The organism is Bdellovibrio sp. GT3, assembly GCF_037996765.1.
GTDB lineage: Bacteria > Bdellovibrionota > Bdellovibrionia > Bdellovibrionales > Bdellovibrionaceae > Bdellovibrio.
On sequence record NZ_JBBNAD010000006.1, the window covers coordinates 230,686 to 431,641 of the forward strand.

Annotated in this window: 180 protein-coding genes, 2 tRNA genes and 2 riboswitches (1 of these 184 cut by a window edge); of the genes, 91 read left to right on the forward strand and 91 right to left on the reverse strand. The window is 46.7% G+C overall.

All coding sequences use genetic code 11. The features are described from left to right. Positions 1-390 carry the 3' portion of a HAMP domain-containing protein gene (locus AAAA73_RS16465; protein ID WP_340599588.1) on the forward strand. The gene continues 45 nt to the left of window position 1, outside the view, so only the last 390 of its 435 coding nucleotides appear in the window; the start codon falls outside the window, past its left edge; its stop codon occupies positions 388-390. Between the two features lie 18 nt (positions 391-408). Here the strand turns inward: AAAA73_RS16465 and AAAA73_RS16470 are convergent, their stop codons facing one another. After that, positions 409-1,851: a DUF1254 domain-containing protein gene (locus AAAA73_RS16470; RefSeq protein ID WP_340599589.1), complete on the reverse strand. Its 1,443-nt coding sequence runs from the start codon at positions 1,849-1,851 to the stop codon at positions 409-411. Between the two features lie 99 nt (positions 1,852-1,950). Here AAAA73_RS16470 and AAAA73_RS16475 point away from each other — a divergent pair, with 99 nt between their 5' ends. Then, the gene (locus tag AAAA73_RS16475) at positions 1,951-2,439 is read left to right on the forward strand and encodes a hypothetical protein (RefSeq protein ID WP_340599590.1); all 489 of its coding nucleotides are present in this window, start codon (positions 1,951-1,953) and stop codon (positions 2,437-2,439) included. Next, on the forward strand, positions 2,436-3,332 hold the full coding sequence (locus AAAA73_RS16480; RefSeq protein WP_340599591.1) for a cation:proton antiporter: 897 nt from the start codon (positions 2,436-2,438) through the stop codon (positions 3,330-3,332). Before AAAA73_RS16475 ends, AAAA73_RS16480 begins: the two co-directional genes overlap by 4 nt. Positions 3,333-3,379: 47 nt before the next feature. On the opposite strand, the gene AAAA73_RS16485 is transcribed toward AAAA73_RS16480, so the two are convergent. Beyond that, positions 3,380-4,012: a YkvA family protein gene (locus AAAA73_RS16485; protein WP_340599592.1), complete on the reverse strand. Its 633-nt coding sequence runs from the start codon at positions 4,010-4,012 to the stop codon at positions 3,380-3,382. A gap of 237 nt (positions 4,013-4,249) precedes the next feature. Here AAAA73_RS16485 and AAAA73_RS16490 point away from each other — a divergent pair, with 237 nt between their 5' ends. Continuing rightward, on the forward strand, positions 4,250-4,687 hold the full coding sequence (locus AAAA73_RS16490) for a hypothetical protein (protein ID WP_340599593.1): 438 nt from the start codon (positions 4,250-4,252) through the stop codon (positions 4,685-4,687). Between the two features lie 78 nt (positions 4,688-4,765). Here the strand turns inward: AAAA73_RS16490 and AAAA73_RS16495 are convergent, their stop codons facing one another. Genes AAAA73_RS16495 through AAAA73_RS16530 form a run of 8 tightly spaced genes read right to left on the reverse strand, consistent with a single transcriptional unit; the run spans position 4,766 to position 14,056 of the window. Beyond that, positions 4,766-5,200, reverse strand: coding sequence for a ferritin-like domain-containing protein (locus AAAA73_RS16495; RefSeq protein WP_340599594.1), 435 nt, complete (start codon positions 5,198-5,200; stop codon positions 4,766-4,768). Between the two features lie 51 nt (positions 5,201-5,251). Then, complete coding sequence (locus tag AAAA73_RS16500) at positions 5,252-6,658, reverse strand: sigma-54-dependent transcriptional regulator (protein WP_340599595.1); 1,407 nt, start codon at positions 6,656-6,658, stop codon at positions 5,252-5,254. Positions 6,659-6,698: 40 nt separating this feature from the next. After that, complete coding sequence (locus AAAA73_RS16505; RefSeq protein WP_340599596.1) at positions 6,699-8,276, reverse strand: two-component system sensor histidine kinase NtrB; 1,578 nt, start codon at positions 8,274-8,276, stop codon at positions 6,699-6,701. Next, positions 8,277-9,503 carry a type II secretion system F family protein gene (locus AAAA73_RS16510; protein WP_340599597.1) on the reverse strand — a complete coding sequence of 409 codons (1,227 nt, stop codon included), beginning with the start codon at positions 9,501-9,503 and terminating at the stop codon, positions 8,277-8,279. Next, positions 9,504-10,547, reverse strand: a complete 1,044-nt coding sequence (locus AAAA73_RS16515; RefSeq protein ID WP_340599598.1) for a twitching motility protein PilT — start codon at positions 10,545-10,547, stop codon at positions 9,504-9,506. Continuing rightward, complete coding sequence (pilB, locus tag AAAA73_RS16520) at positions 10,547-12,247, reverse strand: type IV-A pilus assembly ATPase PilB (protein WP_340599599.1); 1,701 nt, start codon at positions 12,245-12,247, stop codon at positions 10,547-10,549. Before pilB ends, AAAA73_RS16515 begins: the two co-directional genes overlap by 1 nt. A 47-nt stretch (positions 12,248-12,294) precedes the next feature. After that, complete coding sequence (locus tag AAAA73_RS16525; RefSeq protein WP_340599600.1) at positions 12,295-13,128, reverse strand: hypothetical protein; 834 nt, start codon at positions 13,126-13,128, stop codon at positions 12,295-12,297. Further along, complete coding sequence (locus AAAA73_RS16530; protein ID WP_340599601.1) at positions 13,109-14,056, reverse strand: bifunctional riboflavin kinase/FAD synthetase; 948 nt, start codon at positions 14,054-14,056, stop codon at positions 13,109-13,111. Before AAAA73_RS16530 ends, AAAA73_RS16525 begins: the two co-directional genes overlap by 20 nt. A 72-nt stretch (positions 14,057-14,128) precedes the next feature. Here AAAA73_RS16530 and AAAA73_RS16535 point away from each other — a divergent pair, with 72 nt between their 5' ends. After that, on the forward strand, positions 14,129-16,006 hold the full coding sequence (locus AAAA73_RS16535) for an ATP-binding protein (RefSeq protein WP_340599602.1): 1,878 nt from the start codon (positions 14,129-14,131) through the stop codon (positions 16,004-16,006). Further along, positions 16,003-17,415, forward strand: a complete 1,413-nt coding sequence (locus AAAA73_RS16540; protein WP_340599603.1) for a sigma-54-dependent transcriptional regulator — start codon at positions 16,003-16,005, stop codon at positions 17,413-17,415. The genes AAAA73_RS16535 and AAAA73_RS16540 overlap by 4 nt, the downstream gene beginning before the upstream one ends. Here the strand turns inward: AAAA73_RS16540 and AAAA73_RS16545 are convergent. Both AAAA73_RS16545 and AAAA73_RS16550 read right to left on the reverse strand, forming a co-directional pair. Further along, positions 17,399-18,445 carry a glycosyltransferase family 9 protein gene (locus AAAA73_RS16545; protein WP_340599604.1) on the reverse strand — a complete coding sequence of 349 codons (1,047 nt, stop codon included), beginning with the start codon at positions 18,443-18,445 and terminating at the stop codon, positions 17,399-17,401. The two genes, AAAA73_RS16540 and AAAA73_RS16545, sit on opposite strands and share 17 nt — an antisense overlap. After that, positions 18,402-19,439 (reverse strand): glycosyltransferase family 9 protein, encoded by a 1,038-nt coding sequence (locus tag AAAA73_RS16550; RefSeq protein ID WP_340599605.1) that lies wholly within the window; start codon positions 19,437-19,439, stop codon positions 18,402-18,404. Before AAAA73_RS16550 ends, AAAA73_RS16545 begins: the two co-directional genes overlap by 44 nt. Positions 19,440-19,689: 250 nt before the next feature. On the opposite strand from AAAA73_RS16550, the gene AAAA73_RS16555 reads away from it, so the two are divergent. After that, positions 19,690-20,820 (forward strand): cyclic nucleotide-binding domain-containing protein, encoded by a 1,131-nt coding sequence (locus AAAA73_RS16555; RefSeq protein ID WP_340599606.1) that lies wholly within the window; start codon positions 19,690-19,692, stop codon positions 20,818-20,820. Between the two features lie 106 nt (positions 20,821-20,926). Next, positions 20,927-21,232: a hypothetical protein gene (locus AAAA73_RS16560; protein WP_340599607.1), complete on the forward strand. Its 306-nt coding sequence runs from the start codon at positions 20,927-20,929 to the stop codon at positions 21,230-21,232. Between the two features lie 35 nt (positions 21,233-21,267). Here the strand turns inward: AAAA73_RS16560 and AAAA73_RS16565 are convergent, their stop codons facing one another. The 13 genes from AAAA73_RS16565 to AAAA73_RS16625 all read right to left on the reverse strand — a co-directional run bounded on the left by AAAA73_RS16565 (position 21,268) and on the right by AAAA73_RS16625 (position 36,317). After that, complete coding sequence (locus tag AAAA73_RS16565) at positions 21,268-22,431, reverse strand: DUF3108 domain-containing protein (protein WP_340599608.1); 1,164 nt, start codon at positions 22,429-22,431, stop codon at positions 21,268-21,270. Next, positions 22,395-23,276 (reverse strand): lysophospholipid acyltransferase family protein, encoded by an 882-nt coding sequence (locus AAAA73_RS16570; protein ID WP_340599609.1) that lies wholly within the window; start codon positions 23,274-23,276, stop codon positions 22,395-22,397. Before AAAA73_RS16570 ends, AAAA73_RS16565 begins: the two co-directional genes overlap by 37 nt. After that, positions 23,248-24,264, reverse strand: a complete 1,017-nt coding sequence (gene lpxK, locus AAAA73_RS16575) for a tetraacyldisaccharide 4'-kinase (RefSeq protein ID WP_340599610.1) — start codon at positions 24,262-24,264, stop codon at positions 23,248-23,250. Before lpxK ends, AAAA73_RS16570 begins: the two co-directional genes overlap by 29 nt. Next, on the reverse strand, positions 24,261-25,412 hold the full coding sequence (gene lpxB / locus AAAA73_RS16580; protein ID WP_340599611.1) for a lipid-A-disaccharide synthase: 1,152 nt from the start codon (positions 25,410-25,412) through the stop codon (positions 24,261-24,263). Before lpxB ends, lpxK begins: the two co-directional genes overlap by 4 nt. After that, positions 25,413-26,339, reverse strand: a complete 927-nt coding sequence (locus AAAA73_RS16585) for a Gfo/Idh/MocA family protein (protein WP_340599612.1) — start codon at positions 26,337-26,339, stop codon at positions 25,413-25,415. Continuing rightward, positions 26,329-27,156, reverse strand: a complete 828-nt coding sequence (lpxA, locus tag AAAA73_RS16590; RefSeq protein ID WP_340599613.1) for an acyl-ACP--UDP-N-acetylglucosamine O-acyltransferase — start codon at positions 27,154-27,156, stop codon at positions 26,329-26,331. The genes AAAA73_RS16585 and lpxA overlap by 11 nt, the downstream gene beginning before the upstream one ends. A gap of 55 nt (positions 27,157-27,211) precedes the next feature. Continuing rightward, the gene (locus AAAA73_RS16595) at positions 27,212-27,715 is read right to left on the reverse strand and encodes an OmpH family outer membrane protein (RefSeq protein WP_340599614.1); all 504 of its coding nucleotides are present in this window, start codon (positions 27,713-27,715) and stop codon (positions 27,212-27,214) included. 57 nt (positions 27,716-27,772) lie between these two features. Then, positions 27,773-30,157 carry an outer membrane protein assembly factor BamA gene (bamA, locus tag AAAA73_RS16600; RefSeq protein WP_340599615.1) on the reverse strand — a complete coding sequence of 795 codons (2,385 nt, stop codon included), beginning with the start codon at positions 30,155-30,157 and terminating at the stop codon, positions 27,773-27,775. Positions 30,158-30,347: 190 nt separating this feature from the next. Further along, a complete protein-coding gene (locus tag AAAA73_RS16605; protein WP_340599616.1) occupies positions 30,348-31,031 on the reverse strand; it encodes an ABC transporter ATP-binding protein in 684 nt (227 codons plus the stop codon). Continuing rightward, positions 31,024-32,256: an ABC transporter permease gene (locus AAAA73_RS16610; RefSeq protein WP_340599617.1), complete on the reverse strand. Its 1,233-nt coding sequence runs from the start codon at positions 32,254-32,256 to the stop codon at positions 31,024-31,026. The genes AAAA73_RS16605 and AAAA73_RS16610 overlap by 8 nt, the downstream gene beginning before the upstream one ends. Further along, positions 32,253-33,305 (reverse strand): peptide chain release factor 2, encoded by a 1,053-nt coding sequence (gene prfB, locus AAAA73_RS16615; protein ID WP_413583505.1) that lies wholly within the window; start codon positions 33,303-33,305, stop codon positions 32,253-32,255. Before prfB ends, AAAA73_RS16610 begins: the two co-directional genes overlap by 4 nt. A 149-nt stretch (positions 33,306-33,454) precedes the next feature. Then, positions 33,455-33,901, reverse strand: coding sequence for an rRNA maturation RNase YbeY (ybeY, locus tag AAAA73_RS16620; RefSeq protein ID WP_340599619.1), 447 nt, complete (start codon positions 33,899-33,901; stop codon positions 33,455-33,457). A gap of 7 nt (positions 33,902-33,908) precedes the next feature. Next, on the reverse strand, positions 33,909-36,317 hold the full coding sequence (locus AAAA73_RS16625; RefSeq protein WP_340599620.1) for an HD family phosphohydrolase: 2,409 nt from the start codon (positions 36,315-36,317) through the stop codon (positions 33,909-33,911). A gap of 128 nt (positions 36,318-36,445) precedes the next feature. On the opposite strand from AAAA73_RS16625, the gene mazG reads away from it, so the two are divergent. The 14 genes from mazG (at position 36,446) to AAAA73_RS16695 (ending at position 53,590) form a co-directional block, all read left to right on the forward strand. Next, positions 36,446-37,246, forward strand: a complete 801-nt coding sequence (gene mazG, locus AAAA73_RS16630; RefSeq protein WP_340599621.1) for a nucleoside triphosphate pyrophosphohydrolase — start codon at positions 36,446-36,448, stop codon at positions 37,244-37,246. Between the two features lie 529 nt (positions 37,247-37,775). Then, positions 37,776-38,792: a hypothetical protein gene (locus tag AAAA73_RS16635; RefSeq protein ID WP_340599622.1), complete on the forward strand. Its 1,017-nt coding sequence runs from the start codon at positions 37,776-37,778 to the stop codon at positions 38,790-38,792. 15 nt (positions 38,793-38,807) lie between these two features. Then, on the forward strand, positions 38,808-39,428 hold the full coding sequence (locus AAAA73_RS16640; RefSeq protein ID WP_340599623.1) for a PilZ domain-containing protein: 621 nt from the start codon (positions 38,808-38,810) through the stop codon (positions 39,426-39,428). Beyond that, a complete protein-coding gene (locus AAAA73_RS16645; RefSeq protein ID WP_340599624.1) occupies positions 39,403-40,110 on the forward strand; it encodes a MotA/TolQ/ExbB proton channel family protein in 708 nt (235 codons plus the stop codon). Before AAAA73_RS16640 ends, AAAA73_RS16645 begins: the two co-directional genes overlap by 26 nt. A gap of 53 nt (positions 40,111-40,163) precedes the next feature. Beyond that, a complete protein-coding gene (locus AAAA73_RS16650) occupies positions 40,164-40,709 on the forward strand; it encodes an ExbD/TolR family protein (protein ID WP_340599625.1) in 546 nt (181 codons plus the stop codon). 3 nt (positions 40,710-40,712) lie between these two features. Continuing rightward, positions 40,713-41,210, forward strand: a complete 498-nt coding sequence (locus tag AAAA73_RS16655; protein ID WP_340599626.1) for an ExbD/TolR family protein — start codon at positions 40,713-40,715, stop codon at positions 41,208-41,210. Positions 41,211-41,214: 4 nt separating this feature from the next. Further along, positions 41,215-44,931, forward strand: a complete 3,717-nt coding sequence (locus AAAA73_RS16660) for a tetratricopeptide repeat protein (protein WP_340599627.1) — start codon at positions 41,215-41,217, stop codon at positions 44,929-44,931. A 14-nt stretch (positions 44,932-44,945) separates the two neighbouring features. Next, positions 44,946-45,194: a hypothetical protein gene (locus AAAA73_RS16665; protein ID WP_340599628.1), complete on the forward strand. Its 249-nt coding sequence runs from the start codon at positions 44,946-44,948 to the stop codon at positions 45,192-45,194. 26 nt (positions 45,195-45,220) lie between these two features. Then, positions 45,221-46,672, forward strand: coding sequence for an AgmX/PglI C-terminal domain-containing protein (locus AAAA73_RS16670; protein ID WP_340599629.1), 1,452 nt, complete (start codon positions 45,221-45,223; stop codon positions 46,670-46,672). A 14-nt stretch (positions 46,673-46,686) separates the two neighbouring features. Continuing rightward, positions 46,687-47,454, forward strand: coding sequence for an outer membrane beta-barrel domain-containing protein (locus tag AAAA73_RS16675; protein ID WP_340599630.1), 768 nt, complete (start codon positions 46,687-46,689; stop codon positions 47,452-47,454). Between the two features lie 36 nt (positions 47,455-47,490). Continuing rightward, the gene (locus tag AAAA73_RS16680) at positions 47,491-49,590 is read left to right on the forward strand and encodes a tetratricopeptide repeat protein (protein ID WP_340599631.1); all 2,100 of its coding nucleotides are present in this window, start codon (positions 47,491-47,493) and stop codon (positions 49,588-49,590) included. 29 nt (positions 49,591-49,619) lie between these two features. Then, positions 49,620-50,267: a hypothetical protein gene (locus AAAA73_RS16685; protein ID WP_340599632.1), complete on the forward strand. Its 648-nt coding sequence runs from the start codon at positions 49,620-49,622 to the stop codon at positions 50,265-50,267. A gap of 177 nt (positions 50,268-50,444) precedes the next feature. Further along, entirely contained in the window at positions 50,445-52,103 is a 1,659-nt protein-coding gene (locus AAAA73_RS16690) for a HAMP domain-containing methyl-accepting chemotaxis protein (RefSeq protein ID WP_340599633.1), read from the forward strand. A 14-nt stretch (positions 52,104-52,117) separates the two neighbouring features. Further along, positions 52,118-53,590, forward strand: a complete 1,473-nt coding sequence (locus AAAA73_RS16695) for a HAMP domain-containing methyl-accepting chemotaxis protein (RefSeq protein WP_340599634.1) — start codon at positions 52,118-52,120, stop codon at positions 53,588-53,590. 4 nt (positions 53,591-53,594) lie between these two features. Here AAAA73_RS16695 and murJ read toward each other — a convergent pair whose 3' ends face one another. Further along, positions 53,595-55,181 (reverse strand): murein biosynthesis integral membrane protein MurJ, encoded by a 1,587-nt coding sequence (gene murJ, locus AAAA73_RS16700; RefSeq protein WP_340599635.1) that lies wholly within the window; start codon positions 55,179-55,181, stop codon positions 53,595-53,597. A gap of 50 nt (positions 55,182-55,231) precedes the next feature. Between murJ and rpsT the strand changes: the two genes are divergently transcribed. After that, a complete protein-coding gene (rpsT, locus tag AAAA73_RS16705; protein WP_340599636.1) occupies positions 55,232-55,492 on the forward strand; it encodes a 30S ribosomal protein S20 in 261 nt (86 codons plus the stop codon). Between the two features lie 63 nt (positions 55,493-55,555). On the opposite strand, the gene AAAA73_RS16710 is transcribed toward rpsT, so the two are convergent. The 3 genes from AAAA73_RS16710 to AAAA73_RS16720 all read right to left on the reverse strand — a co-directional run bounded on the left by AAAA73_RS16710 (position 55,556) and on the right by AAAA73_RS16720 (position 57,622). Further along, complete coding sequence (locus AAAA73_RS16710; protein WP_340599637.1) at positions 55,556-55,942, reverse strand: PilZ domain-containing protein; 387 nt, start codon at positions 55,940-55,942, stop codon at positions 55,556-55,558. A gap of 78 nt (positions 55,943-56,020) precedes the next feature. After that, positions 56,021-57,022, reverse strand: coding sequence for a DNA polymerase III subunit delta (gene holA / locus AAAA73_RS16715; RefSeq protein ID WP_340599638.1), 1,002 nt, complete (start codon positions 57,020-57,022; stop codon positions 56,021-56,023). A 9-nt stretch (positions 57,023-57,031) separates the two neighbouring features. Further along, positions 57,032-57,622: an LptE family protein gene (locus AAAA73_RS16720; RefSeq protein ID WP_340599639.1), complete on the reverse strand. Its 591-nt coding sequence runs from the start codon at positions 57,620-57,622 to the stop codon at positions 57,032-57,034. Positions 57,623-57,666: 44 nt separating this feature from the next. Here AAAA73_RS16720 and AAAA73_RS16725 point away from each other — a divergent pair, with 44 nt between their 5' ends. The 6 genes from AAAA73_RS16725 (at position 57,667) to AAAA73_RS16750 (ending at position 63,445) form a co-directional block, all read left to right on the forward strand. Further along, a complete protein-coding gene (locus AAAA73_RS16725; protein WP_340599640.1) occupies positions 57,667-58,833 on the forward strand; it encodes a pyridoxal-phosphate-dependent aminotransferase family protein in 1,167 nt (388 codons plus the stop codon). Next, positions 58,830-59,813, forward strand: a complete 984-nt coding sequence (locus AAAA73_RS16730; protein ID WP_340599641.1) for a D-2-hydroxyacid dehydrogenase — start codon at positions 58,830-58,832, stop codon at positions 59,811-59,813. The genes AAAA73_RS16725 and AAAA73_RS16730 overlap by 4 nt, the downstream gene beginning before the upstream one ends. 77 nt (positions 59,814-59,890) lie before the next feature. Beyond that, positions 59,891-61,189, forward strand: a complete 1,299-nt coding sequence (locus tag AAAA73_RS16735; RefSeq protein ID WP_340599642.1) for an adenylosuccinate synthase — start codon at positions 59,891-59,893, stop codon at positions 61,187-61,189. A gap of 113 nt (positions 61,190-61,302) precedes the next feature. Further along, positions 61,303-62,184 (forward strand): pirin family protein, encoded by an 882-nt coding sequence (locus AAAA73_RS16740; RefSeq protein WP_340599643.1) that lies wholly within the window; start codon positions 61,303-61,305, stop codon positions 62,182-62,184. Between the two features lie 69 nt (positions 62,185-62,253). Next, complete coding sequence (locus AAAA73_RS16745; RefSeq protein WP_340599644.1) at positions 62,254-63,156, forward strand: LysR family transcriptional regulator; 903 nt, start codon at positions 62,254-62,256, stop codon at positions 63,154-63,156. Positions 63,157-63,274: 118 nt separating this feature from the next. Further along, complete coding sequence (locus AAAA73_RS16750) at positions 63,275-63,445, forward strand: hypothetical protein (protein WP_340599645.1); 171 nt, start codon at positions 63,275-63,277, stop codon at positions 63,443-63,445. Positions 63,446-63,459: 14 nt separating this feature from the next. Here the strand turns inward: AAAA73_RS16750 and AAAA73_RS16755 are convergent, their stop codons facing one another. After that, positions 63,460-64,818 carry a PAS domain-containing protein gene (locus AAAA73_RS16755; RefSeq protein ID WP_340599646.1) on the reverse strand — a complete coding sequence of 453 codons (1,359 nt, stop codon included), beginning with the start codon at positions 64,816-64,818 and terminating at the stop codon, positions 63,460-63,462. Positions 64,819-64,966: 148 nt separating this feature from the next. Beyond that, positions 64,967-65,440 (reverse strand): hypothetical protein, encoded by a 474-nt coding sequence (locus tag AAAA73_RS16760; RefSeq protein ID WP_340599647.1) that lies wholly within the window; start codon positions 65,438-65,440, stop codon positions 64,967-64,969. A 144-nt stretch (positions 65,441-65,584) separates the two neighbouring features. Between AAAA73_RS16760 and AAAA73_RS16765 the strand changes: the two genes are divergently transcribed. The 6 genes from AAAA73_RS16765 to AAAA73_RS16790 all read left to right on the forward strand — a co-directional run bounded on the left by AAAA73_RS16765 (position 65,585) and on the right by AAAA73_RS16790 (position 72,111). Beyond that, positions 65,585-66,370, forward strand: a complete 786-nt coding sequence (locus tag AAAA73_RS16765; RefSeq protein WP_340599648.1) for an SDR family oxidoreductase — start codon at positions 65,585-65,587, stop codon at positions 66,368-66,370. After that, entirely contained in the window at positions 66,355-67,050 is a 696-nt protein-coding gene (locus AAAA73_RS16770) for an SAM-dependent methyltransferase (RefSeq protein WP_340599649.1), read from the forward strand. The genes AAAA73_RS16765 and AAAA73_RS16770 overlap by 16 nt, the downstream gene beginning before the upstream one ends. A 427-nt stretch (positions 67,051-67,477) precedes the next feature. Continuing rightward, positions 67,478-67,630 carry a hypothetical protein gene (locus tag AAAA73_RS16775; protein WP_340599650.1) on the forward strand — a complete coding sequence of 51 codons (153 nt, stop codon included), beginning with the start codon at positions 67,478-67,480 and terminating at the stop codon, positions 67,628-67,630. A 517-nt stretch (positions 67,631-68,147) separates the two neighbouring features. Next, the gene (locus AAAA73_RS16780; protein WP_340599651.1) at positions 68,148-68,402 is read left to right on the forward strand and encodes a hypothetical protein; all 255 of its coding nucleotides are present in this window, start codon (positions 68,148-68,150) and stop codon (positions 68,400-68,402) included. Positions 68,403-68,641: 239 nt separating this feature from the next. After that, the gene (locus AAAA73_RS16785) at positions 68,642-70,423 is read left to right on the forward strand and encodes a hypothetical protein (RefSeq protein WP_340599652.1); all 1,782 of its coding nucleotides are present in this window, start codon (positions 68,642-68,644) and stop codon (positions 70,421-70,423) included. A 26-nt stretch (positions 70,424-70,449) separates the two neighbouring features. Continuing rightward, positions 70,450-72,111: a hypothetical protein gene (locus tag AAAA73_RS16790; protein ID WP_340599653.1), complete on the forward strand. Its 1,662-nt coding sequence runs from the start codon at positions 70,450-70,452 to the stop codon at positions 72,109-72,111. Between the two features lie 22 nt (positions 72,112-72,133). Here the strand turns inward: AAAA73_RS16790 and AAAA73_RS16795 are convergent, their stop codons facing one another. The 6 genes from AAAA73_RS16795 to AAAA73_RS16820 all read right to left on the reverse strand — a co-directional run bounded on the left by AAAA73_RS16795 (position 72,134) and on the right by AAAA73_RS16820 (position 76,822). Further along, entirely contained in the window at positions 72,134-73,870 is a 1,737-nt protein-coding gene (locus tag AAAA73_RS16795; protein ID WP_340599654.1) for a zinc-ribbon domain-containing protein, read from the reverse strand. 36 nt (positions 73,871-73,906) lie between these two features. Then, positions 73,907-74,608: a DUF4145 domain-containing protein gene (locus AAAA73_RS16800; RefSeq protein WP_340599655.1), complete on the reverse strand. Its 702-nt coding sequence runs from the start codon at positions 74,606-74,608 to the stop codon at positions 73,907-73,909. A gap of 206 nt (positions 74,609-74,814) precedes the next feature. Beyond that, positions 74,815-75,600 (reverse strand): hypothetical protein, encoded by a 786-nt coding sequence (locus AAAA73_RS16805; protein WP_340599656.1) that lies wholly within the window; start codon positions 75,598-75,600, stop codon positions 74,815-74,817. Between the two features lie 127 nt (positions 75,601-75,727). Beyond that, positions 75,728-75,803 (reverse strand) — tRNA-Glu (locus AAAA73_RS16810). A gap of 29 nt (positions 75,804-75,832) precedes the next feature. Then, positions 75,833-75,908, reverse strand: a tRNA-Lys gene (locus AAAA73_RS16815). A gap of 197 nt (positions 75,909-76,105) precedes the next feature. Then, entirely contained in the window at positions 76,106-76,822 is a 717-nt protein-coding gene (locus tag AAAA73_RS16820) for an alpha/beta fold hydrolase (protein WP_340599657.1), read from the reverse strand. A 72-nt stretch (positions 76,823-76,894) separates the two neighbouring features. On the opposite strand from AAAA73_RS16820, the gene AAAA73_RS16825 reads away from it, so the two are divergent. After that, a complete protein-coding gene (locus AAAA73_RS16825) occupies positions 76,895-77,395 on the forward strand; it encodes a hypothetical protein (protein WP_340599658.1) in 501 nt (166 codons plus the stop codon). A gap of 3 nt (positions 77,396-77,398) precedes the next feature. Here the strand turns inward: AAAA73_RS16825 and AAAA73_RS16830 are convergent, their stop codons facing one another. The 5 genes from AAAA73_RS16830 to AAAA73_RS16850 form a co-directional block, all read right to left on the reverse strand. Beyond that, on the reverse strand, positions 77,399-82,987 hold the full coding sequence (locus AAAA73_RS16830) for a beta strand repeat-containing protein (protein ID WP_340599659.1): 5,589 nt from the start codon (positions 82,985-82,987) through the stop codon (positions 77,399-77,401). Positions 82,988-83,177: 190 nt separating this feature from the next. Further along, the gene (locus AAAA73_RS16835) at positions 83,178-84,722 is read right to left on the reverse strand and encodes an amidohydrolase family protein (protein ID WP_340599660.1); all 1,545 of its coding nucleotides are present in this window, start codon (positions 84,720-84,722) and stop codon (positions 83,178-83,180) included. A gap of 22 nt (positions 84,723-84,744) precedes the next feature. Next, complete coding sequence (locus AAAA73_RS16840) at positions 84,745-85,431, reverse strand: MarC family protein (RefSeq protein ID WP_340599661.1); 687 nt, start codon at positions 85,429-85,431, stop codon at positions 84,745-84,747. A gap of 55 nt (positions 85,432-85,486) precedes the next feature. After that, positions 85,487-87,523, reverse strand: a complete 2,037-nt coding sequence (locus tag AAAA73_RS16845; protein WP_340599662.1) for a response regulator — start codon at positions 87,521-87,523, stop codon at positions 85,487-85,489. Between the two features lie 33 nt (positions 87,524-87,556). Continuing rightward, positions 87,557-87,982 carry a response regulator gene (locus tag AAAA73_RS16850; protein ID WP_340599663.1) on the reverse strand — a complete coding sequence of 142 codons (426 nt, stop codon included), beginning with the start codon at positions 87,980-87,982 and terminating at the stop codon, positions 87,557-87,559. Between the two features lie 70 nt (positions 87,983-88,052). Here AAAA73_RS16850 and AAAA73_RS16855 point away from each other — a divergent pair, with 70 nt between their 5' ends. After that, positions 88,053-88,787 carry a hypothetical protein gene (locus AAAA73_RS16855; RefSeq protein ID WP_340599664.1) on the forward strand — a complete coding sequence of 245 codons (735 nt, stop codon included), beginning with the start codon at positions 88,053-88,055 and terminating at the stop codon, positions 88,785-88,787. Here AAAA73_RS16855 and AAAA73_RS16860 read toward each other — a convergent pair. Both AAAA73_RS16860 and AAAA73_RS16865 read right to left on the reverse strand, forming a co-directional pair. Further along, positions 88,726-90,135, reverse strand: a complete 1,410-nt coding sequence (locus tag AAAA73_RS16860; RefSeq protein ID WP_340599665.1) for a sensor histidine kinase — start codon at positions 90,133-90,135, stop codon at positions 88,726-88,728. The two genes, AAAA73_RS16855 and AAAA73_RS16860, sit on opposite strands and share 62 nt — an antisense overlap. 64 nt (positions 90,136-90,199) lie before the next feature. Further along, positions 90,200-90,745, reverse strand: coding sequence for a hypothetical protein (locus tag AAAA73_RS16865; protein ID WP_340599666.1), 546 nt, complete (start codon positions 90,743-90,745; stop codon positions 90,200-90,202). An 87-nt stretch (positions 90,746-90,832) separates the two neighbouring features. Between AAAA73_RS16865 and AAAA73_RS16870 the strand changes: the two genes are divergently transcribed. Both AAAA73_RS16870 and AAAA73_RS16875 read left to right on the forward strand, forming a co-directional pair. Next, complete coding sequence (locus tag AAAA73_RS16870; RefSeq protein ID WP_340599667.1) at positions 90,833-91,279, forward strand: OsmC family protein; 447 nt, start codon at positions 90,833-90,835, stop codon at positions 91,277-91,279. Beyond that, positions 91,279-92,094, forward strand: coding sequence for a PPK2 family polyphosphate kinase (locus tag AAAA73_RS16875; RefSeq protein ID WP_340599668.1), 816 nt, complete (start codon positions 91,279-91,281; stop codon positions 92,092-92,094). The genes AAAA73_RS16870 and AAAA73_RS16875 overlap by 1 nt, the downstream gene beginning before the upstream one ends. Here the strand turns inward: AAAA73_RS16875 and AAAA73_RS16880 are convergent. Then, positions 92,091-93,695 carry an FAD-dependent oxidoreductase gene (locus AAAA73_RS16880; RefSeq protein WP_340599669.1) on the reverse strand — a complete coding sequence of 535 codons (1,605 nt, stop codon included), beginning with the start codon at positions 93,693-93,695 and terminating at the stop codon, positions 92,091-92,093. The two genes, AAAA73_RS16875 and AAAA73_RS16880, sit on opposite strands and share 4 nt — an antisense overlap. A gap of 200 nt (positions 93,696-93,895) precedes the next feature. On the opposite strand from AAAA73_RS16880, the gene AAAA73_RS16885 reads away from it, so the two are divergent. The 4 genes from AAAA73_RS16885 to AAAA73_RS16900 all read left to right on the forward strand — a co-directional run bounded on the left by AAAA73_RS16885 (position 93,896) and on the right by AAAA73_RS16900 (position 97,270). Next, on the forward strand, positions 93,896-95,011 hold the full coding sequence (locus AAAA73_RS16885; RefSeq protein WP_340599670.1) for a GGDEF domain-containing protein: 1,116 nt from the start codon (positions 93,896-93,898) through the stop codon (positions 95,009-95,011). 238 nt (positions 95,012-95,249) lie between these two features. Next, positions 95,250-96,185, forward strand: coding sequence for a S8 family peptidase (locus AAAA73_RS16890; RefSeq protein WP_340599671.1), 936 nt, complete (start codon positions 95,250-95,252; stop codon positions 96,183-96,185). Between the two features lie 7 nt (positions 96,186-96,192). Then, on the forward strand, positions 96,193-96,879 hold the full coding sequence (locus AAAA73_RS16895) for a class I SAM-dependent methyltransferase (RefSeq protein ID WP_340599672.1): 687 nt from the start codon (positions 96,193-96,195) through the stop codon (positions 96,877-96,879). A gap of 67 nt (positions 96,880-96,946) precedes the next feature. After that, positions 96,947-97,270, forward strand: coding sequence for a VOC family protein (locus AAAA73_RS16900; RefSeq protein WP_340599673.1), 324 nt, complete (start codon positions 96,947-96,949; stop codon positions 97,268-97,270). A 2-nt stretch (positions 97,271-97,272) separates the two neighbouring features. Here the strand turns inward: AAAA73_RS16900 and AAAA73_RS16905 are convergent, their stop codons facing one another. Further along, the gene (locus AAAA73_RS16905) at positions 97,273-100,605 is read right to left on the reverse strand and encodes a Calx-beta domain-containing protein (RefSeq protein WP_340599674.1); all 3,333 of its coding nucleotides are present in this window, start codon (positions 100,603-100,605) and stop codon (positions 97,273-97,275) included. Positions 100,606-100,858: 253 nt separating this feature from the next. Here AAAA73_RS16905 and AAAA73_RS16910 point away from each other — a divergent pair, with 253 nt between their 5' ends. Both AAAA73_RS16910 and AAAA73_RS16915 read left to right on the forward strand, forming a co-directional pair. Then, a complete protein-coding gene (locus AAAA73_RS16910; RefSeq protein WP_340599675.1) occupies positions 100,859-101,689 on the forward strand; it encodes a C1 family peptidase in 831 nt (276 codons plus the stop codon). Positions 101,690-101,712: 23 nt separating this feature from the next. Beyond that, the gene (locus AAAA73_RS16915) at positions 101,713-102,366 is read left to right on the forward strand and encodes an HD domain-containing protein (protein ID WP_340599676.1); all 654 of its coding nucleotides are present in this window, start codon (positions 101,713-101,715) and stop codon (positions 102,364-102,366) included. A 1-nt stretch (position 102,367) separates the two neighbouring features. Here AAAA73_RS16915 and AAAA73_RS16920 read toward each other — a convergent pair whose 3' ends face one another. Both AAAA73_RS16920 and AAAA73_RS16925 read right to left on the reverse strand, forming a co-directional pair. Further along, entirely contained in the window at positions 102,368-103,051 is a 684-nt protein-coding gene (locus AAAA73_RS16920) for an RluA family pseudouridine synthase (protein WP_340599677.1), read from the reverse strand. Next, positions 103,048-103,641, reverse strand: a complete 594-nt coding sequence (locus tag AAAA73_RS16925; RefSeq protein ID WP_340599678.1) for an RlmE family RNA methyltransferase — start codon at positions 103,639-103,641, stop codon at positions 103,048-103,050. The genes AAAA73_RS16920 and AAAA73_RS16925 overlap by 4 nt, the downstream gene beginning before the upstream one ends. A 104-nt stretch (positions 103,642-103,745) precedes the next feature. Between AAAA73_RS16925 and AAAA73_RS16930 the strand changes: the two genes are divergently transcribed. Then, positions 103,746-103,955, forward strand: coding sequence for a hypothetical protein (locus tag AAAA73_RS16930; RefSeq protein WP_340599679.1), 210 nt, complete (start codon positions 103,746-103,748; stop codon positions 103,953-103,955). On the opposite strand, the gene AAAA73_RS16935 is transcribed toward AAAA73_RS16930, so the two are convergent. The 4 genes from AAAA73_RS16935 to AAAA73_RS16950 all read right to left on the reverse strand — a co-directional run bounded on the left by AAAA73_RS16935 (position 103,952) and on the right by AAAA73_RS16950 (position 108,075). After that, a complete protein-coding gene (locus tag AAAA73_RS16935) occupies positions 103,952-105,211 on the reverse strand; it encodes an MFS transporter (RefSeq protein WP_340599680.1) in 1,260 nt (419 codons plus the stop codon). The genes AAAA73_RS16930 and AAAA73_RS16935 overlap by 4 nt on opposite strands. An 88-nt stretch (positions 105,212-105,299) precedes the next feature. After that, positions 105,300-105,527, reverse strand: coding sequence for a hypothetical protein (locus tag AAAA73_RS16940; protein ID WP_340599681.1), 228 nt, complete (start codon positions 105,525-105,527; stop codon positions 105,300-105,302). A gap of 116 nt (positions 105,528-105,643) precedes the next feature. Further along, entirely contained in the window at positions 105,644-106,444 is an 801-nt protein-coding gene (locus AAAA73_RS16945; RefSeq protein WP_340599682.1) for an alpha/beta hydrolase, read from the reverse strand. Next, positions 106,444-108,075 carry an ABC-F family ATP-binding cassette domain-containing protein gene (locus AAAA73_RS16950; protein WP_340599683.1) on the reverse strand — a complete coding sequence of 544 codons (1,632 nt, stop codon included), beginning with the start codon at positions 108,073-108,075 and terminating at the stop codon, positions 106,444-106,446. Before AAAA73_RS16950 ends, AAAA73_RS16945 begins: the two co-directional genes overlap by 1 nt. A 450-nt stretch (positions 108,076-108,525) precedes the next feature. Here AAAA73_RS16950 and AAAA73_RS16955 point away from each other — a divergent pair, with 450 nt between their 5' ends. Next, positions 108,526-110,430 carry a DEAD/DEAH box helicase gene (locus AAAA73_RS16955; protein ID WP_340599684.1) on the forward strand — a complete coding sequence of 635 codons (1,905 nt, stop codon included), beginning with the start codon at positions 108,526-108,528 and terminating at the stop codon, positions 110,428-110,430. Between the two features lie 264 nt (positions 110,431-110,694). Next, positions 110,695-111,417: a hypothetical protein gene (locus AAAA73_RS16960; protein WP_340599685.1), complete on the forward strand. Its 723-nt coding sequence runs from the start codon at positions 110,695-110,697 to the stop codon at positions 111,415-111,417. Positions 111,418-111,463: 46 nt separating this feature from the next. On the opposite strand, the gene AAAA73_RS16965 is transcribed toward AAAA73_RS16960, so the two are convergent. Beyond that, the gene (locus AAAA73_RS16965; protein ID WP_340599686.1) at positions 111,464-111,832 is read right to left on the reverse strand and encodes an STAS domain-containing protein; all 369 of its coding nucleotides are present in this window, start codon (positions 111,830-111,832) and stop codon (positions 111,464-111,466) included. 217 nt (positions 111,833-112,049) lie between these two features. Between AAAA73_RS16965 and AAAA73_RS16970 the strand changes: the two genes are divergently transcribed. The 5 genes from AAAA73_RS16970 to AAAA73_RS16990 all read left to right on the forward strand — a co-directional run bounded on the left by AAAA73_RS16970 (position 112,050) and on the right by AAAA73_RS16990 (position 117,850). Further along, positions 112,050-113,420 (forward strand): TolC family protein, encoded by a 1,371-nt coding sequence (locus AAAA73_RS16970; protein ID WP_340599687.1) that lies wholly within the window; start codon positions 112,050-112,052, stop codon positions 113,418-113,420. Between the two features lie 40 nt (positions 113,421-113,460). Further along, positions 113,461-113,979, forward strand: a complete 519-nt coding sequence (locus tag AAAA73_RS16975) for an asparaginase domain-containing protein (protein ID WP_340599688.1) — start codon at positions 113,461-113,463, stop codon at positions 113,977-113,979. A 78-nt stretch (positions 113,980-114,057) separates the two neighbouring features. Further along, positions 114,058-116,154 carry a hypothetical protein gene (locus AAAA73_RS16980; protein ID WP_340599689.1) on the forward strand — a complete coding sequence of 699 codons (2,097 nt, stop codon included), beginning with the start codon at positions 114,058-114,060 and terminating at the stop codon, positions 116,152-116,154. A 25-nt stretch (positions 116,155-116,179) separates the two neighbouring features. After that, entirely contained in the window at positions 116,180-116,743 is a 564-nt protein-coding gene (locus tag AAAA73_RS16985; protein WP_340599690.1) for an outer membrane beta-barrel protein, read from the forward strand. Between the two features lie 42 nt (positions 116,744-116,785). Further along, positions 116,786-117,850, forward strand: coding sequence for a hypothetical protein (locus AAAA73_RS16990; protein WP_340599691.1), 1,065 nt, complete (start codon positions 116,786-116,788; stop codon positions 117,848-117,850). Here AAAA73_RS16990 and AAAA73_RS16995 read toward each other — a convergent pair. Together AAAA73_RS16995 and AAAA73_RS17000 are read right to left on the reverse strand one after the other, a co-directional pair. Then, positions 117,844-118,683 (reverse strand): CvfB family protein, encoded by an 840-nt coding sequence (locus AAAA73_RS16995; RefSeq protein ID WP_340599692.1) that lies wholly within the window; start codon positions 118,681-118,683, stop codon positions 117,844-117,846. The two genes, AAAA73_RS16990 and AAAA73_RS16995, sit on opposite strands and share 7 nt — an antisense overlap. Before the next feature lie 9 nt (positions 118,684-118,692). Further along, positions 118,693-119,715 carry a lipoate--protein ligase gene (locus tag AAAA73_RS17000; protein ID WP_340599693.1) on the reverse strand — a complete coding sequence of 341 codons (1,023 nt, stop codon included), beginning with the start codon at positions 119,713-119,715 and terminating at the stop codon, positions 118,693-118,695. A 178-nt stretch (positions 119,716-119,893) separates the two neighbouring features. Here AAAA73_RS17000 and AAAA73_RS17005 point away from each other — a divergent pair, with 178 nt between their 5' ends. From AAAA73_RS17005 to dbpA, 3 genes are read left to right on the forward strand one after another with little or no spacing between them, the layout of a single operon-like run. After that, a complete protein-coding gene (locus tag AAAA73_RS17005; protein WP_340599694.1) occupies positions 119,894-121,111 on the forward strand; it encodes a hypothetical protein in 1,218 nt (405 codons plus the stop codon). 9 nt (positions 121,112-121,120) lie between these two features. After that, positions 121,121-123,685, forward strand: a complete 2,565-nt coding sequence (locus AAAA73_RS17010; protein WP_340599695.1) for a hypothetical protein — start codon at positions 121,121-121,123, stop codon at positions 123,683-123,685. A 49-nt stretch (positions 123,686-123,734) separates the two neighbouring features. After that, positions 123,735-125,132, forward strand: coding sequence for an ATP-dependent RNA helicase DbpA (gene dbpA / locus AAAA73_RS17015; RefSeq protein WP_340599696.1), 1,398 nt, complete (start codon positions 123,735-123,737; stop codon positions 125,130-125,132). Positions 125,133-125,136: 4 nt separating this feature from the next. On the opposite strand, the gene AAAA73_RS17020 is transcribed toward dbpA, so the two are convergent. After that, positions 125,137-129,129, reverse strand: a complete 3,993-nt coding sequence (locus AAAA73_RS17020; protein ID WP_340599697.1) for a DEAD/DEAH box helicase — start codon at positions 129,127-129,129, stop codon at positions 125,137-125,139. A 130-nt stretch (positions 129,130-129,259) separates the two neighbouring features. On the opposite strand from AAAA73_RS17020, the gene AAAA73_RS17025 reads away from it, so the two are divergent. Then, a complete protein-coding gene (locus tag AAAA73_RS17025) occupies positions 129,260-131,266 on the forward strand; it encodes an alkyl/aryl-sulfatase (RefSeq protein ID WP_340599698.1) in 2,007 nt (668 codons plus the stop codon). Positions 131,267-131,319: 53 nt separating this feature from the next. Here AAAA73_RS17025 and AAAA73_RS17030 read toward each other — a convergent pair whose 3' ends face one another. The 4 genes from AAAA73_RS17030 to AAAA73_RS17045 all read right to left on the reverse strand — a co-directional run bounded on the left by AAAA73_RS17030 (position 131,320) and on the right by AAAA73_RS17045 (position 137,614). Beyond that, positions 131,320-133,404 carry a TonB-dependent siderophore receptor gene (locus AAAA73_RS17030; RefSeq protein WP_340599699.1) on the reverse strand — a complete coding sequence of 695 codons (2,085 nt, stop codon included), beginning with the start codon at positions 133,402-133,404 and terminating at the stop codon, positions 131,320-131,322. 43 nt (positions 133,405-133,447) lie between these two features. Continuing rightward, positions 133,448-133,549: riboswitch (TPP riboswitch) on the reverse strand. 43 nt (positions 133,550-133,592) lie between these two features. Then, entirely contained in the window at positions 133,593-134,870 is a 1,278-nt protein-coding gene (locus AAAA73_RS17035) for a trans-sulfuration enzyme family protein (protein ID WP_340599700.1), read from the reverse strand. A gap of 103 nt (positions 134,871-134,973) precedes the next feature. Next, positions 134,974-135,831 (reverse strand): hypothetical protein, encoded by an 858-nt coding sequence (locus AAAA73_RS17040; protein ID WP_340599701.1) that lies wholly within the window; start codon positions 135,829-135,831, stop codon positions 134,974-134,976. Between the two features lie 82 nt (positions 135,832-135,913). Then, a complete protein-coding gene (locus AAAA73_RS17045; RefSeq protein ID WP_340599702.1) occupies positions 135,914-137,614 on the reverse strand; it encodes an NAD-dependent malic enzyme in 1,701 nt (566 codons plus the stop codon). A gap of 123 nt (positions 137,615-137,737) precedes the next feature. Here AAAA73_RS17045 and AAAA73_RS17050 point away from each other — a divergent pair, with 123 nt between their 5' ends. Then, on the forward strand, positions 137,738-138,484 hold the full coding sequence (locus AAAA73_RS17050) for a substrate-binding periplasmic protein (RefSeq protein WP_340599703.1): 747 nt from the start codon (positions 137,738-137,740) through the stop codon (positions 138,482-138,484). Here AAAA73_RS17050 and AAAA73_RS17055 read toward each other — a convergent pair. After that, entirely contained in the window at positions 138,481-139,287 is an 807-nt protein-coding gene (locus tag AAAA73_RS17055; RefSeq protein ID WP_340599704.1) for a hypothetical protein, read from the reverse strand. The two genes, AAAA73_RS17050 and AAAA73_RS17055, sit on opposite strands and share 4 nt — an antisense overlap. A gap of 275 nt (positions 139,288-139,562) precedes the next feature. Here AAAA73_RS17055 and AAAA73_RS17060 point away from each other — a divergent pair, with 275 nt between their 5' ends. Further along, positions 139,563-139,955 carry a hypothetical protein gene (locus tag AAAA73_RS17060; protein WP_340599705.1) on the forward strand — a complete coding sequence of 131 codons (393 nt, stop codon included), beginning with the start codon at positions 139,563-139,565 and terminating at the stop codon, positions 139,953-139,955. 349 nt (positions 139,956-140,304) lie between these two features. After that, positions 140,305-140,448, forward strand: coding sequence for a hypothetical protein (locus AAAA73_RS17065; protein WP_340599706.1), 144 nt, complete (start codon positions 140,305-140,307; stop codon positions 140,446-140,448). 35 nt (positions 140,449-140,483) lie between these two features. On the opposite strand, the gene AAAA73_RS17070 is transcribed toward AAAA73_RS17065, so the two are convergent. Both AAAA73_RS17070 and msrA read right to left on the reverse strand, forming a co-directional pair. Next, a complete protein-coding gene (locus tag AAAA73_RS17070) occupies positions 140,484-140,867 on the reverse strand; it encodes a nuclear transport factor 2 family protein (RefSeq protein ID WP_340599707.1) in 384 nt (127 codons plus the stop codon). A gap of 59 nt (positions 140,868-140,926) precedes the next feature. Continuing rightward, positions 140,927-141,496 carry a peptide-methionine (S)-S-oxide reductase MsrA gene (msrA, locus tag AAAA73_RS17075; RefSeq protein WP_340599708.1) on the reverse strand — a complete coding sequence of 190 codons (570 nt, stop codon included), beginning with the start codon at positions 141,494-141,496 and terminating at the stop codon, positions 140,927-140,929. 72 nt (positions 141,497-141,568) lie between these two features. Here msrA and AAAA73_RS17080 point away from each other — a divergent pair, with 72 nt between their 5' ends. Continuing rightward, on the forward strand, positions 141,569-142,141 hold the full coding sequence (locus AAAA73_RS17080) for a hypothetical protein (RefSeq protein ID WP_340599709.1): 573 nt from the start codon (positions 141,569-141,571) through the stop codon (positions 142,139-142,141). A 54-nt stretch (positions 142,142-142,195) separates the two neighbouring features. Here AAAA73_RS17080 and AAAA73_RS17085 read toward each other — a convergent pair whose 3' ends face one another. Next, positions 142,196-143,488, reverse strand: coding sequence for a beta-sandwich domain-containing protein (locus AAAA73_RS17085; RefSeq protein ID WP_340599710.1), 1,293 nt, complete (start codon positions 143,486-143,488; stop codon positions 142,196-142,198). Positions 143,489-143,678: 190 nt separating this feature from the next. Here AAAA73_RS17085 and AAAA73_RS17090 point away from each other — a divergent pair, with 190 nt between their 5' ends. Then, entirely contained in the window at positions 143,679-144,074 is a 396-nt protein-coding gene (locus AAAA73_RS17090; RefSeq protein WP_340599711.1) for a YccF domain-containing protein, read from the forward strand. 18 nt (positions 144,075-144,092) lie between these two features. Further along, a complete protein-coding gene (gene cls / locus AAAA73_RS17095; protein ID WP_340599712.1) occupies positions 144,093-145,559 on the forward strand; it encodes a cardiolipin synthase in 1,467 nt (488 codons plus the stop codon). Here the strand turns inward: cls and hisS are convergent. Genes hisS through AAAA73_RS17110 form a run of 3 tightly spaced genes read right to left on the reverse strand, consistent with a single transcriptional unit; the run spans position 145,551 to position 148,633 of the window. Beyond that, on the reverse strand, positions 145,551-146,870 hold the full coding sequence (gene hisS / locus AAAA73_RS17100) for a histidine--tRNA ligase (RefSeq protein WP_340599713.1): 1,320 nt from the start codon (positions 146,868-146,870) through the stop codon (positions 145,551-145,553). The two genes, cls and hisS, sit on opposite strands and share 9 nt — an antisense overlap. A 41-nt stretch (positions 146,871-146,911) precedes the next feature. Further along, positions 146,912-148,048 carry an MBL fold metallo-hydrolase gene (locus AAAA73_RS17105; protein WP_340599714.1) on the reverse strand — a complete coding sequence of 379 codons (1,137 nt, stop codon included), beginning with the start codon at positions 148,046-148,048 and terminating at the stop codon, positions 146,912-146,914. 42 nt (positions 148,049-148,090) lie between these two features. Further along, on the reverse strand, positions 148,091-148,633 hold the full coding sequence (locus AAAA73_RS17110; RefSeq protein ID WP_340599715.1) for an SRPBCC family protein: 543 nt from the start codon (positions 148,631-148,633) through the stop codon (positions 148,091-148,093). 62 nt (positions 148,634-148,695) lie between these two features. Here AAAA73_RS17110 and AAAA73_RS17115 point away from each other — a divergent pair, with 62 nt between their 5' ends. Beyond that, the gene (locus tag AAAA73_RS17115) at positions 148,696-149,499 is read left to right on the forward strand and encodes an alpha/beta fold hydrolase (RefSeq protein WP_340599716.1); all 804 of its coding nucleotides are present in this window, start codon (positions 148,696-148,698) and stop codon (positions 149,497-149,499) included. On the opposite strand, the gene AAAA73_RS17120 is transcribed toward AAAA73_RS17115, so the two are convergent. Both AAAA73_RS17120 and AAAA73_RS17125 read right to left on the reverse strand, forming a co-directional pair. After that, on the reverse strand, positions 149,478-149,735 hold the full coding sequence (locus tag AAAA73_RS17120) for a hypothetical protein (protein WP_340599717.1): 258 nt from the start codon (positions 149,733-149,735) through the stop codon (positions 149,478-149,480). The genes AAAA73_RS17115 and AAAA73_RS17120 overlap by 22 nt on opposite strands. A gap of 118 nt (positions 149,736-149,853) precedes the next feature. Beyond that, positions 149,854-150,732: an alpha/beta fold hydrolase gene (locus tag AAAA73_RS17125; RefSeq protein WP_340599718.1), complete on the reverse strand. Its 879-nt coding sequence runs from the start codon at positions 150,730-150,732 to the stop codon at positions 149,854-149,856. Positions 150,733-150,907: 175 nt separating this feature from the next. On the opposite strand from AAAA73_RS17125, the gene AAAA73_RS17130 reads away from it, so the two are divergent. Next, a complete protein-coding gene (locus AAAA73_RS17130) occupies positions 150,908-152,401 on the forward strand; it encodes an FMN-binding glutamate synthase family protein (protein WP_340599719.1) in 1,494 nt (497 codons plus the stop codon). A gap of 37 nt (positions 152,402-152,438) precedes the next feature. Here AAAA73_RS17130 and AAAA73_RS17135 read toward each other — a convergent pair whose 3' ends face one another. From AAAA73_RS17135 to msrB, 3 genes are all read right to left on the reverse strand, one after another. Next, positions 152,439-152,924 (reverse strand): hypothetical protein, encoded by a 486-nt coding sequence (locus tag AAAA73_RS17135; RefSeq protein ID WP_340599720.1) that lies wholly within the window; start codon positions 152,922-152,924, stop codon positions 152,439-152,441. 101 nt (positions 152,925-153,025) lie between these two features. After that, complete coding sequence (locus tag AAAA73_RS17140) at positions 153,026-153,676, reverse strand: transglycosylase domain-containing protein (RefSeq protein ID WP_340599721.1); 651 nt, start codon at positions 153,674-153,676, stop codon at positions 153,026-153,028. Positions 153,677-153,817: 141 nt separating this feature from the next. Continuing rightward, on the reverse strand, positions 153,818-154,354 hold the full coding sequence (gene msrB, locus AAAA73_RS17145; protein ID WP_340599722.1) for a peptide-methionine (R)-S-oxide reductase MsrB: 537 nt from the start codon (positions 154,352-154,354) through the stop codon (positions 153,818-153,820). Between the two features lie 151 nt (positions 154,355-154,505). On the opposite strand from msrB, the gene AAAA73_RS17150 reads away from it, so the two are divergent. The 4 genes from AAAA73_RS17150 to AAAA73_RS17165 are packed head-to-tail and all read left to right on the forward strand — an operon-like array spanning position 154,506 to position 157,886. After that, complete coding sequence (locus AAAA73_RS17150; RefSeq protein WP_340599723.1) at positions 154,506-154,754, forward strand: hypothetical protein; 249 nt, start codon at positions 154,506-154,508, stop codon at positions 154,752-154,754. A gap of 59 nt (positions 154,755-154,813) precedes the next feature. Then, complete coding sequence (locus tag AAAA73_RS17155) at positions 154,814-156,199, forward strand: HD domain-containing phosphohydrolase (RefSeq protein WP_340599724.1); 1,386 nt, start codon at positions 154,814-154,816, stop codon at positions 156,197-156,199. A gap of 39 nt (positions 156,200-156,238) precedes the next feature. After that, positions 156,239-156,838: a hypothetical protein gene (locus tag AAAA73_RS17160; protein ID WP_340599725.1), complete on the forward strand. Its 600-nt coding sequence runs from the start codon at positions 156,239-156,241 to the stop codon at positions 156,836-156,838. Positions 156,839-156,845: 7 nt separating this feature from the next. After that, positions 156,846-157,886 carry an NAD(P)H-dependent flavin oxidoreductase gene (locus AAAA73_RS17165; RefSeq protein ID WP_340599726.1) on the forward strand — a complete coding sequence of 347 codons (1,041 nt, stop codon included), beginning with the start codon at positions 156,846-156,848 and terminating at the stop codon, positions 157,884-157,886. A gap of 25 nt (positions 157,887-157,911) precedes the next feature. Here AAAA73_RS17165 and AAAA73_RS17170 read toward each other — a convergent pair whose 3' ends face one another. Further along, positions 157,912-158,388, reverse strand: a complete 477-nt coding sequence (locus AAAA73_RS17170; protein WP_340599727.1) for a hypothetical protein — start codon at positions 158,386-158,388, stop codon at positions 157,912-157,914. Positions 158,389-158,518: 130 nt separating this feature from the next. After that, the gene (locus AAAA73_RS17175) at positions 158,519-159,505 is read right to left on the reverse strand and encodes an EamA family transporter (RefSeq protein WP_340599728.1); all 987 of its coding nucleotides are present in this window, start codon (positions 159,503-159,505) and stop codon (positions 158,519-158,521) included. A gap of 28 nt (positions 159,506-159,533) precedes the next feature. After that, positions 159,534-159,631: riboswitch (purine riboswitch) on the reverse strand. Between the two features lie 325 nt (positions 159,632-159,956). Here AAAA73_RS17175 and AAAA73_RS17180 point away from each other — a divergent pair. Continuing rightward, entirely contained in the window at positions 159,957-160,565 is a 609-nt protein-coding gene (locus tag AAAA73_RS17180; RefSeq protein ID WP_340599729.1) for a hypothetical protein, read from the forward strand. Between the two features lie 12 nt (positions 160,566-160,577). On the opposite strand, the gene AAAA73_RS17185 is transcribed toward AAAA73_RS17180, so the two are convergent. After that, positions 160,578-161,159 carry an HD family phosphohydrolase gene (locus tag AAAA73_RS17185; RefSeq protein WP_340599730.1) on the reverse strand — a complete coding sequence of 194 codons (582 nt, stop codon included), beginning with the start codon at positions 161,157-161,159 and terminating at the stop codon, positions 160,578-160,580. Positions 161,160-161,459: 300 nt separating this feature from the next. Between AAAA73_RS17185 and AAAA73_RS17190 the strand changes: the two genes are divergently transcribed. Further along, complete coding sequence (locus AAAA73_RS17190; RefSeq protein WP_340599768.1) at positions 161,460-162,311, forward strand: DNA/RNA non-specific endonuclease; 852 nt, start codon at positions 161,460-161,462, stop codon at positions 162,309-162,311. A gap of 5 nt (positions 162,312-162,316) precedes the next feature. On the opposite strand, the gene AAAA73_RS17195 is transcribed toward AAAA73_RS17190, so the two are convergent. The 3 genes from AAAA73_RS17195 to AAAA73_RS17205 all read right to left on the reverse strand — a co-directional run bounded on the left by AAAA73_RS17195 (position 162,317) and on the right by AAAA73_RS17205 (position 168,414). After that, a complete protein-coding gene (locus AAAA73_RS17195) occupies positions 162,317-163,321 on the reverse strand; it encodes a hypothetical protein (RefSeq protein ID WP_340599731.1) in 1,005 nt (334 codons plus the stop codon). A gap of 106 nt (positions 163,322-163,427) precedes the next feature. Then, a complete protein-coding gene (locus AAAA73_RS17200) occupies positions 163,428-164,213 on the reverse strand; it encodes a siderophore-interacting protein (protein ID WP_340599732.1) in 786 nt (261 codons plus the stop codon). 139 nt (positions 164,214-164,352) lie between these two features. After that, complete coding sequence (locus AAAA73_RS17205; RefSeq protein ID WP_340599733.1) at positions 164,353-168,414, reverse strand: Ig-like domain-containing protein; 4,062 nt, start codon at positions 168,412-168,414, stop codon at positions 164,353-164,355. A 351-nt stretch (positions 168,415-168,765) separates the two neighbouring features. Here AAAA73_RS17205 and AAAA73_RS17210 point away from each other — a divergent pair, with 351 nt between their 5' ends. Beyond that, a complete protein-coding gene (locus AAAA73_RS17210) occupies positions 168,766-169,182 on the forward strand; it encodes a hypothetical protein (RefSeq protein ID WP_340599734.1) in 417 nt (138 codons plus the stop codon). A 78-nt stretch (positions 169,183-169,260) separates the two neighbouring features. On the opposite strand, the gene AAAA73_RS17215 is transcribed toward AAAA73_RS17210, so the two are convergent. Together AAAA73_RS17215 and AAAA73_RS17220 are read right to left on the reverse strand one after the other, a co-directional pair. Then, positions 169,261-169,734: a cupin domain-containing protein gene (locus AAAA73_RS17215; RefSeq protein WP_340599735.1), complete on the reverse strand. Its 474-nt coding sequence runs from the start codon at positions 169,732-169,734 to the stop codon at positions 169,261-169,263. Between the two features lie 54 nt (positions 169,735-169,788). Next, positions 169,789-170,463 (reverse strand): glutamine amidotransferase-related protein, encoded by a 675-nt coding sequence (locus tag AAAA73_RS17220; protein ID WP_340599736.1) that lies wholly within the window; start codon positions 170,461-170,463, stop codon positions 169,789-169,791. Positions 170,464-170,598: 135 nt separating this feature from the next. Here AAAA73_RS17220 and AAAA73_RS17225 point away from each other — a divergent pair, with 135 nt between their 5' ends. From AAAA73_RS17225 to AAAA73_RS17240, 4 genes are all read left to right on the forward strand, one after another. After that, the gene (locus AAAA73_RS17225) at positions 170,599-171,804 is read left to right on the forward strand and encodes a hypothetical protein (RefSeq protein ID WP_340599737.1); all 1,206 of its coding nucleotides are present in this window, start codon (positions 170,599-170,601) and stop codon (positions 171,802-171,804) included. Between the two features lie 140 nt (positions 171,805-171,944). Next, complete coding sequence (locus tag AAAA73_RS17230) at positions 171,945-172,664, forward strand: hypothetical protein (RefSeq protein WP_340599738.1); 720 nt, start codon at positions 171,945-171,947, stop codon at positions 172,662-172,664. Between the two features lie 14 nt (positions 172,665-172,678). After that, positions 172,679-173,350 carry a hypothetical protein gene (locus AAAA73_RS17235; protein WP_340599739.1) on the forward strand — a complete coding sequence of 224 codons (672 nt, stop codon included), beginning with the start codon at positions 172,679-172,681 and terminating at the stop codon, positions 173,348-173,350. Positions 173,351-173,523: 173 nt separating this feature from the next. Next, positions 173,524-174,441, forward strand: a complete 918-nt coding sequence (locus tag AAAA73_RS17240) for a DUF6607 family protein (protein ID WP_340599740.1) — start codon at positions 173,524-173,526, stop codon at positions 174,439-174,441. A 50-nt stretch (positions 174,442-174,491) separates the two neighbouring features. On the opposite strand, the gene AAAA73_RS17245 is transcribed toward AAAA73_RS17240, so the two are convergent. Both AAAA73_RS17245 and AAAA73_RS17250 read right to left on the reverse strand, forming a co-directional pair. Next, positions 174,492-175,271 (reverse strand): hypothetical protein, encoded by a 780-nt coding sequence (locus AAAA73_RS17245; RefSeq protein WP_340599741.1) that lies wholly within the window; start codon positions 175,269-175,271, stop codon positions 174,492-174,494. 4 nt (positions 175,272-175,275) lie between these two features. Next, entirely contained in the window at positions 175,276-177,150 is a 1,875-nt protein-coding gene (locus AAAA73_RS17250) for a hypothetical protein (RefSeq protein ID WP_340599742.1), read from the reverse strand. 301 nt (positions 177,151-177,451) lie between these two features. Here AAAA73_RS17250 and AAAA73_RS17255 point away from each other — a divergent pair, with 301 nt between their 5' ends. Further along, positions 177,452-180,010 (forward strand): U32 family peptidase, encoded by a 2,559-nt coding sequence (locus AAAA73_RS17255; RefSeq protein ID WP_340599743.1) that lies wholly within the window; start codon positions 177,452-177,454, stop codon positions 180,008-180,010. Positions 180,011-180,063: 53 nt separating this feature from the next. Here the strand turns inward: AAAA73_RS17255 and AAAA73_RS17260 are convergent, their stop codons facing one another. Beyond that, the gene (locus tag AAAA73_RS17260; RefSeq protein ID WP_340599744.1) at positions 180,064-180,345 is read right to left on the reverse strand and encodes a chorismate mutase; all 282 of its coding nucleotides are present in this window, start codon (positions 180,343-180,345) and stop codon (positions 180,064-180,066) included. A gap of 25 nt (positions 180,346-180,370) precedes the next feature. Beyond that, positions 180,371-181,588, reverse strand: a complete 1,218-nt coding sequence (locus AAAA73_RS17265; protein ID WP_340599745.1) for a class I SAM-dependent rRNA methyltransferase — start codon at positions 181,586-181,588, stop codon at positions 180,371-180,373. A gap of 152 nt (positions 181,589-181,740) precedes the next feature. Between AAAA73_RS17265 and AAAA73_RS17270 the strand changes: the two genes are divergently transcribed. The 4 genes from AAAA73_RS17270 to AAAA73_RS17285 all read left to right on the forward strand — a co-directional run bounded on the left by AAAA73_RS17270 (position 181,741) and on the right by AAAA73_RS17285 (position 186,948). Continuing rightward, positions 181,741-183,000 (forward strand): JmjC domain-containing protein, encoded by a 1,260-nt coding sequence (locus AAAA73_RS17270; RefSeq protein WP_340599746.1) that lies wholly within the window; start codon positions 181,741-181,743, stop codon positions 182,998-183,000. Positions 183,001-183,046: 46 nt separating this feature from the next. Beyond that, positions 183,047-183,850, forward strand: coding sequence for a TIGR02147 family protein (locus AAAA73_RS17275; protein ID WP_340599747.1), 804 nt, complete (start codon positions 183,047-183,049; stop codon positions 183,848-183,850). Beyond that, positions 183,847-184,647, forward strand: coding sequence for a hypothetical protein (locus AAAA73_RS17280; RefSeq protein WP_340599748.1), 801 nt, complete (start codon positions 183,847-183,849; stop codon positions 184,645-184,647). The genes AAAA73_RS17275 and AAAA73_RS17280 overlap by 4 nt, the downstream gene beginning before the upstream one ends. 123 nt (positions 184,648-184,770) lie before the next feature. Further along, positions 184,771-186,948, forward strand: a complete 2,178-nt coding sequence (locus tag AAAA73_RS17285; RefSeq protein WP_340599749.1) for a hypothetical protein — start codon at positions 184,771-184,773, stop codon at positions 186,946-186,948. 9 nt (positions 186,949-186,957) lie between these two features. Here AAAA73_RS17285 and AAAA73_RS17290 read toward each other — a convergent pair whose 3' ends face one another. From AAAA73_RS17290 to AAAA73_RS17300, 3 genes are all read right to left on the reverse strand, one after another. Beyond that, complete coding sequence (locus AAAA73_RS17290; protein ID WP_340599750.1) at positions 186,958-187,290, reverse strand: hypothetical protein; 333 nt, start codon at positions 187,288-187,290, stop codon at positions 186,958-186,960. Between the two features lie 113 nt (positions 187,291-187,403). Continuing rightward, positions 187,404-187,748, reverse strand: coding sequence for a LysM peptidoglycan-binding domain-containing protein (locus AAAA73_RS17295; RefSeq protein WP_340599751.1), 345 nt, complete (start codon positions 187,746-187,748; stop codon positions 187,404-187,406). A 210-nt stretch (positions 187,749-187,958) separates the two neighbouring features. Continuing rightward, entirely contained in the window at positions 187,959-188,831 is an 873-nt protein-coding gene (locus tag AAAA73_RS17300) for a YegS/Rv2252/BmrU family lipid kinase (RefSeq protein ID WP_340599752.1), read from the reverse strand. A gap of 9 nt (positions 188,832-188,840) precedes the next feature. Here AAAA73_RS17300 and AAAA73_RS17305 point away from each other — a divergent pair, with 9 nt between their 5' ends. The 5 genes from AAAA73_RS17305 (at position 188,841) to AAAA73_RS17325 (ending at position 194,504) form a co-directional block, all read left to right on the forward strand. Beyond that, positions 188,841-189,656 (forward strand): metallophosphoesterase family protein, encoded by an 816-nt coding sequence (locus tag AAAA73_RS17305; protein ID WP_340599753.1) that lies wholly within the window; start codon positions 188,841-188,843, stop codon positions 189,654-189,656. A gap of 127 nt (positions 189,657-189,783) precedes the next feature. Then, positions 189,784-190,938, forward strand: a complete 1,155-nt coding sequence (locus AAAA73_RS17310) for a hypothetical protein (RefSeq protein ID WP_340599754.1) — start codon at positions 189,784-189,786, stop codon at positions 190,936-190,938. 249 nt (positions 190,939-191,187) lie between these two features. Next, on the forward strand, positions 191,188-192,309 hold the full coding sequence (locus tag AAAA73_RS17315; protein WP_340599755.1) for a hypothetical protein: 1,122 nt from the start codon (positions 191,188-191,190) through the stop codon (positions 192,307-192,309). A gap of 38 nt (positions 192,310-192,347) precedes the next feature. Beyond that, on the forward strand, positions 192,348-193,169 hold the full coding sequence (locus AAAA73_RS17320; protein WP_340599756.1) for a hypothetical protein: 822 nt from the start codon (positions 192,348-192,350) through the stop codon (positions 193,167-193,169). A 237-nt stretch (positions 193,170-193,406) separates the two neighbouring features. Next, positions 193,407-194,504, forward strand: coding sequence for an alpha/beta hydrolase (locus AAAA73_RS17325; RefSeq protein ID WP_340599757.1), 1,098 nt, complete (start codon positions 193,407-193,409; stop codon positions 194,502-194,504). 21 nt (positions 194,505-194,525) lie between these two features. On the opposite strand, the gene AAAA73_RS17330 is transcribed toward AAAA73_RS17325, so the two are convergent. Genes AAAA73_RS17330 through AAAA73_RS17345 form a run of 4 tightly spaced genes read right to left on the reverse strand, consistent with a single transcriptional unit; the run spans position 194,526 to position 196,684 of the window. Continuing rightward, on the reverse strand, positions 194,526-194,996 hold the full coding sequence (locus AAAA73_RS17330) for a hypothetical protein (RefSeq protein WP_340599758.1): 471 nt from the start codon (positions 194,994-194,996) through the stop codon (positions 194,526-194,528). A gap of 11 nt (positions 194,997-195,007) precedes the next feature. Then, on the reverse strand, positions 195,008-195,133 hold the full coding sequence (locus AAAA73_RS17335; RefSeq protein WP_340599759.1) for a hypothetical protein: 126 nt from the start codon (positions 195,131-195,133) through the stop codon (positions 195,008-195,010). Further along, entirely contained in the window at positions 195,111-195,875 is a 765-nt protein-coding gene (locus tag AAAA73_RS17340) for a hypothetical protein (protein ID WP_340599760.1), read from the reverse strand. Before AAAA73_RS17340 ends, AAAA73_RS17335 begins: the two co-directional genes overlap by 23 nt. Continuing rightward, positions 195,872-196,684 carry a TIGR02147 family protein gene (locus AAAA73_RS17345; protein WP_340599761.1) on the reverse strand — a complete coding sequence of 271 codons (813 nt, stop codon included), beginning with the start codon at positions 196,682-196,684 and terminating at the stop codon, positions 195,872-195,874. Before AAAA73_RS17345 ends, AAAA73_RS17340 begins: the two co-directional genes overlap by 4 nt. Before the next feature lie 259 nt (positions 196,685-196,943). Between AAAA73_RS17345 and AAAA73_RS17350 the strand changes: the two genes are divergently transcribed. The 5 genes from AAAA73_RS17350 to AAAA73_RS17370 all read left to right on the forward strand — a co-directional run bounded on the left by AAAA73_RS17350 (position 196,944) and on the right by AAAA73_RS17370 (position 200,730). Beyond that, complete coding sequence (locus tag AAAA73_RS17350; RefSeq protein WP_340599762.1) at positions 196,944-197,330, forward strand: hypothetical protein; 387 nt, start codon at positions 196,944-196,946, stop codon at positions 197,328-197,330. Between the two features lie 31 nt (positions 197,331-197,361). After that, positions 197,362-197,712 (forward strand): hypothetical protein, encoded by a 351-nt coding sequence (locus tag AAAA73_RS17355; RefSeq protein ID WP_340599763.1) that lies wholly within the window; start codon positions 197,362-197,364, stop codon positions 197,710-197,712. 582 nt (positions 197,713-198,294) lie between these two features. Further along, the gene (locus AAAA73_RS17360) at positions 198,295-199,038 is read left to right on the forward strand and encodes a haloacid dehalogenase type II (protein ID WP_340599764.1); all 744 of its coding nucleotides are present in this window, start codon (positions 198,295-198,297) and stop codon (positions 199,036-199,038) included. Between the two features lie 43 nt (positions 199,039-199,081). Beyond that, entirely contained in the window at positions 199,082-199,501 is a 420-nt protein-coding gene (locus tag AAAA73_RS17365) for a GNAT family N-acetyltransferase (RefSeq protein ID WP_340599765.1), read from the forward strand. 83 nt (positions 199,502-199,584) lie between these two features. Then, positions 199,585-200,730 (forward strand): lanthionine synthetase C family protein, encoded by a 1,146-nt coding sequence (locus AAAA73_RS17370; RefSeq protein ID WP_340599766.1) that lies wholly within the window; start codon positions 199,585-199,587, stop codon positions 200,728-200,730. Positions 200,731-200,956 lie beyond the last annotated feature (226 nt).

Below are 200,956 nucleotides of genomic sequence, written 5' to 3' on the forward strand. Positions count from 1 at the left end.
GTACAATACGACGCTTTGATGTTTGTTGGACTTTTTGTGACTGGTATTTTCATTGCTCAGGTTATTGCCGGGTGGGTGCTGATCAGCAAGCTGGAAAGCAAAGCCCTGGCTGGTGAGTACGGCTCCATGACCATTGCGGAATTCATCGCTCATCATAAAACCATTTTCCTGGTCAATGAACTTCTGGTCGTGATTGTCTGCTTGGTTGCGGGATTTTACCTGACTAATAAAGTGACCAGCAAAATCGTGGGTCCTCTCTTCAATATCCGTCGCATCCTCAACAAAGCGGCAAAACCTGAAGCCGAACCTGTTGAAATCAAATTGCGTGAGGGTGATTACTTCCAGGATCTTGCCAAAGATCTGAATGTGGCCCTGCAAAAGCGCAAGTAATAAATCTTTTTGCGAAAATCAGTTTAAGTTTTCAGACAGATTTTTAAATTCCGGTATTTTTTGAAGACTCGGAATTTTCCACTTTCCATCCAACACTGACGTTTCCGGCCAGTACATTCTAATCACCAGACTGAAATCCTCGCCGGCGGGCGACGGCAGCCAGTTGGACTCCCACTCTTTCCCTGGCGAAACATTCTGTACGTAGATATCAATCGATCCGTCAGGATTTCTGCGATAAGGGCTTACACTGTTCAGGGAGTGACGATTCATAGGATTTTCAAAGAAAAATTTGCGGGTGTTGTAAAGGGAGAGTGACCAAAAGCCCCGCACCGGAGGCGTCTGACCTTGAGGGAATCTGAGTGTGTACTTAAACCCACCATTCAACCGTTCTCCGCGACCATCCACCAAAGCCTGCGCAAAGGCCATATCCTGGGCTTCATCTTTTTCAAATCCCAGTTTTGTCATAAGAGCCCGCACCTGGTAGTTTTTTTCATACTTACCGGTCAGGATCGGCTGCCCCCAGCCATTGACGATGCGTAAGTTCGGCGTACCTCGCTGAAAATCAGCAAACTGATTTTGCCCGGCAAAATATCCTGAGTTCAAAGCTTCTTTCACTGCAGCAGGAAGCTTGTCATAGTTGAATTCCTTGTCCGGAAAAATCCCCAGCGCCGCCATTTTAGAAACAATTGCGCCATCTGTTTGCGCCGGTGGATTGCGTTTCATTTCATCGGCAAAGGTTGCAAAAAAGATCCGCGCATCCATGTTTGCAACCTGGTCCAGAATCGGAGTTCTTTGATCCACATCAACATTGAAATTCACAGCACTTGGTGGCTCCACGTTGGTTTTGTGCATGGCCAGTGGCACGATTCGCAGTTTATCCTGGTAGGCATAAACCCGATTGTAATCAGAGCTTCCTTTAACCTGCACTTTGCCGATCATCCACACTGATTGTGTGGGCGCCGCTATATGCTGAAGTCCTGCGGGCACGTTGCCTTTCCAACCCGGTCCGGTAAGCAGCAGCTGTTTTTCACTATTGCCACCCACTCTGCTGCCGGGAGATGCAAACACCTCACCCCAGGCACTGATCATTGAAAAAACCACGAACCGGTTTCCGGCATAAGGAATCGATACCACCTGCGGTTCTTTTAAGTCCAACCACGCAAGACTGGTCAGAGTATCCGGTTCCGGATAAGCCTGAGTTGCTTTTCCATCGGGAAGCACTCTTTTGTTGGCCAACTGATTGATCGGTGCCTGATCATGGTTGGCCCGTGGCACAGCCGTCATCACCTCCCGGGTGGTCGCCATCACAACCATCGGATAAGCGTAAATGTAGGTATCCGCGGCAATCTTTTTCAAATCCTCGCGCTGGGCTACCATACTCTGTGCCTGCACGCTTTCAATACTTGCACAACACAGCAAAGCCACACCGAACAGCGAAAGAACCTTGCGTCTTGATCCCATGGAGCCTCCCCGAGACAGTGCTTTCAGATTCGTTTCAACTCCCCTTCAAAACAATAAGGCTTTTGACAAACTCCGGACCTCCGTCATAAATTGCGCCCCATGAATGTTCCCCTGTCCCCCGAATCCCAACAAGCTCTCACTGAATCACAGCGAAATTTCCGCCAGGACTTTTCGACTTCACGGGGATATTTTACGGAAGCCGATGAACTGCGCCTGCGAGAGATCGCTTTGCAAAAACTGGATGCGAAGCTTGTGCAATCCTGTGAAAACACGGTCAGTTCAGCCCAGCTTCGTGAAGCATGGAATGCGGTGGTCACGGACTTTCATCGCAATCAATACTGGGGCTTTGCACCGACCTTTGAAAAACGCCCGAAAGTGCAAACCGAAGAGCAAAGGACATTTTGGGAGATGTTCCCCTATGTCTGGACCGTGATTCAATCCGGTTTGATTCTAAAAACAGCTGTTTATTATTTTGGGATTCAATCATCCAACGAACCCACAACAGAAAATCGCATTTATCTGATTCTTGCCTTGGCAACATCCGCTGGCACGTTGATTTTCTTTGCCTGGAGAAAGTCCCGCAAATGAAACTGTTTCTTTTTCTCTTTGCAGGATTATTGCTGGGGCCTTCCGCGCTTAAAATCCCACTCCCAACTGCTGCCACACCCATCGCCAGCATGTGCTCTTATCTGTTTTTATTTGTGGCCGGACTTGAACTCAGCTTCAAATCACTGGGGCGTCAATTATTGCCAGCAGCCAAACTGAGTGTCGGAGCTTTTCTATTCCCCTTCGTAGCGGGGTTGCTCACGGCGATGGTAGTCCTGCGCGACACCCCTTTGGCGGGCTCTGCGAGCTACGTATTTATCGCCTTGGCTTTGGCGGTTTCAGCCCTGCCGGTTGCAATCCAAATTCTGAAAGATCTGAAAATTTATCACACGGACCTAGGACGTCTGATCATAGCAACAGCAACTCTTTGTGATATTCTGGCCTGGGTGTTCTTTGCCCTGATCCTGCCCGCAGACAGTTTTAAAAGCTGGTTCATCACTCACTTGTCATTGGTCTTTTTCTTTTTGGGATTGGCTCTTTCCGATACGCCCTTCCCAAGTGTAAAACTGCGCTCGACCTTGTTGCGTTTGAATTCATGGATTTTTGCACCGGTGTTTTTTGTGAGCATCGGCTGGAAGCTGAACTTGTGGCAAAACTTGGATGTCTACCAGGTTCTGGTGGTGTTTGTTTTGGCCAGCGCCAGCAAATGGGGCGGCAGCTATTGGGTCGCCAGAAAAATGGGCTACACTGCTAAAAATAGTATTCTGATTGGCGTCACGCTGAACTCCCGTGGAGCGGTGGAAATCATCATCGCCAACTTAGCCCTGCAACAAGGACTGATTGGCGAAAAGATTTTCGCAACACTTGTGGTGCTGGCGATTGCCACATCATTGCTTCCGGGCCCGGCGACCCGACTCCTGAAGCTGCGGGAATAACAGATTCCGGGCATAAAAAAAGCACCCTTATGGGGTGCTTTTCATTTTTAACCTTTTAGGTTTTTGAATCGCAGGTAGTGATCCACCGCAATCGACAGGATCGCGTAGTCATCCAACAATCCCACCCCAGGAACTGAATCCGGGATAAAATCAAAAGGAAACACCAAGTAGTACATGGCACCGACAGCCACGTATTTGGATGTCTTTTGCAGATCGCCATCTTTAAGCACGTTCCAAAGTGTCATCACTTTCTCACGGATGCTTGGACTCTTGTTTTGCAGACCTTGTAGCGTCGCTTCATTGTTTTGAACGTAAGTCAGACTGTCATCACGCTGACCTAGACGAAGACATAGATCCATCAGACCATCTTCGTTGGCACCAGATTGTTCAAACTGAGTTGCTTGCAGGTCCATCATCATAAATGAATTGTTAGCAAACAAGGACTGAGAAAACTCGTAAGCTTCCTTCACGCACTCATGGTCTTTATCGATAACGCCATCTTTTACCATGGTCAAAATGCCTTGATAAAGATTCGTATCGTACTGAGCAGGAACTCTGACAGTTCCACCCTTTTTCAACCAACGACGCAAAGTCATGTTGGAAACTTGAAAATAGACGGCCAATTTTTCAGGACTCAATCCGGTATCTTTACTGATTTTGCTTAATTGGCTGATTTTCATAAATATATAGTATCACAGTGTTTGTTACATTTAAAGGGATGCTTCCTTGCCGTCCTGAGCCGAAAAACTGACGGCCAATCGTATAAACAACTTCAAATCCTATAAAACCGCCCTCATCTCTAAGTCCTTAACATCTGTGATTTAAAGACGCCCACAGCAACCCTTTGTTGCGCTCGAAATATTCCCATGGCAATCCGCAGAATCCCTGCTATATCAACAGCATATAAGGGAGAGTTTATGAGTCTAATGATGTCCATCGCGACACTTCTTGCATCCATCACTTTAAGTTTTTCAGCTTCTGCGCAAACCTTTAACGCCCCTACTTCGCCAAAAGCTGGTGAATTGAGCGCCATTGTTTGTTCCGAAAAAACTCCATCCGTATGCGCGCAGCTTCTTTATAGAACAGACATTTCTTCTGAAACAGAAGGTCAGTTTCAAGTTCTAATTCAAGGTTTCGATGGCACAACCATCAACAACTTCAAAGCGGATCTTTGGATGAACATGGGCCATCATGGTCATGGCTCATCTCCTGTTGATATCGTAGAAAACGCCAACGGCGTTTATCTGGTGACCAACGCATGGTTCGTGATGCGCGGAAAATGGGATGTGCGTCTTGATTTCGTTCTGAACGGTCAGGCTGAGCACTTGGAAATTCCGGTTTACGTGGCGAAATAATTGCCCCACACACACATCTGAAACGAAAAAAAGCCAGGATCACTCCTGGCTTTTTTTTATTCAAATATCTTCGTAGTTTTAGTGATTTACATCCAACATCTTACGAACTTCTTCAACGTGCTCAGTCTCCAAACGGATCTGACCGCGCACCAGTTCTTCAAGAGCCACGTCGTCACCAACATGTTTCAAAAGATCTTTATACTTAGCCAAAGCTTTCAATTCGAAATCCAGGCTTTCTGCCAAAATATCCAAAACTTTGTGCGTGTTGGTTTCCGGCACCGGAGACACCTTCAATGAAGGATGCCCCCCGTATGCTGTGATCTTTTCACCGATCATGGAGGCGTGGGCATAACCCTCGTTCGCCTGATCATGGAACCATTTAACGATAGGAATACGATTCGGTCCTTTGATCATCAGCGCATAGTGCAAATAACGAATAACCGCAGAGATTTCCATTTCGATAATCTCATTCAGCAATTCCACGATTTTCTTTTTGTCTTCTGGCACTGACATTAGGAGCCTCCTTAACTATTCCGCTAATTATTCCGCTAATTATTCCGCTAATTATTCGTCATCCAGCTCGTCATCACCGACGACGCCCAGATTGTATTTCTCAATGCGATAACGCATAGAACGGAAAGAAATATGAAGCAATTTTGCTGCTCTCTTCTTAACGCCACCCGCAGAGTGAATCGCTTTGATCAAAAGTTCTTTTTCAATTTGGCCCATGACCTTATCCAAGTCAACACCGTCATCACCCATCTCAATTTCATTGGATGACGCCATTTTGCGGCCAGAAGATGTGTTCACCATTGGCGGCAATGATTCAGGCAGAATCGTCGCACCACCCTCCAAGGCCACAGTACGCTCGATCATGTTTTCAAGCTCACGCACGTTACCTGGATAGTCATACTTCTTCAGAATTTCCATGGCTTCAACACTGATCGCACCGATGTTTTTATTCAGGCGCTCATTGTATTTCTTCAGGAAATGGTTGGCCAAAAGTGGCACGTCCTCACGACGCTCACGCAAGCCCGGAGTTCTGATATTGATTACATTCAAACGATAGAACAAATCCTGACGGAAAGTGCCCTTAGCCACCATCTCCTCAAGATTTCTGTTTGTCGCAGCGATGATACGCACTTCCACTTTCGCGTCTTCTGTGGCACCCACACGACGAATCACGCGTTCTTGAATTGCACGAAGAAGCTTAACCTGAATCGTCAATGGCAACTCACCGACCTCATCCAGGAACAGTGTTCCGCCATCAGCAACTTCAAATAGACCGGCCTTATCAACCACTGCACCGGTAAAGGAGCCTTTTTTATGACCGAACATTTCTGATTCCATCAGATTTTCAGGAATCGCACCGCAGTTCACGGTAACGAAAGGACGATCTTTCAACGGACCGTTATAATGGATCGCTTTGGCAACGACCTCTTTACCTGTACCTGATTCCCCCGTGATCAAAACGTTTGTTGGCGTTTGTGATACACGTTTAACCATGTCAAAGATGACGTGCATTGCCGGGGAGTTCCCCACCATGCTTTGGAATGAGTATTCCTTGGTAAGTTCTTTTTTAAGAGTTCTATTTTCAACTTCCAAATTGCGCGAACGAAGCGCGTTTTGAATGTTCAAACGAACTTCATCGATCTTAAATGGCTTCGTCAGATAGTCGTAGGCGCCCATTTTCATGGCTTCAACAGCTGTCTCTGTCGTGCCGAATGCGGTGATCAACATAAACACTGTATCCGGATAGGATTCTTTCACGTGTTTAAGAAGTTCAATCCCCGTCACATGAGGCATCTGCAAATCGGAGATGATCATATCGAATGATTTTTTTGTCAGAAGGTCTTTCGCTTTTTGGCCGTCTTCAGCCAAAGTGATCTCATAGCCTTCTTTTTTCAGCATGATCTCTAGAAATTCGCGTATTGATTCTTCGTCGTCGACAACAAGAATTCTCGGCTTCATGTATCTCGCTCCCACATCCTGTGAATATAGTCTTTATTCTTTAGTTTGCTTTAGGGAAAGTCAAAACAAACTCTGTCCCCACACCTTGCTCACTCTCAACAAAGATCTGCGCCCCGTGGCCTTCCAGAATTTTATGAGTAATAGCTAGACCAAGGCCTGTACCTTTGGGTTTCGTCGTGTGAAAAGGTTCAAACATTTTTTTGCGTGTGGCTTCACTCATACCACATCCAGAATCGCGCAAACTGATCACGATGGCTTTTTCATTTGCCACTGCTTTAACGATCATTTGAGCTTTGCTCGAATCCTGCATCGCCTGATAAGAATTCAAAACGATGTTCAGAAAAACCTGCTTAAGCTTATCACGATGACCCAGGATTTTTAAGTCCTGACTGATTTCACGGATCTGCTCGATGTCGGCTCTGACCTTCCCGTCCGTTTTGATCGCATCCAGGACTTCATTCAACAGAAACGCCATATCCACCGCATCCGTAGGCGGCTTTTCCGGACGGGCATAATCCAAAAACTCAGTGATTAGGTTATTCAGACGATCGATCTCGCGCAGGACGATTTTCATCAACTTGCGATCATCATCGTTGGTCACGGTCTGAGTCAGCATTTCAATGCTGCCACTGATTCCCGCCAACGGGTTGCGTATTTCATGTGCAATCCCAGCAGCCAAACCACCCACTGCCGCCAGTTTTTCATTCTGACGAGCAGCAAATTCAAACTGACGAATCTTGGTCAAATCATCAACCAAAGCAATCGAAAGAGGTGCTTGCAGGTCCGGACTGTACACTTTGGATAAAGTCACACCCAGAATCTTTGCCGTTTGATCGGAGCTTTCAACATACTTCAAATCACCTCTGAAACCGTCAGAGGCTTTTTCCGTTTCAGGAAACAGACGGTACCAGTTAAGACCGGTGATTTCAGTTTTACCCAGGATATCCAAAGCGGAATTATTCGCAGTCAGCACCTGTCCGTCTGATGTAAAAGAAAGCATTCCCGATGGAATGTTCTCCATGATGAACTGATTTAATTCCTGTGCAGAACGCAGACTTAAGCCGGTTTGTTTTAATTCTTTACCGACTGACTGCAATTGCTCACTCAGGAAACCCGCAAGTCCCGCCACCGAGAAAAATGCGATATTATTAAGCGCCAACAGAAAAAAGAAATTCAACGCCTTCATTTCCGGCGAAAACAAAGCCGCCGTTGTGAAGGTGATACTGGTGAATAGAGCCAGAGTTAAGGCACCCACTCCCCGACATGCAATTCCCGCCAGCAGAATGTTCACCAGATGCAGGAACATCAATAAGGACTGATTCAAACCGAAGTAATAAATCAAAAGCGATATGAAGACTGAATCCAGAACAAAACCCAAAAACAGGGCGCGCGGATTCTGCAGCAACTGATCCCACTCAGAAATCCAGATAATGTGCAGACCCAACGCCAATGTCAGCACCAGGTAAAAAGGCGCCTGCACGGACCAGTTTACGAAACTTCCCTGAGCCATCGTTGAAACCACACTGATCAACAAGACAATGGCAAAAAGACTGACGCGAGCAAACTCGACCGTCAGTCCTTGTTTCTTATTACTCTGAAGGGCGTAACTTAAGCGCAATTATCCCCCGCCGACAACGTCTGCCATACTGAAGATTGGCAAGTACATGGCAATAACCAGGATCGCGATGATACCACCCAGGAAAACCATCATCAAAGGTTCCAGCAATGAAGTCATGGCTTTCACGGCAGTTTCAACTTCGTCCTCATAGAAATCGGCAATCTTACCCAGCATGATATCCATTGTACCGGATTGCTCACCGATGGAGATCATCTGCACCACCATCTCAGGGAAAACTTTTTCTTTACCCAATGGAGCGGCGAAAGTACGCCCCTCTGTGACTGAGGCTTTACAACGAAGCAAAGCTTGCTCGATGACGATGTTGCCGGCAGTTTTTGCGGAAATGTCGATCGCTTCAATCAAACCCACACCCGATGACAACAAGGTCGAAAGAGTACGAGTCAAACGGGCAATTGCCGACTTCTGAATCACTTCACCGAAAACCGGGACATTAAAGAAAAGTCGATCCATGGTATCGCGCCCCTCGTCGGTGCGATAATATTGAAGAATCGCAAACGGAATACCCACCACACCCGCCAAATACAGATACCACTGATTGATCATGGAATTGGAAAGTGCAATCACGGCCTGAGTCAGTGCAGGTGGTTCTTTACCAGCAGAGTTAAAAAACTCCATAAATTTAGGAAGGATGAAAACCAGGATACCGGTGATAACTGCAAATGCCACCACCAGAATGACGGCTGGATAAACCAAAGCGCCCTTCACCTGACTTTTCAATTTTTCTGATTTCTCCATATAGAGAGCCAGACGATTCAAGATACCATCCAGGATACCGGCTTCTTCACCGGCCTGGATCATGTTCACATAAAGTTTATCGAAAACCAGCGGCACTTGCGCCATGGAATCGGCCAAACGACGACCGCTTTCGATCGAAGTCTTAACCTGACCTGCAGCACTTCTTAGAGGCCCCGGACGTAAACCTTCAGAAAGAATTTTCAGACAATCCACCACCGGAATACCGGCGTTGATCAATGTTGCAAACTGACGAGTGAAGATCTGCAGATCCTTCCCCTTGACGCGTCCACCGAACATGGGTTGCGAAGCACCCGGCTTTTTTCCACCAGCTCTTGCCACCACCACAAGTTTTGTTGGCATCAACTGCTGCGCACGCAGACGAATGATCGCCTCCTGCTGAGTTGCCGCCTCGATCTCTCCCGAGACGATTCCACCTGTGGCCGCTTTGGCCTGATACTGGAACTTAGCCATCTAGATGCCCACCTTTTTGAGCAACTGATCCAAATGATCCGGATCGCGGGATGTTTCAAAGGCTGTTTTCAAATCCACACGACGGCGAATCAAATGCTGCAACAGGGATTGATTCAAAGTCAAAATTCCTGAGTGCTCTGGTGCTGTTGTCAAAACAGACTGTAGCGCTGTCATTTCCTGACGCTCGATAAAGTCACGAATCTGTGGTTTTACCAATAGCAGCTCGTGAGCAAATACGCGATCATTGCCAAGTCCTGGCATCGCATACTGCCCCAACCCCATGGAAAACACCTCTGCAAAACGAGATGATCCATGCTGACCGAAACGATCCGTCATCACCGACAAACAGCGACGAAGCGCATTCATCAAAGACGGTGCACGCATGGAATAGATCACAAAAACGCCACGTTCCGCCAAGGCCATCGCCTCAAGGAAGCTGCCATCATCAGAAGCTCCGTCGTAAACCACGACATCCACTCCGTTCAACAGACTGTCACGCTCGTCTTTGCTGGCAAAAATGCCGTTATGATATAGAAAACAGGATTTTTCCTCGCGCATTTGCGGGAATGGTCTGGTGGAGAAAACCACACCCATGAATGATTTTTCCTCACCCATTTTTTGCATGGTTTTATACAGCGTCCCCGTCTGCCCGGATTCACCGGCACCAGAGACAATCACCAGTCCCTTCATGCGCAGGCAGGTTTCCAGATAGCTTCCCGGTAGCGGCATATCGAATCTTGAACCGTCCAGATCCAGATCGATGATCGCCTTCATGGTACTTTCATGCTGAAAGAACGAAAACCCAATGCGCATATTCTCAAGCGCGGTTTCACCAACCACAGCACCTGTTGTTTCCAGAACCGTTTTTTGATTGTCATCCAAAAAGCTCTGCTGAAGAAGCTTCCACTCCGTCATCAATCCCGGAGACTTTCTTAAACTTTCCCAACCCGTGGTGCTGCGTGCACGAGGCTCGCTACCAACGACAAACAGGAATTCCTGGGATTTCTTTGCTTTTGCTTGCATTAACAATTCAGTCAAACTCATTATGTGTCCTTCACAGATGCATTCAAGACTTCTTCAATTGTTGTTTGGCCTCGTTTAAGTTTCAACAATGCAGAACGGCGAAGCGTTTTCATTCCTTGCTCACGCGCCAGGAAACGCAACTGCCCCGTCGAGGCCCCTTTAAGAATGGCCTCTTTCATTTTTTCCGTCATGGACAGCAACTCGTACACTGCCAAACGACCTTTGATGCCGGAGTTGTTACAGTTTGAACAACCTTTTCCGCGCATCAGCTTATAATCACCGACTTCCGCCTGCGGCACACCCAGATTAATCAGGGTTTGAGCCGGAACTTCAATCGGCGCTTTACATGATTCACAGTTTTTACCAACCAGACGCTGAGCCACCACCAGATTCACACAGGAAGTGATGATATAGTTCGCCACACCCATTTCGGTCAGACGAACAACAGTACCAGGAGCATCATTGGTATGCAGAGTACTTACAACCAAGTGACCCGTGGAGGCCGCTTTAAAGGCAATCTCTGCAGTTTCAAGGTCACGAATCTCCCCCACCATGACGATATCCGGGTCCTGACGAAGGAAGGATTTAAGCGCGCTGGAGAAATTCAAGTCGATATCAGGATTCATCTGAACCTGATTGATACCTTCAAGATTGAACTCGACCGGATCTTCTGCCGTGGAGATATTCACGTCCGGTTTGTTCAATTCCGCCAAGGCAGAATAAATTGTCGTGGTTTTACCAGAACCCGTAGGCCCCGTGATCAACACCATCCCCTGCGGAAGATTGATCATGGATTTGAAAAGTTTCAAATCGTCTTCTTCGAAACCAAGCTTGGTCATGTCCAATTGAAGATTGGATTTATCAAGCAAACGCATAACGACTTTTTCGCCCCAAATCGTTGGCAGAATGCTGACACGGAAGTCCATCTCGCGGCCTTTTTTGGTACGAACTTTCAGACGACCATCCTGCGGACGGCGCTTTTCAGCGATATCAAGCTTGGACATGATCTTGATACGCGAGGCAATGGCGGCACCCGTTCCTTGTGGGGGTTGCGTGGCTTCAACCAGATTACCGTCAATACGAAAACGTACACGGAATCTTTTTTCATAAGGTTCAAAATGAATATCCGAAACCTTCTTGATGATCGCATCGCCCAAAATCTGATTCACGAATTTTACAATGGGAGCTTCCTCGCCGCCAGAGTCGGAATCGATGATTTCAGCGGTGGTAGAGGCTGCATACTCCTCCTCCATACTTTCTGCGATGGTATTAAGATTCTTAACGTTGATGTTACCGCCGTAGTATCTTTCGATACTGGCAGCAATCGCCGTTTCAGTCGCAACCACGGCCTGGATTTTACAGCGCGTGATAAAGCGCAAGTCTTCCTTAACCATGATATTGCTGGGATCTGCAAAAGCCACGACCAGCGTGGATCCGGCTTTTTGCAATGGAATCAATTGATTACGATCACAAACATCTCGGGGAATCAGCTGTAAAACTGTCGCATCAATTTCAAAAGAGGAAACTTCCACGCCGGGCACTGCAAAGTGCTTTTCCATCGCGCGAAGGATTTGATTTTCCTTAAGAAAACCAAGCTGTGTGATAACTCCCGTCAGTCTAGCTGTCCCGGATTTCTTTTGTTCTTCAACAGCGTGCGCAAGCTGATCCGGTTTGAGCAGACCCTGCTTAACTAATATTTCACCAATCTTGAAAGAAGACATTGTGGCTCCCCAGATATAACTTTATACCAGGGTGCCGTTTTTTGTAACTAGACGGAAGAAGAGTTTTCGTTCTTGAACTCTTCGATCCAATTCGCAAGGTCAGAGGGCTTCAGCAGATGAGATTGCTTGAGTTTCTCGAAAACTGTCTCGACCAAAGCCTGCAACATATCTTTGGGGAACAGAGCCTTCAACTCCGCCTGCTTTGCCTCGTCCATCAACTCACTTTGCAGATTGCCAAGGTGCAAATCAAACGCATACCCGCCAGTTGTCATGAAATTGAAATATGACAAATCGGTCAGGAGCTCACTCTCCGAGTCCAGTTGAACTGTGTTGATGATCAATGAAGCGTTGATCGGCTGAATGGTCAATTCCTCCATCGGCAGAACCTTGAACTTGATCCCCAGATTTCCCCGGGACAGAATGCGGGCTTCGCGATACAGCTGGGTGATGTTCTCCCCCATCAAATAGATTTCAGCGAATCCCAATTCTGTGCAAACCGCCGCGGCGATTCGCAGACACTCACCCTCACCAACGACAAAAGCTGGCATGCGAATATCCACATCACGGGCCTGCTCCACCAAAACTTTATGAAGTGCCTCATAACTTAGAAGCCGAGGATACCACTTCGCACCTTCCGGCAGATACATATCAAAGCATTCCAGCAAACGAACCTGCGTTGGCAAAACCTGCAGCGAAGGATAAAGAGCGCGAGATTGCTCGAAAGAAAAAAATGCGGCATCCGCGCCCGCCAAAAGCTCCTCGGAAAACGTGGGGTGCTGCTCTGGAACAGGAAAATCCGGATTTTTTTTCGCAATAAACTGCAAAAATCGAAACAATGTACTGGATTCGCCCTCACGGAACTCAAGAATTTTTTTGTTCATCAAAATACTTTCGGGCGGCTGCCATATCGGAAAAAATCTGCTGCTTCAAAGAATCAATCCCGGAAAACTTCATTTCATCCCTTAAAAAATACAACAACTCCACTTCGACTTCCACGCCGTAAAGCTGCGCATCCATATCGAAAATATGACTTTCAATTTTTACCGGACCCGCTTTGCCGTCTTCCTGGAAAGTGGGATTCACACCGATATTTGTGATGGAAGGATGATTGTGCCCGTTGATTCTGGTGTAAGTGAAATACACACCTTTGCGAGGCACAAACTCCACATCCGGATGAATATTGGCAGTGGGCACCCCGATGGTGCGACCGCGCTGAAAGCCTTTTTCCACGTTGCCACGCAGGTAATAACGACGCCCCAAAAGTTGCGCCGCTTTGTCCACCTCACCCGCCTGCAAAGCCTCACGAATGCGCGTCGATGAAACCACCTGGCCATTCAACTGAAAGGGGGGAATCACAATCAAACGTATCCCCTGTTGCGCACAAAATCCCTCAAGGAAAGAGATGTTTCCGGTGCGATTGGCGCCGAAATTAAAATCGTGCCCGACGACCAGAGTCTTGGGATTCAGATTTTTCATTACATAGTTTTGCAGGAAATCCTGAGCGGAAACCTGCGCAAACTCACGAGTGAAATTTTCGATGATCACACACTCGATACCACCAGCGGCAAAGCGCTCCTGCTGGTCGCGAAGATCGAACATTCTCTGGGTTTGGCGCTCTGGAAAAAGCACTTTTACAGGGTGAGGATGGAAAGTATACACAACCCCAGGAACACCATAGTGCTGGGCTTCGCGAGTAACAGTTTCAATCAGTTGCTGATGCCCCAGATGAACACCGTCAAAATTGCCAATTGTGACGACAGAGGACTCTATAACAGACCCCATCTGCCCTACGCCTTGATAGATATGCATATTTTTCAATATACCTGTTTCCGCGCCCGGCGGTAAGGGCTTTTAATAGTTGATATTTTTAATAAATTTGCTATGTTGCAACGCGTGCAACAAGGGACCTTTCAACAGTATTTAAATCGCGTTTTACACCGCAGCGAGGTCCTGCTGAGGTACTTCTTACGCCAACGCGGTTTCTTTCTTCGTTGCTTGTTGTGTTGGGCGATCGGATGCCTGGCTCTTTCCACTGATGAAGTCACGTCCTATGACCAGCGTTTCAAGCTTCGCGGTGACCAAAAAGTCTCCTCACAAATCGTTCTAATCACGATTCGCCAATCTGACTTCACCGGTATCTACACCAAACATTCCTCTTTGCTGGATCTGGACTCGGCAACCGACGTCACTGACAGCTACTTTTGGAACAAACGCATCTGGAGCCAGTTGCTGGCGAAAGTTCTGAAGCAAAACCCCCAGGCCGTGGGTGTGACTCTTTATTTTGGCGATAACATCGGCGGCGTTCAACTGACTCCTGCCGAACAAAAGACCTTCCTCGACCCCCGTGTCGTTTGGTCCACAACGACGAACAGTCTTGAGCGCGTTTTGACTCCGGCCTTCAGCAATCGTGATCACACCAATCTTGGCGCCAACGAAGTTCGCCGTGACGAAGACGGCTTGGTGCGCCGGGTATTCCCGCAGCGCGCGGACATGCCCCATTTGGTTGAAAAAATCACAGGCAAGACCTTCCCCACAAGTCTTGCGGGACTTCCCATCAACTATCGCGGCTCCATTTATAATTTCACCCAATATGGTCTGAGCGAAATTCTCTACGATGAACTTCCAGCCAACGCCTTTGCCGGAAAAATCATCCTGATCGGGGCTGAAACCTCGGCCTCTCCGGTTTACCTGACTCCGGTGGGAACACTCACTCGCACGGAGATTATGGCCCACATCACCGACACCCTGCTTGGCAACAAATGGATTCAACGTCTGGATTTCTGGTGGTACGCCCTGGGCTTTTTGTTTTTGATGGGCTTTGCCATTTTCATCATCACAACCTACCCGCAATCGGTGGCGTTGTTTTTTGTGTTGTGGATTGCGACTTTATTGGCGGCCTTGTCAGCCTGGGTTTTCGACAGCTTCTATTTCTGGTCCCCGGCTTTTGCGCCGTTCGTTCTATTGGCTGCGACCTGGACGATCTTCATTGGATACCAGGCAACAAAAATTGAACGCAAGAACTTCGCCCTCCAGCAGGAACAGCAGTACCTGGCAGAGCTGGAACAGCTTAAAAACAATTTCGTGAGCCTCATTTCCCACGACCTGAAAACACCGATCGCAAAAATTCAGGCGATCGTGGACCGCTTGTTGACGCAAAATCAGGATCAAGAACTGCAAACGGATTTAAAATCCCTGCGCACATTCGGTGACGAACTGAATCGCTATATTCAGTCCATCCTCAAAGTCCTGCGCATTGAGTCCCGCGAATTTAAAATCAACAAAGACGCCGCGGACATCAACGAGGTGATCGAAGATGCTCTTTCCACTCTGCGCCCCCTGGCTGCAGAAAAAGGCATCCGTATTCAGACTCATCTTGAGCCCATGTTCTCTGTTGAGTTTGATACGACCCTGATCAAAGAGGTTGTTATCAACCTGGTTGAGAACGCGATCAAGTACACGCCCGCCCAAGGGTTGATTGAGGTGACTTCCTCTGAAACGAACGAAGATATCAAAGTCGAAGTCAAAGACACCGGTGACGGTATCAAACCCGAGGATCTGGACAAAGTCTGGGGCAAATTCACCCGCGGCAGTGATCAGGATTTAAAAACCAAAGGGACCGGTTTGGGTCTTTACTTAGTTAAATATTTTATTGAACTTCATGGTGGCAAAGTTGCGATGGATAGCAAATGGGGGCAAGGCACGACTGTGTCCTTCACCCTTCCACTGGAATCTGAAGATGTTATCGAGGAGATGTTATGATCAATCAACTAAGCACTCTGATTGTGGACGACGAGGCGGAACTGCGCCGTTCGGTCATTTCCATTCTAAAATCCACCATGCCGGAAATTGAATTTACAATTGACGAGGCCTCCACAGGTAAAGAGGCTTTGGATAAAGTAAAACAACAATCCTGGGATCTGGTTTTGATGGACGTGAAGATGCCGGAAATGAATGGCCTGGAAGCGTTGACCGCCATCAAGGAGCATGATCCTCGCACCTTCGTGGTGTTGATGACCGCACACTCCAATCTTCACGATGCTGTCCTTGCAATCAAAGAAGGCGCTTACGACTACGTTGAAAAACCGGTCAATCCACAAACGTTGACAGAGATCGTTCGCAAAAGCCAGGAAGCCCGTGATCTGGTTTCCAGCCTGGCCTTGTCGAATCCGATCTTTGACGATGATATCGAATCAGAGTTCGTGGGTTCTTCGCAAAAAATGAAAGAGGTCTTCAACCTGATCTATCGCCTGTGCAAAGTGGATACGACAGTGTTGATCCGCGGTGAAAATGGAACTGGTAAAGAACTGGTGGCACGCGCGATTCATTTCAACTCCCCTCGCAAATCCGGAAGCTTCGTGGCAATCAACTGCGGCGCGATCCCGGAAAGCCTGATGGAGAGCGAACTCTTCGGTCACGAAAAAGGTGCCTTCACCGGCGCCATCGAGCGCAAAATCGGCAAATTCCAGATGGCCAACAACGGAACTTTGTTCCTGGATGAAATTGGCGAGCTTCGCCCTGACATGCAGGTCAAACTTTTGCGCGTGCTTCAGGAAAAGAAGTTCACTCCTGTGGGCAGCAACCGCGAAGTAAAAACCAACACACGTATTATCGCGGCGACAAACCGCAACCTTGAAAAAATGATGGCCGATGGCACCTTCCGCGAAGATCTTTTCTATCGTTTGAATGTCATGCCCATCTTTTTGCCGCCATTGCGTGATCGCTCTGACGACATCCAGGCGCTGGCACAGCACTTTATCAAAAAGTTTGCCCGTCAGCATGGTCGCACCATTAATGGAATCGACAACGAGGCCTTGGAGATGCTTAAAGCCTATCGCTGGCCAGGAAACATCCGCGAACTTGAAAACGTGATCGAACGCGCCTTCATCGTGGAGAACTCCCAAAATATCACACTGGAATCCTTACCGGAATCCTTGAAGCTTGCTCCCAAGGAAGCTCCCGAGAAAACGGCCAATGTCGGTTACTCCGGCCCGTTGGACTTTGACGTGTTCAAAGAAGGCATGGAAAAGGAATTCATCGTGAGTGCTTTGAAAGCAAATCAGGGTCGAATCAATCAAACTGTGGCTCAGGCAAATATTCCGAAAAACACCTTGCTAAGAAAAATCCGCAAGTACGGAATCAACGTCAAAGACTTTACGAGCGAAGAATAGTTTCGGCTTTATCGACCACCTGCTCTGCTGGCAGGTGGGTCATGCAGACGTGAGTTTTGATAGGACACACTTTATGCCCGTGCTTGCCACAGGGACGGCACGGCAAGTTTTCCTTCTGAGCAATATATGAATCTGCTGACCACGGTCTGAATCCAAATCTTAAAACAGTGGGACCAAATACGGCGATCAAGGGAGTTTCACAAGAAGCCGCCATATGAGAGGCCGCACTGTCATTCCCGATCAACAATCGCGCACGGGCAATAATCTGCGTCGACTCTAAAATAGAGGTCTTTCCGGCAATACAAATCGAACCCGGAATCAAGTCGGTCACTTCCTGCGCCAGAGCTTCCTCGCCCGGCCCGCCCATTACATAAATCTGAAAGCCTTGTTCCTGAAGTGATTTACCGGTTGCGACGAATCCCTCTTTGGTCCAACGCTTAGTTGCCCAAACGGATCCCGGGAACATCAGTACACCACGACCTTCACTCAACGCATTCAGGTTGTAGCGAGATTGCAAGCCCGCATACACATCCGTGCATTGCATGATTTTTTCGCGAACACTCATCGATGACCATTCCGGAGGGGAAGGCAGCTTACCCTTCGAATCGAGTTCATAAGGTTTGACGCTGTTTTGATAACTAAGCAATAACTCTGGCAACTTGCCATCCACTGGTTGCAACAGACTCATTTGGCGCATTGGATCCGGAAGCATCATGGGCTTTTTCACCGTCTGGGAAAAAGCCAGAAAGCTGAATGGTTTTTTAAAACCGATTTTATGCTGAGCCTTGATTTTGCGACAAAAGAAAATCGTGCGCATGGATTCGTGGGGGGACAAAAGGTAATTGACCTGGTGCTTTGCAATCACCTGCAGTGCCTGCACATAAGAATCTGCATCACCTTTTTTGATTTCAAAAATATGATCTACCAATTTTGTTTTGATAAAGAAGTCGCCAAAACCTTTGCGACACACCAGCCCCAGCTCGTGATCAGGCCAAATCTGACGACAACGTTTCAGGAGTGGAATTGCCAAGAGCAAGTCCCCCAGAAAGGCTGTTTGTACGACAAGATTCAACGGCATGAACGATCTCCTGCAAAGAGACCTGATCGTAGCACATTATGCTTTTTTCACAAGCTCTCTTCCAGCAAGGACTGCATGAGCTCTTGGTTAGAATAGATACTCCGCGGCCATACAAATCAATTTCATGAGCACAGGTTGGGCCGAACCAGGCCACCACTTGTCGCCCCTGAGAAATCGCCATATGCATGCCCAGGCTGTCACCGGTGATCACCACATCACACGCTGCAACGCTGATCAGACCATCGCGCAAGCCGCTTTCAGTGGCAGTGGAAATAACTGGCAAACCGCGGGCGATCTGCACATTTCGCTCAGTGTCTTCGGGACCACCCAATAGCACAATTTGCGCCTCAGGATATCTGCTTTGCAAAGAAGCTATCATCAATCGATGAAACTCCACTGTAAGCTTTTTCGCTGCAATAACATTGCTGCATCCGGTGTTAAAACCCAACACCCACTTCTTGCCGTTGGTCAAAAACCCCGAGCGACGCTCCTGCAACTGCGTCTGCTCTGACTCCGTCAGCGGCAACCAGTAGGAATCTCTTTTATACGGACCCAGTTCCAAGGCTTCAATCATGAGCTGCGTCTCGGGCTTTTGGTTTTCGAAGAACTTTTTTTGATTATTCAGACCCAGCTCCCACAACTCTTCTGCGGCGGGAGTTGCCGGAAGAATCGCTCCGTTCACTGGATTTGCGGTAAAGCCAAATACCTGTAGCACTTGCGTGTGACGAAGTACACCGACAGCTTTAAGAGATTTATCAATAACAAATGCGACATCAAATTCCAGAGACCGCAACTGCAATAGATCAGCCTCGCGAGTTGTCAGCACCCGATCAATCACGGGATGATTCTGCAACAGCAAATGCGCGGGTGCATCGGTCACCCATGTCAGCATGGATGAAGGATACTTGCGTTTGATCGCTTTTAACAAACTCGTACTGCGAACCACTGCCCCCAGCGCCCCCAAATGTACGATTAAAATAGAAATTTTTGGTGCATCATACGAGACACAGTCCGAGTCACAGCTCTGACTTTTAGAACAGGGTTTGTATCCTGAAAAATACCGACAATTGGTTTGCGCCATAGCATTATTGTAGAACATCAACCCCATCCATATTGACTTTCAAGGGGTCTGGTCATCGATTTTCAGGACCAAGGCCGCGGCAAAAAACACCCGCATTTTTCCGATAAGCTCAGGGATGAAAATAGAACGTGAAGTGATTCAACTTAAACCCATCAAAACCCTGAAACACGCGCAGGGTGGCACCGTGACTTTACCGTCAGGTCTGGGCAGCTTTGAGCTGAATGCTTTGCAATTTTCCTACCTCGAAGTTCTGAAAAATGGAGTTTCCATCGAAGGACTTGTGCAGTTCTTTCTGGGGCAAGGATGGTTGGTCAGCTTCCGTGAACTCTACAGTCTGATTCAATTTCTGGTGCGCGAAAGACTGATCGCAAATCAAAACATCATCGACTATTTTAAAAAAGTGAACTCTGACGACTCGCCGTTGGTATTTAGCTCCATCGACGTTATGAATGGCAAACAGATCAAACCCGATCCTGCAACCCTGCCGTTCTTTCGCTCCCTGGAACCCCATCTGGCCAACTATCTGCTGCAAAAAGCAGAGGTTTTTACTGTGCCGCCCAATATTCGCATCACTCATTCCGGGCAAAGCAGTCGTGATCTGTTTATTTTATTAAAAGGACAAGCCTCCATTTACAAAGTCATCTCGGAGACCCGCAGACAGCTTGTGGCAACACTGGGCTCAGGGGCTCTTTTTGGTGAAAGAGGATTTCTGCTAAGCCAACCGCGCAATGCCGATGTTATCACCAGTACAGCCTCTGAAGTTCTAAGAGTCCATCACCTGCCTGAGTACGACAACCTTATCAAGTCTGATAAAGCCCAGGCCCTTCAGCATCGGTTTTGGGTGATGCAGGCCCTGCTGTCATCACCGTTTTTCAAGGACATCCCCACGGACAGTCTGGATGCCTTGATATTCACCGGACGCCTGGTACAGGCTCCCGCAAACCAGGCTTTATTTCATGAAGGCCAAGCCGGCAATACGTGCTACATCGTGATTCAAGGTTCTGTGGTTATTAGTCAAAAGGGCACTGCCATTAATGTTCTAAACCAAGGAACCTGTTTTGGTGAAATCTCACTGCTGGTTTCCGGAGGCGTCAGAACGGCGACAGTAACCACTCAAAGAGATACGGTTTTATTGGAAATCGAACAGAATGCATTCTATAAAATGCTGGCTCAGAATCTTATTTTGGCCAAGGTTATTGAAACCCTGGCAGCTTCCCGCCTTGCCCGCGACATGAAAAACTCTTAGACGTTACGGTCAAATTCTATAAGGCCCCTTACCTTGAAATCGTAAAAAACAACTTCCTCCCTTCGCTGTGATATACCTGCCAGTAATTCACCAGAAGGACGGAAAAATGAAGTACTTGCTTCCACTGATTATGCTTGCGGCACTCCCTGCTGGAGCTCGGTCTCAGGATATCAACGACCAATTCAATAAAGTTTCTGCTCAACTGATTGCCAACGACGTACAAACGATCGTCATCGAGGACGCCTATCCCAAGGGCAACTGCCTGCCAGATGGCGCCTCTTATATGGTGGCTTTGCAGGTTAAAAAAATAGTCTGGGATGAAATTCTGGAAAAAGACGTCGAACAATGGGTGACTGCCAAAACCGTCAACGTCAACAAAGCGACTGGCCGCATAGTTCAATACTGCGATTAATAAAAAAAACCCGGCTCATCACCGGGTTTTTTATTTTAGGGAAGTTTTCCCGGTTTGATCGAGACAACCTCTGACACCAAGGTTCCAATTTTGATCTTGGCTTCGATTCTAAGAATGTACTTGTGCTCGTCATCAGACAACCAGATCAGATTTTCACCGATCGGTTTGAACTTGCCCTTCAGAGTGATATTTGGCTGAATTACGATTGCTTTCATCGGACCCAGTTCTGTATCCAAAACTTCCTTGCGAATTGCTTTGCCCGAAAAAACCAGATTCTCTTTGTCATTGGATACACGGAAAGCATATTCCTTGCCGACATCCCACTGAAACATGCGCATATAGTAGATCGCACTATAGACATTTTGCGCATACTCCTCGAGTTCCCATTGTTCGCGCTTTTCCTCTTCGCCGTCCTGCTTGGTCACTTTCTTTTCCCAGAAAGTTGCTGTTTTTTTATTGTTATCAAATAGCATTTTGGCTTCACGCAACTGTCCGGATTCTTTTACATGCAACTCGAATACGGTCGGCGTCAGTTCCTCGTAGTCCATGAAAATATCGATGTTATCTTCAACAGTATAAACTGAGGCAAACAAGGAGATCGTCTTAATCGCGATGTTATGCTTGTAGGATTTACGACCATTCACTGTTGCCATAGGCAAGGTTTTAAAACGCAACTCTCCGGCTGACATTTTGAAGTAAGACACATCGTGTACGACTTCTTCACCCACACGGAAGGGGTCCACGATGGGACGTCGTCCATTGAATCCTGCATCATCTTCAATCACTGGTTGTCGGCGGGTTGAGACTGCGGCTTCAGATTTTTTATCTTTACCATTCTTAGACTTGGAAGATTCCTTAGCCTTGGCCGCCGGAGCAGTTTTTGCGGGCGCAGTCACCGCTTTGGAGCTTTTGGATTCTTTTGTAGGCTTTGCGGCTGCCGTTGTTTTCTCATCCTTGGCAGCGGTCTTTGCTTCGACATCCTTGGTATTACCGGCAGCAACTGTTTCCGTGGCTGGGGCTGAAGGCTCTTCAATCTTCACAGCCTTTTCAAATTCATCCATAGTTCCAAGCTGATCGGCTTTTTCATACTTCAAAAATGAAGTCGAACATGCCGACAACATTGAAACTGCGAATAGACCTGCTGCAATCGAAAACTTATCCACTAAAAATCCTTCCAACGCCTGTGAACCCACATCCATTGCTCTGGATGCTTTCTGACTATTTGCTCAAGCTTATCTGTAAACGCCTGCGTGATATTGGCGATACTCTGGTCCTTATCTTCAACGATAGAAGGGCTCAAGTCCATAGCTGGCTCAATCACCACGTGAACTTTCCCATCCTGTCCTTCATAGGTATAAATGGGCAATACCGGTGCTTTGGTTTTTTGTGCGAATAAAGCCAGACCATAGGCTGTGCCGGTGCGTTTCCCAAAGAAGGTTGTCGCTACACCAAAAGGTTTTCCCATGTACTGATCCAGAACGAAGACAAGACCTTCATTGCGCTTAAGAGCTTTCAGGATTTCAAAAGCATTATTAGGCCCATGAGCTTCGATATACCTGACACCTTGAGCGCCCCGAACCGAGAACCACAGATTGTTAAACCACTGGGTCTTGAAGCTTTTTGAAATGATATGAATCTTTTGACCGATCACACTAAGGGCGTTGGCAGCCAAATCCCCGTTGCCCAAATGCAGTGTCAGATAAAAAAATCCTTTGCCGTTGGCAAGAGCCTGCTCGTGGTTTTCCAACCCCTCAAAGACCACATTTTCATCCACCCATTGGCGTGACATATTCGGAATAAAAAAGAATTCACCAAAATTATAGCCCAATTGGTAAACGGACTCGCGCCCCACTTTTTTTCTTTGAGCGTCTGTCCACTCCGGAAAGGCTATTTCAAGATTACCAAGAACGATTTTTTTTCGGAAGCCAAAGACATCCCACCATAAAAATCCAATCCAGGAACCCGAAAGTCGCTGGATCTTCCGTGGCAATATGCTGGACAGAAAGATTCCGATTTTAGCTAAAAAGTTGGCCAATAATTTCATGCAGACGTCCTTTGGTCCCAAATTCCGTCACCTGCAAATTGGTACTCCAGAGCTTTTCAGGCTCTGGCAACAGACGACGCAACTTCACCGCATCCTTGGATGTAGTCACTAGATAGTCGGCACCCGACTTCTTAAAGTCATTCCAGATTTTTTGCGCATCAGACTCTGTGTACTGATGATGATCGCGGTAATGAAGGCTTCGTTTGGAAATCTCTCCATAGGACCGCATCATCTTTTCAAAAACATCCGGTCGCGCAATAGCCGACACCAGGAACATGCACTGACCTTTTAATATCTCGGTGGGTGCAGTCTCTTTGCCATTATTCAATTCAACGATGTCATAGCCGAAATAAAGAATCTCTTTACCTGGTGGCAGATGATCCTGAACGACCTTAAGACTGTTTTCATCCGCAAGGTTGCACTTTGTGAATAGAATCACATCGGCTCGTTCAAGCCCTTCCCAGGATTCGCGGGCACGGCCTTCTGGCACAACCTGATAGTTGCTCCACGGCTCGGTCGCATCCAGAATAACAATATTCAGATCACGGTGCAGTTTTCGATGCTGAAATCCATCGTCGACGACGATCACATCGAACGGTCCATAATTCTTCGTTGAGTATTCCGCCGTCTGCCATTTGCTGTCGCCAACAAAGACTGTGACATCCGGATTGGCCTGAGCCAACAGTACGGGCTCATCACCATAGTATCGAGCCGCATGCGGATGTGTGACATCAACGCGTACGGAAGCGGAAGCATCTGCCCGATACGACCGGCTGACGACTGCGACTTTTTTATGTTCGCCGACCAGGGACTTCAGGCAAAAATCCGTGATGGGAGTCTTCCCCGTTCCACCCATTGTCAAATTTCCGATACTGATAACTTTCATAGGCGGCTTATAGGCCCCTAGAATTCCACGGTCATAAAGTGAGTTTTTGAAACCCACGATGTGATCATAAATAAATGACAATGGCTTCAGTAATGGTTTCATACCGTCAAATACTCATCCAATGATTTCACCACGCGTGAAGTGGCCCCTTTGTCGCCCAAGTAAGAACGCAAAGATGCCAGATCTTTTTTAACTTCCGCGGTATAGGCCGCATCCGAAATATAGCGATCCAAAAGTGCCGCCATATTTTCTGCGGTCACATCATTCTGGAAACGTTCAGGAACTGCTTCTTTATTCAGAATCAGATTCACCAATCCATAGAACTTGGTCCCACGCACGAAAATACGGGCAAAGATACCGGTCAACCACTTCATTTTATACATGATGACCATCGGCTTTTGCAGAAGACCCACTTGCAAAGTGGCTGTACCTGAAGCAACCAGCATCATATCCACCAGATGAATCATTCTAAATGGCTCATCCTTTAGCAGAATATATGGCAGACGGAAGTCCTCCAGATACTCCTGCATTTTTTCTTTGGTGAATGTAGGAGCTGTCAAAATGACGATTTTTAGATTGTGATACTTTTTTGATAAAATTCGCGCGGCATCCAATTGAATCTGGAAGTGCTGCTTAAGCTCCAGACGACGACTGCCCGGCATCAATCCAAGAACAATTTCGTCATCGCGAATGCCGACTTGATTGCGGTGAGTTTTAAGATAAGTGGCATCATCAATCAGACGCTCATCCAATTCATCCAACAAAGGATGACCCACAAATTCCACAGGAACGCCGTGCTCTTCATAGAAAGGCACTTCGAATGGGAATAGTACGAATACTTTTTTGCAATATTTTTTGATGGTCTTAACCCGGCCTTTGCGCCAAGCCCACACCTGCGGAGAGATGTAGTAAACCACGGGAATTCCCAAGGCATGCAGTTTTTTTGCAAGCATCAGATTGAACTCCGGATAATCCATCACAATCGCCACTTTAGGACGACGTTTTTCAGCCTCGCGAACAAGACTGTCAAACACACCCTTCAGAAGACCGTAGGAGTTGATAATCTCCGCAGCCCCCACAACGGCCATTTCTTCGGATTTCCCCAGACGTTCAAATCCCAGGTTTTCCATGTCCTGACTGCCGACACCAAAAGCATGGATCTTACGTCCCTGCTTTTTCCAGGTCTCAAGAATTCTTTGAGCATAAGTCACACTGGAGGCCTCGGCGGCCACGAACAATACTTGATCCATTTATTTACCAATCATTTTTTGAATGTCTTCGATGGCGCGCAAAGCTTTCAATCCATCCAGACCTGTAACCACCGGCGTTTTGTTATTCAAAACTGCATCGACGAATGCATCCGTCTCTTTTTGCAAAGCATCGGCTTTATCCACCGTCCACTTGGTGATTTTTGTCAATTCATCGCCGCCAGCACCCTTCTCGACTTTTTCAAGTTCATGGATCCCGGTGTTTGCGTAAATAGTGCAATCATCCTGAACCACACGAATGGATCGCTGACCCACCGGAGAAACACGACTGACCGTGATGATGCCATGGATGCCATTTTTCATTTTAAAGGAAATGGATGCAGTATCCAATTCCGGAGAAATCAACTTTGTGCCAGAGCAGATCATGGATTCAATCTCGCTGCCTGTTAGCCAGAACAACAAATCCATATCGTGAATTGCCAGATCGTGAAGAACGCTGACGTCAGCCCCACGAGCCTTGTAAGGCGCCGTTCTGATCAGCTCGATCGTTGACACATTTTTCATGTGCTTTTTAAGTTCATTCACAGAAGGATTGAATCTTTCAATATGACCCACTGCCAATTTCACTTTGTGTTTTTCAGCCAGACTTAGCAACTCCTCAGCCTGAGGCACCGTTGCTGTGATTGGTTTTTCCACGTTAACGTGAACACCGTTTTCCAGGAAAAGTTTGGCCACTTCATAGTGACTTTGCGTACTAGCCGCAATTGTCACCAAATCAACCTGACCGATCAAATCCTGTGGACGATGAAAGCTTTTAACTCCCAACTCAGCGGCAATTTTATCTGCCTGAGCCGGAAAGTGATCACAAACCCCGATCAGTTCCACGTTCGGATTATTTTTATACTTTTGAGCATGGAAGTTACCCAGGTAACCGACGCCGACAACGGCGGCACGTAGTCTATTGCTCATCTTCTTGCCAACCTTTAGGGCTTCTGTCGACCGCGATTCCGCGCTTCGATGAACGGATAAAGTTAATGAAATACTCGATGTTCGGGCTCATTGTGCATTCTTCCTGAACACGCTTGATGCCTTCCTCAACAGTATGGGAACCCATGATGATGATACGAATCGCTTTATGCACATTCGTCACTTCTTCACGTGGGTAACCTTTACGTGCCAGACCGATTTTATTGGTAGCACGAATAGTCGCGTAGGTACCTTGAGCGCGGCAGAATGGAATAATATCCTTATTCACGATACTGCTGCCTGCGATAAACGCCATTTTTCCGACTTTGGTGAATTGATTCAAAGCACTCATACCACCGACGAACACGCCGTCAGCGATTTCGCAGTGACCACCCAAATGGGTGTTATTTGCAAGAATGACATTGTTGCCAAGTTTGCAGTCATGCCCCACGTGTGTGTAAGCCATGAAGTAACCGTTATCACCAATTTCTGTCTTTTTGTCGCCTTTGGAGGTCGCCAAATTCACAGTCGTGAACTCACGGAACATATTGTTGTTACCAATAATCAAAGAAGTAGGCTCGTTCTTATAGGAAATATCCTGAGGAGCTCCACCGATAACCGCACCCGGGCAGAAGTGATTGTTGGCGCCGATATCCAAAATACCGTAGCGCGAACCCAGAGTAACGTGACCTTCCACGATCGTGCCTTTGCCGATCTTCACCTTGCCTTGAATAAGGCAATAAGGACCGATTTCAACATCATCGGCGATCTCAACATCAGGGGAAACAACACTGGAAGGATGAATTTTATAATTTGCCATGGAACGTATATCCTAATTAAAAGGGACCTTTTTGAGGCCCCTTTGAGTTTTGAAACTATTTTTCTTTCTCGTAAGCCTTAATAACATCTTCTGTTAGATCAGAGTCTGGCGTGGAGTACAAAACCCCTTGGTTGTTTTCAAGAACCAAAGTGTAACCTTTGTCTTTTGCCAATTTGCCGATCACAGTTTTCATTTTGTTCAAAATAGGAGCTGTCAATTCACGCTCTTTCTTTTGGATTTCCATTTGGCTTTTACCTACGATATCACGGTATTTAAGCATTTCTTCCTGGAATTCAGCTTGTTTTTTACCAAGTGCTTCTTCAGAAAGAACTGATTTTTTCTTTTCAAGATCTTCGCCCATCTTTTTCAGATCAGCTTCTTTTTTCTCAAGATCTTTTTTCTTTTTGTTGAACTCTGTTTCAAGTTCAGCTTTTGCTTTTTTACCAGCAGAAGTTGCTTGAATAGCTTTTTGCATATCCACGAATCCAACTTTGCTGTCTGCCGCGTGAGCAGCTGCCGCCATCATAAATACAGTCGCTGCGATAATCATTTTTCTCATAAAAATTCCTCCCTAAAATTTTCTTCTCTTAAAAATAACTTAACTTAAACCACTAAATTAAAAACTTGGACCAATTGAGAACTCAAACACCGAAGCATCGTGGTAGTTCGGGTCACGATTCAATGGGAAGCCCCACTCAAATCTTAAGACCCCGATTGGTGAATACCAACGGATACCGAAACCCATGTCTGAAAAGAAGGTGTCGCCGCTCAAAACATCGTCTGCCGCACCAATATCAAAGAACGCGGCACCAAAGATACCCGCATCTTTCACCAATGGGAATTGCAACTCTGTCTGATACATGGCCTGTTGAGTACCACCGTAAAAACGCATGGCTTCAATATTGGCCTGATCCGGAGTCATACCTTCAGCAATACTTTCATTATATATCTTCTGCGAGAACTTCATTTTACCGACACGGTATGATCTGAAACCGCGCAACGAGTAGGGACCACCCAGTAAGTACAACTCATTGAATGGCACATCCTGGCCGTCAAGCCCATCAATGCGCGCGTACTGAAGATTATTTCTCCAAGTCACATCCCAGAAAACATTTTTAAAGAAGTTAAAGCGCGTGCTGGCACGGTTGTATTTCAACTGACCAAAGCCTGCGTACTCATAAGAAGCCGAAGCAAAGATACCTTTGGTCGGAGAGAAACGGTCATTTCTCGTATCGTACTCCACCGTTCCAGTTAACGAGATCGTTTCACCAGAAGCTGTCTCCAATGGGAACAAGTCCGTATCCGTAATAGGTGTTCCATCGGCATTATTTCGCGTCGTTAGATCAGACTTATCGTACTTTGCGCGCAAGAATCCACGAGTGAATTCTGCCAAAGGACGGCCCATTCTGACAGAGGCACCAGTGTGCTTCTCGTCGTAATCCAGACGGCCTGTATTGGTACTGCTGTAGATATCGCCACCCAACAACCACTCGGTGTCGTTAAAGTACGGCTCGGTGAAGGACAAGTTATAGAAACTGCCGGTACCACTTAGATTCAAGCTCGCACCCAAGTTCTGACCTTTACCCAGGAAGTTCGTTTGCTGAACTGAACCCTGCAAAGTGAAACCTTGTGATGTTCCGTAACCGGCACCCAATTGGATTTGCCCCGTATTACGTTCCTTAACGATGATATCAACATTCATAACATCCGTTTTTTCAGGATCCACGGATGTTTTAAAGTTCACGTCCTCAAAGAAGCCCAGACGCTGGATGCCCTCCATGGATTGACGACGGCGGGTTTCGTTGTACAACTCACCCTCACGCACCTTCAACTCACGACGAACAACCTTGTCACGGGTTTTGGTATTGCCGACAACATTGATTTTACCGAAGTAAACCTTCTGGCCCTTGTCGAACTCAAACACCAGGTCCATTTTGCGTTCTTTGTCGTTGGCCCGCGTGCGCGGGATAACGTTGGCAAAGGCATAACCCAGGTCACCATATTTCGCCGTCAACTCACTGATGTCCTTTTGCAGAACCTCATAGGAGAAAACGCCGTTTTCATCAAGTTTAATGGCATCGTACAATTCTGATTTCGGGAACAGAATGTCACCGGCGAAATCCACATCCCCAACAGAGTACTGCTCACCCTCCTCCACGTGGAAAGTGATGTAGATGTTTTTCTTATCCGGAGTCACTGTCACCTGCGGGCGGTCAATTTTTGCCTGCACGTAACCTTGATTGAAATAGATAAAACGCACGATTTGCGCATCACGATCAAAAGCCTCTTGCTTATACTGGCCGGAACCAGACATCGCAGAGAAATAACCACCCTCTTGCGTGATCATTTTACTTTTCAATTCAGTTTCTGAAATATTCTTAGCTCCAAGGAAAGTGATCTTACGAACTTTAACCTTGTCGTTTTCACGCACTTTGAAAACCAGACGAACAGTCTCATCTTTTGTGATGTCCTGAACTTCAGCATCCACGCGCGCCAGGAAGAAACCCTTGTCTTCGTAAAGCTTTTGAACTTTCTCAACAGCTTCTTTCACTTTGGACATATTCAAAAGCTGGTAAGCCTTGATACCCGTCGCCTCAGCGATATCTTCGGCTTTAATTTCGTTGTTGCCCTCGTAAGTGATCTCAGCGATGGAAGGTTTTTCCAAAACTTTGAAAGTCAAAACCGTTTCCTTGCCGGAAACCTGACGATCCACTTCGATATTGTTGAAATAACCCAAATTGAACAGAGCTTGAACATCGGCTCTGATTGCAGTGGCGTTGTACTCAACTCCCACTTTGGAGCTGATTTTGCTAAGAATCGCATCTTTTTCAATTTTGCGATTTCCCACAACTTCAATGGACTTGATAGTAAGACCTGAAGTCGCACTCTTAGGTTGCGCAACCGCTGTCCCATTTTTCTTGGGCGCTGCTTTTTTCTTGGGAGCCGCAATCGCCGTTGACGTTGCAGTCACTAATAACAAAGTAAACAGAAGCTTAATCAAAGTTCGAATTCTCCAACCGAGAGGGAACCCACAAAGAGTTCGTTTTTAAAAATCTTTTTCAAAAATCTCAAAGATTTCTCGATAGTTACCTTTTAAACTGTGAAATCGTAGCCCACTACCTAAGTCTAGTACACCAAAAACGACCACCCTGACGCGCTGAGCGGCAATGGTGGTTTTTCTGCAACTATTCTTAGACCCAGAGGCCGTCTTTCATTCTGTAAACTTTTGGGAATCTGGTCGCGAAAGTAAGATCATGCGTCACGATGACCAAGGCCAACTGCATCTCTTCTTTCAGACGGAAAAACAACTCTTGAATCTTTGCACTCGTGTTCGAGTCCAAATTTCCAGTGGGCTCGTCGGCGAAAAGAATTTTTGGATGACGAACTAAGGCACGTGCAATTGCGATGCGCTGCAACTCACCACCGGATAATTGATTCGGAAAGTGATTGGCGCGGTCAGCAAGTCCCATGAACTCAAGTAAGTGCAGCGCTTTTTCTTTTGCTGCTTTTGGAGACTCCCCTGCCACTCGACAAGGAATCATGACGTTTTCGACTGCATTAAATTCACTCAACAAATGATGGAACTGAAAAACGAAACCCATTTCGGCATTACGAAATTTGGAAATTTCGTCATCGTTCATTGCCAACAAATCACGACCTTCAAAGGTAACCTCACCACAGCTGGGACGATCCAGAGTACCCATGATTTGCAATAACGTACTTTTGCCGGCGCCGGAGGAGCCAAGAATCGCCAAAGCCTCACCGCCGTTGATATCCAAGCTCACGCCACGAAGAATTTCCAACTCTCCATTGCCACTGGGATAAGATTTGTGGATGTTTCTGACGGAAAGAAAATTACTAACGGGATTATTCATTTCGCAACCCTTCCATAGGATTCAAATTCGCACCACGACGAGCCGGCGCTAAAGTGGCGATAAAACAAATCAACATTGTTGCCACGCAAATAGCGATCGTATCCATAAAACGAATACTGATTTCGATGTTTTCCAGACGATAAACCGCCCCGGAAATCAGCCCCAGTCGCCCCTGAGCCCATACAAACAAGACACACAAAATAAGTCCCAGGATAAATCCACCGGCAAGACCGATAGCACCCAAGATCAGGCCTTGGAAGGTGAAGATCTTAATGACATCTTTGCGACTTAAACCCACAGTTTTTAAAATCGCGATATCTTTGAATCTCTGCACCACATTCACAAACAAAGTGGAGGAGATGTTAAATGCCGCCACAAAGATAATCACTGAAACCACAAAGAAGATGGCGGGACGCTGAATAGCCACTGCATCGAAAAGGTTTTCATTGGAATCACGCCAGTCACGAACCCAATACGGAGCCCCCAGGACCTGCGACAGATTGTAGCTGGCTTTTCGCGCATACTCGGCATCATCAAATTTCAACATCAAGCCGGTGTAACGATCACCGATGGCCGCCACTTCCTGGGCGACATTAAGATCAATCATGATAAAGCGTTCGTTCCACTCAAATTTGCCCAGCTCCACTACACCTTGCAATTTGAAGGTCCCGACTTTTCGTTTAAAATTGGATGGATCCGTCAGATCCGCAATCGGCAAAACCACGCGGAATTCATCGCCAATTTTTAGACCCATTTTTTTGGCCAAACCAGAACCAATCAGCGCCAATGGCACATCCGACGGCGCATTCAGATCCGCAGAACCCTCTTTCACCCGACTTTCCAAATTCAAAGTCTGATTCACGCGGTCTTTATCAATTCCTTCCAGCAAAACACCGGAAATCTGACCGTTATGAGCCATGATGCCTTCAACAAAAACAAAACGTGTGGAACTGACCAGGGACGGCTCCGCTTTGCGAATGCGCTCTTCCAATTCCTTCCAGTCATCCGGAAAACGCGAACGCTTTACCACCTGAACTGAACCAGAAACATCCGTCATTGCCGTCTGCAAAGTGGTTTCAAAGCCACTCATCACCGCCATAGAGACAACCAGTGAAGCCACCCCTAAAATCAAACCAAACAATGCCAATGGAGCCGAGCCCCCGAACATGGTTTTTTTTGAATTTAAAAGCTTCCATGAAATCCAGGCTAATGACGATCTATTCACGATGGTTTCACTTCCTGATTCACCTGTTCTTTCAGGTAAGCCATGATAAAGCCATCCAAATCACCATCCATCACATCATCCACCTGATTGGTTTCGAAGTCGGTACGGTGATCTTTGACCATCTGATAAGGGTGCATCACGTAAGAGCGAATTTGCGAACCCCACTCGTTTGCTTTCTTTTGGGAATTCATCGAGTCTTTTTCAGCGTTGCGCTTTTCAACTTCAATTTCGTAAAGTTTTGCCTTCAACATCTTCAAGGCTTTTTCCCGATTTTGAATCTGTGAACGTTCGATTTGGCAGGACACGATAACACCCGTCGGGATGTGAGTCATACGAACTGCGGAATCGGTTTTATTGACGTGCTGACCACCGGCCCCACTGGAGCGGTAGGTATCCACTTTCAAATCTTCGGGCCGAATTTCAATATTGATGTCATCATCCACCTCTGCCCAGGCGAAAACAGATGAAAACGAAGTATGCCTACGGGCATTCGAGTCAAAAGGCGAAATACGCACCAGTCGGTGCACCCCGGATTCGGCTTTCAAATAACCATAAGCATAAGGGCCTTCAATCAGAAGCGTGCAGGACTTGATTCCCGCTCCTTCGCCCTCGGTCATCTCGATAACTTGAACTTTATAACCGTGTTTATCGGCGTAGCGCGTGTACATGCGCAGAAGCATCTCAGCCCAGTCACAGGACTCAGTCCCACCAGCGCCGGAATTGATCGACAAGTAGGTGCTGTTACCATCAAGCTCGCCATTTAAGACTCGCTTCAGCTCCAGTTCCTCAGCTAACTTTTCCAGAGAGGAAACTTCGGCCTTCACCTCGACAAAGCTGTCTTCATCTGTGGCCTCGGTCGCCATCTCCAGCAACACAGAAGCATCACTCAAACGACTCGTAAAAGAATCAAACTCGCCCACGGCTTTATCCAGCAGGCTTTTTTCCTTGTTAAGCTTTTGCATTTCATCGGGCTTTCCCCACAACGCAGGGTTTTCCGCTTGAATTGCCAGCTCATCGAGGCGTTTTTTCTTTTTGTCTAAGTCAAAGATACCCCCGAAGCTCCTTGGCGAAGCTTTCGAGAGAACTGATACGTTTTTTAACGTCTGAAGATTCGGTTATGATCGACATTTAAATTCCCACTGCTAGTCCGCAGCATTAACAGCGGACCCAGCTATAGTTATAACTAAATGTCAGGGTGTCAAGTGGGGCTACGCAGCAATCGCTCAAAGATCGCATCTTGCAGATCGAACATCTCTTTGGCGTCTTTATCATTGGTTTCGTGATCGTATCCCAGGAGATGCAGCGTTCCGTGCAGCAACATGTATCCCAGCTCCTTTTGGAAACTGAGTTTGTGCTCCTTCGCTTGTTTTTTCAGCACTTCAGGGCACATCACAAGCTCACCAAAACTGCCTGGATCCATGGAGTCAAATGACAAAACATCCGTGGCATAGTCCTTTCCACGAAACTCCATATTGATCTTTTGTGCAGGTTTTTTATCCAGAAATACCAGAGTCAATTCACGACGTGATTTATCGGCATTGATCACTTTACGTTTCTTAAGCTCCACCACGACCGAGTCCATCCATTCCTGAATGAATTTGCGGGGCACGGAGTGCTTTGATTCGTTAATGATGAGTACCTGCATATTATCCTTATTTATTCACGGGAGTCGACTCCCCAAGCTGACCGCCGGCCGCACGAGGATAATCGATACGCTGATGGTATATACCCAAAAGAATACGAATGAAAGCGGCTTCAACTTTGGAAATATCTTTCAAGGTCAAATTACACTCATCCAACTGCCCGTCAGAGAACTTTCTTTGCACGATATTGCGAACAATGTTCTGCAAACGTGCCGGAGTCGGTTCATCCAACGAGCGCGCCGCCGCCTCAATGGAATCGGCCAGCATACACAAGGCGGCCTCACGAAACTGTGGCTTCGGACCTGGATAACGGAAATCCTGATCGCTGATCTCCGGATCCTCCTCTTTTTTCAAATCAAGGGCTTTGTTGTAGAAGTAAGAGATCAGGGTCGTACCGTGATGCTGAATAATACCATCAATGATCGGTTTACCCAGTTTATAAGTAACACCCATCTCCACGCCGTCTTTTACATGGGCAATCAGAAGCGTTTTACTCATGAACGGAGAAATATGATCGTGGGGGTTATTCCCCGGCTTTTGGTTCTCAATAAAGTAATTGGCGTGCTCCATTTTACCAATGTCATGGTAGTAGCACATAACTTTACCCAAGAGCGAATTCGCCTCGATCTCTTCGGCTGCCGCCTCCACCATGGATCCCACCATCATGGAGTGATGATAAGTCCCAGGCGCTTTTACGATCATGTCTTTCAAAAGCGGATGATTCAGATTGGAAAGTTCCAAAAGCTTAACGTCAGTGGTGTAGTTAAATGCCGACTCCAACATCGGGATAAACATCATCGCACACAGAGAACTCAGGATACCGCCAATAAAGCCCGCAGGAATGGCGAAAAGAATTTCGCGTGCAGCACCCTCTTGATCAAATCGGGTCATCGTCAGTACGAAGGCGATGACCAGGGCGTTCACCACACCCGTTCTGACGCCAGCAAAATAAATATCGTTACGGGTTTTACAATTAAAGACCCCACGAGCCGCTGCAATACCGCCGATCATACTAAAAAGCATCAGAGCGTAGTTGTAATCAACCATGATTCCCAAGCACAGCGACACGAAAGCGGTAAACAGCCAAACGATCTCGCCGGAAGTAATCAACAACCCCACCAGCATCGGGCCTGTCGCAATCGGGGCTGCATAAAGGAAGAATGTTGCTGGCAACAAATGTCCCAATTTTGATACGAAAGCCGCATCAACGATAAACAGATACACTTTCGTGAAAAGGACGGTGCCATAGGCAATCAGCATCATCACAACCAAGTCTTTGAACTCGACCCGAACCTGATTCAGTGTAAATCGCTTTAAATAAGAGAAAAAGACGATGATCGCCATGGACAGAACCAATGCCATCGCCAAGGCGGCAAGGTCTTTGCGTTTGTCAGACTGAATGGTTTCAATTTGTTTGATAACGGCCATGTGGAAAGGCTGAATCACCGATCCTTGGGCCACAATCACCTGATTCTTTTTGATGGTGATATTCACAGGAATGACTGCATCACGAGCCGCCTGTTTACGACTGGCCGTCTCCTGCTTGTTCAAAGTCAGATTCGGCACCAGCAATGATCTGGCGAAATAAAGTATATTCGCACGATCCCCTTCAGTGAACCGCTCCAAATCCTTACGGTCATCCAAATCAAAACGATCCGGGTCCTGAATATCCGTCACTTCGTTGCGACCAATGCTGAATTCACGTCCCAGATTGTTTCTGTGCACCACGCGCGCCACGATTGTCGTTTGCGCGGCTGGAATAAACCGATCCGGCGCCTCCGCGATCTTTTGTTCGTACCAATTTTCAAGGTTACGAATCATGACGGCTTCAATGCGCGCGCTGAACTTGTTGTCGATCAGCCACTCAAACATGAAATCAGAAACCGGGCTTCCCAGCTCTGATTCAAATTCCTTTTTGTATTTGAAGAAATCTTTCACCGCGCCACGGTAAGCCGAAGGCTGCTTGGGCCACGTCGTCTCCCGATAGTAATTCCGCATGGAACGGAAGGAGTGAATCAACCCCAACGACACCCGTTCAAAGACACTGGTGTCATAGTCATACACCACCGGAACCGCGTTCTCTGTTTTAAAACGTTTTTCCTCGGTGGTGACCTCATCCGTCATCTCAAAGGCTATAGGAGAAGCCACATCAAACTTGGCAATATCACCCACACTGAAATTATACGGAACTTCGAATTGATAGAAGATGGTGTAAGACAGAAGGACACAGTACAGGAAAATCATCGCCGCGCGACGAACAAACAAACGCTCTTCGAGCATGTGCAATGCACGACCAAAGAAAGTTTTCTCCAGGCCAATTGAATCCACCCAGTCCAAAAATTTTAGACTGTGATCTTCGTAATTCACCCGAGTCGCAGGACTCTCGCTTTTCTTGGAACCTTTTCCACGCTGAGGCATAGTATTAAGACTCTTGTCCTTATCCTGATAACGTCCAAATTAGCGTAACGCGAATTAACTTAATTGTCGAAATCACTCTGTGTTTGCGCTAAGATAGAGCCGATTCCATCAGAAAGTCGAGGCGCTGTATGGCAAAAACTCCAGCTGATTTACGTAATATTGAGTCCTTGGTCGAGATCGTCGCAAGCCTGCGTGGCCCTGATGGATGTCCATGGGACAAAGACCAGACTCATGAATCGCTCACACAATACGCAGTGGAGGAAACCTTTGAATTGGTGGAAGCCATTGAAACCAAAGGTCTGGAGCGCGACCAGAAGATGAAAGACGAGCTGGGTGACGTGCTTTTTCAAGTGCTTTTACATTCACAGCTCGCCTCAGAACGTGGAGCATTTACTCTGAATGATGTGATTGAAAATGTGGCAGAAAAATTGGTGCGCCGCCACCCTCACGTGTTTGGCGACGTGAAGGTTTCAAATTCCGCTGACGTGGTAAAAAACTGGGAAGAAATCAAAAAGCAGGAAAAGGGATCAGGCCCCGCCTATTCCTTGAATGTCCCCGCACTTCCCGCCTTGCAGCGCGCTTACAAAATAGGCAAACGCACCGAAAAGTTTAAATTCGACTGGGAGAACGTTGAAGGCGTGATGATGAAGGTCGAAGAGGAATTCGACGAACTGCGCGAGGCTCTGGATAACGACGTGGAATCGGAAATCGAACACGAACTGGGAGACGTTTTGTTTTCCCTGGCTCAGTTGGGCCGTCATTTGAAAATGGAACCGGAACAAGTTTTGCGCAAAGGCAATGCCCGCTTCGAGGAACGCTTCAACAAGATGGTGGAATTAGCCACTGCCGAAGGTGTCGACTGGGGTTTACTGACGACCGAGCAAAAAGAAAGCTATTGGTTGAAAGCGAAAGCACTGCTGAAGAAATAAAAAGCAGGACACTCGTTGCCACAAACTTCCGTCATTGAAAAGCACCCCACAGAAATTTAATGATTCTGTTAGACAAAATAGTTGAAACGAAATTTCTGTCGAACTGTTTTTCTTTTTCAAATAGTGACACCGCCGGGATTCACAAGGCCAGTGCGGGGTTCATAGCCATTTCCACGCAAATTCTTGCGCACACTTCGCACATCTGCGCAGAAGCTTGCCGAAAAATAGCTCAAATATTTCGTCTAAAAGTTCTCCAATTTCTGAGAAGTTCTTAAAAAAACACAGACTTAGCGCCAATTTCTTACAGGTATTTCCAGCAAAACGTCCATAATGTTGACGACTGAAAATTATTTTTTCTGTGCTTCAACACTCCACCTCGTATGATTTCAATGGGTTAGTGCGCCTCATTCTGAAACCGATTTTGAATAAAAAAACAAAATCGCTAGGTTGGGGCCAATTTCAGTTTTCGCTGTAATTAAACGAAACTGAATCCATCACGAACATGGTGGGGCTCAGGAGGGCAAACCGTATGATCAATCAAATCGCTCGCAAATCAGTAGTAGTTGCTTCAGCAATTTCAATGCTTGCTGGTTGCGGTAAAAGCGGAGGTTCTTACTCGACCCTCGCTGACGCTGATTCTTATAAGCAGGAAGCTGCCTACGTTCCGAAAAAGATCGACATCCTTTGGATCATTGATAATTCCGGCTCCATGCAATCCTCACAAAAAAACCTGGCTGACAACTTCAAGTCGTTCATTCAACGCTTCCAAAGCAACAACAATGACTTCCGTATGGCAGTTGGAACAACAGACGCGTATAAAAGCTCAACCTTGGCGCGCCTTAGAAACAATGCCGGTTACTATGTGATGGATAAAAATACTCCGAACCTTGAAACTGTTTTCGTAAATACTATTAAACAAGGTATCAATGGTTCTGGTGACGAGCGCGCATTCCAAAGTATGAAGGACGTATTGGCTTTGCCAGCGAACTCTACATTCCGTCGCCCTGATGCATTCTTGGCAGTCATCATTGTATCTGACGAAGAGGACTTCTCTCACTCAGGTTCAATCTCAACTATCAATGAAAGCTATACGAATCCAAATCTGTATACCGTACAAAGCTTTATCGATTGGATGGACGCATACACTGGTGGCATCGCCAGCGGCAGAAACTACTCGATTTCAAATATTGCAATTCAAGATGAGACTTGCCGCAAATCTCTAGGTTCTGACAAGTTCCCAAAACGCTACCACGAGATCACACAGAAAACTGCCGGTATTAACGGTGACCTGTGTGCGGACTTCGGTCAAACACTGGAAATCATCTCTGACTCTATCGCCCAACTTTCATCTTCGTTTAAGCTGACTCGTGAGCCAATCCCTGAATCCATCGTGGTTACAGTGAATGGCAGCATCGTGGCTCGTGATTCTGTAAACGGCTGGACTTATGATGCAACAACTATGACTATCACTTTCCACGGTTCCGCAATTCCGGCAGCTAGTGCAGATGTGAAAATCAACTTCGATCCAAAATCGATCAAGATCTAAGAAAAGGATTGTATAATGGGTGGGGAACAATCTACAGCAGCGAATCTTGAGCAATGGTATATCCTTCGTGGGGACATGAAATACGGTCCCTACGAATATCGCTCGATGATCTCGATGATCCAAAATGCAGAGCTTCAGGATTATAACTATGCCTGGGCTCCGCACCTTGAAAACTGGACACTCGTTGGCGAGCTTCCAGAGTTTTCGAAAGACCGTCTGGCTCGTTTGATCCAAACCAAGGATCATTTGTCAGGGGCTTTCATTGAAAGAAAATTTCCGCGTAAAGATTTGAAAACTCCAATTTACGCTCACAACGATCAATCGTTCTTTGATGGGAACACATTGAGCGTCAGTGAGAACGGAGCACTGGTCCTTTTGAATGACCCGCTCCTGTACCTTGGTCAAAAAATCATGATGCATTTCAGGGTTTCTGAAAACAATCCTGTAGCATTTAATGTTCTTTGCGAAATTGTCCGAAAGAACTATTCGAAACAACGTTTAAACGTAAAATCCGGTCTGCACTATGCTGTTCGTTTCCTCCAGGTGCCAGAGACTGGTTCGACACAATTAACTAAATGGTCTCGCGGTGGCGGTTCCAAGGAGGAAACAAATGGCATTCTTAAAGTTCATGAATGAGTCTGGCGTCGTAGGCTGGCTGATTCTTCTAACCGGTATCGGTGCTCTGGTATTGATCGCTGAGCGCGCGAAAATGCTCTACAAAGAGTACGGTATGAATGTCGATGAGTTTATGGGCAAGGTCCAAACTCTGGTATTGGCTAAAAAACATGACGAAGCACTTCTGCTTTGCGCACAACTTGAGAAAAAACCTCTGGCTGCTGCTTTCAAAACGATCCTTGAAAAAGCTGATCGTGATGACGACACTATTTTCCAGGCTCACGACATCGCTTTGTCTGAAAACGTTCCTTTGTATACAAAACGCCTGCACTACCTTTCCATGCTTGCCAACGTTGCAACATTGATGGGTCTTTTGGGTACAATCCACGGTCTGATCCTGTCGTTCCAAGCGGTTGCGGCAGCTGACCCGGCGTTGAAACAACAACTTCTTGCTCAAGGTATCTCCGTATCCATGTATACGACGGCTTTGGGTCTGGCAGTTGCGATTCCAGCGATGGTATTCTTCTCTATCCTGACTTCCCGTCAAAACGAATTGATGGAAGATATGATGGAAAAATGCGGTAAGTTGACAGAGTTGTTGACGAGCGCACACATTCCAAATCTTTCCCGTCAAAACGTTTTCCCAGACCAGGTTGCTGCTCCAGCAGTGACTCCACCGTCTGCTCCCGGCAAGGCTTCTTAATTGAAGCCTTCGGGCGTTCCTAAGGTGTGAATTAATTTTTATTGGGTGGGTATATGAGACGCGCAAGAAAAATCAAAATCAATCATAATACAGAGTTCGATCTGGACTTGGCGCCACTGCTTGCCGTGATGGTAAAACTGGTACCGGTTCTGTTGCTCTCATCTGCATTCGTGCAGATGATGGTGATCGAAACTGAATTGCCGCAAGTCGTTTCCGAGGCGATTCAACGTAATGATGAAAAAGACAAACCAACAATCGTCGAATTGGAAGTTGACTCCAAAGTCGGTTTCACAATCATTGTGAATAAGGCTGGCAAAGAAAGCACTGTTTCAGTTCCGTTGAAAGACGGCAACCTGGACCTGCCTGCTTTGCACCAAAAACTGGTTGAAGTTAAACAAGCCAATCCTGAAGTTTTCAAAATCGAATTGAGTCCGGACTCCAAGGTTGCTTACAACGTCATCGTCAAGGTGATGGATGAAGCCCGTCAGTCCAGAGATTCAAAGATCACATTCCCCGTGTTTGATACCAAACAGGGCAAAAATGTGGACACCAAATACATGTTCCCAGAGGTTGTCTTTGCGAACATGATGGAGGGCTAGATCATGGCACGCCGTCGTGGATTTGAGCTTAAAAAACAAAGTTCAACGTTTACACTGAACATCACCTCGATGACGGATATGTTTACCATCCTCTTGGTGTTCCTATTACAAAGTTATTCGACTTCAACTGTAGAGATCACTCCGGAAAACGGGTTGCGCCTGCCGACTTCGGCAACAACGGCAAATCCCGTGGAAGCGGTGAAAATCTCTCTCTCCAAGGATTCGTTGAAAATCGACAAGGACAAGATCGCTGATGTGAAGGACACAGAATTCCTTCCGCAGGACCTTGAGGCCACAGATTCGAACTTTATTAAGCCATTGTTCGCAAAACTGGACCATCTTGCGAAAAATTCAACCGAAAAGGAGAAGTGGGTGAAAGAAGGCAAAATTCTTTTGCAGGCAGATCGTGACCTACCTTATGCGACTCTTCGCAAAGTTATGTACACTGCTTCAATGGCCGGCTTTCCTCAGTTGAAATTGGTGACCATGGTCGGAGAATAACACTATGAAGCTGCGCACATTAACTCTCATAATTGGTATCCATCTATTCTCGTTGTTGTGCTTTGCAGAAAAGAATGAAAAAGGACTTATCCCTGAAGTTCGCCTGACGAACGATGAGGGAGAAAACGAAAAGAAAGCTTTGCGATCCGAGCTGATGATCACTCGCTCTGAAAACAAAGCCATCGAGTCCCTTCAGGGTGTGATCAAAAGAAATAAAGGATCTTCCAACGAGGCGGAACTTTGGAACCGCCTTGCTGAGCTTTACATGCGTCGTTCAAAATCAGGTCGTTTCTTCGACCTGAATCGCGACAACCCGATGATGAAGCTCTCCCCTTTCCCGATTCCCAATGAAAAAGGCACTGAATCCGTTAAACGCGCGATGAAGATCTATTCCAAAATCGAAGTGGACTTCCCGAAGTTCCGCGATATGGATGCAGTACTTTTCAATAACGCCTTCGCTCACCAACAGGTGGGTCAAATGAAGGGCTCCAATGAACTCTATCAGCGTCTATTGACGAAATTCCCAAAATCACCATTGGTACCGGATGGTACTTTGGCTTTGGGTGAATTGCTTTACGACCAGGGCAAATTTGCTGCGGCTTTGGAGCAGTTCGAAAAACTTGAAAAATTCCCAAACAGCCGTGTTTATTCCTACGGTATGTATAAGGCCGCATGGTCCTGCTACAATATGCGCGACAGTGAGTGCGGTATCAAAAAACTGGTACAGGTTGTAAAAAACAATCCTGCGCTTAAAGATGGTGAAGTCCCAACCAACCGTCACAATCTTCGCAAAGAGGCTTTGCGTGATTTGACTATTTTCATTGGTGACTCCTACCCTGCAAATAAACTTTATTCTTTCTTTGAAGGCATCACAAACCAGGATGAACTTGGCGAATCAATGATGAATCTTGCCAAGCTTTACGACTCTCACAGCCGTCAAAAGGAAATGAACATCTTCCTGGATGAGTACATTGAGCAACATCCAAACGGTCCGGACGTAGTTAAATCCCATTTGCTACTGGTTGAAGCCAACGAAACGTTGAAAAAACGTGACCTGGTTCTTAAGCACATGCAAATCGCCTCTGACCACTGTCGCAATGGTTCCGACTGGAAGTCTTCTCAAAAGAAAGACACCATCATCACTTCGTGCGAAGAGTCTTTCCGTCGTACCAGCCTGGATATGACCAAAAAATGGTGGGATATCTGGCTTAAAAACAAACAAAACACTGAGTTCTCCAACCTGACTCAACAACTTTTCAAATTGATGCTGGATAACGAAGATCCTGCAAAACCGGATTTGAAAACACGCTTTGCCTATGCGGAACTTCTGTTCCAAATTGGCAATTACGATCAGGCATCAGCACAATATAAAATGGTGGGTGACAAAACCACTGATGCAACAATGAAACATGACGCCAACTATGCGGCCCTTTTCTCGATTGAGAAATCCATCGAGAAAAAATCAGACTCTGAAAAAGAGGCGCAACGTAAGGAGTTGGCTGCCAACTATCTGGCAAAACACCCTACTGGGAAATATGCCACAGCAGTTAAATTCAAAATGGGTCATATCGCCTATCAGGAAAACAACTATCCTGAAGCGGAAAAATGGCTGAAACCTTTGACCACGGTCAAAGGAAATGAAAATGCAGATATCCGTCGCAAATCAGAAGATCTGGTTTTGGATATGCTGAACATTAAGAAAGACTATGTGGGTATCAAAGAGTTCTCGAAGCTTATCATGGCTTCAACGACCGATGCCACACGCAAGAAAAGCATGAACAAGATCCAGGAAGAAGCTCACTTCACTGAAATTCAGGAGTTTGCAAAAACTGGAGACAAGGATCAAGCTGCACAAAAGCTGATGGCTTACGCCAAGGAGCATGACGGTTCCAAACTTGCTCAGGATGCTTCATGGCAGGCGATCGGGATTCTGTATACTGAAGGAAAGGTTTTTGACGCCGCAGAGATGTCTGTGAAATACGCGCAAAAACATCCTGATGACAAAAAGAATCTGGATGCCTTGAAAGATGCAGCAAAATCTTACACTGACGTCGGCCAGACAGCGAAAGCTGCAGAAACCCTGGTTAAGGTCGCTGACATGGACAAAAAAGCCCGTAACCAATACTTGGAAACAGCGGCTGACATCTATGTCATGGAAAAACGTGTGAAAGATGCACGTTCTGCTTACATGGGTATTTTATCTGCAGCCGACAGCAAAACAACAGAACGCATCTATGGCAAACTTTTGGATTCCTATAAGAATGACAAAGGCTCTGCTGAGTATGAGAAACTGCAAAATCAAATCTCTGCGAAAGGTATCGAACCTTATACGACAGAGGCCATGATTGAACGCGCTCAAAAACTTCTGGATTCCGGAAAGTTGACTGCAGCCTTTGACCTTTCCATGAAAGCCAATGGCCGCTCGGTGCCTGCAGAGACACGCGCTGCTGCCCGCCTGATTCAAGCGGCAGTTCTTGAAAAAGAATTTATTTCTCAAAGCGTAAAAGCCCGCGAGGAAAAATTCGCAACTGTCCTTGCGATCAAGACAGAAAAGCTGGACAAAGCCCAAACCGCCTATGTGGGTGCTTTGAAAATGTCCAAGGATCCATATCAACAATTGGAAGCCTTGCGCGGTATTGACCGTGTGTATGGCAACTACATCGATTCATTGACGTCGATGCCACTGCCCGCTTCTTTGAGCCCTGATGATCAAAAACAACTTCGTGGTGAATTGGCTAAACTGACAAACCCAATTCAGGAAAAGAAGAACGACAATGATGCCAAATTGAAAGTTTTGGCATCCACTGTTGGTCAAACGGCGACGGCGGTAAGAGCTTATTCAAGCATTGGTGTGGATAGAACAATCACACCGATTGCCCAGTTCCCTGCTGCCGACAAATGGGGTGTATTCATTCCGCAATCAGCTGATATGACAATTGGTAAAGTGTCTCGTTATGAGATTCGCCCAGGCAAAACCTGCAACAAGGCCGCTGTTATGGCCGGTCAGATTGAAAAGCTGAACGCTTTTGAAACTGCAGCAAACTGCTACGGAGCGAAACAATACGATATCGTCGAGAAGCTGGGCCTTGAGCTTGCCAAAGGCAAAGAGACACGCGCAGTGGGCTTGTTCCTTGCGAGTGTTGGCTCTGAAGCAAAAGGTTATGGCGATAAGGCAATGTGGCTAATTGATGCATCATTGAAGCTTCAACCTGAGTCATCTCCTTACGTGTATCAAAAAGGTCGCCTCACTTATCACGACTATGGAATTAAGGCCGCCATGCCCTACTTCGATAAGGCGATGAATATGCAAATTCCTTCGACAGAAATCGAAACTTTCGCTGGAGTGAAAGCATTCTCAGAGGGAGATTTCAGTCGCGCAGTGGATAAATTCTCTGCACTGAATAAAGATCAGTTGTATACTTTAAATGTGGGAACGCTTTTGAGTGAATCATATGCTCAAAAGGGTCAGGTCGATAAAGCCTTGGCAATGATCAAAGATTTGATCACTGCCAGCAAAAAAGACTCGGTCGACTATCTTCTGGAACAAGCTCATATCCTTGAGACTTTCAAAGGAAGCCCCACGCTAGCGTTGGATTCCTACGAAAAGGCATTCAAAGCCAGCAGCGCGCAAGCAGATTTGCGTGAATGGTTAAGCAAAAAAATTCAGTTTATTAAAAATCAAAACAAAGTCGGTCAGCACGTAATCTCGGGAGACTTGTAGTATGGAGGGTACAAGTGAAAGCTTTCATCCAATTGATGACTGTTTTTCTTCTCTTGGGGTCAGCGACTGCCTTTGCCAAGCAAAAGACAGTCCGTAAAGTCCAAGAAGTCAATTTCGGTGATATGAACCTCAAGGGTACAATTCGTAACCCTGACGGCGCTTATCTTGTGCAAAAGCGAGGCATCAAGTTCATGCCTCTGTACGATGTACAAAAAGATATGGATGGCCGCATCAGGGAATCAGCATTGTACTTGAACAACTAAGTTTAGTTTTTATTTGAGGGGTTTATATGGTCACGTTGATTGTACGTCAGTCTCTTAAGAATGGGACTGCAAAAACTTGGAAATTGAGACCAACAAGCGAAACGCAAACGTTTGGCTCTTCCCGCCTTGCGGATGTGATTTCAATTTCACCAAACACAAAAGGTATTCAAGGCCTGTTTGAATATCGTGATGGTCAATGGTTCTATGTTGACATGGATATGGCTACCTCCAGCGGATTGAAACAATCCCCAGCCATCGCCTTGAACAAAGAATCCACTGTGAACTTGAGCGATTGCACATTGAGCTTTGAGCCAGTAAAAAAAGAAACCAATCTGTATTCCCGCCTGGAAAAATCCGGCAGCGACGAATCCACAGGTAAGAAGTTTCAACTTTTCCTGGTTAAACAAAACGGCCGCGTCGTACAGACTAAAATCCAGCCTTTGAACAAGGCTTTCAAACCAGACTTTACCAACACTAAAGTGGCTTGCGTTCCTTCACCGGAATGGCACCGTCAAAACGTGGGTGATGTCGAGGTTTCCCAAAGAACTCTTTCCATGGAAGATGCTGCTGCTATGGGACGCTTTAATACAGCGAACCTGGTGGATGAGGACTCCAAAAAAGGCGTGGTTCTGATGCTCGGTGCTGCGGCCCTGTTTGTAACAGCCGCACTATTTGGACCAAAGGGCGGTGAAACCATGGCCCAGGTCGAGCCACCGAAAATCGCGCAAAAAATCATAGTAAAAACTGAACTTAAACCAAAGCGTAAAAGAGCCGAAGCTCCTAAACAGCAGCAGATGGCAGCCGCACCAGCAGCCGCGCCTAAACAACAGGCCGCAGCTTCCGGTGGTGGTGGCAAGCTTGCCAATATGATGAAATCGATCTCTGACGGTCGTATTTCAAAATTGATTGGTAAAGTTTCCGCGCAAGGTGCGAAAAGTGCCAACGTGATGTTCGCTCAAGGTGTTAAAGCCGGTTCCGGTCCTTCCGGTCGTGGTTTGGCAGCTGTGGGCAATATCGAACGCTCCGGTCGTGACTGGGGTGCTGCAGGTAACGGTGCAGGAGTGATGATTTCCACTAATGGCAAAGGCGGCGGTAAAAGCGCTTCCGGCATGGGTGGTCTTGCTCAAGGTGGCACTGGTAATGCCGGTGTTGGTTTGATCGAAGAGGAATCTGAAATTACTGGTGGTTTGGACCGTGAGGTTATCGCCCAGTATATCAAATCCAAATTGGGTCAGATCCTTTACTGTTACGAACGTCAACTGAGTGCGAATCCGGATTTGTTCGGTAAAGTCGCTGTGAAATTCACGATCGGTGGTACTGGTCAGGTTGAACAGCAGCTTATTGGCGACACAACTCTGAAGAATTCAACAGTTGAAGGCTGTATTTTGAATCGTGTAGCCGCATGGAAGTTCCCTGCCCCACAAGGCGGAACGCGCGTGCTAGTTACATATCCATTTTTGTTTAAAAGTACCAACTAGGACGGGAGATCGAAATGTTTAAGAAAACACTACTAATATTCTTCGTGATGACAGCTCAGGCTTTTGCACAAACGGCGACAACTCCGACGGCAACACCTGCAGCTAAAACGCCAGTGGATTCGCGTGGCAGTGATAAACTTGATATTAAAAAACTGGAAAACAAGTACTGGGCCGCTAAGGATGAAGACTTTGGCGTGGTTCAGAACCGTCGTTACGTAAAAGCAGAGCGCTTTTATCTGACAGCTCGCGGTGGTATTCCATTCAATGATGCCTTCAGTGATGGAACAGTATTAGGAGCTGACTTCGGTTACTTCTTCAATGAACGCTGGGGTGTGGAGCTTTCCTACAATAAAGCTGATTTGAAGGACAATGATTCAACTCAACAGTTTATCTCTCGTTACGCAACTGTTCCTGATCACAACGTGCTTGATTCATCTTACTTTGCATCCGTGATCTGGGTTCCGTTCTACGCGAAAATGTCAGCTTTGGATAAAGCTATCATTTACTTCGACATGGGTTTCTCTGTGGGTTTGGGTAATGTGAACTATAACATTATCAAAGAAGAAGGTAATGAATTGAAATCCGCTATCGGTTATAAACTGGGCGTGTTCCAACAGATCTTCTTTTCTGAGCACTTTGCCTTGCGCGCTGACTTGATCAACACGTGGGCCAACGAAACACAGATGACTTATGATTCCACTCCAAGTTACAGCCCACGTAATATGGGCGATAAAATGGTGAACGATACCTCACTGATGCTAGGTATCACTTATTGGCATTAATTTTACGTTATTGTCTCCAAGGCCGGGGGGTCTTTTATGAATAAGCCAATGAAAGCAATGTTAGTGCTGCCTTTACTGTGCAGCACAGCCTTTGCCCAGGAATTGCCGAAAGCACTGAATGTAAAAACCCAGGGGGCTCCTGCAGCTGCAAATCTGCGGGTGAAATCCTCGATGGTTCCGACTTTTGAAATCTATCAAAAGAAAACGGTTAAAGGCAAAACTGAAGTCTTTAAAGTCAAAGCGATTCCGGAGCTGAATATTGGTTCCGAGCGCACGGTTGAGGCAACTCCACTGAGCCCGCTGCGTCTGCCCGCTTCTCAACAATTGGTTGTAAAACCAGTTAAGAAAGCGCCGATGATCAATCCAATGACTGTTAAGATTCCTCCCTACACTGCTGTGGTAGGTGCACCCAAAGTTGTAACGTCACCGGAAGCTTTCACTAAAATTCCTGACGTGAAAATGCTGGGCTCCATTAAGGATCCGTCCGTGGAAGAACCACAAACGAATCTTATGAAGATGGATGATATGAAGCCGAACGATTACAAATTGCTTCAGGCTTTGATCTTCCTGGAAATCCAGCAAAAATACGAAATGGCCATGGGTCTTTTCTCGGAGTTGATGGAAGATAAAGAGCACCGTTTGGAAGCTCTTTACAACTATGCGATGACGGCAAAAGGTTTGGGTCTGAATACAGAATTCAGAACTTACATGATCAAGGTATCCCAGGAGACCAAAAACAAAGAATGGCAGGAAAGAGCAACGAAAGCTCTGGTTGAGGGCATCACTTCCCTTGAACAATCTGACATCTCTTTGATTGATCCATTGGTAACGAAATACGAAATGGATGTGACGAAGAATTCAGACTACCAGATCACTCGTGCGAAGTACTATTCTTCCATCGGTAACCTGGGCATGATGGAAGACGCATTGATGCACATCGATGAAAAGTCCCCAAAATATCCGGAAGCATTGTTGCTTTCCGGCCTGTTCAACTATCGTCAAAATAAAGTGGATGAAGCCACTGTGAACCTTGAAGCATTGCTTAAGGCCACTGATGGCGACAAGAAATCCCAAATCAGAAACGTGGGCGCGATCACTATGGCCCGCATTCAGTTCCAAAAAAGCATGTACAAAGAGGCGTTTCAGTCTTACTTAAAAGTGGACCGCTCCTCCCCTCTTTGGTTGCAAGCGATGACCGAGAGTGCCTGGACTCAGATTCTTTCTGAGGACTATGAAGGTGCTGCCGGCAATATGTTCTCCTTGCACACGGACTTCTTTAAGAACGCTTTCAACCCGGAATCCTTCGTGGTTCGTACGGTGGGCTATCTGAACCTGTGCCAATACGGTGACGGTGTTCAGGTTCTGGAAGAGATGCGTGGCAAATACGGTCCTTGGAAAGGCAAACTTGAGGCTTATAACAAAGCCCATAAGAAGTCCACGGACTACTATGAAACTGTGAAAAACTGGGCAAAGAACTCTGACCTGAAAGAAGTCGATGGCTTGCCACGTGCTTTCATCGTGGAACTTGCGCGCCACCCTGGTTTCATGAGCATCCAAAAGCAAATCAATAACTACGAGGACGAAATCACGAAGTTCAACAAGATCTCTTTCACATTGATCAAAATGGAAAAAGAGTTCCTGACGAAAAAAGCAGAAGCCAGCAAAGACGTGGCCACTGCTAAATCAAAAGGTCGTGACACATCAAGTGCTGAGAAAAAACTTTTGAGTTACCAGATTCAATACCATATCGCGAACAAAGCGCGCACATCGATCAAGAATCTGCGCACTCAGGGTATCGCCCGTATTGACAAGGAAAAGGACGGTCTGCGCTCTGACGCCGGCAAGTCTTTGCAAGGGAACTTTAAAAACATGGTTACCAACTTAAACCGTGTTCTGGATCAAAACGACGTGCTTCAGTACGAATTGTACTCGGGCGCTGGTGAACACATCCGCTACCAAATGGCTGGCGGTGAAGTAACTGATAAAGAACGTCCAGAGTTAAAAGTGGCTAAAGAGAAAAGCTTGAACTGGAAATTCAAAGGCGAGATCTGGGAAGACGAAGTGGGTCACTACCGTTCATCTTTGAAAAATGTCTGCGCGCAGGATAATAGCGTTGCCGGCATGAATGAGCACTAAGAGAAAATATTAAGGAAAAGGATTTGTATATGAAAAATTATATCAAACTGACAACAATGACTGTGCTTCTGACTTTCTCCACTGCTGCATTCGCACAAAACACAGCGAAAGAGGGCTTGGAGCGCATCAAAACAAATTTGAACAATTCCAAAACGAACCTGACTGAGTACCAAAAAAACCTGAAAACGGTTGAAGGTAACTTGAACGAGGTTGCCAAAGCCAAATCCGCTGTTGAAGGCCAACAAAAAGAAGTGTCGGCTCAAGCAGAGGAAAACACCAAGTCCATTCAGAAAATTGGCAAACAGGAAACTGAGCTTCAAGGTTTGATCAACGACGAGAAAGGCAAAACAGCGGCAGAGAATCAAAAGATTGCTGAGCTGGAGGCGATGATCGCGAAAATCAAGGAAAACCAGAAGAAGCGTGAGTCCAACGTTCAGGACTACCAGCATCAGATGTCACAATTGACAGAAGAGAAAAAAATCTGGAACTCCCGTCGCGACACTTTAAAGGATCAATACGACCAGGTGAACAAAAAAATCCGCGAGCTTGCATCCGAAGAAAAAGAATGGAAAGGCAAACAGCAGGGTTACAAAGGCGAAGTCAATCGCTGGCAAAAAGAAGTGGATCGCCAACAAAAAATCAGCGACTCCTACAACTCTTTGGCTGAAGTTAAGTAGTAGTAAAACAGTCATTTAGTCCTAATAAGAGATCAGGTCCCCCGGCCTGATCTCTTTGTTTTTCCACCCCCGTATTAGAACTGGACTTCAAAAAATCCTGAGCCCACCGAAAAGCTTTTCAGTCAGGCACCTTCCTTCACAGACAAATCAATATAATTTAATAAAAGGACTGCTGAAATGAATCAGAGCTCTCTTTCGTCTTGGTTCCGTGGGATCAAGGGAAAACTACTTTTCGCCGCTTGCCTGCCGCTGGTGGGATTTTCGATCATCTATTTTATTTCCAGCACGAGCATGACCAAGCTCAACGTCTTCTTGGATAGTGCAAATCTAAATATCATTCCGAATCTTGCTGCCGTGGGCGAAATGCGCCAGGCGCGAAACAAGTTCGGTTACCAGGTCTTTGCAGCCATGAGCATGGATACTGCAGAAAAAAGACAAGAACGCATTAAGATCTCCCGTGAAGCGATTGCCGAATTCAAAAAAGGCATGGAGGCGTACAAATCTGCTCCTTCTGATCCTGAATTGGCAACTACTGATAAAAAAGCTTATGACGTCCTGGATGAATATATGAATTTGCTGGAAGAGACTGCAAAACTTGCAGAATCCGGCACCCCTGAAAACAACAAAAAAGCACAGGACCTGTTGGATGGTCGTCTTTGGGAACTGGGCAGCATCATGGGCTCCATGACCGGCGCAGCCATCAAACAATACGAAGAGATCGCCAAAGAAAATACTTCTTCAGCTGACGCCACAATAGCCCAGTCTGAAACCGTCATCATGCTGACGACCGCAGCATCAAGTCTTGCGATTTTCTCGATCCTGCTGTTTATCGCAATCCGCCTTTCCAAATCCGTGGGCAGTGTTGCAAGTCGCCTGTCTGACTCCAGTACACAAGTTGCCTCTGCGGTTGAACAACTTAATGAAGCTGGTAATAGCTTGTCACAATCCTCCACTGAAGCCGCGGCATCATTGGAAGAAACTGTGGCGGCCCTTGAAGAGCTGACTTCCATGGTACAAATGAACTCGGACAATGCAAAACAAGCAGCCAGCCTGTCTGCATCCTCCCGCTCCTCTGCTGAGGCAGGTGAAGCTGACATCAAAAACCTGATCACAGCCATGAATGATATCTCTCAATCCTCCAAAAAGATCGAGGAAATCATCTCTGTGATCGACGATATCGCTTTCCAGACAAACTTGCTGGCATTGAATGCTGCCGTTGAGGCCGCTCGTGCTGGTGAACAAGGTAAAGGCTTCGCAGTGGTTGCGGAAGCGGTTCGTGCCCTGGCGCAAAGAAGTGCCTCTTCTGCCAAGGACATCTCTTCCCTGATCAAAGATTCCGTTTCACAAATTGATCATGGCAGCAAAATTGCTGATCAAAGCGGAACAGTCCTTGCCAATATCGTGAACTCGATCAAGAAAGTTTCTGATCTGAATAACGAGATCGCGGCCGCAAGCTCTGAGCAAACAACAGGTATCCAGCAGATCAGCAAAGCGATGAATCAACTGGATCAATCCTCCCAGTCCAATGCAGCTTCTGCTGAGGAAATTGCAGCCACAAGTGGTGAGATCAACAACCTGGCTACTACGACTCAGACATTGACTGTTGAATTGACTCAAGTGATCTACGGCAGCAACGATGTGGTTCCAATGCAAACAGTAGAAACAGAAAAACCAAAAAAGGCTGCACATAATGCTGCAGCCCCAAAGGTACTGCAATTCAAAAAAGCTCCAATAAAAGCAACTCCTGCCAAAGCTGCCAAAGCCGAAACATCGGAAGACCTTATTCCTTTTGACGACGATGGCGACCGTAAGGTTGGAACTACAAACGGATTTTAATAAAAAGGATTGATATGAAATCTCAAGGATTTTCAGGTTGGTTCCGGGGCATTAAAGGACGTCTACTTTTCGCAGCACTTATTCCCGTCATTGGCTTCTCCATTTTGTTTGGGGTCGCCTACAGCACCATGGCTCGCTACAACGACATGTTGCAAATTTACTCTGACACATTGGTTCCAAATATGGATTTCATCGGAGAGATGCGCCAATCGCGGAATAAGTTTGGCTACCGAATTCTATTGGCCCTGGACAGTCAGGACCCTGAATTGCGCAAAAAAAGCATCAACTATGCAGCTGAAGGCGCTAAAGAGTTTGAAGACCACTATAATGAATATGCTGCAGCACCTTTTTTGCCAGGTGAAGACGCCATTCATAACCAGGCAAAGGAAAAAGTTCCTGAGTTTCTGAAAGTCATGCACACAATCCTGGAAAAGACGAAGTCAGGCACCCCAGAAGACCTTCAAGAGGCACGCACTTTATTAAGTGGCAAATTCAACGAACTTGGCGCTCCGATCACAAAATTCAACCGTGAAGTGTCTGATCTTTACATCAAAGAATCAGAAAGAATGGAAGCCGGCTCTGAACTATTGCAAAAAGACTCCCGAATCATTTTGATTACGACTGCATCAATCGCCATTGTACTTATTTTTGGTATGTTGTGCTTTATCGCGGCCCGTATGTCCGGTGCTGTGTCATCGATCGCGGCCCGTCTGTCCACTTCCAGCTCGAATGTAGCTTCTTCCGTCGAGCAGCTCAGCGAGGCCAGCAACAGTTTGTCCCAGTCTTCAACAGAAGCCGCGGCGTCCTTGGAAGAAACAGTTGCAGCCCTGGAAGAATTGACTTCCATGGTACAAATGAATTCTGATAATGCGAAACAAGCAGCCGGCTTATCAGCGTCTTCCCGTCAAGCGGCTGAAACCGGTGAAAATGACATTAAGCTTTTAATCACGGCGATGACTGAAATTTCCCGGTCTTCCAGAAAAATCGAAGAAATCATTTCGGTTATCGACGACATTGCATTTCAAACGAACTTGTTGGCTCTTAATGCTGCTGTGGAAGCCGCACGTGCTGGCGAACAAGGTAAAGGCTTTGCCGTTGTCGCGGAGGCGGTTCGCGCCTTGGCACAAAGAAGTGCTACTTCGGCTAAGGATATTTCCTCTTTGATCAAAGATTCGGTTTCGCAAATCGAACGCGGTAGCGAAATTGCCGATCAAAGCGGCACGGTGTTATCAAACATCGTAAGTTCCATCAAAAAAGTATCTGATTTAAATAATGAAATCGCTGCTGCAAGTTCCGAACAAACAACCGGCATTCAGCAGATCAGTAAAGCGATGAATCAACTGGATCAGTCGTCACAATCAAATGCCGCATCGTCAGAAGAGATCGCAGCCACAGGGGGCGAAATCAACGGACTGGCACAAACGACTCAAGGCCTGACTGTAGAACTGAACAAACTGGTTTTAGGCATCGACGCCTCGGTCGCTTAAAAAACTATTTCAATTTTTTTAGTTTCATATAATCGAGCAGGAATCTTCCCTGCTCGATTTTTAGTTTCAAAGCCGAAAAGCCGTAAACCACAAGACAAGTAAAGATAGCAAGAGCCAACAAAAACACCTTCGCCCAACTGGAAGTGACCCCGGTCACCCACCCCGCAAAGTAAATCGCTGGCAGCGCCATCAACACACCTGACAGCAAAATCTTAGCAAGCTCCCGCATCATGACCGACCAGCGCGGTGGAATCGCGTAAGTCCCCATCAAGGCAATCACCAAACTCAACTGTAGCAACGAAGCTACCAGGCCCGACATCACCAACCCTTGCAGTCCCAAAACTTCAATCCACAAAGGCGCCATACCGATATGCAAGGTCAGTCCCAGTATAGACGTCATTGCCGGCACCCAGGTATTTTTAGTCGCATAGTATGCCGGAATCAAAACGCGCACGGAAGACACCATCAGCAAACTTCCTGCATAAACTTTTAAGACCCCGGATGTTGCCAGCACATCGGTCACGGTGAAATGCCCGCGATAAAATAGAACCTCGACAATAGGTTCCGCCAGAAAGAACAAACCCACGGCGGCCGGCCACGCTAAAAACAAATTCATTAAGAAATGATCTTGCAGCACGCTTTGAAATTGAGACGTTTCTTTTTTTTGAGCCAGTTCGCTTAGTGTTGGCAGCAAAGCCGCCCCGATACTGACTGCGACCAGCGACAAAGGCAGCTCCAGCAGACGATCCGCCCAATACACGTAGGACAACGCCCCTTCACCCAATCCGCTGGCGAAGTGCAAGTTCACAAGAGTTGCCAACTGTAAAAGACCGGCGCCCAAAAGTCCTGGCACCATGTTCTTGAGTACTCTGCGAACATCGGCACTCCATAAATGCAAAGTGAAGCGCGGTAAAAAGTCTTTTTCCCGTAACACCCACCACAGCAATGCCGCCTGCAGGACTCCCCCAACCAAAACACCCCAGGCAAGACCATCCCCAACCTGGGGAAACCAAGCGGACGGCATGAAGGTAAATACCAGCATCGAGATATTCAGCAAGGCCGGAGCCACCGCAGGCAAACCGAAACTTCCGAGGGCGTTTAAAACCGCCATAAAATAGGCATAGGAACAAACGAAGAACACAAATCCAAACATGATCTGCGCCATACGAACGGTCATGTTCCATTTTTCAATATTCAAAAGATAGCTGTCGTCCAGAAGGAGCTTCAGAAGGGGCTCCATGCTGCCAAGCCCCCACAGTGTAAACACTCCGAGAACGATCAATAACAACGTATAAATGGCATTTAAAAGATTCCGGCCCCGCACCCCGCTTAAATCCTGAGCCTGAGCATCGATAAAAACCGGAATGAAACTCACAGAAAGGGCGCCTTCACCAAAAAGACGCCGGAAAAGATTGGGTAAACGGAAAGCCGCCGACCAAGCATCGGTGACCGCTCGATCAAAGAGCGCCGCCAGGGCCATATCGCGGAATAGGCCTAAAACGCGGCTCGTTAGGGTCCCGCCAGCCATGAAAAAGGCTCTTTTGAAGACCTTTTTGCGTTCTTCTTTTAATCCGCTTGCCTCCACAGACACCCTATGTTAATCCCTTTGGTTCGTTTATAAGATTAAGTGGAGGCTATACCTTGGCAAATCATAAGTCAGCAGCAAAAAGAGCTCGTCAATCTATCCGTAAAACAGCAGTAAACAATGCTCGTAAAAGCACTGTAAAAACAGCTGAAAAAAAACTTGTTAAAGCTATCGAAGCTAAAGACGTTAAAGCTCTTCCTGAGTTGTTGAAGAACTTCACAGCTCAAGTAATGAAAGCTGCTAAAACTGGCGTTATCAAAAAAGAAACGGCTTCTCGTAAAATCAGCCGTCTTGCTACTCGCGCTTCTGCAAAGTAATTCGCGTAGTTAAATGCTAACGAAAAATAGGGTGACCACCGGTCGCCCTATTTTTGTTTGTGCTTACGCTGCCGATGTTTGATTTCTTGCCGAGACAAAGGCACGAATCTGCCTTTTGGTGGCGAAGTTGATATTACTGAAGCTAAGACCATGGGTGACCCTAGAGTCACCCTGTTTTTTTTGAGTGGAGCGAACCACGCCACGCAGGAACACGAAGTCCCCTTGCGGGATCTGGAAGCTGACAACGACCTCGTCGCCGTCACTCAGCAGATAGTCTGAAATGATCGACATACCACCCTCACCGACCTCACCAGAATCCACCACAAAGTAAGTGCCATCACACAGGACACCCACCTTGCGCTTCATCGCACGGCGCGGATACTGACGACGGAAGGGCTGTCCCTTGTCATCCACGGCTGGAATGTTCATCTTCTGAAAATCACTGCTCATAGAGAACTTATCGGATTTTTGACGGTGTTTATGCAGTCTAGAAGGAGCGTCTCAATTCGAGACACAGGAACCTAGCTGCTAGGCTGTGCAGGTTTTAAGAACCATGTTTTCAAGCCAGATATGGCTCGATAGAGGCGATGATTTCAGTGCCTTGTCGGTCTCAGAAAGGACGACCATGGTTTGCTCTAGTTTTTTAGCCGTCCACAGACGCGCTTGTTCGACGTAGTTTTCAAGGAAATACGGAGGCACCTGGGCATAATGCGCAAGCTTGGCTCCGTGAAGCCCCTCTTCCATCCCTTTTTTTACCGCCAGCAAAATACGGATATGGCGAGCCACCAAAGAGATGATCCCGATTTCGTTTTGCCCCTGATCCAAAAGATGAACCAGATATTCCAAAGCTTTCACACGGTCATTCAAACCGACGGCTTTGGTGAAATCAAAAACACTTTCTTCCTTGGAGCGGGAAACGACCTGAGCCACATCAGAAACTTCAATACGACGGGCCCCCTCAACGAACTCCCCGAGTTTTTTTAGCTCGGCTTCGATCTCGGTCAGATGATGCCCCACAAGTTTATGCAACAAGTGAATCGCATCGTTGGAAATTTTCAAACCAAGGGATTCAGCGATGTAATTGATCCAGGAAGGAACCTGATTTTCGTAAGGTTTTTTGAACTCCACGCAATCGGCTTTATCCAGCAACTGACGGATTTGTTTTTTACGCTTATCCACGCGCGAAGCCAGGATCACGAAACAAGTGCTGTCCACCGGCTCCTCAATCAAGGGTTCCAACTGAGCCCATTCCTTATCAGACAATTCCTGAGCTTCTTTAAGGATCACCAATCGACGAGGTGCCATCATCGGCAAGGTTTCAACCGCATCGCGCACTTGAACGATGTCAGCGTCGCTGGCGTAGAACAAACTGTAATTGAAATCAATCGCGCCTTCGGTCAGGACTGCGTATTTGAAACGCTCCACACTTTGATTCAACAAATAAGGCTCTTCCCCGAAAAGGAAGTACATCGGAGAAAGGTTGCCCTTTTCCAAATCCTTATAAAATTTCTGTGAATCAATTAATGCCATCGTTCAATCTTAAAAATTTTCAGTAATACGATCGTGTGCCTCAAGCATTAAATCGTTCGCCATGAGGTCAATGTTTTGCCGTCTAGCGGAGAGATTGTAAAGAGGATCCACCGTGTTTACGCCAGCAAGCGTTACCTGAGGTGCTGCATATGTACGCTCCCCGGCAAAGCTTCCCGCCCACAATTCAGTTCCATCAGCTTGTCTTACGACTTTGACAGTTACTGTCAGAAGAATACGATACTCTGACGCGATGACGGAGCCATCGGGCAAATAAGATGATGTCTCTCCAGAAACACGTTTTGCCCCCGGCAAATATTGAACATCATCAATCTGTCCGATCACAGCGACTTCGGAAAGGGAGTTGTCAACGACACGGGCCACACGAGAGCGCTGAAATTCGTGGATCAAACCATTGGTAAAAGCCACTTCAATGCCCGGCTCTTGCGTTTTATTTTTAAAAACCGGCACGGAAATCTGTTTGTAACCGCCGGGAATTGTACGGCTGGCAACGCCCAATTGGTAAGCACAGCCTGTCACAAACTGCATGCACATAAGAGAGAGAATCAGAATGCCACGAGAGCCTTTAAGTATTGCGTCCACGGACCCAGTTGAGTATAAATTTAGATAGAGATCAAGGAAGAAAAATGACTTCATTCAATGACGAATACAGCTTGCTCGCTCCTGGCCCCGTAAATCTTCATCCTGAGGTGCGTAAAGCCTTGGCTTTGCCGATGATTCATCATCGCACACCTGAATTTGACGTAATTTTGAAACGGGTCCTTGCCGGTATTCGCCAGATTTTTCAAACCAAAGAAGATGTTTACTTATTAAGCTGCACGGGTTCCGGCGGCATGGAAGCCCTGCTGGTGAATGTGATCTCTCCGGGCGACAAGGTATTGGCGATCGTCTCTGGAAAATTCGGTGAACGCTGGGCCGAGATGGCTAAAACTTTTGGCGCCGATGTTTCCGTCATCAATGTTCCCTGGGGCGAAGCGGTTCATCCTGCTGACGTTGCAGAACATTTAAAACGCATGCCTGATACTCGCGCGGTTTTATGCCAGGCCTGTGAAACCAGCACGGCTGTGGCTCATCCAATTAAAGAACTCGCTGATATCATCTCCCACCACCCTGAAACTCTTTTCCTGGTGGATGCCATCACCGCTCTGGGAGCCTATCCCCTGCCGATGGATGAATGGAAGATTGACGGCCTGGTTGCCGGATCACAAAAAGCATTTATGCTGCCGACGGGAATGGCCTTCATTTCCTTCTCCAAAAAAGCACAGGCATGTTTTGACTCTGCGAAATCTCCCCGATTTTATTTTGATGTGCGCAAAGAGAAAAAAGCGAATGCCTCCGGCGAGACTTTCTTTTCCTCCAACGTCACGATTTTGCGGGCCTTGGATGTGGTTTTGAATCTGATCAACAAGCAAGGCCTGGAAAGTCTTTTTCACGACATTCACCGCCGCGCGGAATTCACCCGGATATTTGCGCAGCAATTAGGTTTCACGCTTTATTCGAAAGCCCCGAGTGATTCCGTCACGGCCCTGATCGTGCCGCAGACCATGGATGGACAAAAAATCCGCCTGGAGCTCGAGGAAAAACACAACATCACCATCATGGGCGGACAAGATCAGGCCAAAGGCAAAATCATCCGCGTTGGTCATATGGGTTATATTCAAGACATTGAGCTCCTGAAATTGGTCGACAATCTTGGTCAGGTTCTTAGAAAATTTGATCCGGGCTCTATCAGCCTGGAACAGATCTCAATGGTTGTTGAAGAAGGCAGAAAGTGGCTGGAGAACAATCCATGAAAAAGAAAATCCTGATCACCGACCGCTTTGCCCAGGACAGTTTTTTATACTTACAGCAAAACGAAAACTTTGAAGTGGTTCGCAGCGACAGCCATATCCATCTGCCGCTGGAACACCTGGTCAGTGCGCATGCTCTAATCATCCGCAGCCGGACTGCTATCAACGAAGAGCTTTTACAAAAGGCCCGCCAACTGCAGCTGATCATCACCTGCACCAGTGGCTTTGATCACATTGATCTTGCGGCGACTGAAAAATGGGGTATCACGGTGATGCATACTCCGACTGCGAATATTCAATCGGCAGCGCAACTAACCTGGGGGCTAGTGCTGGCTTGCGTGAATAACATCATGCCGGCTCACAAAATGGTTAAATCCGGCGAATGGAAGCGTGATCAAATCACAGGCATTGAGCTTTCTGGCAGAACCTATGGAATCATCGGACTGGGTCGCATTGGCTCCCGCGTTGCCGAATTTGCTCAAACTTTCGGCATGAATGTCGTTGCCTACGACCCTTATGCGGATGACCATAACTTTGAGCGTCTCAACATCCCCCGTTTGAGCTATGAGGAAGTTTTGAAGTCAGCAGATGTTCTAAGCTTTCACGTGCCAAAAACACTCGAAACTGAGCACATGCTGGATCGTTCACATTTTGAATACATTCACCGTGGAATCATCCTGGTAAATACCTCGCGGGGATCAGTCATCAATGAAAATGACCTCTGCGAGGCTTTAGGAAACGGCTGGCTGCGTTCTGTCGGTTTGGATGTCTTTGAAAAGGAGCCTCTGCCGCGCACCTCCAACCTCCTGCAATATCAAAATGTGATTCTGACTCCTCACATTGGTGCAAACACGGAAGACGCCTTCTTCAAAGCGAGCCAAATCGCCGCCAATAAGCTCATGGCGTTTTTTGTGGACGGCAGCACGTCAGACACACTCCCCCCAAGGGCGCCTTGGTATGGGGCCACACCTTTTGACAAATAGAGAATTTGACATTTACCCACCCTGTTTCTATCGTTCTTGCCTGAGTGCTGCTGAGAGCGCTTTTGAAGGGATCAAGTATGTCAGGGATTGTGGTTGTTGGCGCTCAATGGGGTGACGAAGGTAAAGGCAAACTTGTCGACGTGTTTGCAGAAAAAGCAGACATGGTTGTGCGCTATCAAGGCGGAGCCAATGCAGGTCACACCTTGGTGGTTAACGGCAAAAAGACTGTTTTGCACTTGGTACCCAGTGGAGTTCTTAGACCTGAAACAACATGTGTGATCACCTCTGGCGTGGTTATTGACGTCTTCGCTATCCGTGAAGAAATCAAATACCTGATCGATGGCGGTCTTCTTGCAAATCCAAAACAACTTTTGATCTCCGATACAGCGACCATTATTCTGCCTTACCACAAAGCCATCGATGCAGCCCGTGAAGCGGCCCTTGCTGGTGGAAAAATCGGTACAACTGGCAAAGGCATCGGCCCAGCATACGAGGATCGCGCTTCCCGTCGCGCCATCCTTTTCGGCGATCTGTTCAATCCTGAATCTTTGAAGGAAAAGCTGGAGCTTGCATTGCGCGAGAAAAATTTCCTGCTTGAAAACTACTACAAAGGACAAACTTTCAAACTGGAAACAATACTGGCGGATCTTAAATCTGTGGCTGATGATCTGGCTCCTTACCGCGCCAAAGATACTTCGCTTTTCATCTCGAAGGCATTGAAGGCCAGCAAGCGTGTTATGTTTGAAGGTGCACAAGGCACCATGTTGGATATCCTTCATGGAACTTATCCCTTCGTTACCAGCTCCTCGACATTGTCTGCGAATGCTTGTGTGAGTGCCGGCATCGGACCTACAAATATTCAAAAAGTCATCGGTGTCTTTAAAGCCTATACAACTCGCGTGGGCTCAGGTCCGTTCCCAACTGAATTGCACGATGAAGTCGGTCAAAAAATTCAGGCTGATGGTCACGAGTTCGGCGCAACAACGGGTCGCGCCCGCCGCTGTGGCTGGTTGGATCTGGTGGCATTGAAGTATGCGATTCGCGTGAATGGCATCACCAATCTTGCGATGATGAAAATCGACGTCTTGTCGGGCCATGATCGCATCGGTGTTTGCACAGCTTATAAAATCAACGGTGAAACCGTAACCGAACTTCCAACTTCACCGTACGAACTTGAAAAAGTGGAACCGGTGATCGAGTGGATGACCGGCTGGAAAGAGGATCTGACGAAAGTAAAAACACTTTCCGACCTGCCTCGTCCAACGACGAACTTCATTGATTATGTAGGTTCGCAACTGGGCACTCCGATCGACGTGATCTCTGTGGGTCCAGGTCGGGAGCAGACTTTATGGGTGAAACCCCTGTTCAACAACTAGGTTCCATTCACTTTTCAATTGATTATTCAGTGGATTGAATAATTAATTCATTTTATCCATCTAATCAAATAGTCCCTTTCGCAGTATAGTTAAAGGAAATGAAAGGGACTGTTATGAAAAAACTCTTATTCTCTCAACAAAGTAATTCACGTCATTGGGTCGGCGATGGTTTTCCAGTCCGCTCGATATTCTCCTACAATGATATTGCCCGGGAAATGACGCCATTTCTTTTGATGGACTACGCTGGTCCCGCTGTTTTTCCTCCTTCTGAACATCGTCGTGGTGTGGGAGAGCATCCCCACCGTGGCTTTGAAACTGTCACTATCGTGTACGAAGGCGAAGTTGAACACCGTGATTCCGCAGGCGGCGGCGGCATTATCAAGCCTGGCAATGTGCAGTGGATGACTGCTGCCTCGGGGTTGGTGCATGAAGAATTTCACGGGGTCGATTTTGCAAAAAAAGGCGGTACCTTTGAAATGGTGCAACTGTGGGTGAATCTTCCTGCCAAAGACAAAATGTCTCAACCAAGATATCAGGGCTTGATGAATGCGGAAATTCCACAAGTCACGCTGCCCGATGGTGCAGGCAAGCTTCGCGTGATCGCAGGTGACTATCAAGGTGCCCGGGGTCCAGCGAAAACCTTTACGCCAATCAACCTGTGGGACATTCGCCTGCAAGCTGGTCACAAGGTGGCATTGAATCCACCCGTGGGCCACACGACCGCTGTCTTCGTACTTAGTGGTGATGTCACTCTGGGTTCTGGCGAACGACTGCAGGAGGCAGAACTCGCTGTGTTGGATCGTGAAGGCTCCGACTTTACACTGACGGCTGGCACTGATGCGAAAATTCTATTCTTAGGTGGCGAACCGATCAAAGAACGAGTTGTCGGGTACGGCCCGTTTGTCATGAACTCGGAAGCTGAAATCCGACAGGCCTTTATGGATTTCCAAGATGGCAAAATGGGCAAAATTGGAAATATTGAAGGTTCCCGCTAAATTCCATAACCTGAAGGGAGAAATCCCTTCGGGTTTGTTTTTTCAAACACCCTCAGGCACAATTTCTTCATGGACCTGAATGAAATCGCAATTTTTGTAAAAGTCGTGCAAACCGGCAGCTTTTCTGCTGCCGCCAAACAATTGGAGATGCCGAACTCCACTGTCAGCCTGAAAATCTCCTCCTTGGAACAGCGTCTGGGAGTGACACTTATCCATCGCACCACCAGAAAATTGCAAATCACTCCAGCCGGTCAATTGTTCTTCGATCGCTGCCAGTTGGGAATCAGCGAACTCAAAGCCGCGGAGGATGAAGTCAGTCAGGGACAGGGCGAAGCTCAGGGACTATTGAAAGTCACCGCTCCGGCCATCATCGGCTCCAGTGTTTTAAAAGAAGCCATCGCTGAATTTCGCAATCGCCATCCAAAAATTCAGCTGGAATTGGTATTGACGGATCGCCGGGTGGATTTGATTTCGGAAGGCGTTGATCTGGCAATTCGTGCGGGAGACCTTAAAGATTCAACTCTTATCGCAAAAAAACTGGGGATCAGCTATTTTGCTCCATTCGCCAGCCCCGCTTACCTCAAGAAAAATGGAACACCTCAACACCCCAAAGACTTGCGCGCTCATCAGTGCCTGCAGTTCACACCGCTCGGCAAAGATCACTGGGAGCTTATTAATGACAATCGTACCAAGGTCACCGTTAAACTGATGGGAAATTTGATCATCGACGACCTTAATCTTATTAAAGATCTGTCTCTTGCCGGAGAGGGTATTGCTCTTCTTCCGACATTCCTGTGCGGAAACGAAACCAGCCAAAAGAAGTTGGTGCGTATTCTTCCGGCATGGCGCTCTGATCAACGCCCGGTCAGTTTTGTTTATCCTCCGCAAAGATTCAGCCAGCCCCGACTGGAGGCGTTTATCAAATGCACCTCTGACTTGATCAAAGAACGACTGCGCGCTTTGGAGCTTTAATCCAGGGCCTTAAGACCTTGGGCCTTCCAAAAGGTCTGAACTCTTGTCCTCTGTCACAATCAATCTTGTTTTCTGGAAACTCCCCGGCAACCGGTTTAGCATCAAGCCAGGAGGAATCATGGCACAAAAGAACAAGAAACCCACCCGGCCCCAAAGCAAGAAAAGTCCTTCACGAAAATCAATGGACGATGATATTTCGGGACGGGAAGATCTTTCCCGCGATGACCTTGAAACTGATTTTGAAGTTACCGGCCGTGAAAGTCTGGTAAAGAAAAATCAAAGACGCTAATATCGCGTAAAATATTAACTCGCTTCGCGGCTTTCCATGGAAGCCGCTTGGTCAAAAATCTTATCGACATTGCCGGAAATACCGCGAATTGAAGTCACGATAAAGTCCGAGTTTGAACTTAATGACTCAACTCCCCGCTTGATCTCTCCAGTGCATTTGCGCAGCAGTAAAATAAAGTTGTCCATTGAAGACAGATAGTTCGCAAAAATAGATTTGATTTCCGCTGTTCTGGAGGATTCGATCGCACCGATTTGACGAACCACTTCCAGCCCTGTCACGAATTTGGCAATTTCCTGCATTGCCGATTCAATTACCGCGATACCGGCTTGAAGTTCAGAAAACTCACTTTGCAGATTCTTCGAATATTGACCAAACAAATCCGAGAACGCTTTTTGATTCTGCAACATCTCTTCAAAAGCATTGTCAGACGAGCCCAGCTTGGCAATGGATTCGCGAACGAAAAAATCCACCATCAGCATCTGCACATTTAAGGCTGCGACCCGCAGCACACACTTCTTAACCACGCCGGCCAGTTCATCGACGAATCCCGCTAGTCCACCCAGATGCTTTTCAATGGTGCCGGACAAAACGGAGAACTCGTGAGAGACAACGCCCAAACTGGCTGCCAAATCACCGAATTTAGCTGCGGCAATTTTCATATTAAGAGAAATAAATTTCAGCTGCTGAAATCCCTCGTCAAGGCTTTTAATGGCTTCTTCCAAATTCTGACTGTTGCCCTGAAAGCCCCTTAGTTTCTCGAAAACCTCTTCCAACTTGTGAGTTGTCGCCTTTGTCACTTCAGCGATTTGCTCCGCTTCCTTGACCTCAAACTTCATTTCCGAAATTTGCAAATGAGTTGCGCGGGACTTCAATTCCTCAAGCACCGCTTTGACCATAAAGCTTTCATAGTCAGCGAATCCCAACTCAGCGATCTTCTCCAGCAAATACGCATGAGATTCCTCCAGGCTGTGATCCTGACTTTCATAATGCAAAACATCGTTATAAAGATTCTGAACAACTCCGAAAATTTCCGAAGAAGGTTTAAAGCGAACTGACAAGTAGCCATCCTGAATTGGAAAGGCAAAAGCATACACCCAATAGTAATGCCCATCGCCCGCCAAATTCTTAACGTAGGCTCCTACTGGTTTATCAGCTTTTAGGAATTCCCAGAACTCTTTGAAAACAGCCCGTGGCATATCAGGATGACGAATTAAACTATGAGGCGCCCCGACCATACTCTCTTTGGGATATTCACTGACTCGAACAAAGACATCATTGCCATAACGAATAACGCCACGTTTATCTGTCGTGGAGAAAAAGAACTCGTCAAATCCAAAGGGACTTTCAGCATTTACAGGTGTTGGACGTTTCATAGGACCTACCAATCTCAATGACTTTGATATCGGCAGGACCTGAATTAAGAGTTAGCAATATATATCAAAAACGACGGACAAAATGATCTCCACCGGAGTTTGATTTTGCATTTCTCGAGAGGATTTCACTTTAAATACAAATAGTCTCTTATTTTACTGCGTGGTGCTGAGTAAAAAATGATTCGACAGATTCTTTTGAGTTGAGGCGCTCAATGGATTCCACTTTTAGTTCGGCAACCTTCATCACGATGATTTGCCCTTTTTCACGTGGCCAATCTTTTGTGGCTTCGCCTGTCCTATCCAATGCTAACTTGTAGCTATATTTTCTCATTTTGGGAATGGCGAACATTTTAGAAACCAAACCTGGCATTTTGGAAATGTCAGAAACCACCAAGGTTTTTGCTGGATTCACTTTGCTGGGATTCGCATTCAAATACTCTGTCAGAATTTTAGCAGCATCCATATCGCTGGAAAAAAGAATCCACTGCGTGGTTGTGGATAGCTCTGCTGGCTCCTCAAATTGATTCAGGATTCTGAAGGCCGACAGTGTCTCCCCTGCTTGCACAGCTAAAGAGACAGAGGCCATAAAACTAAACAAAACCAAAAATACAAGTTTTCCCATGGTGAGAAGTGTACTTAGTTAATCACGCAATTAACAGCAAAGTTTTTACGTTCGCTATTTTAACAAACACGGACGCTGTAAGATTGCTTGTTTAAACTCTCCGAGAGAATTGGTACACTTGCAGCTTAAAGACAAGGAGGCTGAATGAACTTAACAGATCAAACCATTCTTATCACTGGTGGAGGTTCCGGCATTGGCTTAGGACTTGCGGAAGCCTTTGAAAAACTGGGCAATCAAGTGATCATTGCTGGTCGCTCTCAATCCAAACTGGAAATGGCGCGCGCCAAGGGATTTGCAACTCTCACTGTGGATATGACCAGTCAGGAAAGTATCGAAGGCCTGGCCAAGGAGGCCATTCAAAAGTTTCCCGCTCTCAACTGTGTCATTCACAACGCTGGCATCATGAAGAATGAAAAGCTTTCGAAAGGCGACAATGCCGAAATCGCCACCGACACCGTCCTCACAAATATGCTGGGCCCAATTTTATTGACCAGCTTTTTACTGCCACACTTCTTGAAGCAAAAGTCCGCAACAATCATGACGGTGACTTCGGGTCTGGCCTACGTTCCTCTTTCCATGACTCCCACTTATTGCGCAACCAAAGCCGGTATTCACTCTTATACTGAAAGCTTGCGCTTTCAAATGAAGGACACGGCTATCGAGGTCAAAGAGATCGTGCCACCTTACGTACAAACGCACCTGATGGGCGAACGCCAGGCTTACGATCCCAACGCAATGCCCTTGCATGAATTTATTGATGAAGTGATGAGTATTTTGAAGAACAATCCTGAGGTCGATGAAATCGTTGTACAAAGAGCTGCCGCATTTCACCAGGCAAGCTTTGGCGGCGAAGCGTCCTACCGGGAGATCTTTAAATCCAGAAACGAATTTTTTCTTAACGCACGCAAAGCGGAATGGGATTCGATGTGAACAACAACTATTTTCCGCCAGAGGCCGCTCTGGTTTATGATGAAAAAAACAAAAAACTCGCACCCATCTCCGAAAACATGCTTTTTCTGATTCGCCTGCTTTTAAAGGAACTTCCCGCCCAATCAAAAATACTTTGTGTTGGCGCAGGTACTGGAAATGAAATTCTGGCGTTAGCGCATTTTTATCCGGAATGGAAATTTGTGGCACTGGATCCCTCTGCCGGGATGCTTGATGTTTGCCGTAAACGTCTGACCGATGCAGGACTGGCTGATCGCTGTGAATTTATTCACGGGTATATTCACGACACGCCCCCGGAAGTTAAGTACGATGCCGTGCTTAGTATTTTGGTCGCGCATTTCATTCACTCTGATGAACGCCTGACTTATTTTAAAACTATCCAAGACCGACTGTTGCCGAAAGGCTATCTGGTGAATACAGAAATAAGTTATGACTTAAACTCAACCGAATTTCCATCAATGCTGGAAAACTGGAAAACCATTCAATCATTGATGGGTGGCACTCACGAAAGCCTGGCCAAGCTGCCCGAAGTGCTGCGAAGTATGCTTTCTGTGCTTCCCCCAAAACAAACTGAAGACATATTACGAGATAGCGGATTCCCGCTTCCCGTCCGGTTCTTTCAGGCATTTATGATTTGTGGATGGTATGCGCAATCAAGCTGAATAAAGATTGGATCAGCAAATACTTTAAAATGGTGAAGCTGTGGGAGTGTGCGCTGATCAATCGCAAAGGAATGAACAGCTATGAACGATGCAATATCGTTTTTTAATCGACCGAAAAATAAAAAACCCGATCTTTTGGATCGGGTTTTTTATTCAAAAATATACTTCGACAGAGCCGAAGTATATTTTTGAATATCAACCTTCCAGATTGCCCATCCAATTGATATCACTGAATATTTATCATTTTAAAGGTGTGCGCCAGCTGCGAGCGATTTGAGGCTGTTCACCTCCGTGCCATTTGGAATGTCACTGGGAGCTTATCGCTCAAGATTGTTTTTGTTTTTTTGTAGCCTTGGCGAGCGATTTTGAATTTAGCGACCCTCAGTCGTAGCTGAAGAGTCAACATAAAATCAAAAGGAGAATTAAAATGAAAACTCAAACGAACAATCTTCAGTTTCTAGGTGCCAAAGAAGTTTTCCATGACGATTTTGGAAATCTTATTATTGTGCTGGCAAAAAATAACTACGCGATCTTGAACGAAAAGGTTTTGGAAATCATGGGATTGGAGAAAACTGACTGAACAATAATAAAAGATGTTGAGTCGCGCGTGTCCCGTACTAAGGCAGACAATGATTATGGTCGTGGACCTCAGGCAGGAAATTCAACCAAAAAGAGAGCTTTATAACCTCTCTTGGGGCTTGTATGAAATCAGTAACAAAGAACAAATATTTTCAGTGTTAACTCGTTTAAATACGAGCGAGGAGTGTTTATGTTGATTTTAAAATGTGTCGTAGCATTTTACATAGTCGCATTTATTATAAACCTATTTTCTAAAGATCCCGGCAAGCGTTGGATGATAATGGACTTGTTTAATCTTATTCTCCGCATCCTATTCTTTTTCATGAAGGGTCTCCTTTGTGTTGTTGCTTACCTTTTTTGCGCGAGCGCAAAAAAGGTAAGGCCCGCTCTCCAGCTTGCCGCTGCTGACGGGCGCGGCGGCACTTGCAGAGTCGGACTGAGAAATAGTGTGTTGTTTTGATACGGCGATTTGCGCTTAAACAATATTCAATGTACTGTTTTGTTTACGGGAGGTATTTTTGAAAAATAAGGAACTAGAAAACTCATTGAAGATAATAAAACAACTAGCAGATTTATTGATAAATTCACATAGCCCGATCGACGGTAGACGAAAGATCGATGTTTTTATCGAAGCCGCAAATCAAATTTCTGGTGCGCTTGATAAAGTTGATCAAAAAATTTCTGAAATTCAATCTGCGAATTATCAACTTTCGCAAACCGTTGAAGATTTAAAAACCCAAGTAGCAGAACTAAAAATACTAAAAAAGAACTAACCCCATTTTGGGCTAAAAAGGCTCGTCCCCAATTGACAACTTCAAATTCCAAGAAATAAATCAATTATTTTGCCCCGCATTTAAGCATGCCGACTCGCATTCATCTTGTTTAATTGCGAGTTGTCATCAATAATTACTTACCACAAATGAGAGTGAGTGCCCGGCAACAGTACCGTCGTGCGGGATTAGTTTTTTGAAAGTTCGGCTAATCGGAGTGAATGTGTAATTAGGGGTAGTAAATGGTTGACGATAAAATCTCTGAGGATATTAACGCCATTAGTAGCGAGCAAATTCATCAGCGTCTTCAAACTGCAATTCAAAATGGAAGCGTAAGTTTTGTTACGGAGCTTTTGGCGATTGAAGATATGCTTCCGTACCTTGATAAAATTTTTATTGCTTCAGTATCTGATTTTTTGAACAGCCAAAGCCTAAATTTGCTTCGAATAACTGCTGAAGCCATAGGTTCTGGGCAAGATGTGTTCCGTATCGCGCATACATTGGTTCAGATTTTCCCTAACCTCAATCAAGTTGATCCAGTATCTCTTTTACAGTTTTTAAAGATATACGAAGAGAAGACGAAGAATGACTTAATGAGTGGACAACTCTTTGAGCCGATTAGAAAGCGCACAGCTACAAACAAGGACTGGGGCTTGAATCTTGAAAACGTCATTTTCGAGAATAATGACAAGAGATTTTATTCGTATTTACTTGCAACCTACCTGGGCTTTTCCGACTCAGATTATAACTTTGGCTATGACAAAATAAAATCCGCCTACACTTCAACGGTTTGTGAATTGAAAGCGATTGGCTTAAGAGGACTTGGACTATTAAGCCAACTATCCGACGAGCACAAGGCTGAGTCTTTTGAATCCCTCATCCTTGGTGTTGACGACAAGGATGAAGCGGTAGCTTCAAATGCAGCATTTGCGCTATCTCGCCTCTATAGTGAGAACGTCGAATTAAGCAAAAAAAGGATTGCTCTGTCGAAGGATGCAGATTCGTCAGTTCGTTTTGAGCTTCTAAGACAAATTCAGTTCAAACAAGGGGAACTTGATTCTGACGACATCGAGATCGTAAAAAATCTTTGCGCTTATGATTTAAAACTAAAGGGAATCACAGATTCTCTGGATAGCATAATCTATTTTCTTCTTCATAAAGGTTACCACAACATCGCAAAAGAAATTCTGACTGCTTGGGTTTCATCACATACATTTGAAGTTCACAAGCAGTATAATTTCACCGAACTTTTTGACTCCTCCATTTTCGAAATGGTCAAATCCAAAAACTTAATTGAGACCATCATTACAGAATGGTTGAATTCAGATGATTTTCGCTTTCACCATGTTCTGCAGGAGATAGCATCCTACATGGGTGGACACGGAATAAAAACTGTTGGTCTAGATTTGGAGTTTTTAAAATCACTAAATGACACTGACATCCTATACGTTGTTAGCAAAATACTAGGCTTTATATATGACTTTGATATTTCAATTTCACTGGTATTATCGATGCTAAGTCTCGATCCTCCTTCCAAAAAAACTGTGGGACTCGTAACATCAGTACTTATCGAACAAATCGGAGACAACTATCTTGGCAAAACGCTCGATCGAATTGATCTTGAGCTTAAAGCTTCACAAGAAGGCACTGAAAAATTTATTGCCTTATCCAGGGCTGCCGGAGAACTAAAAAAGAGAAAAGATCGCCTGTCTGCGCTTACGAGCTGCATTGAGCTAATGCCAAACGCGGACCACTCGTCTGAATTGAATAAAGCATTTAATAAAAGTATGGCCGCTTCAATGAAGCAGGCTCGCGAGAAATCTATGCTGTTCAAATTAGTTTCGCATGTTGCAATCAGAGAGGCTCGCTCTACCTTCTCATTTGCCAATGGCGAGTACCACGAACCTTCAAAAATGGGATCCTATTCCCACGGCATTGAACTCCCGAAGAAAGATGTTCTTGATGAGGTTGGAGCGACATTTGAACGGTCAGGGTTTAGATTGGCTAAACGAGGTGAGGAATGAGACTGCTCCTACAAGAGTATGTAGGGATGATGAAGGAAGAAGCCGAGCTGGAATCACTCGTATCGGCATTAGTAACATCAATGGGGTTCGATGTGGTTTCGCTGCCACAGCGAGGAGTACGGCAAGACGGCGTCGACATTCACGCGGTCGGAATTGATCCCGTAGATAATCAGAAAAAGAATTTTCTTGTTACAATTAAACAGGGAAATATCACTAGAACTACCTGGGATGGCAACAACCAAGCCGTTAGAACAAGTTTAAATCAAATCATTGATGTCTATGCTCAGAACAAAATTCCAATTCATGATAAGTCGAATCCCACCAAGATAATTCTCTGTTGCGGAGGCGAACTAAAACAAGAAATTCAAGCTGACTGGACGGGCTATCAAAGCAGTAATGCGTCTAAAGGATTTCAATTTGAATTGTGGAATGGAAGCGCACTTTCTTCACTCGTTGAAAAGAATTTATTGAATGAAAATGTATTCTTTGAGGACATAAAGAAAAAAATGAGAAGAACCCTCGTTGTTTTATCTGATTTTGGTTATGACCTTTCCCACTACAAAGAAATGCTTAATCAATTTCTTTTTACCGACGATTGGGCCTCCTTAAGTGGCACTACATTAGAAAAGAAGGCAGTTAAGGCTTTATCGACAATACCAGTCTGCCTTGGAATGATTCACGAGTATTCGAAAGAAACCAATAATTCGAAGCATCCCCTTGTTGCATCAGAGTTTACACTTCTAAGAGTGTGGGATTTTATTCGGCAAAATAAGCTAGAAGGAAGTTCTAAAATCTCATCTATTTACTTTCGGTTGTTTGGTATGTACGCAAGATTTGGATCTGAGTACTTTCAGAAGATTGAACCACACGCATGTGTTCCAGATGGCATCACCATTCATTGTCGCGACTCAATAGTTGCGTCTGAAGTGGTCTTTGAGCAAATAGGAATTTTGGCTTCTCTTGGCCTTTCTCAAGTCCTATGGGGCGTTACTGCTAAGGATGAAACTTATATAGAAAATGCCAGAGTCATTTCTGACACATTAAAAAATGTAATTTCAAATAATGGCATTTCAGGATCGCCGTCATTTGATGAAATGACCATCGATATAGCACTTGCAGTTTCGTTTCTGTACATTAATGGAGAATCTGATTTTATAAAAGATTGGTTTTTCAAATTGGTTCAACGCTTTTCATTTTCCTATTGCGTGATGGGCCGAGGATTTCCAGTATGCTACGACTCCATTGAGATGCTTGTAGAGTTTGGAAAGGAAAACGGACATTCAAAGGAAGAAATGTCCTCTACATCAACACTATTGGCTTTGATTGGATATTGGTGCGCAATTCTTGAAGACAACCAACTATATCCACAACTTGTGGAATTCATTGAGACAAAATTACCTCATTGTACAGTTCAAATGTGGTTCCCGGAAAAGGGAATTAAAGATCATTTATATAAAGAATATTCCGCTTTAAAAGCTGGGATTGCTGAGGCGCCCATTCGACTTCCAAAAGGGATCGAAGAGTTGCGTGAACGCTTGATTAAGTTTATCGAGTTTTCAAAAAAATCTGACGCTTTTGAAACAGTCTGGAATGACGCTCCTCCTGCATTGCCGTTTATAGCCTCTAGACACTTTAGAACGCCAGTCATACCGTTCCTCTGGATGAATCACTTAGCAGAGGAGACTTAACAGAAGGACCAAGCACTATCGATCAAAATTTAAGCGCGCATTTTTGGCATTTCGTAAGTTTTGTAAAGTGATTTGGCGTCGCATAGAAATCCCAATTGCAATTGCTGTTTGGGCAAATCCACCAGACTTTTCTCCCCGCACCATACTGTATTTCAGCTGGAGAACAGTTGTTTTTTTTAATATCGAAAAATTTTGCGTGTCCGGGCTTCACTGCTGCAAGAGAGTTTTCTGGCGTAGCAATCTTATTTGAGCAGTACTTGCATGAAGAAGGAACCTTGTATTTGTTCTTAATTACTTGGAGTGTTTCATGGCCTTTACAGCATCTAAACCACGCTTTTTGATGAGAGTTCGGACTAATGGTAGCAGGATCAATGGAATTTCTATTAAATATCCATTGGCGTGCTAACTCAGGTGACAATCCCAACAATGAATTTTCAAGTACAATTTTTCTTCCTGTACAAATTTGGCACGAATGTTTCGCGTGAAATTTTGCGCCGACAGTCATTTGATGGTTATGACTTTTCTTTTTTGTTTTGCATTTCCACCAAACTTCAAACTGTGAATTGGGTAGCAAAATAAAAGGATTGATACCTTCGTTCAATTCAAAATGCCAAATATCCTTAAGATCCGGTTTCAACTCAAAGGCACTTGAGTTCTCTTTGCTATTAGGAACTCTGGTTGCTCCTACGATTTGATTATAATTGGGAGTCATTTTGAACTCAGGCTCAATAATTCTCTTATTGATTCTTTTCCGCTGCAATGAAGTCAAAATGCAATGCTTTTCCAAGTGTCTGAGCACCCGATGAAATAGCTGAATTGTCGGACGTGAAAACTCAATGCTATTAATGCGAGTTAAATCATAACGACTCAATTGCTTTAGGCCCGATTCTCGAATACGAACAACTTCATAGGCAAGATGTGATACTATGTAGTTATTCTTTCTTGTATCTCGAGCTTCTGAATCTTTATGCCAGCGAAGGCCATCCACTTCCAGCGCAATTTTTATCTCCGGAATTACAATATCAATTTTATACCGATCAAGTTTATAGCTTAAAATTGTCGATGGAAAAATATCTTTTAATTCGCAAAATAATCGCACCTCAAGGCGTGAAAATTGTTTTACGCATTTAGGACATCCCGCACCCAATGAACGTGATTTTAAGCACATTGAGTATTTGCCATGACCTACTTGGCAGTTGAAATGACAAATTTTATCGCTAAAAGGAGAGAGGTCATATGGATCAAGTAGGTTTTTTTCATAATCCCAAGTTTTCAATATATCTGGAAATTTTGTGCCGAAAGAGCGGTCGCGCGTTGCTCTTCTCCCTGAACAAAATGGGCACCCTGACGGAGATCTTCGATTCGTTCGCGACCCAATTGTGGCCATCCAAAAGTGATTCTTGTCAATTGAACAGCGCCACCATACGGCTTTGTCGCTTGATTTTGCTAACTTGAATGGATCCAACTTAGGATTGTTTCGATCATTTCTAAATTCTTTTAGGAGTCTTGGATTCAGGGCTGCAAATGAGTCGGACTTAAGAAATTGTCGCCCAGCACAAAAAGGACAACCTTGATTCCCTGAGGTTCTGTTTAAGATTTTTGTCTTCCATCGATGGGCTGGGTTCTTGCGACAGATCCACCAAGCTATTTGTTCTGATCCATAGGAAACACAACAAGGATCAAGTTTCTGATTACGGCCGTAGTCCCATTCACTATTTAAATTTTCGTCAAAAAGCGCAAGGGGAAATCCACCTTTCATCTTAAATATCCTTTGATCATTTAGGTCCCGAACGATTTATGATGTAACTGGCTTCTTCTCCGCATCCTTCTCGGTCGCTAAAGCAATCAACTTCTTTTTATTTTCTTCTCTATTCCATCTGGCTTTATACCAATCATCCACAAGATGCTCGATCAACTGCAACAAGAGCGCGGCTTCATCAGGATCGACATCAATGATTGTATTGATATCTTTCTCCATATGCGCGCCGATGTTGCCAATTTTTCTTACCGAATCAATCGCTTCCCACGTCAACGGATCTATCTGATTTTCAATGGCTTCGATTTCTTCAAAGAGAGTTCTCTTTCCTGAGACTTTCCAAAAGTCGCGGATCATACCTTGAAGGCAACGTCGCGCTAAGGTTGCGGATGCCTTAGGGCTCAATTCTCTAATTCGACATGCCTCATAGTAATCTTCCACGATTGGATCTGGCACATAGGGCGGCAAAACTTTCGCATCCGAATCTGGTCGCAATTGCCACGCCTGCAATTGCTTTCCAACTGTGATGCCTCCACCTATTGGTGAAGCATGATAATTGAATAAGCGGGCTGCAATCATCGGCTGCTTGCAATCAGGATTGGGACAAACGACTATAATGGTTTTCAAAAGAATCTTACCTAGCTTAGTGTCGTAGGCATATCTGTGTGAGTCCTCAGATCTATCTGATTCTCCGATTGTAGCAGCTCTTGAACAATGTGGGCAATTCCAGCTAAAACCCATGGTATTTCTATCCTTGGAAAATATTAGAATTCACTGTTAACAAAAGGAACTTTAGTGCGCAAGATTTAAGCGCTTTTAAATAAAAAATCCGGCTTTTTTGGAAAGGGAAAATTCTTTTTTGTTCTTATAGTGTTTCCAAGTCATTGAGATGTCCTGGTGTCCCAAAAATATTGAAATGTCTTCTAACTTAAAACCCTTTACGAGCATCAAATCGGTGAAGCCTTTTCGTTATAACACTCTATTTTTCCTTCAAAGATTCTTTTTAAAGTTTTATTGAGCGGCCTCTTAAAACTCATCGACTTAATTAACTTAGCAACCATTTTTTGCTCATCGAACGTAATTGGAATCGGCTTCCAGCATAATTCATCATCGAGCAAAGGTTTTTCCTGAAAGATCCATAAGACATCAACTTTATGGTCGTTATCGCGTTCAATTTTCCATGTTGATGAGTCTTTAAGGCGATCGATTTCTTTCGGCCTTAGGCCAAACCACAGACCTATAAACATCCAATTCCAATGAAACAATAGGTCTTCGTTTTCAAAAGTCGATTTTTTGTTTTTTAGATCATCCCACTTAATAGGATCTGCTGCCTTCTTCTTGCCAATAAGTTTTGAGCGTTTTCTATTAATAGACTTTAAAGTTGCTTGGGGAGTCGGAGGTAATGGCACAATGTAAGACGAAGTCTTCATTGCGTAGAAGTTCAGCCAAAGGTTCACCATCCAAGTCAACTTCTTGATATAGTCCTTACCCCACGCTTTGTCGCTATAGTATTTGTAGAATTTATCTTTCTTCGCACAGAAGTCTTTGGGATCTAAAGCTAAATGCGTAATCATCTCCTTTACAATTACCCACTGCTTTTCGACGTTATTTAATCTCTCGTCGTTGCCCTCGTATTTTGAACGCAGATCGCTTTCAAACTCATTCACGAGAATTTCGGGAAGATAAGCTGACTTTGATTCCTTTTCATCAGCAATGCGCTTTGCTGATGCCACAATTTTTTTGCTTTCGATTTTCTTTGCAAGTTGAGCTGTTTCGCACGAGCATCAGCTTCTTCGTTTTTTAATCGACCGAAAAATAAAAAACCCGATCTTTTGGATCGGGTTTTAATATTCAAAAATTTGGCGTTCCCAAGGGGATTTGAACCCCTGTATCCTCCGTGAAAGGGAGGTGTCCTAGGCCCCTAGACGATGGGAACGTACTAGGAAAAATCAAAAGAACAAAAAATGGTGGCTCGCGATGGATTCGAACCATCGACCCTTTCATTAAAAGTGAAATGCTCTACCAGCTGAGCTAGCGAACCACTTTGTCCGTTTGAGGAAGTGCTAATTTGTTCTAAGAGGGGGTCAAAGTCAATACGAAATCTTGCAGATTTTTAAATTTTTTATGAAGTTTTTTGAGGTGCGGCAAAGGTTTGCATAAGATCTCAGCAAACCCGCATGGAATGTAGCTAACCTCGCAATAACACGGCAAAAAAAGATGAAATTTTAGGCAAACTTTTCAAGCTTCTTGGTTGTTTACAAACTCATTTAGCGCTTTCGCCAACTCATTTGGTTTTTCCAGCGGCACATAGTGCCCACAATTCTCAAGAATCAACATTTTCGAGCGCGGCACATCCTCGTGCAAGCTCTGCAAAGCCGGCAATCGCACCACCTGATCGTCCTTGCCAGCCACAATCAGCACGGGAAAGGACAATTGGGCCACCTTGTCTGACAGATTTTGACGGTGCAAAGTCGCGTGCATCTGAGTGATGTACATTTCTGACGTATAGGACCGACTCATTTCCACTATTGTCTGCACTACGTGGGGATTTTGCGCCGATGAGGAATGAATAAAGCGCAGGGCTTCTTTTTCATTCATCCCTTTATATTGAACATTGGCCAGCATACCAGCAAGTTTCAACCGCGACGCCTGCTCACGCTCGCTTAAGGCCCCCACATTGACCGCCACCAAGGTCAACGAAACCACACGTTCTGGAAACTGAGTCGCAAATAACTGAGCGATATAACCGCCCATGGAAAAGCCCACGATATGAAATCTGGGAGAGTCCATTTTTTCAAGTTGCCCCACCATATCCTGCAGGGACTTACAGTGCTTAAAGTCAACAAGGTGAACCTCGCCTTCAAGATGCAAACTCTTTTGCACCTCGCCCCACAACCTTGGATCACAAAGGAATCCAGGCAACATCACTACGGGAAAATTTTGACTATTATTCACTGCAGCCTCCCCTCACGCATTTTAGTCAGAAACACTTTGACTGTACACTTTCAAAAGAGCAAAAAATCACTCATGCGCGCTATGAGCTTGTTCCCGGCTATATTGTCTTTCTTTTTGCTTTCACAAGCCGGGGCCGTCACGCGCATTGCTTTTCTTGAGACGGTCAATTCCCGCGGTGAACGTGTGGAGTACGAACCGGGCGCCAGGTTTTCTCACACAGCAATTCAGTTCGATGAACTTGGCGATCAATGGTTGAATGCTTATCCCGGTGAAGGCGTCGCCATTATTTCCGAAGAGCGCCTGAAACAACACGGCATGATCACCGAGATCATCGAGATTCCGCAGGAGCTTTTCCTTTCCCAGGTGAGTCCGTACCTGGGTTTGCCATTTGATTTTTGGTATTCATGGGATGGCGATGCCATCTACTGCACGGAACTGATCGGAAAACTATTGAATGTTCCAACTCATCCGATGATCTTCAATAAGAAGGTCTGGCCAAAAAACTATTGGGACTTGGATGGGACGCCGGGGCTTTCCCCCGACAGTCTGTACCGCTGGGCCTTGCAGCAATAACTGTTAATAGCCTCTGAAGAAAATCGGCACATTTTGCAAAAGCGCCACTGCATTCGAACAACCTGTATCAAGGGCGCCATAGCTTGCGCCCACATAATATGTTCCTGCCTGACCATAGCGTAGCGCTGTAAATGTATAGACGCGAGTGGAGCCCGAGCCTGTCAGACCACCGGCATAGACAGGAACCTGAGGCGCCTCCGATAAACAAGTGGCATCGGTATAAACTTTCACTGTGGGCGTATTATTGAAACCCACTTGATTTCCGTATTGATCTGTTGCTCGCACCACGGCTTGTGCATTTCTTAAATTGACTCCCGCAACACCGGTGTTGGCAGGATGAACCTGGAATGCCAGTTTCGCCGCTGGGCCCGCGGAAATATTAATCGTCAAATAACCCGAAGTCAGACCGCTGGCTTTTGCACAAATCCGCAAATTGCTTATGACAGTATCGTAGCTGAGCCCACTGACCGTCAAAACTCCCGACGCAGGTGAGAAGTCACCCTCGCCCGATAAATTTCCTGAGGCGGCGGTCGTACAACCAGTATTGGTAAAGTCACCAATAGTCACAGTACCCGCATAGCTTGGTGTCAGATTTCCGTAGAAGTCCTGAACTTCAATCACTGGATCGGGATTAAAAGTAACACCAGCCTGCACGGTTCCCGTCGGGCCGTCAGTGAATGCCAATTTATTCGGCGCACCCGGCGAAATAACAACGGCAGCGGAACATCCCGTAACTAAATTTCCATCCACAGATTGAGCCGCGCGCAGATATATTGTTCCAACTTTGGTGAAATTAGATCCCGTAAATGTTGTCACGCCGTCTGTGTTAAATCCCGTACCACTTAAAGTTCCGCCCGTAAAAGGCACTGTACATGCGGCATCTGCATAGGGGTTCACACCTGACACACCAGCAAAGATATCCACAATCCCATTGGCATCCTGTGCAGCGATAACCGGCTGGGTTGCGAAGTTCTGCCCCGCAGTCGCGGTGCTAGAGGGTTCCGTGGTAAAGACCAAGTGCGTGGCCAGCTCGCCTCCGACTAAAATCTGCGACGAGCAGGCGCTGGTCAATCCTGCGGAGGACGCTCCAATGTAGATCACGCCGTTTGAAGAGTAACTGACATCCTCGTAAAGAATGGCGCCATTCACGGCATTCATTGTTTGTGATAAAGTTCCGCCGGCCGCCGTTGTACAACTTGCATCCGTATAAGCAGCAAGAGTCACAGGCCCCGCGAAAGTTGCAACGATGTTATTACTTGCGTCCTGCGATACCAAAATTGGCTGAGCAGGAAGAACCGCATTTTTTCGAACTCTGTTGGTCGGCTGGCTGATAAATACAAGCTTGGTTCCCGCGGCGCCGGAAGTTGTGAACAAAACCACACCGTTGGTGGATATCGTCGCACCGGTATTACCATTGGTTCCACGACTGGCTGTCGCATTCGCTGTCGTATAAGTGTTGGCAGTGTTGTAGTAAACATAAACGTAGCCACCACCGCCACCGCCTGCGTTGGTTGAAGCACCACTACCACCATTGGCAGTAATAGCACCGGTTCCTGTTATTGTACCGGCAGTCACCCAAAGACTTCCCCCAGCTCCGCCGCCGCCAGCAGTGAGTGTGCCGGGCATTCCATTGACAGCCAAGGTGCCATTAACAGTGAATGTGCCGGGCACGATGAAAATAATCGCACCGCCGCCCAAACCACCGGCACCCGAACCACCATTACTACCGGCAAAACCCCACGTGTTTGCCTGCAACACATTTCCATATGCCGCACCACCGGTCGCTATCCCGCCGCCCACCGAGTTGGCGCCTCTGCCACCATTACCTCCACCGGCACCGGAGTTGAATGAATTCGTCGGCGCGCCAGCCCCTGCGGTTCCGACTATATGACCTTTACCATTTGCATTAATAGAAGACGACGCCGCGATATTAATAGAGCCCGCGGAAACTGTGTACCCGGAATTCAAGATGGAATTGCCACCCATCACAATAGTGCCAGATGAAGTTACATCAATATTCCCGGTCACCAGCAAATGACCATTTTGATTTAGTTGCGAACCGGATCCCGAAACCGCCACCGTACCTGGATAGATATCTCCATTGATGGTCATTTTGCATCCGTTATTGATAATAAGATTTCCGCCGTACATTCCGATTTCAGAACTGCTTACAGAAATCGCACCTGGAGTAACACACTCGATACCACCAGCACTGCCAGCAAACAAAACCGTCCCTACAGTCGCAACTGGAGTTCCACCAGTTCCCGCTGAGGCCGTTGCAGTTCCAGTGTAGTTGTTGGTTGTATACTTGACGTAAATACGTCCGCCACCACCGCCACCGGCAAAACCTCCGCCACTGTTTGCACCGTTGGCGGTTAAACTTCCAGCACCGTTAATTGTGCCAACGATGAGCCACAGTGATCCACCTGCACCCGCCCCATCATTTGTCGTGGAGCCAGCAGAACCATTGGTTGAAATATTACCACTCACCTGCAACGTTCCACTCACGGTCATCTTAAGAGCGCCACCGCCCCAGCCACCATATCCAGATAGATATCTTGCGCCACCAGATCCCATTTCAGATGGGTTCACTGCAGTGTCATAAGAAATACCATTTGAACCTGCGGCACGACCTCCGGTTCCCCCGTGACCACCACCGCCTTGAGAAACCGCGGCACTGGGCCCAAGACCATCGCGAAAACCCAGAGCATCCAATGATAAAGTCGCACCACTGGAAATAGTGACATTGTTAAAACTGTATTCACCGGAATCCAATGTGGAAGAAACCGGAATAAACAAATCGTTGGTGCTGCCATTCACGACAAGAATAGTTCCCAGTCCGCCACCACTAAGAAATCCCGTACCACCAGCAGCACTCAAAGAACCTGAATATGTATTCGTTGAAGCATAATTCAAGTAAACCCGGCCGCCACCACCGCCACCACCAGAGGTGGTACCGGCAGAATTGCCTCCGACTGCGGTGATCGTGCCTGCGCCAGAAAAACTTCCGGCAAACAAAGATATACTTCCACCCGAACCACCGCCATCATTACCTGTCGTTCCGTTGGTGCCTTTGGCAGTAATCGTACCGTTAATTACGAAGGCGCCCGTGGATATCACACGAATCGCGCCGCCACCGGCACCTGCCGTGCTGCCAAGATAATTTCCTCCGCCGGATCCGACAGTGACAGGATCCACAGCACGACCATAAGTGGTACCTGCCGCAGTCAAATCACTGTTGCGACCTCCAAGACCACCATGCCCGGCACCTGATTTCGAAGCACTATAGCCAGGTCCATTATTGAAAGCATATCCTGCGCCATCGGCGATGAACTTACTGGTTGCATCCAAGGTTATGTTTGCAGCTGAAAGATTGTAGCCGGTATATAAAACAGTCTCTGTGGTGAAGTTCACAACACCATAATTCGTGACATTCAAATCACCAGTGGCTGTGACATTGCCTTTTAAAATCAAAGTTGAAGGCACTGAAGAACTGACTCCGGTAACTGTCACATTAGCCGGACTGTAATTACCAGTGATGGTCAACGTACAACCGTTGGTGACAGAGACATCACCTGCAGGGGTTGGCATTTCACTGGCATCAATAGGAAGGCTGATCGCCGAGTTACAAGCCAATGCACCACTCGTACTGACAAACAATAAGGTTCCCAATTGTGCCGCTGGAGTACCCTGAGTACCCCCGTTGACTGTTGCAGATCCAGAGAAGCTGTTTGTGCCATACTTAATATAAATACGACCGCCACCGCCGCCGCCACCACTGCCATTCCCATTGCCGCCGTTTGCTGAAATAGTACCATTACCAGCCAAGACGTTCGCAATGATCCAAAGACTGCCCCCGGAACCGCCACCATCACCCGAAGTCCAAGCAGCAAAACCATTCGAAGACAAAGTTCCGTTCACGGTCAAGGTCCCAGTCAAAGTGAGCTTCAACGCTCCACCACCAAAGCCGCCCATTCCTGAAAAATAGGTAGCCCCTGCCGAGCCCAAGCTTACAGGATCCACCACAGTTCCGTAAATGTTACCGCCCGTCGCTCCCCCGCCTTTACCACCATAGCTTCCGCCGCCGGATCCTGATCCAGCACCTGATCCGCCAGTTTTATTTCCCATTCCATCAAGCATTAAGCTTGCGCCCGAATTAATCGTGACATTATTAAAACTGTAGTCACCGGAAGTAAAAGCAGAGTTAGTCAGCACATAAAGATTGTTGGCTCCCGAATCGATTAGCACCGCAGAGCCCACACCACCATTGCGAGTCGAAGTTCCTCCAGCAACGTTCATGGTTCCAGAAAAAGTGCTCGATGTGGAATAAGAGACACTGATACGTCCTCCGCCACCAGCTCCGGCACTGGGCGTGGTTCCACCCACTGCTGACAGTGCACCTGCTCCCGCCAACACAGAAGAACGCAAATAAATACTTCCACCCGAACCACCACCCGCGCCCGACATCCCGGTAGTGCCATTGGCCGAGACGTTCCCGTCGATTTGTAAAGTACCAGTGGCCGTCAAATTGACAGCACCACCACCAACACCAGCAATGTTACTGAAATAACTGCCACCACCTGATCCCAGGCTGACCGGAGCCAATACATCACCATAGGTGTTGGGTACAGCACCGGTGATTCGACCGCCAAATCCCCCATGCGTGCCACCATTCTGGCTGGCACCAACACCTGTTCCAGCATCCTGAGCGCTGCCCATGCCATTCACATTTAAGGTGACTCCGGATTGGATCGTAATATTGCGATAAGTAAAATTGGTTGCAGGAACACTGCAATTTGTAGGGAGGTAAAGATCGTTGTTAGTTGAATCAACAAGGAAAAATGAACCTGGCGTGCCTGCGGTTCCTGTACCAACAAGTGTTCCGCCAGCGGCACTATAGGTTCCTGTGAATGAATTCGCAGTCGCATAGGCGATATAGGCTCGGCCGCCACCACCGCCACCACTACCATTACCACCAGCAACACTGATTGAGCCTGCACCTGCCAATGTGCCGACGGTTGCATTGATGCTTCCGCCAGAGCCACCGCCTGCATTTGCCTGTCCGGCACTTCCAGTAGAAGACAACGACCCGCTGACGGTCAGTGTACCACTGACATTCAAGGTCATCGCACCTCCGCCGGTACCACCAATATTTGAGAAGTAGTTCATCGCTCCAGATCCTAAATCAACTGGATTTGTGGCACTGCCATATCCAGCTTTAGGAACATTCGCGGGAGTACCCCAACCACCATGTCCCCCATAAGTTCCACCGGAGTTACCGTAACCAGTTCCTGCTCCAGGGGCATACCCCGTTGCATTTGCATTCAAAGATCCTGTGATAGTGACCGTCGTTGCATTGATGGTGATCACGCCGGTATTACCACCGACAATACTGTCTGCGATCAGGGTGCCGGTCACAACCAATGTATCAAAATTATATGTACCGGCCTGAAGTGTGACGTTCGCGCCAGAAGCTACTGTGACAATGCCAGAGTATGTGCCTGGTGATTTACTGATCGTGCCTGACCAGGTCTCATCTGCATTTGCAATTGCCGACGTAATTAGAATGATGGTTAACAGCAGTACCTTCACGTTCAAAAACTCCCTCACAGTTTTATCGGCGTTAAACAGCTGTTAAATTAGCTAAATCAAGCGCTCCAAATTGAGCTTCCTGTTCACAATAGTAAACGTACGCCCATAAACAAACACCCGCTACTTGGCGGGTGTTTCATTGCTTCATTTTCAAATTTGTAATGGTAATTATATGATAAAAATCAGGAACTTAGTGAACCAAACCACTGTCTTCGGGTGCTGATCCTGATGCCATTTTTTCTGCAGCATTCTTCTTCAGCACTTCCAGCATTTCCTCCGAATAGAATTTCCCATCGCGAATGACGGCGTTAATCTTTTTCATATTTCCGACATCATCGGTAGGATCTGCATCCAGCAAAACCAGGTTTGCATTCTTGCCTACTTCCACAGTTCCCATCGTCGAACGTTTACCCAAAAACTCGGCACCGTTCAATGTGGTCATTTGCAAAACTTTTAGAGGAGAAACTCCGGCTTTTGCCAACTGTTCAAACTCTTCATGCAAAGACGCGCCTGGCACAACCCACACTCCGCCCAGGTCTGTCCCGGTCAGCATTTTCACACCCTGCTTATCAAACAGCTTTACCAACTTCATGTCCATTGCAGTCAACTGCCGCAAAGTTTCGCGTGCGACCGGTTTAACTGTTTTTGCAAACTTTGCGGAAACTTCAGTCCAAAAAGCACGTTGATCACGGGAAATGAACTTCAAATCAGCGTTGTTTGCGTACTGAGATTTATCGGCCAACATCATCGCCTGATTGCGCGCCAATGTCGGAACCTGCCAGGATTTTTGCAACACCAATGTTTCGGTCAATTTTTTACATTTGGATTCACTGTAAGTGTCAATGATGGTGCGAGTTTTCAAAAAGGCATTTTGATTCGCCATCAGGCGAACCAATAACGGATTTGCTTCTGCCAGTTTAATCGATTCTGTTGTGGCTGAGTTTTTAGTTTCACCAATTAAAGATTTACGAACGCTGTCCTCGTTGGTTGAGCAGCTGATCAGAATGGTATCCACCGGACCCAGGCTTTCCATGGAAAGCATGCCTTGCTTTGCGGCCTCTTCGGCATCAACGCCCACTGGAATATTTCCCGCGAAATAATCACCGACTTTTTTTGATTCTGTCAAAGCAGCAAAAAACACGGACGGAGCAACATCACCGACACTAACGAAATCAGCGCCCGCTTTACGGTCTCTTTCAACCAGTGCCACCGCTGCTTCTGCAGTTGGTGCGTTGGCTCGGTTCAACATCTCCCCTGCCAGCCCCAATAGCTCTGGTGAATCGTCAGGCATACGAAGCTTGTTTTCCTTGCGGTCCTTCAACTGCTCTTCAGTGCCGGACATTTGTCGATATCCAGTGATACCATATGCCAGCATCACCGCAGAAACTTCCTTGGCAAACGGGCGACCAAGAACATGGGCATGCATATCAAGATATCCTGGAACAACGTACTTACCGGTCGCATCGATAACTCGCTTGCTACCCTGCTCACCCACCGCATCTGCTGGAATAATTTTTGAGATCTTTCCGCCATCAATCATCAAAGCCATATTGGCCTGAAGCTGACCATTCACGGTGTTAACGATAGTCACACCTTTAACAATGATGCTTTCCTGGATTTTTTTACCTGAGGAAGTTGAAGTGGATTGAGAAGCGGTTCCGCCTCCCGCACATCCGACAAGTGTCGCAGTCAAAACAGAGCCTAGTAGAATCGTTTTCGTCGTTTGTTTTTTCATAACAAAAACGATAGCTCTAAAATCAGTGTTTGATAAGAATTTTTGCAACTCCTAAGACGCCATCCACCATAATTTGAATTCCCACGCAAAACGTCAAAAATCCACTTAGTTTATTAAATACCGACAGTGCCTGGGAGTTCAATTTATCAAGGATTGTTGGAGTCAGTGAGTAGCAAAGAAAGATAACCAGGGCCATTATCGCACAGGCCACCGACGTTGCCAGCAAATTGAACAGATAAATACCAGGATTGGAATGGTAACTGTTTGCACTCAGGGCCAACAAGACGGCGATAGTGCCGCCACCGGTCGTGGTCGGAAATGCCAATGGATAGAACAACATCGACTTAAGTGACTTCTCGCGGGATGAAACTTTTTGATCAACCACTTTTTCCTGATCTTCTGATGGATCAACGGCCGTCAAAATGGAAAAACCCATTCTGGCGATCAGGATTCCCCCGGCAATCTGCACGACGGGAATGGAAATTCCGAAAATTTTAAAGAAAAAACCACCGACCATCGTCACGACCAGACAGATACTCAAGCAATAAAGAGCAATAGCTCCAGCCGCCTGAATTCTTTTTGCGTGTGTTTGTCCCTTCAAAAATGGTCCGACAATCAGCGCCGTACCGAACGGATTCACCGGCGGGAACAAAGAAACGAAGCAGACGAAAACGTAGTGATAAAATGAAGATAGCGAAATGGATTCCATGAAGAAAAGCTACCCGAGATATACGCCTTAGGCAAGTTTATCACCGCCTTGGAAGTTAGTTTCCAACCATTGAAGAAGAGGGCCCCATTGGGGCAAGCTCCAGAATTTTTTCCTTTAACAACGGAAGATTCAACGGTTTGGGCATATGGGCCTGAAATCCCACTTCCATGGCTTTATCAACATCTTCCTTGGCCACATAAGCCGTCAAGGCTATGGCGCTGGTATTGGCACGCCCATGATGCTCTTCCCAGTCTCTGAGCTTCTTCATTAGCGAAAATCCATCCAAAACCGGCATCCCAATATCACAAATGATAACGTCGTACTGATCCTTCATAGCCAGCTCCAAACCTTGTCGTGGATCACTGGTCCCCTCAACCTCGGCCCCGGATTTTCGCAGCAAATGCTGCAACAAACTTAACGAATCCTCTGAGTCATCAATGGCCAACAAGTGCATGCCTTGTAAATTTCTATTAGAAACGGCCGCTGCCGGTTCCTCCTTCTTTTCAACCGGAGCGTCCTCGACGGCACGCAACTGTTGAATAGGCACGTGAATCGTGAACTTACTGCCTCTATTTTTACCGGCACTTTGAACTTCCACAGTACCGCCGTGAAGTTCAACAATATGACGAACAATTCCCAGCCCCAGCCCTAGTCCCATGTGCTCCCGCGTGATGGCGGAATCCTCCTGCCAGAAGCGGTTGAAAACATCTTTTTGATTCTCCATACTGATGCCGACGCCATTGTCCTCGATGATGAATTCAAATTGATCACCCACTTTGTTGGCGGAAATTCTTACTGCCCCCCCGACATCCGTGAACTTGACTGCATTGGAAAGCAAATTCCAGACAACCTGTTGCATCCGATCCCGGTCTCCCCACATCCGTCCCAAATTTGGCGAAATATTCATTTCGAGCTTCAGTTTTTTTGCCGCGGTGGCAAGACTTAACGATTCCACACAGGACTCAATCATGTCATCCAAAGCAAAAAAACTTAGATCCAATTTCATTTTGCCGGTGATAATCCGGGACATATCCAGGATCTCCCCAATCAAACGCGTTTCGATTTTCAAATTGGCATCAATGATCTGCAAGGCATTTTGATAATCTGGAGAATTGAAGTCAGATTCCTTCATAATCTCCATGTATCCAGTGATAATATTCAATGGAGTGCGTAGTTCATGAGACAAAGTCGCCAGGAACTCATCCTTCTTCTGATGAGCCTGCTTCAGACTTTCAATTTTTTGCTGAACAGTTCTTTCCAAATAAGCGTGTGTCGCCACCGACGATATGATATTAGCGATCGCCTTCATGAACTCGATTTCGTCATACTTGAAATTGCGATCACGATGATCATAGATCATCATGACAAGGGGTGGGACATCCACATCCTTGCTGACTATCACGATATTCACACCCGATTTCATCCCCGAGTTTCGCATTTGTTGCTTTTCAGCCCCCATCCCCAGGAACTCCAGATCGCCAAACAAAAATGGTACACCATTGCGAACCCGCTCAGCGAGGGATTTGAAGGCGTTTTCCACCGGCTCCACAAATTGAACGAAATCCACAAGCAAAGCATTTAGTAATATATCCCGACAGCGCAATTTCACTTTTTCCAGATTCACTTCATTAAGGGCGAATTGACTAAGCTCTGAGAGAAGGGCCGTCTGATGCAGTTGTTGTCTGATTTTAATTTCTGATTCTTTACTTTCAATAGACCGCAACAAGGTACGGGCCAGAACTTCCGGTGACAGCTGGGACTTATTCAAAAAGTCAGACGCCCCCTCCTGCACGGCCTTGATCGTACTTTCCCGGTCATCCAAGGTTGAAAGCACAATGATCGGTATATCACTGGCCACTTTACCAAGGCGAGGCAGAGTTTCATCGGACGAACTGTCCAACAGGTGCAAATCCAAAAGAATGGCGCTGAACTTCTCTTCACTTAGGCGCTGAATGGCCTTTGCAAGAAATGCCTCCCGGGTCACCGATATCTCGAAGGACTTTATATCACGCAAGTACCCACGAACAAGTTCCGCGTGTTCATCACTGCTTTCGATCAGTAGAATATTGATCTTTTTTAGTTCTGTTTCCACGGCTGATTCCACCTTTTTTGAAACTGACTGAATCTACTGAAAATTCCTAATTTCGCGAGTGACCGGCTCCTCCATTTTTCGCCGCATGGTCTCTGCCATAATTAATTGTGACACACGTAAATGCAGAAGTTGCGCATCAAATGGCTTTTCAATTATTTCGACACTTCCCAGACGAGCCGCCTCGGTCTGAAGTTCCAGAGAGGGGTTGCCCGTTTGCACGATTGCGACTGTATTCACATTTTTTTGACGAGCATGTGCAACCAAAGCAATACCAAAGCCGCCTTCAATATTTTGATCTGTGACAATAACGTCAGGCTTAAGATCCGTCAGGATGACGACGGCCTTATCGAAGTTCGTTGTAAATTCAACGGTTTGAAAAAGATCTTTCAATGAATCGGCAATCATTTCTCCAAGGTCTTGATCATCCTCGACCACCAGAAGATTCATTTTCTGAAGCATATGTTGCATCCTTGTAGAGGTATACCAATAAGACTGATCGTAAGACATAAACTTTGCAACCGGAGTACAAATGGATTTTAACAAAATGTTATTTGCCGAGAAAAGTAAGTTGAATGAACATGTATTGATACATTGGATCCGCTCTTCGAAAACACCCCTCTCTTTCGCACCAGCCATGAGTTTTTTCGTTCTCGGCTTCAAAGATTTACTTCTGAATTTGGAATATCCCCAGGCAACGACCACTCTCGAGAAAGCTGTCAATCATCACTGCAAAGAAGACCTCGAACACTGGCAACTTTTTTTGGATGATCTTGAAACTATGAACGTGGGGCAAAGCGCCTGGGGCACGAAGACCACCACGGCACTTCGCCAGATTTGGTCCAATGATAACTGGCGTGTTCGCCAGGCCACCTACAAAATGATGTCACTGACATTTCAACAAAACAGTCCGGGAGTTCGTCTGCTGATGATTGAATGCCTGGAGCTGGCTTTTGCCGTGTTTATCGAAGCGGTCCGCGCCTCCGATTCACACTCACCTGAAGCATTAAAATATTTTGGGGATCACCATTTCTTTGAAGAAGCCAGTCACCAACAAGGAAGCTGGATTGACGAAACACATCAGCTGGATCTGAACGAACTGCAACTGACAGATGAGGAATCAAAAATTGCAGCCATGATTCTTTTGGAAGTTTTTGAATGGTTCCACTTGATGTTCACTTCCTGGTACAAACAACGGGCGATCTTTACATCCCCATCTCAGGTGCCTTTGAAAGAATTGGCTGAGTTGTCACCAAAGGCAATTTGACCCGCATACACACCCCGACTTCACGTTCGAAGTCCGGGTCCTTGTATTGCGTTTTGAATTCTATCCGTCCGTGCATCATGTCCACGTAGGCTTTAACAAGGGGCAGACCAAAACCTGTCCCCTTTTCATTATGAAGCCCCTTCCGCGTGGTCACCCCGGTGAATGAAAATAATTTGCCTGCTATATTTTCAGGAATGCCAATTCCAAAGTCGATCACATCAATATTCAGGAAGTGCGCATCCTCGGTCAGCCGAATTACAATTTCCTCCCCGCGCGGTGAAAACTTAATGGCATTACTGATCAGGTTTCCCATGACCTGGGCCTGCAGCAGCTGTGCATCGATCATGACGGCTGCGCCAAAATTCTTACGCCGATCAATAAATTGAACCGTCAGGTTCTGAGCATGCAGCTGTTCCGCGTAATAGGAAACGGCCCCGTGGGCTGCCAAAAGAGGATCGGAAAATTCCATTTCGAGGTTTTTCTTGCCTGTGGATACGGCCTGCAGCTCCCGGACTTTTTCAATAGTGCTCATGATGTGATGCAAAGACCTGCGCAATCGATCCAAGGAAACTGTTTGAGCAACACGCTCCATTTTTGAAATGGACATCATGGCTGTGGTCACCGGCGTCGCCAGATCATGAATCAGAATGGACAGAAGAGCCTTGTTCCGATTATCCAGCGCCACCAGCTCCTTGGTCTGCTTGGTGACCTCATCCTGCAGTTTTCCACTGTATTCGTGGGCCAATTGCCAAAGTAAAAAACTGGGGAAAAAGATGGAAAATGCAAAGGTCAGCAGGAATGCCATCGTATATCCAAAAACTGCACCTGCTTCACTATGGCGTAAAATCGGATAGTCCAGATAATGTATAGCTAACAGGAACAACAGCAGTGCGAGAACGCGAAACCCTTTGGTTTCATCGCGATGATTCTCGTGGCGGAATGAAACCCACGCGGCGGCAAGCAAGGGCAACGCAATGGCAATGGCGCTAAATATCGAGGCCATCTGATAAGAGGATGTCAGTCTTAATACACCCAAGCCCACGACTACCAACACTATGGGAAGTGCGTAAATCCATCTGCTTCGTTCCTCATTCTTCAGCAGTGCCAGGGTGATTTCATAGTAGACCCAGCTGGCCAGCACATAAAAGCTAAAGGCCAGCAGCATTTTATAATCGAACCCGACAAATTGGCTTTGCATGAAGAAATTGATCGCCGTTATAACCCAACTTAAGGTGATATAGCCGAAAATTCGATTCCCGTGAATATACCATAGAGCTGTTGACGTCAGGACGTTGACCAGCATCGTTCCCGAGAATACCAGAACTGTGATGTACAGACTTTCGCTCATGAAACAAGTGTACGCTTCAGAACTATTGTCCCCAACAGAATTTAAGATTTAAAAACAAGACCTGTCAAAGACCATCCTGGGCAACCCCCGAACGAGAAACAGCTTTTAGTTGAGAAAGATTGCGAATCCAGACAACTTTGCTTTTGATATTCTCTCTGTTCAAAATCCGAATAAGCTCCGGGCGCATCAACCGATGAACGGTACCGATAGTTTGAAAAAGTTTTTTCGTCTGCGCCCAGGAGACTTCGCTGCAGCCTTCAGGAAGCTCGCGGCGGGGACTCCAAAGATTTTGTAACTGCCGCTTGCTGGCCCACCAATAATGCCGCCATAACGGCAAATCAATCATCACGATTCGATCCGCCAGCTGAAAGCGCTTTTCCAAAATATCCAAGGGACCATATCCGTCAATAATCCAGGAATTTTGATTCTGCACATCCGAAATGATGCTGATGGATTCCTTATGGGGCCTGATTTTCATACCAGCAAGAAACTGAATGGAATCCACATGTGTCAAAGGAAGGTTGTGGATCTGCGCCAGACGTCGCGACAAGACCGTTTTTCCAGCTCCCGCATTTCCAATCACAGCGATTCTTTTTGGCGTTTCTTTCATATTATGATCTTTAACAAAGACAACATCTCAAGGTCAACGTCAGACCTATTCCCTTTTATCCTTTAGGCTCTTTATTGGAGGTTTAGAATGGAAAGAAAAGCTGAAGTTCTGTGGAGAGGTAATTTACAACAAGGTCAGGGCGAAGTCTCCACTGAAAGTGGGGCCTTAAAAAAGGTGCCTTATTCACTGATGCGTCGATTTGGCAATGAACCCGGAACCAATCCTGAGGAACTTATCGCCGCGGCTCACTCCTCATGTTTCGCAATGGCCCTTGCCGCCGCCTTAACTCAGCAGGGAATAACTCCGGAGTCACTGCAGGTGAATGCCGCCGTCAGCATAGAAAAAAATGGCAACGACTGGGTGATAACCCACTCCAATTTGGTGTTAAGAGCCAAAATTCCCGGAATTGATCAAAACAGATTCAATTCAATCGCCGAAGAGGCCAAAAACAATTGTCCTGTTTCACGATTGCTCGATACAGAAATTTCTTTGGATGCCACTTTGGATGAGGGCGAGCTTCGCGCGCAGCACTGATGATCAAAGTTAAAGAGTTTACTCCGAAATCAAAAAGTCTGGCGAAGGTCGCGACCAATCCTGATACCAGAGGCAAGACCAAAAAGGCCTTGAAGTCGCATTTTGCAGAAGTCGCGGAGGATCTGGGGGATCTTCAGGAGCTTATCTTTGCAGAAAACAAACATAAAGTCCTGATCATTCTGCAGGGGCTCGATACGTCCGGCAAAGACGGTACGGTCGAGCACGTTTTCGCCGCTATGAATCCCCAGGGACTTCGCGTCGTCTCCTTCAAAAGGCCCACGCCCAAAGAATTACGTCATGACTATCTTTGGCGTGTCCATGCCAACACCCCTATCAATGGGGAGATCGTGATTTTCAATCGCAGTCACTACGAAGATGTGATCATGCCTTCAGTTCATAAAACTCTTCCTAAATCGCGGATTGAAAATCGAATCGAAGACATCAATGCTTTTGAAAAGATGCTTACCGATGAGGGCGTGACAATTTTGAAGTTCTTTTTGCATATCAGCCTTAAAGAACAGGCCGAGCGACTGCGCGCACGCATCGACAATCCGGACAAGCATTGGAAATTTGAATTAAGTGATCTGGCCGAGAGAAAACTCTGGCCAAAGTATCAAAAAGCCTACGGAGAGATTATATACAAGACACACCACGAAGACCGACCCTGGTACATCATACCCGCCGACGACAAAGACGTACGCAATTTCGTGGTGTCATTTATTCTGGAACAACGTTTGAAAAAACTAAAACCGGTCTTGCCACGTTTTGACAAGGCCACGTTTGAAAAAATCAAAAAAGAGGTCGCCAAGCTCTAGGGGCTCGGCTCGAAATAATTCGGTGACGGTGGTTGCGGTCGCTTGAACTGACGCTGGTATTCACGGAATATGTCTTCGGCTTTTTGGTAATCAATCCGCTGCAGCGCCTGCTCGACCTTAAGATTTTCAAGATCACGACCGACAGATAGAAACGCAGCAATTCGGTCATCTTCATAGTAGGCCACTGCAAAATCATCTTTGCCGGGATCACCCATCAGATCCATCCGGTCAAAACGATCGGAATAGCCTATATAACAAAGTATTTTATCAAACTGCTGAGTCCAGAAGAAGGGTACGTCCTGATATCTGGTTTTTGCCCCCAATATATTACAGGCAACAACCTGACCTTGGCGTTCAGCCACTTCCCAATGTTCAACACGGATCAATCTCTGACTTCGGGGATCCGGCCACCGCGCAATATCACCAGCGGCAAAAATACCGGGAACACTTGTTTCCAGGTATTCATTCACCACCACACCGTGATCAATTTCGCAGCCCGCCTGCTTTGCCAATTCCACATTGGGTTGAATACCCGCTCCAACCACGACGAAATCACAGTCCACAGTCGTAAGGTCATCCAAAATAACCTTGTCATCCAGTATCTCTTTCACAGAATGCCCTAAATGAAAGTGAATCCCATGGGACTCATGCAAATGCTTGATATAGCTTCCCACATGAATTCCCAGCGTCTTAATCAAAGGCATTTCCTCGGGGGCGATCACATGGACGACAATACCTCTTTGGTTTAAGGACGCCGCAACCTCCAGACCGATAAAGCCCGCTCCAACAACCGCCACAGTCTTAGCCGTTTCGCAGGCACTGATAATGGATCGGCAGTTCTTTAAGGTTCTTAGCATCAGAACTTTTTCGCGGTCGATGCCGGGGATCGGCGGTTTTACAGGTTCACCACCTGTTGCCAGCAGCAGTTTATCGTAAAACAATGTTCTGCCATCTGAAAGTTCCACTGACTTTCTGTCAGGTTCGATACGCTTGACGTCTGTTTTCAGACTGATCTGAATTTTATTCTTTTCAAAAAAAGACTCTTTCAGTATTGGCAACCATTCTTCTGGAGCCGCACCAGACAAGTAGTCCTTCGAAAGATTGGTTCGATCGTAAGGTGTCGAATCATCATGACTGATCATCTGAATGGTTCCGGCAAATCCCTGGCGTCGTAACATCGCCGCACAGGATGTTCCAGCAGCACCGCCGCCGACAATCACCACATGCTGACTTTCAGTGCCACGCAAAACAGGTTGCGGAATTTTCTTTTTCCCACGGACGAAAATTTTCTCATCAACGACTTCGGTCATCCAACAGGCTATCGGCGTCAAGGCCGGGGCTTTTTCTGCTTCGCCGGTTTTTACATTGAAAGTGGAATGGTGCCACGGACAATGAATATGATGTCCCACCAACAGCCCCTGATTTAAAGGCGCGCCATAATGCGAGCAATTGGCACCCACCGCGTAGATTTCGCCCTCCACCTTGGCCAAAATAACCGCTCTGTCCCCCACATGCCCCAGCAGAGTTTCCCCTTCCTGAATCAGGTCGACCGAAACACCTTTGGAAAAATCAGGTCCGGTAAGTTCCGCACTTGTGCCCATAGGGTGACTCCTTTTTCGTCAATTCACGGACATTTTAGTATTCTTGCGATAAGTACTTGAGTAAACCTTCACACAGTTGCGAAAAAGCACCATCAAGTCCTGTATCATTGTGAGATTCCACCGGACTTGCGTCGGGAAGGCATAAACAATCGACTCGCATTTACCGAAAAAGAAATGATGATATTTCCCGGAGGCAGAAGTTGAAACAGTGGATGAAAAAGCTGGTTGATCAGTTGGACATGGACTGGGGATCCGCACCTCATAATAAAGAATCCAAAGGCAAAGACGGCCCGACACTTTCCGAAGATCGCGCCACTTTGTTGTTTATCTTGGATGTTCTTAATAAGAATCTGTTCGAGGTTCACAATCACTCTGTGCGCAAGGTGCGGGCAAAGCTTGATACCGTTGCCAAAGAACTTATGACCATGGAAGGACAGGAACTGGAAGATGCGCTTTTCCGCTTCCGTCAGTTCTTCTCCAGCTACCGCATCGACGAAACGACCTATGTGCAAAACACATTCGATGACTTCAAACGCATCATCTGGGATTTTGCCGACAACCTGGGCGACGAAGTCGCGGCCGAAGCCACTTCTGAAGGTCAGGTTAATGCCAGCCTCGCTCAGCTCCGTGAAGCCGTGGAATCAAACTCCATTGAGGACCTGCGTGCGAAATCCCGGGAGTTCATTGATTTCTATTTGAAGCATCAGACAAGCAATAACGAACGACGTTCGAAAAGAATGGAATCGGTCAAGAAAAGCCTGTCGACAGTTAAGAAGCAACTTATGGAAGCCAATCGCACCATGCGTTCAGATCATTTGACTGGCGCCCATAACCGCAAGAGCTTTGACGAGCAGGTTAAACGCTACATCCAGATCAATCAACTGGATCACGACCCGGTGACGATGCTCCTGTTTGATATCGACTTCTTTAAAAAGATCAATGATGCCTACGGGCATGATATTGGGGACTTCGTATTGCAGCAATGCGTGCGCCTGCTACAGGAAAGCTTCAGCCGCGAAGTCGACTTTGTTGCCCGTCTGGGTGGTGAAGAATTCGCCGTGATTCTGCCAGGCTGTGACACCCAGGCAGCTATTAAAATGGTGGATGAATGCATGGCCAAGATCCGCAAAGAGGTCTTTGTTCATGGCAACCTCGAGATTCGCTTTACAGTCAGTCTGGGCATCGCTCAGCTTGAAGCTGGAGAAACGCCAGACGGCTGGTATAAGCGCGTGGATGAGGCCCTTTACACTTCCAAGCAGACCGGTCGCAACAAACACACAGTTGCCAATCCTCCGGGAATCAAAAGAGTCGCTTAGGCGACTCCCCCCAAAAAAACTACTGTTCCATCATAAGCAACTACAGCAGTCGAATAGGATGAACTTTTCGGCTGCTGTATAAAAGTTGATTATGTATGTCGCCTTTTAGACAGCTGAAGTGCGTTTTACGCTGTTTAAGGATTTATAAACACAAGTGACAAATCTCCGAATGAGACCCCATTAGATTTGCTTATAGCTGGCCCGCCCCGTGCAATACCCCTCAACAACGGGGGCGCACATGAGATCACTGAATCTAATACAAAAAACTTTCTTTGGTATTCTCTCTGCGACTCCGGTTTTTTGGCCGTCAATAGCACAACCACGCACCAACGAGCCTGACCGCGATATCGTCATCGCGATCATCGACACCGGCGTCGACATCAATCACCCTCTTATTAAAGACAATCTTTGGTTGAACCCCAAAGAAAAAATAAATGGACAGGATAACGATGGCAATGGATATGCCGGGGATCTCCATGGATGGAATTTTGTTTCTGAAAACAGCGATCTATCGGACCAGCACGGTCACGGAACCCATATCGCCGGCATCATTCGCCAGCGCACACTTTCGAAGCGCGTGAAATTCATGGTTTTGAAATATTATGATCCAGAACAATCAGGTCGGGTGAATTTGGTCAATACTGTTCGTGCAATACGGTATGCGATCAAAATGAAGGCCGACATTATAAACTATTCTGGCGGTGGCGACACACGCAGTGCTCTGGAAGAGCAGGCAATCCGTGAAGCTCAAGAGAAAGGAATTCTCTTTGTCGCTGCCGCCGGCAATGACGGTCGCAACACCGATAAGATGGGTTACTATCCAGCGGGCTATAATCTTCGCAATATCATTTCAGTCGCGGCCCTGGATACGAATCGTCATCTCATTGACAGCAGTAACTACGGATCTAAAAGTGTGGATATCGCGGCCCCGGGCAAGAACGTATACTCTTCCCTGCCCGGTGGCCAATTTGGTGTCATGACCGGCACTTCCCAGGCCACAGCCTGGGTCACGGGACTGGCAGCAGCCCTGATGTTGCAAAACCCCGAGCTGCGGGATCCTGAATTGATTAAACTGAAATTGGAAACCGAAGGCATCCGTGACCAGTCTCTGGTCGGAAAACTGAAATCCACTGTGCGTATTACCTCTTTACAGAACGATATCTCGAGCTTATAAGAGGTTCTTGAGCGCAATTGAATTCAACCCCCACGGGCCCTTTCCACTGATTAGCGATGACGAGCACACATACCAAGAAGCTCAGGAACATTCCGTCGTCATTGACCAGTGGTTGGGTTTTAAAACTGCAGAAGTTGAACAAGAGCTGCTTAAATCTCAAAGTTATAACGTTCAAGCGGATGCAAACATTCCAGTGAATTTTTGGCGGGGATTACCAGTTCAGGCTTTGCAGACTCCTTACACAGAAATCCGACAAATATTGGAACTTTTGAAACCCGAGGACGGCCAACACATTGTGGATCTTGGATGTGGGTATGGTCGCATGGCGTTTGTGGTGGGCAAACATTATCCCGGCGTGAAATTCACCGGGTACGAACTGGTGGCCGAGCGCGTGAACGAAGGCAATCGAATCTTGAAAAATTTCGATTACCCCCTCACCGCTATTAAGACTCAAGATCTAACAGCACCCCAGTTCGTGCCGGTTGAGGCCGATTACTATTTCATCTTTGATTTTGGCAGTGCACCTGCTGTCGATAAAACTTTAGAGGACTTGAAAAAGATTGCGAAAAACCGCAGCATCCAAGTGGTGGCCCGTGGACGTTATATCCGCCACCGCATTTTTCAATCCCATCCTTGGCTTTCCGAAATAAACGAGCCTCAAGTCTTTGATCATTTCACCATCTTTAAGTCATAGGGTTGCCTTCCGACACGCGACTAAGACTGGTCTTGTTCCTCTGAATTCCTGGGCAGAAAATAAACTCATGGAAAATTTCAATCAAAGATCAGAAAACCTAAATCGCTGGTACGAAGAAAAGCTTCACCTTCACCGGGATCAAAGCGGTGGATTTATGGAAGAGCATTTCCAAGTGAATGAATATCTGCCCGAAACCACCATTTTCCGCATACAGAATCTCGCAACACTGGTCGGCTCCTTGGCCGAATCCGGCGTACGCATCTTAGATTTTGTTGATGAAAATGAGCGCGGAAAATTTGCGTGGATTTGTGATCCCGACGGCCACAAAATCGCCTTATGGCAACCCTGGGATGAATCACAAAGTATTATCAATATTCCTGAGCCGGAATAAAATCAAAGACCGGGAATTGTGCGCGCATAGGCCGAGCGTTCACCCGTGGCAAACAAACCGCCAGAGTCATCTCCCATGCATCTAAGCTCTCCCGAATCCATCATAATAAAACACATGGTGAGGCCACCGCCACCGCTCGATACCGATTTCACTCCAGATGTTAAGACGGTGTAAGGAGCCGACCACAACACATTTCCGATGAGCCCGTTTCCAACCTCACCGCTGCTGTTCTGTCCCCAACACTTTAAGGCCCGATCGTCGCCAACAACAGCACAAAAGCTTCCCTGACCGATCGCAAGATCTTTCACATCAGACATAATCTTTTGTGGAAACGAAGTTGTCCCCCAGACGGAATAGGTTTTACCCCAACAGTACAAATCACTATTCTCTTTAATTGCACAACCGAGGGAACCCGCAGTACCCAGATTCCCAAAGATTTGTTTCACATCAGTCAAAATCGGATCCAGTGGAATTGTCGACTGATTGGTCGTGTTACCGACCCCGAGCTCGCCATTGGTGTTTATTCCCCAGCAGCGAACTTCTCCGTCTGTATTCAGATAACAAATAGAATTATACATCATCGCGACGTCAGCGACCCCGGACGACAAAACTGTATTCGGTGTCATTTGATGTACTACAGTCCCAGGCTTTGTCTGCCCGGTCGAATTATCACCCCAACAAAGTAAAGCACCGCCAGTGGATATCGCACAGCCGCGATCATTGGCAACCCAAACTTTTTGAATGTCTTTATCGACGATAATCTTTGGAACGACAATATTCCCGGCGGTGGCACCGGCCCCTAAACTTCCCTTCGAACTGTGCTTACCCCAACAACGCAATTCTCCATAAGAAGACACCGCACAGGTCGTGGAACTTGTGCTACTGTTCGCCGCCACTTGCGTGACGTTTCTTGAAAAAATCTGCGTCGGCACTTGGCGAGTGTTTGTTGTGCGATCGCCAATTTGACCATTCGCATTGGCACCCCAACAATCGAGCTCCCCTGACGTCATCACCACGCATTGATGCCCCCCTATGCCAATAGCCTTTACCCCAGATGCAATAACTGTCTGGGGAGTGAGCTTGTTCTTCGACGTTGTGCTCACCTGCCAGCAAACCACCGAACCAGTATCAGTCAAAACACAACGTGCCGCTGCTGACGATGCAGATGCAGCCAAAAATCTTACTGCTCCCGAGTCAACCACTTTGCTCGGTGTAGCCCCGGTCGCACCAGGAGTATCTCCCGTATTCCCCCAACACCAAACGCTGCCGTCAGTCTCTTTGATTCCACAAATGGACGTAGCCGCCACCATGTAGTCGCGATAGGTCGCACTCATTTCAAGGGGAGTTGTGGACGAGGATGACGGGGAGCCCACGCCGTAAGTTAGCGACAGTCGGATATTAGTCCCCCAACAGAAATTCTTCACAGTTGCCGGGGAACCGGCCTCTGATTGCACACACATGTTTTCTCGACTGTAGCCAAGACTGATGGACTTCACATTTTCAACCTGAGCCGTTGCTGGTGGCGCGAAAAGATTGCCACCAGTAAAATTGTTGGCATCCAAATATCCCCAACAATATAGATCATTTTGAGCGGGAACACCGCCGTTACTTTTTAAAGCACACATCGTTAGTCCCGCAGCTGCTCTCACCGCCCACGCGTCCTCGACTCCACTCATGACCACAATAGGACTCGCAAAAGGCACGGTCTTTGTTGCCGCAGGAGCTGGATTCCCTAAAGCCTGATTATCCGACCCCCAACATTTAAGATCCTTATTGGTCGCAATATAACAGAACATGTTAGTCCCCAAGACGGGTTTAACTGCTCCACTCGATACCAGCTTCTTAGGAGTCGTGGACATTCCACCGGTAAACGAAGGAATGACACCACCAGGATCCTTACCCCAGCACCACATTTCACCTAATGAATTCACAGCGCAGGTAGTTAAAGCTCCCACTGTATAACTTTGCACATCGGTCATAACAGGCGTCGCAGTAACCACGTCGGAAGGCACCGTCGTCCCATTCCCTAGGTAACCAAAATCGTTTTCCCCCAAACACTTCAATTCGCGGTTGGAATAAAGGGCACAGGCAAATAAAGAGCCCGACTGATAGTCTACCAAGGTCGGAGGCACAGAATCATCGTCGCGAATATTGATTTCTGTCATCGCCAGTACCCCACCGTTACCTAATGAATTTTTAGACAACACCAGGCGCAGACGTTTTTCTGGTTCGGGAATCGAGTCATCCAAAATACGAACGGTGATATATTTAACCGTATCTCCAATTCCAAATTGAATATCCCTTGAGTCCAGCTCAAAGTCGCCGCTAGTCGCATCCCCCAAAGAGGTGATAGAAACTTTAAACGGAATCGGCGCTGCCATACTTAGCACCACCGGGATTTGAATGGATCCCACACTTTCAGAAACGACCTGAGTACTGGTAACAAAAGATGCGGTTAAGGGCGAGGTATAAGTTAGAACCTCTGTAGTATCTTCGCTCGGAAGAGCAATCACCGCCGCTTCATTGGCCGGATTCACAATGCTTCCGCCATTTAAACTAATACTTGCCGGCAGTTCGATACCGTTGGTGTCATTATCACCGATGATGACAACATACCGGAATAGCAATTCACGGTCAGAAATTTGTGAAATGAAATTGGCAATGCGCGTATTGCTGGCAATTTTAATCTCAATCCTCGGAGCACCCGTCACAGCCACCGGCTGATCGTATTTCACCACGACCTCAAGGGCATTTCCATCCAAATAGACATCTGTTTCCGGAGACTTCAACGACTTCACTTCCGGAGTTGTTTTGATCAACATCGGCGTCGTCCCCGCAAGTGAAGACTGATCACCGGGATTTGGAAGTTTTAAAAACTCCGTTAATTCCTCGGGTGCAAATTCACTTGTACCTGCTGCCGGAACAATATCACCGCCATTAAGATCAATAGCTGACGAGTTCGTATAGTCCAATGTGGTTGCCGAATCACCAGCGACCACTGTGTATTCAAAGACCAGTTGATTTGTTCCTGAACCCGAAGCATAAGTCGCTTTTCTATTTACCGATCCTGTCGACAATTCCAATGTGGGGTTGCCCGTCACGACCATTGATTGATTGAATTCGACTGTGATTGGAATAATTTGAGCCGTCGTAAAGCGTGGTAAAGATAAATTTGAAACGGCTGAAATATTAGAAACATCCGCCGAGACTTTATTAATCTTCGGAGCGGACTTAGACGCGAATTCCACAGCGGTGCCGTGAATATCTAACGACAACGTACATCCGGTAAACAACCAGAGACAAATGACCGTGAATGTTAAAGAAACTTTACTCATAAAACGCTCCAAGAACACTAACAACTATTTATCGGAAACACAGGAATATCACTTTAGGGAACTATTGCCTTTGGCCCAAATTGATACGGTAACGTGAGGTGAAACCCTACTGCGGCAGTGATGACACTTTAAACATGCAGGTAAAAATTATCTTCACAAATGTGATTTAGCTCGTGGGAAACCGCTCACTTCGCCGTCAATTGGCCGCAAGTTTGCAAAAATACTGGGCGATATTAAATTCGAAGGATGAAAAATGACATTTGTGATCCGCACTCTATTTTTAACTGCTGCCCTTCTTTGCTCGGTGTATGTGACCGATGCCAAGGCTGACGTCAAAACACTGACCCACTTGCAAACTCCGGTCAAAGACCAGGAACGTCGCGATACATGTGCTTACTTTGCCGTTTCGGCTTTAGTGGAAAGTGCATTTAAAAAACTTACTGGTGAAGACTATGACATCTCTGAAGAATACGAAGTCTTTCGCCATAAAATCATCAATTCATGGCGCCCCGAGGTTGAATTCGGAAACACCTATGACATCTTGGCGAGTCTAAAAAGTGATATCTATCTTTTTGAGGAAGCCCAGCTTCCCTATCAAAAAGAAAGCCCTGACTTCACCAAACCACTTAGCGCGCAACAAATGTCATTTTATAACCTGAGCCAAAAAACAACGCCGCACGTGAGCTACAGAAGTTTGAATTTCAAACAACTGTCACAAATGCACGTGATGCGCCCGTGGTCAGAACAAGTGATCAACGAACTAAAACAAGACCGCCCTGTAGTGGTGACGTTGAATGTGGCTATTCCCTTGATCAACGATCAAAAAGGTACGTTCACTATGAACCCAGAAGTTGCCGAGCAATGTGCCAGCGGTAAGATCTCTTGCGGAGGCCATGCGATCCTGTTGGTAGGTTATGATGACCAACGCCGTCTTTTTATGTTTAAAAACTCCTGGGGTCCTAAATGGGGCAACCAAGGATACGGTTACGTGACCTTTGACCATGTCGACAACTACTCGGATCAACTGTTGACTGCGTATTTTGACAAGTTTACCTCTCCTTCCGTGAAACGAATGAATCCGTAATTCAAAATCAAGAGATGGAAATCATGAATCAGCCACAGCCAGAATTTGACGAAAAAAAATGGTTCCATCTTTTTAAAAACAAGGCCCGAGTGCTGTACCCAAACTCGGACCCGGCCCATGATTTTCTGCATATTCAAAGAGTCGTCAATACCGCAAAATCTTTGTGTGAAACCGAACACGGCCAGTGGGAAGTCGTGATGCCTGCGGCGTTCTTTCATGACTTTATTAACGTACCCAAGAACGATCCACGCAGGGCCTATGCCTCGGCTCTTTCTGCCGAAGCGACGCTTGAGTATCTGAAATCCATCGGCTATCCAGAACAGTACTTCAACGACATTCGCCACGCGATCGAAGCCCACAGCTATAGCGCCAATATCAAACCCATAACTTTAGAAGCTAAAATCGTTCAAGATGCTGATCGCTTGGATTCCTTGGGCGCCATCGGCATTGCGCGCTGCTTTGCCACAAGCTCGCAGATGAGCCGCCCTTTTTATTCTGAAGAAGACCCTTGGGCCGAGCAGCGCGACCTGGACGACAAGAACTACGGCATCGACCATTTCTATCAAAAGCTTTTCAAACTGATTGACCACTTAAATACGGACACGGCAAAAAAAGAAGCCCAGCACCGTGTGACATTTATCAAAGAGTATCTGGCCCAAATCAAACGGGAAATATGATCTAGATTTCCTGAATCTGAACAATAGAAGGCAGTTGGAAATCAGCAGCATTTGGAGCTTTAGAGAAATCAATTCTGTAGGCCCGAAGGGCAATCGAATCTTTACCCGTCCACGGCTGCTTGGAGCCGTACAATGCATCGCCCACAATCGGGAAACCGTGCCGACTTAAATCAAAACGCAGTTGATGCGATCGTCCCGTGACCGGCTGCAAATCCCATTGCAAATTTCCCTTGTCGTCGATCCCTAAAAACTGAGCCAAGGTTAAAGAGTCTTTACCCTCAGGACTTTCAAAGGCCCGGCGTTTGCCACGCAGAATTCGGGACTTCCATTCAAACTTCTGCCCTTCACCGATCGCGAATTTTTCGCGGGAATTCTTAACGTTTGCTGGAATATGGGAAAAATCCTGAGTCGTTGTCAGTGCACGGTACGTCTTGCTGACGGTTTTATTTTCGAACCAGGCATTGGCTTTACGATGCGCCTCGGGATTTTTGGCGTACATAACCAAACCAGACACTTCAAAATCCAGGCGATGTACCGGATAAATCTGAACACCCAGCTGTTTTTGAAGTGCGATCCCCAGACAATTGCGCTCGTCTTCGGCTCCCATGCGACTTGGCGTCGACAGCACTCCTGCTGGCTTATCGCAGATCACAAAATGGGAGTTCTCGAAAACGATCTGAATCATTTCTTATTAAGGCCGATCAAAAAGATCTCTTTGGAAATTTTGCGAGTCGAATCCGGCTTCATCACTTCGCACTTGGCAAAGGACTTTTTAATTTCTTCACGAAGCTTGGCAAAGTCATCACTGTGAAACAGTTTGCAGACAAAGTGACCGTCTTTACGCAAAAACTTACGAGCTACGTCCAAAGCAAGTTCGCACAGCTCCATGGAACGAGCTTGGTCCGTCATACGAATGCCCGTCGTTTTTGGAGCCATGTCTGACATCACGATATCGAACGGAGGATGAAATCCATGATCTCTGAAAGTATCTTCCAAGTTCAAATCACGAAGATCAGCCTGAATGAAAACCGCGTTGGGCAACTTCACAGTGACCGGACTCAAATCCACACCCAACACACGGCCCTTGGCACCAACAACTTTAGATGCGTATTGAGACCATGAACCGGGAGAAGCCCCAAGATCCAAAACTGTCTGACCGCTGCCTTTAAAGATTTTGTATTTCTTGTCGATTTCTTCAAGTTTGAAAACGGAGCGAGCCGCGAAGCCCTCTTCTTTTGCTTTTTTAAAGTATCTATCGCGCGGATTATAAGTCATATCGTAGGGTTATGTCCGCTTCAGGTTGCAAAGTCCATTATTAAATTTCACATTCCCTTTTCACGAAGAATGCTTTAAAAAAGATACATTCCAGGAGGCCTTAATTGAATCTGATCATCGCCATGAGCATTTTCTTCGTTATCATCACCATGATCTTTGTAGCGATCGCAGTGTTTTTGCCGGAATGGATGGGAATTACCGGGAAAAAAGCCAAAAAAATTATCGAGGAACAGCAGTCGACCATTCCTGAGGAGACTTCAACTTCCGACAAAGTCCCTCAGACAAATAAAAATAACGAACAGAATAAACCTTAGTGTTGGTTTTCCGGCTCTTTAACCATAGCCAGAAGACCACCGCCCACGACAAATAACACCAATAAACCAATCATCCCCAGACGTGAGTTACCGGTGATCGTGACCGTGAAGGCGACGATAAGCGGCCCCAAAATCGAAGCAAATCGTCCCACTAGGTTGAACAAGCCAAAGTACTCGCCACTTTGATGTTTGGGCGCCATTTTACCAAACATGGAGCGGCTGAGCGATTGAACTCCCCCCTGCACCATTCCTATGATCACTGCCAAAAGATAGAAGTGCCATGCCTGACTCATCCACATCGCCGCCACAACCGTGATTCCATAAACGACAATGCAGCATAAAATGGGCGCCTTGGTGCCGAAGCGTTTGGTCACCGTTCCAAAGAAATAAGCACAAGGAAAACCGATAAACTGCGTGATCAGCAAAGCCGCAATTAAATCCTTAGAGCCGAGCCCGATGGACATTCCATAATCCACGGCCATGGTCATCACAGTGTATACACCATCGATATACAACCAGTAGGCCATCATGAATATAAGCAGATTGCGTTCCTTGAACATCAGCACTTTAAACGTCGCCTGGAGCTTCACGATACTGCGATTGGTGAGCTTCCAAATATTTTCACTTGAAATTTCAACCGACGGTTCTGGGACATTGCGAGCCAGTGGCATCGAGAATACAAACCACCAAACAGCCACCGTCATAAAGGAGATCTGCACTGCCTGAGTGCCATCCTTCAGACCAAACCAGTGTGGATTCAAATGCATCAACACATTGACAAGAAAAAGAACACCGCCGCCCAAGTAGCCCAGTGAGTACCCCAGTGAAGAGACAAAATCCATCTCCTTGGGTTCCGCCACATAGGGAAGCAGGGATTCATAAAACACACAACTTGCGTTGAACGCCATCATGGCAATGCCATATGCCAAAATAGCACTCCACCAATCCCCGGCAGGAATGAAAGTCATCCAGCCACAGGCTACAACCCCGATCATCATAAATGCCAGACAGAATAATTTTTTGAAACCTTTAAGATCTGAAATCACGCCCAGCGTGGGACTGAGCATGGCGATCACCAGACTGGAAATGGAAATGGCCGTCCCCAAACGTGCTGTGGTCACGGTCGGATCAACACCCTGACTCCAGTACATTTTAAAGAAAACAGGAAAAAATCCCGCCATGACTGTGGTGGAGTAAGTGCTGTTCGCCCAATCGTAAAGAGCCCAACTAAATATCTTTTTTTTACGGTTATCCATGATCAAAGCAGATCATAGTTTCTGACTGAAAGGGAGCCCACATCGTGTCAAAAAAAACGCTGGCTTCGCAGCCAGCGTCCATTTCTGATTACTTTTTGATTTCCTCTGCCACTTCATTGGGTCGGCCCAAATCATTGTAGAGGTTTACAGCCCCTATGGCCGTCAGTGTAACGCCGATGACCACATACATTACCACTGCTTTCCGATTTTGATTGAATACATAACTAAATACGCCCGCGATCACTATTAGTGGTCCCATAACGACCATGGACGAAACAATCTGACGGAGTGCAAACACTCCCAACTCAGAATTCATAACCCCCGCCTACGTTCAAGTTTGGTTACTCTTTCCTACAATCTTCTATTTTCCGTATAACTTATCGGCAGGACTTAAGTTGGCTAAAGCAAATAAATTTCAAAGTTAGGTCGCATTTACGACTCAAAAACGGAAAGAACCGTGGACGGTTTTGATACAACCGTCAGATGATTTAAACCCGCCGCTAAAAGCAGAGGATGGGCCAGGCCTTCAAAGATCTCCATGTGCCGCGGCCCCAAGACCACTTCGTCACGGTCGCCCGTAATAAGAGATAAGGGGGTGTTTCCTACGTGCAGTCCAAGAAGTAAATCTTCGGGAACCACCGCTGCACGAATGAACTCCGCACTGTAGTGAGTTTTCTCTTCCCCTGTTTTAAAGGCCTCGGGGTAATTGACTGAAAAACCGTCTCGATTCTGGTCAAAGATAATCCAACCGCCAAGGTCCTCTGTCAGAGCGTGAAACGATTCCGGCAAATAGGGAGCAATCGCCACGAATCTTTGAAACTGCCGGCCAACATCACTGACTGCAATTCGCAGAGCAAATCCACCACCCAGCGAATGCCCGGCAAGAGTCATGTTTTTAACCGAAAACTTCATGCGAAGGTGAATGATCAACTCTTCAAGATCGATTTCAAGTTGATTGGGAGCGATATTATCAGAGGCTGAAAGACTGGCACCATGACAGCGAAAATCCGGAGTGATCACCTGAGCAAAACCCGCCTGAGAAATGGCGCTGGCCAACGAGCACATATAGCGGCTGTCCCCACCAATTCCGTGATACAAAATCACCAGATTTTCAGAACGAGCTGGGTAAAAGCGATAGGACAAAAGATCCTTTTGACGAGTGCGAAACACTTCCTGTGGAGCCAAGCGGTCCACAGGAATTTTGAAATCGCGCAGGTCAAAAGCGAGCTTCATTAGCGAGCACCCGCTTCCTGTTTCTTTTTATGAATATAGTAGTCGTAGTCACCCTCGTAGATACGAAGTTGATTTTTATCCACCTCGAACACACGGGTTGTGACTTCACGCAAGAAGTGACGGTCATGCGATACGATCATCACGGTTCCTGGGAAGTTCTTAATAGCTTCAAGTAAAATCTCACGAGACACGATATCCAAGTGATTCGTCGGCTCATCCAGGATCAGCAAGTTCACCGGTTGCGCCAGGATCGTTGCCAATACCACGCGAGATTTCTCGCCCCCGGAAAGGATCGAGATTTTCTTTTCAGCTTCCTCGCCAGAAAATTTAAAGGCACCCAATAAAGAGCGCACAGTGCCCATCCCGGCGTTCGGCATGCGCGAGTGAACCTCGTCCACAATCGTCGCCTTCGGATCCAGAACATCCAAAGAGTTCTGAGAGAAGTAACCCAGGTTGATGGAAGCACCCAAGGCACAAGTGCCTGCTGTAGGGTCTGCTTCACCTGCGATAATTTTTAGAAGCGTGGATTTACCCGCACCGTTCACGCCGACAACCGCAATACGGTCCATGCGTTTAACCAGGGCATTGGCACCGGAGAACACGTTTTTCTCTTTGCCATCATCGCGCTTCCAGATCTTGGAAAGACCTTCAAACTTAACAACCTCATCCCCACCACGTGGAGGTGTCGGCCATACGAATTTGATTTCGTTTTCTTCAACTGGAACTTCGATACGATCAATTTTTTCAAGTTTCTTAACACGAGACTGAACTTGCGCCGCATGGGAAGCACGTGCTGCAAATCTGGCAATAAACTCTTCCTCTTTCGCCAGCATATCTTCCTGACGTTTTGCTGCCGCGATCAATTGCTCCATACGGATGTCGCGCTCTTTTTCGTAGAAGTCGTAGTTACCACCGTAAACAGTGATGGTCTTGTTCGCGATTTCAACGATTTTAGATACGATGCGGTTCATGAAGTCACGATCATGCGACGTCATCAAAACAGCACCCTTGAAGTTTACCAACCACTCTTCAAGCCAGATGATGGATTCAACGTCCAAGTGATTCGTCGGCTCGTCCATCAGCAGGACTTGCGGGTTCATCACCAGAATTTTCGCCAAAGCGATACGCATTTTCCAACCACCAGAGAAACTCTCTGTCGGACGGTGATAGTCATCAGGACCGATACCAAGACCTGTCAGGATTTCAGCTGCGCGGGACTCAAGGTCGTAGCCGCCAAGGCGCTCAAACTCACCTTGCATCTCCCCGTACACTTCCAGGATTTTCATCATCTCATCCGGATCCAAATCCGGATCAGAAAGCTTGGCTTCGTATTCCTGCATCTTCACTTGCATGTTGCCGATGTTGCCGATCGCGGATTTAACTTCCTCAATCGCAGAACGCCCGCGCATGTCTTCGATATTTTGCGAGAAGTAACCGATCACAGTTCTATCGGATTTGGAAACCGTTCCGTCGTAACCTTCCTCTCCCGTGATGATACGGAAGATTGTGGTTTTACCTGTACCATTCAAACCGACCAGACCGATTTTCTCGCCGTCGTTGATTTGGAAGTTACCGTTACGATAGAGAACTTTGTTCCCCTGCTGCTTTGTGATGTTTGATAAGTGAATCATGGTCCCTTTTATAGCTCGAATTTCATCGAGATGCGCCAAAATTTTTAATTATTTACATCCAGGAACTCGAGGCCCCTGTTTGCCAGGATTTTAGGCAACTTAAAAAGTATAACTGACTTTCCCTTAAGGTGCCCGAGTTCTGATGACCGATACCACCGGAAGGTCAAGCTAGGTGCTGGTCTTAAGCTGGAGTGCCAGATTGGAATCAGGTATCGCGAGGTGGACTTATTTACTCGCACTCCCCGAGAAGCTCTATAACGGTCGCGAGCTGTGTAAGTGTCTGAAATACTCTCAGTTTCTGCAAATAGTTCATTATTATTGCAATTAGGGAATATATACTGAGCTTTTAAGCTTGAGTTCGTGTATCTTCCGGCCTTCTTAGAGCATATACCAATACCCCAAAAAGTTTTGGCCCTTTGGTTAAGTGCTCCTCTAACTGAAAGGCTCCCTGTGACTCCTCCTTTAACTACTGTCGATACATTTGAAAGCTTTGGTCTTAGCGCTCCGTTGATGGATGCGATGAAAGACATGGGCTTCTCAACTCCGACGCCCATTCAAAAACAAGCTATTCCTTTGCTATTAGGCGGAGCGAACGATTTCATCGGTCTCGCTTCTACAGGAACTGGTAAAACCGCTGCATTCGGTATCCCTCTTATCGAAAATCTGGATGCAACAATCAAAGACACTCAAGCTTTGGTTCTTTCCCCAACTCGTGAGTTGGCATTGCAAGTGGCAGAGCAATTGGCTTTGCTAGGTAAGAAAAAAGGCATCCGCGTAGTAACAATCTACGGTGGTGCTTCTTACCGCACACAACTTGATGGCATCAAACGTGGCGCCCACATCGTGGTAGCGACTCCGGGCCGTTTGGTTGATTTCCTTGAACAAAAAATGATCAAGCTTTCCAAAGTTCAAACAGTGATCCTGGACGAAGCAGACGAAATGCTTTCCATGGGTTTCAAAGACGCTTTGGATTTCATTCTTTCTGCCACACATCCAGACGACGCCGCTTCTAACGAGCGCGCAGCTTGCAGAACTTGGTTGTTCTCTGCGACAATGTCGACTGAAGTTCGTCGCATCACTGAAAAGTACCTGGAAAATCCAGAAACAGTAGCTGTGAACAAAGTTGGCTCCACTGCTGAAACTATCGAGCAAGTTTACTACACAGTTAAAAACATGCACAAAACAGAAGTTGTTTCTCGCTTGTTGCAAACGTTGCCAGAGTTCTACGGTATCATCTTCTGCCAAACTAAAATGGAAGTTGCTGATCTTTCTGACACTTTGTCTCAACGCGGTTTCGCAACAGACTCTTTGCACGGTGATAAATCCCAGCAAGAGCGTGAAGCGACTTTGAGAAAATTCAAATCCAAGCAAGTTAAAGTTATCGTAGCGACTGACGTTGCGGCTCGTGGTTTGGACATCAAAGACCTTACACACGTTGTGAACTACAACTTGCCTTGGGATGCTGAGTCCTATGTTCACCGTATCGGTCGTACTGGCCGTAACGGTCAAAAAGGAACAGCGATCACTTTGGTGAACTCTGACCAATTGACTCTTCTACGCCGTGTGATGAACACGACAAAAGCGACTTTCACTAAAGGTGTTGTACCTTCTGCTGACGAAGTGGCTGGCCTTAAAATCAAGAACGTATTGGATAAAGTCGGCGCAATGAAAGAGGAAGACGCTTCCCTTCAATTGGCTGCTGATTTGATCCAGGACTTGACTCAGGCTGATGACATCAACTTCAAAGATCTTTCCAAAGAAGACTTACTAGCACGCTTTATCGTGGCGTACTTCCCTGACGTATTCGTTAAAAAAGACCTGATTTTGGATTATATGGGCGATCGTATCCCTCGCGAATTGTTGCCTCGTGATCCTAACGACAACCGCTTCACACGCAGCCGTGATGGTGGCGGCCGTGATGACCGTCCTCGTACAGGTGGCGGCTTCCGTGGTAACCGTGGTGGTTTCCGTGGCAACCGTCGTGAAGATGGTGACCGTCCAAGATTCAGCGACCGTTCTTACCAAAACGACGCTCCAAGTGAAGGTGCTGGCGCACGTCGCAGCTTCCGTGGCGCTGATCGTGATGGCGGTCGTGATGAGAATCGTGGCAACCGTGACAGCCGTCCAGCACGTGAAGGTGGCGCTAGCGCTTCTTTCCGTGGTGACCGTGACAATGGTGGCGGTTCTTTCCGCAGCCGTGATAACGGTGGTGGCGAGCGTCCAGCGCGCCGTCCATCTTTCAACAGCGACACTGACGAGAGCCGTGGCAATCGTTCAGAGCGCAACGATCACCCAGGGATCAAAAGAACCCGCCCAAGCAGCGGTGCTTCTGCTTCCCGTCGTTTCCGTGATTAATTAGTATTTAAAGTCTCTATAAAGTCTCTATGTGGGCGACTTCAAGGGTCGGTGAAAATTCACCGGCCCTTTTTTTTGGTCCTGCCGGAAACGGTAACGCAAAGTTCGTCGGTGTCTCAGATTTAGACACCCCAAACCGGCCTCAAAACGAAATCGTGAGGTCTTGAGGTGGCACCTTATCTGCAATTGCTAGGACCCATGACAAAGCTAAACAAGAAAACACTCATTTTAGCCGGCCTTATAATCTGTAACTTTTCAGCTGCTATGGCATCTGTATCATCGTTCAAAAACACGACGATCAGTGACGAAGCCTATGAAATGGAATCAGAAAATCTTTCGGAGCAGGATGCAGCTGCCATTGACGTCTCCCGATCCCTAAAAAAGATCGGCGCCGATAAGGTTTGCTCCTCCCTGGTTGTCGACAAGGAACAGGAAGGCCGATACTACAAGGCCGTCGAAAAAGCTTTTGGCAAATACCAATTTCCACTTCTTTTGGAAGGGACTCGGGATTTAAAGGCCGCTTGCCCTAAATACCCGACTCTTTCGCAAAAAGAGAAAGAGGAAGTCTGGACTGTTATTATGGGCGCCACTTCGTTTTATGAAAGCTCCTGCCGCCTTTTGGGTGCTCGCCAAGGTGGGCCTAATGGACAGCTGGGTGGACCTTTTCAGCTTCACGTTGGCAAGGAAAGAAACTACGGAAAGCTTTGCCGCAATGGAGATGCATTAACCAAAGACGAAAACCGTTTTATCCCATGTGTACTATCCATGCTTGAAGGATATTTTGGAAAACAGCAGAAAAAGGGACAAGAAATCAAACTCTTCCCTCCTCGCCAGGCCAGCGCAACATACTGGGAGGTTTTGCAGTCGAATGCGGCTAAACATCATCGCGTGACGGTCACTGACGCTCAAGGCGGCAAAAAAGTGGTTCGCGGTAACGGCTCTGACTTCGTAAAAATGGCGATCAAGGACTACAAGTACTGCCACTAACAAGAATTTTTAATAAAAAAAGGCTGTCATTAAGACAGCCTTTTTTTTATGCCGCACGCGGAAAAGACAAGAGTGCGGCCTTCAGATCATCCGCCACTTCCAACCCCCGCACAATTCCCATTCTCAACAGCTTTTCACGTAGCGGACTCTTCATTGAGCAAAGCCTCAAGTCCGCCGGTTTTGCGCGAATGTCCCTTTGCAATTGGGCAAAACTTGCTAAGGCCTCCGTCGAAATTCGGTCAATGTTTTGAAAATAGAACACGACCTGGCGCACTTCCTCTTTGGAAAGAATTTCCTGACGACAGGCTTCCAGTGCTGGCACCACCCCGGGAGTCATTTCCTCTCCGGTAAAGGACACCACGAGCATCCTGTTCTTATGACTTATACTGTAATTAAACGACTTCTGATCTTCCAACGTACTGCTCCTCGAAATCGGTTAGGTTTATTTTGTTTTGTACCCTCAGTTTAGCAGCTCAAAAACGGTTGAAAAGAATTCCCCTCACCCGATCTCAAAGCCACACGAAAAAGTGAATTGTTTTACGATGTTTAGGAGAGTTTAGTTCTTATTTTCAGAGATAATTTGACTTCTAGTTAGGTACCAAATAATTTTTGAGCCCTCTAAGGGGACTCAGATGAATCATTCCAAAATGAGAAATTTGGCAGCTATCGTAATCGCGACGGTTATCACCGCAACTTCTTACGCGGCGAAACCATCGCAACCAACTTCTATCACCATCAACCCACGCACTTTGAAAACACGTTTGCTTGAAAACAACGTGGATCTTGCAGTGCAAATGAACAATGTCTTCAAAGCAAAAGACTCTGTGGATCGCGCCCGCCGCAATCTGCTTCCGGGTATCAACCTGGGCGCAGCCATTGACAGCAGTGCGAGCTTTTCACTGGCTTCAGTAACTATGCTTTTGCCATTCCTGCTTCCAAGCAAATGGCTGGATCTGCGCGAAAGCCAGCATGTTCTGAATGCACAGGGTGAGTCTTACTACATCTCCCAATTGAATACTTATTCCTCCGCTTACTCTTTGTATTCAACGATCCAGGGTGACATTGAACTTCGTTCGATTCTTCAGTTCCAATACGAGAACTACAAAAAGATCGAAGACATGATCCAAATGGCTGTGGATGCCGGCATGAGAGAAAAATCTGAACTTTTGCAAGTTCAGGCGCAAACTCAAATGTCCAAAATCCAAGTATCACAAATGGACGTTTTGATCCTTCAGGAAAAAGCGGCGATCCGCGAAATGCTGGCTTTGCCACTTTCCACGGATATCAAAATTGAATCTTTCCACATCGGCTCCTCCTCTGCTGAAAAAGAACCTTTGCAAAAAACTGTGGACCTGTCCTTGTCCCGCTCACCGGAACTTCGTCAGCTTTCCTCTATGCTAAAAGCAACTGAAGCCGGCAAATGGAGTGCCTTCTGGTCGTTCCTGACGGGCGCAACTTACGGCGCATCCCGCGGCCCTACGGGTGCTTTTGCGGATGCTGAAGGCAGTGGTTCTGCAACTTTCAATTTCGGTAACTTCCTGATCCTAAAAATCGGTAACCGCGAATTGGATGCAATCCGTCTGCAAAAGAAACAGATCGACTTTGACCAGGCTAAAATGGTTGAGACGACTGTGGGTTCATTGCGTGAAAGCCAAATGCAATTGTCGTTGGCAAGACAGGCTGAAGAAAACCTGGAAGCTTTGTACGATGCGGAACTTCAAAAATTCCAAATGGGCGCGACAGATTTGTTGCACGTTTTAAGTGCAGGGAACAACCTGACTGCTGCTTATACGAATCGTGTAAAAGCTCAGACAAACCTGGACACATTGCGCGTCGGCTTGCACCGCATGATGATTACCGACCACTTCGGCTTGATCCAAAAGTGCCAAATCTATAAAAAAGGCACTGGCGGTCTTACAGGTAAATTGGGACGCATTTTCAATCCTAAAAAGGACAGCATGTCCTTGGACCAAGCTTGTGGTCCGCAAGTCAGCGAAAATTAGTAGCTAGTTCGGAGATCTTAGCATAGGATCTCCGACATATATGGGAACTCCAGTACAAGACGTTGTAATTATCACGACCGGTGGCACGATTGAGAAAACCTATAATGAGTTCGATGGCTCATTAGAGAATCGTGGCACCAGCATCAAGAACCGCATTCTTTCCAAATTGCGTTTACCCTATACAAATATTTCGGTTTACCCTTTGCTTAGCAAAGACTCATTGTACATGAACGACGAAGACCGCTCTTTGATCTGCGCGACCGTTAAGGACCAGATGCAACGGGGCTGCCCGATTGTCGTTCTTCATGGAACCGATACCATGCATATTTCCGCAGAATACTGTTTCAAGGAAATTGGAAATCCCAATGTACCCGTGGTCTTCACCGGCGCGATGATCCCCATGGGCTTTGATGACAGCGATGCCACTCAGAACGTCACAGAGGCCATGTTGGCTGCCAAACTTTTGAAACCGGGATTCTATATCGCCTTCCACAATCAGATTTTTACTGTTCCAAATGTTCGCAAGAATCGCGAAAAAGGCACCTTCGAACAGACTTAAAGTTCGTGTAAGTTACCACAGGACCACCTCAAATCCAGCCCTATCCCGTACCATCCTACTATAAACATGGAGGGGATCATGGGGCTAAAAAGTAAGTTGGCCGTTTGCTTTATTCTTCTATGCGGTGTTGTTACAAATGCCGCAAAAGATACCAAAACCGACACAGCAGCAGCAGCTCCGAGCCGTAATTGGCCCATAGAAGTTTCCCTGGATTCAAAACAAAAAGTAACTTTGTTTCAGCCACAGGTTGAAGGCATTGATAACAATCTCATCACCGCCCGCACGGCTTTCAAAATTCAAAAGGGCGGTAAGGATTCTTATGGCTCCTTTTTGATGAAGGCAGACAGTCTGATCGACAAAGATCAATCCACCGTGACCTTAAGAACCATTAAGGTCGCTGATATGCAGCTTCCCGGAGATTCATCCCAACGTCAGGAACTGACCCGAGAATTTGAGAAGGCACTAAATAAAAAAGAACACGTCCTGCCATATCGCAATGTTGTTGCAAGCCTCGAACTGTCATCCGTGGATAAAAAACGCAAATCCCCGCAACTAAAAAACGATCCTCCACAAATTATTTTTGCGACATCCCCTAGTCTGTTGATCATGATCTCTGGAAAACCCGTTATGGGACCTTCTGGTAAGTACAAAACACCGGAACGCGTTGTTAACACCAGCGCCTTGATCGTCGCAGATGGAGATAAAAACTTTTACCTGTGGGCTTTAAACAAATGGTTCTCGGCCCCTTCTGCGACCGGACCCTTTGCACCTGCCAAGTCTGCACCGACTTCGAAAATTACGATGGTCAAAGACGAGCTGGTAAAAAGTAAAACTGTCGACCCCTTGGAAGGACGTACGACCCAGGGTAACTCCATCTATCCTCCCGGCGTAACTCCAAAAATATTTATTGCCACTCAACCCACAGAACTTTTGCAAAGCGAAGGGGATCCTAAATTTGCGGCAGTTGAAAAAACCGGTTTGCTCTATATGTCCAACTCACCGAACTCAATCTTTCTGGAAACTTCATCACAGATTTACTTTTCTTTGATTTCCGGTCGCTGGTTCAACTCGAAATCCCTGCAAGGACCTTGGAAGTATGTGCCTGGCGACAGTTTACCCAAAGACTTCGCAAAAATTCCAACGAATAGCCCCGTGGCAGAGGTCTTGGTCTCGGTACCAGGCACTCCTCAGGCTAAAGAATCACTAATTACCAGCAGTATTCCGCAAACTGCGCAAGTGGCACGCTCGTTAAAACCAAAGGAACTTAAATGTGATGGTGCGGTAAAGTGGCAAAAGATTTCATCAAGCTCCCTTCAATATGCAGAAAATTGCAACACACCTTTGATCATGGTGAATCCACAGCTCTACTACATTGTTCAAGACGGTGTTTGGTTTAATGCTTCCAAAGAGTCCGGTCCTTGGGAGGTTTCCATTGCGGTGCCTGATCAGATTTATCAAATCCCCACCTCCTCTCCGCTTTACTATGTGACGTATGTGAAGATCTACAGCACCAGTGCTGACTACGTAGTTGTGGGTTTCACGCCAGGATATCATGGCACCTTTGTATCTGCTGACGGGACCGTCGTGTATGGCACCGGCTATTCCTATGCACCTTATACAACAGCAACCGCATGGTACCCGCCACCAGAAACCTACGGCTTTGGTGTCGGCTATGGCTATGGGTACGATACCGGATTTTTCATGGGATTCTCGATGGGTGCGGTCATGTATCCCTGGGGTTGGGGATCCTGCTGCTGGGGCGGAACCTATGTGAATATCGACGTCACCAACATCTACCATAATTGGGGCAAAACTTCCGTCATTACCGGTTCCGGTGGTCACGGAATGATAACTCACACAATTGGAGACACAAAGTTAGCACGTGGAATTGGTAGCGACAATCTTTACGCAAGTCACGATGGCGGAGTTTATCGTCGCAATGGCAAAGGAGATTGGTCACAATACGAAGGACCCAACACCTGGTCCCCCGTTCAAAAACCCGATAACATCCAAAACCTGGAGCGCAATCATGACGCTCGCACATCCCGTCCAGATACACCCCAAGTCAATCACAGCGCCGGTCCCCGCTCCCCGGCTTCCAGTACGAACCTCCGCGGCGGAATGCATGCCGGTGGAGGTGGCTTTCGCGGTGGTGGCGGTGGATTCAGACGTTAATTTCAAAACCAAAAAGGAGATATGAATGAAAAAATACTTTATGGCACTTTTCGCAATGTTACTTTTCCACTCACAGGCTCAGGCCGCTTTGGATTACGGTTTGGAGTTGGGCGTCCGCCAGCAAAATGGTGACGCTTACGGGCCTGTCTCTACTGAATCCCGCACGGGATTTCAAGGCGGGGCCTTTGTTCATCTGCCTTTGGAAGGCAATGTGGCGCATTTTAGAACTGGCCTGCTGTACACACAACGTCCCCTACAAACCAGAAGTGACTCAACAGGAACCGAGATCGATTGGAACTTGGATTACCTGGACATTCCGATCGCGGTCCTTTTCAAACCCCATGAAAAATTCGGTGTCTATTTTGGCTTTATCGCCTCTATCAATATCTCAAGTTCATGCTCTGGCAGCCCGGACTGCCGAGTGGATAGCATCGATACACCGGCCTTCCCGATGGTTTTCGGCGCCACCTTCAAATTCAACCCGACGTTTGGACTTCACTTCTATCTTGATGCCAACAACTCCAATGTCGCCCGTGGATTGGCGGACTACAAGTCCGTTGGCTTAAATGCGATGATCTCATTGGATTGATTTCAAAGAACCGTGCTGAACATCGCCGTCCTGCTTATTACGATGATACTACCGGCACTGTCCCAAGGCTCATTGTTAATGACTCCCGTGGGCAGTGCCGAAGCTTTTCTTGGAAACGCAGGAACCGCACTTGCCTGTTCAGCAGGAAGCACCGTCTACAATCCTGCGGGAATTGGATTTTGCCAAGGCAAGGTCAACGTCTCGGTCTCTGGTTCCTCAATTGCCTACCAGGATTTGGATAGCGCCGCTTTTCAACGGGAAACCGGTACTCTGAAATCCGGCACACTTTTAGCTTCGGCCATTCTTCCCTATAATGAAAACATTCACACAGGACTCTTTTACATCTATCCCACCAACACCGACAACTACATCCGCATCAGCAACAACGACGGATCAACACTGACCGGAGAACTTGAAAGACAGATGGCCATGGGTGGTCTGGCCTTTGGCGGACTCGTGAATTCAAAATGGGCCTGGGGTATCAGTGTCGCCATGAGCTGGAGCGAGTTCGCCAAAGACATTGTCACCAATACAGAATCCGCTGGAAATTGGACAGCACTCACCGAAAAAACAGTTGAAACTGAAAACTACATCCTGCTGAAACCCGGAATCCTGTGGCAAGCCACTGACGGCTACAATATTGGCGCCACTCTTCAATGGCGCGGTGTCAGCATTTGGGCCGAAGGTGAAATGTACCAGAATCAAATGTCTACCGGGCAAAACACCAAGAATGAAACTTTCCGTCGCTATACGCCTCACACCGACAGCATTTTTGGATTCACGCTGGGTCAGGCCTTGCAGTTTAAAAATCAGGAAATTTTATTGGATCTTAGTTATGCGTCCGAGTACGTCGCTAGCAGCGAACTGTTCAATGCATCGGTGGGATGGAAAGCCCCTTTTGTCCAGGACACGAATTGGCTCTGTGGAGCGAGCTTTACCAATACCACTGACCAGGAAAACATTTTGCTGAGTGCGGGAATTCAAATTCAACGGCGAACTTACGAGGGAAATATTGGTCTATTTTACCAGTACCTGAAAAATAAAGATGTCGGAGCTGTTAACTCCGACACGTTGGGATTTCTTTATTCCTCAGCGATTAACTACTGAGAAGATTTATTAAGGTAGATCCCGTCATCCTTCACGGTGATGATGCGCTTTTTATACAGATCACCCAAAGCCATTTTGTACTTTTTCTTACTGACGCCGAACATGTCATAGATAAGATCGGCGGAGGTTTTATCATTGATAGCCAGATATCCGCCTTCTTCACGCAGACGCGCCAGAATCATTGGACCGATATCTTCAGAGCTTTGGTGCCCCAGTTTTTGAAGAGCCAAATCAATTTTCCCGTCTTCACGAACTTTTTTGATATAGCCTTTCAATTTTTGACCATGCACCAAACGATCAAATATCTCGTTCGTGTAGATCATACCCCAATGTTTGCCATTGATGATGGCCTTAAAACCCAAGTCTGTCTGTGCTGCCACGAACAGGTCCACTTGCTGACCTTCCTTGTAGTCTCCAGCTTCCTTGGAAATATAGCGATCCAATCGCATTGAGGAAGAAATGCGATCTGTTTTATCCAGATAAAGATAAACGACAACAGCCTGACCTACGCGCAGATCGCGGGTTTGTTCAGAGTACGGAAGGAACAAGTCCTTGCCCAAACCCCAATCCAAAAATGCACCCACATTTTCAACGGATTTAACCATCAGATGAGCAAACTCACCCACCATGGCTTTAGGTGTTTCAGTCGTTGCCACCAAACGGTCCTCGGAGTCAAAGTGCACAAACACTTCAACTTCATCGCCCACTTGCCATTCGTCTTTTACATAACGGCGAGGCAACAGGATTTCACCATCATCGCCGCCATCCAGAAACATTCCGAATTCGGCTTTTTTTACAGTTTTTAATTTATTCAATCGGCCAATATCAACCATGGCACTTTCCTATACTTCAATATTTTTAATCAACCACGACTCAAGTTCATTGAGCTGAGGCTCCAGGTCCGGGAATTTCTTTACTAAAACCGCAAATACGGTTTTCACACTGTCCCCGTTATAGTGTTTGCCTGTCAGTTCCTGCTGCATGCTTTCAATCAACGCCGGATACAGGCAATCCGTGTAAATCTTTAGTTCCTTGATCTCGGCGTCGTTAACGACAAAATGAAAATCAAAGAATCCCAGGCTCAGGTATTCATCCATCTTGTGAGTGAATTCCAATGTCGAACCATACAGCCAGTCCCAGGAAGAAAGTCTGTTATATTGCTCCTTCAATTCCGGAATTTCAGGCAAAGACTCCATAGTGAGCATGATGATTTCAGCTTTGGCATTATAGAACTTCTCAAAGGATCGGATCATCGCTTCAGAGACATTGTCGTGGTTAATGTCCTTGGCAATTTCATTCAAATTGGTCACTCGCGCCCGAACAGATTCCTTACCCTTGGACTGCAACTTCTTTGGATTCGGCGTCAGGTAATTTCCCAATCGGGTCAGATCAGCACGCAACAACAAAGTCCCATGATGGAAAGCACGGTCCTTTTTTTCACGGTAAGCACTGCCGCTAAATTTACGTGGACCATCGTGGAACGGCACCATTAAATCGTTTCTACCGGAAGCTTCGCCCGTGATTCCAAACTCCTTCAGGGCATCAAAAATGATCTGCACATTGTTTTCGCGGCGATAGCCCTCTTTGGGCGACAGGAACGTGAAGTTGGTATTGCCCAGGTCATGGAATACAGCCCCCCCTCCCGTCGTTCGACGAGCCAAATGCACATTATCATTCTTCATCTGCGCCAGATTGCATTCTGACCACGGATTTTGGTTGCGACCTATTACGACGGTCTCTTCGTTTCTCCACAAAAACAGAATCTGACTGGATGGATCCAAGTTATGGAAAATCCATTCTTCGGTCGCCAGATTCAAATGCGGGTGAAAGCTGTCAGAAAGAAATACCTTCAAGGTCGTCGTCATAGTGCCCGCAATCTAGCAGAAATCTAAAAAATTTACCAGACTATCGAACACCTGCAGTGAACAGGAGGGATTACGAAAAAATCGTTAACAAAGGCACTAGGATAAACATTCAAATACGAGACTTTTTTACGCATATCGGCTATAAGGTTCCGAACGCAAAAAACTTCGCGGAGAACACGTGAAAACTGTCTTGATGACTCTGATAGCCAGCAGTTTCATTTTTAGCGCCACTAACGCTTGGGCCCTGCTATCCACGGAAACTCTGCCTGCGGGAATCAGCAGCCCCTCGTTCCGTTATGGGAATCTGGATGGCATCAGTGAAAGATATACAGAGGACGGCACCCTGGTCAAATTGGGGGACTATAAATCCGTTAACTTCGACGCTCAGACCCTTCAAAAATTCAACGCCGACGCCCAAAAACTGATTAATGCCTTAAATAAATTTGGTGGCGCCAAGCTCGGTGACAAACTGAATCTGGGAGTTCTGCGTGTTGAAACCACGCCCCATGTGAACTATTTCTCTCCCGTCTTTGCCCATGGCTTGACCGAAAAGTGGACTCTCGGCATGGGGGTCCCCTTTGTCACCTACACCAACAAGCTATCCCTGTCCCAGCAGTTTTCGAACATTGATTACTACCGCCAACAATTTTCCGGAATCAATGCCGAGCTGGATCAAGCCCTGGCAACGGACCTAGGTAAAGCCACCAATGAAACGCTGGCAAAAAAAGGCTATAAAAAGCTGGCGGATCAAAATGATTCCTTCGTTGGCGACGTGCAATTGGTCAGCGTCTTCAAGTTTTTTGATAATAAAAAAACAGCCTTAATCTATCAGGCGCAGATCAATTTACCCACGGGTCCCGCCTATGATTGTGACAATCTGGCAGCACTGAATAATTTCGGCCGCACGAATGTAAACAGCACTGTTGCTTATTCCTACAAGTTCTCAAAATTCACTGCAGTCCCATTTTTAAGCTATATCCTGAACGTTCCCGATCAAATCACGGAGCGCGTTCCCTCAAATCCCGATGACACCCTGCCAGATGCGGCTAACAAGGAAACCATTTCCCGTCAAATCGGGAACTCGCAAATTGCCGGCGGCAATTTGTTCTATGATATGAATGACCGCTTTAGCTTTGGAACGGGCTATGAATATGCAAACAAGGAAGCGGACTCCTTTCAAGGCACCCGCGGATTGCGCTATGATCTGCTTTCGAAAAATACTCAGTCCAACTATCACAAAGTAAAAGCGCAGATTATTTACTCTACTGTTTCATCGTACTTTAAGAAACAATCTTTACTTCCAATGATTGCATCGTTGGAAATTTCTGACTACGCTAACGGTGTCAACGTTGAACGTCAACTGGCTCAGGAATTCAACCTGATGCTTTTCTTTTAAGGGGGTCGCATGAAAAAAACGCTGCGTATTTTTTTGTCGACGACTCTCCTGCTCGCGGGCTGCGCCCCTAAAGTACAAACTCCCAATTTAGGCGGTGGTGTCCAGACATTTGGACCGCGCTATACTGACGTCAATTTGCGTGAACGCCTGCGTGAATCCGATATTTCAAAACTGGATGTCAGTTGGACCGGAGAGGTTTCGACTTCGAATTTCTTCCGTCAGGCTCAGAATATTCACAATCTGGGCGTACTGACACAGAACTCGAAACTTCGCGACAAGGGCATTTCCTTGATCAAAAAGTTCTATGCTCAACCTAAAACAGCATCGTATCAGGCTTTGGCATTGGCGCCCTATGCGACCTTGGCAACGGCGCAAACCAGAGCGGAAGTGACTGAAACCCTGGACGAGGTCCTGGTGGATCTGGTCAAAGCCAAATCTGTTCTTCGCACCCATCTTTTGAAAATGGGTCAGGAGTATGGCTGGGCCACGCGCCCCGTTCGCGTCGATGTCCTGATCAAGCAAGTTGAATACTTCACTGAACACTTCCTGGGGCAACTGCACCTTTTGGGACTGACTCCCCCGGTTGAGGATGGTCTGCGCACTGAAATCACTTTGCAGACCAAGCCCTATTTCGCGAAAATGTCTGAATTCACACAGAAGTTCTACGGCTCTAAAAACTTCTTTTTCAATCTAAAGCTGATTCAGCAATTGACCGTGGATTTTGAAGTGACCTTGGAGCCCGAGACAAGCCGCCAACTGGATCAGGGTTTGCTGGTGGGCCGCGGAGTGGAACAAATCCGTGACTCCCAAGGTGCACTGACGGTCTTGATTGATGTTTGGAAAATGCTGACGCCTGATGAGCGCAAGGAGTACTTTGCTCCGGCGAACGAGGATCTTTACAGCTTCTTACGCAAACAGGACGACAAGGAATTGAAGTGCCTGCGCACCCCAGGGTGCAGTGGTGGAATTATTGATGGTATTGCCAAAAAGGTCTTCATCCTGCCAAAGATTGAAAAGTTTGGCGTTCTGAAAATCCGCAATTTGCTGAACGATGCCGCTCGTGACTATCTGATCACGTTTGTTGAACAATTCGCTTTGACGTTCATTCGCGACATTCCCGCAGTCTTTGCTGACAATATCGATACAGGCATCGATAAAAAATCCGTGCAGCTGCAGGACGTGCAAAACAACTATGAACCTTATGTTCGTAAAATCCTGAATCAATGGTCCGCGAAAAAATTGGCCAAATCAAATGGCATGGTTGCCGGCTTTGAAACCCCGACGGTGCAACTGAACCTGACAAAGTCATCTCCGCTGACCATTGCGAGTCTTGGCACTCCAGCAATCTTACAGGCCAATACAGCGGGCTCCTCGATCATGGCACGTTCGTTATTGATGGAGAATGCCGGCGATGCGGATATTGGCTTACAGACCGCTCTTTCACAGATCAACAAGCTGATCACTATCGGCGGATACCGCGACATCAATGATCGCCTGGTTCCGGCGTTGCTTTCCCCTGTTGAAAAAACAAAACAGCCTTTGGATTTGATGAGATTGTCTGAAACGACTTTCTCATATCGTATTCCAGACAAAGTGACCTTGCAGGATCCGTTTCATGTGAATCCTGGAATGGATTATGCCAAGGACTTCTCGGCGGCTTATTTTGCCGAACAGATTGAAGGCCTTAGTCACATGCTTAAAATCACTGCCGACTGGAAAACCAGCAGCTTTGATAAATACCTCACACCGATCACTGCCAACGAACTTGTGCCGCACTTGAACTCTCCGGAGCTGAAGCGCACTTTGTTCCCGAAGGATATGTTCTTTGCCCTGAACGTGGGTGACATCGCAGTGCTCTTAAAAGACATCACTAAAAAAGCCACTCCGGTTTTCCTGGTGACCTTGGATAATAATATCATTTGGGCAGATCAATATGCGACCAGCAGTGAAACGGCCATCATGGGTGGTATCGTTGACATGAAGGACGGTGTGAAATCAAACATCGTGCGCTCCGTGGACGTTTCAAAATTCCTTTTGGCTTTGGCTGAATTCCTAAAAGCCACAGAAGGCGTTGAAAAAACCAAATCCACAATCCTGACTGACAAGGACGCTTCGGGCAGATCCAGCCTGGATGAACTTATTGAGGGGCGCAAGGATATCAGGCTTTTGATTCTGTCCTTGGCAAACTTCATTTCCAACCAATTGGTGAATCAGGATTCGTTGGTTCAATCCCAATATATCCTGAAAGAGTTTAAGCGCTCGAATGTGGTGCCTTACCGCGCCTATGAACAGGCCTACGCCATTCGTGCCCTGCTGGCAGCCTGGAAGTTGACGAAGATTGATGCCTACCTTTGGAGTGCCCAGGAAATTTACTTTGCGATGAATAAACAACTTTTCAGCACCGAAGAGCAGTTTTACGTCAATGGCGACGGCAGCAAACTTGATTTCCCTCAAAAAGTGGCGACCCTGGTTGCATTGACCGAGCTGGCTCCGCACCTGCCCAATGAAAGTGTCGTGCAATTGTCAAAGATTACGAGCCCTTGGCTTCAAGCCTTAGGGAACCTTCAAAACTAGAATTTCCCGGACTGTTCTGCTATATTGAGGACCTTCCGGGAGTCTTAAATTGGATACTAAAGCTACATTTTCAGCCTTGAACCTAAAACCAGAGCTATTGGCAGTTGTCCAGGAACTTGGGTTTTCCTCCATGACTCCCATCCAGGAACAAAGTATTCCCGTCCTTTTGAGCGGCAAGGATTTGATTGGTCAGTCAAAAACAGGAAGTGGCAAAACGGCTGCTTTTATTTTGCCGATTTTAAATCAGCTGGAGCTTCAGCAAAAAACCGTGCAAGCAGTGATCATCTGTCCCACCCGTGAACTTGCGACGCAAGTTTTGACGGAAGTGCGCAGACTGGGCAGAAAACTTGAGGGTCTGCAAACCATGTCCCTGACCGGTGGCGCGCAGACAGGCCGCGAACAGCAGCAGGAACTTGAAAAAGGTGTGCAGATCGTGGTCGGCACCCCAGGACGTATTCTGGATCTGGCTGGCAAGGGTCGTCTGTTTCTGGATGATGTGCGAACTGTGGTTTTGGATGAAGCTGATAAAATGTTTGATATGGGCTTCATCGTCGAAATCAAAAATCTGATGCAGGAACTTCCCGCACAAAGACAAACGGTTCTGTTTTCCGCAACTTTTTCCGAAGCCGTTCTGGATCTAAGCCGCCGCTATCAAAAAAATCCGGCCCGAGTCACAATTCAGGAAGCTCCCGAGTCTTTGCTGATTGAAGAAGTCACCTACGAGTCTGAAGAGGCTAATAAAGCTGATAATTTGATGCGCGTTCTGCAACAGCATCAGGCCGAATCCTGTATCGTATTCTGCAACACCAAAAACTCCGTGAACGATCTGATGAATCGCCTTGCTGATTTAAAAGCCAGCGCCACCTGTCTGCATGGGGACCTGGAACAACGCGATCGTGAACGTGTGATGGCGATGTTTAAAAATGGCAGTTACAAAATCATGGTGGCCACCGATGTGGCCGCCCGCGGACTTGATATCGAAAATCTGGAACTGGTGATCAATTACGACTTCCCTCTGCAACCGGAAACCTACGTTCACCGCATCGGTCGTACGGGTCGCGCGGGAAAATCCGGCGTCGCGGTGACTTTGATTTCAGCCCGCGACACTTTGAAGTTGATTGAAATTGAGCAAATCACAGGACGAAAATTCCAAAAGCCCACGCTGGGATTTAAAAATCAGTTTGGCCTGAATTGGGAATGGAAGCAGTCCCCTATGCAAACCGTGATGATCTCCGGCGGTCGCAAAAACAAGATTCGCCCTGGAGACATTCTGGGTGCACTGACAGGTGCTGCCGGCGGCTTGAAAGCCACGGATATCGGAAAGATTGAAATGCATGATACGTATTCGTATGTCGCAATCAGGTCCGATAGTGTGAATCACGCCCTGAACAGCCTGCGCAATGGTAAAATCAAAGCGCAAAAGTTCCAGGTCAAAATCCTGAAATAAAAGATTATTTAAGTCCCAACAGGATATCGAAGTCCTCTTTGGAAAGCGCTCCGCTGGCATTGCCACCCAGGTCTGCTGCTGATTCTGCATTTCCAAACAGGTTTTGAAACTTCACGCCCTTGCGGTTTTTCAGAACCTCGATTTTTTCCTCTAACGATTCATGCATGATATAGCGGAACACCTGAACCGCTTTACTTTGCCCCAAACGGTGCGCACGATCCGTCGCCTGATTTTCCACGGATGGATTCCACCAAGGCTCCAGATGGAAGACATAGCTGGCTTTGGTCAAATTCAAACCCACACCACCTGTTTTCAAAGTCATAACCAGGACGGCTCCGCCTGGAGTGGCATTGAACTCGGCCAAAATCTTTTGTCTTTGGGCTGTGGGAATTCCCCCATGTAATACAAAAACCGGGATCCCCGCTTTATCCAGCAACTTGGCAGTATGCTCCAATGTTTGCAGGAATTGCGTGAATACCAGGGCACTTTCACCGGATTCAACGATCTCGCTAACGGATTCAAGCAATGTTTCAAGTTTTGGCGGAACCTTATCATAGCGAACATTTGGCAAACCGGCAGGATCAGAACAAGCCTGACGAAGACGCAGAAGTGCCGTCAACATTTGCAGCTGCACACTGGCTTCCCCGTTGGTGGTCATCGCTTCCTGCACCTTTTGGTTGTAGGACAAAGCAATATCCCGATAGATTTCCATCTGCTTGTCTTCAAATGCGATACTCATCTTGGTTTCCTGTTTTTCAGGAAGCTGATCCAGAATTTCTTTTTTGGTTCGGCGCAAAAGCAACGGTTTGATCTTCAGTTTCAGATCATCCATCTCCTCGCGAGTCACCATTTCCGTATTCACAAACTGACGACGGAAATCCTCGATCTTGCCCAGACTGCCCGGAACCAGAATATCCACCAGAGAGTAAAACTCACCATAGTGGTTTTCCATTGGCGTACCCGTCAAACAAACCTTGAACTGGGCATTCAAAGAACGCGCGGCACTGGTTCTTTTGGTCGTGATGTTCTTAAGATTCTGAGCTTCATCGAAAATCAAAGTTCGCCACTTCACCTGGGCCAGGAAGTCCTCGTGCTCCATCAAAAGGCCATAGGTCGTGATCAGGACACACTCTTCACCTGTGAATAATTTTTTACCCAAGCGATCACGGTCCTTATTGGAGAATACTTCCAAAGGCAGTTCTGGCGTGAACTTTTGCACTTCACTTTGCCAGTTGAAAATCAAACTTGACGGAACCACGATCAAAACCTGTCCCAGCTCCCCTTGGACCCTTAAGTCCTCAAGGAACGTCAACGTCTGCAGGGTTTTACCCAGACCCATATCGTCCGCCAGCAAAGCACCCAATCGCAGATTATAAAGATCCTGCAACCACTGAACGCCGTATTCCTGATAAGGTTTAAGCTCTGCATTCATGGATTTAGGTAAAACGAACTTACGCGGCTCCTTGCCAAGCCCGTCATAGAAATCGCAGATCTTTTTCCATTCATGGTCACCACGAATGCCGACACCCGAAGAGCGCAAAGCCAGCAACTCCAGGATCTGATGGCGAGGTAGTTTGTAAACACGCTCCCCGATTCCACCTTTGGTTTTGCTGTCGGACTTGCCACCTTGAAGCTTCTTCCAGAAGTTCTCCAAACGGCGCAGACTTGGCATTTGTTTTTTCGGAACCAGATACAACTTGCCATCGTACTCAATCACACCACCGCCACCAAAGCCGGACATGGCCTGAGCGTCAATCTCCTGACCCTTTAAGAAGAATTTTGGATTCAGTTCAAACCAATTGAAATACTTTTCAGAAGCATCACTGGTCAGCAGGAAATCAACCTGGAAGTCGTCCTCTGAAAGCTCCTGAAGCATTTGGCCTTTGTAGTAGATTTTAAAACCGAAAGGCAACAATGCCTGCAAAGACTCAATCGTGTCATGAGTGTGGGAGGACTCTTTGCGCACATTCGGAAACTGGAACAAACCTGTTCTGAGGGTGGGATCCTTTGCCGGATCGCCATTCCAGATTTTGGAAAGAAACGATGTGCGGGCCTTTTTAAAGGCATCCCCACTGGTCGTCGCGACCAGGCGTTTTAACATCTCGTAGATTAAACGGAATTCGCGTTCGACCGCTCCTTCCAGAATAACCTCGCCGGATTCAGAATAAAAAGACTCTTTGGCTCTTAAAGCCTGCAAGGTCTTGGTCACGTAGTCGTCAAAGTAAACCAGCACATTACGGGAACACAGTTCGTTCAGGGACATCTCACGCGCCAGCACAACGCCTGTGCCGCTTACCAAAAGCGCCTGGACATTTTCCTGCACCATTTTGAAGATTTCATCTTCCTCAACGATACGACCATCGGTCAACTCGCCCGCAAAATGCCAGTTCAATGTCTCAAGGGTCAGGTACTGCAAAACACCCAAGTGGCGCAGTAGCTTCAAATCCCAGTCTCGCTTCCCGCGGGAACGAGTGGCAATATCCTTGGCATCCGCTCCTAAAAAGTAGGGCAAACCTTCGGAGAGGACATGCAAATACAACGAAGCACGGGCTGTCCAGCCCGAACGCGCCAGATCTTTTTGCCCCATGACCCGGGCTTCATGTTGTATATGAAAGGCACCGGTTTCTGTCAGATAAATACCCATTACACTTTGAGATGAGGACAATTCTTTAACTTCGCCCGTTATGTGCACAGGAATTCCGCGCGAGCGCAGATGCTTGACCATGCGTTTGGCTTCAAGCTCCCCTTCAATCTCCACCCGTGGGTATTCAGTGGAGGTCAGTGAGAATGCCAGAGCATCCTCGTTCACATCCGTCAGCACACGAACGAACTCACTCCACTCCCGATACCACGGATGAATGGCTACCACGCCCTCTTCCGCCTCAAAGGCGAACGATTCAAAAAATGCAAACGGCTTTTTCCGGTTGGGGCTGATCAAAGTGAATTCAGAAATCAGCTGATCTTTTTCAGTAAAGTCCACGCGCCATTCAAATTCGCGAGTCATGTCAAAATCGATAAAGCGAACTGGCAGTGATTTTTGCGAGTTTTTACCCTGGATATAGACTTCCAACTGACCTTGATTAAGTTTGGTCGCGACGTTAGCCAGAACCACCTGCATGATCTCTTCGACTTCACGCAAAGCCTGACTGATAAACAAATTATCCCGCTGCAGAGTCAAAGGCCACTTATCAAATACTGAATCCGGCTTGCGCGGTTGTGGCAGCAGATCTTTTGGCACATTTTTATACAATGGATGGCGTAGGATATCCCGGCCTGAAATCTGCACACCATTGCTGAAGTTATAACGAATCATGCCGGCAATACGATTTTGTTCGTTCACTTCGTTAAAAAAGTTCTCTGAATACGCTGTCAGCTTGCGACGAAAAACATCCGGCAGATTCCACAGAGTCGGTGCCAGGCTTTCCTGTTCTTTGCTGACATCAAGAAGTCGATGAGGTTCAGAAACTTCATTCAACAGTGATGTCAAAGTTTCGCCACGCAATACCGGTGCTTCTTCGACGTATAAAGTGATAGATTGCAAAAAACCAGTGGTCTCTGCCTGACCTGACAACCCCTGCTGCCTGTGTTGACGTGGACCACGCAATTCTTCAGAAAGCTTTTCAATGCGTGGATCTGCAGGCACACCCTCTTCCAGAGTTAACGCCTGCCACAAAACAACGTATGAAGCCCATTGATGCGAACACGTGATCTTGGTATCACCGCGTGTTCCGCAATTATCGCAACGAAAATCCAAAACGCCGGAGGTTTCATCCTGAAGGACTTTGACTGAACACTTCACGTCCTCTTTGCGGTCATCAATGAAAACTTTCAACTGCATGGTGCCGGAGGCATTGGATTGCATCTCATAGCCATCAAAACCACCGTCCGCGACCAGCTCCAGTCCTTCTGCAAATTCACGCTGCTCCCCCAGCGGCACACGCTCGCTAGGATGACGTAACTGAGAGACATTTTGAAGGCTCATGGGAGCTAGAAACACGCTTTGTCCTTTGTCAATGACACCACATTGTGGGCATCGAACATTATGGGTGATTTTTCACACATTGTCCACCCTTCATTTCCACATCTTTTCACTCTCAGAAACAATAAAACACTCAGGAGGAAAGAAAATGCACAAACGTTTGTTGCGAGGGTCTCTCGCTGTCTTATTTGCGACTTCAGTCAGCCACGGAGCTGAACTTCCGGATGGCAAAGCCACAGAGCATACCAAGCGGGAAAATCAAAAGTACCTGAAGATGCTGGATTTCAATGACAAGGAAGAATTCGAGCTTGCTCAGAAGGGATTTATAGCAACTTTGGATAATCCTTTGATCAAAGGTAAGGACGGCAAAACTGTCTTTAGCCTTGCCGCGTTTGACTTTGTCAAAGGGGATGCCGCGCCCGACACAACCAATCCAAGTCTATGGCGTCAATCTCAGCTGACTCGCATTCATGGCTTATTTAAAGTAACTGACAAAATTTATCAGATTCGTGGATTTGACCTGTCGAATATGACCTTGATCGAGGGGAAAACCGGATGGATTTTGATCGATCCTCTGCTATCCGCTGAAACTGCGGCGGCCGGCTTGAAGCTGGCAAATGATAAATTGGGACAGCGCCCGGTCAAGGCCGTCATCTACACCCATAGCCACGTGGACCATTTCGCGGGCGCTGGCGGTGTAATCACTGAAGCTGATGCGAAATCGAAAAAGGTTCAAGTCATTGCACCAGAAGGATTCATGGAAGAGGCCGTCAGTGAAAACCTCTATGCCGGAAATGCCATGGGACGCAGAGCTGACTACATGTACGGTCGAACTTTGCAAAACTCTCCGATTGGAAACTTGGGAACAGGATTGGGGCCTGGCACTGCCATCGGATCAACAACATTGATTCCACCAAACAAAACGATCACGAAAACCGGCGAGAAATTGACGGTCGACGGCGTGGAAATTGTTTTCCAGATGGCACCAGGAACTGAAGCGCCTTCAGAAATGCTCTTCTACTTCCCGCAGATGAAAGCACTTTGCCTCTCCGAGGATGCAACTTCCACCATGCATAATCTGTATACTCTGCGTGGCGCGAAAGTACGCAGCCCCGCGGTCTGGACAAACGCACTTTCTGAAACTCTGAGCATGTTTGGATCTAAAGCTGACGTCAGCTTTGCTTCCCATCACTGGCCACGCTGGGGTAACGCTAAAGTCGTGGAGCATATCTCAAAACAAAGAGACATGTACAAGTTCATCAACGATCAGACCTTGCGGCTGGCGAATCAAGGTTATGACGCCGAGGAAATTGCGGAGAAAATCAAACTTCCGGATACATTGGCAAAAGAATTTTACAATCGCGGATACTATGGCTCATTAAGCCACAACGTCAAAGCGACTTTCCAATTGTACTTGGGTTTTTACAACGGAAATCCGGCCACTCTTCACAAACATCCGCGCACGGAAGCAGCCAAGCGTTACGTAGCTGCGATAGGTGGCGCTTCGAAAGTTATGAAGGTCGGTCGTGAGGCGTTCGACAAGGGTGACTACCGCTGGACTGCTGAACTCGTGAATCATCTGGTTTATGCAGAGCCTAACAACAAAGAGGCGCGCCAACTTCAGGCGGCGGCTCTTGAGCAATTGGGCTTCCAGGCAGAGAGCGGTCCATGGAGAGACGTTTACCTTTCAGGAGCTGCTGAGCTGCGTGGACGGGTCCCTGGGGAAGCAACACCTTTCGTGGACACCCGCACTCTTCCATTGGCAATGCTGATCGACTATACAGGCATGCGTCTGAATCCTGAAAAGACAGCTGGCAAATCCATGAAAATTGGACTGGCACTTAACAATTCCAAGGAAAAACAAACGTTGGAACTAAACAACTCCGTCCTTCACGTAAGAAAAGCGATCCCGAACGAAAAACTGGATGCCACATACACCATGTCTTCCAGTGACTTTGGAGCTGTGCTTGGCGGAATGGAGTCATCGGCCGATTTACAAAAAAGCGGCAAGCTCAAATCCACTGGCAAAACCGGAGCACTTAACGAGCTCGTATCTATGCTGGACACATTTGATCACTCCTTCAATCTGATTGCTCCGGTGGTTGAAAAAACCGGCAAGAGCGATCACATGGCAAGTGCAGAAGCTTCGAACTAACAGGATCTGAAATACAAAAAAAAAGGACGGGCACCTACCCGTCCTTTTTTAATTCACAAAAACAACTGCACGTTCAAAGAGAACAGACGATCCCCGCCTGGATACAAATAAACATGTCCGTACTGAGTTGGGGCCTCCCGCCAGTATTTATTGTTCATCAGATTCTCCACCAGCAATTCTGACTGTAGCTGCACTCCATCCAATTTTAATTTGTAGCCAACACCTGCATCCCAGCGAATCCACCCCGGAATCAAAACAGAATTATCCGCAGTGACCGAACGCTCCCCTTCAAAGACTCCACGCCCCTTCAGCGACCACATGGAATTCAAGTGGTATTCGACACCAGAGCGCACAGTCTGCTTGGGCACGTTCACCGGAATTTTACTATTCAGATTTGCGGCAAGCACGCTGTCTTCGCGACGGGCCTCAAGCACCATGGCAGCCACATACCATTCACAACTCACGCACTTGCCCTGCAATTCAACTTCCACTCCCGAATGGCGATCGACACCATCAACCTGATAAAGTGGCGCCTGATCTGTCACCAATGGACGATGGATATCGAAGACTGCCACACTCCACTGAATCGTTTGGCCGCCACGCACACCGATCTCGTACTGACGGGAGCGCACATCCGGCAGATACTCGCCAGGATTGGCGTAAGTACTGCGATTCGGCACAACGTACGCTTCCATTCCTTCGGCATAGCTCGCGTATAGCAGTAGATCCTGCGACCACTGATAGGAAAGTGCCGCCCAGGGCAAAAGAAACGACTGATAATAATCCGTGCGACGACTGCCGTCCGTTCGCACGGAGCTTCGGTTCACCCCATTCCAACTGCCACCCAACCAGGCTGTCCATCTTCCAAGCTCCATCGCATCTGATGCCAGAAATTGCAGATTGGCAGAATCCCGATTGGTACTCTCATCATTCAAGGTCGGATTAGCTGGAACCTTTGCCGTTCCGTCGACATGCCCCTCCCCCACATAGTTATAAGCCTGACGTTGATAGCGTTCGCGGGTTTTCCAACCCAAAATCGCCGCATTCCACTTGTGTTTTATATTCTCGAACTGCACTTGCCCGGCAAATCCAGTGCGCACGGATTCGGTATCGCGAACTTCATTTTCGCTGCGATAGTCATAAAAATCAAAAGTCCCATCAGAACAATAACGGTCAAAGTTTCCGTCTTTGGTGCAACCATAGGGATACGCCAGGTAGTCATCATTTTTAAGAGCTTGCATTCCCGCGGATAAATTCCATTGCAGGTTTTCATGCACGGCCATGGAATACTGCACACTTCCAGTTAAAGCCCCAAACACCACGGGCTCACTCCAGGATTGGTTATTAAGATTGATGTTAGGATTCTGAACCTCGGGCAAAGCATCCCCCAGAAGACTCATGCCGGGTTGACTGGGTTGCGACCGCCTTGACCACTCAAGCTCCGCATCCAGCAAACCGTATTCACCAATTCGCACACTGATCGCGCCGGCCACTAAAGATCGACTGCCTTTTGCATGTTTTAAGTGTGGCGAGATATTTTCCTGAGCGAGATTAATCCGATAATCCGCGCGTGCGCCGGCGGCACCGCCAACATCAGCGGCCAGCAAAAGATTCCCCGAATCCGACAGATCAACAGAAACGTCTTTGATCTTTTTACCGGACTTCTTAACTTCGTAGTCGATAAATCCCCCTGGACTGCTGACACCGGATTGAACACCCGACAGGCCTTTAAGAATCAGGATGCCCGACTTGTTTTCCAAGGGAATGGAGGTCTCGGCACTGATGGGCAAACCGTTACGCCGAAAGTTACTGCGATTATCCAAGGTGTATCCGCGAATGGAGACCATGTCCCAGTAGCCCGTGGCATTGTAGCTGTCACTGAGAGAAGCTTCCAGTGTCGTCAGGTCCGCCAGACGAAGTACGCGGTTCTGCTTTAATTCCTGTTCGGAATAGTTCTGGGAACTGACCGGCACCTTTTGTAAATCCTCTGCAGGAAATCCCAAAAGCGAGGCATTGGCCTTAAAGGTATCGTCAATGACAACTGCTTCCAAAGTCGTTTGCGCCATGGCGGAATTGGCCAGCAGCATGAAGACGATCGCACTGATTAAATGTTTTGATTTTCCGAAGTGTTTTTTCATCGCATTTCCTTTGCTCAGGGAAATGCGCTAACTGTGAATAGATTCAGTTAATTAACGACTTCCCTGCGCGAGCATTATCTCTGTCAGGTTCAAAGGGTATTTCTCAGCCTTCTGCACTACGCAGAAAGCACCCCTAGCTTGTGGTGAGCTTTATGTCGGAAACACAAAGCCCCGTCAATTGTTATGTATTAAATTCTTTTTAGTGCGTCTTCGATATCGGAAATGATGTCTTTGGCATTCTCAAGACCAATACTTAAGCGAATCGCGCGTGGATCAATTTTACTCTCGCCACGTTTATCTTCAGGAATCGCTGAGTGAGTCATAAAACCCGGAACTTCGATCAGCGTCTTGGTCAGCCCCAAAGAAACCGCCAAAGTGATCGAATATGAATTTTGTGCGATATCATCGACAAACTTCTGACAGCGCTTCATATTCCCCTTAACGTTAAAGGAAATCATCGTGCCCGGGCAGAATTTGTTTTCCGGAGAAATCAAATATTTGCGTGCCAATTTATACTGCGGATGAGACTTCAAACCCGGATAGGTGACAGACTCCACCTTTGGATGTTTTTCCAGGAATTGCGCAACCTTCATTGCCGTCGCCTGCTGTTGCTCAAAACGAATCGCCTGGGTTGAGATACCATAAACCATAATGTGCCATGCAGAATAAGGATGAATGATCGCACCAAAATCCTTACGTGCAACACGCAACATGCCTTCAAAAGATTTTGGAGCAATCACGGCTCCACCCATTTCCGTACCAAAGCCAGAAATATTTTTGGTCAAACTTTGGATCACGAAATCCACTCCCCACTCGATAGGGCGCAGGGACCAAGGGGTTGCGAACGTGTTGTCCACCACCGTATAGATACGGTCATCCACTTTGCGTTTTTTATTTGCCGCTTTTACCAGAGCTGTGATTTTTGCCAGATCAGCGATTTCCAAAATCGGATTCGATACCGATTCAAAATAAATCACGCGTGTTTGCGGATTGCTAAGTTCCTTTTCAAGGACTTTCAAATTATTGACGTCAATCAAGGAGTGTTCGATCCCCAATCGCGGCAACCAGTTTGTGATCAGACTGTAAGTGCAACCATAAAGAGTTTTATGAGCCACCACACGCTGGCCACTTTTCATAAGAGTCATAAATGTCGAAGAAATGGCACCCATGCCGCTTCCGAACGTGACTGCACTTTCGCCTTTTTCCAAAACCGCCAATTGATCTTCCAGCATTTTGGTCGTTGGTTCCTCAAGACGATCATAGATCCAGATTGGCTTATCCTTGGTGTCACCCGCAAAGCTGCTAAAACCCTCTGCTCCACGAGTCAGTGAACCCAAGCGGAACGTCGTCGATGCCGTCATTGGTGGAATCAAATGGTGAGAAAACTCCCATGACTTGGAAAGGGCTTCTCCGTGAATGGCTTGTGTTCTTGGTGACAAATGTTTGCGCGCTGACTTTTTGGTCATGATTCCCCCGAGAGAATTCAAATAGAAATTCACTCGAAACTAGAGCACAGGTTCTAGGCTTGGGGTATATATGACTTCAAGCGGTAACGCCTCTGGCCAAGATTTAGCTCGCTTTGTCGGCAAGCAGACGCTGACAGCGATCCAGGATTGTGGCTCGTATGCGCTCACGGTGTTGAACGAATTCGGGCAACTTCGTGTTTTGCACGATCTTAAAGAGCTGCACCACCCGCAACAATTCAATTAGACGCGGTTTTTGCGGTCCCCGCGAAAGAGGATACTTCGGCATTTCCAGGTTTTCCTCCGCCGCTTCCATCACCGCCATTGTCCAGTCGATTTCAGTCTGCGTAAGATAAATCCCAGGGATCAACAACGGGCGTTCGCGATGCTCGGACTCTTCCTGTATCAGCTGCGCGCTCAACATACGCAGTTCACCCACGATGCGTGTCATTTCCGCGTCGTGATTTCTGCCATAAAGTTTAAAGACCGTCTTTTTCCAGGCCTCACAAAAATCATCGAAATCAATATTGGATGACTTTTCAAACAGCGGAGGGTGCGTGATGTAGTTGAGTGTTTTGGTAATGACATCCTCGGCAATAACCAGGCTCGTGTACTTGCCCCCTACGCGCAGCAAATGATGAGTCCAACTTGCCAGTGACGTCAAAGAGCGATTGTCAACCAGGCCATTTCTGAAGTTTAAGTGGAACTCCTCAAAAGTCACAGACGACATCGGAGCATCCAGCACCTTATCCATGGCGCTTTTTTTGCGGTCGTGCTTTGGCAGCTGATAAAACAAATTCAGTTTCTTCTGAAATTTCTCAAAGGTATCACTCCACAGATTTTCACTCTGACAGGATTTATAAAGTTGAAAAGCCTTTGCAGGACTGGGCTCGGCCTCATCCAGCAAGGAATTAATTCTTTCAACCAAAGTGCGTGGAAACGTGTGCCAAAGATCCTGAATCATAGATCTCAGTCTAATGGCAATGAAAGGGAATTTCTGAAATTTATATTTCGTCGAACTTTTTGACGGCCTGACTGCGACTCGCTTAAGTCGCAGCTCTGTGGCGGTAATCGCGGTACTCGGGCTTCCAGAAGTTTTTTTCAATGGAGGCCAGCAATTCCTCGTCAGTGGTAGTGATCGCCACTCCGTCGGATTGCGCGGCCTTCCCCACTTCGAATGCAATCTTGCGGGAAACTTCGGCAATATCCTTCAGCTCCGGCAACAAGGCCCCATTTCCATCGGTCGCCATCGGCGAACAACTCGCCAATGCTTCACTTGCTGCCATCAACATCAGGTCTGTCACACGACGGGCCCCTGAGGCAATAACACCCAAACCCACACCTGGGAAAATATAAGAGTTGTTACATTGAGCGATCGGAAAAATCCTGTCTCCGAAAGACACCGGAGCAAACGGACTTCCAGTTGCAACCAAAGCCGCCCCATCCGTCCAGCGAATAATATCCTCTGGCAGTGCTTCCACGCGGGAAGTTGGATTAGAAAGCGGCATCACGATCGGACGGGCACAGTTGGAGTGCATCAAACGAATGATCTCTTCTGTGAACAGTCCCGGTTGGGCGGAGGCACCGATCAAAACCGTCGGTTTTGCCAGACGAACCGTTTCTAAAAGTGAAATCTCACCTTCCCCTATGTTCCAACTTTGCAAACTTTCCGAGGACTGAACCAACGGAGCTTGGAAATCCAAAAGATTTGGCATTTTGTCAGTCAAAAGACCAAAACGATCCACCATGAAAACCCGGGCACGAGCATCGACCTCACTCAAACCTTCAAGCTTCATTCGGGCAATAATTTGCTCCGCGATTCCACATCCTGCAGACCCGGCGCCCAAAAAGACCACTCTTTGATCGCGAAGGTGTCCACCGGCTGCGTGACTTGCAGCGACCAGACTGCCGACCACAACTGCGGCCGTTCCCTGAATATCATCATTAAAGCAGCACAGCTCATCGCGATATCGCTTCAATAAAGGGGAGGCATTCTTCTGAGCGAAGTCTTCAAATTGCAAAAGAATATCGGGCCAGCGACGTTTTACCGCCTCAATAAAAGCATCCACAAAGGCATAGTACTCTTCACCCGAGATGCGCGGATGTTTCCAACCCATGTACAGTGGGTCATTGATCAGCTGTTGATTGTTTGTTCCGACATCAAGAACCACCGGCAGAGTGTAAGCCGGACTGACTCCACCGCAAGCGGTGTACAAGGAAAGCTTTCCAATAGGAATTCCCATGCCGCCAATGCCCTGATCACCCAAACCCAAAATTCTTTCCCCGTCTGTGACAACAATGACTTTTACTTTCTGTTTGGTGACGTTACGAAGCATTTCGTCAATTCGATCGCGATGGGAATAAGAAATAAACAAGCCCCGATGAGCACGGTAGATCTCGGAAAAATGCTCGCAGGCTTCACCGACAACCGGTGTGTAAATAACCGGCAGCATTTCAGTGATATGGTTTACGACCAGATGATAGAACAATGTTTCATTGGTATCTTGCAGATTGCGCAGAAACACATGGCGATCCAGGCTGTTTTTAATAACTTTAAACTGACTGTAGGCTCTGGCCGCCTGCTCACTGATTGTTTCAATCTGCTCTGGCAGCAGGCCGTGAAGATTCAGGTTGGATCGCTCTTCTTCGGAAAAGGCACTCCCCTTGTTTAGTAACGAAATATCCAAAAGGAAGGTTCCTGAATAGGGAATGTAAACCGGGCGATTATGTGAATTTTCTGAATCCATGCGATGCATCCTAGTACGAACAGGTCCAGTTGTACATCTGTTATAAAGCTGATGATAACTCGTATAAGTCCGAGTAAGCAAATAGTTGTATAATTACGACAGTTCTTATTGTAGCTTGAAGTGATGGTGCTGATACATTTGATTTTTGCCGCTTTGATGTTTACATCCGTTTCCGCTGCCTCCGCCGAGACCATTCACTTGAACGGCGAAGATGACTGGGCCCCCTATTCCTCAGCCACCAAAGACTACAAAGACCTGCAAGGACTTGCCCCTGATATTATTCGTGCGGCTTTTAAGTCACAGGGAATTACCGTCATATTCCGCCCGATGCCATTTACCCGCTGCATGAAGGAAGTCGACTTGGGACGATCCTTGGGCTGCTTTGACACTCTGATCAATGCCGACACCCAGGACCGATACCTGTTTCACCCGACACCACTTTTCAAGGCTGAGATGTATATCTATGGCAAGATCAACAGCAAGCCGGTCACGCTAATCGATCTTGAAGGAAAAAAAGTGGGCGTAACCATGGGTTACACCTACCCGACTACTTTTATTGAAAATAAGAAGATCCTGCGCGAAGTGGGGCCTACTGAAAAATCCCAGATGCAAAAACTGGCGTCCGGAAGAATTGACTATGCCATTCTGTGGGGACTCACTGGAGAAAAAATTCTTAAGGACAACCCGCATCTCCTGTCGAAAGTGAAGGCCGTTGGCAAGGTTTCCCGCGATTCACTTTATATCAACTTCTCTAAAAAACACAAAGATGGCGCCAAGTATGCCGCCATCTTTGAAAAGGGACTTAAAACTATTATCGAAAACGGCACTTACAAAAAAATTGAAGCCGATTTCCAAAAAAGCCTGAATTAGTTCAGGTTACCCAAACGAGCCAAAGCTTTTTGTTGTTTTGCTTTGGCTTCGCTCAGTTTTTGGCGTTTTTGTGCCAGCTTTTCCTGAAGATCTTTTTTCTTGTCGATATTCAACTGAGCTTTTCTGTTATGCTTTTCAGCCTGAGCCAATGCATTTCTTGTCTGCATCTCAAGGTTTCTTGATTCACGCTCGTAGTTTGCACGGGCTTTTACAAACTGTGCATCAGTTTGTTTTAGCAAAGCTGCCGCCTGGCGCTCTTCATTTTTAGCGCGAGCCAACTTCGCCTGCTCTGTTTTCAAAGCTGCATTAGTGCGGGCCATTTCACCTTTGGTGGAATTAATAGCCGCCGCCAATTGCAACTTTCTGTCCTGAGATTGATCACGGTCAGAACGGGCTTTGTTCAATTTATCAGTGGCACGAGCCAGTTTGTTCTGAGCTGCTGATTCCTCGGACTCCATTTTACCAATGGCTTTACGAAGAGTGATCGTCTCGCCAATCAAACGTGTTGTTTGTTTGGAGTTTTTAGTGGCATCGGCCTGCAAACGTTTGATTTCACGGCGTGTGCGCGAAGATGTCTCTTTATGTTCAGCAGTGCGGGATTTAAAATCTGACTTTGCACTTTCCAGTTCCGCAACGGACTCATCGAAACCACCTTGAGCTTCATCCAGATTTGCAAATGCGCTTTCAACTTCAGATTGAGCATCCACTGCGTTGTCTTTTGCCATGGAGGCGTAACCCTGAGAAGCACCGAAAATCATCATCAATGCCGAAGCTGCCAAAACTTTTGTATAATTCTTTGTCATAAATGGTTCCTTATAAAGGTTGATAGCCCTCTCTATCCATTTTCTGTGCCGACAGGCCTTCCCCCGCTCATTTGCAGAAGAGCTATAATCACCACCCCTAACCGGGAAATACTTTCCAAAACAAACGACAAAATAGGCACCCCTCGGCCCCGGCCCCTCCCAAAATCAAAGTGTCAAAAATTGTGACACACTTTGATCTTTTTCAATAAGTCCACTTGGAGTCCTTCATCGCACCCAATCCGCAGTATAAGGGTGCATCTTTTATTGAGGTGTTTATGAAAATCAGTTCTCTATTAATTGCGGCCACACTAATTTCCTCCACGGCGGCCCACGCCAAAACAATTTCCTGCAGTGGTATCGACAAAAATGGCAGCACAGTCAGTCTTCAGGTTTCGTTGAATGACGGGATCTCTTTTGACTACAAAACCAAAAAAACAAAAGCTAAAAACTCAGAAGACTATTCTGATGTTTGGACCGCAGACTCTGGTTCCTACCAATTGGCTGAAGCTTCCAATCAATCCGTCGTGGGCTCCTTGGGATCACGTGGAGAAAAATGGGCGAAGCTGACATTGGGTGACCTGGGCAAAGCCAACTCCACTTTTGAATACGATGAAAATGACTCGGGCTTTGAGTACAGCAACCACGTTTCCAAAATGATTTGCCGCTAATACTGTTCCAGCAATATACCTATTTGAAACCGGACGATGCCCTCGTCCGGTTTTTTATTTTCATTTGCAGATTGTAAAAAAGTTGATCAGTTTTCCAAACATTCACTGGACCAAATTCTGGAATAATCCCTCTAGTATTCTCAACACGATTCGCGATTGATAAAATTTCGTGACGCGAACTCTTTACCTAAGTCAGCGAAATTGCACGATTCAATTCAGAGAAGAAATCGCTTTCAAAAAAAGTGCGCTTTAATTCGAGATCAAGGAGCAGTTTTTCTCCTTTAACCATCGAGAAAATTCGGATTTCGTACGAAAATATGAATGGGACGGCCGCACGGAGGACTCAGGAATGGCTAAAATTAGAGTTAAAGGTTTTCTTACTCTCTCGGGACTATACCTGTTTGTCTGTCTGTTTTATTCGAACTGCACCATGCGTGAAGAATCTCATGCTCCAACTCATACACCAAGTCAGCTTGGCAGTATGAATCACTAACCACAGCTGACCTGGTTTTTTAAAGCACTCCTAAATCACATTGTATAGAAGAACTCTTCCTTCACAATTTTTCCGTCTTTCACCGTATAGATACCAACTTCCTCCATGGCCCAACGTTTGTTGGTTTCCTTATCAGTGGCATCATAATTAAAGTGAACGGCAAAACGATCTCCGGAAGGAAATGGTCCATCAATTTGTGATGAATGGACTTCCATTTTCTTTTCCCATTCCAGATTTTTCTTCAAGGCGTTTTGTTTGCCGTGGGACTCCGCAGGCATGCCGGGTGTTTCCATGGCCTCACGACTTTCAATATCGTCAGCGTAAAGAGTTTCTATGGCTTCTACGACTTGATTGGATTTACAAAAATTAACGAGCTTTTGACCAACCTCAAGAGTGTCTTTTTGAGTTTGTGCATTCATAAGACCTCCCTTCATATTCGGCCTTATGATACCACAATGAGCTGCGAGTGTACTCCGATTCAAAACTCCACTTTTCTGACGAAGTGACAGGTATAGCCGGCGGGGTTCTTCTTCAGATAGTCCTGATGATAATCCTCAGCTTTCCAGAAGTCTCCAGCGGCACCGACCACTGTCGATACGTCCTTACCCCATGCTTTGGACTTATTGACCCGGGCTATGACTTTGTATGCAGTATTTTTCTGCTCTTCGCTTGTATAAAATATTTCGCTGCGATACTGGGTGCCAATATCATTCCCCTGACGATTCAGAGTCGTGGGATCATGAATTTTAAAAAAATAGAGCAGCAGATTTTCATAGCTGAGTTGTTTTGGGTTGTATTCCACCTTCACAGTTTCAGCGTGATTGGTGGCCCCCGTTTTCACAATTTCATAGGTCGCATTGGGAAGCTTCCCACCCATATACCCGACCTCGGTGCTCTGCACTCCAGGGTGCTTCCTTAAGAGATCTTCCATTCCCCAAAAGCAACCACCGGCCAGATAGGCTGTCTCGGTATTTGCCGCCTGAACTGTCACTCCAAAGAACAACGAGAATATGGTCCAGATTGAGATAAAACTGATTCGTGATTTCATATCAGTCATCTTACCACTTTCCCGGCAATCTGATCTTGTGTAAACTGACATACATACGCATGGAGGCAACTCATGAAGCTAAAGACAGCTAAGTGGTTCTTATTGCTTGCAGGATTCGCAGGCACCAACGCAGCAAGTGCTGCATCATTCACTCTGGCTAAAGGTACTGGTTATCGCATAGAGCCTCTTTACGGGATTGAAACCGTTTGGCGCGACTACCCCACACCCCACCTGCAAACTCGCTCCATGTACGGCTTAAGACTGAGCCTGGGGGTCGATCTATTGTCACTTGAAACAGAGTACTCCAAAGCCTCTGACACAGAGGACTTCTCCACGGCGCCCGAGAAAGTGAAAACAGATGATGAGCGTCTTAAAGTGGGCTTAAGCTCCACCTACCGCACTCAGTATTTTCATTTGGGTGGACGAGCAGGTGCACAAGCAACAAAGTCCGTGCGTGAAACCACATCTGGTGGCGTTACAGTGAAAGACGAACGCCCAATCGCCTACAACCCTTATGCGGGTGCTTCAATTGGTTTGAATTTTGGACCGGTCAATATCAGTTTAAGTTCGACCGTCGTCTTTCGCGACAATGATTGGGAAAAGAGTGATTTCCAAAATACGATCTCAGCCGGTATCGGTTACTGAGAATAAAAAAATGCCAGCTTTACGCTGGCATTTTTCATTTAATCCACAGGTCCTCTATCTTACCGCATGAAATTTCAAGAAGTTGCTATGCTCTGACAAAATAGTCAGATACTTCGCCATTGTTTCTTGCGGGAAGTTTGCCGGATCGTTGTACTTCGTTTGATACTCAACGATCAGCTGGTAAGTTTGTTCGTTATTCAACGATTTCACTTCCACCATCAACTGTTGTTCAGCGATCGAGTACGCATTCGCTGCCATTTCCTGATATACGTTTTTCATCAGGCTTTCAGGCTTGCTAGTCACAAAAAGTTTATAATTGCGGTAGCCTTCAGTGTCAGCCTGGCGGAAATTCAGATTCTTAGCCGCGATCTCCTTACGATAATGACCTGGAATCAACTTACCGATTTTACCGATGGCCACATCATAAAGTTTTCTGGCACGGCTGTCTGGCTTGTTGGCGTCCTGACGTTTTTGGAAATCAAGGGAGATTTTAATCAAAGAATCACTGGTCACAGGACGGCATGCCTGGTCACTTTGAATCGCAGTCAGGAATGTATCAAATGTTTCCACTGCCATTGTTTTGTAACCCACATCCGCTGCACTTTCCGGACGACTTGCATTGTGACGATCCACGAAGAAGTTTACCAGGGTCAACATATAGTCCGGAGACGCAAATTGATTTTTGTCTGCCTTCAAAGTTGCCACGAACTCAGCAACATATTTGTTGAATTCCTTCGTCGCATATTTTTCCTGCCATGAACCTTGTGTACTGCTCTCTGCACGGCCTGCCCAAATTTGAACTGTATCCAGTTTTTCCTTCAGGACAGCATCAAACTTTTTATTGCATGAATTTTCCTGTTCACGAGAGCCAAACTTTGGAGCTTCCTGACCGGAAACCGCTGTAATGTCCAGGTTTGCATTCCCACCCATTGCTTCTGCCTGGATTTCGATGGAAGAAATATTCTCGTTCAGACTTAGGATTTCAGATGCCAAAACTGAATCAGAATCCGCGATTGTCACGTTATTAAACGCTTTCACAATTACGCGCTCACCTTTATCTGTCACCAGGTTGACTCCGATAACTTTAACTTTGCCGGCCTTAGGCTTCGCTTTAATCTGAGTCAATGGAATTGGTTTAACCAAATCCAGGCGATACAGTTGTCCGCCATTTTTGCGACTGACAGAATCAACACGCGCCGAAGCTTCATATTGGTTCTGTGGCAAAATCGCCGCCTCCTGATCACCGCCTTGATAAGAGGTATAGTTTGCAGAACTTGCCTGCACCATTAGTGGCGCCTGACAAAGCACCAATGACATTAAAATTCGATTCGCCTTTTGACGATTCATGATTGTTCCTTTCAGTTTTAATTAGGTCTTCTGGACCTAGGTCTGTCTGGAGATTTGAATCGCCTTTTAGAAAAATCTCGATGAAAGAATGCATCGGTTGCTTAAAATCAAAAGTGACTGTGTCAACGAGCACGGAGGAGTAACGGTTGACCACTGGCGCTGATCACCTCATTCTAACCCCGGGGGAATCATGAACTTTATCTTAAATACTCTATGGCTCTTTTTAGGAGGATGGACGACCGCCATCTCTTGGTTCACCTCATGCTTATTCATGGTCATAACCATTGTTGGAATCCCTTGGGCTCGTGCGGCCTTCAATATTGCCTTGCTAAACCTCTGGCCCTTCGGGTCCAAGGTTGCAGACCGGGAACATGTTCGAGGACAAGGTGATATTGGCACCGGCGCCTTGGGAATGATTGGAAATATCATTTGGTTCGTTCTGTGCGGCTGGTGGCTGGCTCTGACCCATTTACTTTACGCCGTTTTACTTGGCATCACCATCATCGGTATTCCCTTCGCAATTCAGCATTTAAAACTCGCTGGAATTTCTCTTGCCCCCATTGGCAAAGCCATCGTCTTTAAATAGCGCACCGAAGGACACCCGATGCTGACTTGGACTTTTGATTTCAATTTTACAAGCTGGGTGCAATGGCTGATTTTCATAGTCGACTTCATTGTGCGTATCTGGATTTGCGCCCGGGTCATTCAACGTCGCCTTCCAGCATCTGTTGCCTGGGCGTGGCTGGGCCTGATGGTCTCTTTGCCGATTGCCGGCACAATTCTGTATTGGACATTCGGAGAATATCGCCAGGGACATCGCCGCATGAGAAGACTGCGCCGGGTGCAGAACACACTGAATACAATTGCCGCGGCTCAACCGACTGATTCAATTCTAAATGAAGTTCACCAAGGGGACCTTCACCACGCCTATCAGGCCCTGTTTGGTTTCGCACCCAAAACCGGCAATAACATTGAGCTGCTTAAAGATTCAGATATAGCCCTCAGCAAACTTTCTGAAGATATCGCCTCCGCCCAACAAAGTATTGATATCGAATTTTATATCTGGAGTGATGGCGGCCGCGCTGACAATATTTCCGCTGAGATTATTGCAGCCGCTCAACGGGGCGTTCGCTGCCGGATCCTGGTGGATGCCATTGGCAGTTCCAAATTCATAAAGGGCGCCAACTACAGAAAAATGAAACAAGCTGGCGTTAAAATGGTGGTGGCACTGCCGTCAGGAATTTTTCGTTCCCTGATCGCACGTCCCGATCTGCGCATGCATCGCAAGCTTGTGGTTATCGACGACGAAATTGGTTACGTCGGCAGTATGAATCTTGCAGATCCCCTTTTCTTTCATCGAAAATCAAAGGCCGCCCCTTGGATTGATGCCCTGGCGCGAATTCAAGGACCTGCAGTCGAGGATTTGCGAACGGTCTTCCTAAGTGACTGGTGTGTGGAAACCGGCAGTGACTTTGCCAAAGAATTAAAAAAATCGCGTTCACCCGATCATACCCACACCAAGCCGGCATTCATTCAATGCCTGCCCTCCGGCCCCGCCGTCAAATATTCATCTATTGAACAGGCCCTGCTGATGGCCATTGCCTCGGCTCATTCGGAAATTGTTTTCACCACCCCCTACTTCCTGCCCAGCGAGTCCATGCTTTATGCATTGCTCGCGGCGGCACGCAGGGGCGTTCGCACGGTTCTGATTGTGCCAGCGCGTATCGACTCACGAATTTCCCACTGGGCCAGCCGGTCTTTCTTCGAAGATCTACTTGCCGCCGGTGTTCAGGTCGCACTTTACAAACCGGGTTTGCTGCACACTAAATCAATCACAATTGACGAAGATGTTTCTTTGTTTGGTTCGGTGAATCTGGATCCACGGAGCTTGCGTATTAACTTTGAAATTACCGTCGCCATCTACGACAAAGATTTCACGCAAGCACTGCGAAATCTACAGGATGAATATCTGAATCAATCCGAATATTACACTCTGGAAAAACACGAAGAACGTCACAGCTTGGAAGTATGGGCGGGTGATCTATCACGTTTGGTGGGACCGTTACTTTGACTTAAGCGAAAGTTGCACCAACCGGTGAACCAATTCATTCACCGGTACAGCTTCTTCACTTCTTTCGGCCATGGACTTTAATTTCACTACTCCGGAAGCCAACTCATCTCCACCGATAATCACCGTGTACGGGATTTTACGATCATCCGCGTATTTGAATTGATTCTTAAGTTTCGCGGCATCAGGATAGATATCCACGCGAAGGCCCGCGGCTCTCATCTCCAGAGCCAACTTCATCAACGGTGCTCGCATCTCTGCGCTGAACAGTGGCAAAAAGACGTGAGGTGTGGAGGAGACATTCAACTTGTCAGCCTTCTCTTGCAACAATAAAAACAAACGTTCAAAGCCAATGCTGCCACCAAATGCCGGCACCTCTTCACCACCGAACACTTCAAGCAGGCGGTTGTATCGGCCACCACCACCCAACGACCCGGAAAGATCCGGATGTCTTAATTCGAAGATTGTACCGGTGTAGTAGTCCTGCCCACGCACCAAAGACGGATTGAATTGCACTTTCGCACCCGGAATAGCCGCAGTTAAAACTTCAACAAGGGATTTCAAGGAAGATACTGATTCACTCTCGATGGTCATCAGTTTTTCCAGTGAAGCTCCATCCAAAACCAGACGAATACCCTCAGGCACCCGACCGAACTTGGCAGTTAACTCTTCCTCAACTCCCGCGCGCTCGACCTTGTCCAATTTATCCAGGGTTACCAGGGCCTCAGCCCACTGCGCCTCTGACAGATCAGAATCCTTAAGAGCGGCAAGCAACCTGCGGTCATTCAGATGAAGTTCCACATTTTCAACCTGAAGACTGGAGAACACTTTCAAAATCGCCGCCATGCAATCCGCTTCGGCTCCGATCTCGCGGGAGCCCAGGATATCGACGTCACATTGATAGAACTCGCGATAGCGGCCTTTTTGTGGGCTGTCGGCACGCCAGACGGGACCGATCTGAAAAACTTTAAATGGCTTTGGCAACTGCTGCTTGAAACGAGAATAATATCTGGCCAAGGGCAAAGTTAAATCGAATCTCATGCCCATATCGGCAAGATTTGCTGCACCAGCTTCAAGAGAGCGGGTCAAAGCCTCGCCTCTTTTTAGAACTTTGAAAATGAGTTTTTCATTTCCAGCGCCCCCACCCTTACCTTCGAGTGTTGCCAGATTCTCAAGAAATGGCATGGCAATCGCCTGGAAGCCATGGCTCAAATAAATTTCAGAAATTCTTTCGATCAGAAAATTGCGGGCCGCAGATTCTTCAGGGGTAAAGTCACGAAAGCCAGAGGGTGGTAGTACAGAAATTTTACTCATCCCTCTGTTTTATCGAATTTAAATACGCCCGGCAACCTCTGTTATTCAGTAGCCGGAGACTTTTCGCGCCACCAAGGTTCACTTGAATAGGAATCGTTCACAGTGACGATTTCACCAATTTTGGGTGTTACCAGCTTCATTCCATTTGCGCTGGCTGCGGCACTTAATTTTTCAAGCGGCTCAAACCAGGAGTGAAATGCCAGACTGAACATTCCCCAATGGATTGGGAAGTACCTTTTCGCATTTAAATCCTTAAAGGCATTAACTGACTCGTCGGGCAACAAATGCACCTCGCGCCACTTTTCGTTGTATTGTCCGCTTTCCACGAATGCGATATCAAAAGGCCCCAGACGCTGACCAATTTCTTTAAAATGTGTGTCATACCCTGAATCACCGCTAAAGAAAATACGATGCCTGTCGCTCTTGACCACCCAGGATGCCCATAGGGATTTATTCTGATTCCAAATACCACGGCCGGAAAAATGCTGCGCCGGGGTGGCAATCATCTCAATATCCCCGAGCTTCGCTGATTGCCACCAGTCCAACTCCTGAATCCTGTTCTCGGCAATTCCCCAACTTTTCAAATGGGCACCGACCCCGAGAGGAACAACAAACGGAACGTCTTTGTCTTTAAAGAACCGGATTGAATCCATATCCAAATGATCGTAATGGTCATGACTGATAACGATCATGTCGATTTTTGGAAAGCTTGAAAGTGGCACAACCGGATCCTGAAAGCGCTTCATCATAAAGCCCAAAGGCCCCGTACCTGTCGAAAGCACGGGATCGATTAAAACCACCTTTCCTTCGAAATTCAAAAGAATGGTTGAATGTCCAAACCACATCAGCTTCAAGTCATTATTGGATTTCAGGAATTCAGCAAAGTCAGGCGCAACCTCTGGGAGTCTCTGCTTTGGAATGCGATCCTTGTCACCACCCAGCAGGAACTCTTTAATTGTTGCAAAGTTCATGGTGCGCTTGCGCATTTCATCCAGGATATTCGCACGACGATTGACGAAAATTCCCTTTTCACGATCGAAGTGCGATGACTTATCAAAAGTATCAGTTTCTTTTTTATTCGGAAGCTTTCCGAAGGATGCCGCACAACTTGTGATCAGCAATCCCCCGGCTACCAGAATCAAAACGAATATGACAACGAAAGAAATAATCTTCAACATGTGGCCCATCTCCCAAAGCCACATTATAGACTTAACTGATTTCTAATGGCTACGTTTGCTTAAGTAACTTTCCAGTTTATCAAAAGATTCGGACCAGCCCTGAATGCAGTCTTTTTGATATTCATTCGGAATACCCTGTTGGGATAATTTAAAGCGACTGCCATTGCTTCCATCTGATTCGAACTCAAAAGTAATGTAGGCCATATCCGACCAACCGCCAGGCATCTGTGCCTGATCGGGAGTGATGGCCTTCCCCCTCTTGTCTGCAAATTGATCGGTCATGACCAGGCGTTCGTTTTCGACGACCTCTTCAAAGCGTCCCGTCATTCCACCCACAGGACCGGCACCATCGTAGCCATTCATGCTAATAAAATATCTTCCGCCCTCTGTCGCCTCCAACTCCACGTGCTCGGCGTGAATTCCATTGGGCCACCACCACTGCTTCAGCGCCTCGGGATTAGTGAAGGCCTGCCACAATTCACGAACAGGAACTGAATATTCTCTTTCAATCTCTATGAGTTTCGCCTTGGTGGTAGAGTCCTTGTGTTCAAATCGAGGTTGTCTCTTTTCTGATGATGTTTGCATAGCCCCTCCTGTGAACCCATTTTACTCTCGACACCACACGAGGCATCTAATAGCATGGGGCCATGTCAAAAGTCTCCGTCACAGACAAAGTAGTTAGCATTTCAGAAGGCTCACTTTTCGTCCGTCAGTGGGTGCCCCCCACAGTGCTCACAAAGGATCCCCTTATTCTGCTTCATGACAGTCTTGGATCTGTGGAGCAGTGGCGAAGCTTCCCCGAACAACTTGCAGAACGTTTGTCTTGTCCTGTCATTGCTTATGACAGAATGGGCTTTGGAAAGTCGACGGCTCGTTCAGCACTTCCCTCCCAAAGGTTTATTGAAGAAGAAGCCACCGTCTATTTCCCGCAGCTACGCAAAGAACTTGGCTTCAATCGCTTTGCACTTTTTGGTCACAGTGTTGGTGGTGGCATGGCGCTGGAGATTGCCGCCCATTATCCGGAATTTTGTACTGCCATAGTCTCTGAATCAGCTCAGGCATTTGTGGAAGATCGCACAATAGATGGAATCACTAAAGCCAAGGTTGCATTTCAGAATGAAGAGCAATTAAACAAGCTGCGCAAATGGCATGGCGATAAGGCCGAATGGGTTTTGCATGCATGGACTGATGTTTGGTTATCGAAAGATTTTGAAAACTGGCAACTAAAGCCGGCTCTATCCAACGTCACGTCACCAACATTGGTCATTCATGGTGAACGTGATGAATTCGGATCCGTGGCTTTTCCAAATTTGATTGCCAATAACGTCAGGGGACCTGTCAAAGAATGGGTGCTGCCGGGTGTGGGGCATGTGCCCCACCGTGAAAACCCCGAACTGATTTTGAATTTGGTCTCGGAGTTTTTTGCTGATTACTTGCAAACCGCGCGATAGATCACAGTTTTATTAAAGATCATGGCTTCCGAGTCACAGATCGTCTGGTTTTGATTGCAATCCGCAACTACGACGATTTCTCCAGCACTGGATTCTCTTACCACTTTATTCGCGTCGCACCAGCTAAGTTGCTGGTAAGAATCCGCCTTGGTATAAACTCCTGAATCACGGTCATAAAAGCCAGCCGCCATTGCAGAACTGGAAATAAGCATAAGGGCACAAATCAATAGTTTCATAAACGAACTCCTTCGCCCCCTTGCATGCAACCCGCATGCAAGGTTGAACACGAACCAGCTCGCCCTGATCATCAAATCAATGCCTAAGAATTTGACACGAGACCTGAAAAGGCCCCTGCTAAGGATTACCTAGAAATTCATTCACAAACCCTGCGGTATATTCCGGAACCTTGGTGACAACTGCAGACATAGAGGTTTCCCCCAGGAAGTCTCCGTGCCCTCCTGGTACAATCATGAGCCTGGAAACTTTAATTAGCCTGGACAGGGCGACTGCATGCTCCGGCGTTGAAACATCCTGATCTCCCTGAACAATCAACGTTGCCGAGGTGATGGATTTGATTTTGCCATCCGGAATATCCTTAAAAGACCTCATCCGTGCCGCATCCTTATCATGCATATTGCGAAGAGCCGCTGGATCCGGATTGATCTTCAAATAGGCGTCCTTTAATGATTGCGGCATATCCGCAAAAGTCGCTTTTTTCATATAGTCGAAGAAGCCCGGAGCGGCTCCGCTTCTTTTGGTAAAAGAAGAAATGTGAACCATTTTGCGAACCAACTGGGGGTGCCTTAGTGTGAGCTGCAAGGTATTGGTCGCACCGTTGCTGAAACCCATGACATCCACCTTGGTAACACCAAGAGACTTCATCAACGCGGCGACATCATCTGCTGTTTGCTCAAATACCACGGGCCCCGGTCGGTCCCCGCTTCGCCCATGAGCCTGTTCATCGATGGCAATAACCGTTCGTTGCGGAGTGAAATACGGGATAATATGCGCCCAGGTGACATCAATGCTTGAGCCCCCACCGTGCAACAATACGAGCGGCACACCAGCTTTATCCCCGTGAATCTCATAATACATGCGCAGGCCGTTGACTTCGGCATACCCCGATCGAACCAGAGGTTTCTTTGACTCTTCCACTTTACCTCCTGAAGCACATCCCGACAGAATCGCAACGGCGACAACGACGACAGTTCCAATTGCCAAATTCAATTTCATCTTCTCTCCTTTGACCATTTCACTAAGTTAGTCCAGACGATAACAAGACTTAATATGCGAGTAAAATTCGCTTGTGGCAAACTTCACTTTTGGAATGTTCAAATAGGTCGAGTTGGTCTATAAACTTGCCGACTAGTATTTAACAATATTCAAAATACAACAGTGAGGTTTTGAGATGAGAAAAGACTTTTACACGGCATTTGCTTTTGTGATCGTCATGAATTTCATATTTTATTTATATTGGCCTGTGGGACTTTTCACGCTGATATTTTTTGTACCATTCTTCTTACTTGGCTTTCGCGATATCATGCAACCTCGCCACGCCATCAAATCCAACTTCCCTGTCTTCGGACACTTTCGTTATCTTCTGGAATCCATCCGTCCCGAGATCAATCAATACTTCATTGAATCCAACACTGATGGAAAACCGTTCAATCGTGAACAACGCTCTGTCGTGTATCAACGTTCCAAAAAAGTTCTGGATACTATTCCGTTTGGAACCCAACACGATGTTTACAAACAAGGCTATGAATTCGTCACTCACTCTCTTTATCCCAAACACGTGGATCGCAAAAGTTTGCGCATCACGATTGGCGGCGAATTGTGTACACAGCCTTATTCCATGTCGTTATTAAATATTTCCGCAATGAGTTTTGGTTCCCTTTCCACAGCCAGCATCCTGGCCCTGAATGGTGGAGCTAAAGATGGTGGCTTCGCCCACAACACCGGCGAAGGCGGTATTTCGCCTTATCATTTGCAACCTGATGGTGATCTTATCTGGCAGGTCGGCACCGGTTACTTTGGCTGCCGCACTCACGATGGGGATTTTGATCCGGAGTTGTTTAAAACCAACTCTCGCCGTCCACAGGTAAAGATGATCGAACTAAAACTTTCCCAAGGTGCAAAGCCTGGCCACGGCGGTATGCTATCCGGAAAGAAAGTGACAGAGGAAATTGCTCGCATCCGTAACGTTCCGATTGGGAAAGATGTCTTGTCCCCTCCAGGCCACAAAGCTTTCTCGGATGCAGCCGGAATGCTGGAGTTCATTGCGAAACTGCGTGACCTTTCAGGTGGAAAACCTGTCGGAATCAAAATGTGCTTGGGTCATCGCCAGGAATTCCAGGAGCTTGTGAACCTTATGCGCGCCCGCAATTCATATCCCGACTTTATCGTCGTCGACGGCGCTGAAGGCGGAACCGGTGCCGCACCATTGGAGTTTTCAAATTATATCGGCACACCAGGCGTGGATGCTTTGGTGGTGGTCATTGATACATTGAAGGCCGCAGGCATTAAAGACAAAATCAAAGTCATCGCGACCGGAAAGATCACAACCGCTTTTGATATCGTGAAGCTTCTGTGCATCGGTGCTGACGCAACTTATGCTGCCCGCTCCATGATGCTGGCCCTGGGTTGTATTCAGGCGCTTCGTTGCAATAACAACAAATGTCCCACGGGGGTCGCTACTCAGGATCCAAATCTGGTTAAAGGCCTTCACGTTCCAACCAAACGTGAACGCGTTAAGAACTTCCATCAGGAAACGTTGGAATCTGTCGCTCATATGATCGGAGCCATGGGAATATCCCACCACAGCGATTTGAACCGCAGTCATCTGCACAAACGCGTGGATGAGAACCTGATTAAAACCTACGCTGAGATTTTTAATCCTTAAAACGAAAAACCCAGGATCGCTTCCTGGGTTTTTTATATCAAACTGCTTTTTCTTTAAGAAAAGAGAAGATTTTTTCCACCATGAAATCCGGTTCCATGGGACTTGCGCATTTCGTGCAGGTCAAATCCGGCAAATGCACTTCGTGCGGAAGCTGGTTCACCGCATACTTATAGTGAACGTCATTTTCCAGCTTCATCGTCATTTCAAAGGCACAAGACTCACATAAAAATGGCGCAATGAAAGAGGCGATGACCGTCCCTTTGGGCACAAATCCGTGAACGATATTGACTTGATTCACGATCACGTAAGGACACTCCTCCATGACCAGCTTGGTACCCAGCGAAAACCGCACTGTCCAGGAAATCCAATTCTTAACACCAATGGAATTGATGAAAGTCACCTTGGACAGATTTAATTTAATGTTCTTGAAGTTCTGAATTTTTACATCAAAGAGCTCGGTTTTTTCGCTGATAGGTCCCTCGAGAAAGATCTCAATCGCGTCACCGTTGGTTTTATAATTCATTACTTGATGATGAAAGCTTTAAAGACAAGATGCAAGAGCCCATAATACAAACTGCACCTTTTTGGAGTCATATCAAAGCAGGCTCACAAGCTGACTCATAATTAGTACGCCGGTGCACCTTGTGGACGAATTAAGTTCAATAAGAAGGTCCGACTCCGCTGATACATTCGATTCTCCGCAACTGGATGGTAGTAAGTGGGATTACGACTGACCACAACCACACCTGCAACTTGTTCGAGACTTAGCTCGTTTAAGTTTCGTTTGAAGTAGTAAGTACTGGCATTTTGAAAACCACCCAGCTCACGCCCTTCCACATTTCCAAATGAGTGCCTGTTGATAACTTGCTCTAAAATCTGATCATAGCTGTAGTTAAGATGCAGACGTATGAAGGCCATTTGGTCTTCAACACCCTTTATGAAAGTCCCCCGACCTTGGGGCGGCATCAAAATCTCAATCAACTCCCAGGAAAGTTTGCAATCCAAATGCAGCGACGGTGTGTCTGAGACTAGTTTCTGGAAGGCCGACCATTCGTTGCACAGTGCAGACTGAGGGTACTCCACCTCATTCATTATTTTAATCAAAGAAGGAGGCAGGTCCTTAAACGGCACATAGGGATGAGGCTTAATCACCATTGCCGTATCAAGCGCTTTACTCACGCGTCGATATTCAACGAGGGTAAACAAAGACAAAGCCCCTGTAACGGCAAAAGAGGCCGTAAAAAAGAATGTCAGAATGAACTTCAGTGAACTCATGATTTTAAAGCGCTCCAAATGGATCTTGTGAGTTTATCAAAGAAATTCTCGGATAATAATCCAGGAAAAAGCACTCGTAGTATTATTGACTCCAAAAATATCGAACGAACTACACTATACATAGATTCTTACGATAAATCCTTACTTTTTCTTGGTCTTGGCTGAATCTGAGAAAAGATGAAGATAGCGTTCATAACCTTTGGATTTCATCTCCTCAACCGGAATGAAACGAAGAGCCGCCGAGTTGATACAATAACGTTTCCCGCCTTTATCCTTCGGTCCATCATCAAACAAGTGACCCAAGTGCGAATCTGCTTTTTTGGAACGAAGTTCTGTTCGTTCCACCGACATCTCTCGATCCGGCCGAGCCGTCACCACATCTTCATCAATCGCTTTGGTAAAGCTGGGCCAACCGGTCCCAGAATCATACTTGTCCGTGGAACTAAATAACGGCTCTCCACTTATTATGTCCACATAGATCCCGGCCCGTTTGTTATCCCAATAGGCATTATCAAAGGGCTTCTCTGTCGCCGCTTGCTGCGTGCACTGGTACTGCATGGGCGTCAGCTTCTTACGAAGCTCCGCATCCGTGAGCTTCTTATAGTCTCCATCAGCGCCGAACAGAACGCTGGATAGAAGCAATCCCAAAACGAGAGTAAACCAGAACTGATTCCTCATGGTGGCCCCCTTTGCTCAATAGAATACCAAATGCAATTCACATTATACATTTCAAGAAATCTTGAGGCAATTTAACAGGTTAAATTGAGACTATGGATTGTGAGCATTTTCAGTTCGCATTACGATTAGTAAATCAGACAAAGGAACGTTCATGAGTCATAAAATCCATTTCCGCCGCTGCCAACACTGTGGCGAAACACACAATACCAGTGACGAATTAATCATAGACTGTGAATCCTGTGGGAAAGAATTAATCCCATTATATTACACCCAGCTGGTTAAGATTGCGCAGGATGAATTAAACAGATCCCCGGGGCTGATCAGAGACAATCCCGTCATGAAAGAGATCGTCGTCGTCGGACTTACGGCGGATTGGGATCCTGAGACAGAGGCTTTCTAATTACATATTGCAAGAGAATCCACGTCAGACCACTCTAAAAGTCAACAGGAGGCTTCGCCATGAGAAGTCTCGATTTAGTCGTGGTCTCAGCAGATTCTCAATTCGTCAAAAGAGCAAGAACTCTTGCTGATACATTCTCTTTTGATTTTGCAAGTTTCAACGATCCGGATTCCTTTTTCGAGGAAACTGAAAAATACAAATCCATCACCTGTATCATTCTGGATTGCGCAAGAATCGAGAAACCAAATGAAGCCGCGGGTATGGTGCAGGTTGCCTGTCAGGTCGCGGCTGACAGCTACATCATCGCGGTCGTAAACTCCAAACTTAAACCCGAAGACGCCCGCATTGTGAAAACATCCGGTGCCTCTTTGGTTCTGATGGAGAATGAGTTCTTCACCACAAGCAAGTTGGAGTTCGTAACGACCCAGGTTATTCGCTCTTCCTATATCCCCATTAAGGTCTATGATATTCTGCCCGACACCGAATTGGATTTCCCGCTTCACTATATGATGCCCGCCAACAAGAAATTTCTGAAGATTGCCAAACCCGGCAGTCATATCGACGAATCATTTCTTAAGAAGTTTTCTGAGATGGGAGAACTTTATCTTAGAAGACAGGATCTCAATAAATGGATCGAATACTGTCGCAGCTTCGACAACCAGGATGAACTGAGCGCTCTGCGCCGCTGTCGCCTGCAGTTTCTGCAGATGAGTCAGTCCTTTCTGGAGCTTGCGTTGATGATCAGCGATCAAAGCTCAGCGGCTTCCTTTGCCCTGGGCAAGGAACTTTATGGAACGTGCGAAAAGTTCGCCAAGGAGCTCTTGTCCACGTTAGGAGTGATCAAGAATCCCTTTGAAATCATCAACAACTCCTCCGTCGGTGATTTTGGCTCCCTGGAACGAGCCCCCGCTATTGCCTCTTACGCTGCGGTCCTCAGTCAAAACACCGCTATCGGCAATCCCTTGGAGGTCATGATTGCAGCCCTGCTGTCCGATATCGGCTATCTGGAGCTCTCCCCTTCAGCCTCTGCCAAACTGCGCACCAACGATATCAAAAAAATGAATGCCGAGGAATTGCAAGAGTACCAAAAACATCCCATTTATAGCTTAAATCAGTGCCTTTCCCGAAAGATCCCACTCAATGAGGCGATGAAAATGATGATCCTGCAAAGTCATGAACGGACAGACCAAAAGGGATTTCCTCACCGTATTAATCCTGAAAAGCTTTCGGAGGAATCCATGCTGATCAGACTCTGCTGGGATCTGGACTCCAAAACCCAGGTGCGAATTGGAGAACCCCGTCCTGACATCTATAAGGTGATTGATCGTCTTTCCGATGCGGTCACCGGTGAAAGTGGAAATTTTTCGGTGGGGTTTACAACAAAAACCTCTCCGACTCTTCGGGCATTGCATTTTAAATCAGAAAGCCCGAATCCGCTTCAATAAAGCTTGTACACACCTTCAACCCCGCCCTATTCTGACAATATGAACAAGTGTCCGCTATGTCATAAAGAAGCTTTTTTCTCCCAAACTGAATCACTGGTGTGCGACGAATGCAATCTGCGCTTTTCGCGCGAAGAGGCGTTTGCAAAGGCGTTCTTCGGTGAAAAAAAATACTTCAAAAAGACCCGTGAACTTAAATATCAGGAAGAAACGCTTTCGGTGGAGGTTCATGCCGGTCTTGCGAAGTCCGGACTCCTGTACTATGCAACGGGCTTGATTATTCAGCATGAGATAAACTGCGATAACGATCAGAATTCCTTACTGGGAAGTGCCTACGAGCGAATCGCCAAAGACTACTGCGCCCGAGCACTTGAAGACCAGGAGTATCAGTTTATCGCAATCAAACATGAAGAACCTTACTACGCAGCTCCGGAACGCCTGAGGTTGCAGACACTGAACGCCGTCAGCATTGATATCGAAGATCACACAATAATCCTGATCACCGACAAGAATCGTCTGACTGCTGAATCCCCATTCTGGCCGCTCGTGACTCACTCTGATCTTGTTGTGTTGGTGGAAGGTCATCCGCAAGAAAACACATTAAAAAAGGCTGCCATTTTCCTAAAAAACCATATCCTGTGAGTCACCTATGCATCAAATTGGCAAACTCATTCTGCAAAAACCATTGATTCTGGCGCCCATGGCAGGCGGTCCCTCAACTCCCCAACTGGCAGCAGCTGTTTCAAATGCGGGAGCCTTGGGTTCACTGGGATGTGCCTATGAGTCCCCCGAGCAAATAAAGAAGACAATTCAAACTACAAAAAGTCTGACGGAAAACCCCTTTGCGGTCGGCTTGTTCGCACCAATTCAAGATCCAGTCTTAAATCACGAACAAATTGAAAAAGCCACCGCAGCTCTTGCCAGCTATCGGAAAGAATTGGAAATCAGCACGCTCCCAAACCTCCATTCCCCGTTGACGGAAGATTTTGACAAGCAATTCGAAATCGTCCTGCAGGAATCACCAGCGGTATTCAGCTTCACATTTGGTCTTGTTCCAAAAGAGTGCATCACAGCTTGCCGGTCCCAAAATATAGCAACCATTGGAACCGCCACAACAATTCAGGAAGCGCAGCTATTGGTCGACCTCGGAGTCGATGCCATCGTGGCTCAAGGAGTGGAAGCCGGTGGACACCGCGGGATTTTTTCTTTAACAAGTGAAGACCCACAGATCAGAATGTTGGATTTGGTAAAACTACTTTCGCAAAACGTAAAAACCACAATCATCGCGGCTGGCGGGATGATGACTGGCCGGGACATTCGCACAGCTTTGAATAGCGGAGCCCACTTCGCCCAACTGGGCACGGCATTTCTTCTTTGCGAAGAAGCCGGAACTTCAGAAACTTACCGCACTGCCTTGCTGAACTCCAAGAATTCAACAACGGATCTCACCCGCGCCTTTTCCGGAAGAATCGCACGTGGCATTGAAAATCGTTTTTTGAAAGAGATGAGAAACAAGGTCGACAGCATTCTGCCATTTCCGGCTCAGAATAACTTCACCCGGGACATCCGCAATAAAGCCACCCAGCTTGGTAAATCAGACTACTTGTCCCTTTGGGCTGGTGAAGGAGTGGCGAGGATTCGCAGTCTCCCGGCCAAGGTTCTTGTTGAGACCCTGTGGCAGGAGGACTAAAAAAGGGGCTCTGGGCCCCTTTTGATTACTTACAGCTTTCGATTTGTTTTTCTTGAACACGAATCGGACGCTCTTTGCGCCAGTCAGCTGCCTCGTAAGTGTATTGCAGGTAGCTTGTTGGGTATTGAGCCGTTTGCACTACAGACTTTTTGCAAGTACGACGAGTTGAATCAGTGTGATCGTATTTTACACAAACCACTTTTTCATAAAACGGAGATACTGATACCGTTTGTGCAGGAATTACTTTTACAGTACGACCTACGCATACTTTTTTTGGATAGTGGGAATCAGAACGATCCCAACGGATTGATTTGCAATATTCTTTGTTGTGCTGAGGAACGAAGACGCGGAAAACTTCATTTTTCTCGTCAACGCAAATTTGTTTCGCAGTTACTTTACCTTCTTGAGGTACGTAAGGGTTTTCAGAACGATTTTGAAAAGTTTCGCCATAAGCATGGGCGAACATCGGAAAAGCCAAAGCCAGTGCAATCAATAGTTTCATGGAGTACTCCTGTTTTTTTTCAAACAGTTAGTACGGAACACCTTTGTAAACAACAGGAATCAATTGGTGTTTGTTTTGTAATTCCCGCCAGCACTATGAAACGGCTTTAAATCAAACGTGGCCTTCCAAGCTAATGATTGCGCGCGTCAGGAACGATCATTTTAAAATTCAACAGAACGATGGCGACAATAATAATCAGGGCCCCCAACCATTGGGTGCCCGCCACCACTTCACTTAATACGGAATATGAAATCGTCATCGCGAAGGGCAATTCCAGCGCCGAAATAATACTGCCCAACCCCACACCAACAATTGGAAAACCTTTATTCAACATGATCGGCGGTATCACGGTTCCAAAGACCGCAACTATGAAACCGTAAGACAGGAAAATCGGAAAGTTGAACGCCTGATTGTGAATGAACTGCTCACCGATCAAGTGCATGCCAAAATAATAAGGCCCTAACTGAGTCAGGAAACCAAAGATCCCCACCACAACACAGGCCCCATACATCATGATCTGACTGCGTTTGATCGGATGTAGATGCGCTGCCACACTTTGGGTGGAAGCCAATGCCCAGCTAAATGCCATGGCCGCCAAAACAGCCAGCACAACTCCCCGCATATCCAATTTGTGAGCAGCTCCGAAAACGTTGGTCGCCATCAAAGTTCCGCACAAAACCATCACCACTGCCAAAACTTTGTCGATCCCGGGAGCGCGTTTACCACGAACTGACTCGATCACAATTCCCATCCAAACGGATTGCATTAACAGCACCACGGCGACCGACGCATCGATATACATCACCGACATGTAGTAAAGAACACTGGTCAAGCCCACCGGAAATCCCGCGATCACAAGCTGACGGAGATCCTGCGAATTTGTTTTTTCCTGGTTCTTATTGAACAGACTATTCATGATCGTCAAAATCAGCGCGCCCCAAATAACCTGGGAGATTGTGACCTCGGCTGTGGAGTAGCCGTGCTTGTATGCGAGTTTTACGAATGTCGAAAGCATTCCATAGCTGGAAGATCCCAAGGCGACAAACAATGCACCTGACAGAAGACTATTGAAACGAGAGTTCGCTTGAATTTCTAGGGACCCGGATGAACTTATCATAACTACCACTGACTAAAGTTTTTAAGCGTCAGTTAATAATCATTCCGATAGTCAACTTTTTGTGGAAGTTGGTAGAGACATTCAACCAGATCTTGAATTTATAAAGGATGTATTAACAAGGCGGAAGGTACCAGCATTCACTGGTTGAAACAATTCACATTCAAAATAGCGATCTTTCCTCGGATGTATAAGCTTAGGTCACCGTTGGCAATTTGGGCCCCTTACTGCCCCAACAGCCTTTCAAACCGCGCCATAGTTAATACCTTGGATCTCAGGCGCTATAAAATTGGCACGTCCATCGCACTTCTGCGACCTTATGCGATCATGGTTCTTAGGACTGCTTATACTTACCTCTACTTTGACGGCACCGGCCTGGGCGGCCCCTATTGATGTCGTCCTGGATATCGATTGGACAACCTTTTATACCATAAAGCCTGAAGATAAAAATCAGATGGATCCGAAAGCAATTCAAATTGCCGGCAAAACATACCGTCCAACGGAACATCTGGGTGAAGTCCTAGAGAAGCTTCTGGCACTTCCTGATATCCGAATCAGTTTTTTCAGCGGTGGAGAAACCACTCGCAACGAGGCCCTACTAAAAGCATTTAAATTGCCTTCAGGTCGCTCTGCTTTTGATATTTCATACAAAGTACTGTCTAAACATGATTTGACAGTGGTCTCTGAAGACCAGTCCTTGGGGTTTGCAGATCGCTATAAAAAAAATCTTGAAGGCATTCTTCCAGGCGCGACCATGGAGCGAACCATCCTGATCGATGATCAGATCAAGTTTGCTGTGGCACCGTGGAAAGCGGTTGATTCCCTGGGACACCTTGAGTTTCAAAGTAAATTTGATCCCGAAAAAGTCGGTCAGTTCGAACACCCAGCTACAGTGGAACAATGGCAGACCGAAAAAGACAAAGCCTTAATGTGGTTGGCCCTTATCGAAGAGGCTCTGAACACATCCAGAAAACTGCACACACCGTTCAGCACTGCCGTGACTGAAATCTGGGCACAGAAATCACACCGTCCCCTGTGCAAAAACGTTTTCAACGTCAATTAATCCCTTACGGAACTAGGACTGCCTCAACAACTGACGAGCGATTTCCAGGAATCGAGCCTCGGTCACTTCTGGCGGCCACGGAATAATCGGGAAATCAAAAGGTTCGTCGTCTGCTATGTTCCAGGACTTAAGATCCTTGGTGATAAGATCGCGAACTTCGGTCGCCAACAAACGACGATCAATTTGTTTCACCACTTTTGGTAGCGGAAAATCCAAATTAAATTTTTTGGAGATCGCCCAGTGAATACGTGACTCAATAATTTCAAAATCCGGAAGCAATGCTTTAACCGGAGAAACCAGATCACCAATATAAGCCTCTGTGGCATCATGAAATAGCATATGAAGCGCGATATCCTTGGTTGGCGATACTTCCGCTCCAAGGCAGGAGTGCTGCCCTACTGAATAAAAAAATCGAGTATGACCGTTAAAGCGGGCCTGGCGCGCCAACGCACAGGCGATGTCTTCAATTTTAATCGCCTCCGGTTCCGGCTGAAGAATATTAAAACGATTTCCCGACAGGGTGATAACCCAGGATTTTTGGATGATTTCGGGACGATTAAGATTTTCTGTGAGTGGCGGCAATTCCATGATCATGGCATTTGTGAGTATCTCAATCCCTTCAGAGTTTCATGAGAAATCTTGATGATGCACAGGGCAAGACCACACATTTCAAGGAGCGAAGGTTACAAACTCACATTTTGCAAATTCCACAAGCTATTGTGACAAAGTTCGTCTTTACATTACTCCCATGAAGTCATTCTGACACCAGCTTCAGAGCCAATTTTCGGCCCGATAAAATAAGTTTTTCTGTACCGACGATTATGCCTTCAAAGAAATTTCCCATGCGAATAAGTTGCGCCCGAGTTTACAGCTCAAAATAAAGGAGTGATTGAAATGAATTTTATAAATGCACCTTTACTGACACTATTACCTCTGGTCATCTTCGTATTTCAGACAAGATGTTATGCCGCTGTTGAAGGTATAATTGGAAATATGCCTTTGGATAAGAATCCAAACATAACCCGGCAACTGCCACACACGAATGCTTCGGAGATTATTATCTCTCGCAAGCAATATGTGATTTCATACAACAAAACCACCCGCTCACCCAATTGGGCCGCCTGGGAATTGGATCCAAAAAAGATAGGCTCGGCCGATCGCTCCGACAGCTTTATTCAAGATGCCGAGCTGGAAGAATTTCTGGACAAACAAGGAAGTCCCTTCCGAGCCGTCACCTCGACGGAGTATAAAGGGACCTGTTTTGATCGTGGGCATCAGGTTCCCTCGGCGGATCGAACCAACAGCACCCGGGATAACGAAGCCACCTTCACCATGAGCAATATGCTTCCTCAGACACCTTTTTTAAATAGAGTGATGTGGGAGGACCTTGAACGCTACACGAGGGATCTGGTTTCCATTAAAAACAAAAAGGCCTACGTGATTGCCGGTCCAATTTACGATCAAAACTTTGGCGCCATTGGTCCTAACAACGACATACCCGTTCCGTCGAAAAACTTTAAGATTATTTTCCTGCTGGAGCCAAATCAGACCGCGAAAGAAATCACCAAAGACACACCCGCCCTGGCAGTCATTTTACCAAACACCCTGGCTGACGGAAGTGCCGTTCCGACCAGGGAGAGCGTTGATTGCGAAACGCTAGGGGATCAGGCCTCTGGGAAAGCCGATTGGAATAGCTACCGAACCACGGTAGATGAAGTGGAAAAGCTGACCGGTATCAGATTTTAAGGATTCTATTGATCCAATGGCGGCGGATACGTATTGACCATTTCCTGCATTGTGGATCCGTAGCGGCCGTTTGGCACAATCATGGTTGCCTTACGCCACTCCGGAGTCGCCAGGATAAAGCGACCTTGTCCGACACCAGGGGCATAACCCCAGGTCGTGTTCACAGCTTGCGCATTTGGCCAGTAGTCCGCCCCCACGTTCACCAGATACTTGGCCGAGCTGCGATCATCGGTCCCCGCCGCATTTTCCAAAACCAGGCGGGTTTCCATACTCACGAACACGGCCCGGATATCCTGAGGCACAATCGTCGAATGTGTCCCGTATCCATGGGCGAACAGAGGATACTTCGGTTTAAAAGAAAGCCCACCTGAGGACTCCACCTTGGTGCCAGAGCTGGCTGAGTACGTGAACGGATACTTCCAAGTATCCGTGTATGGAGACGGGTCATTTTTGAGCAAACTCCAAGTGCGTGTCGATTGGGACAAAACAAATATTTTCATATTGCGATACTGTACACGCGTATTTGTGGCTGAATTTCCAGTCGCTTCGAAAACCTGCAACCAGGAATTCAAGGTGTAACACCACTCTGGCTTGGAGTACTCAAACCAACTTGGAATATCAGCCCCTGATGGCGACTGCATGATGATCATAGGCTTTGTTTGCCACTCATAGCGGATATCCGGAATAACGGCTTCGTGAGAGGAAGCCGATTGACTGGCCACCATATCAATAATCGCCTGACTGGCGCCTGGAGTGGCCGTAGGAGATGGGGATGATGTTGGTGTTGGTGTTGGTGTTGGTGTGACAGTCGGAGTTGGTGACGGGGTAACTGTCGGTTTTGGTGTCACTGAGGGCGATGGTTGCGGAACCGATTCTGATCCTTGCCCTGTTGTTCCATCAATCGGCGTCTGGGATTCAAACTTCGAACACGCCGTAATAAGTACCAAAAAAAATGAAAGAACTCCGATGCGGAAATTGGTCGTAAGAGTCGGAATTCTATTATTGTTCATAGTCCTATTCTAATCGACAGATACATTCACAATAATCAGATAAAATATGGAAATCCCAAAGCGAGACAAGCTTTTCGTTCCAACCATTCAAGTCGAATGAAACACTTTACCCGGCCTCTCCATTCTTCCAATATCCTGTGGCTTTGATCCAAGATTCCTCGGCGCCTTTCACATCCAAAAGCAGGCTCTTTAATTCCATCGCACAGCCTTTTTCAGTGCCGATCCAGGAAAAATAGTCCCCGCTTGGGAATGGTTCCTTCAACACCGCCTCTTTAAGCATTTCAACTGATGTAGCGTCATTTCCATTTCTAAAGACCCAGTGAATGGCAACGTCAGGTCCATGCTGCAACTGAATTTTTTCGGATTCATTTTTAACTTGAATAAAGACCACGGCTTTTGCATTCGAGGGAATCTCTTCCAAACGTCTGGCAAAAGAGGGCAAGGATGTTTCGTCTCCGATCATCAGGTACCAGTCAAATTCATACGGGACGATTTTAGAACCTCTGGGGCCACCCATTGTAAACTTGGATCCAACTTCAGCCAGCTGGGCCCATTGCGATCCCGGTCCCTTGCCATGAAGCACGAAATCTATTTCAAGTTCCTTGGCTTCGGCATTGTAGCGGCGCGGAGTATAGTCTCTCATTATGGGAGGTCTGTCTTGTTTCGCATCTGGCGCGAGCATGGAGGGAATAACCGGTTCGTCTTCTCCGGGATAAGCAAAAAATGCTTTCACGTGATCATCCGGAGACATGGAAACGAATCCTTCCAGGTCATCACCAGTCAAAGTGATTCTCTTAAGACTTTTACTTAGAAGCTCGGTTTTTTTGACCGTCAGCTTTCTAAGTTTCACTGTATGCATGACTGTTTTGATTTCTCTGTTCTTGTTTTCCATTCAAATCCCTCGATCTTAAGTCACTTTCAGACTATGCGAGGAGATTTGGAATCTGCAATTCAATACTCAGGAACCATATTAAGTGACAATAAGATGAGAGAAGTTAGGTTGGTTAAATGGCATTCGTGCATTGAGTGTTCTAAGGCACAACCCACGTAGTGACATCCACCGGAATAAGCCAAGACTGAAAAACAGACGCATTCGCCAACAGACCATTTACAGACGGCCCCAAACACCACAAAGTGGAATCGTTCTTCAACAGACATCCAGCAACAGTAGTATTGATATTATTAAATGAGAGATCCTTATAATCAGTTGCATTCGGAATTAACGTTGGCGTTCTGGTAGCGGATGTAAGGTTAATCAAACGCGCGAAAGAGCCATAAGCATCCCCCCAGCATTTTATTCCCACATTCGTAAGTCCACAACCACCATTCTCGCCAATTCTTAGCGAGGTGTACTCTGCTGCGCTATCAACCAACGTCGGTGTCGTTTTCACGGTAGTAGAATTCAGCCCTGTTCTATATCCAGTGGAACTACCCCAGCAATACAAGCTATTGGAGCCATCACGTATTGCGCAGGCATAATCACTACCGACGGAAACTGATGTATATAAATCGGTTGCACTGACCACCTGTGGAGTATTGTAACGATCCGGAGTGATGCTCCCCAAACCTGCCTGGTAGGAGGTATTGGCTCCCCAGCATTTCAATATTTTATCTTCGGTAACTCCACATGTATGGTAAGTGGCCTTGGGAGCTACGCTAATGTCCCGATACCGCACTCCGGGATCGATCACCTTTGGCTGCGACGAACCAGGGATAACGCCGGCATCCCCAAGTTGCCACAGATTGGAATTATAACCCCAGCACTTCAAAACTCCATCCATTGTGATTCCGCAAGTCATAGAATTGCCAGCAACAATTTTTTTATACTTTGCACCACCGTCCACTAATCTTGGAGTTGGGGATGATGTCGCACCAGCAAAGCCCAAAACACCGTCACTGTTCCTGCCCCAACATTTTACTGTATCATCGGTGGTGATCGCACAGCCGTACATGTCCCCTACGGCCACTGATTTGTATGTTAATCCCCGATCCAAAACGATAGGACTTGACCGAACAACCCCGACTCCAGAGGTCCCGTCTCCAATGGAAGCTGTCGTTCCATTCCCCCAGCACTTCAATCGATCGAATGAGTCGATTCCACACGACAAAGTTGAACCAACCGAGATCTGCTTATAGTTCTGGCCAATATCTGACTCAGCAATAATACTACGATTATTTTCCAAACCATCACCAACGCTTTGACTCGCATAAGATCCCCAGCATTGAATTCTTTGGTCGGTGGTAATTCCGCAAGAGTAATTATTACCTGCATCCACTTTTAGAAATGTGGAAGATCCGCCCACCACTGTTGGTACCAGTTTGTTTGCCACGCTATAGTTGCTGCCATCACCTAATGCTCCGGCATCCGAGGAGCCCGTTCGATTGGAACCCCAACAAACTGCCTGGTTGGAGGTCATACGTACCGCGCAGGTATGGGCATTGCCGACGGCAACGTTTAAATACTTATTCCCAGCATCAATCGCTTTCGGAACATCGCTGTAAGTTGTAGTCCCATCGCCCAAGTTTCCTGAACTATTGGAGCCCCAGCAGTACAGGTAGTCATTCAAGTCAATCGCGCACGCATGATTTGCATACATACTCAAACTTTTAAACTTAACTGCAGTTGGAACGAGCGTCGGAACCAACACTTCCGCCGTTGCGGCCCCATTCCCTTGCAAATAGGAAGTATCGTCTCCCCAACAATACAGGTCACCAACAGAGTTCAATGCACAGCCCGCCCAATTTCCTCCGGCGATAGCTACAAAGTCATGGGTTGAAGTCACACTTGTTGGAGTTGTGACGGCTGCTGTGGCTGCTCCATTAGCAAGTTCACCGCGAGTTTCAGAACCCCAGCAATAAATGTCGCCCAGCTTGATTCCACAAACCGCACGACCAATCGGCGCGACATCAGTGAAATCAGAACCAACAAAGGACGGTGAATAGCTTGCCGTGTTGTTGCCATTGCCCAGTTGGTAAAAACTGTTATTTCCCCAGCAATACAATTCACCACTACTGCGAATTGCACAGTTTGTACTTGAACTTGAATCTGTCGCCACCTTTGTGTAGCTTTGACCGCTGTCTATGTCTTTGGGCAAGACGAGTTGATCAGTTGTTCCGTCGCCTGAGTTCGCCCCCCAACAGCGCAGTCGCCCGTTACTAAGAATGACACACCGACTGCTATGTCCGATCCCCAACTCAATGACAGAGCTATGCACACTGTCCGCGTCATTAATATGCAAACGACTTTGATAGTCTACGCCAAATCGAACCAAGGGACTGCTCGTGTAATGCAGATTCATTTGCATATACTTATTTTCGGATCCAGGATTCTGGATCAGATTAAATGGAATATCCACGATCGTCGGATTCGCAGAATTTGCGGGAATCGTAACACTTCCCTCGGTCGGTAAATCGTGATCAATGCCGCTCACGGCATTACCAACAAGGCGATAGTGAATCGTCACGTCGTAAGGTTTGGTACCTCCCAGACGAACCTGAAACTTTTGTGCTCCGACTGCTGATTCCGAAACAACTTGTTCTTTTTGAACAAAACTAACAGGGATTACTGTTGTGTCGTATATAAAGGTTTCCGTATTTGAAACGACGTTATCAAGTCCTGCGGCATCTTTGACTCTGATCGCTGGAAGTGTGATCGACTTCGTTCCCGTACCGGACGGACTCATTTGAAAAGTCCACGTTGTTCCAAACCCCACCAGAGTTCCCAGTTGAGCATTGGTTCCACCAACCACCGTGAAATCAGAAAGATCCAAACCCGTCACGGGTTCACTGAAGATCACCGTAAAACTCATCGGAGAAGTGTACGAATACGGACCGATATCACTGGTAACAACAACAGTTGGTTGAATTGTGTCAAGGATACTGGATACACCAACCGGCCCTTGCACACCATTTCCTGCGGCATCGCTCACCGCATTGTCAGGAATACTGACCCCAAAAGTCCCTTCTGCTGAAGGTGTAAGAGTGATTGTATAAGTTGTCCCACTTCCAGTTATGGAAGCGGTCGCATTGGTTAGGTTTAAGTCTGAAAGATCAAAACCGGTTACAGTTTCAGAAAAAGTCGCGGTCACCGCAACGGATCCCGCCGTCGTCCTATAAGTGGGAAGACTTGATAGTGTTACCGTCGGCCGAATCGAATCGTACTTCCTTTGCAACCATGCGGAAGCCAGAGACAGATTCGTTGCCGCATCCACAGCCGCGTTTTCGACCGCGCGAACTCGGAAGTCCCCTTCCGCAATAGGCGCCAAAGTAAAGGTGTAGGTATCCCCACTCCCGGCAAAGTTACTGACCACCGCATTTTCAACTTCCAAATCGGCGCCCGTAAAACCCGTTACACCAGCACTGAATGTCACTGTCACATTGATCGCAGAATTAACGTTACTCCCCGCCGCTGTCGTGAGTACCGGCAATGGACGGTCATTATTAAAAGCCACTGAAACCGAATTGGTGGCCGAGTTTGGATTGGTCACCAGATCCGTAATTTTTCCTGCAGGATAATCAACAGAGACAGTGCCGTTTGCAGAGGGCACCACTTCAAACGTAAATACCGAACCGGAGCCCGTGACTTGGCTTACACTGCCACCGGTAACATTAAAGTCTCCAGGCAGAGGCTGGCCATCCACCGGCTCACTAAAGGTCAATGTGAAAACGATGGGCGTGTCCTTCGTAGGATCGAGGCCTGAATAAGAAATGGTCGCCGTGGGATTTGTACGATCGTTATAAAACTGCAGCAGATTCGAAACCGAATTGGGTACCGACACTGAGTTTACGACTGAGTCCTGATTTAATTGAACGCTGACATTTCCTTCAGCTGTTGGAATTAAAACAATCGTATATTCCGTATCTGTCACTTTTACCAGTTGCGTGGCCGTACCGTTAAGAACGGTAAAATCAGAAAGGTCCAGTCCATCAATGGGAGTATTAAACTGAACCGTCACTGCCCACTGCGCTTGATTATTATTCGCTGCTATTGCCGAGGACAGGATTGCCTGAGGAGTCGGTATAGTTAAGCTGGCTAGCTTGTCCGTAATTTTCAAAGACAGGCTGCAACTGGAAAGCACCAATCCCAAAAACATCACAATAACGTTCCGACAAAACAAGCTGAAGACCATGACTACTTATCGGATTTAGATGGAAACCTCGATAGGAAACCACGACACAACTTCTGATTTTGACCAAAATTTGTTCGGTCAACTTGACTCAATTGCGATGTTTCTTACTCGAGAATGTGAAAAATTATACCTAAAAAGAGACAGACTCAGTATCTGTTCGGCCATCATCCGGGACCAAAACTTCCGTCCCGATCCGGCACATGAGTTCCAATTTCCTGATGGTTACGTTCTAATCATTCTATTATACAAAACAGTCGAGAATCCTTTAAACACGTTCTTGTCATAAACAATACTATTTAATTAAAGGAACGAATTATGAAAGCTATCAGACTTCTTATCACGCTAAGCGCTTTACTGATCACTTCTATGGCAATGGCCAAGGAATGCGTTGATGCTCAAGGCAATGATATTTTGAATCAGCCGCAAGCATTTCGTGAGTTGATTGAGAAATCCAACAACTGCCACGAAGCTGTTGAGCTGGCAAGAGCTTGTGCCTGGGGCTCCATGGTTGACGTCTACACCGCAGGAGCTGCCTACGAAGTTTGCCACACTCAATTTTCCAAAATGAACCCCGACAAAGCAGACTCGGCCCTTTTGGTTTCCATGAGTGAACGATGCGTTGCTCACCATGACAACGAAGGTGGTACAATGGCTAAATCCACCACCGCTTTCTGTCATATGAATGCAATCGAGTTCGTGGTGAATTTGGTAACAACGACTGAGGTTTTCTAAAAGACCGGTTCCAAAGCTGACAAAAAACATTGTCAGCTTTGCACTTACCGCGACTCGACAATAAAAGGTGCCAGGAATCTATCGCTGAGTCAGATCTTTTGCAGCCCTCGGATCATCTGAGGGATTGATATAAGTAATCCCCCAAGGCCCCATACCATTCAACTGCACCACCGCATCTTTTTCTGCGCGAGCAAAGTGATGGGTACCTGCTTTCATGCGAGCGAAGCTTCCCGGTGGTAACTTCATCAGTTTCGATTTTACGTCACTTCCCGTTGCCATCGAAAAGGTTCCGGAAATGACAGTTACATTTTCATCCTGAGGATGGAAGTGCGGAGGAATCATATACTTCGCCGGCATTTTCAAGCGCATACCAAACGGACCAGCCACGGATGGATCCCCATACATGATGGCTACTTTTGCCCCTTTGGGTAAAGATGGAGGTCCATCCACCCATTTCATCTCCTGCGGAGTCATCATAACGTGATCAGCTTCGTCAGCTGCCACTGAATAGATTGGAAATATCAAACCGATTGCAAAAAAAAGCTTAACCATACATTCCCCTTTTTCTCTATGGAGATTCCATTTGAAAGGGAACGACCACGTAATTCAAATTGGCTTTTGGCAATCTAAGAACAACAGATCCAGCTGGTTGAAATACCAATCTTGCAAAGGCTTTTGCAATCCAAGCGAACTTAGCATTTGCTCTCTGGTTTGGACATTGCCAGATCGCACCGAAAGATCTTTGTCGGCGCAGTACTTAATCCAGTCCGTTGTGGTTTCTGGATGAAACTGTGTCGCAACAATATTACCACCAAAGCGATATGCTTGGTTTTTGCAAAACTCGTTGGTCGCAATCAGCTCAGCACCCTTCGGCAAATCAAAAGTGCACAAGTGAGACTGAAAAGCCTGAAGCTTTGAACCATCTTGCAATTCAACTTCAACGAACCCCGACTCCCAGCCTGAAGGATGAACGTAAACCTTTTCGCCCAAGACTTCCGCCAACAATTGTGCCCCTAAACACAGTCCAAAAATTTTCTTATCACTATTAACGGCTTCCTTCAGAAACTTCTTTTCGGCACGAAGCCACGGGAATTTTTCTTCTTCAAAGGTATTAGCCGTGCCCCCGCAAATCACCACACCCACATACTCGTCCAACTGCGGTACCAGCTGCTGATCGGCCGGACGCCAATATTCAATTTGAATGCTATTTTTTGCGGCCCACTCTAAGGTGGATCCCGCAGGAACCGTATCTTGATGTTGTATGATCAGGAGCTTTTTCATTTGTCCAAATGCTATCCCATAAGTATCTAAATTTGCTAGGTGTTTAAGGCTTAGACGGTCACTTTACGGCAATTCGTTATCCAATTCGAGCTGAGACCGGTGCCGATTTTGCTATTATGTTCGACGATGTTAAGTATGAAGATCCTTATGACCTCATTGATGCTATTTGGTGCCACTGCAACTCAAGCTGCTGGGATGTGCGAACATATCTTTACCAATGAGCCCTCGACATACTACCAATCTTCCCGCCAATTCATCGGTAGCGAATTCAACCTCGTCTTGAACGATGTGAACATGGCCTTGTTCGATCGCCTTGTGAATAAACAATCTGATTACACCCTTGCAGACCAAAAAGCATTTTCTCAGCTGCTTCGCGATTTGGCATTTAGTGATACCAATCAAAAACGACAGGCTGAAATTGTACTCGACAGAAATATATCATTAGAAGAAGCCACTGCTTTAAGAGTTGCACGAGCCCTGGGGCGCACTGAAAACGGAAAAAAAGAGGATTTACTGGCTTACAGTGGCAACTACACTTCGGATCAAATTGCCCGCAAAGATCGAATTCTTGAACTCACTGGATTTTCCTTGGCTGAGCGCTTGGCCCTACAGGGAAACAAACTGGTTGATGATATTCTGACTCGGTACACAGCTGAAAACTTAATCTGGGATAATATCTCAAAAACTCCAGGTCAGGCTGTTGCGATGAACCGCGAGGTTATGGCGCAGATGAATGCTTTATCCCTGCAATCTTCCAAGGACGGGGCAAAATCAGGCCTTAAAGCAAAGGAAGCCAAGGCCCTGTATGAAGAAGTCACCCGTCACCCCATAGCGCGGCTGATGAATGTGAAAAAGTATGACCCTGATAGCGCCATGGGCTTCTGCTTTGGTCGCGCCATGACAGCGCACTTTGAAGCTTTGCGCATGGGTGTCGCCAAAGAATCGATTCGCAAAGTTTATGTTGTTGGCGCCATGAAGGCCTTGGTTGGAGATATCGTTTGGCAATTTCACGTTGCCACAGCTATTAAAGGCACCGACGGCGGCTGGTGGGTGATTGACCCCTTCTTTGGCAAGGTCGTGAAGCTGGAAAAATGGTATGAACGCATGTACAGTCACGACAAGAACGGGACTTTGCGGCTCTATGTCTCCGATGCCAATCGCCTGGGGGCGACCAGTGGCGGCCACTATGATAAATCTCATTTGATGATGGATTTCTATAATGGCTATTTCAAAGATCTCTTCAACTACTATGACTTGAAGGCCAAAAATCAGATTCCAGCCAAACCCCTCCAGATCAAAGCGATGGACTGGGCTTTATCAGTCATTAACCTTGGCATCTAAGTCTGTCGACTCCATAGACAGTCATAGTTTTCTTTCAACATTAGCAGTTTGAAACAAACCAAATCTTAACAAGTGCTACATTCACCTTTACGAGGTGAACTCTGAAAGCGCTTATCGTTGGGCTCATTTTCAGTCTTGGCTTGTCTGCTTATGCAGAAGAAAAGACTGAAAGCCTTTATAAATTTAATCCGGTCACCAGTGCTTCCGCAAGAACGCTGCCGCAATGGCATGTGGCTTTCCAAAAAGCCGGCGGCGCCAATATCAACTCGAATTTTCTGGCAAACTCCCTGAGCATCGGGATCTTGCCTCGCTTTGAAATGGGCGTGATTCCCCTTTTTTACACCAATAAAAACAGTTCCAACTACACTGGTAAAGTAAATTTCTGGAAGGGCGATCAGGTGGACTGGGCTTTCTCCTTCACCGAGGCTCGCTTTCGAACCGAAATAAAGCAAAACGCGCAGGTTATTGAAAGACCAGATCTGATTTTAAGATCCATGCAACTGGGACTAAACTATCGTATTCCTGACTCTGATTTCACGATCTCCCCTTTTGTAACTTCCGTCTCTGGATACCTGAATTCAAAGGATGCCGTTGCGTTCATTTACTCATATGAAATAAAAACTGAATGGGGCCTCGACATGCAATGGAATTTCCAGGATCGACAGTGGTTGACTTTAGGTTATGGCTTTTTGCGCAACTCCGGGATCTCTGCCTACGAAATGATGAGCTCTGGCTTTGGCTTCGCCTGGTCGTTTTTCCGGCCCAAGGAGTTGTTCTCGCGACCTTCGGTAGGGCTTTACTACACCCCAGAAACAGCTAATACATTGTTCCTGGCAACATCCACCTTTTACGAATTTTAACCATTGAGGCGATCATGTTTGTAAATACAATCAAAATCAGCAATGACAGCAATACGCTTCAAGAGGAATTTATGTCCATTGCCTTGAACATCTCCGAGATGCTCAAGGGCGAAGGCAAAACAGTTCGTCCTTTCGTTGAAGGACTGCCTCATTTCTCAAAACTACCAACAGAGAAAAAGCTGCACATCATTCAACAGGTGCGTTTTTACCAGGAGCTTTGCCAAGGGCAACTGAATGATGGATATAAAATCAGTGACAGCCCTACGTTTACCTGGAGAGCATTTCGTCATTTGGGCTTGGCACCCTGCAAGGACTTTTTTAGCTTCCTTACCCAGGACGACATCGTAGAGATCTATTCCAAGGACCAAATTCAGCTTTTCCGAAACTTTACGTTCTTTGACTTCTGTTCTTACACACTGGAGGAGCTATACACCTTTGAATGGTGGAACCTTTTTCAGAGGGAAGAAAAGCACACACAGATGATTCTGGACGAAGTCGCCAAGGTGATTTCCGGTGAAATCCAAAGCACTTATGAACCCGGTCTGCCTGCCCACGAGCTTCGTGAGATTCGTTCTGCGGAGAGGTACTCCATGACCATGAGCTTGCGCTGCCTGGCTCCTGTTTATAAGAATAAACAGATTGAGGGACTCGTTGTATTGGAACGCGCCAGAATTCTAAATAACTAGCGACCACAATTCATTCTATCGGGGTCATGTCGCCACGCAACGGCGACGCCTGCAACCTGTCATTTACAGGGGAAACACGCTCCCCGTTTTCACTTGCCTTTCACTGCGCTTGAAACATTACTCATTGCCGAGGTCTCCTGCTAGCCTTTCGACACCCATGAAAGGAGCTTCCATTGAGACATCTACTTGTTCTTCCATTTTTGACTCTTGCGAGTTTCGCCGCCCAAGGTAGCGATATCTCCAGTGATAAAGCCAATATCAAATCTTTCCAAGGTTGCTTTGAAGTGAGTTTCAACTTCGTTGAAACATTCCCTTTGATTGAGGGTTATAAAACCACTGCACCTTACCATTCCAAAGCTTTGGAATATGTGGTTGTCGATCAAGAGGCTGACAAAGAAGTGGGTTTGCAACACATCCTACTGGTGGGTAAAGACGGAAAAATGACACTAAAACACTGGCGTCAAGAATGGCACTACGAGCCGACTTCCGCATTGGAGTTCAAAGGTAACAACACTTGGCAACAAAGAACACTGACGGTGGAAGAATCCGAAGGTCGCTGGTTGCAAAGCGTGACTCAGGTCGACGATGCGCCAAGATATGAATGCGCTGCCAAGTGGGTAAGCACTGGTGAAAGCAAGTTCTGGGAATGCACGTCCTGGAATCCACTTCCTCGCCGTGAATACACAAAACGCAGTGACTATCAGGTGATCGAGCGTCGTAATCGTCAAATGATCACAAAAGACGGCTGGATCCACGAACAAGACAGCCAAAAGCTTCGCCTAAACGGCGAAACTGCGACGGCCTTCACTAAAGAGCGCGGCGAGAACATCTACAAACGCGTTGATGATTCCAAATGTCAGGCGGCTGCCACTTGGTGGAATGACCACAAAGACGGCTGGAAAGTGATTCGCGCCAGCTGGGCGAAAGTTCGCGCTGAAAATCCAAAATTGAAATTGAACTTTAAAGATCCAGAGGGCGACCTTTGGCAAAAGCTTTTCGCACTGGAAGACACTGCGAAAACAAATGGCTGGCCGGAAAACAAACTGGCTAAAGAATCTGAAGCGATGATTCGCACCTACGTAATTCAATAAATAAAAAAACCCAGCTCTGATAAAGCTGGGTTTTTTATGCCTAAAAACGCTTACTCGTAAACGAAGTCTGGATAGTAGATTTGAACACGAGCCAGGTATTCCGAAAGAGCTTTGGGGCTTTTTTGATTGATTTGTACTCCACGCAAAAGATAAGGCGTTGCCTGCTCAAGGGCTACACCCGACTGAGTCATCAGTAGTAAGGCATTGGTGATATTCGTGGCACTCGCCGACGCTTCACCTTTTTCATCAAAGGAAAATTCAAGATCCAGTGCTTTTCCCAGCACCTCTGCTTTCTGATCCGCAGGTATATCCAGGGCATGAACCAGATTTAAAGTCATCTGATGAATGAAAGGATCCTGTTTCAAAATAGCATCATTTAACAGAATTTCCTTCACAACTTCCTCTTTGTTATCATTCAAATCAGAAATCATAGTTCCCATAAATTCATAAAATTCAGGGGTGTTCTCCATTACCAAACCGGCAGCAATGTAGTGGCGAATTTGATTCACTGACTTGTTTTTGGGAAGCATACCTTCCAGTTGCGCATTAAGCTCGGCCACGTCCTCGTTTTTAAGCAGCTTTTCACTGAAATACTTTTTATAAAAAGGACTCTGACCTTGAACCTCTTCCGTCGATGGCAAGCTGCCTTTAGAGGCTTCGTCGTCAGCACTGACCGATGCCGGGGACCGGCCACTGGATCGAGTTCCCGTGACCTCCTGAAGCCCTTGCAATGGTTCAATGCCAGCGCTGTCTGGCTGATTTTTTTGCAAACCCCAATAACAAAGCAGCCCCAGAAATCCAAATGATGCAGCCACAACTTTAACGTTCATCGAATTATCTTCCCAATTTATAGGACCCGGCAATTACGCCCGGTGTACTTTTTGAAATGTATCCCGCAGAACCCTTCGCATAACCAATCGAGGTTCCTGCGATCGTTACATCGTACACTCGTCCCCAAGGATCATAAATTTTCATATAGGGTCCATCATTGCCGTTTACCGCAATCGTATGACCGCCATACTTATTGTTCACATTTAGCAGGTTGAAAGTTCTTAGCTGAAAAAAGCTGCCTGCAGACGGAATAGCGACATAGCTCGAACTTCCGTCGATCGATTTAAGGCCACGAAGTAAGTTGTCGTAAGAAGTTCCACCATTTTTAATACCGGTTCTTGCGGCTTGCAGTATAGAAACAAGGAACTCATTGACGTGATTCGACGACCCAAGCCCTTGTTCTACGGCGCGCCCTTTTACAGACATTGCCATTGCAACACCACCACACCAACCTGTATCCCATCGCAAACTCAATCCATAGCGAAGATTAATGAATTCCAACAGTCCCATATTATACAGGCCCTTATCGAAACCCAACGCCGTTTGATTCATTCTGGCGTCAGCATTGCTTGCATTGCTACCGTAGGATTTCACCCACGTCGTTCCTTGCAGAACCTTGCCATTGGAAGTGTCGATCTGTGATAGCAATGGCATCTTGCTGTGAACACAGATTGAAGAACTGCTGCAGTTATTGGCCGGGGCAATCCCCGTCTTGCTCATGGCCATTGTTGGTAATTTAAATTTTCCCGATCCCGTCAGAAGTGGATTCTCACCACCCGTGGTTGAAAGACCGTGAACATAGATTGCTTGCCCATTGAATTCTTTCGCTTGCTCCGCTGAAATATTGAAACTGTAGCGATGACCCAGTCCAGAGGTTTTGCAGAATTTGGAAGTTGCGGTATTTTTAGAAAGATTCGCCAGCGCACTGCCAAGAAAACGACCTGGTCCAGCGGGTCCTCCGACATACACATGTACATAATTTGAGCTCTTAGCATAGGTGTCGCACGACCAACCTTGCACTTTGTAACCACCACCGCTGCCTGGCATACTTTCCACTTTTCCCGCGATACCAGGAGTGCGGTAGTTGCCCGAATTGGTGATCAAAAGATGCGGCCCATTTGATTCCGAAATCCCGTGGATATAAATGGCTTTATCCGGAAAGCTGTTATACCGACTGGCCGGAATTTGAAAAGTAAAGCGATGGGCAATTTTACCCGCCGTCTGGCATGCATTTGCCACCGCGGCATCACTGGCTTCCGTCGTGTAAATGTTTGCGATAAAAGTGCCTGAGCCAGCGGGCCCTCCGAAATACAGATGAACGCTATTCGACTTAGGCACACTCCTGTCGCAGGCCCAACCTTTTACTATTAGGGTACTGCCCGATCTGGTGGGTGCTTCAATAAAGCCTTTAATCTGACTGCTTAACACCGACACTTTTCCAGTCGATCCAGACAGACGAAATTTTCCGGAATTCAATAGCAACAGATTGCTACCGTTGGAGGCAGAGATACCATGCACGTAAATTGATTTGTCAGCAATACTACTAACTCTGCTCAAGGGCACTCGAATGTTAAAACGATGGGCGATTTTGCGCGTGGTCTGACATAGATTATTCACGGCATCTTCATTGGCGAAATTGGCTGTTACTCCCGTGATTCCAGTACCAGAACCAGCGGACCCACCGACATACAGATGCACATCTATGGATTTTTGAACGCTTTTATCACATGCCCAACCGTAGACGACAAAATCACTGCCCTCGACCTTCACTCCATCGACATAACCAGTGATTTCACCTGTGGTGGCATTTGTAAAAAGAAAAGATAATCCAGCTCCAACCGACAGCATGGCCAGCAGCGCTTTATTCTTCCGTTTCATTGTATTCCCCCACAAGCAAGATTATCCAAATCCGTAAAGGTTAACAATGAAACCCGGCCCCGCTGTTTCAATTTGGAATATCAAAAGTGTTCGGGGGCAATCTTTCATCCCGACCGAAAATCTTTAGGCCCGAATAGTTTATTTACTCATCTTGGGTGTCGAACTATTTTACGTGAAAAAAACACCCTCTCTGTCGAGGAGATGCGCGTTCTTTACCTCACGAAAGGCGTTTATTAGGTTTCCTTAGCGAGACGGTAAATTCCCCTTGCGGAAAGTGGCCCCTCTTGGCAAATTACCGCCCATGGAAAATCCTTCTTTAAAACGCCCCGAACTTCTCCTTCCTGTTGGTACCAAGGATATGGCTTTGGCAGCCATTCACAATGGTGCTGATGCTATTTTTATGGGCGTCCCGGGTTTTAATGCCCGCGGCAGAAGTCACGATTTCCAAATCGAAGAGGTCAAAGACATCATCGACACCTGCCATCTTCATGGTGTGAAAGTAAACCTCGCATTTAACATTCTGATTTTCCAAAACGAACTTCGCGGCGCCGTGGAGGTTCTGGAGAAGATCCTGCCCCTAAAACCTGACGCCTTCATCGTTCAAGATTTGGGTTTGATCCGCTTGATCCGCCAAATGGCTCCTGATCAACGCATCCATGGCTCCACCCAAATGAGTGTCACCAATGCCGAAGCCATCCATTGGCTGGAGGATTTGGGCATTCAACGTTTCGTTTTGGCGCGTGAGAACTCCCTTAAAGAAATTCACTCCATCAAAGCAAATACAGCCAAAGAAATCGAAGTCTTCGTTCACGGTGCTTTGTGCGTAAGTTACTCGGGCCAGTGCTTCACCTCGGAAGGTATCGGCGGGCGTTCCGCCAATCGTGGTCAATGTGCGCAAAGCTGCCGCTTTACCTACGAAATGCATGTCGATGGCGAAAAGCGTGATCTAGGTGGCAAGTCCTTCCTGGTTTCTCCGCAAGACCTTTGCGGTATCAACGAAGTTCCAAGCCTGCTGGAAGCCGGAGTTGACTGCTTCAAGGTCGAAGGCCGTTTGAAAACTCCTGAGTACGTGGCAACTGCAGCCCGCAGCTTTGACGAAGCCATCACCTCTGCCCAAAACAACCAATCCCTGAAAAGTCCGATCCATTTGAAAAAACAAATGGCCACGGCATTTTCGCGCGGTTTTTACAGCGGTTGGTTCCACGGCGTAAATCACCAGGAACTGGTTGAAGGCACGTTCAGTGCTCACCGTGGTTTTGAATTCGGAAAAGTAATCAAAGTAAATCCAACATCCCTGGAAGTTGAAATAACTGAAGACAAAGCCCAGCAAGGCCTTAAAGCAGATTTCATCCAGCCAGGTGATGGTATCTTGTGGGTTTATAAGGACCGTAGCGGAGCCGACGCTGAAAAAGGCGGATTCGTTTTCGGTGTCAAAGCTTTGTCGCCTCGTCGCTTTGCTTTGGAATTCTCCAGAGATATTTCGCTGGAAGGTTATTACAACGGCGCTCGCGTATTCTATAATCATGATAAAGATCTCAAAAAAGACGTCTCATTGAGTGTCGAGGACAAGCAACGTAAAAAACGTTTGCCTGTCACGGTTCGCGCTGAAGCGTCCCTGGGTAAACCGTTGACGGTGCAATACTCTGACGGCAAATACACCGTTGTTGCAGCCTCAGAAAATATCTGTGAGCCGGCAAAAAACAAAGGTCTGAACTCTTTGGATTTGCGTGAAGAGCTTTTCGCACTGACCGGCAGTCCTTTCCGTGGCGAAGGTTTCGAGTCTGAACTTGATTCCACAACTCCCCTGTTCCTGCCCAACAAACAAGTCAAAGAACTGCGCCAGAAATTGGTCAAGGAATTGACGGACCTGCGCATTCAAAATGGCGCAGCTCCAAAGATGGCAGCGCAAGACCAAGTCATGAATTGGATTTCCGGCAAAAAGATCACAGACCGCAAGGCTCAGGGTCTTAAGTTCAATCTTTTACTTCGCGATAAAGGCCAGGCTGACGATGTCGCTGAAGCCATTAAAAATGGCGAACTAAAAACAACTGATATCAATTTGGCTATTTTGGACTTTGAATTCGGTTTGGATTTTGCGCCAAGCTTGAATACTTTAAAAGAATCAGGTCTTAAAGTCGGCGTCGCGACGACGCGTATTTTGAAGCCGAATGAGCACCGCAATGTGAAGCACCTATTGAGCATGAACCCGGACGCCATTTTGGCAAGAAATTTGGGCGCCGTTCAATACCTTCAAGCCAATAACTACCAGGGCGAAATCCTGGGCGACTTTAGCTTGAACGTGGCGAACCACCTAACAGCGCAGTATTTGCTCGACAAGGGCCTTTCCAGCGTTTGTTTGGGTTACGACCTGAACAACGTACAGGTCAGCGAACTGATCCAGGCTGGTCAAGCGGAGCGCTTTGAAGTCACCGCTTACCAATACATGCCAAGCTTCCATATGGAGCACTGTGTATTCGCGGCATTCTTGTCTAAAGGTTCAAGCTTCAAAGATTGCGGCAAGCCTTGTGAAAAGCATGACGTAAAATTGAAGGACCAATTCGGCAACTGGCATCAAATCAAGCCCGATCAGGAATGTCGTAATACGATGTACAACGGAACTTCACAGTCTGCAGCTCGCTATGTGAAAGAATGGGAAAGCCATGGCCTGGGTTTCATCCGTTACGAAGCACTGAAAGAGCGTGGCGCTGAACTGATCAAGAAGATCCAGGCGCACGTGGACTTTATCAGTGGCAAAAAAGAATTGGATGCTTTGATTAAAGATCTGGGTAACGTTGAAAGCTATGGTTTGTCTGAGAGCCATTTCCAAAGAGAAAAAGAATACCAAAGCAGAAAGAAGTAGTCGATAACATCGACTACTTTAGTCTACTCCGGCGGAGCCGGAGTGTAAACCAGCTATGTATGCTTGGATTTCAGGTACTTTTCGTATTCACGCAAAACCGAACTCATCACGCCCTTTAAAAGAGTATCGAACTCAGGGTCCTGACCTTGCTTCCCATCCAGGTTTACAAAGTCCGCCATAATTATATTTTCACGTTCGGCATTGAAGAACGGCAGGTTCTGCTCTTTTTTGATTTCCCAAATCGCCATCGTCAAATCACGACGACGCGCCAGCAATGCATGCATTTCTTTATGAACCTGGTCAATTTCCTGACGAAGACTGTCGATGGTTTTCATAATAACTGCCTTTTAAATCTAAAAATTAATCCAAACGGAACAACGCGAACTTCAAGTAACGAAGCTCTTCCATTGCCAACGGATACGGATGATCCACGGGTTGCCCACCAATATACACCAGCGTCGCCTTTTTACGGGCGCGTGAGAACGCTTCCTGACAAATATCCATGAAAGCCTTCGTGGAAATGTGGCTTGAACACGAACTTGCCGCAAACAACCCCTCAGGGTTCACCAGCTTGATCGAGTTCGAGAACACCTTGGCATAAGCTGCAGTCGCTTGCTCCACCGATTTTTCATTCGGAGCAAAGCTTGGGGGGTCTGTGATCACGATGTCGTATTTTTTCTTTTCAGCATTTAATTGCTCTAGATAAGCAAATGCATCGGTGGCGATGTCATGGTGAACGGTCTCAAGTCCATTGATTTCAAAGTTACGGGCCACCGCCTGGATTGCGACCTTGGCGATATCCACGCTGGTTACTTCCTTTGCGCCGCCCTTGGCAGCAAAAATTGAAAACCCACCGGTATAGCTGAACAGGTTCAAAACTGTTTTATCTTTTGCAAAATTTTGGATCATCTTGCGATTGTCACGTTGATCCAGGAAAAAGCCCGTTTTCGCAGCATCGCGGATATTAGAGGCGAACAGAACTCCATTTTCCAGAAACTGAACCTCTGGAGCCAGGGTGCCCACGATATTGGTGCCCTTTTCATCGGCATCATTGCGGCGCTTAAGGTAAACGCATTTGATCTGCGGGAAGGCCGCCTGGATCTTTTGCGCGATCACTGGCGCATGCCAGGTTTTTTCCATGACCGCGTGGTCATGCTTAATAACCGCCGTGTCGTTGTAAATATCCACGATAAGCCCTGGTAGACCATCCCCCTCCCCGTTAATCAAACGGAAGGAGTTCGTGACCGCAAGGTCGAAGGTTCTACGAATTTCTACGGCTTTACGGAACTGACTTTCAAAGTACAGTTCCAGAGTGCGCTTCATGTTGTTGCGTCTAAAAATCGGCTCATCCGCCAATACCAGCACGCGGAAGCGCAGCTGGGTGTCCCCTTGCCAGATCCCCAAAGCCAGGGTTTCGCCCTTGAAATTCAACAGGTGAATCCCTGATTTAAAGGGCTTGCTGTCATCAAAACAGTTCGCAAAAATCCAACGATGGCCCTGCTTTAAGTGCTTGGTAACGTCGCGCTTAAGCTCAATAGTTTTAATCTCGTCTTGAAAAGTAACGGCAGCATCGCTCATCGAGGGTCTCCAGAGGACATCGTTTTATGTCAAATCCCGTCTCATCACAAGGGGTTATCTGTCACCCTCTGGCAGCTTGGTAAATTTACAGGAATGCCCCCTGGGATGCACAATATTTGACTCACAGATCATTCTAAACGACTCTCACGCCCATGAAGTCAGCTCTCCTTGATCAAAAATTCTGGCGCAGTTTCGCCAAAAACCATTGGGAAAAAAAGCCCCTCCTTTTACGAAACGTAAAATCGGGTCTATTGGAAATGAGTGCCGCTGAAATCTTTGATCTGCTGGTTTTATTTGCTGATCGCTGCCGTGAATTGAACGACCCTACGGGCTTCAAATTTTATACGGAAGGAGTGAAGGCAGATGCAGAGGACGTTTTGTATGTGCTTCCCCTGAAATCAGACAAGTCTCTTGCTGGTTATCACAAACGCATGAACTCGCAATTCCCGGATTATTGCCTGGTGTGCGACGAGCTTTTGCAAGTGAATCTTAAAAAGCAAAATCTGCTGACTGAATTCACCGACGAACTGTATCGCCATGTAGGGTTTCCCAATCGTTTCTCTGAAATGGGCCTTTATCTTGGCAACTACAAGAAAACTCCTTTCGGTGTCCACGTAGACTCCTGCGGTGTTTTCAGCTTTCCCGTGGCTGGAACAAAAAAATTCCGCCTGTGGAGTGCGGCGTACGGTGACCAGCACCCGGAATTGGATCGCACCTTCAATTATGAAAAGCACAAAAAGCACTCGCAGCTTTTGGAAGTCGGCCCTGGAGACATGACCTACTGGCCTTCATCAGAGTGGCATATCGCTGAATCTGACGGCTCCTTCAGTGCAACTTGGTCCCTGGGTGTTTGGGTGGATAAACAGCATAAGGACATGTTTTCGGATTCCTTAAAAAATCTGCTTGATGCCAAGCTGGGTGCCGCAGGCACCCAAGTGACAACGACCTTTAAATCCTTGCACGGTAACTCGGGCGAAGTCACAGAGCTTCCTCCGGCCTACGTTCAGTCACTTAAGCTTTTGCAAAAAATGAATCCCCTGGAGTTGCAAGATGCTCTTTTGCAAGATTGGATGAAGCACATCTCGCTTCAGGGTTTTAAGTCGATGCCGGTTGATGCGGCAAAAATAACAGCAAAATCAAAAATCCAATTGCGCCACGAAAAGTCCCTGATCCTGTGGCAGCAAAGTCTTGTAAATAAAAAGAATCACCATATCGCTTTCGGTGGTGCTTTGCTGGAAAGCTCCTCAGCCAATCTGCTTAAGCTGATTAAGGATCTGAATACCGGCAAAGCTTGCGCAGTGAATTCATACCTCAAGGGCACCCAACTGAAAAAGGATCTTTCACTGTTGCAAGTACTGGCTGATGCCGGCGCCTGTGCACAGGTGTGCATGGAAAAATCCACACGCCCTTGATCAACCGGTGGAATCCCTCGGAAAGTGTGCTAAAGACCGCTCCGATATGCTTAAAACATCCTATCGGGACCTATTACTTCAAGAGCTGGAAAAGCGCGTTGCCAACAATAGCAACTATTCCAAAAGAGCCATGGCAAGACAGCTCAAAATCTCTCCGTCCATGATGTCGGCCATTCTGAATGGCAAAAGAAATCTTTCCCCTAAAAGCGCTTTGGATATCTCAAAAGCTCTAAAATTCGACAAAAAAACGACCGAATACTTTGTGACCCTGGTCCAATACGAAGCCGCCATGAATGACGATGCAAGAACCTTTCTTTTGGAGAAGATTCAGAATCTGGCTCCGCGGGCGCAAACTCAGAAATTGGACGTCGACATTTTCAATATGATTGCGGAGTGGTACCACGTACCTATTTTGCAAATGACCCATACAACGAATAATGACCTGAGCATTGATTCCATTGCGAAATATATGGGCATTTCCAAAGCCATGGTGACCAAAGCATTGGAACGCTTGCGCCGTCTGGAACTTCTTAAGGAAGACGAAAATGGCGTCTTACGCGCCAGCAAAAGCGCCGTGATGACTTCGTCGCCAATCCCAAATCAGGCACTGCGCCACTTTCACACTCAGATGCTGCAAAAGGCATCGACGGCTTTGGAACACCAAGGCAATCACGAAAAATTCGTCGGTTCAGAGACCTTCGCCTTTGACGAGAAAGATCTGGCTAAGGCCAATGAAATCCTGGAAGAATGCTTCTCTAAAATCGTGCGCCTGGCCGCGAATCAAAAAAGCAAAAGAAATGTCTATCACTTGGGGATTCAACTGTTCCGAGTCAATGAGGTGTCATCATGAAGTCCGTTTTTTTATGTCTGGTTCTATTTTTAACCTGTGGCTTTATCGACGACACTTCTTTTGGCACTCGCGGCGGCGGCAGCGGTGTCAGATCTGAAATCCGTAGATTGGGCAACGAAATATTTACGGTTTTGCTCCCTGATCGCACCATTACGGTTCAGGGGCAAAACATCGATCTTGCTCCCTTGCAAAGCATCTTCAACGACGCCTTGTTTGAAGTAAAATCAGATCTGCGTATCGGCAACGGCACCGTCGATGCGATTAACTATCCCCGCCAAAACGTCATTGAGATCAATCGTGACACGTGGATCTTTCTGGAATTGAACGTAAAACGCCAACTGATTCTTCATGAACTGCTGGGTTTAGCCCGCATCAATGACTCTGATTACCGCGTCTCGGAAGCACTGTTGAGCAAGTTTCGCGCTTTATCCAGCGCGACCCCTTCGGAATGCGGCGTGGAGCGCTACAGTGCCGGCATTGAAGCTTTCACGATTTACTCGCTGTTAAAAAAATTCGTCAATTCCAAAAATGAAGTACCGCCGATTGAACAGGTCACCTGTATAACGGATCCTTGGCAAAACAGAACGAGATGTAAATCAACGAACAACGCAATCTTGCATTCGCCGGCGGACAATGAATTGCTTTTGGGAATCTTAAAGAGCATGGGAATCGCACCGACCAGCGCCAACGGCGTCACGGAAGTTTACACTGCCCGCACCATCAAATGCCTGGCCTCCCCGTATGCTGATTCATACGAATGCATCGTTGTCGCCGACTGGCTTAAGAGCTGTCCTTAGGATACATTTTTGGGATGGAATTTGTTCATGGGACGCACATGGTGCACTCGTGTGGACAGTTTATTTCCAAACGAGTCGGGCTTCCCCATTTATGTACCCAATCACTTCGCATAACATTTTAATATGAAAATCACGTTGAATGTTTTTGCTGTAGTGTACCTGACTCTGTTCACGACTAATTCCGCCCAAGCAATCAACTGGGGAAACTCCACTCAGAATCCCGGTGACTACACGGCCCTGGGCACTGTGAACATCACAGGAACTGTAAACTTAAATCCAGGCACTTATACCTTTCAGACTCTCAATGTGAATTCCGGCAGAACTTTAAAAATTCTTTCAGACACTGCGGCTGGCACTGGTGTGATCATCAATGCAACAACTGTCTCAGTCATTGGTTCCGTCAATGGCGATGGCACCGGTTACTCGGGAACTCAAGGCACCTCTCCTGGACTCATCTATCCCGTCCCCTGGAATGCTTATTACGGCGGTGGCTGCCATGGTGGCCTGGGCGGAATGGGTAATGGGGTTATCGAGCTCTGCACACCCTATGGCAGTTCCCAAAGCCCGACAACATTGGGTTCGCCGGGTGGCTTCGGAGACAGCTCCGGAGCTGGCGGGGGTGCCGTTAAATTCAATGTCTCTGGTACGATGTCAGTCACCGGTACAATTTCCATGAACGGCATAGCCGCGACCACAAACATGGGCGGCAGCGGTGCCGGAGGAAGTGTCTGGATTGTCACTAATTCCCTAGCAGGAAACGGAACCATCAGAGCCAATGGCGCCAATGGTTATGATGATACTTCTACCGGCTCTGGTGGTGGTGGACGCGTTTCCATTCACTATGCCTCCACCACATTTAGCGGAAACGTCCAAAGCAGAGGTGGAACTGGAGATCGCTACTGGGATGCCTCTGTCGGATCCTTGTGGTGGATCGACACTGTTAACAATGATTTACTTATTAACGATAACTCCACCATTTCCAACGGGACTTACAACTTTCGTAATATCACCATCACCAGCAGCGGATACTTATGGAATGATGGCCATGGTTCAAAAACCGAGACCGGTACAGGTGCGGGAGTGTTTGTCACACCTGCTGATGGTTGTCCACCCGCCGGTACAGGAGCCGCACATGGAGGCCGTGGTAATTTCTGGCATGCGGCGAGAAGCAAACCCTATGGCAACATGCTTCAACCCATCACCATGGGATCTGGTGGTGGACACGGCGAAGGCAATGGCGACACCTCTCCGGGCGGCCGCGGGGCCGGGGCAATCAAATTGGAACTTTCCGGAACTTTAACGGTAGACGGAACCTTGGCATCAGACGGATGGGGCGCCCCTTATTTCTGGAATGCAAATTATCCAGGCGGTGGATCCGGTGGCAGCATTTGGATCATCGCAAATTCAGTGGTTGGTTCAGGAAATATATTTGCAAGAGGTGGTTACGGTGCAGGCGATACGGATCCCCCACCCGGCGGCGCTGGCTCTGGAGGACGTATAGCTATTTACTACGCGACTACTTACAGCAGTACCTTAAACATTGCCGTTAACACCAATACCTATGGAGTTACCGAAGGGTCGTCACCAGGTTCCGCAGTCGTCATTAACACCACCTCCAATGATCTGCTATTCCCCACCACCAGCACCCTTCAAAACGGTACTTATACATTTAACAACGTAACTCTTGCCGCGGGAGCCGTCGTCACGGCGATTGAAGGAAGCGACGCCAACACCGGAACCGGCAAAGGTCTTACCAACAACACTTATGGTAGTGGCGGTGGATACGGCGGCAAAGGTGGCACCAGTTACAGTGGTGGTTTATCGGGTGGAAACACCTACGGCAGCTTGGACTACCCGACTGATCTTGGCTCCGGCGGTGGTGGCTGCAGCAGCAACGGTTCGGGCGAGGGTGGAATCGGTGGCGGAGCCGTGCGCTTTATCATCGCCAACACTTTAACGATCAATTCCGGCGCGCAGCTCTCTGCGACTGGTGGTCAAAGCGTCGGTTACCTTGGTTGCGGTGGCGGCTCTGGCGGTAGTATTTGGATCAACACTAAAAATCTAGTTTCAGTGACAAATGGAATCGCGGCCCTGGGAGGCTCCGGCAACCCAACGCCGGGGGATCCTTATGGAGCCGGTGGTGGCGGTGGTCGCATCGCGATTTACTATTCAGGAACCTATTCCGGCACTTTGAATGTGACTGGGGGAACATCGGCCTACACCAACGGAATTGGAAAAGACGGAACAACAACAGTGAAGCTCATTCAAAGCATTGTTCCGCACTTTTTCCGCGGGTATTAGAACGTCACATTATTGGTTGATTCGCACTTTCACGTGAGTGCATTCCAGAGGGTTGATCAACTCTGCTGTATCTGCTGCAATCCAACCTTCGTCGCCTACAGAGGACGAAAAACCAGAATCGATGGAAACTGCGAAAATCTCGGACTTGTTATTTGCAAATAAAAGGTACTGTGAGCTTGCACTGTCTTCACAGATTTGCGCCTCAACTGTTCCATTGTATAGAAGCCCTTGGGACACTTGAACGTCTCTGATCAACTGACGAAGTGCCTGACCAGAGCTTGCTTGAGCTGAGTTAAAAGCAAGTATGGAAGTAAGGGTGATCACCAAATTTAAAGCTTTCATAAAATCTCCTGTTTTTTTGGGTTTCAGGTACGAGGAGATTTTTACCACAGCTTGTATCACTGCCCGATTGTTTCTGCCTCAAAGTGCGGCAATACTGCCGCACCTTGAACCATCTACACCTGAGGATTTTGCGAAGCCTGTTGGCGTGGGGAGCTTGCTGGTGGGATCTTTAAGCTTTGCCCCGGTTGAATTTTATTTGGGTCAGAGAGGATATCGCGATTCGCTTCAAAAATTGCTTCGTACTTACTGGAGTCTCCATAAAATTGTTTGGCAATTTTTGACAATGTATCCCCGGCCTTCACCGTATAGGTTTGCGCTGCTGCCTGGCTGCTTGCGGTTGCACTGCTGGCAGGGGCTGCATTCTGGGCAACGGGACGGATTGACTGTTCCGGAGCTTTTTCATCCTTCTTACCATAAAGCTTTTCAGCTCCATCTTTGATGAAATCGAACATTCCCATAAGGACCTCCTATTTTGTCGTATTCCAATATCAGGCTAATCCCGTAGCCCGTCGTTACAAGGCTGGCTGTCAGTAATCATGGAGTACACTGGACCTGCCGGAGCATTTTCTGACAATGACAACTACCTTGGTATGGTTTTAGAGACATGATTGACCTTCCTTCATCCTGATCCTGATCAAGAACGTAATTCCTAGCAGAACAATCCCCAGCTAGCCAGTCACAAATACTTGCAAAGCACGAGGGCGGACTAAAAGTTCGACCGGTGTTTTGGTCTTGATATCTCCGTCAACATCCACGCTCATAGTGTGCTTTGTGCGAATTGACATCTTTTTGCCACTTAGAATCGTCACCGGATGATTCTTTTTGAACTTCCCGCTTAGCAAAGAGGGTATCAAAGCAAAGCCCTGCCACCAATTATCAACCTCTGTGCTCAACGCATGCAACTCTTCGTCTTCCAAGCTTGCATCCTCATGAATCACCAACCCATTTCCATAATTTCTGCCATTACACACAGAAAGCTGCCAGGAATAGGCCGTATGAACTTCGCCCTCACAGTCGATGCGAATTTTAAAGGGGGACATACGAGCGCCAACTTTAAAAGCCGTCAGCACAAAGGCGAAGACCCCGAGAAGCTTTTTCAAATCCGATCGCACCACTCGATTCACCTGTGTGCTAAGCCCCATACCGATAACGTTGACGAAGGGAATATCGTTGGCGACACCCACGTCGATCCTTTTTGTTTGCCCTTCCACAAGCAATGCCAGGGCTTTCTTATAATCCGTTGGGATTTCAAGTGACCTCGCCAGATTATTCGCTGTTCCCAAAGGTATTAGAAGCAATGGCATCTCGAACTTCATTAATGCGGGCAAGGCCTCGTTGACAGATCCATCCCCGCCCCCGATCAAGACCACGGGTTTTTGCCCGCTGAACTTGGCAATGACATCTATCAGCTTTTCCTTGTGCGGATCAAAACTGGAATTCAACACATTGAAGCCTTGGTCCTTCAACCAATTTTTTATTTCAGTATCAAGCTGATTGCCCTGACGTGCCTTGGGGTTGACGAATACTAAGATATTTTTCATAACTATTGGATGAAGCGAGTGTTACACATTTCTGATCTTCACTTTGGCCGAATCCATCCTCCTGCAATCAAATCGCTGGAACTATTTTTAAGTAACGATTCACTTAAGCTGGATTTGATCATTATGACAGGTGACTGGACTCAGCGGGCTCGCAGCAGTCAATATCAGGCAGCGGCAGAGTTCATAAAGAAAATGCCCGTTCCAATCATAACGATTCCCGGTAATCACGATATCCCTCTGTATAATTTCATGTCACGCCTTCTTCGCCCGTTAGCAAATTATAACAAATATATAAGAAAACTAACCAAGGATTGCTACGAGGATTCTGAACTCGCTGTGGTGGGCTTTCGCACAGCCACGGCGATTCGTTCTGTTGAAGGACGACTTCTAAAATCAGATATTCTGCGAGCCGAAAAGATTTTTAAGGCCGCTTCTCCCCAAGCCTTGCGAATCATTGCGTGCCATCATCCCCTCTTCGTTCCAAATCATGGCGCAGAAATTCGTCCAAAAAAGTTGATCCCCAAATTATTTGATTTGCGTCCACATGTGATTCTAAGCGGGCACTCGCATTTAAATTGGATCGAATTGGTAAACCCCGGCACAGATCAGGAAATCTTGCATATATCAGCAGGAAGTGCGACCTCGAACCGACTTCGAGGGGAAGAAAACAATTTTCATGTCTTGGAAGTCGACGGAAAGTCGTTGAAAATCGAAACCTATTTTTTAGGTGAAACTGGCTTTATCACCCGTGAGGACCATGTGGCTCGTAATATTCAGTTTCACCGTGGCGGAAATATTGAAATACAAAAAAAGACCTCTGGGTAATGACTTTGCCGCCAAAGAGCCCCGGGCCACTTTCGGGCACCTGTTCACAGACTAAACACAATATACACGAGTTTTCATGTGGTTAGCGGCGAAACCCCATGGAACTATAATTGCAATTTAGTTTACCATGAACAAAATCAAACTTTTGCTATGGATAACATTTGTAGTGATGCCTATTGCCTTTGCTCAGGCAGAGGAATCGGCCGAAGCAGAGATCCTTGAAACGAAGCTAGAACCCGCAAAAGTCGCCCAGAAAGACAAAACCTATATCCGTCTTTCTGAAGGTAAAATCTTTGAATTGGATAGCATTCCTGATCGCGAGGCCATGCGCGAAGCCCTGGGTCTTAAGATCCCCGAAAAGCTCCAAAAGCAAATTCTAGCCAAAGGCGGATCCATCGAAGAAGTCGATCCTCTCGCTCCTTTCGAAAGCATGTCCCCACAGCAAAAGGAAAAATTTAAAAACATGCGCATTCATTTTCTGACCAATGCCGCCCGAATTTTGAATTCGACAAAGTTTGCTTTGGGCGCCGGCAGCCTGGTGGGCGATGGTTTCAGCTTCGTCACCTTGAAGGCGAAAAAAGTATTTGGTAAGGGCGAAAGTCAACAGCCCCCAGAAAAGCGCACATTCAAAGAGCGCAGTCATCAGGTGACTCAGTCCTTACTTCGTGGAATTGATTACAAACTGTGGTCTCAGGCTCCTTTAGTAATGGAGTCCAACGAATTTGGCATCAGTGTCGCTGCGGGATTTTTAGCTGAGACTGGAATCATGCGCCGGGGTGCTGGCGGTATTGAAGAGGTCGGCATCAATCTGGGTTATAACAAAACTTCCAAAGCATTCGTTTTTGAGATCTTTCACAACTCTGAAAAATTCGATAACACCAAGGGAGCCTTCACGGTTTTCGGGTTGGTTGGAAAAGCCGGTTTGATGATTTCCCGTCGTAACGGGTCTGAGACACAAAAGGGCAGCGCCTTTTATCCGCCGATGCTTCCTGCTTACAGTATGACCTCGTCCGAGTACTTTACGGCGGGATTTAGCTCAAGCTTGGGGTTTCCTCCCCCACCATTTTCCGACGTCATGATGTACACCAATAAATTTGAAAGCCACAGCCTGATTCGCATCACCGTTTCCCCCGTCGTAAAAGGCTTTGTTCGCATGGAGGTAGGAGATGTGAAGGGTTCATTTAAATTGGTTGTTATGCGCTTTGTCGACGTTTTCACATCCATTGCAAACAAGCTTCGTTTTCACCGTGCTCCCATGGATTGCAGAGGAGTGTTTATTTAAAACGGGGCTCTGTCCGGTCTCTTCAAGTGCTCGCAAGCCGCAGGCCATTCTTCGGCCATAACTGTCGACATATTTAACACACTCACGTCCCTCCTTAGAATGCTCCGGGAGGATCCAATACCAAATCAGGGCCCTATTTGAACCAAAGAGTCCTAATCTCATTTATATGTATTTGATTCCGCTGGGTCCGTTTTTGCATCAATTTTCATTGATGGGCGGCTTGGTACCGCAAAATCAAAGGAGATACCTGTGGGTAAGCCAATTAATCTCGTCCTTACAGCGGCTCTCTCTTTTGGAGGCGTAACGGCACTTCTTCCGACATTCTCATTTGCAGCTCCCACCCAGAAATCCCAAACCGGCATGAATGGATTCCAGCTTGATGCGAATGCCGTAGTACCAGAAATTGTGGCATTGGGAATTCAACCACAAGTTTATAAGGTCATGCCCCCTCGCTTAAAAGAACAATCTTACGTCGAAGACCAATACGTTCTGCACATCATACTTGGCCACTTGACGGTTGATCAGTTCACCGAGCTTAAATCTCTTTATGGCGCTCATAGTTCCATTCAATATGACGCTAAGAAAAACTACAACCTTATTGATTTCCTACCACGGGCTATCCAAGCCACAGTAAATAAAACCTTTACTCAAACTGCCATTAGCGGTTTTCCATTGGGTGCGGTCGAAACTTCTGAAGATATCAAGGGTGAACTTTGGCCACTTGAAAAAAATGGCGTGGGCTTTTTCACGAATTGCTGGGGCACAACGATTGAGGTTTTAAGATCACTCCGTTCAGATGACGTGGCTATCCCCTACACTTTGTCCTGGCCATCTCGTGAGACGGCGGACGAATACTTTAAAGACGATACATACAGTTCAAAAACAAAAGAATCCGCTCTTCAGTTTGGTGATGTGCTGGTTGTTTCACTGAAGTCTGGGTCTGATGTGGTGATTCAGCATACGGCATTCATCATCAACAAATCAGTTGTGTTTGAAAAAACCGACACAATGGATGACGACCCTTATCGTCTTTCTTTACGCGCAGATGTTTTAAGCAAGTACAAACAAATCTTTGAAGGCGACGAGGTTTTTAAATATCGCCATTTTAGTTCGGACAAAGAAATTCTTCCCTCTCAAGATGCTCTCAATCCTAATACATTCTTCACTCCAGAGGCGCTTAAGATTCTGCTCCAAACACTGCCTGAAATTCCAATCAACAATCTTTCTATGGGTTGCGAAATCGGTTTTGGCGGAGGCTGCGATCTGACTACAACTGAAATCCATGTCATCAACGTGATCACAAATCCACGAACAGGACTCGGAACTCTGAACGGCGATCCGAAAGTTTTAAAACACTTCCGACCACTCTAAAAACCTGTTGAAGGCTGACAAAGAACTTAAAAATAACTATGAAGCTCATTGCCAAAATTGTTCCTCTTTTTCTAATTTTCGTCGGCTGCCAACATAATGCGAACCGCAATCCATCCTCCACACCAGCACTGAGCCCGCGGTTTAAAGAGGAAAGTATTAGTAGCATCGCCAATCGCCATAATTTGATTGTAGTTCACGCCACCACAGAATTTGATCCACAGCAATCCGCAGCGAAGGGCATTGATAAACTTGTTAAGGAATTCAAAGCCAGTGGTCGTCCGGTTATTTACTTAGTCAGCGACCAAACGGCGCAAGGCTATGATCGCTGGTACACCGCGGACCGAAATCCTGATTTTGAAATTTTCTCTGAGGGTGGTGAGCACAATCTTCCGATCAACACCAATGAAGTAACAATCGTTGGTGGCTTTTGGGGAAGCACAGACACATTGAATGGCTGCCACGCCTTGGCGATGAAAGATGCTATCCGCATGCATTTTGAAAAGTCAAAGATGCCTCTTACAATTCATATCCCTTTGAATGCGACATACTTTTATAGCGAATGGACCCTCTTTCGCCAAGAGATGCTCTCCTCCGGTGACATTGATTTAAGTGCGATCCCGATTGACAAGTATCCTTTCGCGACATTGTTTTTCTTAAGAGATGATAGCGGAGCGGGCGATAACGGCAACGAACAGACGTTCGTGCATAGCTACAACGGCCGGGAAAATAAGAAATACCGCGCCGGAGAGAATGTCAGTCGCGCAAATTATCAATTCAGATTCTATATCAATAATAAACTGATTGAATCCGTCACCGGCCCTGGGCAAAGAATCGTAAATATTAAATTCGAAACTATATAGTCTGTCAGCGCAGACGGTTGCCGTAGAGAATGACCCTCTGTTGGACTATCGTTTCATTTTATCGATTTCCGCAAGAGCAACATTCAAAGGCAATTTAGAATACCTTTAACATCTTCAGATTTTCGGCATAGCAAGTGCATTAAAGCACGCATGCTGTATAGACAGATCGCTAAATGCCCTAATTTCCTCCTCAGCCGTGTTTTTACCGCGGCCCAGGCCTTATTTGTTACTGTGTCCATGATCTACACAGTACCAATTTGCATTCTTATGTTATTCATTCCCTCAGCCGCCTTTGCTCAGATCGATATGGCACTTGTGGCTCAGGATTTTAAACTCACTTTTGCGTTTGTAGGCTCGCCTGATGAATCCACTGCCTGGAAGACTACCGGGACCGACTTTCTTTATATGAAAAATGAAAGCCGTCCAGAAATTCGAAAAATGGCACAGGTCGACTGCGAACTAATCGACGGCAAATCTATTCTTAAACTCAGTTACCCCTATTCTCGGCCAAACGAGCAGATCGTAGGGCTCACTCGCCCATTCACCGAAATCGGCGACCTCTCCTGTGAAAACTATTTGGATTCAAAGAAAAAACTGCTGACGAATGCATCCCCAACTCAACTCGACATCACGGACCAGCAGCTCATGAAGCTGGTCAATAAAGGTCTTTATAAAAATATTGAAAAAATGGGAACGATGAGTTTTCAGCATGGGCACATCACTGACGAGGTCTATGTTTTTCTGCCGGGCCTATACATGTCAGGAAATCAATTCTTACTTGAAGCGCGACAGAAGTTCAATCAAGGTGCGAACGTCATTCTGACGACACTGCCTGGGCATGAACGTCAGTCTATTGACTCCCGGGAAAACTCAGTCGGCGTCTGGCTCGCCTACTCTGATTACATCGTTAAGATGGCAGCCAGATTCTACGGCAAAAAAGTAGTCCTCGTCGGCCAATCCACGGGAGGTCTCCTTGCCGTTCGCACGGCCAAAAACAACAAAGTTGATGGATTGATTCTCCATCAACCGTTCTTTGCTGTTAGCAAGGGCGTGAAAGCGGCTCTGGCTATTGGAAATTTATTGCCAGAGTCCTTATTAAATTTCTCTTTTGAAAAATACAACTTGAACGAAGCTTTAAAGGTCGCAATAGAAGATCAAAAACTTCTGGAGATTCCCTACGAGAACATTCCGTCTGACATTCCTGTCACGGTTTTTGTGGCCGACGACGATTCCGTCGTTTCCACCAAAGCGACCCTTGAGTGGGCAAAACGATATGCTCCGCACGCAATCATTCATCATCACTCCGATGGGCACATGAGTATTAGCGATTTTTAGGCTCATTGTGATTTAATAAATTTATTTTGACTCGGCAGAGTTTTGATTGCGAAATTCAGCTGGTAAAAGGAACCCATCTTCCGCAACTAATTGACGTTCGTTCTGTGTTTCAACTTTAAGATGCTTTCTTAACGCAGCTTTAAACTGCCAGCCTCGCACCCACAGAATCGCGTCTTGCGTTTTCTTGCCTGGCACATCATAGGCTTCAGCAATCTCAAATCCATATTTACGATAAAGACGTTCGTGCGCTGGCGAAAGAACATGGCATATATAGACATCATAGTCACTCGCCATTCTTAACCAGGCCATCTCAATAATTTGAGTTGTTCTTTCACGAATTCGCGGATTCTCCGACGCCACAGAGAAATTACCGATTTCAACGACGCGCACGCCACGATCCATAAAATGCTCAAGCTTTTTTGTGACCGCAAGCTCACCCACGTTTTGAGTTCGATTCAAACGAACAAAAGGCAAATCTTTGCGTTGCGACAACAAATATCACACTAAGCAGCCTTCGGAATCTCCTGAGGCTGCTGTTTTTTATTCAGGATCAGATTTAACTCCTGAGCCGCTTTGTCAGCATTGTTGACACTGTAATAGTAGGCCTTACCGGCGATATTTTTCCGCACAGAGCATTGTCATGTTTAACTGCTCTTCATAGCCAGCAAGTTTAAGAGTGCCGGTCAAAGTAAGTCTTCCATTGGAGATTATTGAAACCATACCGGAGTAAGAGCCATTGGTGTGGCGAAGAGTTACGTTTCCAGTGGAGGCATCCCTTAATTCGCCGATTAGAACCCAGCCTCCGTAAATCATTGTGATATTTGTCGTGCGATGCTGAATGGCGCCGGTCGGGGTTGCCTCTACTTCTGCGCGGTGCTCATATAGATTTACAACCAAGGTGTCGTCTTGGCAAATCTGCCACATGCTGTCGCCACCCTGACGAATGCGCTGAACTGTCGTCATATCTTTTAGGATCAACTTTGAATAAGTGTACTTGGCATCTTCAAGGCCGATAAGCCCCAGGTACTCATGTAGAACCAAGGATAGCTTTTCGTCTTCTGTGAATCCAATCCAGCGGTTGCTGTTAAAAATAATTCTTTTTTCCGCAGGGTAATTGATGGCATCTTTTGGAATGCCATTAAGAATCAGCTTTTGATTCGTTGATTCAACTTTTGTCGAAGAAATCGCATCGCGCAGAAGTATTACGTTCAAGCCTTCAATGTTTGAATTTTGCAGATACTTATTCAGTTTTTCTGCATAAACCTGGAATTGAAGGGAATAGGTGTCGCCACCGTTGCCAACATATCGTGGGCCAGCAAAAGCAAGGGGCGAAAGAAGAAGCATTATAAGGACCAGGATGGTGGATTTCATGACATTCCTTTTTTACGGTCGATTCTAAAAAACTGAACTGAAAATTGATAGACACTGTTCTTGTTTGCGGATTTTGTATAAAAATCGTCCGCGAATTGCTTTTGAAACTTTCTTAATGCTTTTTTTGCTTCGTCTATTTTGCTGTCGTCAAATGCGAAAGTAGTGCTGCCAAATTCCCGATGGGTGACAGTTTGTTCATGCAAAGCTTTGATTCCCTTGTTTAAAACCTGCTCATGGAAATTACGAATAGCTATCGAGGAGATGTCCATTGTGCTTTCTGTTTCAGGAAAGCACGGCTTCATTTTTCCGTCTTCGATTTTTAGTAACTCGGCAGCTATCAAATCCTGAATCGCCCGGCGAATCGTTGCCTGAGGCAGGCGCAAACGCTCCATAAGCTCATATTCATGATGGGAAAACCCTTCGACTTCCGTCAGCTCAAGAATTGCCTGATGGTACCAGGTGCCTGTCGCTGAAAAATCCTTAGGGCGCATTTTGTAGGACTTGGTTTGCTTAAAAGATGCCAACTCTAGGGTCGCAGCCTTGCGATCTTTCTCGCTGCGGGAATGAAATGCCTTAGAACTCAGAATAAACACCCGGCTTTCTGTCAAAGCCATTCCCAGTAAGACGCTCAATCGCTCTGCCGTCTTTGGAGCCATACCTTTTTTATTGGAAAGAAAGTCAGAGAGCCATGAAGGGGTAACTTCAAGATCGCGAGCAAATGATCTAAGGGAATAATGGGGATTCGCGTTCGAGCGGCGCGCGAATTCGTCTGCCAAATATTTATAGTGAAAGGACTGATCCAGTTTCATGGGGTCCTTTTATTGCAAAGTCTGAAAGGTCGCCACAAATAAAGAGATCAGAGTGTTCACTGAGATTATAGTCGGTGAATAGCCTGTAAAAAGGTTATCTAAATCGAGTTACTAATAGAGAGAATGAAAGAATTACGCATGTCCACTGAGTTTTAGCCCAGTGGACACTATGTACACTGAAATCTCGATTTCTTGCCTGCTTGTCCTGTAAAGGTTGTCTCAGAAAAACAAACAAACATTTTGAATAAAGGAAATGCAAATGAAAAAACTTATCCTAGTAGTTGGAATGACATTGGCTGCAACCCCATCTTTCGCAAAAGACAGCAGATGGTTGCTTTGCAAAGGCGACACCGTTGTTTTGGGAGAAAACAACTCGTTGGTAGTTAACGTATTTGAACATCGCAAAGGTCCTGCGGGCAGAGAGACTTCATTGACTCTATTGTTCGGAGGCTGGTTATTGAAGGGTGCTATTGATAATACAAACTCTTACTCCCGTGATGTCCAGTTGTCTGGAGACCGTTCAGGTTTTGACGGCAAAGTCACTCTGGATTGGGGCGCATCAACCGTACAACTGGAGGGCATTTTAGATCTTCAATATAAAACACCGGTATCCGTAATTTTGAAGTGTGATGACCTAAGCCGATAGTTAACCAACTAAATAGAAAAGGAATAGTAATATGAAACTACTTATCACTTGCGCTCTTATATTTGCAGCTAGCATTTCTTTTGCTAGTACGTCCGAAAAATCTAAACAAGCTGTTCTTTCCAGTCCGGAGGTTCAAGCTGTCGTTCTTACCGTTGCCAAATTGCGCGGGCTTGAATGCTTTACGCCCAAAGTGGACAAAATCCAAATCACGGAAGTGGATGACAGCACCGAGAAATTCAGTGTTCCGGTGATGTGTAATTTTCCAATTGATCCCACAACTGGACAAGGCGGTGCCGAATTAACTTCCGTAACCGTGACTGGTTTTGTTTATAGCAAAACACACGTCCGAGTTTTCGGTATGGAAATCAAAGAGTTTGAGTAATTGATATTTCATAGGGAGAAATTTCGTCAGTGTTCCGAATTATCGCTTCAGTGACTGTCGCCACGAAATAGAAACAGAATGCGCCATCAACGAGGCTTTAAATAGTGACGCACTATCTGAGTCAAGATGGCGCAACTATCAAAAGCTCGAAGCCGCAGTTTGCCACGGGCTGCGAAGGCAAAATAAAGTTCTTCCGAAGAACGTAAGCTTTGGAAGAAGCAAAGCATCCAGGCGAGAGCGCATAAATCTTCTAGAAAGGGCAATCGATAATGAGCACTGAAACAAACTATAAGAAAGTTGTTCCAGGTCCAAACCAAGATGTTGTAACCCTTGAACATCTTGGGCCGATATTTATGGGCTGAAATTGCGAACAACGGAACGCGGATCCTTACCAACAGACTGCATTCGCGATCGACCGGGTTCTTACATTCATTTCAAAGCGCGCGAATGTTTAGGGTTAAACGACACTTAATTTTTCGCAGGCCTAACCAAAGATTAATGTTCATAAATTTGCCCATCTCATGGAACTCTGTAACAATAGTCGCACTGATGTACCAACCACTGAACAGAAAGGTGGTCGCAATGCGACTGATTACCGCTCTTTTATTTATTCTAATTTCACTAAATGCCGTTGCGGCACCAGAGAAGACAAGCGCTCTTCCGAAACCGAAAGTCATTTTTTTTGACGTCAACGAAACTCTTTTAGATTTGGAAAGCATGAAACAACCTGTATCAACTGCTTTGGGTGGCAGACAGGACTTGCTGGCTTTATGGTTCTCCAGAATGCTTCATTACTCTTTGGTTTCTGTAGCAATCGGGCAATATAAGGATTTTGGTTCAGTAGGTGTAGCTGCATTAAAAATGGTGGGAGAAGAAAACGGTATTAAGATTTCAGACGATCAGGCAAAACAAGCAATTGTTCCTGCACTACTAAGTTTGAAACCTCATCCTGACGTGAAAGACGGCCTTAAAGAACTCAAAGGATATAAACTTGTTACATTCACAAACTCCAGCCCACAAGGAGTGAGTGCACAAATAAAGAATGCACAATTAGAAGGAATTTTCACCCGAAGCCTTAGTACAGATGAGATTAAAAGCTTCAAACCATTTTTAAGAACTTATGAATGGGCGCTTAAAGAAATGAACGTGAAACCCTCTGAGGCATTAATGGTAGCAGCTCATGGCTGGGATATTGCCGGAGCCCAAGCGGTTGGTATGCAGACGGCATTTATTTCTCGCAAAGGGCAAAGTCTCTATCCACTTTCACCCAAGCCAACATACGTCGTTCAAGATGTGAAAGAGTTAGCACAAGTTTTAAAGAAGTAAATCTAAGGTTGTTCTATCAGATTAAAGTAAGCACGGCATGTAAATGTTTTTGCTTTACGCGGAGCTTGCCCATAAAGACGACTACTATTGGTTTGGCCTCTTCGAGAAAAAGAGCGGACTCCTTGTGGGTGCGATCGATATTGACGTTCTCGTTCGTGGCTCTCATGAGTTTGCGAACTTTGGCTACGCTATTTACAATCGTCACTGGGGCCGTAGCTATGGCCAGGAGGCCGCAAAAGCCGGACTAAAAATCGGCTTCAAATATCTAAAATTAAATAGACTGGAGGCGGCCATCAACCTCGACAATCGCAAATCAGTTCGTTTAGCAAAAGCCATAGGAATGCGAAAGGAAGGCATCAAGCGACGGTATTGGTTTGAACACGGAAAGTGGACCGATCATCTAATCTATGTCGCGAATCCGGAGGATGTTGGCTTAAAGCCTACAAAACCAACTTCAAGTTAAAAAATTGCTGGGTCATCGCCCCCCATAGGCGCATTGGTTAAAAACCTTGCGCCTATGCTATATTTGAAACTAAAATTCATTTGATGCTCTTCGATCCAGAACGCCACACACAAATCACTACAGAAAAATGGAACAGCCAAAAGGTTTTGGAAGGCATCCATCAGATTTTTGATTTTCTTTGCGCCGGAAGGGAAGAAAATGGTCTTTGGCCAGCCCACCCCGACGAAGAGAGCGACATTCCCTTCAATAAAAGTCTGTACAATGGTGCGACCGGAACTGTATGGGGACTTCTTCAGCTCAGCCAGTTTCTTAAACGAGACCTACCATTTGATCCCCAGCTAGCTGCTAAAAATATTTATGACAGCTATCTCGCCGAACCAGACACAGGCTCAGTCGTTCCTTCGGTTCTATTGGGCGAAACCGGAGTTCTTTTACTCCTTAACAAACTGTCACCTTCTTCAGAGATTACTGAAAAACTGCGCAAGGCTATTTCTGCAAATACCAGAAATCCAGCGAACGAAGCCCTTTGGGGCTCCCCGGGAACAATGCTTGCTGCTTTAAGAATTGGCGCCACTGACTTATATACTACCAGCGCCGATTATCTTTTTGAGCAATGGACAAACCCCGAAGGTGACATGTGGATTTGGCACCAGGATCTTTACGGAATGAATTTTAAATTTATCGGCGCGGGACATGGCTTCTTTGGCAATGTCCATGCCTTACTAGAAGGCTACCAGCTCCTGAAACCGAGTCAGCAACAGCAACTCCTTGAGCGCACTGTTGAAACGGCTTTAGCTTCTGCGCAACGTGAGAACGGCATGGCCAATTGGATGCCAGGGTTTTACATGAAAGATCCCCGTCCGCCTCTTACGCAGTGGTGCCACGGAGCTCCTGGTATTGTTACTTCACTTCGATCATTTCCAAAAAACCACTCTCCAGAACTTGAAAAACTTTTGCTTGAAGCAGGAGAAACTGTTTGGGCAAGCGGCCCGATGAAAAAGGGTGTCGGCATTTGCCATGGCACCGACGGCAACGGCTTCGCACTCCTACGTCTATTCGAACGTACCGGCAACGAGATGTGGCTAGATAGAGCCCGTAGTTTTGCCATGCACGCATTGTCTCAACGAAATGGACGTTACACTCTGTGGACTGGTGAAGTTGGCTTGGCCCTTTACCTGATCGCTTGTATTCAGAACGCCGCTGACTTTCCAAGTTTAGATTATTTCTAACTATAGATTTTCTTTGTATTGAATTTTTTAGACATAAAAAAACCGAAGACTAAGCTTCGGTGATTTCTGCCATGTTTTCAGAGATAAGCAATACTATCGCCAATTTTACCCACGCAAAACTGGTACTCTACAGCAAAAACATTCAACGTGATTTTCATACTTAAATGCTGTTCGTAAGTATATCCACCAGGAGTGATATAGGCATACTTAAGGTGCAGTGTCGTAA

Coding starts and splice junctions, on each gene's coding strand:
- AAAA73_RS16875 (WP_340599668.1), top strand. CDS start 91,279: ATGATCAAAGTTAAAGAGTTTACTCCGAAATCAAAAAGTCTGGCGAAG.
- AAAA73_RS16920 (WP_340599677.1), bottom strand. CDS start 103,051: ATGATTCAGATCGTTTTCGAGAACTCCCATTTTGTGATCTGCGATAAG.
- AAAA73_RS17180 (WP_340599729.1), top strand. CDS start 159,957: ATGGATCCGAAAGCAATTCAAATTGCCGGCAAAACATACCGTCCAACG.
- AAAA73_RS17150 (WP_340599723.1), top strand. CDS start 154,506: ATGAGTCATAAAATCCATTTCCGCCGCTGCCAACACTGTGGCGAAACA.
- AAAA73_RS17085 (WP_340599710.1), bottom strand. CDS start 143,488: ATGAATCGTCAAAAGGCGAATCGAATTTTAATGTCATTGGTGCTTTGT.
- AAAA73_RS16680 (WP_340599631.1), top strand. CDS start 47,491: ATGAATAAGCCAATGAAAGCAATGTTAGTGCTGCCTTTACTGTGCAGC.
- AAAA73_RS16870 (WP_340599667.1), top strand. CDS start 90,833: ATGGAAAGAAAAGCTGAAGTTCTGTGGAGAGGTAATTTACAACAAGGT.
- AAAA73_RS17225 (WP_340599737.1), top strand. CDS start 170,599: ATGAAGATCCTTATGACCTCATTGATGCTATTTGGTGCCACTGCAACT.
- AAAA73_RS17300 (WP_340599752.1), bottom strand. CDS start 188,831: ATGAAAAATATCTTAGTATTCGTCAACCCCAAGGCACGTCAGGGCAAT.
- AAAA73_RS16890 (WP_340599671.1), top strand. CDS start 95,250: ATGAGATCACTGAATCTAATACAAAAAACTTTCTTTGGTATTCTCTCT.
- AAAA73_RS16960 (WP_340599685.1), top strand. CDS start 110,695: ATGGCATCTGTATCATCGTTCAAAAACACGACGATCAGTGACGAAGCC.
- AAAA73_RS17215 (WP_340599735.1), bottom strand. CDS start 169,734: ATGGTTAAGCTTTTTTTTGCAATCGGTTTGATATTTCCAATCTATTCA.
- AAAA73_RS17205 (WP_340599733.1), bottom strand. CDS start 168,414: ATGTTTTTGGGATTGGTGCTTTCCAGTTGCAGCCTGTCTTTGAAAATT.
- AAAA73_RS16635 (WP_340599622.1), top strand. CDS start 37,776: ATGATCAATCAAATCGCTCGCAAATCAGTAGTAGTTGCTTCAGCAATT.
- AAAA73_RS16800 (WP_340599655.1), bottom strand. CDS start 74,608: ATGGGTTTTAGCTGGAATTGCCCACATTGTTCAAGAGCTGCTACAATC.
- AAAA73_RS16650 (WP_340599625.1), top strand. CDS start 40,164: ATGAGACGCGCAAGAAAAATCAAAATCAATCATAATACAGAGTTCGAT.
- AAAA73_RS17245 (WP_340599741.1), bottom strand. CDS start 175,271: ATGAACGTTAAAGTTGTGGCTGCATCATTTGGATTTCTGGGGCTGCTT.
- AAAA73_RS16710 (WP_340599637.1), bottom strand. CDS start 55,942: ATGAGCAGTGATTTTCAGAAGATGAACATTCCAGCCGTGGATGACAAG.
- AAAA73_RS16495 (WP_340599594.1), bottom strand. CDS start 5,200: ATGTCAGTGCCAGAAGACAAAAAGAAAATCGTGGAATTGCTGAATGAG.
- AAAA73_RS17190 (WP_340599768.1), top strand. CDS start 161,460: ATGAATTTTATAAATGCACCTTTACTGACACTATTACCTCTGGTCATC.
- AAAA73_RS16485 (WP_340599592.1), bottom strand. CDS start 4,012: ATGAAAATCAGCCAATTAAGCAAAATCAGTAAAGATACCGGATTGAGT.
- AAAA73_RS17010 (WP_340599695.1), top strand. CDS start 121,121: ATGAAAAAAACGCTGCGTATTTTTTTGTCGACGACTCTCCTGCTCGCG.
- AAAA73_RS16690 (WP_340599633.1), top strand. CDS start 50,445: ATGAATCAGAGCTCTCTTTCGTCTTGGTTCCGTGGGATCAAGGGAAAA.
- AAAA73_RS16825 (WP_340599658.1), top strand. CDS start 76,895: ATGCGCGCTATGAGCTTGTTCCCGGCTATATTGTCTTTCTTTTTGCTT.
- AAAA73_RS17060 (WP_340599705.1), top strand. CDS start 139,563: ATGAAAATCAGTTCTCTATTAATTGCGGCCACACTAATTTCCTCCACG.
- AAAA73_RS16745 (WP_340599644.1), top strand. CDS start 62,254: ATGGACCTGAATGAAATCGCAATTTTTGTAAAAGTCGTGCAAACCGGC.
- AAAA73_RS17195 (WP_340599731.1), bottom strand. CDS start 163,321: ATGAACAATAATAGAATTCCGACTCTTACGACCAATTTCCGCATCGGA.
- AAAA73_RS16835 (WP_340599660.1), bottom strand. CDS start 84,722: ATGAAAAAACAAACGACGAAAACGATTCTACTAGGCTCTGTTTTGACT.
- AAAA73_RS17345 (WP_340599761.1), bottom strand. CDS start 196,684: ATGAAACTGGATCAGTCCTTTCACTATAAATATTTGGCAGACGAATTC.
- AAAA73_RS17135 (WP_340599720.1), bottom strand. CDS start 152,924: ATGAATTATAAAACCAACGGTGACGCGATTGAGATCTTTCTCGAGGGA.
- AAAA73_RS17305 (WP_340599753.1), top strand. CDS start 188,841: ATGAAGCGAGTGTTACACATTTCTGATCTTCACTTTGGCCGAATCCAT.
- AAAA73_RS16785 (WP_340599652.1), top strand. CDS start 68,642: ATGGTTGACGATAAAATCTCTGAGGATATTAACGCCATTAGTAGCGAG.
- AAAA73_RS16970 (WP_340599687.1), top strand. CDS start 112,050: ATGAATCATTCCAAAATGAGAAATTTGGCAGCTATCGTAATCGCGACG.
- AAAA73_RS17140 (WP_340599721.1), bottom strand. CDS start 153,676: ATGAGTTCACTGAAGTTCATTCTGACATTCTTTTTTACGGCCTCTTTT.
- AAAA73_RS16910 (WP_340599675.1), top strand. CDS start 100,859: ATGACATTTGTGATCCGCACTCTATTTTTAACTGCTGCCCTTCTTTGC.
- AAAA73_RS16585 (WP_340599612.1), bottom strand. CDS start 26,339: ATGAGCAATAGACTACGTGCCGCCGTTGTCGGCGTCGGTTACCTGGGT.
- AAAA73_RS17055 (WP_340599704.1), bottom strand. CDS start 139,287: ATGACAAAGAATTATACAAAAGTTTTGGCAGCTTCGGCATTGATGATG.
- AAAA73_RS16905 (WP_340599674.1), bottom strand. CDS start 100,605: ATGAGTAAAGTTTCTTTAACATTCACGGTCATTTGTCTCTGGTTGTTT.
- AAAA73_RS16985 (WP_340599690.1), top strand. CDS start 116,180: ATGAAAAAATACTTTATGGCACTTTTCGCAATGTTACTTTTCCACTCA.
- cls (WP_340599712.1), top strand. CDS start 144,093: ATGCTGACTTGGACTTTTGATTTCAATTTTACAAGCTGGGTGCAATGG.
- AAAA73_RS17280 (WP_340599748.1), top strand. CDS start 183,847: ATGAAGTCCGTTTTTTTATGTCTGGTTCTATTTTTAACCTGTGGCTTT.
- msrA (WP_340599708.1), bottom strand. CDS start 141,496: ATGAAATCACGAATCAGTTTTATCTCAATCTGGACCATATTCTCGTTG.
- AAAA73_RS17045 (WP_340599702.1), bottom strand. CDS start 137,614: ATGGATTCAGAAAATTCACATAATCGCCCGGTTTACATTCCCTATTCA.
- AAAA73_RS17165 (WP_340599726.1), top strand. CDS start 156,846: ATGCATCAAATTGGCAAACTCATTCTGCAAAAACCATTGATTCTGGCG.
- AAAA73_RS16675 (WP_340599630.1), top strand. CDS start 46,687: ATGTTTAAGAAAACACTACTAATATTCTTCGTGATGACAGCTCAGGCT.
- AAAA73_RS16980 (WP_340599689.1), top strand. CDS start 114,058: ATGGGGCTAAAAAGTAAGTTGGCCGTTTGCTTTATTCTTCTATGCGGT.
- AAAA73_RS16975 (WP_340599688.1), top strand. CDS start 113,461: ATGGGAACTCCAGTACAAGACGTTGTAATTATCACGACCGGTGGCACG.
- AAAA73_RS16640 (WP_340599623.1), top strand. CDS start 38,808: ATGGGTGGGGAACAATCTACAGCAGCGAATCTTGAGCAATGGTATATC.
- AAAA73_RS17270 (WP_340599746.1), top strand. CDS start 181,741: ATGAAGTCAGCTCTCCTTGATCAAAAATTCTGGCGCAGTTTCGCCAAA.
- AAAA73_RS17275 (WP_340599747.1), top strand. CDS start 183,047: ATGCTTAAAACATCCTATCGGGACCTATTACTTCAAGAGCTGGAAAAG.
- AAAA73_RS17325 (WP_340599757.1), top strand. CDS start 193,407: ATGATCTACACAGTACCAATTTGCATTCTTATGTTATTCATTCCCTCA.
- AAAA73_RS17235 (WP_340599739.1), top strand. CDS start 172,679: ATGTTTGTAAATACAATCAAAATCAGCAATGACAGCAATACGCTTCAA.
- AAAA73_RS17185 (WP_340599730.1), bottom strand. CDS start 161,159: ATGATCATGGAATTGCCGCCACTCACAGAAAATCTTAATCGTCCCGAA.
- AAAA73_RS17130 (WP_340599719.1), top strand. CDS start 150,908: ATGAGAAAAGACTTTTACACGGCATTTGCTTTTGTGATCGTCATGAAT.
- AAAA73_RS17120 (WP_340599717.1), bottom strand. CDS start 149,735: ATGAAACTATTGATTTGTGCCCTTATGCTTATTTCCAGTTCTGCAATG.
- AAAA73_RS16565 (WP_340599608.1), bottom strand. CDS start 22,431: ATGGATGTGGGTTCACAGGCGTTGGAAGGATTTTTAGTGGATAAGTTT.
- ybeY (WP_340599619.1), bottom strand. CDS start 33,901: ATGCAGGTACTCATCATTAACGAATCAAAGCACTCCGTGCCCCGCAAA.
- AAAA73_RS16725 (WP_340599640.1), top strand. CDS start 57,667: ATGACTTCATTCAATGACGAATACAGCTTGCTCGCTCCTGGCCCCGTA.
- AAAA73_RS16555 (WP_340599606.1), top strand. CDS start 19,690: ATGAAAATAGAACGTGAAGTGATTCAACTTAAACCCATCAAAACCCTG.
- AAAA73_RS17340 (WP_340599760.1), bottom strand. CDS start 195,875: ATGAAATCCACCATCCTGGTCCTTATAATGCTTCTTCTTTCGCCCCTT.
- AAAA73_RS17370 (WP_340599766.1), top strand. CDS start 199,585: ATGCTCTTCGATCCAGAACGCCACACACAAATCACTACAGAAAAATGG.
- AAAA73_RS16880 (WP_340599669.1), bottom strand. CDS start 93,695: ATGGGCACAAGTGCGGAACTTACCGGACCTGATTTTTCCAAAGGTGTT.
- AAAA73_RS17220 (WP_340599736.1), bottom strand. CDS start 170,463: ATGAAAAAGCTCCTGATCATACAACATCAAGATACGGTTCCTGCGGGA.
- AAAA73_RS16695 (WP_340599634.1), top strand. CDS start 52,118: ATGAAATCTCAAGGATTTTCAGGTTGGTTCCGGGGCATTAAAGGACGT.
- AAAA73_RS16500 (WP_340599595.1), bottom strand. CDS start 6,658: ATGAAGCCGAGAATTCTTGTTGTCGACGACGAAGAATCAATACGCGAA.
- AAAA73_RS16535 (WP_340599602.1), top strand. CDS start 14,129: ATGTTGCAACGCGTGCAACAAGGGACCTTTCAACAGTATTTAAATCGC.
- AAAA73_RS17265 (WP_340599745.1), bottom strand. CDS start 181,588: ATGAGCGATGCTGCCGTTACTTTTCAAGACGAGATTAAAACTATTGAG.
- AAAA73_RS16540 (WP_340599603.1), top strand. CDS start 16,003: ATGATCAATCAACTAAGCACTCTGATTGTGGACGACGAGGCGGAACTG.
- AAAA73_RS16660 (WP_340599627.1), top strand. CDS start 41,215: ATGAAGCTGCGCACATTAACTCTCATAATTGGTATCCATCTATTCTCG.
- lpxA (WP_340599613.1), bottom strand. CDS start 27,156: ATGGCAAATTATAAAATTCATCCTTCCAGTGTTGTTTCCCCTGATGTT.
- AAAA73_RS17080 (WP_340599709.1), top strand. CDS start 141,569: ATGAAGCTAAAGACAGCTAAGTGGTTCTTATTGCTTGCAGGATTCGCA.
- AAAA73_RS16750 (WP_340599645.1), top strand. CDS start 63,275: ATGGCACAAAAGAACAAGAAACCCACCCGGCCCCAAAGCAAGAAAAGT.
- AAAA73_RS16765 (WP_340599648.1), top strand. CDS start 65,585: ATGAACTTAACAGATCAAACCATTCTTATCACTGGTGGAGGTTCCGGC.
- AAAA73_RS17210 (WP_340599734.1), top strand. CDS start 168,766: ATGAAAGCTATCAGACTTCTTATCACGCTAAGCGCTTTACTGATCACT.
- AAAA73_RS16935 (WP_340599680.1), bottom strand. CDS start 105,211: ATGGATAACCGTAAAAAAAAGATATTTAGTTGGGCTCTTTACGATTGG.
- AAAA73_RS16645 (WP_340599624.1), top strand. CDS start 39,403: ATGGCATTCTTAAAGTTCATGAATGAGTCTGGCGTCGTAGGCTGGCTG.
- AAAA73_RS17285 (WP_340599749.1), top strand. CDS start 184,771: ATGAAAATCACGTTGAATGTTTTTGCTGTAGTGTACCTGACTCTGTTC.
- AAAA73_RS16655 (WP_340599626.1), top strand. CDS start 40,713: ATGGCACGCCGTCGTGGATTTGAGCTTAAAAAACAAAGTTCAACGTTT.
- AAAA73_RS16940 (WP_340599681.1), bottom strand. CDS start 105,527: ATGAATTCTGAGTTGGGAGTGTTTGCACTCCGTCAGATTGTTTCGTCC.
- pilB (WP_340599599.1), bottom strand. CDS start 12,247: ATGTCTTCTTTCAAGATTGGTGAAATATTAGTTAAGCAGGGTCTGCTC.
- AAAA73_RS17295 (WP_340599751.1), bottom strand. CDS start 187,748: ATGGGAATGTTCGATTTCATCAAAGATGGAGCTGAAAAGCTTTATGGT.
- AAAA73_RS16860 (WP_340599665.1), bottom strand. CDS start 90,135: ATGAGCGAAAGTCTGTACATCACAGTTCTGGTATTCTCGGGAACGATG.
- AAAA73_RS17125 (WP_340599718.1), bottom strand. CDS start 150,732: ATGAAATTGAATTTGGCAATTGGAACTGTCGTCGTTGTCGCCGTTGCG.
- AAAA73_RS17160 (WP_340599725.1), top strand. CDS start 156,239: ATGAACAAGTGTCCGCTATGTCATAAAGAAGCTTTTTTCTCCCAAACT.
- AAAA73_RS17070 (WP_340599707.1), bottom strand. CDS start 140,867: ATGAATGCACAAACTCAAAAAGACACTCTTGAGGTTGGTCAAAAGCTC.
- hisS (WP_340599713.1), bottom strand. CDS start 146,870: ATGAGTAAAATTTCTGTACTACCACCCTCTGGCTTTCGTGACTTTACC.
- AAAA73_RS16730 (WP_340599641.1), top strand. CDS start 58,830: ATGAAAAAGAAAATCCTGATCACCGACCGCTTTGCCCAGGACAGTTTT.
- AAAA73_RS17310 (WP_340599754.1), top strand. CDS start 189,784: ATGAACAAAATCAAACTTTTGCTATGGATAACATTTGTAGTGATGCCT.
- AAAA73_RS16475 (WP_340599590.1), top strand. CDS start 1,951: ATGAATGTTCCCCTGTCCCCCGAATCCCAACAAGCTCTCACTGAATCA.
- AAAA73_RS16770 (WP_340599649.1), top strand. CDS start 66,355: ATGGGATTCGATGTGAACAACAACTATTTTCCGCCAGAGGCCGCTCTG.
- AAAA73_RS17360 (WP_340599764.1), top strand. CDS start 198,295: ATGCGACTGATTACCGCTCTTTTATTTATTCTAATTTCACTAAATGCC.
- AAAA73_RS16755 (WP_340599646.1), bottom strand. CDS start 64,818: ATGAAACGTCCAACACCTGTAAATGCTGAAAGTCCCTTTGGATTTGAC.
- AAAA73_RS16560 (WP_340599607.1), top strand. CDS start 20,927: ATGAAGTACTTGCTTCCACTGATTATGCTTGCGGCACTCCCTGCTGGA.
- AAAA73_RS16470 (WP_340599589.1), bottom strand. CDS start 1,851: ATGGGATCAAGACGCAAGGTTCTTTCGCTGTTCGGTGTGGCTTTGCTG.
- AAAA73_RS16865 (WP_340599666.1), bottom strand. CDS start 90,745: ATGAAAGAAACGCCAAAAAGAATCGCTGTGATTGGAAATGCGGGAGCT.
- AAAA73_RS17110 (WP_340599715.1), bottom strand. CDS start 148,633: ATGCAAACATCATCAGAAAAGAGACAACCTCGATTTGAACACAAGGAC.
- AAAA73_RS16480 (WP_340599591.1), top strand. CDS start 2,436: ATGAAACTGTTTCTTTTTCTCTTTGCAGGATTATTGCTGGGGCCTTCC.
- AAAA73_RS17355 (WP_340599763.1), top strand. CDS start 197,362: ATGAAACTACTTATCACTTGCGCTCTTATATTTGCAGCTAGCATTTCT.
- AAAA73_RS16595 (WP_340599614.1), bottom strand. CDS start 27,715: ATGAGAAAAATGATTATCGCAGCGACTGTATTTATGATGGCGGCAGCT.
- AAAA73_RS17035 (WP_340599700.1), bottom strand. CDS start 134,870: ATGACCAAAAAGTCAGCGCGCAAACATTTGTCACCAAGAACACAAGCC.
- AAAA73_RS17350 (WP_340599762.1), top strand. CDS start 196,944: ATGAAAAAACTTATCCTAGTAGTTGGAATGACATTGGCTGCAACCCCA.
- AAAA73_RS16850 (WP_340599663.1), bottom strand. CDS start 87,982: ATGCTTCAGAAAATGAATCTTCTGGTGGTCGAGGATGATCAAGACCTT.
- AAAA73_RS17250 (WP_340599742.1), bottom strand. CDS start 177,150: ATGAAACGGAAGAATAAAGCGCTGCTGGCCATGCTGTCGGTTGGAGCT.
- AAAA73_RS17050 (WP_340599703.1), top strand. CDS start 137,738: ATGGTGCTGATACATTTGATTTTTGCCGCTTTGATGTTTACATCCGTT.
- AAAA73_RS17255 (WP_340599743.1), top strand. CDS start 177,452: ATGGAAAATCCTTCTTTAAAACGCCCCGAACTTCTCCTTCCTGTTGGT.
- AAAA73_RS17090 (WP_340599711.1), top strand. CDS start 143,679: ATGAACTTTATCTTAAATACTCTATGGCTCTTTTTAGGAGGATGGACG.
- AAAA73_RS17105 (WP_340599714.1), bottom strand. CDS start 148,048: ATGTTGAAGATTATTTCTTTCGTTGTCATATTCGTTTTGATTCTGGTA.
- AAAA73_RS16570 (WP_340599609.1), bottom strand. CDS start 23,276: ATGAAATTATTGGCCAACTTTTTAGCTAAAATCGGAATCTTTCTGTCC.
- AAAA73_RS16900 (WP_340599673.1), top strand. CDS start 96,947: ATGGAAAATTTCAATCAAAGATCAGAAAACCTAAATCGCTGGTACGAA.
- AAAA73_RS16775 (WP_340599650.1), top strand. CDS start 67,478: ATGAAAACTCAAACGAACAATCTTCAGTTTCTAGGTGCCAAAGAAGTT.
- AAAA73_RS16625 (WP_340599620.1), bottom strand. CDS start 36,317: ATGCCTCAGCGTGGAAAAGGTTCCAAGAAAAGCGAGAGTCCTGCGACT.
- AAAA73_RS16510 (WP_340599597.1), bottom strand. CDS start 9,503: ATGGCTAAGTTCCAGTATCAGGCCAAAGCGGCCACAGGTGGAATCGTC.
- holA (WP_340599638.1), bottom strand. CDS start 57,022: ATGGCATTAATTGATTCACAGAAATTTTATAAGGATTTGGAAAAGGGC.
- mazG (WP_340599621.1), top strand. CDS start 36,446: ATGGCAAAAACTCCAGCTGATTTACGTAATATTGAGTCCTTGGTCGAG.
- msrB (WP_340599722.1), bottom strand. CDS start 154,354: ATGAGGAATCAGTTCTGGTTTACTCTCGTTTTGGGATTGCTTCTATCC.
- AAAA73_RS17170 (WP_340599727.1), bottom strand. CDS start 158,388: ATGAAACTATTGATTGCACTGGCTTTGGCTTTTCCGATGTTCGCCCAT.
- AAAA73_RS16760 (WP_340599647.1), bottom strand. CDS start 65,440: ATGGGAAAACTTGTATTTTTGGTTTTGTTTAGTTTTATGGCCTCTGTC.
- AAAA73_RS16840 (WP_340599661.1), bottom strand. CDS start 85,431: ATGGAATCCATTTCGCTATCTTCATTTTATCACTACGTTTTCGTCTGC.
- lpxB (WP_340599611.1), bottom strand. CDS start 25,412: ATGGATCAAGTATTGTTCGTGGCCGCCGAGGCCTCCAGTGTGACTTAT.
- AAAA73_RS16915 (WP_340599676.1), top strand. CDS start 101,713: ATGAATCAGCCACAGCCAGAATTTGACGAAAAAAAATGGTTCCATCTT.
- AAAA73_RS16740 (WP_340599643.1), top strand. CDS start 61,303: ATGAAAAAACTCTTATTCTCTCAACAAAGTAATTCACGTCATTGGGTC.
- AAAA73_RS16515 (WP_340599598.1), bottom strand. CDS start 10,547: ATGAGTTTGACTGAATTGTTAATGCAAGCAAAAGCAAAGAAATCCCAG.
- AAAA73_RS16670 (WP_340599629.1), top strand. CDS start 45,221: ATGGTCACGTTGATTGTACGTCAGTCTCTTAAGAATGGGACTGCAAAA.
- AAAA73_RS17290 (WP_340599750.1), bottom strand. CDS start 187,290: ATGAAAGCTTTAAATTTGGTGATCACCCTTACTTCCATACTTGCTTTT.
- AAAA73_RS17200 (WP_340599732.1), bottom strand. CDS start 164,213: ATGGAAAACAAGAACAGAGAAATCAAAACAGTCATGCATACAGTGAAA.
- AAAA73_RS17320 (WP_340599756.1), top strand. CDS start 192,348: ATGAAGCTCATTGCCAAAATTGTTCCTCTTTTTCTAATTTTCGTCGGC.
- AAAA73_RS16530 (WP_340599601.1), bottom strand. CDS start 14,056: ATGCATATCTATCAAGGCGTAGGGCAGATGGGGTCTGTTATAGAGTCC.
- AAAA73_RS16735 (WP_340599642.1), top strand. CDS start 59,891: ATGTCAGGGATTGTGGTTGTTGGCGCTCAATGGGGTGACGAAGGTAAA.
- AAAA73_RS17000 (WP_340599693.1), bottom strand. CDS start 119,715: ATGACGACGACCTTGAAGGTATTTCTTTCTGACAGCTTTCACCCGCAT.
- AAAA73_RS16995 (WP_340599692.1), bottom strand. CDS start 118,683: ATGGTTGATATTGGCCGATTGAATAAATTAAAAACTGTAAAAAAAGCC.
- AAAA73_RS16925 (WP_340599678.1), bottom strand. CDS start 103,641: ATGACTTATAATCCGCGCGATAGATACTTTAAAAAAGCAAAAGAAGAG.
- lpxK (WP_340599610.1), bottom strand. CDS start 24,264: ATGAAACCATTACTGAAGCCATTGTCATTTATTTATGATCACATCGTG.
- AAAA73_RS17365 (WP_340599765.1), top strand. CDS start 199,082: ATGTTTTTGCTTTACGCGGAGCTTGCCCATAAAGACGACTACTATTGG.
- AAAA73_RS17175 (WP_340599728.1), bottom strand. CDS start 159,505: ATGATAAGTTCATCCGGGTCCCTAGAAATTCAAGCGAACTCTCGTTTC.
- AAAA73_RS16855 (WP_340599664.1), top strand. CDS start 88,053: ATGGATTTTAACAAAATGTTATTTGCCGAGAAAAGTAAGTTGAATGAA.
- AAAA73_RS16605 (WP_340599616.1), bottom strand. CDS start 31,031: ATGAATAATCCCGTTAGTAATTTTCTTTCCGTCAGAAACATCCACAAA.
- AAAA73_RS16945 (WP_340599682.1), bottom strand. CDS start 106,444: ATGAAGCTCGCTTTTGACCTGCGCGATTTCAAAATTCCTGTGGACCGC.
- AAAA73_RS16950 (WP_340599683.1), bottom strand. CDS start 108,075: ATGATTCACTTATCAAACATCACAAAGCAGCAGGGGAACAAAGTTCTC.
- AAAA73_RS16685 (WP_340599632.1), top strand. CDS start 49,620: ATGAAAAATTATATCAAACTGACAACAATGACTGTGCTTCTGACTTTC.
- AAAA73_RS17260 (WP_340599744.1), bottom strand. CDS start 180,345: ATGAAAACCATCGACAGTCTTCGTCAGGAAATTGACCAGGTTCATAAA.
- AAAA73_RS17040 (WP_340599701.1), bottom strand. CDS start 135,831: ATGATTCAGGATCTTTGGCACACGTTTCCACGCACTTTGGTTGAAAGA.
- AAAA73_RS17030 (WP_340599699.1), bottom strand. CDS start 133,404: ATGAAAAAACACTTCGGAAAATCAAAACATTTAATCAGTGCGATCGTC.
- AAAA73_RS16990 (WP_340599691.1), top strand. CDS start 116,786: ATGATACTACCGGCACTGTCCCAAGGCTCATTGTTAATGACTCCCGTG.
- AAAA73_RS17025 (WP_340599698.1), top strand. CDS start 129,260: ATGCACAAACGTTTGTTGCGAGGGTCTCTCGCTGTCTTATTTGCGACT.
- AAAA73_RS17115 (WP_340599716.1), top strand. CDS start 148,696: ATGTCAAAAGTCTCCGTCACAGACAAAGTAGTTAGCATTTCAGAAGGC.
- AAAA73_RS16525 (WP_340599600.1), bottom strand. CDS start 13,128: ATGAACAAAAAAATTCTTGAGTTCCGTGAGGGCGAATCCAGTACATTG.
- AAAA73_RS16490 (WP_340599593.1), top strand. CDS start 4,250: ATGAGTCTAATGATGTCCATCGCGACACTTCTTGCATCCATCACTTTA.
- AAAA73_RS17155 (WP_340599724.1), top strand. CDS start 154,814: ATGAGAAGTCTCGATTTAGTCGTGGTCTCAGCAGATTCTCAATTCGTC.
- AAAA73_RS16795 (WP_340599654.1), bottom strand. CDS start 73,870: ATGAAAGGTGGATTTCCCCTTGCGCTTTTTGACGAAAATTTAAATAGT.
- AAAA73_RS16790 (WP_340599653.1), top strand. CDS start 70,450: ATGATGAAGGAAGAAGCCGAGCTGGAATCACTCGTATCGGCATTAGTA.
- AAAA73_RS17065 (WP_340599706.1), top strand. CDS start 140,305: ATGGCTAAAATTAGAGTTAAAGGTTTTCTTACTCTCTCGGGACTATAC.